194 protein-coding genes, 5 tRNA genes and 3 pseudogenes (2 of these 202 only partly in view) are annotated in these 230,686 nt (G+C 47.2%); 115 read left to right on the top strand and 87 right to left on the bottom strand.

Annotated elements, in window-relative coordinates; translation table 11 throughout:
• Positions 1-3,674: the 5' portion of a non-ribosomal peptide synthetase gene (locus HGT70_RS00555; protein ID WP_214194609.1), read on the bottom strand. 280 nt of this gene lie to the left of the window's left edge; only the first 3,674 of its 3,954 coding nucleotides appear in the window; its start codon is at positions 3,672-3,674; its stop codon lies off the left edge, out of view.
• Between the two features lies 1 nt (position 3,675).
• Positions 3,676-4,884, bottom strand: a complete 1,209-nt coding sequence (gene fes, locus HGT70_RS00560; RefSeq protein WP_214194610.1) for an enterochelin esterase — start codon at positions 4,882-4,884, stop codon at positions 3,676-3,678.
• Positions 4,885-5,105: 221 nt separating this feature from the next.
• Here fes and HGT70_RS00565 point away from each other — a divergent pair, with 221 nt between their 5' ends.
• Positions 5,106-7,427 (top strand): TonB-dependent siderophore receptor, encoded by a 2,322-nt coding sequence (locus HGT70_RS00565; protein ID WP_214194611.1) that lies wholly within the window; start codon positions 5,106-5,108, stop codon positions 7,425-7,427.
• Positions 7,428-7,462: 35 nt separating this feature from the next.
• Here HGT70_RS00565 and dacB read toward each other — a convergent pair whose 3' ends face one another.
• On the bottom strand, positions 7,463-8,896 hold the full coding sequence (gene dacB, locus HGT70_RS00570) for a serine-type D-Ala-D-Ala carboxypeptidase (RefSeq protein ID WP_071433628.1): 1,434 nt from the start codon (positions 8,894-8,896) through the stop codon (positions 7,463-7,465).
• 240 nt (positions 8,897-9,136) lie between these two features.
• Between dacB and greA the strand changes: the two genes are divergently transcribed.
• On the top strand, positions 9,137-9,613 hold the full coding sequence (gene greA / locus HGT70_RS00575) for a transcription elongation factor GreA (protein ID WP_071433630.1): 477 nt from the start codon (positions 9,137-9,139) through the stop codon (positions 9,611-9,613).
• A 155-nt stretch (positions 9,614-9,768) separates the two neighbouring features.
• Here greA and yhbY read toward each other — a convergent pair whose 3' ends face one another.
• Positions 9,769-10,062: a ribosome assembly RNA-binding protein YhbY gene (yhbY, locus tag HGT70_RS00580; RefSeq protein WP_071433632.1), complete on the bottom strand. Its 294-nt coding sequence runs from the start codon at positions 10,060-10,062 to the stop codon at positions 9,769-9,771.
• Positions 10,063-10,187: 125 nt separating this feature from the next.
• Here yhbY and rlmE point away from each other — a divergent pair, with 125 nt between their 5' ends.
• The 6 genes from rlmE (at position 10,188) to HGT70_RS00610 (ending at position 15,743) form a co-directional block, all read left to right on the top strand.
• Complete coding sequence (gene rlmE, locus HGT70_RS00585; RefSeq protein WP_071433634.1) at positions 10,188-10,817, top strand: 23S rRNA (uridine(2552)-2'-O)-methyltransferase RlmE; 630 nt, start codon at positions 10,188-10,190, stop codon at positions 10,815-10,817.
• A gap of 56 nt (positions 10,818-10,873) precedes the next feature.
• The gene (gene ftsH, locus HGT70_RS00590; RefSeq protein ID WP_071433636.1) at positions 10,874-12,784 is read left to right on the top strand and encodes an ATP-dependent zinc metalloprotease FtsH; all 1,911 of its coding nucleotides are present in this window, start codon (positions 10,874-10,876) and stop codon (positions 12,782-12,784) included.
• Positions 12,785-12,890: 106 nt separating this feature from the next.
• Positions 12,891-13,724, top strand: coding sequence for a dihydropteroate synthase (gene folP, locus HGT70_RS00595; protein WP_071433638.1), 834 nt, complete (start codon positions 12,891-12,893; stop codon positions 13,722-13,724).
• A gap of 3 nt (positions 13,725-13,727) precedes the next feature.
• Positions 13,728-15,062, top strand: a complete 1,335-nt coding sequence (gene glmM / locus HGT70_RS00600) for a phosphoglucosamine mutase (protein WP_071433640.1) — start codon at positions 13,728-13,730, stop codon at positions 15,060-15,062.
• A gap of 229 nt (positions 15,063-15,291) precedes the next feature.
• Positions 15,292-15,627 (top strand): preprotein translocase subunit SecG, encoded by a 336-nt coding sequence (gene secG, locus HGT70_RS00605; RefSeq protein WP_214194612.1) that lies wholly within the window; start codon positions 15,292-15,294, stop codon positions 15,625-15,627.
• Between the two features lie 28 nt (positions 15,628-15,655).
• Positions 15,656-15,743 (top strand) — tRNA-Leu (locus tag HGT70_RS00610).
• Positions 15,744-15,799: 56 nt separating this feature from the next.
• Here HGT70_RS00610 and HGT70_RS00615 read toward each other — a convergent pair.
• The 10 genes from HGT70_RS00615 to HGT70_RS00660 all read right to left on the bottom strand — a co-directional run bounded on the left by HGT70_RS00615 (position 15,800) and on the right by HGT70_RS00660 (position 29,194).
• A complete protein-coding gene (locus HGT70_RS00615) occupies positions 15,800-17,611 on the bottom strand; it encodes an ATP phosphoribosyltransferase regulatory subunit (RefSeq protein ID WP_214194613.1) in 1,812 nt (603 codons plus the stop codon).
• A gap of 107 nt (positions 17,612-17,718) precedes the next feature.
• A complete protein-coding gene (gene hisS, locus HGT70_RS00620) occupies positions 17,719-18,999 on the bottom strand; it encodes a histidine--tRNA ligase (protein WP_214194614.1) in 1,281 nt (426 codons plus the stop codon).
• Between the two features lie 116 nt (positions 19,000-19,115).
• Positions 19,116-20,252: a histidine decarboxylase gene (locus HGT70_RS00625; protein WP_214194615.1), complete on the bottom strand. Its 1,137-nt coding sequence runs from the start codon at positions 20,250-20,252 to the stop codon at positions 19,116-19,118.
• 32 nt (positions 20,253-20,284) lie between these two features.
• Positions 20,285-21,631, bottom strand: a complete 1,347-nt coding sequence (gene hdcC / locus HGT70_RS00630; protein ID WP_214194616.1) for a histidine-histamine antiporter — start codon at positions 21,629-21,631, stop codon at positions 20,285-20,287.
• A 601-nt stretch (positions 21,632-22,232) separates the two neighbouring features.
• Entirely contained in the window at positions 22,233-22,556 is a 324-nt protein-coding gene (gene arnE / locus HGT70_RS00635) for a 4-amino-4-deoxy-L-arabinose-phosphoundecaprenol flippase subunit ArnE (RefSeq protein ID WP_198363448.1), read from the bottom strand.
• The gene (arnT, locus tag HGT70_RS00640) at positions 22,556-24,205 is read right to left on the bottom strand and encodes a lipid IV(A) 4-amino-4-deoxy-L-arabinosyltransferase (RefSeq protein WP_214194807.1); all 1,650 of its coding nucleotides are present in this window, start codon (positions 24,203-24,205) and stop codon (positions 22,556-22,558) included. Before arnT ends, arnE begins: the two co-directional genes overlap by 1 nt.
• On the bottom strand, positions 24,199-25,092 hold the full coding sequence (arnD, locus tag HGT70_RS00645) for a 4-deoxy-4-formamido-L-arabinose-phosphoundecaprenol deformylase (protein ID WP_071433657.1): 894 nt from the start codon (positions 25,090-25,092) through the stop codon (positions 24,199-24,201). Before arnD ends, arnT begins: the two co-directional genes overlap by 7 nt.
• A 1-nt stretch (position 25,093) precedes the next feature.
• A complete protein-coding gene (gene arnA, locus HGT70_RS00650) occupies positions 25,094-27,076 on the bottom strand; it encodes a bifunctional UDP-4-amino-4-deoxy-L-arabinose formyltransferase/UDP-glucuronic acid oxidase ArnA (protein ID WP_214194617.1) in 1,983 nt (660 codons plus the stop codon).
• 17 nt (positions 27,077-27,093) lie between these two features.
• Positions 27,094-28,053, bottom strand: a complete 960-nt coding sequence (gene arnC, locus HGT70_RS00655; RefSeq protein ID WP_071433661.1) for an undecaprenyl-phosphate 4-deoxy-4-formamido-L-arabinose transferase — start codon at positions 28,051-28,053, stop codon at positions 27,094-27,096.
• Between the two features lie 4 nt (positions 28,054-28,057).
• Positions 28,058-29,194 carry an aminotransferase class I/II-fold pyridoxal phosphate-dependent enzyme gene (locus tag HGT70_RS00660; protein ID WP_071433663.1) on the bottom strand — a complete coding sequence of 379 codons (1,137 nt, stop codon included), beginning with the start codon at positions 29,192-29,194 and terminating at the stop codon, positions 28,058-28,060.
• 401 nt (positions 29,195-29,595) lie between these two features.
• On the opposite strand from HGT70_RS00660, the gene HGT70_RS00665 reads away from it, so the two are divergent.
• The 11 genes from HGT70_RS00665 to HGT70_RS00715 all read left to right on the top strand — a co-directional run bounded on the left by HGT70_RS00665 (position 29,596) and on the right by HGT70_RS00715 (position 41,801).
• Positions 29,596-29,672: transfer RNA gene (locus HGT70_RS00665), tRNA-Met, on the top strand.
• A gap of 194 nt (positions 29,673-29,866) precedes the next feature.
• Positions 29,867-30,319, top strand: coding sequence for a ribosome maturation factor RimP (rimP, locus tag HGT70_RS00670; RefSeq protein ID WP_214194618.1), 453 nt, complete (start codon positions 29,867-29,869; stop codon positions 30,317-30,319).
• 24 nt (positions 30,320-30,343) lie between these two features.
• Positions 30,344-31,831 carry a transcription termination factor NusA gene (gene nusA, locus HGT70_RS00675; RefSeq protein WP_071433667.1) on the top strand — a complete coding sequence of 496 codons (1,488 nt, stop codon included), beginning with the start codon at positions 30,344-30,346 and terminating at the stop codon, positions 31,829-31,831.
• An 18-nt stretch (positions 31,832-31,849) separates the two neighbouring features.
• Positions 31,850-34,528 (top strand): translation initiation factor IF-2, encoded by a 2,679-nt coding sequence (gene infB / locus HGT70_RS00680; RefSeq protein WP_071433669.1) that lies wholly within the window; start codon positions 31,850-31,852, stop codon positions 34,526-34,528.
• 67 nt (positions 34,529-34,595) lie between these two features.
• On the top strand, positions 34,596-35,000 hold the full coding sequence (gene rbfA, locus HGT70_RS00685; protein WP_071433671.1) for a 30S ribosome-binding factor RbfA: 405 nt from the start codon (positions 34,596-34,598) through the stop codon (positions 34,998-35,000).
• Positions 35,000-35,944, top strand: a complete 945-nt coding sequence (truB, locus tag HGT70_RS00690) for a tRNA pseudouridine(55) synthase TruB (RefSeq protein ID WP_071433673.1) — start codon at positions 35,000-35,002, stop codon at positions 35,942-35,944. The genes rbfA and truB overlap by 1 nt, the downstream gene beginning before the upstream one ends.
• Positions 35,945-36,050: 106 nt before the next feature.
• Positions 36,051-36,320 (top strand): 30S ribosomal protein S15, encoded by a 270-nt coding sequence (gene rpsO / locus HGT70_RS00695; protein ID WP_071433675.1) that lies wholly within the window; start codon positions 36,051-36,053, stop codon positions 36,318-36,320.
• A 298-nt stretch (positions 36,321-36,618) separates the two neighbouring features.
• Positions 36,619-38,757 carry a polyribonucleotide nucleotidyltransferase gene (gene pnp, locus HGT70_RS00700; RefSeq protein ID WP_214194619.1) on the top strand — a complete coding sequence of 713 codons (2,139 nt, stop codon included), beginning with the start codon at positions 36,619-36,621 and terminating at the stop codon, positions 38,755-38,757.
• A gap of 115 nt (positions 38,758-38,872) precedes the next feature.
• The gene (gene nlpI, locus HGT70_RS00705; protein ID WP_071433677.1) at positions 38,873-39,757 is read left to right on the top strand and encodes a lipoprotein NlpI; all 885 of its coding nucleotides are present in this window, start codon (positions 38,873-38,875) and stop codon (positions 39,755-39,757) included.
• Between the two features lie 102 nt (positions 39,758-39,859).
• Positions 39,860-39,916 carry a protein YrbN gene (gene yrbN / locus HGT70_RS16795; RefSeq protein ID WP_157725418.1) on the top strand — a complete coding sequence of 19 codons (57 nt, stop codon included), beginning with the start codon at positions 39,860-39,862 and terminating at the stop codon, positions 39,914-39,916.
• Between the two features lie 16 nt (positions 39,917-39,932).
• Positions 39,933-41,801 carry a DEAD/DEAH family ATP-dependent RNA helicase gene (locus tag HGT70_RS00715; protein WP_071433679.1) on the top strand — a complete coding sequence of 623 codons (1,869 nt, stop codon included), beginning with the start codon at positions 39,933-39,935 and terminating at the stop codon, positions 41,799-41,801.
• Between the two features lie 46 nt (positions 41,802-41,847).
• On the opposite strand, the gene HGT70_RS00720 is transcribed toward HGT70_RS00715, so the two are convergent.
• The gene (locus tag HGT70_RS00720; protein WP_071433681.1) at positions 41,848-42,873 is read right to left on the bottom strand and encodes a luciferase-like monooxygenase; all 1,026 of its coding nucleotides are present in this window, start codon (positions 42,871-42,873) and stop codon (positions 41,848-41,850) included.
• A 242-nt stretch (positions 42,874-43,115) separates the two neighbouring features.
• On the opposite strand from HGT70_RS00720, the gene HGT70_RS00725 reads away from it, so the two are divergent.
• On the top strand, positions 43,116-43,622 hold the full coding sequence (locus HGT70_RS00725) for a GNAT family N-acetyltransferase (protein ID WP_071433683.1): 507 nt from the start codon (positions 43,116-43,118) through the stop codon (positions 43,620-43,622).
• Here the strand turns inward: HGT70_RS00725 and HGT70_RS00730 are convergent.
• Positions 43,600-43,908 (bottom strand): GIY-YIG nuclease family protein, encoded by a 309-nt coding sequence (locus tag HGT70_RS00730; protein ID WP_214194620.1) that lies wholly within the window; start codon positions 43,906-43,908, stop codon positions 43,600-43,602. The two genes, HGT70_RS00725 and HGT70_RS00730, sit on opposite strands and share 23 nt — an antisense overlap.
• Before the next feature lie 16 nt (positions 43,909-43,924).
• Here HGT70_RS00730 and HGT70_RS00735 point away from each other — a divergent pair, with 16 nt between their 5' ends.
• Entirely contained in the window at positions 43,925-44,353 is a 429-nt protein-coding gene (locus tag HGT70_RS00735; protein ID WP_071433685.1) for a YhbP family protein, read from the top strand.
• 22 nt (positions 44,354-44,375) lie between these two features.
• On the opposite strand, the gene HGT70_RS00740 is transcribed toward HGT70_RS00735, so the two are convergent.
• From HGT70_RS00740 to argF (HGT70_RS00780), 9 genes are all read right to left on the bottom strand, one after another.
• On the bottom strand, positions 44,376-44,762 hold the full coding sequence (locus HGT70_RS00740) for a RidA family protein (protein ID WP_071433687.1): 387 nt from the start codon (positions 44,760-44,762) through the stop codon (positions 44,376-44,378).
• 61 nt (positions 44,763-44,823) lie between these two features.
• Positions 44,824-45,285, bottom strand: a complete 462-nt coding sequence (gene pyrI / locus HGT70_RS00745) for an aspartate carbamoyltransferase regulatory subunit (protein WP_157725212.1) — start codon at positions 45,283-45,285, stop codon at positions 44,824-44,826.
• Complete coding sequence (gene pyrB, locus HGT70_RS00750; protein ID WP_071433689.1) at positions 45,285-46,226, bottom strand: aspartate carbamoyltransferase; 942 nt, start codon at positions 46,224-46,226, stop codon at positions 45,285-45,287. Before pyrB ends, pyrI begins: the two co-directional genes overlap by 1 nt.
• Before the next feature lie 213 nt (positions 46,227-46,439).
• On the bottom strand, positions 46,440-46,922 hold the full coding sequence (locus HGT70_RS00755) for an arginine repressor (protein WP_071433691.1): 483 nt from the start codon (positions 46,920-46,922) through the stop codon (positions 46,440-46,442).
• A gap of 31 nt (positions 46,923-46,953) precedes the next feature.
• Positions 46,954-48,345 carry a YfcC family protein gene (locus tag HGT70_RS00760; RefSeq protein WP_214194621.1) on the bottom strand — a complete coding sequence of 464 codons (1,392 nt, stop codon included), beginning with the start codon at positions 48,343-48,345 and terminating at the stop codon, positions 46,954-46,956.
• A gap of 42 nt (positions 48,346-48,387) precedes the next feature.
• On the bottom strand, positions 48,388-49,392 hold the full coding sequence (gene argF / locus HGT70_RS00765) for an ornithine carbamoyltransferase (RefSeq protein ID WP_071433695.1): 1,005 nt from the start codon (positions 49,390-49,392) through the stop codon (positions 48,388-48,390).
• An 11-nt stretch (positions 49,393-49,403) separates the two neighbouring features.
• Positions 49,404-50,321, bottom strand: coding sequence for a carbamate kinase (locus HGT70_RS00770; protein ID WP_214194622.1), 918 nt, complete (start codon positions 50,319-50,321; stop codon positions 49,404-49,406).
• Positions 50,318-51,553, bottom strand: a complete 1,236-nt coding sequence (gene arcA / locus HGT70_RS00775; RefSeq protein WP_071433697.1) for an arginine deiminase — start codon at positions 51,551-51,553, stop codon at positions 50,318-50,320. Before arcA ends, HGT70_RS00770 begins: the two co-directional genes overlap by 4 nt.
• 604 nt (positions 51,554-52,157) lie before the next feature.
• A complete protein-coding gene (gene argF / locus HGT70_RS00780) occupies positions 52,158-53,168 on the bottom strand; it encodes an ornithine carbamoyltransferase (protein ID WP_214194623.1) in 1,011 nt (336 codons plus the stop codon).
• A 154-nt stretch (positions 53,169-53,322) separates the two neighbouring features.
• Here argF (HGT70_RS00780) and rraB point away from each other — a divergent pair, with 154 nt between their 5' ends.
• Positions 53,323-53,748 (top strand): ribonuclease E inhibitor RraB, encoded by a 426-nt coding sequence (gene rraB / locus HGT70_RS00785; RefSeq protein WP_071433701.1) that lies wholly within the window; start codon positions 53,323-53,325, stop codon positions 53,746-53,748.
• A gap of 54 nt (positions 53,749-53,802) precedes the next feature.
• On the top strand, positions 53,803-54,561 hold the full coding sequence (miaE, locus tag HGT70_RS00790) for a tRNA isopentenyl-2-thiomethyl-A-37 hydroxylase MiaE (RefSeq protein ID WP_071433703.1): 759 nt from the start codon (positions 53,803-53,805) through the stop codon (positions 54,559-54,561).
• Here the strand turns inward: miaE and HGT70_RS00795 are convergent.
• From HGT70_RS00795 to pepA, 9 genes are all read right to left on the bottom strand, one after another.
• Positions 54,512-55,573 carry a C45 family autoproteolytic acyltransferase/hydrolase gene (locus HGT70_RS00795; RefSeq protein WP_214194624.1) on the bottom strand — a complete coding sequence of 354 codons (1,062 nt, stop codon included), beginning with the start codon at positions 55,571-55,573 and terminating at the stop codon, positions 54,512-54,514. The genes miaE and HGT70_RS00795 overlap by 50 nt on opposite strands.
• 12 nt (positions 55,574-55,585) lie before the next feature.
• Positions 55,586-56,311, bottom strand: a complete 726-nt coding sequence (glnQ, locus tag HGT70_RS00800) for a glutamine ABC transporter ATP-binding protein GlnQ (protein WP_071435223.1) — start codon at positions 56,309-56,311, stop codon at positions 55,586-55,588.
• A gap of 2 nt (positions 56,312-56,313) precedes the next feature.
• Positions 56,314-56,970 (bottom strand): glutamine ABC transporter permease GlnP, encoded by a 657-nt coding sequence (glnP, locus tag HGT70_RS00805; protein ID WP_214194625.1) that lies wholly within the window; start codon positions 56,968-56,970, stop codon positions 56,314-56,316.
• A gap of 55 nt (positions 56,971-57,025) precedes the next feature.
• The gene (gene glnH, locus HGT70_RS00810) at positions 57,026-57,778 is read right to left on the bottom strand and encodes a glutamine ABC transporter substrate-binding protein GlnH (RefSeq protein WP_214194626.1); all 753 of its coding nucleotides are present in this window, start codon (positions 57,776-57,778) and stop codon (positions 57,026-57,028) included.
• Positions 57,779-57,990: 212 nt separating this feature from the next.
• The gene (locus tag HGT70_RS00815; protein WP_214194627.1) at positions 57,991-59,334 is read right to left on the bottom strand and encodes an aspartate aminotransferase family protein; all 1,344 of its coding nucleotides are present in this window, start codon (positions 59,332-59,334) and stop codon (positions 57,991-57,993) included.
• A 104-nt stretch (positions 59,335-59,438) separates the two neighbouring features.
• Positions 59,439-60,290, bottom strand: a complete 852-nt coding sequence (locus HGT70_RS00820; RefSeq protein WP_071433711.1) for a MurR/RpiR family transcriptional regulator — start codon at positions 60,288-60,290, stop codon at positions 59,439-59,441.
• 77 nt (positions 60,291-60,367) lie between these two features.
• The gene (locus tag HGT70_RS00825; protein ID WP_214194628.1) at positions 60,368-63,223 is read right to left on the bottom strand and encodes a valine--tRNA ligase; all 2,856 of its coding nucleotides are present in this window, start codon (positions 63,221-63,223) and stop codon (positions 60,368-60,370) included.
• A 5-nt stretch (positions 63,224-63,228) separates the two neighbouring features.
• On the bottom strand, positions 63,229-63,678 hold the full coding sequence (locus HGT70_RS00830) for a DNA polymerase III subunit chi (RefSeq protein ID WP_214194629.1): 450 nt from the start codon (positions 63,676-63,678) through the stop codon (positions 63,229-63,231).
• 70 nt (positions 63,679-63,748) lie between these two features.
• Positions 63,749-65,260: a leucyl aminopeptidase gene (gene pepA, locus HGT70_RS00835; RefSeq protein WP_071433717.1), complete on the bottom strand. Its 1,512-nt coding sequence runs from the start codon at positions 65,258-65,260 to the stop codon at positions 63,749-63,751.
• 263 nt (positions 65,261-65,523) lie between these two features.
• On the opposite strand from pepA, the gene lptF reads away from it, so the two are divergent.
• The gene (gene lptF / locus HGT70_RS00840; protein ID WP_071433719.1) at positions 65,524-66,624 is read left to right on the top strand and encodes an LPS export ABC transporter permease LptF; all 1,101 of its coding nucleotides are present in this window, start codon (positions 65,524-65,526) and stop codon (positions 66,622-66,624) included.
• The gene (gene lptG, locus HGT70_RS00845) at positions 66,624-67,700 is read left to right on the top strand and encodes an LPS export ABC transporter permease LptG (RefSeq protein WP_071433722.1); all 1,077 of its coding nucleotides are present in this window, start codon (positions 66,624-66,626) and stop codon (positions 67,698-67,700) included. Before lptF ends, lptG begins: the two co-directional genes overlap by 1 nt.
• A gap of 34 nt (positions 67,701-67,734) precedes the next feature.
• On the opposite strand, the gene HGT70_RS00850 is transcribed toward lptG, so the two are convergent.
• From HGT70_RS00850 to HGT70_RS00865, 4 genes are all read right to left on the bottom strand, one after another.
• The gene (locus tag HGT70_RS00850; protein WP_214194630.1) at positions 67,735-69,009 is read right to left on the bottom strand and encodes a DUF445 domain-containing protein; all 1,275 of its coding nucleotides are present in this window, start codon (positions 69,007-69,009) and stop codon (positions 67,735-67,737) included.
• A 57-nt stretch (positions 69,010-69,066) separates the two neighbouring features.
• Positions 69,067-70,569 carry a helicase HerA-like C-terminal domain-containing protein gene (locus tag HGT70_RS00855; protein ID WP_214194808.1) on the bottom strand — a complete coding sequence of 501 codons (1,503 nt, stop codon included), beginning with the start codon at positions 70,567-70,569 and terminating at the stop codon, positions 69,067-69,069.
• Positions 70,570-70,654: 85 nt separating this feature from the next.
• Complete coding sequence (locus tag HGT70_RS00860) at positions 70,655-71,332, bottom strand: MarC family NAAT transporter (protein ID WP_071433726.1); 678 nt, start codon at positions 71,330-71,332, stop codon at positions 70,655-70,657.
• A 129-nt stretch (positions 71,333-71,461) separates the two neighbouring features.
• Complete coding sequence (locus HGT70_RS00865) at positions 71,462-71,998, bottom strand: DUF2501 domain-containing protein (protein ID WP_214194631.1); 537 nt, start codon at positions 71,996-71,998, stop codon at positions 71,462-71,464.
• A gap of 245 nt (positions 71,999-72,243) precedes the next feature.
• Between HGT70_RS00865 and HGT70_RS00870 the strand changes: the two genes are divergently transcribed.
• The 5 genes and pseudogenes from HGT70_RS00870 to HGT70_RS00890 form a co-directional block, all read left to right on the top strand.
• Positions 72,244-72,329, top strand: a tRNA-Leu gene (locus HGT70_RS00870).
• A 251-nt stretch (positions 72,330-72,580) separates the two neighbouring features.
• The gene (locus tag HGT70_RS00875; RefSeq protein ID WP_214194632.1) at positions 72,581-73,156 is read left to right on the top strand and encodes a DarT ssDNA thymidine ADP-ribosyltransferase family protein; all 576 of its coding nucleotides are present in this window, start codon (positions 72,581-72,583) and stop codon (positions 73,154-73,156) included.
• 2 nt (positions 73,157-73,158) lie between these two features.
• Positions 73,159-73,815, top strand: coding sequence for a type II toxin-antitoxin system toxin DNA ADP-ribosyl transferase DarT (gene darT, locus HGT70_RS00880; protein WP_214194633.1), 657 nt, complete (start codon positions 73,159-73,161; stop codon positions 73,813-73,815).
• A complete protein-coding gene (gene darG / locus HGT70_RS00885) occupies positions 73,812-74,879 on the top strand; it encodes a type II toxin-antitoxin system antitoxin DNA ADP-ribosyl glycohydrolase DarG (protein ID WP_214194634.1) in 1,068 nt (355 codons plus the stop codon). The genes darT and darG overlap by 4 nt, the downstream gene beginning before the upstream one ends.
• Positions 74,880-74,932: 53 nt before the next feature.
• Positions 74,933-75,049 (top strand): annotated as a pseudogene (locus HGT70_RS00890) (helix-turn-helix domain-containing protein); the annotation flags it as partial.
• A 50-nt stretch (positions 75,050-75,099) separates the two neighbouring features.
• On the opposite strand, the gene HGT70_RS00895 reads toward HGT70_RS00890, so the two are convergent.
• The 12 genes from HGT70_RS00895 to HGT70_RS00950 all read right to left on the bottom strand — a co-directional run bounded on the left by HGT70_RS00895 (position 75,100) and on the right by HGT70_RS00950 (position 94,055).
• Positions 75,100-76,569: a protein kinase domain-containing protein gene (locus HGT70_RS00895; protein WP_214194635.1), complete on the bottom strand. Its 1,470-nt coding sequence runs from the start codon at positions 76,567-76,569 to the stop codon at positions 75,100-75,102.
• Complete coding sequence (locus HGT70_RS00900; RefSeq protein ID WP_244968784.1) at positions 76,566-77,123, bottom strand: hypothetical protein; 558 nt, start codon at positions 77,121-77,123, stop codon at positions 76,566-76,568. The genes HGT70_RS00895 and HGT70_RS00900 overlap by 4 nt, the downstream gene beginning before the upstream one ends.
• On the bottom strand, positions 77,116-78,801 hold the full coding sequence (locus HGT70_RS00905; RefSeq protein WP_214194636.1) for an ATP-binding protein: 1,686 nt from the start codon (positions 78,799-78,801) through the stop codon (positions 77,116-77,118). The genes HGT70_RS00900 and HGT70_RS00905 overlap by 8 nt, the downstream gene beginning before the upstream one ends.
• Complete coding sequence (locus HGT70_RS00910; protein ID WP_214194810.1) at positions 78,791-79,948, bottom strand: hypothetical protein; 1,158 nt, start codon at positions 79,946-79,948, stop codon at positions 78,791-78,793. The genes HGT70_RS00905 and HGT70_RS00910 overlap by 11 nt, the downstream gene beginning before the upstream one ends.
• A 2-nt stretch (positions 79,949-79,950) precedes the next feature.
• A complete protein-coding gene (locus tag HGT70_RS00915) occupies positions 79,951-80,799 on the bottom strand; it encodes a hypothetical protein (protein WP_214194637.1) in 849 nt (282 codons plus the stop codon).
• A gap of 10 nt (positions 80,800-80,809) precedes the next feature.
• Positions 80,810-85,096 (bottom strand): hypothetical protein, encoded by a 4,287-nt coding sequence (locus HGT70_RS00920; protein ID WP_214194638.1) that lies wholly within the window; start codon positions 85,094-85,096, stop codon positions 80,810-80,812.
• Entirely contained in the window at positions 85,096-86,379 is a 1,284-nt protein-coding gene (locus HGT70_RS00925) for a hypothetical protein (RefSeq protein ID WP_214194811.1), read from the bottom strand. Before HGT70_RS00925 ends, HGT70_RS00920 begins: the two co-directional genes overlap by 1 nt.
• 17 nt (positions 86,380-86,396) lie before the next feature.
• A complete protein-coding gene (locus HGT70_RS00930; protein WP_214194639.1) occupies positions 86,397-87,923 on the bottom strand; it encodes a restriction endonuclease subunit S in 1,527 nt (508 codons plus the stop codon).
• Positions 87,923-90,076, bottom strand: a complete 2,154-nt coding sequence (locus tag HGT70_RS00935; RefSeq protein ID WP_214194640.1) for an HsdM family class I SAM-dependent methyltransferase — start codon at positions 90,074-90,076, stop codon at positions 87,923-87,925. Before HGT70_RS00935 ends, HGT70_RS00930 begins: the two co-directional genes overlap by 1 nt.
• Before the next feature lie 50 nt (positions 90,077-90,126).
• Positions 90,127-90,513, bottom strand: a complete 387-nt coding sequence (locus HGT70_RS00940; protein ID WP_214194641.1) for a hypothetical protein — start codon at positions 90,511-90,513, stop codon at positions 90,127-90,129.
• Between the two features lie 187 nt (positions 90,514-90,700).
• On the bottom strand, positions 90,701-91,987 hold the full coding sequence (locus HGT70_RS00945; protein WP_214194642.1) for an McrC family protein: 1,287 nt from the start codon (positions 91,985-91,987) through the stop codon (positions 90,701-90,703).
• Positions 91,980-94,055 carry an McrB family protein gene (locus tag HGT70_RS00950; RefSeq protein ID WP_214194643.1) on the bottom strand — a complete coding sequence of 692 codons (2,076 nt, stop codon included), beginning with the start codon at positions 94,053-94,055 and terminating at the stop codon, positions 91,980-91,982. The genes HGT70_RS00945 and HGT70_RS00950 overlap by 8 nt, the downstream gene beginning before the upstream one ends.
• A 217-nt stretch (positions 94,056-94,272) precedes the next feature.
• On the opposite strand from HGT70_RS00950, the gene HGT70_RS16800 reads away from it, so the two are divergent.
• Complete coding sequence (locus HGT70_RS16800) at positions 94,273-94,455, top strand: DUF1493 family protein (protein WP_214194644.1); 183 nt, start codon at positions 94,273-94,275, stop codon at positions 94,453-94,455.
• A 230-nt stretch (positions 94,456-94,685) separates the two neighbouring features.
• Positions 94,686-94,982: a hypothetical protein gene (locus HGT70_RS00960; protein ID WP_214194645.1), complete on the top strand. Its 297-nt coding sequence runs from the start codon at positions 94,686-94,688 to the stop codon at positions 94,980-94,982.
• Positions 94,983-95,249: 267 nt separating this feature from the next.
• On the opposite strand, the gene HGT70_RS00965 is transcribed toward HGT70_RS00960, so the two are convergent.
• The 4 genes from HGT70_RS00965 to pdxR form a co-directional block, all read right to left on the bottom strand.
• The gene (locus tag HGT70_RS00965; protein ID WP_214194646.1) at positions 95,250-95,486 is read right to left on the bottom strand and encodes a hypothetical protein; all 237 of its coding nucleotides are present in this window, start codon (positions 95,484-95,486) and stop codon (positions 95,250-95,252) included.
• Between the two features lie 529 nt (positions 95,487-96,015).
• Complete coding sequence (locus HGT70_RS00970; protein ID WP_071433735.1) at positions 96,016-97,047, bottom strand: methionine synthase; 1,032 nt, start codon at positions 97,045-97,047, stop codon at positions 96,016-96,018.
• Positions 97,048-97,074: 27 nt separating this feature from the next.
• On the bottom strand, positions 97,075-98,055 hold the full coding sequence (locus HGT70_RS00975) for a DUF1852 domain-containing protein (RefSeq protein ID WP_214194647.1): 981 nt from the start codon (positions 98,053-98,055) through the stop codon (positions 97,075-97,077).
• Positions 98,056-98,365: 310 nt separating this feature from the next.
• On the bottom strand, positions 98,366-99,817 hold the full coding sequence (pdxR, locus tag HGT70_RS00980; RefSeq protein ID WP_214194648.1) for a MocR-like pyridoxine biosynthesis transcription factor PdxR: 1,452 nt from the start codon (positions 99,815-99,817) through the stop codon (positions 98,366-98,368).
• Between the two features lie 104 nt (positions 99,818-99,921).
• Between pdxR and HGT70_RS00985 the strand changes: the two genes are divergently transcribed.
• A complete protein-coding gene (locus tag HGT70_RS00985; protein ID WP_244968786.1) occupies positions 99,922-100,653 on the top strand; it encodes a GNAT family N-acetyltransferase in 732 nt (243 codons plus the stop codon).
• Here HGT70_RS00985 and HGT70_RS00990 read toward each other — a convergent pair.
• Positions 100,643-101,014, bottom strand: coding sequence for a winged helix-turn-helix transcriptional regulator (locus tag HGT70_RS00990; protein ID WP_071433742.1), 372 nt, complete (start codon positions 101,012-101,014; stop codon positions 100,643-100,645). The two genes, HGT70_RS00985 and HGT70_RS00990, sit on opposite strands and share 11 nt — an antisense overlap.
• Before the next feature lie 146 nt (positions 101,015-101,160).
• Here HGT70_RS00990 and HGT70_RS00995 point away from each other — a divergent pair, with 146 nt between their 5' ends.
• The 11 genes from HGT70_RS00995 to HGT70_RS01045 all read left to right on the top strand — a co-directional run bounded on the left by HGT70_RS00995 (position 101,161) and on the right by HGT70_RS01045 (position 112,535).
• Positions 101,161-101,772 carry an NAD(P)-dependent oxidoreductase gene (locus HGT70_RS00995; RefSeq protein ID WP_214194649.1) on the top strand — a complete coding sequence of 204 codons (612 nt, stop codon included), beginning with the start codon at positions 101,161-101,163 and terminating at the stop codon, positions 101,770-101,772.
• A gap of 11 nt (positions 101,773-101,783) precedes the next feature.
• Positions 101,784-102,251, top strand: a complete 468-nt coding sequence (locus HGT70_RS01000) for a nuclear transport factor 2 family protein (RefSeq protein ID WP_071433746.1) — start codon at positions 101,784-101,786, stop codon at positions 102,249-102,251.
• Between the two features lie 105 nt (positions 102,252-102,356).
• Positions 102,357-102,701, top strand: coding sequence for a YnfA family protein (locus HGT70_RS01005; RefSeq protein ID WP_071433748.1), 345 nt, complete (start codon positions 102,357-102,359; stop codon positions 102,699-102,701).
• Positions 102,702-103,004: 303 nt separating this feature from the next.
• Positions 103,005-104,033, top strand: a complete 1,029-nt coding sequence (gene idnD, locus HGT70_RS01010) for an L-idonate 5-dehydrogenase (protein ID WP_214194650.1) — start codon at positions 103,005-103,007, stop codon at positions 104,031-104,033.
• A 93-nt stretch (positions 104,034-104,126) separates the two neighbouring features.
• On the top strand, positions 104,127-105,446 hold the full coding sequence (locus HGT70_RS01015; RefSeq protein ID WP_214194651.1) for a gluconate:H+ symporter: 1,320 nt from the start codon (positions 104,127-104,129) through the stop codon (positions 105,444-105,446).
• Between the two features lie 485 nt (positions 105,447-105,931).
• The gene (locus HGT70_RS01020) at positions 105,932-106,699 is read left to right on the top strand and encodes an ABC transporter permease (RefSeq protein WP_214194652.1); all 768 of its coding nucleotides are present in this window, start codon (positions 105,932-105,934) and stop codon (positions 106,697-106,699) included.
• The gene (locus HGT70_RS01025) at positions 106,699-107,436 is read left to right on the top strand and encodes an ABC transporter ATP-binding protein (protein WP_214194653.1); all 738 of its coding nucleotides are present in this window, start codon (positions 106,699-106,701) and stop codon (positions 107,434-107,436) included. Before HGT70_RS01020 ends, HGT70_RS01025 begins: the two co-directional genes overlap by 1 nt.
• Before the next feature lie 8 nt (positions 107,437-107,444).
• Entirely contained in the window at positions 107,445-109,343 is a 1,899-nt protein-coding gene (locus HGT70_RS01030) for a DUF4422 domain-containing protein (protein WP_214194654.1), read from the top strand.
• Positions 109,344-109,349: 6 nt separating this feature from the next.
• A complete protein-coding gene (gene glf / locus HGT70_RS01035) occupies positions 109,350-110,507 on the top strand; it encodes a UDP-galactopyranose mutase (RefSeq protein WP_214194655.1) in 1,158 nt (385 codons plus the stop codon).
• Positions 110,504-111,400, top strand: coding sequence for a glycosyltransferase (locus HGT70_RS01040; RefSeq protein ID WP_214194656.1), 897 nt, complete (start codon positions 110,504-110,506; stop codon positions 111,398-111,400). Before glf ends, HGT70_RS01040 begins: the two co-directional genes overlap by 4 nt.
• A gap of 4 nt (positions 111,401-111,404) precedes the next feature.
• Positions 111,405-112,535 carry a glycosyltransferase family 4 protein gene (locus HGT70_RS01045; RefSeq protein ID WP_214194657.1) on the top strand — a complete coding sequence of 377 codons (1,131 nt, stop codon included), beginning with the start codon at positions 111,405-111,407 and terminating at the stop codon, positions 112,533-112,535.
• 242 nt (positions 112,536-112,777) lie between these two features.
• Here HGT70_RS01045 and HGT70_RS01050 read toward each other — a convergent pair whose 3' ends face one another.
• Entirely contained in the window at positions 112,778-115,036 is a 2,259-nt protein-coding gene (locus HGT70_RS01050) for a glycosyltransferase (RefSeq protein ID WP_214194658.1), read from the bottom strand.
• 92 nt (positions 115,037-115,128) lie between these two features.
• Here HGT70_RS01050 and HGT70_RS01055 point away from each other — a divergent pair, with 92 nt between their 5' ends.
• A complete protein-coding gene (locus tag HGT70_RS01055; RefSeq protein ID WP_214194659.1) occupies positions 115,129-115,932 on the top strand; it encodes a polysaccharide pyruvyl transferase family protein in 804 nt (267 codons plus the stop codon).
• Between the two features lie 39 nt (positions 115,933-115,971).
• On the opposite strand, the gene HGT70_RS01060 is transcribed toward HGT70_RS01055, so the two are convergent.
• Complete coding sequence (locus HGT70_RS01060; RefSeq protein WP_214194660.1) at positions 115,972-116,604, bottom strand: hypothetical protein; 633 nt, start codon at positions 116,602-116,604, stop codon at positions 115,972-115,974.
• Between the two features lie 1,318 nt (positions 116,605-117,922).
• On the opposite strand from HGT70_RS01060, the gene HGT70_RS01065 reads away from it, so the two are divergent.
• Positions 117,923-118,342 (top strand): GFA family protein, encoded by a 420-nt coding sequence (locus HGT70_RS01065; protein WP_214194661.1) that lies wholly within the window; start codon positions 117,923-117,925, stop codon positions 118,340-118,342.
• A gap of 15 nt (positions 118,343-118,357) precedes the next feature.
• Here the strand turns inward: HGT70_RS01065 and HGT70_RS01070 are convergent, their stop codons facing one another.
• Positions 118,358-119,380, bottom strand: coding sequence for an alpha/beta hydrolase (locus HGT70_RS01070; RefSeq protein ID WP_214194662.1), 1,023 nt, complete (start codon positions 119,378-119,380; stop codon positions 118,358-118,360).
• Between the two features lie 322 nt (positions 119,381-119,702).
• Here HGT70_RS01070 and HGT70_RS01075 point away from each other — a divergent pair, with 322 nt between their 5' ends.
• Positions 119,703-122,078: a glucose/quinate/shikimate family membrane-bound PQQ-dependent dehydrogenase gene (locus HGT70_RS01075; RefSeq protein ID WP_214194663.1), complete on the top strand. Its 2,376-nt coding sequence runs from the start codon at positions 119,703-119,705 to the stop codon at positions 122,076-122,078.
• A gap of 183 nt (positions 122,079-122,261) precedes the next feature.
• Here HGT70_RS01075 and HGT70_RS01080 read toward each other — a convergent pair whose 3' ends face one another.
• The gene (locus tag HGT70_RS01080) at positions 122,262-122,549 is read right to left on the bottom strand and encodes a YjcB family protein (protein ID WP_071433774.1); all 288 of its coding nucleotides are present in this window, start codon (positions 122,547-122,549) and stop codon (positions 122,262-122,264) included.
• 196 nt (positions 122,550-122,745) lie between these two features.
• The gene (gene soxS, locus HGT70_RS01085) at positions 122,746-123,111 is read right to left on the bottom strand and encodes a superoxide response transcriptional regulator SoxS (RefSeq protein ID WP_071433776.1); all 366 of its coding nucleotides are present in this window, start codon (positions 123,109-123,111) and stop codon (positions 122,746-122,748) included.
• Positions 123,112-123,206: 95 nt separating this feature from the next.
• Here soxS and soxR point away from each other — a divergent pair, with 95 nt between their 5' ends.
• The 4 genes from soxR to HGT70_RS01105 all read left to right on the top strand — a co-directional run bounded on the left by soxR (position 123,207) and on the right by HGT70_RS01105 (position 126,765).
• Positions 123,207-123,683 carry a redox-sensitive transcriptional activator SoxR gene (gene soxR / locus HGT70_RS01090; RefSeq protein ID WP_071433778.1) on the top strand — a complete coding sequence of 159 codons (477 nt, stop codon included), beginning with the start codon at positions 123,207-123,209 and terminating at the stop codon, positions 123,681-123,683.
• Positions 123,684-123,876: 193 nt separating this feature from the next.
• A complete protein-coding gene (locus HGT70_RS01095; protein ID WP_071433780.1) occupies positions 123,877-125,526 on the top strand; it encodes a Na+/H+ antiporter in 1,650 nt (549 codons plus the stop codon).
• A gap of 125 nt (positions 125,527-125,651) precedes the next feature.
• The gene (locus tag HGT70_RS01100; protein ID WP_214194664.1) at positions 125,652-126,086 is read left to right on the top strand and encodes a CidA/LrgA family protein; all 435 of its coding nucleotides are present in this window, start codon (positions 125,652-125,654) and stop codon (positions 126,084-126,086) included.
• Positions 126,079-126,765, top strand: coding sequence for an LrgB family protein (locus HGT70_RS01105; RefSeq protein ID WP_214194665.1), 687 nt, complete (start codon positions 126,079-126,081; stop codon positions 126,763-126,765). Before HGT70_RS01100 ends, HGT70_RS01105 begins: the two co-directional genes overlap by 8 nt.
• A 35-nt stretch (positions 126,766-126,800) precedes the next feature.
• Here the strand turns inward: HGT70_RS01105 and acs are convergent, their stop codons facing one another.
• Entirely contained in the window at positions 126,801-128,756 is a 1,956-nt protein-coding gene (acs, locus tag HGT70_RS01110) for an acetate--CoA ligase (RefSeq protein ID WP_214194666.1), read from the bottom strand.
• A 492-nt stretch (positions 128,757-129,248) separates the two neighbouring features.
• Between acs and gltP the strand changes: the two genes are divergently transcribed.
• The 3 genes from gltP (at position 129,249) to yncE (ending at position 132,709) form a co-directional block, all read left to right on the top strand.
• On the top strand, positions 129,249-130,553 hold the full coding sequence (gene gltP / locus HGT70_RS01115) for a glutamate/aspartate:proton symporter GltP (protein WP_214194667.1): 1,305 nt from the start codon (positions 129,249-129,251) through the stop codon (positions 130,551-130,553).
• A gap of 91 nt (positions 130,554-130,644) precedes the next feature.
• Positions 130,645-131,556 carry an N-acetylmuramic acid 6-phosphate etherase gene (gene murQ, locus HGT70_RS01120; protein WP_214194668.1) on the top strand — a complete coding sequence of 304 codons (912 nt, stop codon included), beginning with the start codon at positions 130,645-130,647 and terminating at the stop codon, positions 131,554-131,556.
• A gap of 115 nt (positions 131,557-131,671) precedes the next feature.
• A complete protein-coding gene (yncE, locus tag HGT70_RS01125) occupies positions 131,672-132,709 on the top strand; it encodes a 7-bladed beta-propeller protein YncE (protein ID WP_214194669.1) in 1,038 nt (345 codons plus the stop codon).
• 39 nt (positions 132,710-132,748) lie between these two features.
• Here yncE and HGT70_RS01130 read toward each other — a convergent pair whose 3' ends face one another.
• A complete protein-coding gene (locus tag HGT70_RS01130) occupies positions 132,749-133,648 on the bottom strand; it encodes a ParB/Srx family N-terminal domain-containing protein (RefSeq protein WP_214194670.1) in 900 nt (299 codons plus the stop codon).
• 67 nt (positions 133,649-133,715) lie between these two features.
• Positions 133,716-134,951 (bottom strand): peptide antibiotic transporter SbmA, encoded by a 1,236-nt coding sequence (sbmA, locus tag HGT70_RS01135; RefSeq protein WP_214194671.1) that lies wholly within the window; start codon positions 134,949-134,951, stop codon positions 133,716-133,718.
• 275 nt (positions 134,952-135,226) lie between these two features.
• On the opposite strand from sbmA, the gene HGT70_RS01140 reads away from it, so the two are divergent.
• From HGT70_RS01140 to HGT70_RS01150, 3 genes are read left to right on the top strand one after another with little or no spacing between them, the layout of a single operon-like run.
• Positions 135,227-135,961, top strand: coding sequence for a gluconate 2-dehydrogenase subunit 3 family protein (locus tag HGT70_RS01140; RefSeq protein WP_071433798.1), 735 nt, complete (start codon positions 135,227-135,229; stop codon positions 135,959-135,961).
• A 2-nt stretch (positions 135,962-135,963) separates the two neighbouring features.
• Entirely contained in the window at positions 135,964-137,748 is a 1,785-nt protein-coding gene (locus tag HGT70_RS01145) for a GMC family oxidoreductase (protein ID WP_071433800.1), read from the top strand.
• A gap of 10 nt (positions 137,749-137,758) precedes the next feature.
• Positions 137,759-139,075 (top strand): c-type cytochrome, encoded by a 1,317-nt coding sequence (locus tag HGT70_RS01150; protein ID WP_071433802.1) that lies wholly within the window; start codon positions 137,759-137,761, stop codon positions 139,073-139,075.
• 52 nt (positions 139,076-139,127) lie between these two features.
• Here HGT70_RS01150 and HGT70_RS01155 read toward each other — a convergent pair whose 3' ends face one another.
• Together HGT70_RS01155 and HGT70_RS01160 are read right to left on the bottom strand one after the other, a co-directional pair.
• On the bottom strand, positions 139,128-140,507 hold the full coding sequence (locus HGT70_RS01155) for an MFS transporter (protein WP_214194672.1): 1,380 nt from the start codon (positions 140,505-140,507) through the stop codon (positions 139,128-139,130).
• Positions 140,508-140,677: 170 nt separating this feature from the next.
• The gene (locus HGT70_RS01160; protein ID WP_071433806.1) at positions 140,678-141,532 is read right to left on the bottom strand and encodes a nucleoside-specific channel-forming protein Tsx; all 855 of its coding nucleotides are present in this window, start codon (positions 141,530-141,532) and stop codon (positions 140,678-140,680) included.
• Positions 141,533-141,901: 369 nt separating this feature from the next.
• Here HGT70_RS01160 and HGT70_RS01165 point away from each other — a divergent pair, with 369 nt between their 5' ends.
• The 5 genes from HGT70_RS01165 (at position 141,902) to ascB (ending at position 147,621) form a co-directional block, all read left to right on the top strand.
• Positions 141,902-142,615: a PilZ domain-containing protein gene (locus tag HGT70_RS01165; RefSeq protein ID WP_071433808.1), complete on the top strand. Its 714-nt coding sequence runs from the start codon at positions 141,902-141,904 to the stop codon at positions 142,613-142,615.
• 96 nt (positions 142,616-142,711) lie between these two features.
• Entirely contained in the window at positions 142,712-143,254 is a 543-nt protein-coding gene (locus tag HGT70_RS01170; protein ID WP_071433810.1) for a GNAT family N-acetyltransferase, read from the top strand.
• Positions 143,255-143,372: 118 nt separating this feature from the next.
• Entirely contained in the window at positions 143,373-144,206 is an 834-nt protein-coding gene (gene licT, locus HGT70_RS01175; protein ID WP_214194673.1) for a BglG family transcription antiterminator LicT, read from the top strand.
• Between the two features lie 118 nt (positions 144,207-144,324).
• Positions 144,325-146,214 carry a PTS beta-glucoside transporter subunit IIABC gene (gene bglF, locus HGT70_RS01180; RefSeq protein WP_214194674.1) on the top strand — a complete coding sequence of 630 codons (1,890 nt, stop codon included), beginning with the start codon at positions 144,325-144,327 and terminating at the stop codon, positions 146,212-146,214.
• A 15-nt stretch (positions 146,215-146,229) separates the two neighbouring features.
• Positions 146,230-147,621 (top strand): 6-phospho-beta-glucosidase, encoded by a 1,392-nt coding sequence (gene ascB / locus HGT70_RS01185; RefSeq protein WP_214194675.1) that lies wholly within the window; start codon positions 146,230-146,232, stop codon positions 147,619-147,621.
• Positions 147,622-147,707: 86 nt separating this feature from the next.
• Here ascB and HGT70_RS01190 read toward each other — a convergent pair whose 3' ends face one another.
• On the bottom strand, positions 147,708-149,207 hold the full coding sequence (locus HGT70_RS01190) for an anion permease (RefSeq protein WP_214194676.1): 1,500 nt from the start codon (positions 149,205-149,207) through the stop codon (positions 147,708-147,710).
• A 373-nt stretch (positions 149,208-149,580) separates the two neighbouring features.
• On the opposite strand from HGT70_RS01190, the gene HGT70_RS01195 reads away from it, so the two are divergent.
• The 3 genes from HGT70_RS01195 to xylB are packed head-to-tail and all read left to right on the top strand — an operon-like array spanning position 149,581 to position 154,816.
• Positions 149,581-152,370, top strand: coding sequence for a flavocytochrome c (locus HGT70_RS01195; RefSeq protein ID WP_214194677.1), 2,790 nt, complete (start codon positions 149,581-149,583; stop codon positions 152,368-152,370).
• 16 nt (positions 152,371-152,386) lie between these two features.
• The gene (locus tag HGT70_RS01200) at positions 152,387-153,316 is read left to right on the top strand and encodes an FAD:protein FMN transferase (protein WP_214194678.1); all 930 of its coding nucleotides are present in this window, start codon (positions 152,387-152,389) and stop codon (positions 153,314-153,316) included.
• Positions 153,317-153,370: 54 nt separating this feature from the next.
• Positions 153,371-154,816: a xylulokinase gene (gene xylB, locus HGT70_RS01205; protein WP_214194679.1), complete on the top strand. Its 1,446-nt coding sequence runs from the start codon at positions 153,371-153,373 to the stop codon at positions 154,814-154,816.
• A gap of 4 nt (positions 154,817-154,820) precedes the next feature.
• On the opposite strand, the gene HGT70_RS01210 is transcribed toward xylB, so the two are convergent.
• Positions 154,821-155,708: a LysR family transcriptional regulator gene (locus HGT70_RS01210; protein ID WP_071433824.1), complete on the bottom strand. Its 888-nt coding sequence runs from the start codon at positions 155,706-155,708 to the stop codon at positions 154,821-154,823.
• A gap of 199 nt (positions 155,709-155,907) precedes the next feature.
• On the opposite strand from HGT70_RS01210, the gene HGT70_RS01215 reads away from it, so the two are divergent.
• Genes HGT70_RS01215 through HGT70_RS01225 form a run of 3 tightly spaced genes read left to right on the top strand, consistent with a single transcriptional unit; the run spans position 155,908 to position 160,588 of the window.
• Positions 155,908-156,249, top strand: a complete 342-nt coding sequence (locus HGT70_RS01215; RefSeq protein ID WP_071433827.1) for a helix-turn-helix domain-containing protein — start codon at positions 155,908-155,910, stop codon at positions 156,247-156,249.
• A 47-nt stretch (positions 156,250-156,296) separates the two neighbouring features.
• Positions 156,297-157,460 (top strand): efflux RND transporter periplasmic adaptor subunit, encoded by a 1,164-nt coding sequence (locus HGT70_RS01220; RefSeq protein ID WP_214194680.1) that lies wholly within the window; start codon positions 156,297-156,299, stop codon positions 157,458-157,460.
• Positions 157,460-160,588 (top strand): efflux RND transporter permease subunit, encoded by a 3,129-nt coding sequence (locus HGT70_RS01225; protein WP_214194681.1) that lies wholly within the window; start codon positions 157,460-157,462, stop codon positions 160,586-160,588. Before HGT70_RS01220 ends, HGT70_RS01225 begins: the two co-directional genes overlap by 1 nt.
• A 36-nt stretch (positions 160,589-160,624) precedes the next feature.
• On the opposite strand, the gene HGT70_RS01230 is transcribed toward HGT70_RS01225, so the two are convergent.
• Positions 160,625-161,809 carry a Bcr/CflA family multidrug efflux MFS transporter gene (locus HGT70_RS01230; protein WP_214194682.1) on the bottom strand — a complete coding sequence of 395 codons (1,185 nt, stop codon included), beginning with the start codon at positions 161,807-161,809 and terminating at the stop codon, positions 160,625-160,627.
• 137 nt (positions 161,810-161,946) lie between these two features.
• On the bottom strand, positions 161,947-162,504 hold the full coding sequence (gene ssuE, locus HGT70_RS01235) for an NADPH-dependent FMN reductase (protein ID WP_071433834.1): 558 nt from the start codon (positions 162,502-162,504) through the stop codon (positions 161,947-161,949).
• A gap of 218 nt (positions 162,505-162,722) precedes the next feature.
• Here ssuE and HGT70_RS01240 point away from each other — a divergent pair, with 218 nt between their 5' ends.
• Positions 162,723-163,745, top strand: a complete 1,023-nt coding sequence (locus tag HGT70_RS01240) for an isopenicillin N synthase family dioxygenase (RefSeq protein ID WP_214194683.1) — start codon at positions 162,723-162,725, stop codon at positions 163,743-163,745.
• Between the two features lie 4 nt (positions 163,746-163,749).
• On the opposite strand, the gene HGT70_RS01245 is transcribed toward HGT70_RS01240, so the two are convergent.
• From HGT70_RS01245 to HGT70_RS01255, 3 genes are all read right to left on the bottom strand, one after another.
• The gene (locus HGT70_RS01245; RefSeq protein ID WP_214194684.1) at positions 163,750-164,646 is read right to left on the bottom strand and encodes a glucosamine inositolphosphorylceramide transferase family protein; all 897 of its coding nucleotides are present in this window, start codon (positions 164,644-164,646) and stop codon (positions 163,750-163,752) included.
• 10 nt (positions 164,647-164,656) lie between these two features.
• Positions 164,657-165,754: a glycosyltransferase gene (locus tag HGT70_RS01250; protein WP_071433838.1), complete on the bottom strand. Its 1,098-nt coding sequence runs from the start codon at positions 165,752-165,754 to the stop codon at positions 164,657-164,659.
• Between the two features lie 720 nt (positions 165,755-166,474).
• Positions 166,475-167,722 (bottom strand): MFS transporter, encoded by a 1,248-nt coding sequence (locus HGT70_RS01255; protein ID WP_241576182.1) that lies wholly within the window; start codon positions 167,720-167,722, stop codon positions 166,475-166,477.
• A 255-nt stretch (positions 167,723-167,977) separates the two neighbouring features.
• On the opposite strand from HGT70_RS01255, the gene pxpA reads away from it, so the two are divergent.
• The 11 genes and pseudogenes from pxpA to chiP all read left to right on the top strand — a co-directional run bounded on the left by pxpA (position 167,978) and on the right by chiP (position 178,445).
• Entirely contained in the window at positions 167,978-168,715 is a 738-nt protein-coding gene (pxpA, locus tag HGT70_RS01260) for a 5-oxoprolinase subunit PxpA (RefSeq protein WP_214194686.1), read from the top strand.
• Positions 168,716-168,741: 26 nt separating this feature from the next.
• Positions 168,742-169,465: pseudogene (locus HGT70_RS01265) on the top strand (DUF969 domain-containing protein).
• Positions 169,462-170,457, top strand: a complete 996-nt coding sequence (locus HGT70_RS01270) for a DUF979 domain-containing protein (protein ID WP_071433845.1) — start codon at positions 169,462-169,464, stop codon at positions 170,455-170,457. Before HGT70_RS01265 ends, HGT70_RS01270 begins: the two are co-directional and overlap by 4 nt.
• A gap of 9 nt (positions 170,458-170,466) precedes the next feature.
• Positions 170,467-171,111: a pyroglutamyl-peptidase I gene (gene pcp / locus HGT70_RS01275; protein WP_214194687.1), complete on the top strand. Its 645-nt coding sequence runs from the start codon at positions 170,467-170,469 to the stop codon at positions 171,109-171,111.
• Between the two features lie 516 nt (positions 171,112-171,627).
• The gene (locus HGT70_RS01280; protein WP_214194688.1) at positions 171,628-171,948 is read left to right on the top strand and encodes a PTS sugar transporter subunit IIB; all 321 of its coding nucleotides are present in this window, start codon (positions 171,628-171,630) and stop codon (positions 171,946-171,948) included.
• 132 nt (positions 171,949-172,080) lie between these two features.
• Entirely contained in the window at positions 172,081-173,439 is a 1,359-nt protein-coding gene (gene chbC / locus HGT70_RS01285; protein ID WP_214194689.1) for a PTS N,N'-diacetylchitobiose transporter subunit IIC, read from the top strand.
• Positions 173,440-173,489: 50 nt separating this feature from the next.
• A complete protein-coding gene (chbA, locus tag HGT70_RS01290; RefSeq protein WP_071433855.1) occupies positions 173,490-173,837 on the top strand; it encodes a PTS N,N'-diacetylchitobiose transporter subunit IIA in 348 nt (115 codons plus the stop codon).
• Between the two features lie 24 nt (positions 173,838-173,861).
• The gene (gene chbR / locus HGT70_RS01295) at positions 173,862-174,692 is read left to right on the top strand and encodes a transcriptional regulator ChbR (protein ID WP_214194690.1); all 831 of its coding nucleotides are present in this window, start codon (positions 173,862-173,864) and stop codon (positions 174,690-174,692) included.
• Positions 174,693-174,769: 77 nt separating this feature from the next.
• A complete protein-coding gene (locus HGT70_RS01300) occupies positions 174,770-176,128 on the top strand; it encodes a 6-phospho-beta-glucosidase (RefSeq protein ID WP_214194691.1) in 1,359 nt (452 codons plus the stop codon).
• On the top strand, positions 176,129-176,887 hold the full coding sequence (gene chbG / locus HGT70_RS01305) for a chitin disaccharide deacetylase (RefSeq protein WP_214194692.1): 759 nt from the start codon (positions 176,129-176,131) through the stop codon (positions 176,885-176,887).
• A 154-nt stretch (positions 176,888-177,041) separates the two neighbouring features.
• Positions 177,042-178,445 (top strand): chitoporin ChiP, encoded by a 1,404-nt coding sequence (chiP, locus tag HGT70_RS01310; protein ID WP_214194693.1) that lies wholly within the window; start codon positions 177,042-177,044, stop codon positions 178,443-178,445.
• Between the two features lie 112 nt (positions 178,446-178,557).
• Here the strand turns inward: chiP and HGT70_RS01315 are convergent, their stop codons facing one another.
• The 6 genes and pseudogenes from HGT70_RS01315 to aspA all read right to left on the bottom strand — a co-directional run bounded on the left by HGT70_RS01315 (position 178,558) and on the right by aspA (position 186,017).
• A complete protein-coding gene (locus HGT70_RS01315) occupies positions 178,558-179,706 on the bottom strand; it encodes a glycerate kinase (protein ID WP_214194813.1) in 1,149 nt (382 codons plus the stop codon).
• A 196-nt stretch (positions 179,707-179,902) separates the two neighbouring features.
• Positions 179,903-180,196: pseudogene (locus tag HGT70_RS16805) on the bottom strand (transposase); the annotation flags it as partial.
• Between the two features lie 777 nt (positions 180,197-180,973).
• Positions 180,974-181,049, bottom strand: a tRNA-Phe gene (locus HGT70_RS01325).
• A gap of 150 nt (positions 181,050-181,199) precedes the next feature.
• Positions 181,200-182,519, bottom strand: a complete 1,320-nt coding sequence (locus HGT70_RS01330; RefSeq protein WP_214194694.1) for a CitMHS family transporter — start codon at positions 182,517-182,519, stop codon at positions 181,200-181,202.
• Between the two features lie 249 nt (positions 182,520-182,768).
• Positions 182,769-184,466, bottom strand: coding sequence for a protein-disulfide reductase DsbD (locus HGT70_RS01335; RefSeq protein ID WP_214194695.1), 1,698 nt, complete (start codon positions 184,464-184,466; stop codon positions 182,769-182,771).
• 120 nt (positions 184,467-184,586) lie between these two features.
• Positions 184,587-186,017: an aspartate ammonia-lyase gene (gene aspA, locus HGT70_RS01340; RefSeq protein ID WP_071433870.1), complete on the bottom strand. Its 1,431-nt coding sequence runs from the start codon at positions 186,015-186,017 to the stop codon at positions 184,587-184,589.
• 413 nt (positions 186,018-186,430) lie between these two features.
• Between aspA and HGT70_RS01345 the strand changes: the two genes are divergently transcribed.
• The 6 genes from HGT70_RS01345 (at position 186,431) to HGT70_RS01370 (ending at position 193,021) form a co-directional block, all read left to right on the top strand.
• Positions 186,431-186,907: an FxsA family protein gene (locus HGT70_RS01345; protein WP_241569874.1), complete on the top strand. Its 477-nt coding sequence runs from the start codon at positions 186,431-186,433 to the stop codon at positions 186,905-186,907.
• A 218-nt stretch (positions 186,908-187,125) separates the two neighbouring features.
• A complete protein-coding gene (locus tag HGT70_RS01350; protein ID WP_071433874.1) occupies positions 187,126-187,419 on the top strand; it encodes a co-chaperone GroES in 294 nt (97 codons plus the stop codon).
• 44 nt (positions 187,420-187,463) lie between these two features.
• Positions 187,464-189,110, top strand: a complete 1,647-nt coding sequence (gene groL, locus HGT70_RS01355; RefSeq protein ID WP_071433876.1) for a chaperonin GroEL — start codon at positions 187,464-187,466, stop codon at positions 189,108-189,110.
• 1,107 nt (positions 189,111-190,217) lie between these two features.
• Positions 190,218-191,876 carry a group II intron reverse transcriptase/maturase gene (gene ltrA, locus HGT70_RS01360; RefSeq protein ID WP_214194697.1) on the top strand — a complete coding sequence of 553 codons (1,659 nt, stop codon included), beginning with the start codon at positions 190,218-190,220 and terminating at the stop codon, positions 191,874-191,876.
• Between the two features lie 105 nt (positions 191,877-191,981).
• On the top strand, positions 191,982-192,206 hold the full coding sequence (locus tag HGT70_RS01365) for a DUF2188 domain-containing protein (RefSeq protein WP_214194698.1): 225 nt from the start codon (positions 191,982-191,984) through the stop codon (positions 192,204-192,206).
• Between the two features lie 461 nt (positions 192,207-192,667).
• Complete coding sequence (locus tag HGT70_RS01370; RefSeq protein ID WP_071433878.1) at positions 192,668-193,021, top strand: DUF4156 domain-containing protein; 354 nt, start codon at positions 192,668-192,670, stop codon at positions 193,019-193,021.
• A gap of 47 nt (positions 193,022-193,068) precedes the next feature.
• Here the strand turns inward: HGT70_RS01370 and HGT70_RS01375 are convergent, their stop codons facing one another.
• Both HGT70_RS01375 and epmB read right to left on the bottom strand, forming a co-directional pair.
• Positions 193,069-193,497, bottom strand: coding sequence for a DUF1090 domain-containing protein (locus HGT70_RS01375; protein ID WP_071433880.1), 429 nt, complete (start codon positions 193,495-193,497; stop codon positions 193,069-193,071).
• 41 nt (positions 193,498-193,538) lie between these two features.
• Positions 193,539-194,567, bottom strand: coding sequence for an EF-P beta-lysylation protein EpmB (epmB, locus tag HGT70_RS01380; protein WP_071433882.1), 1,029 nt, complete (start codon positions 194,565-194,567; stop codon positions 193,539-193,541).
• Positions 194,568-194,606: 39 nt separating this feature from the next.
• Between epmB and efp the strand changes: the two genes are divergently transcribed.
• The 3 genes from efp (at position 194,607) to epmA (ending at position 196,422) form a co-directional block, all read left to right on the top strand.
• Complete coding sequence (gene efp / locus HGT70_RS01385) at positions 194,607-195,173, top strand: elongation factor P (RefSeq protein WP_071433885.1); 567 nt, start codon at positions 194,607-194,609, stop codon at positions 195,171-195,173.
• 67 nt (positions 195,174-195,240) lie between these two features.
• Positions 195,241-195,351, top strand: a complete 111-nt coding sequence (locus tag HGT70_RS01390) for an entericidin A/B family lipoprotein (protein ID WP_407073135.1) — start codon at positions 195,241-195,243, stop codon at positions 195,349-195,351.
• 90 nt (positions 195,352-195,441) lie between these two features.
• A complete protein-coding gene (epmA, locus tag HGT70_RS01395; protein ID WP_214194699.1) occupies positions 195,442-196,422 on the top strand; it encodes an elongation factor P--(R)-beta-lysine ligase in 981 nt (326 codons plus the stop codon).
• Between the two features lie 33 nt (positions 196,423-196,455).
• Here epmA and mscM read toward each other — a convergent pair whose 3' ends face one another.
• From mscM to rsgA, 3 genes are all read right to left on the bottom strand, one after another.
• Positions 196,456-199,779, bottom strand: coding sequence for a miniconductance mechanosensitive channel MscM (gene mscM / locus HGT70_RS01400; RefSeq protein ID WP_214194700.1), 3,324 nt, complete (start codon positions 199,777-199,779; stop codon positions 196,456-196,458).
• Positions 199,780-199,796: 17 nt separating this feature from the next.
• Positions 199,797-200,726 (bottom strand): archaetidylserine decarboxylase, encoded by a 930-nt coding sequence (asd, locus tag HGT70_RS01405; RefSeq protein ID WP_214194701.1) that lies wholly within the window; start codon positions 200,724-200,726, stop codon positions 199,797-199,799.
• Between the two features lie 97 nt (positions 200,727-200,823).
• Entirely contained in the window at positions 200,824-201,873 is a 1,050-nt protein-coding gene (gene rsgA, locus HGT70_RS01410) for a small ribosomal subunit biogenesis GTPase RsgA (protein WP_071433893.1), read from the bottom strand.
• 103 nt (positions 201,874-201,976) lie between these two features.
• Between rsgA and orn the strand changes: the two genes are divergently transcribed.
• The 17 genes from orn (at position 201,977) to HGT70_RS01495 (ending at position 220,663) form a co-directional block, all read left to right on the top strand.
• Positions 201,977-202,522, top strand: coding sequence for an oligoribonuclease (gene orn, locus HGT70_RS01415; protein ID WP_071433895.1), 546 nt, complete (start codon positions 201,977-201,979; stop codon positions 202,520-202,522).
• Between the two features lie 150 nt (positions 202,523-202,672).
• Positions 202,673-202,748, top strand: a tRNA-Gly gene (locus HGT70_RS01420).
• Between the two features lie 341 nt (positions 202,749-203,089).
• Positions 203,090-204,607: an NAD(P)H-hydrate dehydratase gene (locus tag HGT70_RS01425; protein ID WP_214194702.1), complete on the top strand. Its 1,518-nt coding sequence runs from the start codon at positions 203,090-203,092 to the stop codon at positions 204,605-204,607.
• Position 204,608: 1 nt separating this feature from the next.
• Positions 204,609-205,085 carry a tRNA (adenosine(37)-N6)-threonylcarbamoyltransferase complex ATPase subunit type 1 TsaE gene (tsaE, locus tag HGT70_RS01430; RefSeq protein ID WP_071433899.1) on the top strand — a complete coding sequence of 159 codons (477 nt, stop codon included), beginning with the start codon at positions 204,609-204,611 and terminating at the stop codon, positions 205,083-205,085.
• Positions 205,082-206,668, top strand: coding sequence for an N-acetylmuramoyl-L-alanine amidase AmiB (gene amiB / locus HGT70_RS01435; protein ID WP_214194703.1), 1,587 nt, complete (start codon positions 205,082-205,084; stop codon positions 206,666-206,668). Before tsaE ends, amiB begins: the two co-directional genes overlap by 4 nt.
• Before the next feature lie 28 nt (positions 206,669-206,696).
• Positions 206,697-208,505 carry a DNA mismatch repair endonuclease MutL gene (mutL, locus tag HGT70_RS01440; protein WP_214194704.1) on the top strand — a complete coding sequence of 603 codons (1,809 nt, stop codon included), beginning with the start codon at positions 206,697-206,699 and terminating at the stop codon, positions 208,503-208,505.
• On the top strand, positions 208,498-209,445 hold the full coding sequence (gene miaA, locus HGT70_RS01445) for a tRNA (adenosine(37)-N6)-dimethylallyltransferase MiaA (protein ID WP_214194705.1): 948 nt from the start codon (positions 208,498-208,500) through the stop codon (positions 209,443-209,445). Before mutL ends, miaA begins: the two co-directional genes overlap by 8 nt.
• Positions 209,446-209,531: 86 nt before the next feature.
• Positions 209,532-209,828 (top strand): RNA chaperone Hfq, encoded by a 297-nt coding sequence (hfq, locus tag HGT70_RS01450; protein ID WP_071433907.1) that lies wholly within the window; start codon positions 209,532-209,534, stop codon positions 209,826-209,828.
• A 59-nt stretch (positions 209,829-209,887) separates the two neighbouring features.
• On the top strand, positions 209,888-211,171 hold the full coding sequence (gene hflX, locus HGT70_RS01455; protein ID WP_214194706.1) for a ribosome rescue GTPase HflX: 1,284 nt from the start codon (positions 209,888-209,890) through the stop codon (positions 211,169-211,171).
• Between the two features lie 63 nt (positions 211,172-211,234).
• Positions 211,235-212,383: an FtsH protease activity modulator HflK gene (gene hflK, locus HGT70_RS01460; protein WP_214194707.1), complete on the top strand. Its 1,149-nt coding sequence runs from the start codon at positions 211,235-211,237 to the stop codon at positions 212,381-212,383.
• A complete protein-coding gene (hflC, locus tag HGT70_RS01465; protein WP_214194708.1) occupies positions 212,376-213,338 on the top strand; it encodes a protease modulator HflC in 963 nt (320 codons plus the stop codon). Before hflK ends, hflC begins: the two co-directional genes overlap by 8 nt.
• Before the next feature lie 77 nt (positions 213,339-213,415).
• Positions 213,416-213,604 carry a DUF2065 domain-containing protein gene (locus HGT70_RS01470; protein ID WP_071433912.1) on the top strand — a complete coding sequence of 63 codons (189 nt, stop codon included), beginning with the start codon at positions 213,416-213,418 and terminating at the stop codon, positions 213,602-213,604.
• A 145-nt stretch (positions 213,605-213,749) separates the two neighbouring features.
• Positions 213,750-215,048 (top strand): adenylosuccinate synthase, encoded by a 1,299-nt coding sequence (locus tag HGT70_RS01475; protein ID WP_214194709.1) that lies wholly within the window; start codon positions 213,750-213,752, stop codon positions 215,046-215,048.
• Positions 215,049-215,225: 177 nt separating this feature from the next.
• Positions 215,226-215,663 (top strand): nitric oxide-sensing transcriptional repressor NsrR, encoded by a 438-nt coding sequence (gene nsrR / locus HGT70_RS01480; protein WP_071433914.1) that lies wholly within the window; start codon positions 215,226-215,228, stop codon positions 215,661-215,663.
• Between the two features lie 17 nt (positions 215,664-215,680).
• Positions 215,681-218,125 carry a ribonuclease R gene (gene rnr / locus HGT70_RS01485; protein ID WP_214194710.1) on the top strand — a complete coding sequence of 815 codons (2,445 nt, stop codon included), beginning with the start codon at positions 215,681-215,683 and terminating at the stop codon, positions 218,123-218,125.
• A 66-nt stretch (positions 218,126-218,191) separates the two neighbouring features.
• Entirely contained in the window at positions 218,192-218,923 is a 732-nt protein-coding gene (gene rlmB / locus HGT70_RS01490; protein ID WP_214194711.1) for a 23S rRNA (guanosine(2251)-2'-O)-methyltransferase RlmB, read from the top strand.
• A 327-nt stretch (positions 218,924-219,250) separates the two neighbouring features.
• Complete coding sequence (locus HGT70_RS01495; RefSeq protein ID WP_071433921.1) at positions 219,251-220,663, top strand: putrescine aminotransferase; 1,413 nt, start codon at positions 219,251-219,253, stop codon at positions 220,661-220,663.
• Positions 220,664-220,700: 37 nt separating this feature from the next.
• Here HGT70_RS01495 and HGT70_RS01500 read toward each other — a convergent pair whose 3' ends face one another.
• The gene (locus HGT70_RS01500; protein ID WP_214194712.1) at positions 220,701-222,026 is read right to left on the bottom strand and encodes an APC family permease; all 1,326 of its coding nucleotides are present in this window, start codon (positions 222,024-222,026) and stop codon (positions 220,701-220,703) included.
• Positions 222,027-222,261: 235 nt separating this feature from the next.
• On the bottom strand, positions 222,262-222,708 hold the full coding sequence (locus tag HGT70_RS01505; RefSeq protein ID WP_214194713.1) for an Ivy family c-type lysozyme inhibitor: 447 nt from the start codon (positions 222,706-222,708) through the stop codon (positions 222,262-222,264).
• Between the two features lie 219 nt (positions 222,709-222,927).
• Here HGT70_RS01505 and rpsF point away from each other — a divergent pair, with 219 nt between their 5' ends.
• Genes rpsF through rplI form a run of 4 tightly spaced genes read left to right on the top strand, consistent with a single transcriptional unit; the run spans position 222,928 to position 224,368 of the window.
• Positions 222,928-223,323 carry a 30S ribosomal protein S6 gene (gene rpsF, locus HGT70_RS01510; protein WP_048912783.1) on the top strand — a complete coding sequence of 132 codons (396 nt, stop codon included), beginning with the start codon at positions 222,928-222,930 and terminating at the stop codon, positions 223,321-223,323.
• Positions 223,324-223,332: 9 nt separating this feature from the next.
• Positions 223,333-223,647: a primosomal replication protein N gene (gene priB, locus HGT70_RS01515; protein WP_241569353.1), complete on the top strand. Its 315-nt coding sequence runs from the start codon at positions 223,333-223,335 to the stop codon at positions 223,645-223,647.
• A 4-nt stretch (positions 223,648-223,651) separates the two neighbouring features.
• Positions 223,652-223,879: a 30S ribosomal protein S18 gene (rpsR, locus tag HGT70_RS01520; protein ID WP_000135199.1), complete on the top strand. Its 228-nt coding sequence runs from the start codon at positions 223,652-223,654 to the stop codon at positions 223,877-223,879.
• A 39-nt stretch (positions 223,880-223,918) separates the two neighbouring features.
• On the top strand, positions 223,919-224,368 hold the full coding sequence (rplI, locus tag HGT70_RS01525; RefSeq protein WP_071433928.1) for a 50S ribosomal protein L9: 450 nt from the start codon (positions 223,919-223,921) through the stop codon (positions 224,366-224,368).
• A 48-nt stretch (positions 224,369-224,416) separates the two neighbouring features.
• Here the strand turns inward: rplI and HGT70_RS01530 are convergent, their stop codons facing one another.
• On the bottom strand, positions 224,417-224,914 hold the full coding sequence (locus HGT70_RS01530; RefSeq protein ID WP_157725222.1) for a LysM-like peptidoglycan-binding domain-containing protein: 498 nt from the start codon (positions 224,912-224,914) through the stop codon (positions 224,417-224,419).
• 157 nt (positions 224,915-225,071) lie between these two features.
• On the opposite strand from HGT70_RS01530, the gene bamJ reads away from it, so the two are divergent.
• The 3 genes from bamJ (at position 225,072) to HGT70_RS01545 (ending at position 227,056) form a co-directional block, all read left to right on the top strand.
• Positions 225,072-225,692 carry a BamJ family beta-barrel-assembly machinery protein gene (gene bamJ, locus HGT70_RS01535; protein ID WP_071433933.1) on the top strand — a complete coding sequence of 207 codons (621 nt, stop codon included), beginning with the start codon at positions 225,072-225,074 and terminating at the stop codon, positions 225,690-225,692.
• Between the two features lie 141 nt (positions 225,693-225,833).
• The gene (gene cysQ, locus HGT70_RS01540) at positions 225,834-226,583 is read left to right on the top strand and encodes a 3'(2'),5'-bisphosphate nucleotidase CysQ (protein WP_071433935.1); all 750 of its coding nucleotides are present in this window, start codon (positions 225,834-225,836) and stop codon (positions 226,581-226,583) included.
• 269 nt (positions 226,584-226,852) lie between these two features.
• Entirely contained in the window at positions 226,853-227,056 is a 204-nt protein-coding gene (locus tag HGT70_RS01545; protein WP_071433937.1) for a DUF1107 domain-containing protein, read from the top strand.
• Between the two features lie 42 nt (positions 227,057-227,098).
• Here HGT70_RS01545 and paeA read toward each other — a convergent pair whose 3' ends face one another.
• Positions 227,099-228,439, bottom strand: a complete 1,341-nt coding sequence (gene paeA, locus HGT70_RS01550) for a polyamine export protein PaeA (RefSeq protein ID WP_071433939.1) — start codon at positions 228,437-228,439, stop codon at positions 227,099-227,101.
• Between the two features lie 420 nt (positions 228,440-228,859).
• Here paeA and tamA point away from each other — a divergent pair, with 420 nt between their 5' ends.
• Both tamA and tamB read left to right on the top strand, forming a co-directional pair.
• The gene (gene tamA, locus HGT70_RS01555) at positions 228,860-230,599 is read left to right on the top strand and encodes an autotransporter assembly complex protein TamA (RefSeq protein WP_422047367.1); all 1,740 of its coding nucleotides are present in this window, start codon (positions 228,860-228,862) and stop codon (positions 230,597-230,599) included.
• Positions 230,596-230,686, top strand: the 5' end (the start) of a protein-coding gene (gene tamB / locus HGT70_RS01560; RefSeq protein WP_214194715.1) for an autotransporter assembly complex protein TamB. 3,737 nt of this gene lie beyond the right edge of the window; only the first 91 of its 3,828 coding nucleotides appear in the window; it begins with the start codon at positions 230,596-230,598; its stop codon lies off the right edge, out of view. Before tamA ends, tamB begins: the two co-directional genes overlap by 4 nt.

Genomic DNA, 230,686 nt, shown 5'->3' on the forward strand with positions numbered 1-230,686 from the left:
TCTCCTGCCTGTTGCCGCTGGCTGTTCACAAATTGTTCGCGCTCACGGTTAACTTCTTCAATAACCTGATTATCGAGAACGTTCTTACCCTGTTTCTCGTCCCAATTTTGGGTTTCGGGTGGCCAAGTATCCAATAGACCTAAGAAAGCCACCTCTTCGCCGCGTGCCTCGAGCCGTGAGGCGATGCCTTGCGCTAAGGTTCCACCGAGTGAATAGCCGATAAAGTAGTAAGGGCCCTGCGGCTGATCTGCGAGTAGCGTAGCAAGGTGACGTTCGCAAACATCGTCGATATGCGTGGCATCCGCTAAAGCGCCGTGCTCGTCAGGCGATTGCAGGCCGATAATCGACCATGACGGATCGAGGTAGCGCTGTAACACGCTAAATTGCCAAGCAAAACCAGAGGCCGGATGGAAACAGTATAATCGCGGCCCATCGGTTTGACGCAGCGGCAGAAGGGTCTGTAAACCACCATCCGCGTGCTCTGGGTTTTGTTGAATAATCTTCGCCAACTTCTCGACAGTGGAATTCACCATGATATGACCCACCGTCAATGGGTAACCAAGTTGCTTGCGTATTTGCGCAGCGAGGCGCATAGCGAGCAGTGAATGCCCCCCTAAGGCGAAGAAATCTTGGTTAGCGGCCACCTTAGGTTGCTGTAAGAGGTCGGCGAATAGCGCGGCGAGTTGAGTCTCTATTTCGCCGATAGGTTCTCGCGCATTATCGTGATCGCGTAATTGTGGGGCAGGTAACGCTTTACGGTCCAGCTTGCCATTACTACTTAATGGGAACGTATCTAACGGGATGATGATGACTGGCACCATGTGAGCAGGTAAACGTTCAGCGAGCTGTTCGCGTAAGTGTTCACTCTCCTGTGGCGTGTCGCTAATGATATAGCTGACTAACTGACGATCGTCGGCGAGGCCGCCTAGTGACTGATTAAGGCTGACGGCAACAGAGGCGGCTTGTTTGATCCCCGGTAAGGAGAGCAGAACTGCATCGATCTCGGAGAGTTCAATACGCTGGCCCCGAATTTTTAACTGGTCATCGTTGCGTCCGAGGTATTCGATCTCGCCATGCGGCAGACGACGCGCCATATCGCCGCTGCGGTACAGACGTTGAGTCGGGTCCCAAGGGGCTGGGATAAAGCGCTCGGCAGTGAGGTCGGGGCGACCTAGATAGCCTTCAGCCAATTGCACGCCCCCTAACCACACCTCCCCGGCTATACCATAAGGAACGGGATTAAGCTGACTATCGAGGATATGCAGTTGTGTGTTCCAGACCGGCCAGCCAATGGGCACACTGTGCCCGCTAACCGCCGCGAGTTCTGGTCCAAACGCCGGAAACCAGCTCACGTCGACAGCGGCTTCGGTAGGCCCATACAAATTATGACAGGGGATGGAAACCTGTTTTTCCCACTGACGCGCGAGGGCGGTCGGTAACGCTTCGCCGCTGCAGAAAACTAGGCGTAAGTGCTGCTGCAGTGCCTTAACCGTGGCTTCGGTTAGGCTCTCTAAAAATGCCGCTAACATAGAAGGTACGAAGTGGGTCACGCTCACCTGCTGCTCAACCATCACTTGCTGTAGCCATTCTGGATCACGATGGCATTCAGGGGGGGCCATAAATAGTTTTGCACCGGTAATCAATGGCCAGAAAAACTCCCACACTGATACATCGAAGCTACTCGGGGTTTTCTGCAGGACAACATCGCGCGGTTGCAGAGGGTAATGATTTTGCATCCAAGCTAGCCGGTTAACGATTGCCCGGTGGCTAACGAGAACGCCTTTCGGTCGTCCGGTTGACCCTGAGGTATAAATCAAATACGCCCCCTGCTCGGGAGAGGGTTCTGGGGCGCAGAGGACTGGCGACTGAGTAATCAACGAGTGGTAATGATATTGGGGAGTCGCGCTAATCGCCGTTAATCGAGTACTCAAAGCCTGTTCGGTGATCACCACGCGCGGCGTCGAGTCCTCCAGCATGATAGCGAGCCGTTCGTCAGGATAACCGGTATCAAGCGGTAGCCAAATCGCCCCCAGACGGACTATCGCTTGCAAGGCTATCGATAAGTAGACCGAGCGAGGAAGCGCCACCGCGACGATATCTCCCGCTACCACGCCATGGTGGTGTAGCTCAGCGGCTAAGGCTAAGACCTGCTGTTGCATCTCTGTATAGCTAAGCTGCTGAGCTGTATCAGCCAGAGCAATAGCATCGGGAGTCTGGCGGCATTGCTGGGCAATTAGTGACCATAGCGTTTCATCGGTCAGTTCTCTCTCGGTCGCATTGACGGCCGATAATTGCTGTTGTTCTTGGTGACTGAGTAGTGTGAACTCACAGAGTGGCCGTGCTGGGTGGGCGGTTAATTGCTCAAGGAGCAGCGGCAAGCGTTGAATATGGGTAGTCAGCGCTTGCTCTTCGTAGCGATGTTTATTCGCTAAAAATTCAAGGGTAAGCGAACCTTGAGAGTCGAGGATCAGTGCGATCTCAAGATCTCTTACCGGCCCAGAGGCAAGGTGTATCGTGTTAACCGATTGTCCTTCAAACGCCAACTCATAATCGAAGAGTTTAACGTTTAATACGGGGCCAAATAGTGGCGAACTATCGCCGGTCAGTCCTAGGTCACGGCTGATCTGTTCGGCGTCGTAGCGTTGGTGACGACGATTTTTCTTAATCTCTTTGCTGAGTAGGGCCGCAAACTCTGTAATAGTTAAGGTCGGTTGATACCCGACGCTCATGGGTAAAACGTTAATGACCGGGCCTACTGCGCTCAGCGCCACCGACCCCATCCGACGCATAAAAATAAATCCTGCACTAAACGGCTGCTGTCCGGTGAGATGAGCAAGCCAAGTATTGACTAAAGTGACGGCTCCCTCGACCGGCGTTAGGCCTTGTTCAGCGAGCAGCTGGTAAAGCGGCGCCATGTGGCTGGCAGAGAAGCTGATATGATGGCGTATGACATCTGGTGTCGCGATCTCACCATTGAGCGGGGCCTGGGCAAGGCTTAGCGGATCGGGTAGCTGCGAGACTTTTTCTTGCCAATAGTGCTTGTCTTTCTGATAGCTTGGACCTTGCTGATAGGCAAGATACTCCGCAACGACTTCATCGAAAGGCGTAAACGGTGATGGGCTTAAGGGCTGTTGCTGACGTAAGTGAGCGTATATTTCACTAATACGTTTTGTTATCGCGATAAAGCTGAATCCATCGACTAGCAAGTGATGGTAACGTTGATACCATATCCATTGATCATTACTCACGTGCATCAGTACTTGTCGAACGGTTGCCCCCTGATCGGTGATACGTAAAGGGCTTTGTAAATCAGCGTTCATCAATGCATGGGCAGTGGCGAGGGGCTGCGTTTCAGCCCGTAAGTCGAGACACTCAATGAAGAAAACACAGTCAGGGTCGATAGACTGGTAAGCTTCACCCTCGTACTCTTCAAAGCGGAAGTGTAGGGTATCGGCCTCAGCTAACCCTTGTTCAATCGCCTGTTTCAGCACCGTCGGATCGAGGGTTCCCGGTAAGCTAATGGCGTGGGCTACCGCAAAGGCGTTAGCATAAGGAGAGAGCTGATCCGCAATCCAAATGCCGGGCTGCGCCGCAACGAGGGGTAAACGAGAACTGCGCAGATCAGGCAGCGTACTTAAGGAATGTTGCTCAATACTATCGTCGATATTGCTCATCTTATTCTTCCTGCCATAAAGCGTGTAGACCCTCTAATAAACTGCCCCGCCACCATAACGCGTCGTGCCCACCTTCTACGTATTGCAAGCGATGTGGGATGTGGTAGTAGGTTAACCATTTTTCTAACTCCCGATTGGCCTCGCAAATTAAGGTTTCACGGCAGCCCGCTTCGAGAATAATTTTTCGTGGAGCCTTAGAAGGGGCATGTTGTGCGAGTTGTTGAGGAAGGTATCCTGCGGCATGCCCACGATTTGGCCACCAGAACGATCCCGATAAGCTTAAAGCTTTTCCATATATATCTGGCCAGTTTAAGCAGGCGTACACAGAAGCGAGCCCGCCAAAGCTTTGTCCGGTGACGATGGTCTGCGCCGGATCGGGGCGCCAGCTTACGGTCTTAGCAATTAAGGGTAAAAGTTCTTCATTGACGGCGAGCCAAAAATCACGATTACAGGGATATTCACGGCCCCGATGCTCCCGGTCAATAATCTCCGGCATCACGTAGAGCGCTGGCGGGAGTCTACCTTCATCGGTTAATTGTTGTAAGGGGCCGGCGATAGGGAGGGTATTTGCCCAAAACTGGCCGTCCAGTAACAAGGCTAATCGCCGATGTGGGGTCGTCTTGTGGTCTGCTGTGCTGTACCACCATACACGGCGCGAATTCCCTAGCCGACGACTCTCCCAACGTATCTCTTGCACAGCAACAGGCGATTGTTCGCCGCGCTCCCACGCTTGCCACTCCACTTGTGGTGGCGCGTCGGGGAGATGTAGGGGTGAAACAGCCATCCCCCGGCCGGCAGACCAAGAACGTAGTGAATTGAGTTTATCGTGCTCTGCATGTCGAAATTGTTCCCGCCACCATTCACGTCGTTGGAAGATATCTTGGCTGCGTAAACCGATATCCTGTTTAGTATCGGGGATTAAACAGTAGCTCCCTCGCCAATGAGCAGGAAGCGTGAGGGAAAGGTACCAGACGTCGCTAGCGGGATAATGGACTAGAGATACAGGAGGCTCGGGCTGGTGGTGATCAGTGATCCCAGTAATATTGAGCCAGACCGCTTGTGTTAGCTGCGAGTCTGGTTGGCGCCAAAGAAAAGTCACTCGACAGTCTTGATCGGAGAGCCGTTCAATTCGCGGTACACCGAGCTGTTGTTGAGTGCGCCACCATATGTCGGAACCAATGTCTGGGGTAAACCATTCAGGAGTAAGCATTTGTTCGTTTATCTTTGTAAGAGCCAGCGGCGAATAGCCGTTAGAACCGATATTTAATGATAATAGTATTGATAATTATTTTCATCTGCAATAGATTGCAATCTCTCTTTACGTAGTTTGTCATTTATTGCGCAATTGGTTACCAATTATAAATGCGCGTAAAGAGGCTTCATTATTTCTCACACACACAGCATTAACCTAGGGAACTGGGATTATAACTAATGAAAAAATTATCATTTCTTTCTGCTGCAATTTGCCTTGAGCTAAGTAGCTCCTTTTTACTTTATTGCGCGCCGGCTTCAGCGGCACAATCAGATGTGTCGGTAACTACCCCGGTATCGGACGATACTTCTACTACTACGGCCACCAATACTGACACCGTACCTACAGAAGAAGCCCATAATTCCATCGTCGTGACCGCTCGCCAGCAAACGCTACAAGCACCCGGTGTATCGACGATCTCCTCTGAGGCGATCCGCAAGCATCCTCCTGCACGTGATGTGTCAGAGATCATTCGCACCATGCCAGGCGTCAATCTAACCGGCAACTCGACCAGCGGTCAGCGCGGTAACAACCGTCAAATCGATATTCGAGGCATGGGACCGGAAAACACCTTGATCTTAATTGATGGTCGTCCGGTAAGTAGTAAAAACTCAGTGCGCTATGGATGGCGGGGTGAGCGAGATTCACGTGGCGACACCAACTGGGTACCACCTGAAATGATTGACCACATTGAAGTCATTCGTGGACCGGCTGCGGCCCGCTACGGTAGCGGGGCGATGGGCGGGGTGGTCAACATCATCACTAAACAAGCAAATAAAGAGTGGCATGGTTCATGGAACGCGTATTACAACGTTCCGCAGCATAAATCTGAAGGCTCTACTAAGCGTACCAACTTCAGCTTAATGGGTCCCGCTACCGATAGCCTAACCTTAAGTATTTGGGGAAATATCGATAAGACACAGGCTGATGCTTACGATATCAACCAAAACCATTCTGCTCCACGAACGGGGACTTATGCAGGCAGCTTTCCTTCTGGGCGTGAAGGCGTAAGGGATAAAGATCTGCATGGTAAACTGAATTGGGAATTCGCGCACAATCAACACCTCGAATTCGAAGCAGGAACCAGCCGCCAAGGTAATATCTATGCGGGAGATACCCAAAATACTAATACCTCCGCCTATGTGAAAAGTAAGTATGGCGATGAGACGAACCGTATTTATCGCCAAGACTATGCCTTAACCTGGACCGGTGTTTGGGATAATGGGGTAAGTACCAATACCTATGCGCAATATGAAAGAACCCGTAACTCTAGGATAAGCGAAGGCTTAGCCGGTGGAACCGAGGGGATATTTAATAATAACGCTGGGTTCTCTGATATTGATCTGAGTGATCTTCTGCTGCACAGCGAAGTCAGTATTCCTTTCACCGCCTGGGTTGATCAGAACCTTACCTTAGGGACGGAGTGGAACCAGCAAAAAATGAAAGATGGTACCTCGACTAGTCAGCCACTGACCGGCAGTACTGCTGGTGGTTCAGTAAGCGGTATGGGAACGGGGACGCGTTCACCTTATAGCCAAGCGCAGATCTTCTCGATGTTTGCCGAAGATAATATGGACCTTACCGATTCAACGGTCCTTACTCCAGCTATCCGTTTTGATCATCACTCGCTTGTGGGAACGAATTGGAGCCCGTCGCTGAATTTAACGCAGCAGCTGACTAATGAGTGGACGTTGAAAATGGGGATTGCGCGAGCCTATAAGGCACCGAATCTCTATCAGACCAACCCTAACTATATTCTCTATAGTCGTGGACAAGGATGCTACGGTAGCTCGAGCACGGGTTGTTATTTACAGGGAAATCGCGATCTAAAAGCAGAAACCAGTGTTAATAAAGAGATTGGATTGGAATATAAGGATCTCTCTGGACTACAAGCTGGGCTGACCTATTTCCGTAATGATTACCACAATAAGATTGAATCGGGAACCGATGTTACTTCGACGAACAGCAGCGGTACGCGACTCTATAAATGGGATAACGTTCCACGTGCGGTTGTTGAAGGGTTAGAAGGTACCTTCAATGTTCCGGTAACTGATACCGTTACATGGAATAACAATATGACGTGGATGCTGCAAAGTAAGGATAAGACCAATCACGACCGTTTATCCGTGATCCCACAGTTTACGCTGAACTCGAACCTTGAGTGGCAAATCCGCCAGGATCTCTCCGTGCAAGCAACCTGGACATGGTACGGTAAGCAAAAACCGAAAAGCCGAGATTACCAAGGTAATAAGGTTAGCTATCCTGATACCCGCGAAGTCAGCCCTTACAGCATTATCGGTGCGAGCGCGACGTGGGATGCGACGAAAAATGTTAGTGTCACGGCAGGGATTGATAACCTCTTTGATAAACGTCACTTCCGTGAAGGGAATGCTCAAACGACTGGAAATGCTGCTACTGGTTCTTATCTGTGGGGAGCAGGGGCAAACACCTACAACGAGTCAGGCAGAACGTTCTATATGAGTCTTAACACTCACTTCTAGTAGAGAAAAACCCGCGCAAGCGGGTTTTTTTATGATTAATAGTTACGATAGAGATCGCTATATAGGCGGCTTTCAAACCGGACTAATGGCACTCTTCTTGTCCGCTGATCTTCGGGTGGCACCGCATACCCAGAAAGGTATTGTACAAAGGCAATACGCGTTCCGCGGGATGTGGTTAAAAACCCTGCCAAGTTATACACTCCTTGTAACGATCCTGTCTTCGCTGAGAGCTTTCCATCAACGCCGGCTTCATGTAGCCCGCCACGATATTGCAGAGTACCATCATGACCTGCTAATGGCAGCATGCTGATAAAATCGAGGCTACTATCGTTCTTAGCGATAAATTGAAGGGCTTGCATCATGGTATCGGGAGCGACGAGATCGTGACGTGAGAGCCCAGAACCATCGACCTGGATCGTATTCCCCATATCGACCCCCGCTTTTTCACGAAGAATACGACGCACGGCATCCGATCCTGCACGAAACGTACCGGGAACGTTAAAATAATGGTGGCCGATGGTACGAAATACGGTATCGGCAATCATATTATCCGACTTCTTCAACATCGTATGTAATAAGCTGTGAAGGGGGGCGGATTGTTCGATAGCTAATACAGTACCCGGTTCGCTAGGCTGCGTCTGTCGGACTAAATGACCACGATAATCGATATCGGCTTTTTTCAGCTCATCGCGTAAAATCTCGCCAGCCCATGCCGCCCCATCCTGTACGGCGAAGGCTAAGGGCAGTGGGTCGCTACGCTGACGAAGGCAGCCGGTTAAGGTGTAGCGGTTTAGCTCACCAGGATTGACATCAAGTTCGCAATATTGCGCCTCTCCCGAATTAGGACCTAAGGTTTTTACCTCGCTATACATATGAGCGGGATAATAAGAGGCAATACGGATAAACGCGTTCTCTCCGGCGGTTTTCGCGCTATATAGTGAGATAGAAAAGCAATTCTTATCTACAATCGCGGCCGCAGGCGGGGCACTGAAACATTGGGTTAAATCATTCCACGGCCAGCCCGGCGCCATATCGTGGCTGGCGAAAACAGACGTATCAATAACGAGGTTACCCTGAATGTGGGTGACGCCTTTTTGTTTGAGCTGTGCCACCATATTACGCAAGTCTTGACGTGTAAAAGTCGGGTCGCCTCCAAAGCGTGCGACTAAATCGCCTTGTAACGTATCGCCAGAAATTTTTTGGTGGCTTTCAAAGGTCGTCTGGAAGCGAAAATCGTTACCTAGTTCCAATAGCGCAGCTAACGCGGTGAAGACTTTCATCGTACTGGCGGGCAAGGCCATTTGTTTTCCGTGATAATCGACAATCGGCGTCGTATCGCCTACCCTTTGCGCCATGAACGCCAGATTGGTACCATCGGGAAGATATTGGGTATAATCCTCGACAGGCGTAGCAGAAACGTTCAGCGTTACTGCAAGGGTGAGAGCTGTGATAAGTCTTGAAAGTCGCATAATCTCGGCGTCGTTAACAATTTAGCCCGCAATACTACGTCCCCTTGAGGGGCAAAGTAAACGATGATCCGAGCTGAACTCTCGGGTAAAATATGTATCAAACTGAAAAATTCACTCGTCTTGGATAGCTGACTATCTGAGGCGGGATTGTTTTGTTGCAAATTTAGGTACGGCTTAATTCGTTAAGCTGATATCGAATCAGGATGATTGACTGAATAACAGAAGAATGAGGAGTTAAAGATGAGCCAGATTCCTATGACCCTGCGCGGGGCGGAACAACTGCGGGAAGAGCTTAATGAGCTTAAAAATGTTAAGCGTCCACGTATCATTGCGTCGATTGCTGACGCCCGCGAACACGGGGATTTAAAAGAAAATGCGGAATACCATGCTGCACGTGAAGAGCAAGGGTTTTGCGAAGGTCGTATTCAAGAGATCGAGGCAAAGTTATCTAACGCGCAAGTTATTGATGTGACAAAAATGTCTGCGACAGGCCGTGTCATTTTTGGGGCGACGGTGACGGTTTACAATACTCACTCTGAAGACGAAGTTACTTATCGCATCGTCGGTGACGACGAAGCTGATTTTAAGCAAAATCTTATCTCAGTGAACTCGCCGATGGCGCGTGGATTGATCGGGAAAGAGGCGGATGACGTCGCGGTAGTGAAAACACCCGGTGGAGATGTAGAGTACGAAGTGATTAAGGTTGAATACCTCTAAATCTTCGGATTACGACGATATCTTGTTACCGAAATAGCCTTTTCGCCATTTTGGCCCCGCAAGCCGGATTAACCGTGCTAATATATCTAAAGAAGAGAAAAAGGCTGTAAAACAGCCTTTTAACTGGGAAGAAAGAGTAATGCTTTCTTTCAGCACTAGCGCGGTAAAGAAATTTTCTTTTCTTTAGACGGTCGGTAGAGCACCAGCATTTTACCGATAACCTGTACTTCGGCTGCTGAGGTTTCGCGAACAATTGCCGCTACAATCAGGGCTTTGGTTTCCCGGTCTTCTGTCGAGATCTTGACCTTGACCAGTTCGTGATGTGCGAGCGCTTGTTCAAGTTCCGCAAGAACGCCTTCGGTTAATCCGTTGTTGCCTAACATCACCACTGGCTTCAGTGGATGGGCGAGGCCTTTTAGGTGCTGTTTTTGTTTAGTGCTTAGATTCATCGTATTATTTACTTACTCAGGGATTGAAAACAGGTCATTGTACCGCCATCTCTAGTATATCGCCAAATCAACGCAGCATTTTGCGTAATGATTTATCGCTGCGATACAAAAATGTTGGAAAAAGTATGACGGGAAAGAAGCGTTCAGCCAGCTCAAGTCGCTGGTTACAGGAACACTTTAGCGATAAATATGTGCTACAAGCACAAAAGAAAGGTCTACGTTCGCGGGCTTGGTTTAAACTAGATGAGATCCAACAAGGTGATCGTCTGTTTAAACCGGGTATGACGGTTGTAGATTTAGGTGCTGCGCCAGGTGGTTGGTCACAATACGTGGTCGAGCAGATTGGCGCAAACGGCCGAATTATCGCGTGTGATATACTGCCAATGGATCCCATTGTTGGTGTAGACTTTCTTCAAGGTGACTTCCGAGAAGAAGCTGTACTAAAAGCGTTGCTCGATCGTGTCGGGGACGGTAAGGTGCAGGTAGTAATGTCAGATATGGCACCAAATATGAGTGGCACTCCCGCGGTAGATATTCCTCGCGCGATGTATCTCATAGAGCTGGCTCTTGAAATGTGCCGTGATATTTTGGCACCAGGTGGCAGTTTTGTAGTAAAGGTGTTCCAGGGAGATGGTTTTGATGATTACCTACGCGAAATCCGCTCCTTATTTACGAAAGTCAAAGTTCGTAAGCCAGACGCTTCGCGTTCACGTTCTCGCGAAGTGTACATTGTAGCGACTGGGCGCAAAATATAGCTCCCTACGCTTTCTGTTAACATCGTTGTAAATAAGAGGTTAATCCCTTGAGTGACATGGCGAAAAACCTAATTCTCTGGTTAGTCATTGCAGTCGTGCTAATGACCGTATTCCAGAGCTTTGGGCCCAGCGAGTCAAATGGCAAGAAAGTCGATTATTCAACTTTCGTGACAGAAGTGAATCAAAACCAGGTTCGCGAGGCGCGTATTAATGGGCGTGAGATTAACGTAACCACTAACGATAGCAATAAATACACTACGTATATTCCTGTCAATGATCCGCAATTACTGCAAAACCTGTTATCCAAGAAGGTGAAAGTTGTTGGCGAGCCCCCTGAAGGTCAAAGTCTGCTGACTTCTATCTTCATCTCCTGGTTCCCAATGTTGCTACTCATTGGTGTATGGATCTTCTTTATGCGTCAAATGCAGGGAGGCGGTGGTAAAGGTGCCATGTCTTTCGGTAAGAGCAAGGCTCGCATGTTGACGGAAGATCAGATTAAAACCACTTTTGCTGATGTTGCAGGCTGTGATGAAGCGAAAGAGGAAGTCAGCGAGCTAGTGGAATATCTCCGTGAACCTTCGCGTTTTCAAAAGCTAGGCGGAAAAATTCCTAAAGGCGTGCTGATGGTAGGCCCTCCAGGTACGGGTAAAACGTTACTGGCGAAGGCCATAGCAGGGGAAGCTAAAGTTCCTTTCTTTACCATTTCAGGTTCTGACTTCGTTGAGATGTTCGTCGGCGTCGGTGCATCGCGCGTTCGTGATATGTTTGAACAAGCGAAAAAATCGGCTCCTTGTATCATCTTTATCGACGAAATCGATGCGGTTGGACGTCAGCGTGGAGCAGGGTTAGGCGGTGGTCACGATGAACGTGAGCAAACGCTAAACCAAATGCTGGTTGAGATGGATGGTTTCGAAGGCAATGAAGGGATTATCGTTATTGCGGCGACTAACCGCCCTGACGTTCTCGATCCAGCACTGCTTCGTCCAGGTCGTTTTGACCGTCAAGTCGTTGTTGGGCTGCCAGACGTACGTGGCCGTGAGCAAATCTTAAAAGTGCATATGCGTCGTGTTCCTCTAGCGACAGACATTGATACAGCGATCATCGCTCGTGGTACACCAGGATTTTCTGGTGCTGACTTAGCAAACCTCGTGAATGAAGCTGCATTGTTTGCTGCACGCAGCAACCAACGTGTCGTGTCGATGGTTGAGTTCGAGAAGGCTAAAGACAAGATCATGATGGGTGCGGAACGTCGCTCAATGGTCATGACCGAAGCGCAAAAAGAGTCAACGGCTTATCACGAAGCAGGACACGCAATCATTGGTCGTCTCGTACCAGAGCACGATCCAGTACACAAGGTGACCATTATTCCTCGTGGGCGTGCGCTAGGGGTGACTTTCTTCTTACCTGAAGGCGATGCAATTAGCGCAAGTCGTCAGAAGTTAGAGAGCCAAATCTCTACACTTTACGGCGGCCGCTTAGCAGAAGAGATCATCTACGGTTCGGAAAAAGTCTCTACGGGTGCTTCAAACGATATTAAAGTTGCGACTAACCTCGCACGCAATATGGTTACCCAATGGGGCTTCTCTGAGAAGCTCGGCCCTCTACTCTACGCAGAAGAAGAAGGTGAAGTTTTCTTAGGTCGTTCCGTCGCGAAAGCGAAACATATGTCCGATGAAACCGCGCGTATTATCGACCAAGAGATCAAGCAGCTCATCGATAATAACTACGAGCGTGCGCGCAAACTGTTAAATGAGAACATCGACATCCTGCATACGATGAAAGATGCTCTGATGAAGTATGAAACTATTGATGCCCCGCAAATCGATGATTTGATGGCGCGTAGAGAAGTTCGTGCTCCAGCAGGTTGGACTGAGCTGGCAGTGAAGGAAGAAGAGCCTGTTGCACCACCACAAGCAGCTCGTCCTGTCGACGCACCAGAGAATAATGATCCAGGCAACCCGATGTAAGGTCTGAATTATTCGATAAATAGTGCCAGTTCGCGCTACAATTAAGCCCCGCTCATGCGGGGCTTTTTTTTGCATCGCATCGATAGAGAGTTAAAGAGGATAAACAATGAAATTACGCGCCCGAGGAACTGAGCTCGATCTCTCCTTTCCCCATGTAATGGGGATCTTGAATATGACGCCAGACTCTTTTTCTGATGGTGGCCGCCATAACACTCTGATCGATGCCATCACCCATGCGAACGAAATGGTCATTGCGGGTGCAACCATTCTTGATATCGGCGGCGAGTCGACGCGACCTGGGGCCGATGAAGTATCGGTAGAGGAAGAGTTGACGCGCGTCATTCCTGTTGTAGAGGCCTTAGCGCAACGTTTCGAAGTATGGATCTCCGTTGATACTTCTAAGCCAGAAGTTATTCGTGCCGCAGCCGCTGCTGGCGCGCATCTGATTAATGATATCCGTTCGTTAAACGAGCCAGGCGCACTGCAGGCCGCAGCTGAAGTAGATTTACCCGTCTGTTTGATGCATATGCAGGGCGACCCTAAGTCGATGCAACATAGCCCCAGTTACCAGCAAATTATTACAGAAGTCGATGGCTTCTTAGCCACTGAAATCGAGCGCTGTGTCGCTGCGGGGATACGTCGGGAAAACCTAGTACTCGACCCGGGTTTCGGTTTTGGCAAAACGGTCCAACACAATTATGAACTATTGGCGAATCTTGGGCACTTCCACCACTTTGATTTACCATTGCTAGTGGGAATGTCTCGTAAGTCTATGATTGGCCAACTCCTGAATGTCGGACCTACTCAGCGACTGAGTGGAAGTCTGGCCTGTGCTGTCATTGCCGCGATGCAGGGTGCTCACATTATTCGCGTGCATGATGTTAAAGAAAGCGTCGAAGCCATTCGCGTGGTTGAAGCCACGCTCAGAGCAAAAGGATAACGCATGAGTGAACGTAAATATTTCGGTACCGACGGTATTCGCGGTAAAGTTGGCGAATTCCCTATTACCCCTGATTTTGTTTTAAAATTAGGATGGGCCGCCGGTAAAGTGTTAGCGGGTCAGGGATCGAAGAAAGTAATTATCGGCAAAGATACACGTATCTCTGGCTACATGCTGGAGTCGGCTCTAGAGGCGGGATTGGCCGCGGCAGGACTTTCAGCTGCCTTCACGGGGCCTATGCCAACCCCTGCGATTGCCTATTTGACGCGTACTTTCCGTGCAGAAGCGGGTGTCGTCATCTCTGCCTCCCATAATCCTTTCGATGATAACGGTATCAAATTCTTTTCGACCGAAGGGACGAAGCTTCCTGACGAGGTCGAGGCGGCGATTGAAGCAGAGCTAGACAAGAACATCACTTGCGTACCTTCTGCGGAGTTAGGCCGTGCTAGCCGTATTGTAGATGCCGCTGGGCGATATATTGAGTTCTGTAAAGGAACATTCCCGAGCGAACTTAGCTTGAATCAGTTAAAAATCGTTGTCGACTGCGCAAATGGCGCGACCTACCACATCGCCCCCAACGTACTGCGTGAACTAGGGGCCGAAGTCATTACCATCGGCGCTTCACCCGATGGGATGAACATCAATAAAGAGTGCGGGGCAACGGATTTAGATCTACTTAAACAAACTGTCATAGCAGAAAAGGCGGACTTAGGATTCGCTCTCGATGGCGATGGCGACCGTATTATGATGGTTGACCACCTCGGGCAGACTGTCGACGGCGATCAAATTCTCTATATCATCGCTCGTGAGCGCTTACGCCAAGGAAACCTGCGTGGCGGCGTCGTCGGTACGCTGATGAGTAATATGGGCCTTGAGATCGCGCTGAAACAGCTCGGTATTCCTTTCGAGCGGGCAAAAGTCGGTGACCGCTATGTATTGGAAAAGCTCAAAGAGCGAGGATGGGTCGTCGGGGCTGAGAACTCTGGCCATGTGATCTTACTTGATAAAACCACAACGGGTGATGGCATTATTGCTGGGCTACAAGTGTTAACAGCGGTAGTAGGAAATAAATTATCCCTGCACGATTTATGCAGTGGAATGAAGCTCTTACCACAAGTCCTTGTCAACGTGCGTTTTACCTCCGGTAGCGATCCGTTACAACATCCAGAAGTTCTAGCCGCATTACACCGCGCTGAGCAACAACTGGCCGGACGAGGCCGCGTCCTGTTACGTAAATCTGGCACTGAGCCATTGATTCGCGTCATGGTTGAAGGTGGAAATAGCGTGGAAGTCACGGAATTGGCTCAGTCTATCGCGGACGTAGTGAAAGGCCTTTAGTCGTTTCGGTGTCGACCTGGAGGAGATAAACAGTCGCTTATTTACCCACTAAGCCTAGGGGTACCAATGAGGTTGCTGTTTTTTTCTGCGATCAAATGTTGCAACGTAAATTGCACTTGCAGAGTGCGTTGTCTTTCGTTAGTATTCACATCCACTTCAGGGGAGTTCTTTCTTCGTGAAGGTAGATGCGTTTTAAATGTACGATTACGTACAAGGAAACAGGTTAATTATGTACGAAGCTCTTTTAGTTATTTTCCTGCTGGTCGCTGTTGCGTTAATCGCTATGGTGATGCTACAGCAAGGTAAAGGCGCTGATATGGGCGCATCTTTCGGTGCAGGTGCCTCTGGAACATTATTTGGTTCAAGCGGTTCAGGAAACTTCCTGACACGTATGACCGGTATTCTTGCTGCGCTGTTTTTCATTATTAGCCTGGTGCTTGGTAATCTAAACAGTAATAAAACACATAAAGGCAGTGAGTGGGATAATCTGAGTGGACCAGCTAAGTCTGAGCAAACTCAACAGCCAGCGAAAACCTCTTCGCCAGCGAGTGATATCCCGCAGTAACGCCAAACTGATTGTAAGTATCAGCAGTGCCGTGGTGGTGGAATTGGTAGACACGCTACCTTGAGGTGGTAGTGCCCAAATAGGGCTTACGGGTTCAAGTCCCGTCCTCGGTACCAATCTTAAGAAAAAAGACGCTTAATAGCGTCTTTTTTTGTGTCTGAGATCTGCTTATCTATCGAAACCATAGTATTTTCCCTAGGTGATCGCCGATCGACTCAATCGTTGTTGTTTCGTATTCTGGGTCTTTAGCCTTATAAAGTCGAAGTGAATAGCCGTCACCCTCCACTTCAAGCGTGATTTTTGCTCCTTGATTACGAGAATTTTTGTGTCGAGTCGCCATCCTCAATTGGGAGCTATCTGTCATAATACTTAATTCAGGAAATTGTTGGCGTAGTTTTCGTGCCAAAAGTACTGTTTGTACGGCAACTCTGGGTTGACTCGCGATAATAACAATATCGATAGAAGACGTTGAGTTGAGTTCGACTTTACGCTTATCGAATAGCTGAGCGATAGGACCTATCAAAAAGGCAAATCCACAAGCAGCGATCGGATATCCGACGGTTCGACTCGCACTGGCATCGTAACGGCCACCTCGACTTATCACGATATCGTTATTTCTCCACTCAAAGACGATTTGGCAGTACTCATTACGGGGGAAAAGTTGAGTATCATGATGCCAAGCAATACCTGCTTGATTAAGCGCCAGCTGCAGACGGATAAATCTTTGCTGAGAATCGGTAGAAATATGGTCGTTAATATTTGGTGCTGTTGTAGCGAGAAGTTGTAGAAGAGGATCGTTAGAATTGATCAACCTTTCTGGATGAAACTTCAGCTCCTCTTGCTGCTCAGGTGCAAATAAATGGGCGTGTGGGCGATAGTAAGTATCAAGAGCTCGGCGAAAATCCTTAAGAGCGCTAGGATCGCCTAGCATATTCAAATGCAATTCGGTTTTTTCAGCGATACCGAGTTGTTTAAAAAAAAGCGCCTGAAGTACCAGCTGTTCTAATTCAATATCGATGCCTGCCATATCGAAAGCTTCAGCGCCAACCTGGTCACTTTGTTGTAGAGATTGATTATGGTGTCTTTGGCCAAACATTGTGCCTGAGTACCATATTCTACTCATCGATTGTTGGGAGTGAGTATCAGTCATTAGCCGTAAGCACCCCGTTGTACCATCGCGACGGAGCCGAACAGGACTTAAAAGGGTTGAATTTTTCTGAGTCAATAAAAACTCATTCTCTATCAGCGATAGACGAACTTGCTGGTACCCACGTTGGCGTAGGAAAGCTGCTGCATGTTGTTCAATGTTTATCCGTATATCAATATTAGAAGGGGTGTATTTACGAGGCCTTCCACGATGCCGAGCTTGTAGTGAACAGGCCAATTGTGATTCGAGTCTTTTACTCACAGCAGGAGTAGCAAGGAGACAATTTTGGCTTAGCGTATTACGAATTCTAATTACCAGTGCAGCATTCAATGGTGTGCAGCAAAATTCTTTGAATCTCCGATGTTGCTGGACTTCATCATCCGCTAGGTTTAGCCACTCTTGATGAGGGACAATAATATCTTTAGGGCTTAACCCGTCGCTATGGTGGCTTTTAACACCATCCTCATTGCACTCTATAAAACGTTTAACTATCAGAAAATAGGTACTTGCTTGTAAAGGGCTACAGGAATATCGGTTCTCCCATAACGAGCCATAGCGTTGATAACGGTGATTATAATAGGGTACATATCGTCTTCCGAGATATTGAATAAAACTACTCAGCGCCAGGCGACTTTCTGCGCTAACCATTAGCAAAACTCTTTCGGGAGCCAATGAGTAACTATGAATCGCCACTGCGTAACGTTTTGCAGCAAGAGCGAGTGCGAGCTCAAAGGCTGTATAGTCATTTTCTTCACGAAATAGTGGCTCACCGTTATGACCTTTGAGTTGAGTTAGGTGAGGAAATCCTTCGATAAATAATCGATTTTTTCTCGGCATAGCGATAGCTCTCGGTAACTTGCCCATCAATGAAAAAGGTTTCCAGAGTGGGCAAAAATAGAATATGCCAATTTCTAGGATGCAGCCTTGCACTTAGGCTAAGGTTATTAGCCTAAAATTTTTTGGTAATATTTTTGCAACCAATTTATAAGCTCTTTCTCACCAATTGTGAGTTGCTGGGCACCGCTGAGGTCCCACATGCGTAATGTATGATCCTTATTAATCGTCACTATGATTTGGCACTGGTTCTGGCGCGCAGTATGGTGCTGTCGTTTAAGTTTTGAGCCACTACAATCGACAACGACACTCAATGCGTTAATGTTGCTCCGAATCTTCTCGGCAATAGTTTGAGCGTATAAGCCGTCATCGTTCATCTCATTGGTGATGACGACGTTAGGGCTAAAATGCCATAAGGGATTATCATTCTGCTGTAGAGTTTGAATAAGAAGTAAGAGACGTTCAATACCAATAGCAAAGCCACAAGCAGGAAGTGCTTTAGGATTAAATAGCTCAGCTAATCCGTCGTAACGCCCGCCGCCACATACAGTTCCTTGCGCTCCTAGTTCATCGGTGACCCATTCAAAAACGGTACGAGTGTAATAGTCCAAACCACGGACTAAGCGAGGATTGATAGTATAAGGGATACCTGCGCAATCGATGATTTGGCAGACGGTGTTGAAGTGGTTTCGAGACTCCTCATTTAAATAGTCCAATAACTTAGGAGCCTGTTCAAGCATAGATTGCATCGCCGGATTTTTGCTATCGAGGATACGCAGTGGATTAGTTTCAAGGCGCTTAATACTTTCTTCATCAAGAATATCCCGATGAGCTTCGAACCATAGCAGTAGTTGCTCACGATGTTGCTGGCGTTCTTCTAGGGTTCCTAAGGAATTAAGTTCTAAACGAACATACTGAGCAAGCCCGAGCTCTTGGAATAGGTCTCGGACCATAAAAATTAATTCTGCATCAATATCTGGTCCTTTCATCGCAAAAGCCTCTACGCCAAATTGAGTAAACTGACGTAGGCGACCTTTTTGCGGACGTTCATAACGAAACATAGGACCTTGATACCAAATTCGCTGCGTTTTGTTATAGCAAAGATTATTTTCTAATACTGCGCGCATACAGCCACTTGTGCCTTCAGGGCGTAAAGTAACGTGTTCACCGCTTTTATCAGTAAAGTTATACATTTCTTTGGCGATGATGTCCGTTGCTTCACCGATACTACGTTCAAATAAAGAAACGGGTTCCAACAAGGGTAAGCGCATTTCATTATAGCCATATCGAAAAGTTAACCGACGTAATTTATTTTCCAGCCATTGCCATATAGGTGTTTCGTCAGGTAGCACATCCCGCATACCACGTATTGCTTTTGTTTTAGTGCTCATTTTGAGTCCTCTTAATACCTACCCCCAGCGATTCAAATGCCGACAGTATTAGTATTTTTGCTTGAGACTTTGGTGGCGACGGGTCGACACCAAAGTCTTCTATGGTATGACCTTCACTACGCGGCTCGTTGATTTTTATCAGCAATAACGTCGTCAATTAATTGGTCAATCTGAGAACTATCGAGATGATGGGCGGTTGTAATGAGATGTGCGACATCATCAGATATAGCGAGGCAGTGTTTTTTCCATACCCATTCAGAAGGTTTGGGGAAGACGACAGTAATAGAGTTTCTATGGCATAAGGCATCAATTCCAGCGGCTTTGAAACGATCAACTGCATAGTTAGCCATAGTTAAACTATGCCCTATACGACGACGCCACTCGGCTTCTGAGTGACTGCGTACTGCAGCCCACATCATTAGTGGTGTATGGCCATTACGCGAACCGGAGATGGTTTTATCGTGTGCGGCAATATAATCAATTTCAACGCTAATTCGGTCGACGTTCTTTTTCTTAGCGACTACGATGCCACAAGGAATAGGTGAACCAATCATCTTATGTCCCGATACGCCAATTGAATCGATACCCTCGGCAAAAGTGAATGGCTGCGGATTTTCAACAAACGGTAAAATCATACCACTGAGCGCGGCATCAGCATGCAAGTAGTAATTTTCTCGCGGAATACCGATTGCCGCAATCCTATTTTGAATTTCACTAATATTATCAATCGCACCGCGTACGGTAGTTCCGATATTGGCAAATATAATAGGATGCAATTCACCGGAGAGGGTTATTTTCTTTATAAGATCGTCATAATCTATTTCACCATTGGGTTGTGAATTGACTAATTGTGATTTAATTCTTAATAGTTTTACAATTTTAGCTACTGAGTAATGAGTGTCCTTGGAGTAATAAAGCGTTCCATCTGGGAATAGCTCTCTTCCAAGATAACAACCAAACATGTTGCTTTCGGTGCCACCATTGGTGACATACCCCCAACTTTCTTCGAATGGGATGTTGAAGATATTTGAAAAGTATTCCATCACTTCTTTTTCAAAATCGAAAGAGTTTAGTAAATAATTACAATACTCTGCCCAGTCGCCACAATTATTAATTGAGAATCTTAAAAATCTTTCGAGTATAGAATAATCGAAATCTGCTGACTCTGGATAGCCAATATTGAAATATTGATTTTTTACACAATGCGCCCAGAATGCATCTAGTTTATTTTGATCCGTAATAGATAAAGACATTTTTAACTCCTATAGATAGTTTATTTATTAAATTAACTTTCAACATTATCGCTGGGTTGACCATTTTTACTACGGCCCGCCACGACGAAAGAGAATAGAGGGATAGTTACCGACATTATTACTGTTCCCCAAAAAATGGAATCAGTGCCTGAGCCTAGTAGTGCGAAGATGCTATATATCATGCCTATAATTGCCAGCACGCAGTAGAATATAAAGCTAGCGCCATGGTTTTTATTTTTATTCATCATGATGATAGGGAGTGAAATAATCGCGTACATATAGGGGAGTAGAGAAGCGAATACGGACATTAATATAACAACTTGAAACTGCTTAGCGAGATTAGGGGAAGCTGTTAATAACAGGACGATACTCATCAATATCCCTGAGATAATAAGCCCTTTTATAGGTACATCATTTTTATTAGTTTGTGCGAAAACTTTCGGAAATAAACCCTGTTTTGCACCAGCTCGAGGTCCCTCAGATTGTAAGATTAGCCAGCCGGAGATTGAACCAAAGCAGGCAATAATACTTAGCGCTGAAGCGATATTACCGGCAGTTTTGCCAAACATATAGCGTGCGGCGTCGGCGAAGGGAGCAGCTGAATTAATCAATTCTTCATGAGGGACGAGTCCCATAATGACGGTACAGCTACCAACATAACAAACCGAAGCAATCAATAAACCATAAACTGTTGCTCGCGGAACGGTACGCTCTGGATTTTCGACTTGTCCTGACGAGACGACCGCAGACTCGACACCTAAGAATCCCCATAATGCGATTGAGGCTGCAGACATGATGGCGGAACTATCGCTATGTCCTGTACCGTTATAGACCGTGGTAAATAGCTTTGGGTCAAACCAAAACCAACCAATGATTCCTACACCTAATACCACTAAAAGCATACAACTAGCGGTAAAGGATTGGGCTTTTCCCGCAGTTCTTGCTCCCAAACTCCCAAAGGCGATAAATGCCCATAAAATAATAATTCCAGTGATACAACCGTAAATCGGTTGGTGAAGAATAGGGAAGAAATAGCTAAGGTAGCCGACACCAGCGACCAGTAATGCGACATTTCCTATCCAAGCACTAATCCAATAACACACTGTGGTTTGGAAGCCAATAAAGGGGCCGAAAGCATCACTTGCATAAGCGACAATACCTCCCGCACGCGGGGTGATTAGACTGGTTTTAGCAAATACTAATGCTAAAGCAATTACACCAACAATAGTAAATACCCACCCCCATAATGAAATATAACCGACTCCTGCCAGATTGGTCGGTAGCATAAATACACCCGATCCCATCATATTAGAGGCAGTGACTAAAGTGAGAGCAGTTAAGCCCATTTTTTTTGTGGCACCTGCACTAACATTTCCCATAGATTGAATCCTCATTCTTATAAAATAATCATGCATTCATAATTAATTTATTTTTCCATGGGTGTTGTTTAAAATGATGACTAAAGTCATTTTTCAATTATTAATTGATATATTTTAACGAAGGGTGGTTGTTTTTTTGTACAGTAGGTGGGTTATTTACTCCGTCCCCTTTTTTATATCCTATGTGTAAGAGGACGTTTTCAGAAAGTATGTGGGTATTTAATATTTGAGGGGGGTTATCTTTTTTTTATTGCCATGATTAAATAGATACCCATAATAATGCATCCAATGCCAATCACAGCTTGGTAACTTAATGAATTTTTTTCGGTGGGGATGAATAGTGATGTTATCCATACAAGTATATAGCTGAGACTAAGTAGCGGATAAGCCTCGGCAAGTGGGAGGTTGCGTAGTGCTCGGGTCCAGCTAAGCAAAGATAAACCATAACTGAACAAGCCTAAAAATAAATAGAGTGTTTCGGGCCTAATACTTAAGAAAAATACGAGAGAAAAAGTATCGGGTCCAGTATGCATAGCCAAGCGAAGTAGAACTTGTGCAATAGTCACTAAAAAAATACTCGTAATGGCCCAGCGATACCTTTTCAATATGACGTACCCAATAAAAATGTCCCAATAATAATGAAAAGGATACCTAACCATTGTTGTTTGACGATTGGTTCTCGCCATAGCAAGTACGACATCAACGCCACCCAAAGATAATTAAGACTCAACAAAGGATAAGCGATACCTACCGGCAGTATCTGCAACACCCGTAACCAGCACAGCATAGCTAGGGAGAGTAGCCCTAGCGCAATCAACATCCAAATATAAAACCAACGCCGATTTATACTTAACGCCGCTTGTTTTTGGCAGAGTTGGGCGATACCGCTTAGCAGGCTGGTTATCAATAATTGCCACCAGACGATCATTGTGGGAAATACTGAATTAGGATAACTCTCCCTTGCTGCACGACCCGATCAGCGGGAGGCAGGCTTGGGGGGAGTGCTTTATTTTCCACTTTCAGAAAAAGTGAAATCGTACCACTAGCTCTGTGTTGAGCTAGCCACGCGGGAAAGTCGGCTAAGGAGATAAATTTATGTCGTGCATCGGGGTAGCTCAGGCCGTACGCCAATTCGCCTCGGTTATTAAGCATCATCACGTCACTGCGTTTCAGTTGCCAAGCTATCCCTGCGGCTATTCCTACGTCATTACTTAAAATAAACCTACTTGGGCGCAATGCCTGAGCCGTAGACTGTAAAAAAAATTGTGGGGCTTTAGTGAGTATGATTGACGCCGGGGTAATTGAACCAAAGGCTAGCGCTATCCCTAATGGGCAGCACGCGAGACTTTGCCAACCGAACCGTGGGCACTTCAAGGCTAAGTAAGCACACAGCAGCCATACAGCGAAGGCCAAAAGCGCCAATACAAACTTCCCTATTTCAGTAGTCGGCCAGAAGGGCTTATCCATTACCCCACAAGGGGATACCGCAATAGCCGCGATGATCACTAGACTGGCGAAGAGGATATTTATCCAAGCCGCTAGCTTAATCGCGGTATTCCCTTTCGTCAGAGATACCCGAAGATAACGTGCCATTAATAATGCTAACGGGGCAAAACAGGGCAATATATAGGTGAGTAGCTTGCCATTTGCGAGGCTAAAAAAAAGTAACGGCATGATCGTCCAAGCCAATAAATAACCCGCTTTAATCGTTCGATATCGCCATCCATAGTATAGGGCACCCGGTAGCAGGCCGAGCCAAGGGAGTGAACCCGCAATAAACCACGGGAAGTAATACCAGAAGGGGGCATCATGCTGGGCATTACTTTGCGCAAAACGTTGAACGTGCTCAATCCAAAAGAAGTAATGCCAAAAATCCGGCTCTTGCCGCGCAATGGTCACTGCCCAAGGCAATACAGTGAGTGAACAGCAAAACATAGCAAGAAAGCTATAGAGGATAATCTCCATGCGTCGTTGAGCCGTAAGCAACCAAGGAAGGATACTGATGACAGGAACGGCAAGAGCAATAAATCCCTTAGTCATCACGCCAAGCCCGCAACAGATCCCCAATAGAGCGTAGTAACAAATCTTTTTGCCACGTTCGCAAGCTTGATAGGCCTGCCAAAAACAGACCATCGCGGTCACGAACCAGAGAGTGAGTATGGGATCTAACACTGCGTAGGTGCCGATCCCATATACAATAAGCAGGGTTAGATGGATAACGGCAGTAAGGTAAGCCGTTTTGCGGCAACGCCATAAAGACTCAGCAAATTTCGCAAGCAGTAAACTCGACAGCAGCGTGGATATTATGGCACCGGCCCTGACGGCGAGATTACTCTCTCCCATCAACCACTGGCCAATAGTATTTATCCAATAACCGAGTACCGGTTTTTCAAAATAGCGCAGATCGAGGAAATGAGGTACCGCCCAGTGACCGTTGCTTAACATTTCACGACTGATCTCGGCGTAGCGAGTTTCATCCGGCTGCCAAAGTAGGCGGCCATTAATCGGTATAAGGTAGTAGAGTGCGATCAAGGCTGCTAGAAATAGGAAATATAGGCGGACGCGACTCACGATTGCAGCTCCTGATGACCCAGCCAGCCTTCTCTGCCGGCTTGTTTTTTACGAATGACTTTTCCTGTCGGGAGAGGCGAAAGTCGCTCGGTGAGTAGCTCGCTGAGGGGACAAAACGTAATGCCTTCATCGGCGGCCATCTGCAATAACTGCTCGAAATATTTCCCGGCAACAATTCCTTCTACCTCCGCATGGATCGTGTAAACCGGATCACCTTTCGCTTGATGAATATTGTCAAGCAAGTAGCGGTTGAAGGCTTTTGCAGGTAAAGCACGGCCGACGACTTCATCCCACGTCGGTAACGTTACCGGAATTTGTACGGTTGCCAAGTTCACCGAGGAAATGAGTGGCCGGAACATCTCACTGCCGCGACAATCGCTGTGATAGCGCAAAGCGAAGCGTTGTTCAAACTCAATAACTCGTTGATCTGCTCTCCAGCCAGGTGCTGCGGAGCATTCGACAGGCCTGCCGATAATACGGGAAAGTTCCTGAAGGCCGAGTGTCAGCTGTTCAACAATTTGTTGTTCACCCCACGACTCGATATGCGTCTGCCAAGCGTAATGATCCCAAGCGTGTAAACCAACTTCGTGAGTTTTCGCGGTGTCCTGAATTATCGTCTCACAGCGCTGGCCAATTTTTTTTCCTGGCCAACACGTCCCGGCTAATAGAATATCCCACCCATACAGTGACGCGGCACGAGAGCGGATCATTTTTAATAGAAAGCGTGGCTTGATCAGCCGCCAGAGATGACGACCCATATTGTCTGGGCCGACACTGAAAAAGAAACTCGCCCTAAGCTGGTGTTGCGCTAAATGAGTGAGGAGGGAAGGCACCCCATACCGTGTGCCGCGAAGTGTATCAACATCAATACGCAGTCCTACACGTCTCATCTTATTTACCGTCATCTGTAAGGGTTACTGAACGAAGAAAAAAATCGAGCGTGCGTTCAATGGTCTGCGCTAAGGGAATGGTCGGTTGCCAGTCGAGATAGCGCTGCGCATTACTTATGCTCGGTTTACGGTGTTCTACATCTTGGTAACCCTCACCATAAAACTGACGGCTTTCAATCGGTTTAAACCCAGCAAAAGGAGGAAAGTGAGCGCGTAAGGGATGCTTCTCAAAGCAGGTAAGAAGCATCTGTGCGAGTTGACTAATGCTAGCCTCATTGTGTGGGTTACCGATATTAATAATCTTTCCATTGCAAATATTATTCGGATTCTCGATGATTCGAAATAGCGCAGAAATCCCATCGTTGATATCGGTGAAACACCGTTTTTGATGTCCTCCTTCAATGAGTTTTATCGGCGTCCCCTCGACGAGATTTAAAATTAACTGTGTGATGGCGCGTGAACTTCCAATCCTTGCTGCATCGAGGCTATCCAAGCGAGGACCCATCCAATTAAATGGTCGAAATAGAGTGAATTGCAGGCCATGTTTATCGCCATAAGCCCAGATGATCCTATCTAGTAACTGTTTCGAAACAGAGTAGATCCAACGTTGTTTATCGATGGGGCCGACGACGAGGGACGAATGGTTTTCGTTAAATTCCTCATCAGTACACATCCCGTAAACTTCCGAGGTTGAAGGGAAAATTACGCGTTTGTTATATTTCACACAATCACGAATGATTTTTAAGTTCTCTTCAAAATCCAGCTCGAAGACACGTAAAGGATTACGGGTATATTCAATTGGTGTGGCAATTGCCACTAACGGTAGAACGATGTCGCACTTCTTAATATGGTATTCGATCCACTCTGAATGAATACTGATATCTCCTTCAACGAAGTGGAAGCGTGGTGAATCCAAAAAACGGGCTATTGCTTCTGAACCAATATCCAACCCGTAAACATCATAGTTACCTGAGGTAAGCAGTCGCTCAGTAAGATGATTACCAATAAAACCATTTACACCCAAAATAAGTACTTTCGTGCGTGTTGTTTTTCGCCGTGGTAGAGCATTTTGAAGGCGTGACCCAACGACTAACCCTAAGTATTCCGCGAGTTGCGAACCCTGCATATAGAGTCCTTGCGAGGGCTGACCGGTAATAATCTCTAACGCATTTTCCTGACAAGCGATACGTAAGGGGGAGACAGATAGTACCGTTCCAGGTAGCGAATGATGTTCGAGAGGGGTGATCGCAGCTTGCCAAACAATAAGCGGTTGGTTACCCGCATAGCTTAATGCGCCTGGCCATGGATAAGTGACCGCTCTGACCAAATTGTTCAAAGTACTAGCGGGTTGGTTCCAATCTAGTCGTCCATCTTCTGGCGTTCGGCGGCGGAAATAGGTCGCCTGTGACTCATCCTGTGCGATCGCTGTGTAGTGGCCTTGGAGCAGACTAGGCAAGGTTTCTGCGAGAAGCGAGTGAGCGAGTTGGCAGAGTTTGTGGTGGAGTGTTAATGCGGTGTCACTGTCGCTAATCGTAACCTGTCGTTGAGCAATAATTTCGCCCGCATCAAGTTGCTCTACCATACGGTGGAGAGTCACTCCCGTTTCAGACTCACCGTTGGCGAGCACCCAATTAAGAGGCGCACAGCCCCGATATTTAGGTAATAGGGATCCATGAAGATTGAACGCCCGATCAGGGGCACAGTCGAGAATTTGCCGACTAATAGGCTGTCGGAAGTAAAAAGAGAAAATTAAATCAGGACTTATAGATTTTATTTTTTCGATCCAGATCGGATGATTAACATCATCCGGAGCATAAACAGCAATTTCATGCTCTGCCGCTAATTTGGCTACAGAGCGGTAAAATATATTTTCATCTTTATTATCGGTATGAGTAAATATCGCATTAATCGTGACTCCAGCCTTGAGTAACTCAATAATCCCCGTACAGCCAATATCGTGGTAAGCAAAAACGACAGCGTTCATTATTATTCCTATATTAATTATTGCTTAGTGGATTTCACTATCTGTTGAATAAAGTAGCGAGGTCTTGCTCTTACATCGTTATAGATTCTGCCAATATATTCTCCGAGCAATCCTAGCCCTATAAATTGGGCACCAATAAAAATAAAGAGTAATGCGAAGAGTAAAAAGACACCGTCTGCCGACCATTGCGGCCCCAAAATAATGCGCATAGTGATCAAGAAGAGAGAACATAGGAAACCGATAACGGCGATAATGCTGCCGAAAATACTGAGGAGGCGTAGGGGGGTAGTGGTAATACAGGTGATTAAGTCATACATAAGATTAATCAACCGCATTGTCGTATATTTAGATTCACCATATTCCCGCTCGGCATGCTTAACGGGAACATCAATGACTCGCCGGGCGAAAGTATTCGCGAGCAGCGGAATAAAAGTACTTCTTTCGTGGCAAGTGAGCATGGCATCGATAATATGGCGGCGATAGGCACGCAGCATACATCCGTAATCGCCAATATTTTGACCAGTAGACCGCTGAATTAGACAGTTAATAAGCTTAGAGGCGGTTTTACGAAACAGGCTGTCTTGACGATCGATTCTAACGGTACCGACGACGTCATAGCCTTCTGCTGCTTTATTGATCAGTAGAGGGATCTCTTCTGGAGGATTTTGTAAGTCGGCATCAAGAGTGATGATTAAATCGCCCTTAGCCTGACTAAAGCCAGCCATCAGTGCGGCATGTTGACCATAGTTACGATTAAGAAGAATGGCGGTAATCGTATTCGTATCACTGTTTGCCGCTTCACGAAGTAGAGAGACGGAATGGTCACTACTTCCATCATCAACCATGATAATTTCGTAAGGGTAATTGAGATCTTTGCATACTGCGACGGTACGCGTTATTAACTCAGGTAAACATTGTTCTTCATTAAAAACGGGGATCACAATCGATATGAGGGTAAGTGGGGAATTTATCGACATAGCATTACCTTAAAATATCGTGAATTGTGTGGCTAACATATAAAATATCCTCTTCTGTCATCCCCGGAAATAAAGGGAGAGAACAGACGGTATTGCTATTCCATTCACTGTGTGGGAGGGAAAGATGGCAATACTTCTGGCGGTAAAAAGCGTGCGTATGCGCCGCACGAAAATGCAGACCACTCCCAATACCCCGTTGATGGAGCTTTTTCATTAGAGTATCGCGGTGAATACCACAGTTCGCCTCATCCACACGGACGATAAAAAGATGCCAAGCATGCGTATGTGGCCAGCTAGGGATATGTAGAGGAAGCAAGGGTAAATCTTGTAATAGCGTTAAGTATCGTTCCGCTAAGGAACGCCGTTGCTCGTTAAAGGCAGGCAACTTCTGCATTTGTACGATGGCAATCGTGGCATTGAGATCCGCAAGATTATACTTTAGCCCTGGCTGTAGCACTTCAGCATGAGGTGAGCGCCCCCACCCTGAATGCGAGTTGTTATCGAGGCCTAGACCATGGAATTTAAGGCCTCTGACGCGTTCGGCAAATTCATCATCATCCGTGATAATTAAGCCGCCTTCGCCGCAGGTAATATTTTTAATAGCGTGAAAAGAAAATATCGCAGTACCTTGTGCGCCAATACGGCGTTGATGATAGTGGGTTCCTAAAGCGTGCGCAGCATCTTCAATGATAGGAAGTCGGTAACGTCTACCGATATCGTAAATAGCGGATAAATCAACAGGAACGCCGGCAAAATGTACCGGGATTATTGCCTTAGTCTTTGGCGTAATTGCATTTTCAATGATTTGAGGACTGACTAATAGCGTATTAGGGTCAACATCCACCATAACAGGCGTAGCACCGATCATTTCGATAATATTGACCGTGGAGACCCAAGTAAAAGAGGGCGTAATAACTTCGTCTCCTGGACCGATACCCAATGCCAATAAGCTAACGTGCATACCTGCCGTTGCTGAATTGACGGCGATAGCGTGTCTATTACCGGTGTAGTCACGAAAGAGTGCTTCAAGCTCACTATTTTTCGGGCCGGTTGTAATCCAGCCTGAGTCGAGCACTTCTTTAACTGCAAGCAATTCCTTTTCATCGAACGCGGGCTTAGCGAACGGCAAAAAATCACGCATATATCTTCCTTGAAATATGGAGTGTTAGAGGGGGAGTCCGCCTCGCAATGTATTTTTCTTATTACTTAATTTCGATAATAGAGTGTTTGTATTCAATTAAACGGTAAATAAACGGTGATAAATCACTGTACGGTTTTGTTAGCATTTTACTACTAGGAGATGAGAGGTAATCGTCGTATTTTTCACTATGAATGTTAAGTGAAAAAAATTAATAGATTAATACTAAGTTATGTATGAGCATAATTTATATATTTAATCTTTTTAACAGAGTTAGATAATTACAGGCATTATTGTAGAAACAAATTTTTATACGCGGCGTAGCTGAGTCATATTCTTCACCGCGCCTTCAGTTAAATTTGCTTTTGTCCTCTACTAGGCGTAATATTGACCTGTTTTTCGGACGCGGGGTGGAGCAGCCTGGTAGCTCGTCGGGCTCATAACCCGAAGGTCGTCGGTTCAAATCCGGCCCCCGCAACCATTTTCCTAGTTCTTTTTCCAAATCGACGTCGTTCATACGACGGGTTTTAGAAAAATGTCTATCGAAAATGGCTCCTGTCTTCGACAGGCCCATACAGGATTCTGATAAAAACCCCGATTTTTCGGGGTTTTTTATTATCAGAAAAGCGTTGTCATACTGGGCGTTAGCCCTTTTTTTATGTCTTGGGGGTGGCTTTGTCCACGTTAGAACAGAAGTTAACAGAGTTGATCTCAGCACCAGTCGAAGCGCTGGGTTACGAGTTGGTAGGAATAGAATTTGTGCGTGCTCGCACATCAACGCTTCGTATCTATATAGATAGCGAAAATGGTATTAATGTTGATGACTGTGCAGACGTCAGCCATCAAGTCAGTGCTGTGATGGACGTTGAAGATCCAATTACCGTGGCTTATCACCTTGAAGTGTCTTCCCCAGGGCTGGATCGACCGTTATTTACCGTAGAGCATTATGAACGTTTCGCTGGCCAAGATGTCAGTGTGGTATTACGAATCGCTGTACAAAATCGTCGCAAATGGCAAGGGACTATCAAATCTGTTGAAGGTGAGATGGTCACATTGTCCGTTGATGGCAAAGACGAAGTGTTTGCACTGAGCAATATTCAGAAAGCAAACATTATCCCTCGTTTTTAAACGTTCTGATTGAGGCTAACCAGGATGAATAAAGAAATTTTAGCGGTTGTAGAAGCCGTTTCGAATGAAAAATCACTGCCGCGTGAGAAAATTTTTGAAGCTTTAGAGAGCGCGCTAGCGACGGCAACTAAGAAAAAATATGAGCAAGAAATCGAAGTCCGCGTTGAAATCGATCGCCGTAGCGGCGACTTCGATACGTTTCGTCGCTGGTTAATCGTCGACGAAGTCACCATGCCTACGCGTGAAATTACGCTAGATGCGGCGCGTTACGAAGACGAAAACTTCCAGCTCGGCGAATACGTTGAAGATCAAATCGAATCGGTAACCTTCGACCGTATCACTACTCAAACGGCAAAACAGGTTATCGTTCAAAAAGTTCGCGAAGCAGAGCGGGCGTTGGTCGTGGACCAATTCCGTGAGCAGCAAGGTGAAATTATCACCGCGATCGTGAAGAAAGTGAATCGTGATAATATTATCCTAGACTTGGGTAACAATGCTGAAGCCGTGATTTTACGCGAAGACATGTTACCACGCGAAAACTTCCGCGCAGGCGATAGAATTCGTGGTGTGTTATACGCGGTACGTCCTGAGGCTCGCGGTGCTCAGCTTTTCGTTACTCGTTCAAAAGCCGAAATGCTCGTTGAGCTGTTCCGTATCGAAGTTCCTGAAATCGGTGAAGAAGTTATCGAGATAAAGGGAGCTGCGCGTGATCCTGGCTCACGGGCGAAGATTGCGGTGAAAACCAACGATAAGCGTATCGACCCAGTCGGCGCTTGTGTAGGTATGCGTGGCGCACGTGTTCAAGCGGTCTCCAGCGAATTAGGCGGTGAGCGTATTGATATCGTGTTGTGGGATGATAATCCTGCGCAGTTCGTCATCAATGCGATGGCTCCTGCGGATGTGTCCTCGATTGTGGTCGACGAAGATAACCACACCATGGATATCGCCGTTGAAGCGAGCACTTTAGCGCAAGCGATCGGACGTAATGGACAAAACGTTCGCTTAGCCTCTCAACTGAGTGGCTGGGACCTGAACGTTATGACGGTTGAAGATTTACAAGCTAAGCACCAGGCAGAAGCACATGCCGCTATTGCAACCTTCACAAAATATCTCGATATTGATGAAGAATTTGCCACCGTGCTAGTTGAAGAAGGGTTCTCTTCTCTCGAGGAATTGGCTTATATTCCGGTTGATGAACTACTGGACATTGATGGCCTTGACGAAGAGATGGTAGAAGCTTTGCGTGAACGCGCTAAGACTGCGTTGACCACCATAGCTCAAGATTCTGCGACAGGCGGAGCCATTAAACCACCGGCAGAAGATCTGCTGGGCGTAGAAGGCATGACTCCGGATTTAGCGAATCGTTTAGCAGCTATTGGTGTTTCCACCCTGGAAGATCTTGCGGAGCAAGGTGTTGACGATCTAGCAGATATCGAACAACTGGACGAAGAAAAAGCCGGTACGTTGATTATGGCGGCTCGTAATATCTGCTGGTTTGGCGACGACGCATAACACACAGGAAGGAATTGCATGACTGATGTAACAGTAAAAGCGTTAGCAACACAACTGAATACTCCGGTCGATCGCTTAGTCCAGCAATTGGCTGATGCGGGTATTCGTAAATCCGACAACGACTCTGTGACGCAAGAAGAGCAAGATACCTTGCGCGCTCATCAGAAAAATACAGCGTCAAGTAAATTGACGCTACAACGTAAAACTCGTAGTACGCTTAACGTCCCGAGTACCGGTGGAAAAAGTAAATCGGTACAGATCGAAGTCCGCAAAAAACGCACTTATGTGAAAGAAGATGCTGAAGCAGAGCGTAAAGCTCAGGCAGAAGCAGAAGCTCAAGCACAACGTGAAGCGGAAGAAAAAGCGCAGCAAGCGGCAGAGCAAGCCAAGCTGGCGGCTGAAGAAGCGAAGCGTAAAGCGGAAGAAAAAGCTAAGCGTGAGGCGGAAGAAGCCGCTAAACGTCAGGCGGTGGAATCAAATAAAGTGACCCAACAGAATCAAACTATGAATAAAGACGCACAGTCAGAAAAAGCACGCCGCGAAGCCGAAAATGCTGAGTTGAAGCGTAAAACTGAAGAAGAAGCGCGCCGTAAAATCGAAGCCGAAGCGCAGCGTGTCGCTGAAGAAGCTCGCCGCCTGGCAGAAGAAAAAGGCGAAGAGTGGGCAAAAGCGAGTCAGAAGACAGAAGAAGATACTGACTATCATGTGACCACTTCACAGCATGCTCGCCAAGCTGAAGACGAAAATGATCGCGAAGTAGAAGGCGGCCGTACGCGTAGCCGTCCTGCGAAAGCGCCGCGTGCTAAGAAAGGCAATAAGCACTCTGAAGCGAAGACTGACCGTGAAGAAGCTCGTGCGGCAGGACGTGGTGGTAAAGGTAAGCAACGCGGTAAAAGTACTCTTCAGCAAGGCTTTAACAAGCCAGCTCAAGCGGTTAACCGTGACGTGCAAATCGGCGAAACCATTACCGTTGCTGAACTCGCTAACAAAATGGCCGTTAAAGGTTCACAAGTCATCAAAGTGATGATGAAAATGGGCGCTATGGCGACTATTAACCAAGTTGTTGACCAAGAAACGGCGCAGCTGGTTGCTGAAGAAATGGGCCATAAAGTTATTCTACGCCGTGAAAACGAGTTAGAAGAAGCGGTAATGAGTGATCGTGATACAGGTACTACGGCAGAATTAGAGCCGCGTGCGCCAGTTGTCACCATTATGGGTCACGTTGACCACGGTAAAACCTCATTACTGGATTACATCCGTTCAACGCGTGTTGCCTCCGGCGAAGCAGGCGGGATTACTCAGCATATCGGTGCTTACCACGTTGAAACAGACAATGGTATGGTCACCTTCTTAGATACTCCAGGACACGCCGCGTTTACCGCAATGCGTGCACGGGGTGCTCAAGCGACGGATATCGTTATTCTTGTTGTCGCGGCTGACGATGGCGTGATGCCACAAACTATCGAAGCCGTTCAGCATGCGAAAGCGGCTGGCGTGCCAGTGATTGTCGCAGTGAACAAGTGTGATAAGCCAGAAGCAGATCCAGATCGTGTTAAAAACGAGCTAACTCAGTTCGGTATCGTGCCGGAAGAGTGGGGCGGTGAGAACATGTTCGTAAATGTATCGGCGAAAGCGGGTACAGGTATTGATGATTTACTGCAAGCTATCTTGGTACAAGCCGAAGTGTTAGAACTGACAGCTAACCGTAATGGTATGGCAAGCGGTGTAGTCATCGAGTCTTTCCTAGACAAGGGGCGTGGTCCCGTAGCTACCGTGCTGGTCCGTGCAGGAACGTTAAACAAAGGCGACATCGTCCTTTGTGGTTTCGAATACGGCCGTGTTCGTGCGATGCGTGACGAGCTAGGTCGTGAAGTACTGACCGCAGGTCCATCTATCCCGGTTGAAATCCTCGGGATGTCTGGTGTGCCTGCTGCAGGTGATGAAGCGACTGTTGTGCGTGATGAGAAGAAAGCGCGCGAAGTTGCCCTGTATCGTCAAGGAAAATTCCGTGAAGTTAAGTTAGCACGTCAGCAGAAATCTAAGCTGGAGAACATGTTTGCTAACATGACTGAAGGCGATGTTTCAGAGCTAAATATCGTTATGAAGGCAGATGTTCAAGGCTCGGTTGAAGCGATTAGCGATTCCTTACTGAAACTGTCTACTGATGAAGTGAAAGTAAAAATCGTTGGTTCAGGTGTAGGTGGAATTACCGAGACTGATGCAACCTTAGCCGCTGCTTCTAATGCAATCCTGGTCGGATTCAACGTTCGTGCTGATGCGTCTGCACGCCGTGTCATCGATACAGAAAGCTTAGACCTGCGTTATTACTCCGTCATCTATAACCTGATCGACGAAGTTAAAGCGGCGATGAGCGGTATGTTAGCGCCTGAGTACAAACAGCAGATCATCGGCTTGGCACAAGTTCGTGATGTATTTAAATCGCCTAAGTTTGGTGCGATCGCCGGCTGTATGGTTACTGAAGGGATCATCAAGCGTCATAATCCAATCCGTGTTCTGCGTGATAACATCGTTATCTACGAAGGCGAGCTCGAATCATTACGTCGTTTCAAAGACGACGTCAATGAAGTGCGTAACGGCATGGAGTGTGGTGTTGGCGTTAAGAACTACAACGACGTCCGCGCGGGTGACCAAATCGAAGTCTTTGAAATCATTGAAATCAAACGTACTATCGATTAATTGTTAGCAACGCTAGCAGTATTTGGGAGGCCTTTGGCCTCCCGAATTGTTTGAGAGGAACAAAAAAATGGCAAAAGAATTTGGACGCTCACAGCGCGTCGCTCAAGAATTACAAAAAGAATTGGCGCTTATTATTCAACGTGAAATCAAAGATCCTCGCGTTGGAATGATGGTCACTGTTTCAGGGGTTGACGTTTCACGCGACCTTGCCTACGCAAAAGTATTTGTAACGTTTTTAAACGATAAAGACGAAGACGCCGTGAAGCAAGGCGTGAAAGCGCTGCAAGACGCGTCTGGTTTTATCCGGACCTTACTGGGTAAAGCGATGCGTCTACGTATCGTTCCTGAACTGACATTCTTTTATGACAACTCCTTAGTCGAGGGGATGCGCATGTCGAATCTCGTCACTAGCGTCGTAAATAAAGATAACGAACGTCACGTGAAGGACGAGAGCGAGGATAAGGAGGACTAATGGGTCGTCCACGTCGTCGCGGACGCGATATTCACGGTGTGTTGCTGCTGGATAAACCACAAGGCATGTCGTCGAATGATGTCCTACAAAAAGTTAAGCGGCTCTATAACGCGAACAAAGCGGGTCATACTGGTGCCTTAGATCCTTTGGCAACCGGTATGCTACCAATTTGCTTGGGTGAAGCGACAAAATTCTCACAATACCTGCTTGATGCAGATAAACGATACCGCGTCATTGCTCGATTAGGTCAGCGCACCGATACCTCTGATGCCGACGGCAATATCGTCGAAGAGCGACCAATCCAGTTTACGCAACAGCAGCTTGAGCAAGCCTTGGAACACTTTCGAGGTGATACTCAGCAAGTGCCAACGATGTTTTCTGCCTTGAAATATCAAGGCCGGCCACTCTATGAATATGCGCGGCAAGGAGTCACCGTGCCTCGTGAAGCCCGTCCTATCACCGTGTATGAATTACTCTTTATTCGGTGGGAAGGGGAAGAGCTGGAGCTCGAAATCCATTGTTCGAAAGGCACCTATATTCGTACTATCGTTGATGACTTAGGTGAGCTATTAGGCTGTGGCGCGCATGTGAGCATGTTACGTCGCTTGCAAGTCGATCGTTATCCAGCGGAAAAGATGGTAACTCTGGCACAACTCCAACAGTGGGTAGCCGAAGCTGAGTCTGAGGATAGGCCTGCAGCCCAAAGGTTGGACCCATTATTATTATCGATGGATACGCCGGCGGCAGCCTACCCGATGGTTCATTTACCGCAAGTGAGTAGTCATTGGTTTAAATTAGGGCAAGCCGTTCAGGCCGCAGGCGCACCCAGCGATGGTTTGGTGCGAGTGTTTGAAATTGAAACGGACAAGTTCCTTGGTATGGCGCAGATCGATGATCAAGGTCGCGTTGCACCAAAACGTTTAGTCGTGGAATTTCCTCTCTGAGTCGTTTGCACTCTTGCGCCGCCCAGAGTAGAATGGCTGCGCTAAAAGTGGGTCGCTGAATTAGAGATCGGCGGCTCGAATTCATTTAAATTTATTGGAGTATATTATGTCTCTAAGCGTAGAAGCTAAAGCTGAGATTGTTGCTAAATATGGTCGTGATGCTAACGACAGTGGTTCAACTGAAGTTCAAGTTGCTCTGTTAACCGCGCAAATCACTCACCTGCAAGGTCACTTCTCCGAGCACAAGAAAGATCACCACAGCCGTCGTGGTCTGCTGCGTATGGTTTCACAACGTCGTAAGCTACTGGATTACCTGAAGCGTAAAGATGTTCAGCGTTACACTGACCTGATTGCAAGCCTAGGTCTGCGTCGCTAAGTTAAAATCTTTGCGCGAAACTGCCTTGTATTTATACAAAATGCAGAATCAATGTTAAGATTACACCACACTTTGTGTGTAAGGGGCCTACAAGGCCCCTTTTTTTGAATACTAGTTGTCCATTTTGTAACAGACGCTAGAGTGTTATACTGTTGTTGAGTGAAAAAAAGTTGCACGATTCGCGCGGCTAATGACAGGGGTTATGAAGGCCATGAACCTTATCATTAGTCGCGAGGATGCAAACCACTCACCATAACGATGACTTATTGCTTCACACTCCTCGATAAAGGAAATGATTTTGCTTAATCCGACAATTCAAAAATTCCAATACGGTCAACATACCGTAACCATCGAAACTGGCATGATGGCGCGTCAAGCGACCGCAGCCGTGATGGTAAGCATGGACGATACTTGTGTATTCGTTACTGTTGTAGGCCAGAAAAAAGCGAAAGCAGGCCAAGACTTTTTCCCATTGACCGTCAACTACCAAGAGCGTACTTACGCTGCAGGCCGTATCCCAGGCAGCTTCTTCCGTCGCGAAGGTCGTCCTAGCGAAGGCGAAACGTTAATCGCTCGTCTTATTGACCGTCCGGTACGCCCATTATTCCCAGAAGGTTTCGTTAACGAAGTACAGGTTATTGCGACCGTCGTTTCCGTTAACCCACAAGTACACCCTGATATCGTTGCGATGATCGGTGCCTCAGCAGCGCTGTCACTGTCTGGTATCCCGTTCAACGGTCCGATTGGTTCAGCCCGTGTGGGTTACATCAATGATCAATATGTTTTAAACCCAACGGCTGACGAGCTGGCTACCAGCCGCTTAGACCTCGTCGTTGCGGGCACCGAAAATGCCGTATTGATGGTTGAATCTGAAGCTGAAATTCTGTCAGAAGACCAAATGTTAGGCGCGGTTGTTTTCGGTCATGACCAACAACAAGTTGTTATTGAAAATATTAAACAACTCGTTGAGAAAGCGGGCAAACCACGTTGGGATTGGCAGCCAGAAGCTGTTAACGAAAGCCTTAACAGCCGTATCGCAGCGCTGGCGGAGAGCCGTTTAAGCGAAGCTTACCGTATCACTGAAAAACAACAGCGTTATGCTCAAGTCGACGCTATTAAAGGTGAAACGACCGCAGCTTTATTAGCGGAAGATGAAACCTTAGACGAAGGCGAGATCAGCGATATCCTGCACGCGATCGAGAAAAACGTTGTGCGTAGCCGTGTTCTGAATGGTGAACCACGCATTGATGGTCGTGAAAAAGACATGGTCCGTGGCCTAGATGTACGTACTGGCGTTCTGCCACGTACACACGGTTCATCACTGTTCACTCGTGGTGAGACACAAGCCCTAGTTACGGCAACGCTTGGTACTGCACGTGATGCGCAGAACCTTGATGAGCTGATGGGTGAAAAATCTGATTCGTTCCTATTCCACTATAACTTCCCTCCGTACTCAGTGGGTGAGACTGGAATGGTCGGCTCGCCTAAGCGTCGTGAAATTGGTCATGGTCGTTTAGCAAAACGCGGTGTCTTGGCCGTTATGCCTAAGCAAGACGAGTTCCCGTACACTGTTCGTGTCGTATCGGAAATCACCGAATCGAACGGTTCTTCTTCAATGGCTTCTGTCTGTGGCGCATCCTTAGCACTGATGGACGCTGGCGTTCCAATCAAAGCCGCGGTAGCCGGTATTGCGATGGGTCTGGTTAAAGAAGATGAGCGTTTCGTCGTACTGTCTGACATCTTAGGTGACGAAGACCACCTTGGCGATATGGACTTCAAAGTCGCGGGTAGCCGCGAAGGTATCACTGCGCTGCAGATGGATATCAAAATTGAAGGTATCACGCGTGAAATCATGCAAGCGGCTCTTAGCCAAGCAAAAGGCGCTCGTTTACATATTCTAAGCGTGATGGAAGAAGCGATCGGTACGCACCGTGGTGATATCTCTGAGTTCGCGCCACGCATCCATACCATTCGTATCAGCCCAGATAAGATCAAGGATGTTATCGGTAAGGGCGGTTCAGTGATCCGTGCACTGACTGAAGAGACCGGCACTACTATCGAAATCGAAGACGATGGTACCGTGAAAATCGCCGCAACTGATGGTGACAAAGCAAAAGAAGCTATCCGTCGCATCGAAGAAATCACCGCAGATATCGAGGTTGGTCGTATTTACCCAGGTAAAGTTACTCGTATCGTAGATTTCGGCGCGTTCGTTTCTATCGGTGGTGGTAAAGAAGGTCTGGTACACATTTCTCAAATCGCCGACAAGCGTGTTGAGAAAGTTTCTGACTACCTGCAAATGGCACAAGAAGTTCCTGTCAAGGTGTTGGAAATCGACCGTCAAGGCCGCGTACGTTTAAGTATCAAAGAAGCTGTGGAAAAACCACAGACTGAGTCTAACGAAGCGACTGAAGCGCCAACTACTGACGCTGAATAAGGTTCGTTACTCTTTCCTGCTTCGATAACGAAGCAGGATTTATTTTTAGGGTGTCAAATTAATGAGACACCCTAATGTTGACTGCATCCGCATGCTGGTACCTGGGAGTGGAAGAATGAAGCCTTATTTACGCTGGGGTTTTATTGCGACAGCTTTGTTGCTGGCTGGATGTAGCAACGCAAACTGGCGTAAGGACGAAGTATTAGCCGTTCCCTTACAGCCGACGTTGCAACAAGAAGTGATGCTTGCTCGTATGGAACAAATACTTGCCAGTCGTTCACTAACAGAAGATGAACGCGCGCAGTTGTTATATGAGCGCGGAGTGTTGTATGATAGTTTAGGTTTGCGGGCACTTGCACGGAACGATTTTTCCCAAGCACTGTCTATAAGACCTGATATGCCTGAAGTCTTCAATTATTTAGGTATTTATCTTACGCAGGCAGGCAACTATGATGCTGCCTATGAAGCGTTTGATTCTGTACTGGAGCTTGATCCAACTTACAATTATGCGCATCTTAACCGCGGCATCGCGTTTTACTACGGTGGTCGGTATAAGCTAGCGCAAGATGATTTGCTGGCGTTTTATCACGACGATCCTAATGATCCTTTTCGAAGTTTGTGGCTTTATTTAGCGGAACAGAAAATTGATGCTAAGAAAGCTAATTCTGCATTGTTACAACGTTATAATGCAGCGAAAAAAGATCTATGGGGATGGAAAATTGTCGAATTCTACCTGGGGAAGATCAGCGAAAAGCAGCTGATACAGAGCCTACAGGAAGATGCTACGGATAACACCTCGCTCGCTGAACATCTCAGTGAAACCAACTTCTATTTAGGTAAATATTACCTAAGTCTGGGGGAGAAGGATAACGCAGAAGCGTTATTCAAACTGACGGTCGCTAACAACGTAAATAACTTCGTTGAGCACCGATATGCATTGTTGGAGCTGGCGCTACTCGGCCAAGCACAAGACGACTTATCAGAATCTGACCAGCAATAGCTGACAATATTTTTCATCTAGGAATTAAATTTCCATCACCGTTCACGGTGAGGGTGTTTTATTTGTCAAAAACTTCTAATTTGAGCCGGTTCACACTTATCAATGAAAAGACCTGAAAGTTTTCATGACGAGTTATGTAGACTGGCCGCCGCAATCTAAGAGGCACTTGTACTACATGACTGATATTCAAACCACTTTTTCCGATCTAGGCCTTAACGAATTCATTCTTTCTGCATTGAATGACTTGGGTTACGTTAAACCATCACCTATCCAAGCCGAGTGTATCCCACACCTACTCGCGGGTCGTGATGTATTGGGTATGGCCCAAACCGGAAGTGGAAAAACTGCAGCGTTCTCGCTGCCACTCCTTAACAACATCGATCCAACTTTAAAAGCACCTCAAATTTTGGTGCTAGCGCCTACTCGTGAGTTAGCGGTCCAAGTTGGTGAAGCATGTAACGAATTCTCAAAGCATATGCGTGGCGTAAACGTATTGGCACTGTATGGTGGCCAACGTTATGACGTGCAACTGCGTGCATTACGCCAAGGTCCACAAATCGTTGTCGGGACACCGGGCCGTTTACTTGACCACTTAAAGCGTGGCACTCTTGATCTTTCTAATCTGCGTGGCTTAGTACTGGATGAAGCCGATGAGATGCTGCGTATGGGCTTCATCGAAGACGTTGAAACCATCATGGCGCAAATCCCTGAAGGTCATCAGACGGCTCTGTTCTCGGCAACTATGCCAGAAGCGATTCGTCGTATTACTCGTCGTTTCATGAAGAACCCACAAGAAGTTCGTATCCAATCGAGCTTAACGACGCGTCCTGACATCAGCCAATCTTACTGGACTGCATACGGACGTAAAAGCGATGCGCTCGTTCGTTTCTTAGAAGCCGAAGACTTCGATGCAGCGATTATTTTCGTTCGTACTAAAAACGCAACTCTCGAAGTTGCTGAGACGTTAGAGCGTAGTGGCTACAATAGTGCTGCACTAAACGGCGATATGAACCAAGCGCTGCGTGAGCAAACTCTTGAGCGTCTGAAAGACGGTCGCCTAGATATCCTGATTGCGACCGATGTTGCGGCGCGTGGTCTAGATGTTGAGCGTATCAGCCTCGTTGTAAACTATGACATTCCATTAGACGCAGAGTCTTACGTTCACCGTATTGGTCGTACTGGCCGTGCGGGTCGTGCGGGTCGCGCTTTACTGTTCGTTGAGAACCGTGAGCGTCGTTTACTGCGTAATATCGAACGTACGATGAAGCTGACGATTCCTGAAGTCGAGCTGCCTAATGCTGAACTGCTGAGTACTCGCCGCCAAGAGAAATTTGCGGCACGTGTACAGCAACAACTCGAAAGCAGTGATTTAGATCTGTACCGTGGCCTGCTGACTAAGCTATCGCCACAAGAAGATCTCGATATGGAAACTTTAGCTGCAGCGTTACTGAAAATGGCTCAGGGCGAGCGTTCACTGATCGTCCCTACTGAAGCACCTCGTCCTCCACGTCGTGAGTTCCGTGATCGTGACGACCGTCGTGATGAGCGTCGTAGTGATGATCGCCGTGGCCCTAGCCGTGATAGCGGTCCACGCGAAGATCGTCCACGTCGTGAGCGTCGTGAAGTCGGTGATATGCTGCTGTACCGTATCGAAGTTGGCCGCAACGATGGTGTTGAAGTTCGTCATATCGTTGGCGCTATCGCTAACGAAGGCGATATCAGCAGCCGTTACATCGGCAACATCAAATTGTTTGATGGTCACTCAACAATCGAGTTACCTAAGGGAATGCCTGGTGAAGTCCTGCAACACTTCACGAAGACACGCATCCTTAACAAACCGATGAACATGCAATTAATGGGTGATGCTCAGCCGGGCGAACCACGTCGTGGACGCGGTGGTCGTGACGGTGGAAGCCGTGATGGTGCTGGCGCTGGAGCAGGTCGCGGCGGTCGTGAAGGTGGACGTCGTTTCGGCGGTGGAAACCGTAATGAAGGTAACCGTGGTGAAGGTCATCGCGGACGCCGTGAAGAACCACGCCGTTAAGCATTAAGTATTATTACTAATGAGGGAGCCAATAGGCTCCCTTTTTTTATGCCGATAACCGATGCAAGGCTTGATGAGCCTCCATCGCAAGTTGGTAAGAGTAGATCCGAGCATCATTATCGTAAATCTGGCCATTAACGATGATTTCATCGACCTGATACTGCTGTTGTAAGGTCTGTAGGCCATGGGTTATCGTTGCACGATCGCCCACAAGTGAAAGACTTAATGCTCGCTCAACCCCGAATTTCTCCGCAGGGGTCCATATTTTATCCATCGTTTCCACTGGTTCAGGGAGTTTCCCTGGTACGCCACGACGTAAATGAATAAATTGCTGTTGCTGTGAAGTAAAAAGAAAGCGTGCCCGTGCTCGGCTTTCGGCGGCAATGATATTTACGCCAATCATGACATACGGCTGCGAGAGCCGTGCCGAGGGCACGAATGCCTCGCGGTAGAGCGCGATAGCTTGGCTCATTACATCTGGCGCAAAATGGGAGGCAAAGGCAAAAGGTAGCCCTAGCTTTGCGGCGAGTTGGGCACTGTACATACTAGAGCCTAATAACCATACCGGAACAGATAATCCGACACCGGGAACAGGCTGCACATCGAATTTTTCGTTGTCAGATGCATCAAACCAAGTGATTAATTGTCTCACATCTTCTGGAAAACGCTCCTCCATTTGCGGAGATGTATGACGACGTAGCGCATGCATCGTTGTCTGGTCGCTCCCCGGTGCGCGGCCAATCCCTAAATCGATCCGGCCGGGGTAAAGCGATTCTAAGGTTCCAAATTGTTCGGCAATCACTAAAGGGGAGTGATTAGGTAGCATGATCCCCCCGGAACCTAAGCGTAGAGTACGAGTATGAGCCGCGAGATGGCCGATCAATACGCTTGTTGCCGCACTAGCAATACCAGGCATATTGTGGTGTTCGGCCAGCCAGTAACGGTGAAACCCTGCTTGCTCAGCAAATTTGGCTAAGGCGAGTGAGCGCTTGAAGGCGTCCCTTGCCGTATGAGCATCAGGAATAGGGGCGAGATCTAATACCGATAATTTAAAGGGTCGATTGTCAGACATTGTGCACCTTCGAGTAGAGGGGGGCTTGCAATACTACACTCTACGCATCGCCAATTAAATGCGACTCACAGTTTGTGCGAACGGTTGGAAGAGAACGGCTTTTCGTTGACCTTGATGGTTGTTGCGAGCCATTACCGCGATACGATGGAGTATGCTATGCTGATTTTCAATAAGATAACTGAGGGTGAATGACCCCTTTGTTATTCGCTGTCTGAATCTCTACGCCTAGCTGAGGAAAAATTATGCTCCTTCGTACTGAAATTGGTCTCGACGCTGCAGGGATTGATGCACTGACTCGTCATGGTATCGACCGTCCACAGCTTGCAGAACGTATCCGAGCTTTACGTGAGGATGGGCTAATTACGCTGGGAGTCGTAGCCACCGACGAAGAAGGTAAGATATTAGGCTATATTGCATTCAGCCCCATACTGGTTAATGGTGAGGAGCAGCACTGGGTTGTCATTAGCGCGATGGCAATTGATCCCCTTTATGCTTCGACATCGGTAGCGAAAGATTTACTCTTTGAGGGGTTAGATAGCTTAAATGAATTTAGCTATCGGGCAGCTGTGGGTTACCAAGAAATTGACTGGCTTGATAAACAAGGTTTCCAACATGCGCAAGGCTTAACTCTGGACGCGCCAGCATCACAAGCGGTAGTTGTTTATCCTCTTGAGGAGCAAGGCGCCGCGCAACTCAGCGCAGTATTGACCTTACCTCGCACAGAGCTCACTGAACCAACCACGCATTAATATCCAAAGGCTGCTGGTCAATAAGATCGAGTTTGCGCCGCCTAGTAAGCTGTTTTATTCGGTATTCTAGGCGTAGCGCATGAGCGTGATCGCCAACCGCTCGGTGAAAAACGAGCGTCAAAGGCCCTCGCCCACGTAGTGCTTTAGCACCCCGTCCACTCTCGTGCTCGGCAAGACGGCGTATGACATCAGTGGTGATCCCTGTATAGAGCGCGCCCTTAGCCGTTTGTACAAGGTAAAGATGCCATTTGTGGTCGACGCATTCGGTTTGCGTAGTAAGCTGCACGGTAAGGAGTTCCTAAGTGAATGAGTTGTCACATTGTCTTCAGTATCTCGAGCGCCAACATGTCCTAACGCTGTGCACGTATAGTGGCGATGACTGTTGGGCTGCCAACTGTTTTTATGTACTTGATACAAAGAATATCAGTTTTTGGATCATGACAGAACCGAGCACCCAGCATGGTCAATTGATGGTTGCCTCTTCACGGGTTGTAGGGACTGTCAGCGAGCAAACCGAATCGGTGGCAATGTTGCAAGGGGTGCAGTTTCAGGGGCGAATCACGCTGGTCCAGGACGATGATTATCAGCGGGGCTTAGATATGTATCAACAGCGTTTTCCCATCGCTAAAAAGAAAATCGCTCCACTGTGGGAACTGCGTATCGATAGGTTAAAAATGACGGATAATCAATTGGGTTTTGGAACGAAACTCCAGTGGCAGAGGCCAGAGTAAAAGGCCTCTGCTTGATAAAACGTTAGCTACGTAGGGCTATCGCTTCAATTTCGATACCAACATCCTTAGGCAAACGCGCAACCTCTACACAAGACCGGGCAGGGAATGGCGCGTCGTGTTCAGTAAAAAATTGCTCGTAGGTAGCATTGACGGTGGCAAAATCGTTGAGGTCTTTGACGAAAACGGTCGTCTTCACGATATTTTTTACACTCAGTCCCGCTTGTTCGATAATCGCTTTCACGTTGTCGAGTGATTGGCGCGTCTGAGCAGCGATGGTTGCCGCAACCTCTCCCGTTTTAGGATCGACAGGGATCTGGCCTGAAGTGAGGACCAGCTGACCTAGATCGACAGCTTGTACATAGGGTCCAATCGCGGCGGGCGCATGTTGGGTATTAATTTCACGTGACATACTGCTTCCTCATGACGTTAACGAATAGCGTAAGTTTTCATTATAGAGCCGGTAATTATGTTTACCAGTGTCCAATCACTGCCTGACGTGAGAACTCTTTCTCGCAATAATGGCAGCAGAGATACACATCGTTACGACGATTCCTTACCGCAAACCGCGAGTCTACGGGTTCGTTATGGCTGATGCAGTTGGCATTCGGGCATACCAGTACCGCCTTAATTTCCTCAGGCAGGGTGGGGCGTAATTTAGCGACGACCTTGAAATTCTCGATATTGTTGATCGTTGCATTGGGTGCATAAATAGCGAGTTGATTAACTTGATCGGCGGTCAAAAAAGTATTTTCAATCTTGATAAGATCTTTTGTTTTTCCTTCCCCGGACGGTAAATTTAAGCCGATCGTAACGCGCTGATCTGTCTCGGTAAGACGAAATAACGTAAGCAAACGAAATCCGAGGTGGGCGGGAATATGATCAATCACGCTACCGTTATTAATCGCTTCAACTTGTAATTTATCCTGATTCATTATGCCTCTCCCACTAACGAATGATTTAAGACCAACGACAATAGAGCTTGCCGCGCATAGATGCCATTCCCAGCTTGTTGGAAATACCACGCATGGGGCGTTTCATCGACATCAGTAGCGATTTCGTCCACGCGAGGCAGCGGATGGAGTACTTTCATATTACTTTTCGCGACAGTTAAGTGTGCAGCATTCAAAATAAACTGCGCTTTCATATTGGCGTATTCAGAGGGGTCTAAGCGTTCTTTTTGGACGCGGGTCATATACAGAATATCGACCTGAGGAATAATTTCTTCGATACTGTCATGCTGCGACCACGGGCAGCCACTTTCTTCAAGCATATCCGTGATATACGTTGGCATTGCCAACGCCTGAGGGGAGATGAAATAAAAATGGTTACCGGAAAATTTAGACAGAGCCTGTGCGAGCGAGTGCACGGTTCTACCGTACTTTAAGTCACCGACCATCGCAATATGCAAGTGGTCGAGGCTGTGTTGAGTCTCTTGGATGGTAAACAGGTCTAGCAAAGTCTGTGTCGGGTGCTGATTAGCGCCATCGCCTGCGTTCAAGATTGGAACGTGGCCCGAGAATTCAGTGGCTAGCCTCGCGGCACCTTCTTGTGGATGGCGCATCACGATGGCATCGACATACTGACTGATGACGGAAATAGTATCGGCTAGCGTCTCCCCCTTTTTACCTAATGAGGTATTCCCTCCGTCTGCAAAGCCAACTGCCGAGGCACCTAGGCGCTGAATAGCGGTTTCAAATGATAAGCGCGTTCGCGTTGAGGCTTCGAAGAAGCAGCTACCGATCACTTTATGCTGCAGGTGTTCTGGCTGTGGGTTCGCTTTTAAAAAGGCAGCTGTTTCGAGTACCAGCTCTAGCTCGCTACGCGAGAAATCATTGATGGAAATAATATGTTTTCCGTAAAGGGGGTTAGCCACAGGTTACATCCTCAACAGGGTTAGGTTCTGACAAAAAAAAAGCTCCTAAAATAGGAGCTTCTTTCTGAATAATGGGGCTTAGAGAACCACGGCACGTATTCCCGTATTCTGGTAGGTGAAGGCTATGCAGTGTTCGCGTATAAATAGGCATTATGATCGTTCTCTATGCTAGATGCTCGACATTATACGCAGAGAGAGGGGTGGGTAAAATAGCTAATCTTCACTTTTTCTCTCAACACATAGCCAATGGCGTAACCCATGACAGAGCTGGACGGTACGCTGACAATCTTTTGGGGCTATCCAGACGTTATCGTTACCGGCAACGACGCCGATAATCTCATCGGCGTGTTGGCAATCAATCAGTCTAGCGATGGCCTGGCTATATCCTGGGGCAGTATGAATCAATACAAAATTGTTGCTATGTACGATATCGATAACCATTTCCGCGAGAGGATGCTGAGGGGTGACGAGGGGGAGCTGTGACCCATCAATAGCATAAATACGCTGTCCCCGCGCATTTTGGATCTTTACTACTCCTAGCTGTTTCAGTAGCCGGGAAATAGTGGCTAAGCTAACGCGGCCAATCCGTTGTTCAAGATCGCGCTGTAATGCCACTTGCTGGGTGTAGGCGCCTTGCATAATGAGTCGCCGACAAAGGTCGAGTAGATTTTGCTCAATAACAGGTTTAGATCCCATGAGTCGCCTCTTTGCGTTAACGTCCATTGTCTTACAGCAGCGCGCTCAGGCTAAGTATCAGTAGATTGACGATAATTAGAATGAGCAGTAAAGGAGCAACCCAGCGCAGATAACAGCTGTAAGGAACTTTGGCGATAGCCAAACCTCCCATAACGACGCCAGAGGTTGGCGTGACGAGATTAATCACTCCAGAGGCAGACTGATAAATTGTCACCATTAATTCGCGTGGCAAACCTGCAAAATCGGCAAGAGGAGCCATGATCGGCATACTCATCACGGCGAGACCGGAAGAGGATGGAACGAGAATGGAGAGGATGGCTTCTAGGCCCCAGCTAACTAAGACAAAGATTAAAGCCGGTAAACCGCTCACTAGACTTTCTGCAGCATGGAGCAGGGTATGTGTAATCATACCGTTATCCATCATCACAACGATCCCCCGTGCGATACCGATAATGAGCGCGACTCCAAGTAACTCTTTCGCCCCATCAATAAACGTTTCAACGAAGAGACTTTCACTCATGCGAGCAACGACACCGATAAGTAACGAAAATCCCAAAAACATCGCTGAGATTTCAGCCATCCACCAGCCTTCTACCGATACTCCATAGATCATAACGGCGAAGGCACAGGCAAATAGCATCAGAATAATTTTGTGTGTCCGTGTGAAGTCGAGAGGTTCAGGACTCGCCGCCGCATTACTGGTATTCGTTAGCGTGGGTAAATAGGAGTGATGAGGATCTTTTCTGACCGCAATGGCATAGCGTAAGACCCATGCGACCGCCAGACACCAGCAAACCACCAGTAGGAGAATTCGTAGCCCCATACCTTGCGTAAAGGGAATTCCAGCAGCATTAGCGGCAATGACGGTGGCGAAGGGATTGATGGTTGAGCCTAGGGTGCCAATGCCGGCACCAAGTAAGACGGTGGCAGCCGCCACGAGACGGTCAAAACGGGCAGCAACCATCACCGGAACCAGTAATGAGTAGAAGGGAAGTGATTCTTCAGCCATACCATAAATCGTCCCACCTAAGGCAAACAGCCCCATTAAGATTGGGATCATTAGCTCTTCTTTACCGGCTAAACGGCCTGTGACGCGTTGGATACCGGCATCAATCGCGCCGGTCTTAGTGGTAATACCCAAGAATCCACCAATGATTAAGATAAATAGCGCTACATCGATAGCCGCCGCTTGGCCGGTCCGGTGGTTCCACAGGCCATCGATGGGCGCGAGTAGGATATCAGTAATGCCTTGGGGGTGGGCTTCGGTAACGGCGTAAGTACCCGCGACCGGTACCTCAGTGCCTAGCAATGGATTCACCACCATCTGGTAGTGGCCTGCCGGTACTACCCAAGTCAGTAAGGCAACAAAAATAATTAATCCGAAAAGGATGGAATAGGCAGAGGGGAATTTAAAACTTTTCATAACTGAGCTCCACGGTAGGGCATAGCGCCCTACCGTTATCGATTAGTCAGCAAGCGTGGCAACCATCACAGCTTTAATGGTGTGCATGCGATTTTCAGCCTGGTCAAACACGATAGAGTGCGAAGATTCAAACACCTCTTCGGTTACTTCTAACCCGGTTAGTCCATACTGTTGTTCGATTTTTTTCCCTACCGAGGTCTCTGCGTTGTGGAAAGCAGGGAGGCAGTGCATAAATTTGACCTGTGAATTCTGGGTGGCCTTAATGACCCGCTGGTTAACTTGATAGGGTTGCATGATATTGAGGCGTTGCTGCCAGGCTTCATCGGCCTCGCCCATCGACACCCATACATCGGTATAGAGGAAATCGACCCCTGCAACCCCTTCGTCGACCTGCTCGGTTAGGGTGATCGTCGCTTGGCTCTTTTCTGCGATCCTACGACACGTTGCAACGAGTTCCTCTTCTGGCCAAAATGCCTTCGGGGCGACGAGGCGAATATCCATACCCATTATCGCGGCCCCCACGAGTAACGAGTTGCCCATATTATTTCTGGCATCGCCAAGATAAGCGAAACGAATATCGGCCAGTGTTTTATTCGGAGAGTGTTCCAGCATGGTCATCAAGTCGGCCAAAATTTGTGTAGGGTGGAACTGGTCGGTTAACCCATTCCAAACCGGCACGCCCGCGTGATGAGCTAACTGTTCAACTATTTCCTGTCCAAAGCCGCGGTACTCAATACCATCATACATACGACCTAGCACCCGGGCAGTATCTTTCATTGTCTCTTTGTGGCCGATTTGTGAACCCGAAGGGCCGAGATAAGTCACTTGTGCGCCTTGATCGAAGGCTGCGACTTCGAAGGCACAACGGGTACGTGTCGAGCTCTTTTCAAAAATCAGGGCAATATTTTTACGCAATAATTGCTGCTGCTCGCGACCCGCGCGTTTATCCGCCTTTAATGCTCGAGCGAGGTTAATAAGGCCGCCTATCTCATCGGCGCTAAAGTCGAGGAGTTTTAAAAAATTTCGGTTTTTCAGTGAGAACGTCATGGACTATTTCCTTATAGTAAAGCGTGAGGGTGAATACGTGTTCCTTGTTTTCCCGTCAAGATATCGAGTGCATCGTCCAGCGCCCCAATTCCAGCCAGCCCCTGCGTTTTATCGACAAAGTCACAACACGCGCGGACTTTGGGCCCCATTGAGCCTTTATCGAAGGATAATGCTGCCAGCTCGCGGCTGTGAATATCAGTGATGGCACGTTGTTGAGGGGTATTCCAATCGGTATAGACCGCTTTTGCATCAGTAAGGATAAGTAGCGCATCAGCTTCCAATTGTTCAGCCAACATAGCCGCCGCGAGATCCTTATCGATGACCGCGGGCGTACCTTGCCGTTTTCCATCCTGCTCGATCACCGGCACACCACCCCCCCCACAACAAATAACGAGATGGTCGCGTACGAGTAAATCGGCGATTGCTGGAGCATCAATGATTTTCTTAGGTAATGGTGAAGCCACTACGCGGCGAAAATAATGACCGTCGGGTTTGATCTGCCAACTAGGGTCTAGCCGGGCTAAGTCCGCTTGTTGGTAGCTGGGGCCAATATACTTACTCGGCGAATGATAGGCCGGGTCATTGCTATCTGTCAGAACCTGAGTCAGTAAGCAGGCGATTGAGCGATGCGGGAGCCTGTTTTGCAGAGCCTGTTGCAATAGATAGCCGATCATCCCCTGAGTCTCGGCGACGAGGATATCAAGCGGATAGGGGCGTGTTGCGGTATAGGCCTCATTCTGTAGGGCGAGTAGCCCGACTTGGGGGCCGTTACCGTGCACTAAAACAATTCGCCATGCTTCGCTCAACGCCGCGAGTTGCAGCGCGGCTAATTCGATATTCTGCTGTTGTAGCTCTGCTTCGAGGGGCTGGCCGCGTTTCAATAAGGCGTTGCCTCCCAAAGCAACGACCAGAATCGGTTTTTGTTTCATGGGCGATTTCCCTCTAAGTCATCACGTTCTAGAGGGCAACTCATACAGCGTGCGCCGCCACGTCCGCGTCCGAGCTCATCGCCACGGATCGTTAGGACGGTAATCCCCGCTTTATCATACTTTTCATTGGTACGTAGATTACGGTCGTAGCCCACCACCACACCAGGTCGTAAGGTCAGAACATTATTGGCATCGTTCCACTGCTCACGCTCTGCTTCAAAAATGTCTCCTCCTGTTGTAATAAACCGAATCTCTGTCACCGCGAGGACTTTTTCCAACACCGTCACTAAAGGTTGAGGGGGATGCTGGATTAGCCCACTTTTACCGTCGGGGGTCAGTACCCAGCAGGGCATGTCGGGCTGAATAACTTCGGGATAGATAGAAAAGGTATCGTGATCAAGGTGAGTCATTACCGTGTCTAGATGCATGCAGGAGCGGTGTTTAGGTAATTCAACGAGGATGACGCGTGTCGCCTGTTGGTGACGGAAAAGGGAGGCCGCAAGAAACTCGACACCCTGCGCAGTGGTCCGCTCTGAAAGGCCAATTAATACTGCCCCATTTCCTATTACCAACACGTCGCCGCCCTCGAGAGTGGCGTGGTCGTAATAACGCTCTTCATTACCGTAGTAGTTAATGTAATCGTTGCTTTGGAATAAGGGATGCCAACGGTAAATCGCGCGTAAATTATCAGTTTCCCGTTGTCGAGCCGGCTTCGCCATTGGGTTAATGCTAACGCCTTGATAGATCCAACACGAGGTATCGCGAGTAAAGAGATGGTTAGGGAGTGGGCGAGTAATAAAGGGCGAGTGGGGTGAAGCGGCAATACGCTGTTTCAATAGCGCTTCGGGAACCTCCTGCCATGTCAAGCCACCGGTTAGATAGCGAGAAAGTTGTTCGGCCGGTAGCTCAGCTAACCACTCGCGCAGAGGGTGGGCTAAGGCCGGTCCTAGCCGGTAGTCGGAGAACTGAGCAGAGAGCAACCACTCGCGCGCTTGGGGATCGTGTAATGTCTCGGTGAGTAACTCACCAAGCAATAAGACGTTAATATTCTGGTCACGCAGAAGCTGAGCAAATTGATTATGCTCTTCAACCGCTCGTTCGACGCAGAGGACATCATCGAATAGTAACTCCTGACAATTGGAGGGAGTAAGCCGTTCTAGACTTAGGCGAGGGCGATGTAGCAATACGGTTTTAAGCTGACCAATCTCCGAACCCACGTAATGACGTTCCATAGAAATTCCTTTTTCTCAAAGATGAAGCGGGATAGTTCCGCATGGCGTAAGAGCATTACCGCGGAGTATGCGATTCGCGCAGATTAGAAAAAGAGATATAGGTCACACTAGGCCTTGCTATAAGGAGTAAGTGATGGGCAGCTGATATAGGTCAGGGAAGGTTTATTTTCCTGAGAGAGTGGCTTGCGTATCTATGCAAAAAACGCCTATTTTTTCTTATTAATAGAGAGTCTCTCTGCATCTGTTAAACAGTTAACCGTGTTTTATTCAAGGTTTATGCGCTGATTATCGCTAGCTATTCTTGTATATAAGAGCCTTGAGGAAAATTTACGCAGTAAAATAGAAATAGGGGAGTGTTTATATTTGTGATAACCAATGTGTTTTTAATTAAAGATTATATTTTTCAAATTCTTGCAATATAGAGGTAATGGGATCATTCGCTAACTAAACACTTTTTATGCATAAAATTCCTGAGCTACCCGCGGCTAGCGATGACTTCACTAAGATTTATGCACAGCAGACGCTTGGTTCGTGCAATGCCGAGTAAGGGAGTACAGTTTGAATAACCTAAACCGCTAAGGTTATCCAAACTGCCATAGGGTCTTTATACCTGTTCACTCAACGTGGCAACGATCAGTGCTTTGATACTGTGCATACGGTTCTCCGCCTGATCGAACACAATGCTGTTCGCCGATTCAAAGACCTCGTCGGTAACTTCAATTCCCTGCGGTAGATTATACTGCTCGGCAATTTGTTTACCGACTACCGTGTCGGTATCATGGAATGCGGGTAAGCAGTGTAGGAATTTAACCTGTGGATTACCCGTTGCACTCAGCACCTGTTGGTTGACTTGGTAGTCGCGCAGTAGCGCAATACGCTCTTCCCATACCTCTTTTGGCTCACCCATCGACACCCACACATCGGTATAAAGAAAATCAGCGCCTTTTACGCCCTCTGCGACATTTTCGGTGAGACGGATTGAGCCGCCGTGCTGTGTCGCCAAGGCTTGGCACTCTGCCACTAATGAGGCCTCTGGCCAGCACGCTTTGGGCGCAACCATTACTAGCTGTAATCCAGTTAGGGCTGCGGCTTCCAGCAAGGTATTACCCATATTATTTTTTGCATCGCCAAGGTAGGCCAACGTCATATCATTCCATGACGTATCCGGTAGATGCTCTTGCATCGTGAGTAGGTCGGCCAGCAATTGGGTTGGATGAAATTCATCGGTCAAGCCGTTCCATACCGGGACTTGTGCATGTTCGGCCAACGTCTCCACGATGGTCTGGCCATAACCGCGATATTGAATGCCGTCATACATTCTGCCCAGCACCCGCGCGGAGTCCTTGATCGACTCCTTATGGCCAATTTGGCTGCCACTCGCCCCAAGGTAGGTCACCCTAGCGCCTTGATCATAGGCGGCAACCTCAAAAGAGCAGCGAGTCCGCGTGGAGTCTTTTTCAAAGATCAGCGCGATATTTTTTCCCGCCAAGTAACGTGGTTCTTTTCCCTGCCGTTTCGCACTTTTTAAGGTAGCGGCAAGCGTAAGCAACTGAGTTAACTCTTGTGGGGAACAATCGAGTAATCGTAGAATCGACCGCTGATACAGTGAAGACATGACACACTCCCTAATATTGAATTGATATTCAACTTATATGACTAAGAATTCACTTTCAACTTATTTCGACGATTATCGTCATAGGGAGTAGTGCCTGAGCGCGGTGTGTGGGAAAATAGCGCTATTATTCTAGCCTGTAGTGAAAGAGGTTCGTATGTCCAATGAAGATTTATTAGCAGAGCAACGTGAAGAGACGTTAGCGATTATCGAAGAGTTACTGGAAGATGGCAGCGATCCTGACGCGCTCTATACGATTGAGCATCACTTTTCTTGCGATAGTTTCGATGCGCTCGAAAAAGCAGCCGTCGATGCTTTTAAAGCCGGTTATGAAGTCACCGAGCCCGAAGAGCTGGAACTTGAAGACGGGACGACGGTGATGTGTGTGGATATCATTAGTGAATCGGCGCTCAAGGCTGAATTAATCGATGCTCAGGTCGTCCAGCTCGTGGCGATTGGCGCTAAGCATAACGTTGATTATGACGGTTGGGGCACCTATTTCGAAGACCCTGACGCGCAAGATGATGACGAAGAAGGTGATGAACACGATATCGATGAAGACGACAACGGTGTTCGCCACTAATTATTTCAACACAGCAGCCTCGTCTGCTGTGTTTCTCCCGCCCAACAAGACGCTATGAATACCCAAACCTTATTGCAGCCCATTCAGAAATTTCTCCACTGCCAGACGCCAGAAGCCTGGATTATCGAAGCCCGTAAGCCCGAAAATTTACCGCTCCTCCTTACCGATCATCTGGTCTGCGAACTTAAAGCGGCACTCACGGCGACATGGCTTATTCGTAAATATGTCGCGGATAAGCCCAGTGGCAAAGCGATCTTGGAGTGGTTAAAACCCTACGAAGCTTTTGTCTATCGTGAGCAGCCGGATCCCGATTTTCTAAGTGCGCATAAAGGGCTTAGTCGTCCAGTCACGACTGCAACGGACTTTGCCTGGGCAGGATCGTTAGTCGAAAAGATGATGTTGTTAATTAAGGAAGAGCTTCATCATTTTTATCAGGTGTGGGAAATCATGCAGCAACGCGGTATTGCCTACAAAAAAATGACCGCAAGCCGGTATGCAAAAGGACTTATGCGCGAAGTGACGACCCATGAGCCGATGACGCTGGTGGATAAACTTATCTGCGGAGCCTACATTGAAGCACGTTCTTGCGAGCGATTTGCTGCGCTAGCGCCTTATTTAGACCTCGAGCTCGAGAAGTTTTATTTATCACTCCTGCGCTCGGAGGCCCGCCACTATCAAGATTATCTTAATTTAGCGCGGCAAATCGCTCAGTTTGATATTAGCGCCCGCGTGCAGGAGATTGGCCGAGTGGAAGCCGAGCTCATTACGTCACCTGATCCGGAACTGCGTTTTCATAGCGGTTGCCCGTGCTAAGTATCCCCTTATTTTCCGGCTGTACTCTGTCCATTCGGTAGACTTCCCAGCTCACGTTTTCAGGGGAGAGCGTAAAGATAACAGTGGCTAGCGTATTTTCTTGATCAGGATCGTCGGCAGACTGACGGTAAATCGGTAATTGTTCATCGTGTTGATCAGAGAGCAGGGCGAGCAGTCTGCCCGCGCAAAGTGGCTGCAGCGCAGAGAGCTGCTGATCGATGCGGATCTGGCGAGCGGCGGAGCTGACGGTAATTTTTTGTGCGCTATCGGTAAGCGGAGTATGAATCAGGTGGTTAGCGTGTCCGAAGCGATCGCTAATTTCGAGTATGCTGGTTTGCTGCCCGGTCGCCTCAAGGCTGATGATCCGTGGGTCTCCCGCTTGGGCAAGAGTATGATGGAAGGCTCCACAGCGAGGCTCCTCGCTGAGGAGTGCAATAGCACTTTCCAAGTTCTTTGCGGATAACGCCGCACGGGCGAGAACTTGCCGAGGCAAGCCGTCGGGACGATCTTGAGCACGGATATTATTGACGATATTAACGATACCGCGGTGATTGACCGAAAAAGTATGCCCACACAACGACCCGGGATACGCAAAGCTCATAAAGCCAACGCCGCTTAACGGCGTCACATCGACCAGAAAACTGCTCGCGTAGAGTTCGGGCAAACCATCTTCATTATGTGCGAGGAGCAGCGTACCGTCCGTACCTCGACTCGCCAAAGAAGTACAGCCGTCAGAGGTCGACGGGAGCAGATCACCGCGACAGTTCCACGCAAAGACTTCGTTAAAGGGGGCGGCGAGACCGCTTGCGAGGCCTTGTAGTTCTTGCCAAATATCGGGGAAATGATGTTGAACACGTTGCGCTAACGCAATGAGCTTAGCACCATCCTGCTGCGCGACTACCGCTTGCCAGAGCGGGGTATGGACAATAATCGCGTGCCAAGCCTCTCTTCCCGCAGCACCGAGTTGTTCGCCAATTTCCCAAGGGGAGCCGCTGAGTCGGATAAATTTCACTGAAGACTGCCCTTATGATACGTGACGTAGGAAAGTTTGAAGGCGTTCGCAGCCTCGCCCTTCTGTAAGCAGTTGCTGGGGGGCGCCATCTTCAGCAATAGTACCTCCATCGATAAAAATAAGCCTAGAAGCAACCTCGCGTGCGAAGCCGATCTCGTGGGTAACGATAACCATGGTCATTCCCTCTTCTGCCAAGGTTCTCATCACTTGCAAGACCTCATGACGGAGTTCTGGGTCCAGCGCTGAAGTTGGCTCATCGAATAGCATCATTTTCGGCTTGATCGCCAATGCACGCGCTATCGCAACCCGTTGTTGCTGACCGCCGGATAATTCTGCAGGGTAGTGGTCAGCACGGCTTGCCAGTCCAACGCGCTCAAGTAGCTCGAGGCCCAGTCGTTTGGCTTCAGACTTAGAGGTATGTCGTACTCTACGTGGACCAAACATCACGTTTTCTAATGCCGTGAGGTGCGGAAAGAGGTGGAACTGCTGAAAGACCATCCCCGCCTCTCTACGAATATCACATTCGTTAAGATGGGGGTCGGTCATATGCATACCAGACACGATTAGCGCGCCGGAACTGATTTCTTCGAGTTTATTGATGCAGCGTAGGAGGGTCGATTTCCCCGATCCCGAGGGGCCAATAATCACGACCACTTCGCCACTTTCGATACTTAAATTAATGTCGTGGAGCACTTGTGTCTGACCAAAGTGTTTTGAAACGTTTTGAAATTCCACCATATTCATAAGATATGCATCCTTTTTTCCAACACTTTTAATAAGAAACTCAGGCAAAGCGTCACGGCTAAATAGAGTACTGCTACCGCTGTCCAGACCTCTAAAGCTCGAAAGTTACCGGCGATAATCTCTTGGCCCTCACGGGTTAATTCGGCGACCCCGATGACAATGAATAGGGAGGTATCTTTGATACTGATAATCCACTGGTTACCCAATGCTGGGATCATTCGCCGCAGGGCGAGAGGCATAATGATATGCCAGAGAGTGGCTCGGGATGACAGGCCCATGGCTAGCCCGGCTTCTTTGAAGCCCTTATTGATGGAAAGGATTGCCCCGCGCGTGATTTCTGCGATATAAGCGCCAGAATTAATCATTATTGTGACGACTGCCGCGGTGATCGGTTCAATTCTTACTGGGATGAGTAGGGGGAGGGCGAAGTAAATAAACATCACTTGCACCATGATCGGCGTACCACGGATTAGCTCGACAAAGACTAAAGAAAGGCTCTTGCTGATCCGCCCACCTAACGCACGGGCGACCCCGGCGATCAAGCCAATGACAAACCCTCCACATAAGCCGAGTAATGAGATAAAAAGTGTAAGTTTTAATCCCTGTAGCAGTATCGGGATGGCCTGCCAAACATAAGTCACATCAAAATTCATAAGCGGTGTCCGTCAAGAGGAGCAAAAGGGTTGGCCAGAGGTCTGGCCAACAAGACTACTTAGGCGCTTTATCGAACCATTTTTTATAGATTTTTGCGTAGGTGCCATCTGCTTTTAACGCGGCTAAGGCCGTATTAATTTGCGCGGTATAAGGGCTGTTTTTCTGTAAGGCAAAACCATATTGTTGCGGTAAAACACTGTCATGCTCGCCGGCAGCTTTGATTTTCCCATTACCAGATACTTTGATGTAATACATGACATTTGGTGAATCGTGAACGACAGCATCGATATTACCAGCCTGCAGATCAAGGTAGGCATTATCGATATTAGGGAATTCGACGTAATCGGCTTTCACATTAGCCTTCATATAGGTCGCCGCCGCAGTCCCTTGTTTGAGGCCGACTTTCTTACCGGCTAAATCGCTAAATTTTGTGATACCAGTTGCGCTACTTTTGACTGCCATCAGCAAGTCAGCATCGTAGTAAGGGGCACTAAAATCTACCGCTTGTGCGCGAACCGGTGTGATGGTGATCCCCGCCATCGCCACATCAAGATTACGCGATTGCAGTCCCGGAATAAGCCCAGAGAAATCCATCGGTTGTAGGCGATAGTCGACCCCCATTTTTCTAGCGATGGCATCCCATAGGTCGACGTCAAAGCCGACATACTTATTGCCTTGCTTAAACTCGAAAGGAACGAAGGCCGTATCGACCCCGACGGAGAGCGTTTGCTTAGCCAACACCGTCGTACTAAATAGGGTAGACAGTAAGGCAAGACCGAGACTGGCTTTTTTTAACGTGGTGAACATAGGATTCCCTCAATGGTATTGGATAGTCACTGAGAGTGATTAAGCAAAGGCTGTGCCAAATTCAGTGATGAGTGTGAGGTAGGAGTAAAATAGGACGTCGAATCGGTAAAAGAGGCGGTTATTATCTGATTATTGGCGAATCGCTAAAGAGAGTGCGTCCTTTTATGGTGCAAGAAAGGACGCGGGTTAACCTTAAATAGGGCAACGCGATATTAGACGTTCTGGTAGCGCGCGTATTCAGTGACGTCGCTAATGACCGTTTTCAGTGTATCGACTATAAAATCAATGTGTTGTGGCGTAACAATGAAAGGGGGCGCGAGCAGGATGTGATCCCCGATACGCCCATCAACGGTGCCCCCCATTGGGTAGACCAGTAAACCTCGGTCAAAACAGGCCTGTTTAATCTTCTTATGGACGGCAAGTTCAGCAGCGAAAGGTTGCTGGGTCTGTTTGTTTTGAACCAGCTCAATACCAGCGAATAATCCACGGCCACGGGTGTCGCCAACAAACTCTAATCCTCCTATCTTTTGCTGTAACTGCGTTAATAGATAGTCGCCCTGCTGGCGTACTTGGGTGAGTAGATCTTGTTGCTGAATAACCTGTTGAACCGCTAGGGCTGCCGCGGCGGCGCTAGGGTGACAAATATAAGTATGGCCATGCTGGAAATGACCGCTTCCCGACCTAATCGCTTCAATAATAGGATCGCGCACGAGTACCGCACCAATAGGTTGGTAACCGCCGCCTAACCCCTTGGCAATGGTGACAATATCGGGGATGACTGACTCATCAGCAAAAGCATGTAAGGAGCCGGTGCGGCCCATGCCACACATCACCTCGTCCGCAATATAAAGGATGTCGTATTTATCGCAAAGCGCCCTTACCGCGGAGAAGTAGCCGGGGGTGGGGGGAACCGCGCCGGTAGTTGCTCCACTTACCGTCTCGGCACAGAAACCGATGATTGTCTCGGGGCCTGCCGAGAGGATCGCCGCTTCCAACTCATCAATAAGGCGTGTCGTATAGGCATCGAGGGTTTCGCCTGGTTTCTGATCGCGATAGGCGTTACAGGCGCAGACGCGTACGACGTCCATCAGCAATGGAGCAAAGGGTGTACGTCGCCACTCATTGCCACCGACGGCGAGGGCACCCAATGTGTTGCCATGATAGCTCTGCTTGCGGGCAATGAATTGCCTGCGTTGTGGTTGACCACGTTCCACCCAATATTGACGAGCCAATTTTAGGGCCGTTTCAACCGCTTCCGAACCGCCGGAGACAAAGTAAACATGGTTGAGATCGCCGGGTGCAGTCGCGACGAGCTGGTCTGCTAATTGCTCCGCCGCTTCGCTGGTAAAAAAGCTAGTATGCGCATAAGCCAGTGTATCAATCTGCGAATGTAACGCTTGTATCACTTGCGGGTGACGGTGGCCAAGGCTGGATACCGCCGCACCGCCACAAGCGTCGAGATAACGTTTACCCGTTTTATCGAAGAGGAAAACGCCTTTAGAGTGGCTTGCGATGGGGGGAGTCACGTTAAGCTGGCGGTGGATGATAGCGCTCATAGATATCTGACGGGTACCGGAAAGGGAGAAGTAACGCTATCCTGTCAGAAATAGGAAAGGGAGACAAGATAAATGATACACATGAATCATTTATCTTGTACACGTTATCGATTGGCGATATAGCTGCCGGAATCGAAGAGGTATTTTTCAGATTTTTCAATACTCTGGACTGCAGGTTCACCATGCTTGGCGACCAAGCTGGCTAACAGAGCTTCGGCAATCGCCATACCCGAAACGACCGAGGGGAAAAAAGAGGCACTCTCAGTCGAAAATAGCAATGTACAGTCTGCGACTTGCGCGAGGGGGGAAGACGGCGAATCGGTGATAGCCACGATTTTGGCACCGACCTGTTGTGCGGTTTCGAGAATCTGTAGCGTCTCGCGTGAGTAAGGAGAGAAACTGACTAGCAGAACACTATCGCGGTCGGTAAGTTCACGCGTGAAAATCTGTTGGCTATTCGCGAGGTTGTCGATAAGGGTAACGCGCTGTTGGAAAAGCCGATAGACATAGTAGACGGACCAAGCGATCGAGAAACTTGCACGAAAACCACAGACGTACACTTGGCGAGCATCGTCCAGTACCGCGACGGCGCGCAGCAGAGAGTCTTGGTTTAAGGCTTGCGTATCTTCGAGTGAGCTACCGAGCGTGGAGAACACGGCATCGTAGGCTGACTCTTGCTGTAAGTTTTGCTGTAGACGTACGGCGCGGCTCGCATAACTGCTACGAGTGAGTTTCAAGGAATAGATAAATTCCGCTTTTAAGGCTTCCCATCCCTCATAACCTAATTTTTTGGCCAAGCGCGAAAGGGTGGCGGGCTTGAGATCGGCATTATGCGCAATCGTCCGCATTGAGCTCAACGCGACATCATTAATATTTTCCAAGACGAAGGCCGCTGCTCGCTGGAGTTCCGGGGTGAGGGCAGGATAGTGATCAATGATGAGTTTGCGAAGGTCCATACATAAGCCTCAGTAGAATCGCGGTCGAGTAAAGAAAAGCCGGGACGATGCCCGGCTGTTTACTAGTTAACTATCGATTACAGTGCAGCAATCACGCTCTGTTGCTCGATGATTTTCGCTTTCGAATGTTCTAAATCGGCTAAACGCTCGCGCTCTTTCGCCACGACGGCTTCAGGTGCACGCGCAACAAACCCTTCATTGCCTAGCTTAGTCGCGATTTTTTCGATTTCGACATCGACTTTACCTAGCTCTTTCGCTAGACGCTCCAACTCAACGTCCTTATTAATTAAGCCGGCCATCGGGATAAGTAGCTCGGCACCCTCAACCAATTTGGTAACCGAAACGGGCGCTTTCTCTTCCGGGTTCAGCAACGTGATGCTTTCTAACTTCGCTAAACGCTTCAGGAAGGTTAAGTTTGCCGATACGCGACGTTCCACTTCTGGAGTAGCACCACGCAGCAACAACTCCAGCGGTTTACTCGGCGAGATATTCATCTCGGCACGAATATTACGTACCGCGATAATGGCTTGCTTGATCCATTCGATATCGCTTTGCGCCTGCGGATCTTCTTTCTGCGTCGACCATTCAGGGAAGGCCTGCAGCATTAAGGTATCGTCGGTGATCCCTTTTAAGACTTTCACGCGTTGCCAGATGGTTTCGGTGATGTAAGGGATGATAGGGTGCGCTAAGCGTAATAGTGCCTCGAGCACGTTGACCAAGGTATTACGTGTCCCGCGCAACTCCGCTTCGCTACCGCTATTCATAACAGGCTTAGTTAGCTCTAAATACCAGTCGCAGAATTGGTTCCAGGTGAAATCGTACAGCAAGTTAGCCGCAATATCGAAACGGTAGGTATCTAAGGCTTCGCGATAGGCTTTTACCGTGCGGTTAAACTCACTCAGGATCCAGCGATCGGCGAGAGAAAGAACTTGTTCGCCCCCTTGGAAACCGCAGTCTTGATCCTCGGTATTCATCAGAACAAAACGGCTCGCGTTCCATAACTTATTACAGAAGTTACGGTAGCCCTCGAGACGCTTCATATCCCAGTTAATGTCGCGTCCGGTTGAGGCCAGTGCGGCAAGGGTAAAGCGCAGTGCATCTGTGCCAGAAGGCTCGATACCATTTGGGAACTGCTTCTCGGTACGTTTACGGATTTTCTCAGCCAATTGTGGCTGCATCATGTTGCCGGTACGTTTTTCGAGCAGTGCTTCTAAGGAGATGCCATCCACCATATCTAAAGGATCGATTACGTTACCCTTAGACTTGGACATTTTCTGCCCTTCTTCATCGCGGATCAGGCCAGTCATATAGACGGTCTTAAAAGGAACCTGAGGCTTACCTTGTTCGTCCTTCATAAAATGCATGGTCATCATGATCATGCGAGCGATCCAGAAGAAGATAATATCGAAGCCGCTGACGATAACATTCGTCGGGTGGAAGGTCCGTAGCGCTTCGGTATTTTCTGGCCAGCCTAGGGTAGAGAAGGTCCATAATCCTGAAGAGAACCAGGTGTCTAGTACATCTTCATCTTGGGTCAGGACGACGTTATCCGCGAGATTGTTTTCGCGGCGCACTTCTTCTTCGTCACGGCCGACATAGACGCGGCTACTCTCGTCGTACCATGCAGGGATACGATGGCCCCACCACAGCTGACGCGAGATGCACCAATCTTGAATATCGCGCATCCAAGAGTAATACATGTTCTCATATTGCTTTGGCACGAATTGGATATCGCCATTCTCGACCGCTTCTACCGCGACCTTCGCCAGTGGGGCGGTACGGACGTACCACTGGTCGGTAAGCATAGGCTCAATGACTACGCCCCCACGATCGCCATAAGGAACGGTCAAGTCATGCGGCTTAATCTCTTCTAATAAGCCCATGTCTTCGATTGCAGCAACGATGGCCTTACGCGCGGCAAAGCGCTCCAGTCCGGCAAAAGCGGCTGGAATATCGCTTGAGTAGGCTTCGCACTCTTCACCGTTGGTATCAAATACTTGTGCCTGTTGGCGAATATCGCCATCAAAGGTCAAAATATTGATCATGGGCAGTTTATGGCGGCGTCCTACTTCGTAGTCGTTGAAGTCGTGTGCGGGCGTAATTTTTACGCAGCCCGTTCCCTTCGTCATATCCGCGTGTTCATCACCGAGGATAGGGATACGGCGGTTAATCAGCGGGAGAACCAGTTCTTTACCGATTAACTCGGCATAACGAGGATCTTCCGGGTTCACGGCAACGCCGGTATCGCCTAATAAGGTTTCTGGACGAGTGGTCGCGACGACAATATAGTCTTTACCATCAGCCGTCTTAACGCCGTCGGCGAGTGGGTAGCGGATATGCCACATGGAACCTTTCGATTCGCGGTTTTCGACTTCCAGATCAGAAATCGCCGTACGCAGTTTAGGGTCCCAGTTAACCAAGCGCTTACCGCGATAGATTAAGTTTTCGTTATACAGGCGGACAAACACTTCTTTTACTGCATTGGAAAGCCCATCATCCATGGTGAAGCGTTCACGCTCCCAATCGACAGAGTTACCGAGACGGCGCATCTGGTTGGTGATGTTATCCCCTGATTCCGCTTTCCATTGCCAAATTTTATCGATGAATGCTTCACGGCCATAATCCTGACGGGTCTTACCTTCTTCCGCCGCGATCTTACGCTCAACGACCATCTGGGTTGCGATACCGGCATGGTCGGTACCTGCTTGCCATAGGGTGTTCTTACCTTGCATGCGCTGGTAACGCACTAAGGTATCCATAATGGTTTGTTGGAAAGCATGACCCATATGTAAGCTGCCGGTGACGTTCGGCGGGGGGATCATGATGCAGTAGCTTTCTTTGCTCTGATCGCCATGCGGTTTGAAATAGCCTTGCTTTTCCCAGTGCTCATAAAGCGGCTGTTCGATCTCTTGCGGGTTATATGTTTTATCCATAGGAATTATGCCGATGCTGCCGTTACAGTATTCAATTGAAATCCAGCACCGCGATAGGCTTTATACCGATCGCGAGCCAGTTGTTTTAAGGTGTTTTCTTCAGGGACAAAGTCTACCACTTCATAGAATCCAGTGGCAAAGTCTGCGAAGTGGGGCAGTAAGCTTATCAATAAGTCTCGTGCGTTACTGCCGCGCTTTTGTGGCCAGGCTAGCTCTACTGGTGATCCCTGACGCGGGCCTTCACCCGCTAGATTATGGGGGACAAAGGCCTCGGCAGGACGCTGCCAGAGTGCTTCATCGACCCGCAATGCTTGTGCTTCATCATGACAGGCGATGAGAACGCGCTTACCGTCACGCCAGTATTTCGCGGCGAGTTCGCAGGCCGTTATCTCAGCGGCGGTAAGCGGCTGGTCATCCGGGTCTGCGGGAAGCAGGTAAAACGTCGCATTTTTCATGTTTAGCCTGTAGTGATTGAGAAAGTAAAAAGGAACCCTGTAGCGGGTTCCTAGCTATCGTGGATCGTCGTTACTCTTCAGGCATTAAACCTGCGCGATTTAATAGGAATTGCGAAAGAAGCGGAACCGGACGACCCGTCGCACCTTTCGCCTTACCTGAGCGCCATGCCGTACCGGCGATGTCCAAGTGTGCCCAGTTATACTTACGCGTAAAGCGTGAGAGATAACAGCCAGCGGTAATCGCACCTCCCGCACGGCCACCGATATTCGCGATATCGGCGAAATTCGACTCAAGCTGGTCCTGATATTCGTCGGCCAGTGGCAGGCGCCAAGCGCGATCCCCGGCTTGCTCCGAGGCACTAACTAACTCGTGGGCTAGCGGATTATGGTTGGAAAGCAGCCCACTAATATGATGCCCCAGCGCGACAACACAGGCGCCAGTCAACGTGGCCACATCGATCACTAATTCCGGGTCGAAGCGCTCAACATAGGTTAGGACATCACAGAGTACTAAGCGGCCTTCCGCATCGGTGTTTAACACCTCGACGGTCTGCCCAGACATGGTGGTTAAAATATCGCCGGGACGTAATGAGCGTCCATCAGGCATATTCTCGCAGCCCGCAAGGATACCGACCACATTCAGCGGCAGCTTTAGTTCTGCAACCATGCGCATAACACCATAAACCGTTGCTGCCCCGCACATATCGTATTTCATCTCATCCATGGCTTCGCCAGGCTTGATGGAGATACCGCCGGAGTCAAAGGTTAACCCTTTACCGACGAGAACGATTGGACGGCTGTCCGCATCAGGATGGCCTTTATATTCGATAACAGACATTAAAGATTCGAAATGCGAACCCGCACCGACGGCTAGGTAGGCATGCATCCCTAGCTCTTTCATCTGCTGCTCGCCGATAACGCGCGTTGAGATATGGCTGCTATTTGCGTCGGCCAATTGGCGCGCCTGTGAAGCCAGATAAGCCGGGTTACAGATATTTGGCGGCATATTACCCAGGTCTTTCGCCGCCTGTACGCCAGAGGCGATGGCTAAGCCATGCTGAATTGCACGCTCACCGCTGGTTAATTCACGACGAGTCGGGACATTAAAAACCAGTTTGCGTAGCGGGCGACGCGGCTCAACACGATTACTCTTCAGCTGGTCGAAGGAATAGAGGGACTCTTTCGCCGTCTCAACAGCCTGACGCACCTTCCAATAATTATTACGTCCTTTAACGTGTAACTCAGTTAAGAAGCATACCGCTTCCATTGAGCCGGTCTCGTTTAACGTACTAATCGTCTTTTGAATAATCTGTTTATACTGACGTTCGTCTAGCTCACGCTCTTTACCGCAACCGACTAGTAAAACCCGTTCGGAAAGCACATTAGGTACGTGATGCAGTAGCAGCGTTTGACCCACCTTGCCTTCCAGCTCACCACGACGCAGTAGGGCGCTGATATAACCGTCGCTAATCTTATCGAGTTGTTCCGCGATCGGTGATAACCGGCGAGGATCGAACACCCCAACGACGATGCAGGCACTGCGTTGTTTCTCTGGGCTACCGCTTTTTACACTGAACTCCATGTATTCTCCTGAATCTTAAAGACAACGAGCTCGACACTCAATTAACATGCTTAACGGCTTAGGTGTATAATAACCGTTAAAGCTCAACTTTATGTTATTGTCGCTGATAGTGAAGGGTGAGTGAGCCGAGGCTCTCACCACTGATGCTTATGGTGTATGATACACTGTAACAGCAAAAATGTGTTGATGAAGAAAACCAGCAAATAAGCGTTGAAATTATCGACTTTCCTGCAAAAAGACAAGTTTTCACAGGCGTATTTAGCGTGATAATAATCAGATATTTGGTTCGTGAGACGCTTAAGAGTCAATTAGCGATTCTCTTTATCCTATTACTAATCTTCTTTTGTCAGAAGTTAGTGCGTATTCTCGGGGCTGCCGTCGATGGCGATACCCCTGCTAACTTGATTCTAACGCTTTTAGGGTTAGGTGTCCCGGAAATGGCGCAGCTGATCTTGCCCTTAAGCCTCTTCCTCGCCATCTTAATGACGCTCGGTAAACTCTATACCGATAGCGAAATCGCCGTGATGCATGCCTGTGGGCTTGGCAAAAGTGTCTTGGTCAAAGCGGCGCTTATCTTAATGCTCATCACATCGGCGGCCGCGGCGATTAACGTAATCTGGGCTGGCCCTTGGTCGGCGCGCTATCAAGATCAGATTATGCAAAATGCTCAAGCAAACCCCGGTAGCGCAGCGCTTGCGGCGGGGCAGTTCCGCCCATCTAGCGATGGAAGCTTCGTACTGTTTATCGATAATGCGCGTGGTAATCATTTTAGCGATGTCTTCCTCGCTCAGCTTCACCCGCGTAATAACACGAGACCCTCGGTGGTTGTCGCAGACCGTGGGCACATGGTTCAACAGAAAGACGGTAGCCAAGTGATTACATTAGATAACGGTACCCGGTTTGAAGGAACGGCGATGCTGCGCGATTTTCGTATCACCGACTTTACCCAGTACCGTGCCTATGTCGGTTACCGTGAGTCTGTGCTCGATCCGAACGATGCTGACGAGGCTTCTTTCACCACGTTATGGCACAGTAATACGCCGCAGTTTCGTGCAGAACTTCATTGGCGTTTAACGCTTATCTTCTCCGTTCTAGCGATGGCGTTAATGGTGGTTCCATTGAGTGAGGTCAACCCGCGTCAGGGTCGTGTGCTATCGATGTTACCGGCGATTTTCCTGTACCTGATTTTCTTCCTGGTTCAGAGTTCGTTTAGGACCAATGCGAGTAAAGGTCGTTTAGACCCGGCGATCAGCATGTGGAGCGTCAATATGCTGTACCTAGCGCTAGCTATCGTCCTCAATGCATGGGATACCCTGCCTATCCGCCGACTACGCGCAAAAATCAGCCGTAAAGGAGCCCTATAATGTTTGGCGTATTAGACCGGTATATCGGTAAAACGATTTTTAATACGATCATGACGACGCTGTTTTTGTTAGTGTCGCTGTCAGGCATTATTAAGTTCGTTGAACAGCTGAGAAAGACGGGTAAGGGCGCTTACAGCGTGTGGGATGCGGGATACTTCACTATCCTTAGCGTGCCTACAGACTTAGAACTGTTCTTCCCGATGGCAGCCTTACTCGGAGCGTTACTGGGGCTAGGTAATTTGGCTCAGCGTAGCGAGTTAGTGGTCATGCAAGCCGCAGGGTTTACCCGCTTGCAGGTAGCAGCCTCAGTAATGAAAACGGCCATTCCACTGGTCCTCTTATCGATGGCAGTGGGGGAATTTCTTGCCCCGGCTGGGGATCAATTAGCCCATAACTATCGTTCAGAGCAGATCGATGGTAGCTCGTTATTAGCCGCCCAAGGGGGGCTATGGGCTAAGGATGGCCGTGATTTTATCTTCATTCAGAAGTTACAAGACGAGCGGCATCTGAATGGTGTGACGGTCTACCACTTCAATGACCAACGTCGTTTGGAGAGTGTGCGGTACGCGGCGAGTGCGCAGTGGGATAACCATCGTAAAGAGTGGAATCTAGCGCAAATCGACGAATCCAACCTCTCGAATCCGGAACAGATTACGGGTAGCCAGCAGGTAAGCAGTGTGTGGAAAACGGCCCTAACCCCCGATAAATTACAGGTCGTGGCGTTAGATCCGGACTCGTTATCGATTCGCGGCTTACACGATTATATCCAGTACCTGGACCAGACCGGCCAAAAATCAGATATCTATCGCCTAAATATGTGGAGCAAGATCGTGCAGCCGCTCTCGGTTGCGGTAATGATGCTGATGGCTCTCTCTTTTATCTTCGGCCCTCTGCGAAGTGTCTCGATGGGGCAACGCGTGGTGACGGGGATAAGCTTCGGGTTTATTTTCTACGTGTTAGATAAGATCTTCGGCCAGCTGAGCCTAGTGAAAGGTCTACCGCCAGTGCTTGGGGCCATCGTACCGAGTGCCGTATTCCTCGCGTTAAGCTTAATGTTGTTAATTAAACGCAAATAAAAAAAGGCCCCCTCTACTCAGCGGGGCCTTTTTGTTAGAGCTGTTGCAATAGCCATGGTAACTGCGATAGCGCAAAGAGGAGTAAGCCGATTAACCCTCCCACCACCGTACCATTGATACGAATAAACTGCAGATCTTTGCCGATATTCATTTCGATCTGGTCAACCAATAGCGCATCATCCCAGCCCTTAATCGTGTCACTGATATGACGGGTTAAGAATCGGGCGCTCTCTGGACCGACGGTGCGAATAGTTTGCTCGATATGCTGGTTAAATGCGGCTCTCAGTTGCGGGTCTCGACTTAGCGTTTCCCCCATCCAGACGGCAGCGCGTTGTAGCTGTAATCCAATTCGTGACTCTTCCTGATCCAAGTCTTTGTTTAGCCAACCACGAAGGTCCTGCCAAATCTGGCTGATATAGAGTGCGAATTGCTCATCTTCTTTGAGCCACTGTTTCATACGCACCATGCGTTCAGCCATTTTCGGGTCGTGTTCAAGGCTATGGATAAAGACTTTCACTGCACGATTAAAGGTCCGTCGCAGCTGGTGATCGGGATCACGCGCGACCTCCAATAATATTTGATCTGTCAGAGTAGAGACTTTCCGCGCGCCTTTCTCGCCTAACCACTCGCTGGAGACGACGCGTGAAATAGTAGGATATTCGCGCTGAAACCATGCGCTGATCTGTCCGGCAACAAACTGGCGCGTTTGTGGTTTCTCCAGCAATTTTACGATTTGTCGAATAATCGTATCGAGGACGGCTTGATGGCGATTCTCACGGGTGAGGCTTTCTAATAAGATGACCGCGCTGTGTCGAAAATCGACCTGATCGATAGCACGGTTTACCGCTTGGCGGATGAAACGATTAATCGCATCATCATTACTGGCGGTCAGCACACCGCGCAGAACGGTTTTCAGCGCTTGGGCAAAACGTTGCTGGTTGGCCGGCATGAGTAACCATTCTGCGAGCTTTTGCGAGAAGTTATGCTGCCTGACTAAGCCTGTTAGGGCGTCTGCATTCAGAAACCGCTCTTCGACGAACACTCCTAGGTTATCGGCGATCCGTTGTTTATTACGCGGCACGATGGCCGTGTGACGACTCACAAAAGGAATCGGGATACGGCGAAACAGCGCGCTAACGGCAAACCAGTCTGCCAGGCCGCCCACCATTGCGGCCTCTGCCACCGATTTTAAGGCTTGTACGCCCAGCGTCTGCGGGAGGAACAAGCTAAGAATAAAGAGGCCCGTTGCACCAAGTAGTAGAGATAAGGCGATTCGCTTAGTACGACGGAGTGCGTGAGATTTTTGCATAGCACCTGCTTAGTCGGTGTGAAGTGGCAACCGATCGGTTGCCACCGGATAACGCTACTATTTACGACCGCCGAAGAGACTCCCGAGTACGCCACGCAGGATCTGATTCGCGACTTGTCGGCCTGCACTTTTTGCCATCCCTTGAACGACACCATCGTGGCGGCCTCCGCGAGGCCCGGTATAACCGAACAAAACCTTCTTCACCTCATCCATAATACCGCCTTCCTCATTTGTATCAGCTCGAGGCGCTGAAGAGGTCGGTGATTGCTGGGCACCACTATTCGCGACACCTTTCTGGAGCATTTCAAACGCCGATTCGCGGTCTACCGCATCGTCATATTTGCCATACAGCGGCGAATGGTTGATGAGCGTGTTACGCTCATCGCTGGTTAAAGGTCCCATACGTGAGCCGGGGGCAATGACCATCGCGCGCTGCACGACACTCGGGCTGCCTTTTTCATCGAGAAATGAGATGAGGGCCTCACCAGTGGCAAGGGATTGAATCGCTTCTTCGGTATTGAATTCAGGATTAGCCCGCATGGTGTCTGCGGCCGCCTTGACGGCTTTTTGATCGCGCGGAGTGAAGGCGCGTAGGGCATGCTGTACCCGGTTACCGAGCTGCCCCAAGATATTATCTGGGATATCGGATGGGCTCTGGCTAACAAAGTAGACCCCTACGCCTTTGGAGCGGATAAGGCGCATCACTTGTTCAATTTTTTCAAGTAGTACGTCTGGGGCGCCATTGAACAGGAGGTGTGCTTCATCGAAGAAGAAGACTAATTTGGGCTTCTCGACATCCCCTACCTCTGGTAGCTGCTCGTAGAGTTCAGACAGCATCCACAATAAGCTGGTCGCGTAGAGTTTAGGCATTTGGTACAGTTTTTCTGACGCCAGGATATTAATAATACCTTTGCCCTGTTCGTCGGTACGCATCCAATCTTTAATATCGAGCATTGGCTCGCCAAAGAAGTATTCGGCGCCTTGTTGCTCTAAGCTTAACAGCCCGCGTTGAATTGCCCCCACCGACGCACTATTGATGTTGCCATATTGTGTAGTAAAGGATTTCGCGTTATCTCCGACATACTGCGTAAGTGCTCGCAGATCTTTAAAGTCGAGCAGCAGTAGCCCTTGCTCATCGGCAATACGGAAGATAATGTTCAGCACGCCGGTTTGAATATCATTAAGGTTGAGCAAGCGGGCGAGGAGTAGAGGCCCCAAATCGGTGACGGTGGCGCGAACCGGATGGCCTTTCTCGCCGAAGATATCCCAAAATACGGCGGGGTTCTCGACCGGCTGCCAATCGGTAACCCCGATAGCCTCCAGCCGTTTGGTAAGTTTTTCTGACGTTTGTCCCGCCGCCGCGACGCCGCTGAGGTCGCCTTTAACATCGGCCATAAAGACGGGGACGCCAATCGATGAGAACGACTCCGCTAATTTCTGTAGCGTGACAGTCTTACCAGTTCCCGTCGCACCCGTTATCAAGCCGTGGCGGTTGGCAAGGGCAGGAAGTAAATCGAGCGATAACTCGTTGGTGCAGGCAATACGCAGCGGTGCAGTCATAATTAAGGTCTCATCCATGCTTAAATCCTAAGCATGCAATGACCCGAGGTAGGTGTCAATCGGTAGGATCTGTAACCTAGGCTAATCAATGTAGATGAGTCGCGACATCTACCACACCGTTGATCACAAATTGAATACCCATACAGACCAGTAAGAAGCCCATTAAGCGGGAGAGGGCTTCGATACCGCCTTTACCGACTAACCGCATGATCGGCCCAGAGCAGCGTAGCGCTACCCAAAGCATAATTGCCACCAGTAAAAAGCAGATTATAGGGGCCACCATCAGGATCCATGCCGGATAGTCGACGCCGGATCTGACCGATGCGGCCGTGCTGATGATCACAGCGATAGTCCCTGGACCGGCAGTTCCCGGCATGGCAATAGGAACGAAGGCGATATTTACGGTCTGTGGGCTATGTGGCGCGGCATCCAGCTCGTCTTGTTTATGTTGCACTTCCGGGGCTTCATGCACTTGCTGCACCGGGAACAACATACGAAAACCAATAAAGGCGACAATCATTCCACCGGCGACACGCAGACCAGGAATCGAGATGCCAAAGGTATTTAACACCGCGCTACCCGCAAACCAGGTGATCAGCATAATCAGAAAAACGTAGACTGCCGACTGGAGCGCTTGTCGATTGCGCTGCTGGAAATTCATCTCATCGGCGAGGCTGAGGAACATCGCCACAGCAGTCAACGGGTTAGCCAGCGGCAACAGGATCAGCAATCCCCAGCCGATAGCATTAAGCAGCGTCATCAAAGTTATTCCTTAACACGAGAACAGTAAGGTAAGCCTAGAGTGGGAAGAGGTGAGTGGCAATACTATACAGGGAGATGTGGCACAAAAGGGCGGTGAGTGATGGCGGGTTTGCTCCCCGCCAATCGAAAATTACATACCGAGGTATTTTTTACCTTGGTCTAGCACGACGTTACAGGCTTTTGTCTTCAACTTTTTACCCATCTGGGTATTGCTCAGCGATTTCAGATCGATTTTTTGATCATTACCGGTTGTTAGTAGGCCTTGTAGACCCTGCAGGTAACCGTTTTCTTGTTGCGAGCCTGCAGTTTGTGTCGATTGAGTCGTAGCGTCGGTGAGACCTAATTTACTCTTCAGCTGGTCGGTGACGGAACTGACGTTGTTGTCAACGATGTTGTTTTTCGCACAGTATTGCAGAATACCGGTCACGTTCGACATGCTGTTAGCACTCACTGCACTATTTCCGCCGCCCAGTAGCTGGGTAATCGAACCGAGGGATAAGCCACCATTCGCCGTTGAGCCCGCTGCAGTCTGGCTATTACCTGAATTATTCATTAGATCGGAAGCGGTGCTGCTCAGTTTGTCCTGCCAGCTGGCCGCCTGAGCGAAAGAGGTGAAGGCTGCTGCGGCGAAGCCGAGTGCTAGAAGAGTTTTCGATGGTAAACGCATAGTGTTGCCTCATTGCAGTAGATAGGAAGTCCAATATTCATTAGGGACGTTGTAGCAAATTAAGTTCATAATTTCTAATCTAAGCCTAGTCCTATCGGAATTATCTGTCTAACGAGCCGCTAACCTGTACGCGCAAAAAAAAGATTCGTCGTTTTTTTCAGCAATCGAACACTACTCCGCGTTAATCTCCTTGCGCCTGCGAGTCAGGCGGGTATAATCGGCCACGTTTACACATCCCCTTCAGTGCCGAAGTGGCGAAATCGGTAGACGCAGTTGATTCAAAATCAACCGCCCTTTGGGTGTGCCGGTTCAAGTCCGGCCTTCGGCACCAAGTAAGATGAAATTAAGTCGCTCAAGAGCGGCTTTTTTTGTGTCTAGGATTTGGCTTTTGTAAGCGCTTCGGCGGTTTGAATCAGCTTAGGCCAAGCTGCAGCAAATTATTGATATGAGCACAATCTCGGGTATATTTTCATATTACTATATTGGTACCCATATAAAATCCTTGAAAAGATAGATACTAACAGCGGATGATGTAGGAATTCCTAACAGGAAAAACCCGATTCATAGAAAGGGAATAGGCCTATGCCAGACATTCGCGCCCAGCAGTTTCTTTATCACTTAACGGATCTTAGCAATCTGAACGACATTTTCTCCGAAGGACTAAAACCCCGCAGCATCTTGCGTGGTTTTTCAGATGTCGCCGATTCTGGAATTATAGCTTCACGTACTACTTTGCGTTTGGAAGAGTATGTGCCTTTCCATTTTTTCGCTCGAAATCCTTTTGATTATAGGGTTCATCGTAATAATCCAGATAAGACGTTTGTCCTTATTACCGTTCATCGAAGCCATGCACAGGCGAATAGCTGGCGAGTTATTCCTAAACATCCATTATCTGGTTCAGCGGTTGCTTTGCTTGATTATGACGTGGGCATGGCTGCCATTGACTGGGCGACCATGAACCGTCGCGAATACGCGGATGATAATTGTAGGTGTGTTTGTATGGCGGAATGTCTCTCTCCAACAACGGTTCTTGCAAGTGTTTTTAATAGTGTTTTTGTTCCTGATGCACAAACAGAAATAATCGTTAACGATCTAAAAAAGGATTACGGATTAAGTTTGTACGTCAATAATAGCCCATATATGTTCCCCGGAGCGTGACCGTGGCCTACGACTACAGTTCCAGCCTCAACCCGGAAAAAGCCCTAATCTGGCGTATTGTCCATCGGGATAATATTCCATGGATACTCGACAATGGCTTGCGCTGCGGAAGCAGCCAGGTACAGGCCCCAAATTGGGTCAATATTGGAAATCCAGAGCTTATTGATAAACGCGCCGGGCATCCGGTGCCTACCGGGATGGGGGGAACGCTGCATGACTATGTGCCGTTTTACTTCACCCCCTTCTCGCCAATGTTGATGAATATCCATAGCGGACGTGGAGGCATTAAGCAGCGCCCCAATGAAGAAATTGTCATTTTGGTCAGCAGCCTACGACATATGACGGAGCAAAATATTCCTTTTATATTCACCGATAGCCACGCCTATTATAATTTGGCGAATTACTATACCGATCTAAACAATCTGAGCAAGATCGACTGGCCCATCCTACAGGCGCGGGATTTCCGTCGAGACCAGGACGATTTGGCCAAGTTTGAGCGCTATCAGGCCGAGGCATTGATCTGGCAGCACTGCCCAATCACAATGCTGGGGGGGATGGTTTGTTACAACGATGGCGTCAGGGTACAATTAGAGCAATGGCTTTCGCAACGTAATCTGTCAATGCCCGTGCACACACGGGCCGGGTGGTACTTCTCATGATCGCATATACACAAGGCAATTTATTGGACGCGCCCGTGGAAGCATTGGTAAATACGGTTAATACCGTCGGTGTTATGGGAAAAGGTATCGCGCTAATGTTTAAAGAGCGCTTCCCCGACAATATGAAAGCCTATGCACTCGCCTGTAAGCAAAAGCAGGTAATGACCGGTAAAATGTTTGTTACTGAAACCGGCGAACTGATGGGGCCACGTTGGATCGTCAACTTCCCCACTAAGCAGCACTGGCGTGCCGACTCTCGTATGGGGTGGATTGAGGACGGTTTACAGGATCTGCGCCGCTTTTTGATCGAAGAGAAAGTGCAGTCCATCGCTATTCCTCCGTTGGGAGCGGGCAATGGCGGCCTGAACTGGCCGGACGTTCGGGCGCAGATTGAATCTACGCTGGGCGACCTTCAGGGCACTGAGATCTTGATTTACGAGCCCACCGAAAAATACCAGAACGTCGCTAAGAACACCGGCGTAAAAAAGCTCACTCCCGCCAGAGCGATGATCGCTGAACTGATAAGACGTTACTGGGTATTGGGAATAGAGTGCAGTCTGCTGGAAATTCATAAGCTAGCATGGTTGTTACAACGTACTATTGAACAGCTAAAGCAGGAAGACGTGCTCAAACTACAGTTTGAGGCACACTATTACGGCCCCTACGCTCCTAACCTTAACCATTTGCTTAACGCTATGGATGGTACATACCTTAAAGCAGAGAAACGGATCCCGGATAGCCAGCCGTTGGATGTAATTTGGTTTAACGATCGGGAAAAAGAACACGTCAGCTTTTGGCTGAAAAATGAGGCTAAAGAGTGGCTACCGGCACTGGAGCTGGTTAGCAAGTTAATTGATGGTTTTGAATCACCGTTTGGTCTGGAATTACTGGCGACAGTTGACTGGCTGCTGACCCGAGGAGAATGCCAGCCTACGTTGGCTTCTGTGAAAGAAGGGCTGCTCCAATGGCCTGCGGGTGAGTACTGGGCCATCCGTAAGTTGAAACTGTTTGATGATAGGCATCTTCAATTTGCGATAAACCGCGTGATAGCGTTGCGTCGCTGAACATCTAAATAACGCGTTACAAGACAATAAAACGTGCCACAGTAATGTACGATTTGAATACCAGCGTTTCGGCGGTACAGAAATGGGAAAGTGGTACAAAAGGTTCAAGTGGATTTGCTCTAAAATTGCTTACTGTGGTGCAGAAGCATGGGGTAGAGGTGCTGGTTTGAGTCTTATTAAATCGCTACCAGCCCAATATATTAGTAGAGAGATTTTTTAATCAAATAACCCCAAGCTTTGCATACAATTCTTTTTTCTCTTTCATGCTGTTATCTAATGGTGCAACTCGTAATGCTGCTTTCAAATAAGCCGCAGCACCAGAGTAATCACGCATTTGCTCGCAAACTAAAATGAGTTGGCTTAACACATGTAACTTCATTGGAGTTGTTTGGTTTACTTTCTCCAATAGTGCTCTTGCTTCAGGATATTTTGCTTCAAGGCCAAGGATAGATGACTCTAAACACATGGTAGTCGCGTTTTCTGCTTCAACTTGCTTTCGTTGCAACAGCCAGGATTTTGCTTGACGGATATTGCGCAACTGTAAGTTTGCCTTTATTACCAGCTCGAACAAAGCCGCAGGTTGAGTCAATTTACCCTCGAGCAAGATCGCTTTATTATCTTTTACAACTTTTTCAAAGTCGAATAAGCGATTGGCGCGATATAAGGCAATAAGTTGCTGATGTAATGCTTGTAGATCTTTACTGCGGCCATACTCCTGCGATGCTAACTGAGCAGCCTTTTGGTAAGATTGATTGGACATTGCTTCAAGTACCGCACTTGACCAGTCCTGATCAAGTTTAGTCTGAAAAACGGGAGCAATAGCACCAACTTTTAGTTGCTTAGTGGTAGCTGTATCAAATGCATGAATTAATTCGGAAATAGTTGAAAAGCGGTCCTCCGCTCGTTTTTGTAAGCAGGTAAGAACCACTTGCTCCAGGTCCGTATGAATAGAGCTATTAATCTCCGTCGGAAGCTTGAAAGGTGCGTGGCGCTGAACTTGTGCTGGCGTATCATGGGGGAGTTTTCCTGTCAGCAGCTGGTATAGCAAAACACCTAAGCTATAGATGTCGCCCAATAGCAACTCTTTTAGACTACCTCTACGGCTGTCGACGTTGGAGAACTCTGGGGCCGAATACAACACAGTCCCGCCATTTTCTCGGGTACGAACGTAAATTTCTTCTGGTAAAGCTGAGCTGCCAAAGTCCGTCAATTTTACCAGGTCTCGTTCTCCAACTAAAATGTTATGTGGCTTAATATCTCCATGGGATATTGGCACTGGTAGTTCAGCCAAATAATGCACAGCACGGAGTACTTGACGATATATTCTGAACAACCGTTCATAGGTCTGACCAAAATTACGCTGCCTGTCATCGAGCTTTTGCGCCAGGGTTTGGCTGGGGAAATACTCCATTTCAATATAGAACCATTCATTATCTATACGGCCCATATCCAAAATTTGTACAATATTTTCGTGCGGCTCAACGTCTAAAAGCTCTTTACCTTCGGCAAGCTGGCGATCTTCCCGAGTAATATCCTTAGGGATTTTTACTGCGACGATTTTTCCATCTTGCAAGCGCTCCGCCCGCCATACCCAACCATGGCTGCCATCACCAAGGCATTCAAGTAACAGGTATTTGTCACCAAGGCGTTTATTCGTCCCTGGTAAAAAATGTGCTGATTTTATATTCACATCAACACCTCATAGTGAATTCTGTCCAAAACAATCATGCTCAGATTTTTGATAAATAAAAAGCGACTAAACACCACCTCTATATCAGGAGCCGCACTTACTTGGGTACCAGTGGACGAAGTAAAACCCATGCGGCAAATGTCTTTCAGTTTTCGGGTATTAGGTGCATCGACTAAGCCTTGACTCCAGGCACTGAGCACCAGGGTTTTGGGGGAATTATTCCAGCGCTGTGCTGCTTCCAGTAAGTTTTTTAATTTTTCTTCTAGCTTTTGCTGTCCCTTCGCTGAGCCATCAAAGCGTTCAAATTCGATTAGGCACATAGGCGATGCAGATGCTTTATGAAACCAGCCCGAGTCTGAGCGAATATCAGCACCAAATGTCCCTGGAGCCGGACATTCCACTACCGCCATAAACGACTGTTCATGTCCGAATGTATTCCAAACACTACAGCCTAAGCTGTGGACCAATACATCCTGGTCCAATAGCTTACCGCTTGCTAAAAGTGGAAACGTCTCATTTACCCAAGCGACTCTAGGCATAGGCAGCTTAGCCATTGAAAGAGCCCCAAACCCGCAATACCTCCGGTGATTCACCACCGTGAATTAATGCCTTACTCCCAACTTTAACAAGCAGTGGTGCAGGGATTGAACGACCACACACCAAAGCTTCACCGGTTGATAAACTCGGAAGTTCCTCCAGATCAGCTTTGCTCACCATATCTGATGCTTTAGCAATAAATCGTTGATCGTCTGGATTCTTCAAGCGCATCGTAATTAGCGTATTGCACTGAGAGGTCACATCTGAATCTAATTTCGATGGACGCTGGCTCACAATGCCAAATCCAACACCAAATTTACGACCTTCACCGGCGATCTTTTTAATAATCCGGTGACTGACTGCGTTGCCACCAGCCGGGGCAAAATTATGGCCTTCTTCGTAAACGATAAAGCATGGGCGCAGCGGGTCCGTTTTGCTCGAGGCCGCTTTTAATATTTCACTAGATAACAATGCACAAATGACTTGCTTGGCAGTATCACTCAAACCTTGTAAGTCAACAACAACTAAACGCCCTTGTTGATTGCTTGGGCGTCCCACCATTTTGTAAATATCAGTTGGCTCAGTCATCGTGGCACTGTAAAAACTTTTGGCTTCATTCAGCACGCGCGAAAGCTTCATCGAGGCGACGGCGGCACTACGGCCTGATAACGCCTTCGCCTCAGCTTCAGAAAGGTCGTCCCACTTTTTTAACTCTTCAATACCATCACCTAATAAGAAGCGCAGACGGTTAATATCTCGTGGCTCGGTCTTATCTGCAGAGCGCCAATAACGAATTGCAACATCGAGTACCCGTTGCTGCGGTTCCGTTAAGCCAGGTAATATTTCAGCAATATCGTCCATTTCAAAATGGTCAAACTGAAGCGCTAATGGCGTGTTCTTACTGGCGTATTTATGTTTAAATGATTCGTGCTGCGGCGAGTAAATCTGAATACCTGCACCGGCCGCTTGCAGCTTTTCAAAGGTCTGTTTTATCAGTGGCAGTGCCTCTTTATCACGCTTATCGTCAGTGGCTTCGAAGAAACTTGAGAATTGCAGATTACCGCCAGCGAGAGCTTTACCATATTCACCATGTGGGTCAAATACTACTACAGTGCCGTTATTAACCGCGACTAAGCGCTCAATAATGCGGCCAACAGTATAAGACTTGCCTGACCCCGTCATTGCCAGAACAGCCAAGTGTTCAGTGACCAACTTGTTGACGTCAATAAAAACCGGAACAGTATTCTCGCCTTTGTCGTAGCCTACTAGGTTGCCCAAGTGCAAACTGGAGTGTTCATTAAATTCGTAAAAATCACTCAAAAACTGGAAATCGACGGTTTCAACTGCGGTCCCAGGGTTAAGTGGGCGACGTGGAATTTTGATTTGACGAGTAACAGGATCGCGGTAACCAACCAGCTCGACCTGAGCAAACATATTTTCACCCGTTACATTCGCACCGGGCAAAAGCTCAAGCTCAGTCACACCATCGCCAAAGCCGGCGTTGTAGAGCATATTGGTACGACTGATCTTGGTTACGCGCCCCAGTACGGCGACTTGCCCCTCATCTTTGCGTTCCTGGTGCATAATGCGTATAAACTCACCACGACGTACTGAAAACGAGTCTTGCACAACCATAGTTAACTGGCTGGCATCTCCCGTGTTACCGACTAATTTACCTAAAACTTTATAAGCCATTATTCAATCCCTCATCGAGGCCTGCCAACCACCCTGCCTCAATATCATTATTCTTTAGAGCCTGGTGTAAACCCTGGCGATAAAACGTAGCAAATTTAGGTAAAATGCCAAGCTGTTGATAGCCAAGTAATTGTGGCAACGGCATTGCATTACCTTTATTTTGCATATCCAGCACTATCAGGCGAGACGCAACTAAATCGAGATCAGCACTTTTCCATTCTGGTTCGTCACCCGCTAATTGCACCATTTTTATCTGTCCACCTCGGGCACTACGGAAGTGAAATCCAATTAACCCTTGCTTAGCTTCAATGTTAGGTTCAATGCGGTTTTCTTGTTCAGACAAACGAAATGCGATGGTGCGCGAATAGTTGCCTAAAATGCCATTGATAAATCGCAAATCCCCCACGCCCACCAAACTTTCATCCAGGCCTGCCAGATTTTGCATCAGCTCCTTAGAAAACCCATCAGAGGCTAAAATTTGTTCGCGACCTTGCTCGGTACGTAAATCTTGTTTGGCGATGCTCACAATTGCGCTAAAGCGCTCAGCCAAAATACTTGCAAGTACTACACCACTTTGATTCCAGGGGAAAATTTTAGATCGATGGCTTTGCCAAAAAGTTTCTATCACTTGTCTGGTTTTTTCGTACTCTTGTTTATGACGGACATTGCGCTCGAGTGGCGCCATATCCCTTGCTAAAAATAACGGCGTATCCAGTAAAATTAAATCGCCAGGCTCATAACTTAAAAGTTTTTTCTCAACTAACTGATACGCCTGACGAATTTCAATTAAATCAAGTCGTTTACGCTGTGCTTCAAAATCAATATCATCCAGTTCTGATACCGAGTCGCTACCCACCGTGCTGACTTTATTGTTATCTATTAGCAAATCTGTGCGTACTGCCGCACTGGCATAAATAAATCCCCCCAGTACCTTGTCTAGGCAGGATTTAGTCGCAATACCGGCTACGCGTAAATTAACGATTGTGGGCTTGGGGACCGCTTTTACTAAGCCAGCATCACGGAACAGCGGCGCCACTTGCTCTATATCACGGACCTGTTTAAGCAAGCGTCCTGAGCTTCCCGGTAAGCGAAGCTGGCTATCGATGGCGAGAGATTGCGCTAAATTCATCGTGTTGTTCTCATTCATGCTCATAGCGTTCCTGTGTTTAGCTGCTCGCTAAGTAATGGGGCATAAGCCCAATATTGCGAGGCATGTAGGCATGTTTTACCGGTGGCTGTTATGCCCGCTTCGTCGATAAAATGGTGCTGCCGTAACATCTCACCCCGCTTGACAATATCAAGGCTGCTAACATCAAACATCAGCTTAACCGCATTATGCTCAGACAACGATTGTAAGCTCATGCCAGTTCCTGCGTAGAGTAGTAGCAATATAACCAGATCGTGCTTATCTGGTGTGTAGTCAGTTGATGGCGCGTTAGGTTCGATGATTCGTTCAGCAATGCCAGCGTGGTCCACAAACCAATTCAACCAGCTCACCAGGATCTCACTATGATCGAGTAAATTTAGCGACCACAAAGGTAAAGTGGTAAAGGCTAATAGCCCACTGTTGCTGTGTTTTCGTATGTAGCGGGTATGCACCACATCGCCAGCCTGGTGTTGGTGGCGATCTGCACTGCCAGTAAAGCCAGCAATAGCCTGGTCTGTTTCACTAGCTAGCAAAGCGGTTAGCCCCGGTTCTTGCACCCTGAAGACCGCTGGTACTAACTGCCAATCCAGTGGGAAGGACAAGTGCGCTAATAAGGTAATTTGTTCAGCTTTCAGGTTTATCACCAAAGCGGCACAACCTGCCTGCATAGCCCAGTGATACAGGCGTTGCATAGTGTTAGCGTCAGTCAACTCTTCTGCTTGTACTAATAACAAACCGCTGGCTGGCGGCGAGCTTATCCAATCCTTCGTTAAGGGGGTTGCCCCCGCAACGGTTTGCAAAAACCGACCTTTACGATTACTGGCCAGTGCCGCAGATAAATAAAGACTCATCGCGTCACCTCTATAAACCAGTGGCAAAGGTTAGGCGCATTTTTACAATACCTTTGTCTACAAGTCCTTTTTGTTGCTCAGGTGTTAACGCGGGTTCTTTATTTTGGCTCAAAGCTTGATAAATCGGTTGCCAATCCGCCAGTGTTAAACCTGTATCTTTTAATATTTGCTCACCTTGACTCTGCCATTTTGTTTGGGTACTTTCACACACCAGTTGAAGTTCACTGACACCCAAATTGCTCACATCCCTCAGAGTCAACGCGGCAGGTTCAGCTTGCTTTTGAGAAGCCAATAGCGGTTTTAATAACGGCAACCAGCTGTTTACCTGCTCGATGGAGTTGCGTCTTACTTGGTTTAGACGCTCTTCAATTTTAAGTAGCTGGCCTTGAATCGGTGCAAGTTGACCGCGCGCCGGTTTTAAAAGCTCTTCTGGTAAGTCCCGTAACGATGAAAACTGCCCATTGCGCAAACTGTTTTGCAGACTTTGACGCTTGCTCTCGGCATCGTTGGGGAGATCGGCAATAGCGTCTTCAATGAGCTGTAATTTCATTACCAGTTTTGGTAGCTCTGCAATGTCATCAGCGTACTCATACTCAGCCGTTGCGCTATTAAGCCATTTTTGCAGTTGTTGGGCGCATAGGTTTTGCTCTGCGAGGTTATTAACCAGCTTCCCAAATCGTTCTTTGCAGTTGCGGTAGCTAGACAAAATATGTCCCTGAATCTCCGCTATCGGCAGCTGTTGCTCACTGTGCAGGTTTACACCCACTTCTTGCGCTAAGGCTGAAAGCTTGTCTTGCGCTTTGCCTAAGTCGAGTTTACGCAGGTAATGCAGTAAGGTATCGCTGTCTGCTTGCTGCTCTTTTTGTCCGGTGGCACTGCTGGTATCATCTTTTAACGCGCCGTCTAAAATATGGCCGATGGTGCGCAGCGTGTTGGTGTACAGACGTTTCGGGAAATTCGTCAGTGGGGCACACTCTGTTTCAACATCTATGATTAGATCAGCGAGTCGGTTGTTGATACGCTCAGCGCTGCGCTCAACAAATTCGGCAAATAAACAGGCCTGTTCAATCCGTTGATAAAGCGAGGTCGTTTTGTCTTCTAAGCTAAGAATATGGGCATCTTTTAGCATGGGCTTGGAACTATTAAGCGGTTTAACCTTTGCTACTCGCTCCAGCACTTCAGCACGCTTAAGGATAAGCCCTGCCAGTACTTGCGTGTCGTCGGTCTCGGCCATATCAGCCAATTGTTCTTCTTGCTGTTTGAGCTCGTTAAAGAGTGATTGCGCTTTTCCCAGCTGTTCTTTAGCTTCCACGGTGACAAAACCTAGCTTATTTGTACCCAGAGGCGCGAACATTTCATTAATGCGTGCATAACCGTAGACGCGGCTCATGACTTCCACATTAGCAGCGTAGCTGCCCATATCGTTACCACTGAACCAGTTTTGTGCTTCACTTATGGCATTTTCTAACCGCGAACGGGGGTAGTATTTCCAAATCGCCTGTTTTTCGGTTGGGTTGGTTAACGTGAGTAAGTTCAGTTGGCCACACCACCACATCCAGTCATTAAACACACCTTTGGCGGTAATGCTCGTTCCAGCAACATAGCCAAAATAAAACTGCTCCTTAAAGTCTTCGAATGCCCACTTGTGTTTTTTATTAGGATGAGCAATACGGGGTAAAAATAGTGGGATCTGCGCCTGGCTTCGCTGCACATTATTAAGTTCAGTAAATAGCCCGGCATGTTCATCGGCCGTGTAGCCTTTGGCAATATAGCTACCCGGTACTTTAAGTTTATCCAACAAGCTGCTCAGCTCATTCACTGGCACGCTGTGTTGCTGCTGTAAATCGAGAATGTCGTTTAGCTCAGGGTGAGCAATGGCCAGCTGATACCAGCCTTTAAACAACAGGTCGCGGTCATTCGGTGATAACTTACCCTCTACCTTTAATGGCCAGGCAATTAACCCGCGCTGCTGCAAGCGCTGGCGCCACTTATGAATAGCATCCGTGGCAAAGGTCGTCAGGGCATGCAGCTTGTTTTTGAATTTCGCGGTAAAGCTGTCGGCCGTTAAATTCACACCGTGCAACTGGCATGCTGCCAAACTTAAGCCAATACGCTCCAACTGGTCTGCTTCGCTTGGGTTGACATAATGTAGCAATATCGCATCACGCAACGCATTGCTTTCATCCAGCCGGCTGTATTGCTCCATAAGATGTGCAGATGCGGTTAACGCTAATACCGGCATGCGACCATTTTGGCGGCTGTGGTTTGCCGCAAAGGTGTGAAGATTGTTTAGCTCGGTTAGGTTGCTGACCCAGGCAAACAAAGCCTTACCTTCTGGGTGAAGCTTAAACCCATCAAGGGTAAGTAAACCTCCTTGGCGGCCACGGGGTTCGGTTAAAATGGCCAGAGGTGCATCGTCGCTGCCCGCTTTATTACTCAGCAAGTTTTCATCATAGGTCCAGTTGTTATCCAGTAATCTCACAAAGCCCGTTACACGGGCTAATGCCTTGATGAGCGGCTTCTGGCTACTTTGTTTGCTTAGTTCACTCATCGCCTGTTCATGAGCATCGCCCATGGCGGGATCTTTAAAAATCAGCGAGTTTTGTTGGGCATTGCGATAGCGCAAATCCAGGCGCAATAACATCGCCACACTGGGGCCAATGTGCGTTGCTTCGCTGGCGTCCAGTTCGGTAGTTTCACCCACCAACTTGTGCCATAAGGCATCGGCAGCAAATTCAATCGCAGGGTGGTCATACAGCAAGCTGAGTAAGTATTTAAACTCACCTTTTGACAGAGGCAGTAACGCTGCGCTTTTATCGCTGCTTGCGGCTTGTTCTTTAATCGAAAAAGTCCGCAGGTTATCCAGCAAAGTCTCTAAGCTCAGCGCTTGATCTACTGCAGGGTAGTACCATTCATCTTTATCGCGGCGGAATTTGGCTTGCTCCAGGGCTTGTCGGCATTGTAGGCGGTCAATGCTCAGTTTGTGGTAATGAGCGGCGATGGGTTCCAGATCTTCGTTTTTCAGCGCTAGCAATTCAGCGGCATGGCCCACTTCAGTTAAGCGCATGGGTAATTGGCCGTAGAGCAAACTACGGCATTCGATCAATAGTGCCTGGTCGCGGGTTTGAATGCCTTCTATCGCACCTTTATCCAGCACATGCCTGGCCACGCGACCAGAACCTGCCAGTACAGCTTCAAATAAATCGCCGACATCCTTGATAGTACGGCCTGCTTGTTGGTATTGACTCAGCACCGCATCCACATTCGCCATGATCACGTTAAACCAACCGAAGTTGGCACCACTCATCGCGTAAGCGGCTTCCACTAAACCAGCAGGGTAATTAAAACCCAGCTTGCCGTCTTTTAACAGGCTTGCCACATAGTCTGATACATCGGCAAAGGCATTGTGCTCAAGTTCCACTAACTCAAAGCGGCGTGCGACCGATTGAATTTCGCGCAATTGCTGGCCAAGCAGTGGTGAACAAAGTGCAACATAGCGCAACCATGGAAGTTTACGGCGAGGGTCTTCCTCTTTAATGGCTTTACCAATCAGGCGAATGGCTTGGCCATCGAGGCGTTTATCTTGTTCATCCTCCAGGCCAAAGGTGGCGGCTTCTGCAACGGTTTCCAGCTCATCCAGCACCACCAACATATACTGCACACCAAAGCGCTTTAATTCTTGATAGGCGGCTTGCACCAAACCGACTACCAGCCTTTGGTCAGTGTAGAGGTCTTCTTCGCTGTGGTTGGCGTTCAGCTGTAGGGCATCTGCTAACCGTTTAGCTTTAAAGCCCAATGGCATTAAGCGTTCATAGGCTTGTTTGGCAATTTCACTTTGAATCGATCCATCAAAGGTTTGGGTAGCCAGGGGTAATAGCGCTTGATATAAACCAAAAGCAAACCAGTTATCCGAGTTTTGATAATCTGATGCGACTTGCGAGTAGCGAATATAGAGCGCCAGGTATTTGTCTTGCGTATTGCGATTAAACAGTTGCTTATTGTACAGTTGGCCTTGTTCGTCGCGGACAAACCAGCCCCTGGAACAGTCGTTAATTTGTGCGACCAATTCATGGCCTAAACGTGATTTACCCCGGCCCCATTCGGCTTCGATGGCAAACACATGGGCAAATCGATCATCATCGTGATCCACCGTATGCAAAAAGGTTTGAAAGCGTTTAAAAAATCGGCTCTGGCCCACTAACGGGTCGCGAGGTGGGTAATCGGATACGCCCGTCGCCGCCCAGCGATGTTGTTTTGCCAGGCTATCAACCATTTGTTCGTTTAATTCAAAACTCATCACGCAGATCCTTGAAGGTTCATTCTATTGGAGGCGCGTTTTTTATTGGCATAGCAGTGTTGCGCCAGTTGCTTAATGGCCCGTTGTAACGTTTGGCTTTTGTAGCCAAATAGCGGTGCTAACGGCAAACTATAACAGGCATCACTGAAGCTTGTGTGAATTCGATAGTGACCGGATTCGCCACGACCCGCCTCGGTAAATTGCCAGATTTTTTGTGCCAGCAATTCGGCAATGAATGCGCTCAGAACGCGGTTAAGGTGGTTGATGCTTTCCGCGTTCGCATCGAGTGCCGGATAAAGAGTGATATTGATCTCATTGAGCAGCAGCATAAGGAACTCAGCCAAACTCCCCAGACTCACCTCATCACCGTCAATGCCTTGTACCGCCACATTGACTTGGCTGGGGGCAAAGGCATTTTGCCCGACGGGTAAGGCGAGTAATAAGCCACCACGTTGCTCGGCAGCCCAGGCATCTTGCACAAAGATAATAAGACTGAGTAAAAATAACCAGGGCCGTTGGGCGAATAGCTCGGTAAGCGGCACATTGTCATAACCTAAGCGGGAGACCAATAACCAATCGGCATTAGGTTTGAGGTCATGTTCATCAAGCAAGGTATTAGGGAGTGCTAATAAACGCCCACTACACCAATTGTTTGCAAGTTGTTTTGCGGTTAAATCCACCACTTGTATCGGTGCCGGTGGTTCATTTTGTTCGCTTAGGGTAAACAAGGTATGGCTGGTACGCAAAATACGGTATAGAGAGGGAATGGCAGCGTTGTCGTTTAAGCTATGGCCGAGTAAATCGCGTTCGGTTTGTACCAGAGGGCTGGCAATGATTTGCGGCGCGGTGATAGTGCTTTCCAATTGTGCTAATACCCATTCACTGGCATTGCCCAGTTGTTGAATTAGCTTAATCAACACCATTGGGTCATTCATCGCGCCTGCTTCCTGGCAGCGAGCGGCGGCTAAATTTATCCAATGTTGGCGAACGTCTGGGTTTAAGCCTAACAACGCTAATTGCCATTCACCTGACTGGCCTAAATCGTTAAAGGCATCAAGCAATGGCGCAGTGAGGCTATAGGCGCTAACGATATCAGTTTCAGCGTCGTTCTTTGTCGGCTGTATTATTGGTTGTAACAGTGACCTAAGGGCAGGCACAGCCTCCAATAATAACGCTGCTTTGTCGGCGATCAAACCACCTTGTTGCCAAAGCTGCAGGCAGAGGTTAAGTACCGCTTCGCTATTCAACGTGTCGTTATTTTGCCTGGTTGTATTGCTGTCCATGCCACTTATCACCATCTTTACTCTTCTGCCTCAGCCTGTGCTGCATCTTCCAGCAAACTGTACAACTCATCTATATCGCTAAATAGCGGTGTCGTGCCTTCAATAGCGTAACCTTTAGCGCTCAACTTGCTTAAAATCGCCAAGTCTAAGCTGTTATCGCCATCTTCCAGGGCTTGCTGGGCTCTGATCAATTGCTGCTCGGTCAGTTGGCCTTCGATTAATGACTCAACTAGGGTTTTGGCACTTCGCGTAAGTGCAAAAGCAATTTTTTTGGCCAGATTAATATTAATTAAGTTTTTTGCTAAGAATTCTTCAATATCATTCTTGAGCCTAATAATAGGAAGTTCATGGAGACTCGCGAGGTCCAAATAGCTGATAATGTTATTGACCGAAACTCGCTCACAATATAATTCTTTGATTGTCGAGGAAAGGAAATAAGCCAAATAGGCATTATCAATGCCCTTGGGCGTGAACCTGAATATACTACCATTAATATAGGTGCCAGCCAGGTGGGATTCTGCGAGTTCGCAAGTGGAGATCGCGCCTTTAATCTCCATTAGAATATCGCCTTTAGAAACTTTTGCCTTATCGGCAACCTCTTCTTCGGGTACGTAATTAAAGCATGTAGGATCTATGTTTGCATTTTTCAGATCTGTGGCACGAATAAATCTAACGTTACCTTTCCCGTAAGAGTTGCTTGAAGGTAAAACGCCATAAGATCCGCTTTCGATAAATTGCTTTAAGGGTTCAGAATTACTCTTGAACCAAAATTCATTAAACAAACTGAATTTTTCATCATAAAATGCCGGATCGAGGCGATCTTCTAGTTTTGCTCTAACGATTTTTGTGGATTTTTTTTCTTTGTAGCCTAGCTCAGCTAGAGCATTAGCAAACATAAACGATGATACTTGCTCAAGCCGCTTCGCCCAAGTGCGCAGTTGCTCGGCTTGTCGAACTTTATCCCCGATGTATTTTTGAACAAACTCAGACACTTTCGGAATAGGTAAACGTGGAACATCTAACAAGCTCACACCAGGAATGATAGTCCCCCGGCCTAGTCGCTTAAAAGCCTTTTGTCCTTGGTCACAGTTCAAGTAGCTAACGAGATAGTAAGGATCGCTAGAGGCCTTCATTTTCAGGTATATGACTTCTGAAGAGCAGTTCGCTTCGTTAACTTCAGATGAAACTACGCACGCATTTCCCATATCTCCTTTTCTAATAATTAAAACATCTTTTGGTCTTATCGTTGATTTTGTAAGCTCATTTTTATGAGAATCGAGAGATATCCGTTGGCATCCATCTAAATCAATATTGAAGCTTTTAATTACCTTTCCCGAAATATATGGAATACTATCAGCAGATTCAGAGTAATACCGTTCGACTGCAGATGTGTTTCCAATACCACTCGCTTCATAAAGTGACTGGAGTTCCACCCAGCCTTTGGACTTTATCAGTTTGTCATTTTCTACTAGACGCGGTTGATAAAAGTTAGGATCAAGTCTTTCCACAAGAATTGAGCTGTTTGTTCGAAAAAATTTGTCCATCACTCACCCCGCTTATAAGCCGACACAATCTTATCCAGATCGTTAGCGACACCGGCGTTATAGTCTTCGATATTATTTTTCACCACATACCCCAGCGTTTCAGCCACTGCCATAAAGACGTCGGTTTGTGGTTCAGGCAAAAATTGCTCTGGTTGGTTGGGGTTAGCATGGCGTTTTTGTAAATACAAAATCGAGGTTTTGGCCCCCGTGCCGGAGAGTTTAAAGCAGTCGCTCGGCAATGAAATTACCGCTTTGACTATGGCTTTACCGCCAACAAACTCGCCGGTTTTTTCGTCTTTTTTGCCCATAATGTACTCGCGCACATAACGGTCGCCGGAGTTACATAAAATACCATCGGGCAGCACTATTAACAGGCGGCCACCGGGTTTAAGCAGTTGCAGGCAGCGGTCGATAAAAAGTACAGCCGGATCAATGGTGGCACCTACCGGCTGCCATTTGCCCTTGCTATCGGGTTTGCTGCCAAGCGCGAGCCCTGCGGTTGTACGCAGTAGGCTGTAAAACGGCTTTTTATCAGTACCGCTAGTTTTACGTAAATCGGTACGATAGCCCGCCCATTTAGGCTCGCCGTTTTCATCCAGCTCTAAATCGCCGATATCCTCCCACTTCATTTTTACGTGGTCATACCAGGCGTTGTAGCTATCAACGACTTTTTTGGTCGGACGAAAACCACCGAGCACTTGCTCCATATTGGCTTCGTAATTGGCTTTTGAATTTTGACCATTTTTGCCTTTATCAAATTTAGGCGTACCGAACGGCGGGTTGGTACAAATAAGGTCAAAGCTATTCGGCTTCAGTGCGTTAGTGGTGAGCGAGTTGTCGGTATAAAAAATCTGCGCTTTGGGGGCACCTTGCAATGCCATATTCACGCGGGCCAGCATCACCATGCGCGGTGCAGCATCGGCACCGGTAAAGGCACAATCGCGTAATTTTTGTTTCAATGATTCTTTTTTATCGTCGGCCAGCACCAGCTTAAAATCGATCCATTTATCAATCTGGCTTAACGCCACCGAGCCAAAACCAAAGGAGCCACAGGTTGGGTCGCAGAAACGAAAATCGCCATTGGCTAAGCGCGACCGCATTTCATCGTCATCGTCGATGTCGTGCATAGCAATTTCTAGCATGGCCTGTTTTACAGGATTAGGTGTTAAATAAACGCCAAGGCCACCTTTGGACTCAAAGTTAGCGCGTAGGAAGACATCAAACACTCTACCGAGTAAATCTCCTGACACATCCGCCAACGTACCCTGTTCTTTAGCGGTTTTGCCATCGTTGGTTTTTACTGGCCCCAGGTTTTGTATTGCTTCCAGCAAATCCTGATAGTTTTTCGCAACAGACAGGCGCAGGTGTGTTTCTTTACTAAAGATGGGATTACGTGAGCCATCATCTGAGATCACAACGTAGTTTTCGTGGCTTTTAAATTCCTCAAAGGCGGCTTTGATTTGTGCAACGGCTTTATCGCCGTGCCTGGCCACATATTGCCAATCATAGACGTCACGAAAACGCAGGGTATTTCCCTCATCATCTTTAAAGGTAAGGTCTTCATCGTGATGCACGCGGAAAGTTTCTAAAAACAGAAGCTTAGCTACTTCTTCGATAATATCGTTTTTATCGTTTACCTTATCTTTAGTCACACGGTAAACATTTTCATGGAAGGCATCAAATCGCTGCATTAAGCGTGTATAAACACGCATCGACCAGCGAAAGGTTGGATCACGCTCCATGCGATCAAAGCTACGTAATTCTTCCAGACTTGGCAAGGTATCGGCACCGTGGGTACCGTCAGAACCATCGGCACCGAACAAGGCCAAAATACGTTGGTTTATGCCATCGTCCACAACGGCAAATACTGGCCAGTCACCTTCGATATCGCTTAACAGCTGGTAGGCTAAATCATCAAACTTTGCAGTGTCAGCGGCGTATTCCCAACGGCCTTCTGTCAGCGCAATCAACATGACTGGTGGCGTTAAGTTGCCTTCAACCTGGCCTTGAATGAGACCCGCCTTGGCGAATTCATGTTCGGGTAATTCGACCAATGGCTGAGTAAACTCGGAGTGCTGTTTGACCAGTTTATTGAACAGTGCTTCTAGCTGCTGTTGTGGGTCTTGTTTTTTTGCTTTTGCTTCTTTTGCCATGATGTTTTCTTGATTCCGTTAATACGGCCAATATTGGTTACAATGACCTGCTAATTTATTAATACTAGCAAAGGCCCTTTAATCTCTATCTGCGCGTGTTTCTGCGCCAGTTTGCGTATCTGCTGTTCACTGGTCGTAATACCAACAGGGAGCTTTTTCAGTACTTGTGCCAGGGGCATGCGCCCACCAGCTTGTTGTAACAATGATACTAAATGTGCCGCGACATCAGGAGTGGTCTGGTACGGAACCGCGGCGGGCTCTTCTAGATGGTTGTTCAGAGGCAATGAAGCCAGCCACAGCGACACTTGCATCTGGTTAAAACCGAGTTTTTGCCAAAGAGTTTGGTGCTCAGTAAATACAATTACCGCGCTTTGCTTAATCGTCGTTTGCTGAATGATTAACTGTTCCAGGTTCTGTCGCCGGTACTCATCAGTCATAGCATCTCTCTTCTTGTCAGCACCTAACCCGACATCCTATCTGTTTCGGTTGTATTATTCGCGCAACATATTGTCAGTGTTGTCATTAAATAGTTTCTATCATTGCGTAGCGCAGCAGGACTACTCTTTGCACGTTATTGGCAATTATCGCTTTGGCTGAAGGCTAAAATCCAGCTTTACTTAGCCGTTATGGCTTAAAGGGTTCACCCATCCACATCATTCTCTCCCCACGTTTCGCCATAATCTGGTAGGGCACCACCCATAATCTCAACGTCTCCGAGAAAGCAAAATGTTGGGGTATCGGTTGGAGAAAGTCATCATGTGCAGGGTAAATCAGGTACATCTCACCTGTTCCGCCAAGGTATTTTTGGCCGTAGGCAAACATTTGATAAAAGTCGGCTTGTGCGAGTCCGTAGAGTGATTTTTTTTCCTGGCTGCTATTCACCAGCTTCCATTTTGTATCCATTACCATGATGGTTTTTACTGGTTGGCGCGATTGAATCAATAAATCTGGGCGAAGCGTAAAGCAGTCGTTAGGGCCATGCGTCACCAGGGAATAGGTGGCAACCTGCGAGGTCACCTTAAGATGCGCAGGAAGCTCGTCGGGGAGGGTGTGTGCCACAAAAGATTCAAACACCGCTTCCATCGGAAACAACAGCGAGAGGGAATTAGTCTTTCCTTGCAAGGCACTGGGGCTCATTCCTCTTAGGATCAACTGCGCCCAGGCTAATGGCTCGTTGTAATGCGTCATACCGCGCTCAAGGCGTAAGCGGTTTATATCGCTGTCAATATCCCGACTAAGTGGAATACCGTCAAAAGCAAAGCGGAGTTCGCAAAGCCAGCGTTGATTCTCAGATGACAGCTTCAGGCTAAGCAGCTTAGCCAGCGCAGAATGTAAGAGCCGATTGGCTGCACAATCTGGTAGGTATTCATCATAGTTAACCCAAAAGTTATGACGATTAACTGTGTTATGCCGCAACTGCGCGGAAACCATCAGCTTGCCCCTCATAAAAGGAAGATTACCTTGCTCACTCACGTAGTCGGAGCGTAAACCCTGTTTAAGTAACTGGCTGACACTGTGCAGAAACTGACGAATAAAAATCTCAAGTAAAGGCATTTGTCGTGCTTGCAGCGTCGCCTGCTGGGTTTGAATATGCCGAAAACCAGGCAGATAGCTTAACATCGTCAACAACGTTTCTCGCGCACTAGCTGTTGTGAGGTTTTTACCCACCTTAGGCAAAATCTCAAGCTGGAAACCGTAAGGGGTTGACAGCATCCCAGCGTAGTTTTGCACCTGAAGCAACTTAACGCCTGAGCGTGATGTCAGTTTAATAAATTGGCTTCCCTGAACATGGGTTAGACTAAGCATCTCTAGATAATCAAAGACCGGTTGGGGGACAAGCTTTGCGCCCACTGACGCCGCTTTTCCACTCCCTAACAGGTCATATTCAAAAACAGAGAGCACTTCATCCATGGTTAACAGCCTGCTCGTCAAGAATGACCTGCTGCGGCTGATAAATCGCGCGGTAAGCCTGCGGTAGATTCCAGATTTCTTGATCAAAGGCTTCGAGCTCGTAAGCCGCCGCGTGGTGATCATGGCGTCGTAAAGTATGATTACGACCAAAAAGCGTATTGAGATCGTCGGTTTTCTCAATCACAAAGTGTAGGCGGTCGTCTTGCTTTTGGTTATCTGCTAGCACCAACCTGATCTTATTCCAATCATCGAAAAAGTATTCCTGTAATAATGGGAGGATCTTTTTCTGGAAGGCGATCTTCAATTGTTTAAAGGCTGCTTCTTCATCGCCGGCATCGAGAGCCTTTTTTACCGGCATAAAGAAGGCGTGTCCCAGCGTATGTTCACGATCGTAAAGGGCTTCGATGCGGTGATTGAGTTTTTCTAACAACGACTCGATTTCTATGCCCTTTACCTTGACTCCACTGAGTAACGCGAGATCCGGCATCATCTCGACAAAGTCAAAGCGGCGGCGCAACGCCGTATCCATCAGCGCTAAAGAACGATCTGCGGTATTCATGGCGCCAATAATGTCGATATTGGCGGGGATGCTGAAGGGCTCGCCGCTATAGGACAATTGCAGGCTCATTGCATTGGGCATCCCTGTACGCTTATCGACTTCGATCAGTGAGATCAGTTCACCAAAGATCTTGGAGAGGTTACCACGATTGATCTCATCAATAAAAATGGCATAGCGATGCGCGGGATCCGCTTTAGCTCGCTGACACAGGCGCATAAAGATCCCTGGCTCGATAGGGTAAGAGATTGAGCCACTTTCGTCAGAGCGCGCGCGGATACCCTCAATAAATTCTTCATAGCCGTAAGATTGGTGAAACGTAACCACCGCAAAACGCTGGATGGATTCGGCAGATTTAGGTCCTTGCTTTAACTCTGCATAAAGAGATAGCAACTCATCCACTTGCTCTAACTGCGATTCAACCAGGAACCATTCACTATCGGCTGTTTTGTCGAAAATCGCTGGTTCACGACGGCCTTTGTAAGCAACGGTCGTGGATTCTGGTACAGTGAACGATTGTAACGTTGCCCACGTTGTTTGCGAAAAGTTATCAACTCGGCCATTGAGCAGCGCTTTACGTTGAAACCACTGATGTTCTGTCATTTGGCGAACTTTGGCTCGTTTCCCAAGATCGAGCAATACTAGGGTTATGACCTGCATCCAGTTCAACGATTCAAGGCGAGAATCCAGCCAGGCATCACGATCGGCTGGCACAGCATGAGAGGTGTACTCTTTCATCTTTTGCTGCAAGGTAAAGGTTTTGCCCGTTCCAGGCGGGCCAAAGTAGATCATATTACTTGGAGAATGCCGAAGAGGCGTAAATTCGCTGGGCTCACCACTGGCTTTTGATGTGTTGACAGATACCTCGTCTTGTTTTAATTCATTATCGCGTGCGCGGAGTAATTCATAGATATGCCAAATCGCCATATTGACGTAATAAGGGTCTGCATTGGGGGATCGCACTTGAATCGCGTGTTTAAGTTCATGGTTTTTCTGTAACCAATTTCCGGTCAGGGCCAGACCGAGGTGATAATGGTTATTGAGAAATCCTGCTGCGATATTAAAAGCATTTTCGTCCACCGTGCTGGTGTAGTTTTCTGGTGAGAATGCGGCAAAGACACGATTTCGTAAACTCCAATACATGCGTTTAAGCTGCCCTGACTCTTTGGCCTGCTGCAATGCATCGCCTACATAATGGTAAGCCGATTCGTCCGGTTGTTGACTGACACGTTGAGTAAGTTCTCTAAGCAATGGCAGGTTCTGTTGATATTCCGCTAAAGAGGGAACCCCCTGACGAATACTGGCAATACCATTATCACGTTCATACCAAAGTCGCTTAATCAGATCATCCGTTTCAGGCCGAGAAAAAATGGGGGTATTTTGCAGAGAGGTCGTAAGTTCCCGGTATCGCTGATCCCATTGGGAGGATGCGTAGTGGTTATCTTTCGCTAGAGTTTCAAGTAATTCACTGATAGTCAGCTTGCCTGCTTCTACACTCTCGACAAGAGTCATTAAATTTTTTCCTTTTCTGTGATATGGCTTGGTATATCGTCGAAATAATGCATTTAAAACGAGTTGAATATAATATCAGGTTACCGCTAATTTTTATAATCGAAAGCCATACTTTTTTGGAAATATTTATCGAGTAAGTATTCTTGTATTTTCACAGATAAAAAATATCTTTAATTTTTGGATGGAAAATATATCGATGTTGGGTGTAGGGTTTATAATGAATGACTATTTCAAACACTTTAACGTCGAAAGTAGTGAATTTGACTTGCTAAGATGCTGGCCTTATGAGACAGGCTTTCTACCTAATTATTTAAGGCCTTTATCTCGAAAAATCCCTGACGTTCCACCCAAGCCTCTAACGATTCGTTTGTTCGTGGAATCAATGAAATCTGGGTGCTAGCTTTTTTATATAGGTATCAACCCAATAATTTGTATTTAAAGCTAGCAACCCATTTCTTATTTATATCAGGCTAAGTAATAACAACCTATTTATTTCACTGCCAAGTGATTGAATGCTTTTAAATATCATTAAAATTCAATGACCTATTAGTTACCTCTCCGAGTTAGATTGATTTATTTTTTATAATGTTATCCATTTCTTTTATCTTTAGTAAGAGAACTCTCTCCCATATGATTAACCCTCCAATAATCCATGCTAATAAATCCTTTTCAGGTAATAGATATAATGATAATGTGATGAGAGATGTAATAATTATTGTCATGATGATATTAGTTTTTTTATTTTGGAAAAATAAAAAGGTTAATTCAAAATTTATTAATTTATCTAGCATCTATTTCTCTATTTTGTCTAGTGATTTGCTATTGGATGAGGAAGAAGAGGTGCAAGCTCCAATCGCCGTAATCGTTGCAATCAGTGCTGCGCCAAGACCCATAAATGCTGAGGCCATAGCAGCGGTGGAACTGTAAAAACAGTTGTTATCAACATCTTCATAAGCCGCTCCAGATACCCTATTATATTCTTTTTTTGATAGTTCCCTCATAATGGAACCTCCATGTAAAAGTTAATTAATAGATTAAGATCTCTCTCATAAGTAAAGTATTTTTCTACTAGCAGTATATGTTTCTCTAAAACTCCCTCTTAATAATTAAGTCATTATTAAACTGCACCGAGCACTCATATTTATTTTGAAAATTTGAGGCAATAAAGATATCTTCCTGACCCTCTGCGTTACGTTAGGCATATTTATCGACGACAATGTTTACAACATTTTCTGAAAAAATTTTAATATAATCGTTTCTACTGAGAAAGTGTGTGGTTTGATGCTTACACTTATCATCAGCGGGTTGTTCAACATAAGCTGTTGAAATATAGGATGCAAAAAGTCGCTCAACACTCACTTTTTCTCTGAAAATATGTTCTGGACTAATATGTAGGTCATTCATAATTGTATTGGTTATCCCTATAGACATTGAAGCTCCTACTTTAGAATAGATCCCTTTGGGGATGGGCCTTTCGATTTCATACATGAGTTATTACTATTATATTGATAGCTGGGGCGGCCAGACCATAACGCTATCTCTGTAGGTTTGGTTATCATCATGGTGTTATATAACTTGAATTTTATTTTGTATAGTTGATTATTTTTGAGTTAACGTTATTTTTTAGTTTTAATCCTAATAATTGTAATGATAGATTCAATCTGTTCAGCTTTTTTTACTTACTACGTTTTTTCGCTTTTTAAACTTGGTCTCCACGGCGAATGTTAGGGACAAGTGATAATGACTAGATGCTTTAATAGAGTAATTAAGTATGGCTTTCACATATTTGTTTGCATGGTCGCTCTTATGTAAAGATAACGTTAATGATATCGCCAAGGCTTTTTATAGGATAATTACAAGGGGTAATGAGGGAGGGGAAAGAGACGTGATGATCATAGTATCGCCCAGTGAGAATAGGTTATGCTAACTTACTCTTACTGGACGATTAGCCGTGGGCCTATTATTTATTCAATAATTCATTACGTACAATAGCGGCACCGGCACTTAATGCGCGTAACTTCGCATTGGCAACGTCACGGGATAGCGGCGTCATTCCGCAGTTAGTGCTTGGATAAAGCTTGTCCGCGTCAACAAATTGTAGCGCCTTGCGCAGTGTTTCAGCCACTTCCTCTGGCGTCTCGATTTCGTTAGTGGCCACATCAATGGCCCCGACCATCACTTTCTTGCCGCGGATTAATTCGATCAAGTCCATCGGAACGCGAGAGTTCTGACACTCCAAAGAGACGATATCGATATTCGACTTTTGTAACTTTGGAAAGATTTCTTCGTATTGACGCCACTCTTCACCGAGGGTCTTTTTCCAATCGGTATTCGCCTTAATACCATAGCCGTAGCAAATGTGAACTGCCGTTTCGCATTTTAACCCTTCGATAGCTTTCTCTAAGGCGGCAATACCCCATTCATTAACTTCATCGAAGAACACGTTAAACGCTGGTTCGTCGAACTGGATGATATCGATACCCGCTGCTTCTAGCTCTTTCGCTTCTTGATTTAAGATCTTAGCGAATTCCCATGCGAGTTTTTCGCGGCTCTTGTAATGGCCATCATACAGGGTATCAATCATGGTCATTGGACCAGGGAGTGCCCATTTAATCGGTTTATCGGTCAGCTGACGTAAGCGTTTCGCATCTTCAACAAATACCGATTTAGGACGAGAAACAGGGCCAACTACGGAAGGAACACTCGCCTCATAGCGGTTACGGATTTTGACGATTTCGCGTTTCTCAAAATCTACCCCCTCTAAGTGCTCGATAAAGGTAGTAACAAAGTGTTGGCGCGTTTGTTCGCCATCACTCACGATATCGATCCCAGCGCGTACTTGGTCATCTAAGCAAAGGCGTAACGCATCATTTTTACCATCGATCAGTTCTTGGCCTTCTAGCTTCCAGGGCGACCATAATTTTTCTGGCTCAGCAATCCAAGACGGTTTAGGTAAGCTGCCCGCTGTGGAGGTAGGGAGTAAAATTTTCATAACAGGTGACCTTATCGTTTTAATTTATTAGACGGGTTGCTGAGCTGACCATTGTTCAAGTTGTGTTTGGTTCGGCTTGATAAAATGCTCTTCGGTAAACTTACCTTGCTCGGTGGCTAAACGCGTACGCTCTTCGCGGTCATACTCAATAACGGTTAATGAGTGATCTTGATGGTTGAGCGCTGGGTGATAGCGCAGCCCCGCTGGCGAATTGGCATTATAAATCTCTGGGCGATAAATTTTCTGGAACGTCTCCATGGTGCTTATGGTGCTGATCAGCTCGAAATTACTGTAATCACGCAGTAGGTCGCCATGAAAATAGAAGGCCAGTGGCGCAACACTGTTAGCAGGCATGAAATAACGTACCTTTAGGCCCATCTTACCGAAGTAGTCGTCGGTTAACGATGGATTGTCTTGTTGATACTCAATTCCCAATACAGGGTGAACATTGCCAGTACGCTGATAAATGTTCTTACTGGAGACACTTAAACAAATCACCGGCTGCTTACTAAAGTGCTGGGCGTAGGTCTCTGAGTTAACGAAGGCTTTAAAAATATTACCGTGTAGTACGCCGTAATTATCCGGGATAGAGAATGAGGTCTTATCTTTATTAAATTCAGGTAGTACTACGCTGAAATCGTAATCACGAACATACGAAGAGAAGTTGTTACCCACGATGCCTTCAATACGTTCACCGGTTTGACTATCGACAACCGTCGTTTTTAAAATCTCAATCACTGGGAAGCTATCATTGCTACCGGCATTGATTGTCATGCCGACCGAAATAATCTCTAGCTCAACCGCATAACGATCGGAATTGGGATTATCCCACGTGGCGAGAGAATTAAAGCGATTATTAATCATGGTTAACGCATTGCGTAGATTCTGCTGGCGCTTCTCGCCCCGAGCCAGATTGGCAAAGTTAGTGGTGATACGAGTGCTATCTGACGGGTTGTAGTGCTCATCTAAGCGAAGGCTTTTAATACTGAAGGAAAATGCGTTATTCATTATTATTGGTATCCTAATTCTGTTGTGATGCCTGAGTCGCACGCTGACTATAATTATTGTTGAGCGCGTCGAGTTCAGTGAAACCTACTGTCTGTCGCCAATGACTCATTTATGCCAGAGTACTTGAAAGAGGGGAAGTGACTTAATTTCACTTCTGTATGAGTCATCTTCATGTTGCGCATACGCGAGGCACAATCAGATGTAGGTCTAGATATGACTAATGCCTATCGTATTGTTTATAATGATGTTAATTAGGTTGGTGCGCTAGCGTAGTTGTGGTGCCGCGGCATGCGTTGCTTTAGAAATGGGGTTAGGTCTGTTGAATAATATTCACTAAGCGTTCCACGGCATCAGCGATCGATGACGTTTCGGTGTTACCGTAACCAATCACCAATCCCGATTGTTTTTGCCGTGGATCCTGAAAATATTGAGAGTAAGCTCTCACACCTAGCCGCTGATTATTTGCGGCCGCCGCAATAGAGATATCATCACTCTCACTAGGTAGACGCAACGTAAGATGCATTCCCGATTTTCCTCCAAGAATATCGCAGTCAGGAAAATGCATGCTTAAGGCTCGGCGAAGCGCCATCTGGCGTTGTCGATAAAGTCTTCGCATACGCGCTAGATGGCGAGCAAACTCACCGCTGTCGATAAAATCAGCCAGTGCAATCTGTTGTAAGCGATTACTACTTCTAAAAATTTCATGCAGTGCGGATTCGGCTTCCTGGATAACCGTAGCAGGAAGAACGACGAAGCCTAGACGTAATGTAGGGAAAAGCGTTTTACTGAAAGATCCAATATAAATAATGGGCCCCTCCTTGGTAATACCTTGCATCGATGCGATGGGTTCTCCCTGGTGACGAAACTCCCCGTCGTAATCGTCCTCAATGATCCAACTGCCATGCTGGCGTGCATGGTGGATGAGTGACAGGCGCCGAGAGATGGAAAGGACGGCTCCAGAAGGATATTGGTGGGCAGGGGTTGTATAGATTAAAGAGGGGGGAAGGTGCTGCCATATACCCTCAGGAATATTGACTCCTTCCTGATCAACGGGTAGGGGGTGAGTAACAAGGTTACCTCCTTCGAAGATCGTTGCTGCTGCGCGATAGCCCGGATCTTCAACCCACACACGGTCTCCGGGTTGCGTAAAGAGCGTAATGCAGAGTTCAAGTGCCTGCTTTGCCCCCTCGGTAATAATAATCTGCTCTGGCCGACAGACCACGCCTCGAGCGAGATAGAGATGCTGGGCGAGGGCTTGGCGCAAGCATTTTTCGCCCAGAGGATCGTTGAAACCCAGTTGTGGGGTATGCAGCGATTGGCAAGCGCGCTCTAGGGAACGGCGCCATGTCGCCAAGGGAAACTGATTTAAGGCCGGCATACCGGGTGACAGCATCATATTTGCTGATAGTTTCTGTCGGGTACTGGATGTCTGTACGAGCCGAGCCGGAAGCCGATAAGGCGTAGCGTGATGTTGCTGAGCAGGCGGGACATTTACTGCGAGGCGGGGAGCCACGCGAGTTCCTGTTGGGTCAGTAACTACGTAACCCTGAGCAAGCAAATGTTCGTAAGCGCTCACCACCGTATTGCGCGATACGCCTAATTCTTTTGCCAGTAACCGCGTAGGCATTAACAGCGTCCCAGCGCGAAGATCGCCGTGTAAAATAGCCTGCTGTAAACGCGTCACTAGCTGCTTTTGTAACGAGGCCGTTTTCTCTCCTGAAGGTGAAAAGGATTTATCTAAGGGTAGCGAGAAATCAAACATTGATATGGTCCTATAAAATACCCGGGCCTTGGTACTTTAAACAATACCAGGTGTTTGTCATCTTGTCGTTCTCACGCCATGAACTCATGATAGTTAGGGACAGTATGACGCACTATAATCAGTATCAACAACCAGTTGGTGAACCACTAGAAAGTTGGCAGGGGGCAGAACTCCCAGCGAAACAGCCGCTTATCGGCAAATATTGTCGGCTTGAGCCCATCGATGCGGGCAAACATAGCGAAGACCTGTATAGGGCATTTTCTGAGGCGGAAGATGCGAGGGATTGGACCTATTTACTCACCGGCCCTTTCGAGCGACAAGGGGATTATCAAGCCTATCTTGCTCACTTACAGACACTTAATGACCCGCTACATTATGCGATTATTGATCTCACGACGCAGCGAGCGATTGGCAGTATTGCTCTTATGCGCATTGATGCCCTACAAGGTGTGATTGAGATTGGTCATGTCACTTACTCATCTAAACTTAAACGTACGCGCTTATCTACTGAAGCCATCATATTATTGTTACATTACACGCTTGAAGACCTCGGTTATCGCCGGGTGGAGTGGAAGTGTAATGCGCTGAATCAGCCATCACGCGCAGCAGCGCTACGGCTAGGCTTTACTTACGAAGGCCTCTTTCGTCAAGCGATGGTGGTACGGGGGCATAACCGTGATACGGCATGGTTTTCGATTATTGACCATGACTACCCTGCGTTACAGGCCGCGTACCAGCAGTGGTTGGCCCCAGATAATTTTGATCTGCAGGGACAACAGCGACACAAGCTAAGTATATTGATTGAACAACAGCGCGCTACCACGACTAGCCTTTAACCGGGGTAGCACCGTTAGCTTTGCGTGAATAGCAGATAGCTTCGTGATGGCTATCTGCCCACTGTACTAATTGCTGTAAAGGATACAGGAAGGACTCACCTAGCGTAGTCAGCCGATACTCCACTCGAGTTGGAACTTCAGCGAATACCGTGCGGGAAATATAGCCGTCAAATTCTAACCGCTTTAGCGTTACCGTCAGCATCTGACGTGAAATATCACCAATTTCTCGATGCAGTTCGTTAAAACGAAATGCTTTACTCGCCAACGATTCTAGAATCAATAAACTCCATTGATCACCAATACGATCCAACACATCACGAATCGGGCAGGGGTGCCCGTATTGCGCATATTTGTTTGCCATCACTCATCCTTCATTTGACTAAGTAGTCACTTTGGCGTGACTTAGGTGCAACAGGCCAACCTCTTGCAAAGAATCAGGCGGCACAGTAGCATCAAATTTAGCGGTCTACAATTAAGACTTAGTTTCGTTCTCTCAAGGAGGTTTGTATGGTTTCGGTTGCAGTTGTTGGTGCGTCAGGTCATGTAGGGTCACGTATTCTAAAAGAGCTTTCTCAGCGCGGTCACAGTGTTACGGCGATTGTCCGCCAGCCGGATGCAGTGCCTCATCTTCCCAATGTCACCGTAGTTCAAGGGGATATCAACGAGACACAAGCGTTTATTGAGACACTAAGCGGGCACGAGGTTGTGGTGAGTGCGGTGAAGTTTGCACAAGTTTCACCAACGCGACTTATTGATGCGGTAAAAGCGTCTGGTGTATCCCGTTACTTAGTTGTAGGTGGCGCAGGGAGTTTGGAGGTAGCACCGGGTCAGTTGCTCATCGATCAACCCAACTTCCCAGAAGCGTATTTGCCAGAGGCGCGTGCTGGACTTGATTTTCTAAATCAGCTTCGCAACGAGAAAGCCTTAGATTGGACCTTTATTTCTCCCTCGGCACTGTTCGAAGCGGGTGAGAGAACTGGGCACTTTCGTATTGGGCAGGATACGTTATTGAGTAATGAGCAAGGTAGTCATATCTCTTACGAGGATTTTTCGATGGCACTAGTGGACGAAATCGAAAAACCAGCCCATTCTCGTCAACGTTTTACAGTCGGTTATTAGAGGCGATCAGAATGCGTAATAGTAAAGCATTAGCGGTTGGTGTTGGCTTACTAATGGCCAGCACTTCACTATTGGCCGCGCCAGCCAATAGTGTGCCGAACTCACAAAGTGAGGCCAATCGTCAATTAGTCGTTACTTTCTATAATCAATTTTTTAATCAGCACGATATTGATGCAGCGTCAAAAGTAGTCGCCGATGGCTATCGTCAGCATAATCCACAGGTGCCAGATGGTAAGCAGCCTTTTGTTAGCTACTTTAAAGGTTATTTTAAGCAGCATCCGCAATCTCATGCGCAGATTATCCGTAGCGCGGTAGATGGCGATCTTGTATGGCTACATATTCATTCTACGGAAAGCCCAAAAGATCGTGGCCAAGCGATTGTCGATATCTTCCGGGTTGACCATGGGAAAATTGTCGAGCATTGGGATGTCATTCAAGATGTTCCGCAACAGGCTGCAAACAGTAATACGATGTTCTAAAGCATATCGCTGTAATATGTAGAAAAAGGTAGCCCCGCTCCCTTGTTTCTGCGAGACGAGTTAGGTACGTTCTCTCACGCTTTATTTCTTGTGAAGGAACGTACCTTGCTTTATATCTACTATTTCTTTTTATTTATTGTCACCGCTATTGCCGAAATCGTTGGCTGCTACCTACCGTGGCTAATTGTTAAGCAAGGTAAGCCGCTTATTCTCCTTATCCCCGCCATTCTCTCATTACTGATTTTCTGCTCGTTACTCACTTTGCATCCTGCAGCTGCCGGACGTATTTACGCTGCCTATGGAGGCGTCTATATTCTCGTCGCATTAGGGTGGTTACGGTGGGTTGAGGGAGTGAGTCTAATGCGCGACGATTACCTCGGCGCATTCGTTATTTTTCTAGGGGTTGCCATCATCATGGTGCAGCCCTTATCTAGACTACTTGGCAAATAATCGACTATTTGCGCAAGCCACTCATATAGCGCTGAACTATGTGAACTGTGGGGCATGTAAGGGGCTCGAAAAATCCTATAAACCTCACTCGATAGGGTGATTATTTACTCGAAATAGAAGGTAGTTCAGCGAGCGTATTTTGGGTGCCTCATACTGAGTAAGAAACCCTCTTCCCATCACATTTTGAAAATTTCTCATCATCAATATCTCGATTAAGTGAAGTGTTCGACAGATTTCGATACTGGTTCGCGGTTTGATAGCGTTTTCTCTCTATCCCCATCATTTTTAAAAAAGGCGGCAAGTATGACGATAACGACTCACTCTTGTGTGGTGAAAGGAAAACAAGCGGTGGATGTCGTAACGCAAACCGTCGACTATTCAGGGAAAGGGACACTGATCAAGGTGTTACGTGGCGGAATTTGTGGGTCAGACCTGCACTATTATCAGCACGGAAGGGTCGGTAATTACGCGATTAAGATGCCAATGGTGCTCGGTCACGGGGTGATTGGTACGGTAGAGCAGAGTGATAGCCCTAAACTGCAACCAGGGCAGAAAGTCGCGATCAATCCGGCTAAAGCCTGTGGTGAATGCCAATACTGTTTAGCTGATGAATCGAATCAATGTCTTGCCATGCAGTTTTTTGGCAGCGCGATGCGGCAACCGCACGTTGATGGTGGCTTTACGCAATATAAAGTGGTCGAGACATCGCAGTGTATTCCCTTCGCTGCATCTCTCGATGAGCGGGTGATGGTCTTTGCTGAGCCATTGGCGGTTTGCCTTCATGCACTGAACCAAGCAGGTGGCGTGACAAATAAGCGAGTATTTGTCTCGGGGGTAGGGCCTATCGGCTGTTTGATCGTTGCTGCGGCGAAGGCGAGTGGCGCTAGTGAGATTGTCTGTAGTGATATCAGCGCCCGAGCGCTGGCGTTAGCCGATACATTGGGTGCATCAGCCACTTTATTGGCTGACGATGAAATGGTCTCGTATCGTACTGATAAAGGGGTGTTTGACGTAAGCTTTGAAGCATCAGGACATCCCAGTGCCTTGACTCGCTGCATCGATGTGACACGTGCAAAAGGTTGTATCGTCCAAGTCGGTATGGGCGGTGATATACCTCAATTTCCGATGATGACAGTTATCGCCAAAGAGCTACGAATCGTCGGTACCTTTCGTTTTACACATGAATTTACCACCGCAGTTGAATGGCTAGCGAGTGGCAAAATCAATCCTTTACCACTGTTCAGCGGTGAATATAGCTACCGGGAGGTCGACGAAGCCCTGCAGTTTGCTGGGGATAAGCATCACGCATCGAAGGTACAGCTAGTTTTTTAGTATTAATACGGTGTCGGAGGGACTAAAGGCTTACATTAAATACCCTCGTACCTTCGCACGCTATCAAAATAATAATTTTATAAGGTAGGTTATATGCCTATTACGATCATTGCCCTGGGTGTTGTACTGTTACTTGTATTAATGATTGTTTTTAAGGTTAACGGTTTTTTAGCGTTAATTTTTGTTTCCGCAGTCGTTGGGATAGCCGAAGGGATGACACCGCTGCAAGTGATTGCTTCTATTCAAAAAGGTGTTGGCAGTACCCTCGGAAGTTTAGCAATGATCCTCGGCTTTGGCGCGATGCTCGGTAAATTAGTCTCCGACACTGGCGCAGCGCAACGTGTGGCAATGACATTAATCGACGCCTTTGGAAAACAACGCGTCCAGTGGGCAATGATGGTTACTGGCCTAGTCGTTGGGCTAGCCATGTTCTATGAGATTGGCTTCGTCTTGCTACTGCCCTTAGTGTATACCGTTGTGGTCGCAGCGGGTATTCCACTCCTGTATGTTGGCGTCCCCATGGTGGCGGCGTTATCCGTTACGCACTGCTTCTTACCTCCTCACCCTGGTCCAACCGCGATTGCGACCATCTTTGGCGCGAATCTAGGCACAACCTTACTGTATGGCATGGTCTTAACGTTACCGACGGTCATTATCGCCGGCCCTATCTTTTCCCGGTTTTTAAAAAAATACGAGAAGACACCACCAGAAGGCCTCTACAATACAAAAATATTTACTGATGCTGAGATGCCAGGATTCTGGACGAGTATCTTCGCCGCGGTAATCCCCGTGGTCCTCATGGCTCTAGCGGCAGTATTTGAATTAACAGTTGCCAAAGAAAATCCTATTCGCCAATTCTTCGAGTTTATCGGTAACCCGGCGGTCGCCTTATTTATTTCGGTGATTATTGCAGCGGTAACCCTAGGTTTGCGTAATGGCCGTAAAATTGAAGAGGTTATGGAGATGTGTGGGTCGTCGATTGCCGCTATCGCCATGATAGTATTTATTATCGCGGGTGGCGGGGCATTCAAACAGGTGCTGGTGGACAGCGGTGTTGGGGAATATATTGCGCAGATGATGCGTAACTCCTCGCTTTCACCTTTACTGATGTGTTGGACAGTGGCCGCAATGTTGCGTATTGCACTGGGGTCCGCGACGGTAGCTGCTATTACCACTGCCGGGATCGTAACGCCGATTATTGCAGTCACCCATACTGATCCGGCGCTGATGGTGCTGGCAGTGGGGGCAGGGAGCGTCATCGCTTCCCATGTCAATGACCCGGGTTTCTGGTTATTCAAAGGATATTTCAACTTAAGCGTAGTGGAGACACTTAAAACGTGGACAGTAATGGAGACTATTATCTCGGTGATTGGTTTAGTTGGGGTACTAATACTTGAGGGTATTGTGGGGTAGGGATAATTCAAGGATCACCGCGTTGATACCTTCAGGTATCTCGCGGTGTTTTTAAGAATAGATTAGGTAGAAAGTAATTTAGTATAAAATTAAATTTTTCTGATTTATTAAAGTATCCAAAATATTTATCGATAGTGTTAGCACCCAATATCTATGGTCAAAAAAATATAGTATTTATTATAAAAAGAGTTATTGATCGATGAGGAGACTTATTCTTTATTTTTTAATAATAAATAATGCCATTTATCAGAATAAGATACCTTTGATGATTATTGTTTAAGGTAGCAAAAGCTATACTCACAAATTGAAACGTGCCGAGCGGTGAAAACTACATTGATGAGTGCACACATTACCGCTCAATTTGATAAGAATTTTTCCTGAATCGACCCTAGCCCATCTTCTTTTCTAACAATACGTGATATGATTGCCGTCATGTGCTTGTAGCGATACTTGCGAATAATTTTCATAGTCAAGATGAGTAAGCAATGAAGTTAACTTTTGGGTATCTTATTGATTTAATATCAGTTATTACTGAGAAAGAGTTAAAGGTTAGGTATAAAAGCAGTTTCCTCGGTTACCTCTGGTCGATGGCAAATCCGCTACTTTTCGCCATGATCTACTACTTTATATTCAAACTAGTAATGCGCGTTCAGATACCAAACTATACCCTCTTCCTTATCACGGCCCTGTTTCCTTGGCAGTGGTTTACGAGTGCGGTAGGCAACTCTCTTTTTTCTTACATTGCCAATGCCCAGATCATCAAAAAAACGACCTTCCCACGTTCGATCATTCCTTTCTGTAATACGTTTATGGAGTTTCTACATTTCCTTTGTACTATCCCGGTGATTGTAGTTTTCCTTTATGTGTACGGTATGTCCCCTTCATTGAGTTGGCTATGGGGTATTCCTCTGATTGGTATGGCACAGATGATTCTTATTTTCGGGCTATCACTAATGCTGTCATCTCTAAACCTGTTTTTCCGTGATTTAGAGCGGTTTGTACCATTGATTTTAATGTTAATGTTTTATTGTACACCTATCCTCTACTCTACTGACCTGATCCCTAAGCAGTATCACTGGCTTATCACGGGCAATCCGATGTCAGTAATTATCTCTGCTTGGCGTGACCTATTTATGCATGGAATAATCCGCACCGGAGACTTACTGGTGATGTACGGAACCGCTATCCCAGTATTAATTTTAGGTGTACTTATTTTCAACAAGTTAAAATTCCGTTTTGCGGAGATTCTGTAATGACTGTTATTGAATTTCAAAATGTATCGAAATCGTATCCTCTCTATCATCACATTGGTTCAGGGATAAAAGACCTTATATTTCATCCATATAGAGCGTTGAAATTACTCAAAGGTAAACAGTATAAAGCGATTGAAAACATTAGCTTCACTATAGAGAAAGGTGAAGCTGCCGCATTGATTGGCCGGAACGGCGCAGGTAAAAGCACTTCTCTTGGCTTGGTCACCGGAGTCATTAAGCCTAGTAAAGGCAAAGTGACGACAGTAGGGCGAATTGCTTCAATGTTAGAATTAGGTGGTGGTTTCCATTCCGAATTAACGGGACGCGAAAATATCATCATGAATGCAACCCTTATGGGGTTACGTAAAAAACAAGTAATGGAAAAACTTGATGCTATCATCGAATTTTCTGAGCTTGGCGATTTTATCGATGAGCCGATTAGAGTCTATTCAAGTGGAATGCTAGCTAAACTTGGATTCTCAGTCATTAGTCAAGTTGAGCCGGATATTCTAATTATCGATGAGGTATTAGCTGTTGGAGATATCGCTTTTCAGAAGAAATGTATTGAAACGATAAGAAACTTCAAAGCCAAAGGGGTGACTATTTTATTCGTCAGCCACAACACCTCAGATGTAGAAAAAATATGCGATAAAGTCATATGGATTGAAAACCATAACTTAAAAGAAATTGGCCCTGCTAGTCAGGTTATCCCTAAATATAAAGCACACATGGTATAGAGATTACTATGAGCACTATAAAAATTTATACCTGTCATCATAAGGCAAGTGCCTTTTTATCATCGAATTTAATTGAACCTATACATGTTGGTAAGGCGTTAAACTTAAATGATATAGGCTGTATGGGTGATAACACGGGAGATAATATCTCCTACAAAAACCCATTCTACTGTGAACTCACCGCCCATTATTGGGTATGGAAAAATGCGCAACCTACTGATTTTGTAGGTTTTATGCATTACCGTCGGCATCTCAATTTTTCTGATAATCAGTCAATGGCCGAGGATAATTGGGGTGTCATTAATGCAGAAGAGCTTGATGCATCTTATGAAAATGAATGCGGGCTTACTACAGAACAGATTACGGCTACGTTAGAAGACTGCGACCTCATACTGCCTAAAAAATGGTCAGTAACCCAAGCAGGTAATAGATCTAACTACAGCCATTATATGCGTAGTGAATACTTGCATATTGAGCATTACGATGAAGCATTAAAGATCATTGCCAGTGATTATCCTGAGTATGTCTCTGCGGCAGAGAAATTTAATGCGGCGTCGGATGGCTATTATACTAACATGTTTGTCATGAGACATGACCTGTTTGATCGCTATTCAAAATGGTTATTCGATATTAGCCAAAAATTAGAATCTAAGATATCGTTTAATAATTTTAACTCCCAAGAAAAGCGGGTTATCGGTCATATATCTGAACGCCTTTTGAATATATTTATTTTACGTGAGCTAGAAATAAATCCTGATTTGAAAATCAAAGAAGTTCAGAGAACCTTTATCAAAAAAGAGACTTTTAATGGTAAGTTAGCCCCTGTCTACCCAAAGGGCAGCATTCCTGTAGTTATATGCTTTGATGATAATTACGCCATCTCTGGTGCGGCACTTATCAACTCGTTGTTAAAGAATTCTCAAGATGAGTTGAACTACGATATAATTGTTTTAGAAAATAAAATAAGCACGATTAATAAGTCTAGATTATTTAAATTAGTAGCCGAAAAAAATAATTTTTCATTAAGATTCTTTGATGTTAATACGTTTACAGAACTTAATGATGTACATGTCAGGGGCCATTTTACAGCTGCGACCTATGCAAGGCTATTCATCCCGAGACTGCTCAAAGATTACTCTAAGGTTATATTTATAGATGCGGACACTGTTGTAGAACATGATATCGCAGAACTATATGAAATAGAATTAGGAACTAATTTAGTCGCCGCGGTTCGCGATATTGTGATGGAAGGATTTGTTAAATTCGGTGCAATGTCGACTAGCTCATTTGGGATTATGCCAGCAAAACAGTATTTGCATAAAGTATTGGCAATGAATAAACCTGAAAAATATTTTCAAGCAGGTATCATTGTATTTAACATCGACCAAATGAATAAAGAAGATACTTATCAGCAGTTAATGGCCGAAATGAAAAGTGGTCAATATTGGTTCCTTGATCAAGATATTATGAATAAGGTCTTCTACGATCGCGTCCATGATTTACCATTGGAGTGGAACGTTTACCATGGTAATGGTAACACTGACGATTTCTTTCCTAATCTGGTCTTTTCAACCTATAGCCAGTTTCTTCGTGCTCGCATGAAACCAAAAATGATACATTTTGCAGGTGAGAACAAGCCTTGGAATACAAGCCGCGTTGATTTCTTTGACAACTTTGCTAAGAATATCGCCGATACCCCTTGGCAATACCAGCTTTATCAAAATCTCGCGGGTCAGACGCTAGGCTCAACGAACGCAGTGACTTCTGGGGCGCCAGCACTATTGTTACAAACGCGGATAAAAAGAAGATTAATGCCGATGGTAGATCGCTTTGCGCCGACAGGATCTCCGCGCCGTAACTCATTAATAAAATACTACTATATTGTTAGACGTAAGATTTTGGGATAGGAATCTGTGAATAATTCAAAAAATATTCTCATTGTAGGTGCTGGATTTACTGGAGCAGTCATTGGTCGCGAGCTTGCAGAGCAGGGGCACCAAGTACGTATCATTGATAGCCGTTCTCATGTGGCTGGTAACTGCTATAGCGAACGAGATGAAAAGACCGGAATAATGGTCCACACCTATGGGCCGCATATTTTTCATACAGATAATCAAGTAGTATGGGAATACCTGAATCGTTTCACAGAAATGATGCCCTACGTCAATAGAGTCAAAACGACAGTCAATGGGAAGGTGTTTTCATTACCGATTAATCTCCATACGATTAATCAGTTTTTTGAGACGACTTGTTCTCCAAGTGAAGCCCGTGCGCTAATTGAAAGTAAGAGCGATCAAAACATTGTCGACCCACAAACTTTCGAAGAGCAAGCCTTGCGTTTCGTTGGCAAAGAGCTGTATGAAGCTTTCTTCAAAGGTTATACCGTCAAACAGTGGGGGATGTCACCAGCACAGCTCCCTGCGTCCATACTGAAGCGTTTACCTGTACGTTTCAATTACGATGATAACTACTTTAGTCACAAGTATCAGGGGATGCCTAAAGAAGGCTATACGCCAATCGTCGAAAATATCCTTAACCATCCCAATATTAGTGTCGAATTAGAACGCGCGTATCAAGAAGAAGACAGCGAAGGTATCGATCATCTATTTTTTACAGGTCCAATCGATTCTTGGTATAGCTATAGATTTGGGCGGTTAGGATACAGAACTTTAGATTTTGATAAATTCTATACTGAAGAGGATTTCCAAGGCACTGCCGTGATGAACTATGGTGAGGAAAATATCCCATTTACGCGTATTACTGATCATAAATACTTCGCCCCATGGGAGAAGCATGAAGGCTCTGTATGTTATCGTGAGTTCAGTCGTACTTGCATGCCAGACGATACGCCTTATTATCCGATTCGACAAATGGGTGAGATGGAACTCCTGAACAAATATCTAAGTTTGGCTGAACAAGAAAATAGTATGAGCTTTGCAGGGCGTCTCGGTACCTATCGTTATTTGGATATGGACGTAACAATCGCCGAAGCATTAAACATGGCTCGTATCTATTTAGACAGCATTGAAAATGGAGAGAAAATGCCAGTATTCACGGTTAACGTTCGATGAACGTCACCGCGCTGATTGTAACGTGGAATCGTTTACCTCAGCTTAAAAATACTATTAAGGCAACCCTAGCGTTGCCTTTTAGCCATATTGTTATTGTCAATAATGGCTCTACTGACGGCACTAGAGAATGGCTAGAGTCACTCGAGGAACCTAGGATTTCCCTGGTACATGCTTATGAAAATCTAGGCGGCTCTGAAGGTTTTTTCTTAGGTAGCGAGTATGTTTCTCGACATATTAATACCGATTGGGTTGTCTTTTATGATGATGATGCTTGGCCTGCAGAAGATTTCTTCGAAGAATTTTTAAAACTAGATGTTGATACTCCTTCGGTCATTTGTGCAAAGGTCGTAGATTGTAACGGCAATATCTGCCAAATGAATCTCCCATGGCGCAAACGCACGGTAAGCTTAAGAGATAATTTGAATTATATTCGCTGTCCCGAAGATTTTGCAGTTCATTCTGAATCTCAAAGCGAGGTCATAACCTGCTCATTCGTTGGGGCAATTATTCATGCTGACCTTCTTAAGAAAACTTATTTGCATATCCATCGTGAGCTCTTCATTTATTTCGATGATGTCTATTATGGATACTACCTTTATCTAAGTGGCTATCGCCTACATTATCAGCCAAGTATAAAGATGTACCATGATATTGGCGGACGACCTGTAGGTAATATTGCTACCTGGAAAATTTATTATTTAGTAAGAAATATGTTACTTTCTAGATATATATTTAAGAATGATTCTTTTTTTACACCAGTAGCTATTTTATTTAGAGTTACTAAGTATTTTCTTCTTGTTTTAAAAAACAAGAATAGGCTTAAGTCAGTAAAGCTTATAATTCGTGCCATTAAAGATGGGCTTAATGATAAACGAACACCTCTAGATCAGTAAAAAAATGAAGAAAATTTGCTATTTTATTAATTCGGATTGGTATTTTGACCTTCACTGGTTAGAGAGAGCTTATGCTGCTCAGCAAGACGGCTTTCAAGTTCATGTGGTAACTCGTTATAATAGCGATGACTTCGTTAAGAAATTTACTGACATAGGTTTTACTTGCCACCATATAGTATTGAAAGAACGTTCAATAAATCCCTTTGGATTCTTATATGGTATGTTTAATACTATTATTTTATTACATAAAATAGGTCCAGATATTTTACATAGTATCACCATCAAGCCTATTATCATTGGTGGGATTTACTCAAGGTTTTTTAAAAAAAACTTTATTACAAATATAGTCGGCTTAGGAAGAGTTTTCGATAACGGTGGTATTATATTTAAATCCATAAGGTTTCTCGTTACTCGATTTTATAAGTTTATTTTTAAAAATCCTAAAAGTAAAATTATCTTCGAGCATGATAATGATAGGTTTTTATTGGGGAATTTTTTAAATTTAAATAGTACTCAAACTACAGTTATTGATGGTGCAGGTGTAGATACAAACTTCTTTGCTTATCAGCAAGAAGAACACTCAAAAGTACCAGTAGTTTTCTTTGCTGCTAGGATGTTAAAAAACAAAGGGCTAGATACTTTAGTCGAAATTAAAAGAGAGCTAGCTAAAGAAAATATTAAATTCCAACTTATTGTTGCTGGAATTGAAGTCCCAGACGATCCTCAGGCTATCTCTCATACTACAATTAAAAACTGGGAAGAGCAGGGAGATATTATTTGGTTGGGTACACGCAAAGACATGAGTGAGTTAATCACCCAGAGTAATATTGTTGCATTACCAACTACCTATCCAGAAGGTGTGCCGAGGATACTGATCGAGGCTTGTGCAATTGGCCGTGCTTGTATTGCCTATGATAGCGGTGGTTGTGGCAGTATAGTCGTTGACGGTGTAAATGGTTTTCTAGTAAAAAAAGACAATAAAAAAGAGTTTAAAGATAAAATATTAAAACTCATTCTAGATGTAGATTTAAGAATAGCTATGGGGATACAAGGAAGGAAAATCGTCGCAGAAAGATTTTCTTCTCAAGATATTATAGCCAAGACGCTAGATATCTATAAGTCTTTAGAGCGGTAGGGTAATAGTTAATAGATGAGTCCTATCAGAATACATAAATACCGATATTTTCTATAATAACGTTATATATTAGCGAGTCGGTTCGGATAATAAGTAAAGTTGTCGATAAGATTATATTATTATTTTATTTCGTTACTAAATAGTTAATAATTTAGTCTTTGCAATCTTCACATTTATAGATAAAGGATAAGTTAGTAAAAAAAGAACACCCAACTAAGCGAGTGTTCTTTTTAAAGTCAAAATTATTTATTTATGATTTTTCTTAATAATCGGATAATAGCCGAACTTTTTTTATCTTTCTTCGTTAATAATGAATGCAGTGAATTAAAGCGGTCGTTAGCCCATCCATTTTCTTGTTGAGAGATCAGGTAGCTCAGCTTATCGTTTAATACATTAAACCTATCATGGGCCCATCCCTCTCTTTGTTGAGAAACTAAATGTTCAATTTTCTCATTAAGGGAGTAGGTTCCATTATAGTTTTTAAGATGATGGTTTTCATTCTCTAAACGATTAATCTTTTCAAAAAGGCCATGGATTATCCCTAATGAGTAATTATGTTTCGTGTTTTCCTGCATAAAAGGACGGAAACTACGATAGTTATTTTTACTCTTATTACCAGACAAAAGCATCCCAGTATTTGCTACCCGGTACCAAAACATGGGTTCAGGCTCTAATTGTATTTTAAAACCGTTTAGACAGGCTTTAAGAAAGAACTCCCAATCCTCATGTCCAATTCCATAATCTTCAGTGAACCCACCAAGACTCATAAAAACTTCACGTTTAATAAGTGCATTAGCATCGCCGAAACAGTTTGTGAAACTTGCGATATTTGCGTCAGGCCCAAGAGGAAGCCAACAATGAGTCGTTTTTCTTAATGGGGACGGTAGCTCATTATTAAAAATGAGATCGCTTGGTGTTGTCACAATGTCTGAATTAGAATTTAGAGCGCACCTCAGTAGTGTTTCAACTTCATTTGGTTTCGCAACGTTATCATCATCCATAAAAAGCAGATAATCACCGGATGCGTGGCTTGCTGCTAAATTTCTCGCAGCACCGAGATAATTATTCGAGCTACGAATTATTTTCCATTTTCTTTCTTCAAAATCTTTTTCGATAAAATTGAGGTATTCGTGAGATTCTTTTTCCTTACTACCATCATCAACTAAGATTACTTCTAAATTTTTGTATGTTTGTTGTTGGACAGAAAAAATAGCATGCTGTAATAATTGATGCCTATCGAAGTGAGTGATACAGATACTCACTTTAGGGCCATTTTCTTTGTCAACTTTGATAAAGTTTTTGGGTGTTGGAGTATCAATAACTTCAAGCCAAGAACTGATAATCTCTTCCTGTTTTTGTATTAAACCAGGTGTACAGTTAAAGTTCTTGATTCTTTTATGTATTTTATTATACAAATCAATAGGGTTTGGAGTGAATAATATTTCACTATGGAATTCTTTAGATATCAACTCCGGAATCCCACCAACATTTGATGAAATAAAGTTAATATTATTAATCAAACATTCGTAGACAGTATAAGGTGAATTTTCTACCAGTGATGGCATTACGGCTAAAATATTTTTTCTTTTTAAGTAATCATTAGCCTGAGTTCGGTCGTAATCTGTGATTATTTTGGTTGTGATATCCAGATTTTTAGTTCTATTGCCGATATGATCAACAGAATTAAACGATGATGAAGAAATTGATTTTCCTAAGAATGTTATACATGAAATAGAATTTAGATCATCTTCAGTCATGTTTTCTAATGCTTTTAGAAAAATATCTAACCCTTTCCGAGTCTCAAGCCTGCCAAAAAAAACAATCTCATATTTTTCTACTGGCTGCTTACTGCTTACGACAACAACCTGTTTTTCATCCTGTAAGCCCTTAAATGGCTCACAGTTTAAAATAACTTTATTATTATCAGGTATCTGCCAATCCTTCGCCTTCATCCAATTGAAAAGATATTCGGAAGGACTGATTACTTCATCGGCCATTTCCACGACCAGTCTTTCCATATAGTAAAGTTCTAAGTGGTTTTGGTCGTAGGGTAATTGGTAGTTTCCTTCATCAGACCACAGCGTCGAGCTGTGTGTATTAATGACGAATTTTGTTTTTTCAAAATTACTACCATTGCTTTTACTTAATAATGTATAATAGAGATTGGCTTGCCATTCACAAGAAATGACAACATCGTAAATATCATTATCTTTAAGCCATAAGTATATCGAATAACTTTTTTTTCTGAAATATGGCGCATCGATTTCGATACTTTTGCAGAGATCTATATTAAATAGATTAATGTTTTTATTACTATAGCAATCAGACCAATATTGAAAGCTTTTAGAGCCAGATTCTATATATTGTCCGCTAGTATACAGAATATCTACATGATGACCTTTTTCTGCTAAAGCTGTAGATAGGGCCGTAAATGCTGTTCCGATTCCACCATTGCGCACAGGGCCTTCGATGTCGGGTGTGATTATGAGAATTTTCTTCATTGTATGTCCGTCCAGGTAAAACTAAGATTAATATTCTTTGCGTTTTTTGCTGTATATTCTATTCACACCGTCAATTATCTACGGAGCCCGCAATGATTGAACCACTGTCTGATTTCGAATCAATAATAAAATTTTACCACTCGCAGCACACATTTGTCTACAAAGCCAACCCTGGAAACGCAGGGGATGGGGTCATTGCTTCAGCCACTTACGATTTTTTTGAAAAGTTTAATTTGGATTTCGAAATGTACAGTGCTTCGGCAAAGTACAACCCTAATGAGCATGTATTAGTCTTCGGTGGTGGGGGTAACCTGATTGAGGGACTCTATAGAGAAGGTAGAGACTTTTTAGAAGATAATTTGTCTTCATTTGCCAAGGTTTTAATCTTCCCATCAACTATTAAAGGTTATAGTGATTTTTTCAGAGAACATGAAGATAAATTCGTGGTGTTTTGCAGAGAACAAACTACTTACGAGTATATCCTCAGTTTAGGGTATGATGGCAATAGTTGTTATCTCACCGATGATATGGCCTTTTATCTCGATTTAAAAAAATATACTAGTGGGGCTTCAGTTACTAAAGAGTCGTGTAATTGCTTTAGAACAGATGGTGAGTCATCTTTTGAAACTGGACATGAGAATAATCATGACATTTCACTGACTTGGAACGGCGATTATTGGGATAATAAGGATCTAGCCCGTAACTCAACGCGCTGCATGATCAATTTTTTAGAATCCTATTCTACGATTAATACCGATCGGCTACATGTTTCAATACTAGGTTGTCTACTCGATAAGAAAGTGAATTTTTACCCTAATTCATATTATAAGAATCAAGCTGTATTTAACTATTCTATTTTAAATAAATTCCAAAAGGTAGTTTTTATCACTAGTTAGCTACTAATCGTTGATGGACTAGCTAGTAATTTACAGGTGCTAATTTATTTCGTTTATTGCATTTTTTAATATAGAAGTCCATCCCTCATTTGAATAGTCATTTGCTCTGTCATAAGGAGCAAATCTATCAATATTTGCTAAGTAGAGATGATTATTTATTTTCGTAATGGAATAGTCAGGGTTCTCTGAGCTTCTAACATATAAAACTTTAGCTCTTCCATTTTTCTCTAAATAATTTGATAATGCGAGAGCGCCTTGATACCCATTGTTATCATTACTTTTTAGTATAAATATTTTTTTATCATCCATGATACTACGTCTAAGCTCTTCCAAGAAATACTTAATTTTTTCTTTTTCCTTGCTATAAATTTTCAAGTTTTCTTCAGCGTCAAATTTCCACTCCCAAATACCTTCATTATTTACGCTGTACATTTCAGTGTGAAAGGATAGTCCATATTTTTTATCGAGAACCATATTTTGCCAAGCTGGCTCTAAGTTTTCAAATAAATAGAGATCTTCGAAGTTTTTCGAAAATATATATTCTAAGTTATTTATATCATGAGTTAGCGTCCAACGAAAAAGACTACTTTTTTCAATACCCTTGTCTCTTAAAAAAAAACCAAATTCGCAATTATCACCTAGGCTTTCGAACCGCTCAATATCAGTAATCATAAATTCTTCCTCAGGCAATTTTAATCTGTTATGGTAATTTTATTTCTGATTAAAAATTATTTCAATGACATTATATCAGTGTGTCTTACATTTTTTTGCAAATCGATAGCTTTTTAGCTCGTCTTATGATTGCCTGTAATCATCACTTAACCGGCTCTCTGAATAATCAAAAGAAGTTATACATGTTACATGTTGTGCTCCTTTCTAGTTTCAAGATAGTTTTGTCGCCCTCAAAAAGAATATTATCATTACTTCTATTGTTATGTTTTTTGTTCCGTAACACGTGGATTCTAGGTGTTTAAGTTGAAAAAAATAATGATAAGGCATGAAGAGCACCGCTTATGTAGCTGATTTCTCAAGTACATCTGGGCAGTATTCTTCTATCTGAACAGATGTAGTAACACATTTTACCCAGTCAGTCCTCGTTTTGGATTTAAATGGATATCCTCTTTTTACAACACTGCATTCACCCAGTGTATCGCAGATCACTGTTCTTTATTTTTATTCTTATAGGAATTGGTTTTGGCTGCTCTGCATCTGACCCGATCCGCTCGAGGTAACACGCGACAGACTATAGTAGGATGCAGTTTGCTGTAGGTTCTTCCATTAATACTTCTCAGTGCAGTTAAGCTGGCCCGTAGCCAACTCATTGCTGCAGAGGGGTGCCGATGTTAACGGCTTGCTGTGTCAGTTTTAAGCGGTACAAATCTGTTACTCTACAGACCGTCGGTAAATCAGAAAAATAATGCGTTATGCTTACCGAATCAGCTATTATCGTTTTTTGAAAGGATAGCCCTAGGCGTCGTTTGTCATAGGAAATAGATACTCTGACTGACGTCATTCAGGCGACTTTATAGGTTCGGATATCTGGTGATTAATTTCTCTGCGCAATCCGGCTGATTTCCTTAAGTGAACAGCCATTTTATAGACTATTCGACTAAGAAAGTTAATGCTAATTTTATAGTAGTGAGCACTAACTATTAATAAGGCGCTGTAGATAGACTGGATCTACCAGCAGGGTATAAGTATCCACCTCTTTGACGCAAAAAATCAGCTATGATGGCTTTTAAGGGCATTACCGACCATTAACAAGGTGGTATATCCTAAGTACGGGTTTCATTACCAGACATTTTCGAAGAGATAGTTTTCACTGGTATAAAATTGCAATTCATTTGTGAGTGCTTACGACTAGCCTATTGTACCTTCAATAACATCATCCAATCAGCAAGGTTGTCTCGTCATCAAGCGAAATAGCCGGCTACTTATCTTTTGCGCTTTGTTAAAAATCTTTTCAACCTAGCTTACCCCTGAGGTCCTCATGCAAGGCTCCTGTTTATGTGCTTCAGTTAAATTTACCTTATCCTATAGTCCGAAAACTTTCTATCGCTGCCATTGCTCCCTATGTCGTCGTCAAACAGGTACAGAATCGAATTATGCGACTCTAGTACATCGTCAGCATTTTACCTGGTCTACAGGCGAAGCAAGTATTCACTCTTGGAAAAAGGCGTCGGGGTATCGTAACGATTTTTGTCAGCATTGCGGAAGTACGGTTCCTAACCCATTAGCACAAGCTCCCTATTTCTGGGTGCCGCTTGGCCTTCTGGATGGGATCGAACATTATCAATGTGTCGCCGACTTCTGTATGCAGGACTGCCCCTCAATCCTACCTTCAATTCACACTTACCGCGAACCTGTACAATCACTCGAGCAACTACTGAGTTTACTCCGGTTAGAATAGCAAGTTAGTTAGTATTTACTTTCTCTCTGAATAGCGTCGAATAAAGTCGATTGAATTATCGAACACTTGCTGGCTTGCGCGGTACTGCATACTAAACTCAAAATCATGGCTGAGTGGCTCAGGCCAGTTTTTAGGATAGATTGATGCTTCAACCGGAATATTGAGTGTTCTTAAGCGTTCGATAAATGGGGAGGTTTGTCCCTGCGTCAAAATATCGTTGTCGCTTGCGCTGATCGAAACAGGCGGATAGTCAGTGTTTAACCAAGGCGTTGCTGACATGATATAGAGCCTGCGCAGGCTAGGCGGCTTCTCTCCGCTGTAAGCCCCAATTAGTTGTTGCATAATCCAGCGGGTATACCAAGGGAGTTTTTGGCCACTTTTATATAAACTCGCCATATCATAAACGCCACTGTGTACGACCAGACCTCTTAGTTGTTGGGGGCGGATCGCTGGAGTAATCAATAACTTTTGTTGCAGAATCGGTGAATTGAGCATTGCCGCGTAACTGCTCACAATATTCGCCCCCGCAGAGTCACCGCTTAAGAAAATACGATTAAGATCTAGCGGCCAATCGTGCAAGGTACCCAGTGTCTTTAATGCTTGGTTAAGCTGAATCAGTTGGGTCGGAAAGGACCCAGTAGGGACGGTACTATATTCGATATTTACGACCGCAATTCCTCGGTCTGCCAGCAGTTTGGCATAGGGCAACATACTCTCTTTATGACCAGCGACCCAGCCACCGCCGTGTACGAGTACGATAGTGGGGTAAGATTGTAGGGGCTCCTGATTCGGCACCACGATATCCATGCGTGAGCTAGGTAGCTGACCATAGCGAATGTCTGTCGCGACTCGTAAGGGATGTTTAACATTAATAGCGGCGTAATGGTTGAGCGCCTCAACATTGTTTTTGCTTGCCGCGTTTTCCATCGCATTCTGAGTGAGTGAAATGGCCAGCGACTGACAGCCAGTCAGTAGCAGACTACTCGCGATAAGTCCCCATCTTTTAGAACCTACCGCTATAAAAAAATTTTTTTTCATACATTCCTTTCTGTGTTGTTATAAAAATGTGAAATTTATAGAGAAGGCTTCATAAAAATTGTCAACGAACTGTGCTATTAGTCATATTTTGTATAGAATTTTTTTATTAATAAGCCATACTAACCACCGTTGTGCAAAGTCCAGAAATACTTGTTACAAGTTGGTGGATTTTTCATCACAGGCGAATGTGAAAAATCGGAGATTGGTGCGGCAAGCTTCATCCGACGTGAGTAATTAAAATTATAAATTTCCTGCTTTAGGGCGGTCTTATTGCTCCGATTTTTACATTTTAAAATAGTTGTTTTGTTTAAGGTAGATTTCGATGTCTAGGGAACGCAGAGGCTTACGCCTCATCACGTTGTTATTCTCTCTCTTCTGCTGCTTATGGTTAGTCATTGGCGGTGGATACTTGTTAGCGATCGGTGGTAGTAGTTACTATCTTATTACCGGTCTCGTCATGGCGCTTTTCACCGCGCAATTAGCTAAACGTAAAGGTGGGGCATTTTTCGTCTATGCGTTAATCCTAATCGCAACAGCAATCTGGTCATATGTTGAATGTGGCATTGATTTCTGGGCGCTAGCACCGCGTTTAGGGATCTGGACCCTGTTTGGCATCTGGATGCTTTTACCACCAGTCTACCGTCAAATATCCCGTCCTAATGCAGGTAATACGCCACGCACCGCGATGGCGATCGGCGTTATTGTTAACTTATTGATGGTTGGCTCTAGTTTCTTGGTAAAAGATCCGCAAGAAATTGATGGCACACTTAATATTAATAATGCAGCCCCTGCAACGCCGAGCGTCCCTGCTCAAGACTGGCCTGCTTATGCACGTACCCAGGACGGGGTTCGCTATTCACCGCTGACACAGATCAACGAACAGAACGTCAAAGACTTACAAGTCGCTTGGACCTTCCGTACCGGTGATGTGAAACGTGCTGATGATCCAGGCGAGATCACCAACGAATCGACGCCAATTAAAGTCGGCAACATGCTATACACCTGTACTGCGCACCAAATTCTCATCGCATTGGATGCTGCAACAGGTAAAGAAAAATGGCGTTTCGATCCGAAGATTAAATACGACCCGTCCTTCCAACATATGACTTGCCGTGGTGTGTCTTACCACGAGGTGTCCGCAACACCTGCTAATGGTAGTCAACCGGCAGCCTGTTCACGTCGTATTCTATTACCTGTGAATGATGGCCGCCTATTTGCGGTGGATGCCGAAAATGGTCAGGTGTGTAAAGACTTCGCAAATAACGGCGAAATCGACTTACAACATAAACAACCGCATGCTTACCCAGGTGGCTATGAGCCAACCTCTCCGCCAATTATTACCGATAAAGTCATTATTATCGCGGGTGCGGTAACCGATAACTTATCAACGAAAGAGCCTTCAGGCGTTATTCGTGGGTTTGATGTCAATACTGGACAGCTGCTGTGGGCCTTCGATCCAGGCGCTAAAGATCCTAACGCTATCCCTGCAGACGGTGAAAGCTACACGCCTAACTCACCAAACTCATGGGCGCCTTCAGCTTATGATGCAAAATTAGATATCGTTTATATCCCAATGGGAGTAAGTACCCCGGATATTTGGGGCGGTAACCGTACTCCAGACCAAGAGAAGTTTGCGACCGGTATTCTGGCATTGCATGCTTCTACAGGTAAACTGGCGTGGTTCTACCAAACGGTACACCATGACCTGTGGGATATGGACGTTCCAGCACAGCCAACCTTAGCGGATATTAAAGATCAGCAAGGTAACACTGTACCGGTTATCTATGCACCCGCGAAAACCGGTGATATCTTCGTTCTGAACCGCGTTACTGGTAAGCCAGTAGTACCAGCAGACGAGCACCCGGTACCACAAGGTGCTGCAGAGGGTGACCACCTCTCCGCCACCCAGCCTTATTCTGAATTCAGCTATCGCCCTAAAGCGAACCTGACAGATAAGAAGATGTGGGGCGCGACCATGTTCGACCAGATGATCTGTCGCATCATGTTCCACCGTTTACGTTACGAAGGTCCATTTACCCCTCCTTCAGTCCAAGGTACCTTAGTTTTCCCAGGTAACCTAGGGATGTTCGAGTGGGGCGGTATTTCGGTTAACACTGATAAACAGTTTGCTATCACTAACCCAATGCAACTGCCGTTTGTCTCTAAACTGATTCCTCGTGGTCCGAATAACCCAATGGAACCTGATGAGAAAGGCGCTAAAGGGTCAGGTAGTGAAGCGGGTCTGCAACACCAATACGGCGCGAAGTTTGGTGTAGAGCTAAATCCGTTCTTATCACCGTTTGGTTTACCTTGTATGGAACCTTCATGGGGCTTCGTATCTGCAGTTAATCTGCAAAATCACGAAATCATTTGGAAGAAACGTATCGGCACCATCCGTGATAGCTCACCTCTACCGCTGCCGTTGAAGGTAGGTACTCCGATGCTGGGTGCGCCTATCACGACTGCGGGTAATGTATTCTTCATCGCGGCAACGCTGGATAACTACCTACGTGCCTATAGCGTGCATGACGGCAAACTGTTATGGCAAGCGCGTCTACCTGCGGGCGGACAAGCAACACCAATGACTTATGAAGTGGATGGTAAGCAGTACGTTGTGATTAACGCGGGTGGCCACGGTTCATTTGGATCGACCATGGGCGATTACATCGTCGCGTATAAACTTCCCGACGCGAAATAGTTGTATGGCATCATCCTCGTTGTGGTGATGCCAACGCAGAACTGAGCCTCGAATAAATTACTTTATTCGGGGTTTTTTTATGCTGTTAATGTGAGGAACAAAAGGTTGTAAATAGAGGGGAGGGTGACGGGAAGCATTACCTAAAAAGCCGATAAGGCGTAGCTTCCCAACTCAGTCGACAAGTTAAAAATTATTAGGGATAAAGATATCTGGAGATTGTTGTAAGGCGTAGTTAAGCGCGTCTGTCGCAACGGTCGTCATTGCTTGCCAGTTTTGGATAGTGAAATCGATTCCAAGTAGCCCCATAACAAACCAGCAGGAGGTAAATAAGCCTAGACCCGTAAAGGCTACACTCGCTGCTTTAAGGCTATGCTGCTGACATTTAATCTTCATCACGCTAGCCATATACATTAATCCTGCACTGACAAGGCCCCAACGCATGACGATTAGACTCGTTGCTAATGCGCTCATCTCTACTCCTTATATTGGTCAATAGGTAGGCTCATTGATTGATGATCAAACAATGAGAAAATAATAAAGTGTGATTTAGCTCACATTATAGTCATTAGTGGATGAAATTTGAAGGCTAAGTTAAAAAAATTAGCATTTTTGGCTCGCTATTGTTAACGAGCCTGACAGGATTGACGAGAGGAAAAGTGAGACAAGGTTAGGAGAGTGAACTCATAGTACTAAAAGAGGGCGCAGTACGGCAGCGCTGTGAGTGACGGTATGCCGTTGGCGTTAAATCGAACTTACGGCGAAACACTCGCGAGAAAGTCTGCTGTGATTCGTAACCGTATTGTAAAGCGATATCGAATACGGGGCGTTGACTCGCACAAAGTGCTTCAGCGGCTTTTGCCAAACGGCGGTCACGGATGTAGTCACCAAGCGTTTGACGCGTCATTACACGAAACATTCTCTGTAGATGCCATTTGGAATAACCAGATTTTGCGGCAACTTCATCGATAGAAAGGTTGTTTCCAAGATTTTGATCGATCCACTCAGTGAGTGAGATGATGATTTCTTTTTGCATTTGACGTCGTTCCTCTGTTTAGTCATCACATAATGTGATCTCGAACAAGTTTTTAAAGTATAATTCCTCAAGTTAACTTGAGGTAAAGCCCAAAAATGAAAAAAGAACGATCTCAATTAAAATCAACCCTTTCCCCTGGTGAGGTCGCTAAGCGTAGCGGCGTGGCCGTCTCTGCTCTGCATTTTTACGAGACAAAAGGGTTAATTGCTAGTAGCCGTAATGCAGCAAATCAACGCCGTTACAGTCGGGACGTATTACGGCGCGTTGCAATCATCAAGATTGCTCAACGCATAGGACTTCCCTTGTCGACATTGGGCGAACATCTGGCCAGTTATCCACCAGATAAGCGTATTTCCGCAAATGAGTGGGAGCATCTTACTGCCCAGTGGCGGGATGAATTGGATAAGCGTATTGAAACCTTAATACGCTTACGGGATGATCTTAATGGTTGTATCGGCTGTGGTTGCTTGTCTATGCGCGATTGCCCACTGCGTAATGCTGATGATCATCTTGCTCAGCAGGGGAAGGGCGCGGTACTTTTGGAGCAAGACCCCGACGATTCGGAGCTTTAGACTGGGGATCTTCCTAACGAGCTGCTAGGCTCAACGGGGTAGGTTGCATCAAATGAAAAGAAATCGCTGAGTTTCTAGTTTTTAAGCACGTTTTTTACATTGTATTCAAGGTGTACCGTGTATGTTAAGTAAATGAGTGGGCCTGTAGTAGTTAATAGGTTTTGTTGTCTTCTGGAAAGGTTACAAGGAAAGCATGGAAATTTTCTTTACCATACTAATTATGACGCTGGTGGTATCACTCTCCGGCGTTGCGGCACGTATTATCCCCTTTCAAATTCCATTACCCTTGGTACAAATTATGGCCGGGGCATTACTGGGATGGCCAAGCTTTGGTTTACACGTCAATTTCGATCCGGAACTCTTTTTAGTTCTATTTATCCCGCCTCTCCTTTTTTCCGATGGATGGAAAACGCCTATCAGCGAATTCTTACATCATGGCCGGGAAATTATTGGGTTAGCCCTGGCCTTGGTACTGATTACCGTTATCGGTATTGGCTATTTGATCCACTGGACAGTACCTGGAATCCCGTTAATCCCTGCTTTTGCTTTGGCGGCGGTCTTATCGCCGACGGATGCTGTAGCACTCTCAGGAATTGTAGGTGAAGGCCGGATTCCGAAGAAGATTATGTCGATCGTACAAGGCGAAGCCTTGATGAATGATGCATCTGGTTTAGTATCATTAAAATTTGCCATCGCTGTGGCGATGGGCTCGATGGTGTTTACGTGGTCGGGTGCCTCCGTCGAATTCTTAAAGGTGTCCTTAGGCGGGCTCTTGGCAGGGGTTGTCATTTGTTGGCTATACGGTAAATCTTTGCGCCTGTTTAGCCGTTGGAGTGGGGATGATCCGGCGACACAAACTGTCCTGTTAATGTTGCTTCCCTTTGCGTCATACCTCATCGCTGAACACTTAGGTATGTCCGGCATCTTAGCAGCGGTAGCCGCGGGGATGACCATTAGCCGTTCGGGGATCATTCGCCAAGCTCCGTTAGCGATGCGTTTACGCGCTAATAGCGTGTGGCAGATGCTGGAGTTTGTGTTTAACGGTATGGTTTTCCTCATGCTGGGCTTACAGCTGCCGGGTATTTTACAGACAACACTCACTGAGGCAGAAGTCGATAATAACGTTAATATTTGGATCCTGCTTCTTGCGGTTGCGATGATCTATGTGGCGTTGATCGTCGTTCGTTTTGGTTGGCTATTGCTGATGCAACGCTTAAGTAAACGCTTACTTAAGAAACGTCCCATGGAATTTAGTAATTACTCGTTGCGCGAACTCTTAGTGGCGACTTTCGCCGGAGTTCGAGGGGCAGTAACCTTGGCCGGTGTCTTGTCTATTCCCCTTTTCTTGCCGAGTGGTGAAAACTTTCCTGCACGTTACGAGCTAGTTTTCCTCGCCACCGGGGTGATCCTCTTCTCCCTACTGGCGGGAGTTGTCGCGTTACCGGTGCTACTGAAGGGGGTATCGGGTATCGATAAAGGCGAGACCGGAAGAGAGCTGCGTAACGCGCGTTCCGTTATGGCTAAATCGGGTATCGACAGCCTCTACAAAATGGAGGAGCGTCTAGCAAAAGACACTAACGAAAATATTGACCCTGAGATCCTCAAAGAGGTGAGTTCCCGGGTTATCGGCCAACTACGACGTCGGCTTGATAATAAGGATGATATTGAACAAGCGATGTTGATGGAAAATCTAGAAAGGCGACTGCGTCTTAACGCCCTGCGCGCAGAGCGTGCAGAGGCCTACCATCTACGGGCGACGAAACAGATTTCGGATGAATCGATGCGGAAACTTCTTCGCGACCTCGATCTTTTGGAAGCATTACTTATCGAAAAAGAAGAGTAAGTGTGACCCCCATCTCTAAAGGATGGGGGTTTTTCTCGCCTTTCATCGATAATTTTTATTCATTTCACTGCCGCCCAGCCTCGCTATATACTCATCCTTTACCAGCACAACAATGAGGCGCTTGTATGTCCACTTTATGGCGAAACTTACGCCAGAAGTTGGTTACCGATTCTTTGTGGCAAATTCCGCTGCAACTGTGTATTTATATCGGGTTATACCTATTAGCTGGCCTGTTAGTCACTCTTCTACATCTTCCCCTGCCTGCGAACGTTATTGGTCTAGGTATCTTATTGTTGCTGATTATGTCGCGTATCGTTCCTGTTAAATGGATTCGTGCGGGCGGGAATTGGTTACTTGCCGAGATGTTGCTGTTTTTTATCCCAGCCGTTGTTGCGGTAGTTAATTACGGCCCGCTGTTGCGGAGCGAAGGGTGGAAAATTATCGCGGTAATCGGCCTCAGCACAATACTGGTGTTAGCCACAACGGGTTGCGTCGTGGAACGTGTATTTCGTTATGAGACGGCTCGGGCGCAGCGTAAGCGAGGAGCGAATAATGAGTAGCACGCTGGTTAACCTTGGCTGTCTAGTACTCACCGTCGCCATCTATTACCTCAACAAACGACTATATCGCCGTTGGCGTTCGCTACTCCTCATGCCCTTGGTCTTTACGCCTTTGGTGTTGGTGGTGCTGTTGCTCAGTACTCATCTCCCTTGGGTGAATTATATTGGCGATAATCATTGGTTAATTTGGCTATTGGGCCCAGCAACGCTGGCATTCGCGATCCCCGTTTATGAGAACTTAGGACTAATACGACGCCATTGGATGTCCTTAGGCGCCGGAGTGCTGACCGCGGTGACCGTCGCGGTGTTGAGTTCCATCTGGCTAGCACGTCTCTTTTCGCTACCTGAGATGGTCGAGCGTAGCCTAGCCGTCCGATCCATTACCACCCCCTTTGCCTTAGCGGCGGCGAAACAAGTTGGTGGCCAACCGGACCTGGTGGCCCTCTTCGTGGTGATTACCGGGGTATTCGGAATGGCGATGGGTGACTTCCTGTTTCTACGGCTGATGATCAAACAGAGCATCTCGAAAGGCGCGAGCCTAGGCGCAGCTTCACACGGTGCAGGTACTGCACGTGCCTATCAGCTAGGCCCTGAGGAGGGAGTCGTGTCGAGTTTGGTAATGATGCTAGCAGGAATAGTGACCGTGTTATTGGCCCCGGTTATACGACTGATGTTTTGAATGTTGGGCCACTGATTGCCAGTGGCCCGTGAGTATTAAGGCTGTTTAATACTCTGCTTTTCTTCTAGCAATTTTTCGACCACACCAGGATCGGCGAGCGTAGAAGTATCACCGAAATTACTCGTATCACCCGCGGCAATTTTTCTTAAGATACGCCGCATGATCTTACCTGAGCGAGTTTTCGGTAGCATCTCCGCCCAATGCAACACATCAGGAGTAGCGATAGGACCTATCTCCTTGCGTACCCACTGGCGGACTTCGCTATAAAGTTCACTGCTCGGTTCTTCTCCGCTATTTAGCGTGACATAGGCATAAATCGCTTGCCCTTTGATGGAATGGGGGATCCCCACTACCGCGGCTTCGGCAATTTTAGGGTGTGAGACGAGGGCGGACTCGATTTCTGCCGTGCCTAGACGGTGGCCGGAGACATTCAGAACATCATCGACTCGCCCAGTGATCCAGTAGTAGCCATCTTCGTCACGGCGTGCACCATCACCACTAAAGTAGTAGTGTTGAAAGGTAGAGAAGTAGGTCTGTTCATAACGCTGATGGTCGCCAAACAACGTCCGTGCCTGCCCAGGCCAAGAGTCTGTAATGACTAAATTACCTTCACATACGCCGTCCTGAATACTTCCTTCGTTATCCACAATTGCAGGCTTAACGCCAAAGAACGGTCGTGTTGCGGAGCCGGGTTTTAACGGGGTTGCGCCAGGAAGTGGGGCGATCATAAAACCGCCGGTCTCAGTTTGCCACCAGGTATCGACAATCGGACAGCGGCTATTTCCCATCTTGGTATAGAACCATTCCCATGCCTCCGGGTTAATAGGTTCGCCAACCGAGCCAAGGACGCGAAGCGAGCCGCGGTCGGTACCTTGAATCGCCTTGTCCCCTTCGGCCATCAATGCACGGATTGCCGTGGGAGCGGTATAGAGGATAGTCACTTGGTACTTATCGACAACCTCTGCCATACGCGATGCTGTTGGCCAATTTGGTACGCCTTCGAACATCAGGGTCGTGGCACCGCAGGCTAATGGACCATAAAGTAAGTAGCTATGCCCGGTGATCCAGCCCACATCCGCCGTACACCAGTAAATATCGTCCGGCTGATAGTCGAAGACATATTTGAAGGTGGTGGCCGCATAAACTAAATAACCGCCGGTTGTATGTAACACGCCTTTAGGTTGGCCGGTCGAGCCAGACGTGTACAAGATAAATAATGGGTCTTCGGCATTCATCGCTACCGGTTCATGGTCGAGGGACGCCTCAGCCATCAATTCGTGCCACCAGCAATCGCGTGGCGCATGCCAGCTTGGCGTCTGGCCCGTACGGGACAGGACAATGACAGTATCGACAGTGGTTACGGCAGGGTTGGCGAGCGCGTCATCCACATTTTTCTTTAATGGGATGGGGCGACCCGCGCGTAAGCCTTGATCAGCAGTAACCACTAACTTTGTTTGGCTATCGATAATTCGACCTGCAACGGCATCGGGGGAAAACCCTCCGAAGATGACGGAGTGAATTGCGCCGATGCGGGCACAGGCGAGCATCGCCACAGCGGCCTCAGGCACCATTGGCATATAAAGTGCTACGACGTCCTGAGGTTTTATCCCCTTCGACGTCAATACATTGGCGAACTGACACACCTGCTGATGCAGTTCACGATAGGTAAGGGTACGACTTTCGGTTCCGTCGTCGCTTTCCCAGATAATTGCCGTTTTATCGCCCTGTTGAGCAAGATGACGATCGAGGCAATTCGCGGCTAGATTGAGTTTTCCGTCTTCGAACCAGCGAATATCGATATTACCAGGCGCGAAGCTGGTATTTTTAACCTGGGTAAAGGGGGTCGTCCAATCGACGATCTTCGCCTGCTCACCCCAGAAAGTCGTGGGGTCTGTTACCGACTGTTGATAAAGCGTCGCGTACTGCTCTTCGTTGATCAGTGTGGTGGCAGCAATGGCATCCATAATCGGGTGAGTAATGGGTTGGCTCATGACAGGTCTCCTTTTTTGTTAATTTTATGTGAAAAGATGCATGATAAAAGACCAAGCCGGTGATTTGTTTGGGATATGTGTCAGAGATCACGGGATTGCATCGAAAATTACCGATGCGTCTTCTTTATCGGTATCCTCAGCCATTCTGGCAAAATCAATGAGAATTGCCTAGCACGCAGCAGGGAGTTCGAAAATTTTTTTTCAAAACGTGCGCTTTTTGCTAAGCAAAAATAGTCCTTTTATAAGATAGAGTTATAAAAAACTAGCGTTTTTATACGATTAAGGATTATCAAAAGAGAATTATCCGATGTTTATCAAAGCTTGCGCTCGGCAGAGAGAAAATGGTAATACATAGCACACAAAATCGCAGGAGGCGGTTTTAGCATACAAACATCAAAGACTTGCCCGTTTTATTTTTGGCATTTTTATTTCTGCGTACTTCTCTTGTCACTGAAGAGTGAAAGGCAGTTTGACTGAGGAAACCACTATTCTATGAAAGGCTTCAAAATCACTCTTGCTTGGCAAATCCTAATCGCGCTTGTATTAGGTATCGTTGCCGGAAGCATCCTCCATAACGCACCGGATAGCCGTGATTGGCTGGTGCTTAATGTACTAAAACCTGCGGGCGATATTTTTATCCATCTGATAAAAATGATCGTCATCCCGATCGTCGTCTCTTCACTCATCGTCGGTATTGCCGGGGTAGGTGATGCAAAGAAGCTTGGACGTATCGGTTTAAAAACCATTATCTATTTTGAAGTCATTACCACTATTGCGATTGTGGTCGGACTGACATTAGCCAATGTGTTCCATCCAGGAACCGGAATTGATATGTCTGCGTTAACCACGACGGATATCTCAAAATACGAAGCCACGACGCAACAAGTGCAGAACGGGCCTCACAGCTTAGTTACCACTATTTTGTCGATTATCCCGCAAAACATTTTTGTCTCGTTTGCTAACGGCGACATGTTGGCGATTATCTTCTTCTCGGTATTATTTGGTTTAGGCTTATCATCGCTGCCTGCCGAGCATCGCGACCCACTGGTCTCGGTCTTCCGCTCGACGGCTGAAACCATGTTTAAAGTCACTAATATGATCATGCGTTACGCGCCGGTTGGGGTGTTTGCGTTATTAACCGTGACCGTGGCGAACTTTGGTTTTGCCTCGCTCTACCCATTGGCGAAGCTTGTAGGCTTAGTGTACGTTGCTATTCTCTTCTTCGCTTTTGTTGTGTTGGGTAGCGTGGCCAAGCTGTGCAAACTGAATATCTGGACCTTAATACGTCTCTTAAAAGATGAGTTAATCCTCTCTTACTCAACGTCGAGCTCTGAGACCGTTTTACCGCGGATTATGGAGAAGATGGAGGCGTATGGAGCACCTAAGTCGATTACCAGCTTTGTGGTCCCCACGGGTTATTCCTTTAACTTGGATGGCTCAACGCTTTATCAAAGTATTGCTGCAATCTTCATCGCTCAACTCTATGGTATCGAGCTGTCGCTGACGCATCAGATTATTTTAGTGTTAACGCTGATGGTGACATCAAAAGGTATTGCTGGGGTGCCGGGTGTATCTTTCGTGGTGTTGCTTGCCACGCTTGGAAGTGTGGGCATTCCTTTAGAAGGCCTTGCCTTTATCGCGGGTGTTGACCGTATCATGGATATGGCACGTACGGCATTAAACGTAGTCGGTAACGCCTTGGCGGTCCTAGTCATCTCTTGCTGGGAAAACCAGTTCGATGTAAATAAGGCGCGGGCTTACGAACAACAGATGCTGGGTACCTCGCGCGCTAAATAACCGACGCTTGATCTCCTAGTAACCGGGAGTGCATGATACGGGGAATACCGTTCGGCACTCCCGTTTTTTTTGCGCAAAATAAGGCCTTACTATGTCAATCAACCTCCATCATCTAGTGACCGAAGGGCGTAACATCGCTAGTGAAAATATTGACCAGTTATCGACAGCCCAGATGCTAAAAGTCATCAACGATGAAGATAAAAAAGTGGCACTGGCCGTTGAAGCCATTTTACCGGAAATCACCCAGGCGGTAGAGGCCATCACGACCGCCTTCGCCCAGGGCGGTCGGTTAATTTATTGCGGTGCCGGGACGTCGGGGCGACTAGGCATTCTTGATGCTAGTGAATGCCCACCAACGTTTGGCACGCCTCCCGAGCAAGTGGTGGGGCTGATTGCTGGAGGACAGAAAGCGATCCTGCAGGCGGTCGAGAATGCGGAAGATAATATAGAAAATGGCGCACGGGATTTACAAAACCTTCAGTTCACTAAACACGATATTCTCGTGGGTATCGCCGCGAGCGGTCGTACCCCCTACGTGCTCGGCGCACTCGCTTGGGCGAAGCAGTGCGGAGCCGTTACCATAGCTCTCAGCTGTAATGCAGAAAGTCCGATGGCCAGTTGTGCCGATATTGCGCTAAGCGCTGTGGTGGGGCCAGAGGTTGTGACCGGCTCTTCTCGGCTGAAAGCGGGAACAGCACAGAAGATGATCCTAAATATGCTGACGACGGGGGCAATGATCCGTAGTGGCAAAGTGTTTGGTAATCTTATGGTCGATGTCGAAGCCACTAATCAGAAACTCATTCAGCGTCAAAAGAATATCGTAATCGAGGCGACGGGCTGCCGCGCTGAGGAGGCTGAAGAAGCCCTTATAGCCAGCAATGGGCAATGTAAGACAGCTATTCTTATGATCTTGGCTAATTTTACGGCTGAGCAAGCGACCATTCGGTTGGCGGAACATAACGGTTTTATTCGCGCAGCACTCGCCTCAGGTCAAACAAAATAACGAAATGATTATATTTATCATTTGAAAAATCTATTACACTCTTAGCGTTTCTCAACAGGATAAGCGCTAAGAACTCTGTTTTTTTCTCCGCGCGCAATTACAGAGGTAATCAATCATGCAACGCAATTCTCTTTTTCGCCCATTACTCCTCGTCACCGCACTCTTTTCAACTGGAGCCTTTGCCGAGGACGCACAAACACTGACCCAACCCGTCTCTAAAGGGCTGTATGAACTGGCTTATGGTCAATCCTCACAGCAATTATACGTGGCCAGTGCAGGAAGCCGCCAAGAAACGGGGGGGGCAGTCTATGTGCTCAACCCGCAAAATTTGCAGACAGAACAAGTGATCAAAGAGCCACTCAAGCCCTTCGGCGTAGCGATTGATAATACCCAGCATATCCTTTATTCCGGTAATACCCGCGATGGGTCTATTACGGCTATCGATCTGCAGACCAAGAAGGTGATTGCGCAACAGGCGCTCGAAACGCGCCAACGTACCGAAACCTTCCGCCCGCCGCAAATTCGTGAGATCGCTGTTAATCCAACGACTCACCAGGTTTATGCCACTGGCGTCGGTGCCGAGAGTGTTGTATGGGTCCTAGACGGTAAGACGCTAAAAGTGATCAAAACCATTACTGGCGTCGGTAAGATGGCGACCGGACTCGCCCTCGATGCGCAACAGCATACGCTCTATCTGTCAAACGCTGATGCCGAGTGGATTAAAATCGATACACAGAACAATACCATCGTGCAGCGTACTAAGTTGGCGATCGATGGCGATCACATGCTACTCAACGTGAGCTTGGATACTGCGGGTCATCGTGCCTTTATCGCTGACTTTAAACAGCCGCAAGTCTTAGTCATCGACACACAAACTAACAAAGTGTTGACTAGCATCAAGGTTCCCGAGTCGTTAGGCGTGCTGTTCAATGCACAGCGCCAAGAGCTATATGTGACACATCGTAAAGCGGGTACCGTAAGCATTATTGATACCAAAACCTATCAGGTGAAACGTACCGTAAAAACTGAGGGAATGCCGAATAGCTTAGCATTATCCGATAAGGGGGATGTGCTGTATGTGAGCGTCAAACAGCCTTCCTCTCGTGAAAAAGAGGCGACACAACCAGACACTGTATTACGCATTACGCTGTAATAACAAAGGCCTCATTATTACGAGGCCTTTTTTCCACTGTTACTCGTTAAACAACACCGATAGTTTCCCACCCGGCTCGGCTAATTTCGCCAGTTTTTTCTTATTGACGGTTGCGCGTTGCCCTAACTGTGACAAGCTAGGCGAATCATCTGCAGCCGTAGCATGTTCGTCCCCTTGTGCGGCAACGAGGCTTGACGCAGCCTGTTGTAGATAGGTCATGTAGCCAGCTTTAGTGGAAAGCTGCTCACTCTTCACCGGTTGGTGATCGCGTAGCCAGCTGCCGAGATAAAACTCAAGGAACGGCAGTGCTTGATCTGGTTTATCGTAGGCGATCCCTCGTAAGAAATAGACGACTGAGCGATAAGGGTCGTTCTGCATGGCTTGTAGGCCGACCTGCTGGGGTAATTGGGCAGGTGTTACCGTATTGCCTTGAGGATCTTCTAACCACGTTAGATGCTGTTGTTGCATCGTGCTCCAAAATACATCCATGGATGCGAGGTGGCTAAAGTCGTTAGTAATACGCACCGCGAATGGAAAATCGTGGTTATTGGCTAGCGCGCGATAGGTTGATACCGTGTGGTGGCCATCAGTCAGGTAGATATGCTGATCAGGGGCAATCACCGCGCTTTTTACCTCATCAACATCTGTCCCGACGGCAGCAAGACAGCTAAAGCTGCTAGGCGTGGCCAGAGAAGATTGGCTATCAAATGTTTTTACCCCTTTAGCCCCCATTTCTTTACAGAAATCTTCAAATAATTTTTGTCGATCGTTTTGCAGCGTAGCCACTTTATAATTGACTTCGTCGTCTCCAATCGCCGGTTGAGTCGGGCGTATTTGGCTGACCGTTAATACTTTAATGGTCTGTGCATAAGAGAGCGAGCTGCACGATAAGCCCACCGCGACTAATGAAGCAAGGAGAACTGGAGTAAAGCGTTTCATTAATGTCTTCCTCATAAAAGGGGAGAATAAAAAAAGGTGAGTTACCCCACCTTTCCTTTATCTTTCACTATTCTGAGGCTTCGTTGATTAAGTCTTGGTGTGACTTATCTCTGAGGATCATCTCAAAACTATGAAGACGCTTATAAATTGACATCAATTCGACTAACGTGGACCATGAATTGATCAAGTATTGGAACGATGAACGCACCTGATCGAATACATTGGAGATCTGGTTCATTAATCCTAGGGTGATGGTGCCGGCGACTATCGCTGGAAAGAGCACGAATAAGCCGAAAATATTATCCACTTGTAGATATAAAATACGCGTAATATTGAAATACAGGTAGTGGAAGTAAAGGCGGAAATAATTGTGGCGTACTTGGTGAAAAAGCTCTTTTACCGTAGGGGGCGTGGCGCGGTGCGCATCGTCCTCACCGTAAACCAGCTCCTTACGATAGGCCGCCTCTACGCGTTGATTTTTAAATGAAAGGCCTGGCAGCTTAATGCCGACTAGCGCCAATAATGCGGTACCAAATACTGACCATACAATAGCGATAATGACTAAAGCATAGGGAATATTGCCGATGATCGGCACCTCTTTTACATGTACAGAAAGTTGCGCCAAGATAGGAAGAAACGCAATTAACGTCATGATCGCCTGCAGTAGACTCACCCCCCAGCTTTCAAGTGTGTCGGCAAAGCGCATCGTGTCTTCCTGAACCCGCTGAGAGGCTCCCTCAACGTGACGTAACTTGCCCCAATTCGCCATGAAAAAGTTGTTCATCGCGGTACGCCAACGAAACACCCAGTGACTGACGAAAAAGTTATTGAGTACACCAACGACCACAGCGACTAAGGCGATGCCGAGAAAGGCGTAGATTTGCTGGTAGAAAGTGTCGATATGCACGGAACCGGCCTTTCCCAGTGCCTTTTGGATCAGATCTCCAAACGGGGCATACCAAGCATTAATCGCAACCCCTACTTGCACGCCAAACCAAGTTGAGAAGATGATCAGCGCCGATCCCCATACCGACCAACGCTGCCAAGGGTGGTTGTCGATAATACGCCATATTCCCGCGAATACTGCGACCGCCCCCCAGAAATAGAGATAGAACCACAGGTAACTCAGCTGCCAAAATCGAACGACGGTGGTGGGTAACGGGGCGAGGAACGCCTTCGCGAGTGAGGGGATATGGGCCGGTAACTGCGCTGCAAATCCGAACCAAAACAGAACCACGACCAAACTCCACAGGGCGGCACTGGAGAAGAAGAGCAGTGGGCGTGGGAAATAACACTTAAACATGATGACTCCCTGAAAATTAACTCCTACGACGACTATACTAACTTAACCGACCGGAGAAGGATCTTACTGGCGATTAAAAAACATATTCAGATGACAAGATGTTAAATCTGGTCACAAAAAATAAGATGATATGACTTTTGATGTTACCTAACTGTGTTACAATTGGGGTGTTACCGGTAACTATCTAATTACACTATAACTGAGTTTCCGCACAACACCGTCTCGCTCACTTTCAATTTTTCATGCTGCATTATTTGCAGTATTAAGGCAATGTCATGTCAGAACAAAAAAACGGCCAGTCACGCCGTGATTTTCTGCTGAAAACTATCGCGATCGCCCCGGCTATGGCTGTCGGTACTGCAGGGATCGGGGCTCTAGAAAGCCGAAGCGTCTTAGCCGCAGACAACACCAATACTCCTCATACTCATGCGAGAGACTACCAGCCTACGTGGTTTACGGCTGAAGAGTTCGCGTTTATCACGGCCGCTGTCACGCTGCTAATTCCAAACGATGACCGCGGACCAGGTGCTCTAGAGGCTGGCGTGCCTGAATATATCGATCGCCAGATGAATACGCCTTATGCCATCGGCGCAAACTGGTACATGCAGGGGCCTTTTACACCGGATGTTGATAAGGAATTTGGTTACCAGCTTCCTTTAGTTCCGCAGCAGATCTATCGTTTAGGTATCGCTGAGGCTAACCAGCAAAGCCAAAAGCACTATGGTAAGGTCTTTGCTGAACTCACCGCGGCACAGCAAATTGAGTTTCTTAAGGCACTTGAAGCGGGAAGCGCTACATTCCAGCAGCTTCCGGCAAAGACTTTCTTCTCATTCCTCTTACAAAATACCCGCGAAGGCTTCTTTAGCGATCCTATCCATGGTGGAAACCAAGGCTTGGTCGGCTGGAAACTTATTAATTTCCCAGGGGCGCGGGCAGACTTTATGGATTGGGTAGAGCGTGGAGAACGCTATCCTTTACCACCAGTATCGATTCGGGGTGAGAGAAGTTAATCATGGCTAATGAGCAGAAAAAAGTAGACGCAGTGATCGTGGGTTTCGGATGGGCGGGTGCCATTATGGCCAAAGAGCTCACCGAGGCAGGTTTGACAGTGGTAGCGCTAGAGCGAGGCCCACATCGCGATACTTACCCCGATGGTGCTTACCCGCAATCTATTGATGAGTTGACGTATAACGTCCGTAAAAAGTTATTCCAAGATCTGTCAAAAAGTACGGTTACCATACGTCATAACCCTTCGCAAACAGCGGTACCTTATCGCCAGCTAGCGGCCTTCCTACCGGGTACCGGAACGGGTGGTGCAGGATTACACTGGTCGGGGGTGCATTTCCGTGTTGACCCGGCAGAACTGCGTTTACGTAGTCATTATGAAGAGCGTTACGGTAAAAATTTCATCCCGGAAGGCATGACGATTCAAGATTTCGGCGTGACTTATGACGAGCTGGAACCGTTCTTCGACCAATCTGAAAAAGTCTTTGGTACATCGGGCACGGCTTGGTCGATCAAAGGTAATGTCGTAGGTAAAGATAAGGGCGGTAACCCTTTCGCTGGCGATCGCTCGCAAGACTTCCCGTTACCCGCACAGAAAAGAACCTACTCCGCACAACTTTTCTACAAAGCGGCACAGGCTGTGGGTTACCACCCTTACGATATGCCATCCGCTAACACATCCGGACCCTATACGAATACTTACGGTGCGCAGATGGGGCCATGTAACTTCTGTGGTTATTGTAGTGGTTATGCGTGCTATATGTACTCTAAGGCTTCGCCGAACGTCAATATCTTACCCGCGTTACGCCAAGAGCCGAAATTCGAGCTACGTAATGACTCTTATGTATTGAGAGTTAACCTTACTGACGATAAAAAGCGGGCGACGGGCGTGACTTATGTTGATGCGCAAGGTCGTGAACAGGTACAACCTGCTGACTTAGTAATTCTATCGGCTTTCCAGTTCCATAACGTCCATCTCATGCTGTTATCGGGTATCGGTAAGCCTTACAACCCTATCAGCAATGAAGGGGTCGTTGGGCGTAACTTTGCCTACCAGAATATGTCGACCCTGAAGGCATTGTTCGACAAAAATACCACGACTAACCCTTTTATCGGCGCAGGCGGTGCAGGGGTAGCGATCGATGATTTTAATGCGGATAACTTCGACCATGGCCCACACGGCTTCGTCGGCGGCTCTCCATTCTGGGTAAACCAAGCTGGCGTTAAGCCAATCTCAGGGCTACCGGTTCCAGCCGGGACACCGACCTGGGGAAGCGAGTGGAAAGCGGCGGTGGCCGATACTTATACTCACCACGTCTCGATGGATGCGCATGGTGCCCATCAGTCATACCGCAATAACTACTTAGATCTCGACCCGAACTATAAAGATATTCATGGCCAGCCTCTGCTGAGAATGACATTTGATTGGCAAGAGAACGACATCAAAATGGCACAGTTTATGGTGTCCAAAATGCACAACATCGCACAGGCGATGAATCCAAAAGCTATTCTCGGTGCGGCGAAAAAAGAGGGTGCTCATTTCGATACGACCTCTTATCAGACTACCCATATGAATGGTGGGGCGATAATGGGAGAGGATCCTAAGACCAGTGCGGTTAACCGTTACCTACAGAGCTGGGATGTCCATAACGTATTCGTACCGGGTGCATCAGCATTCCCGCAAGGTCTGGGCTACAACCCGACGGGACTCGTCGCGGCATTGACCTATTGGTCCGCAAAAACGATTCGCGAGGTTTACCTCAAGAATCCTGGCCCACTGGTTCAGGCATAAGGAGAGGCTGATGAAAAAGATTTTTTTGACCTTACTTACCGCGTTCGTCTCATTGAGTGCAGTAGCCGAAACGTCCGGCGATTTGGTGAAGCGTGGCGAATACTTGGCGCGTGCAGGGGACTGTGTGGCCTGTCATACCGCTAAGGGAGGTAAACCTTTTGCGGGCGGCTTAGCGATGGCGACTCCGATCGGGACTATCTACAGCACCAACATCACCCCTGATAAACAAACGGGTATTGGCGATTATAGCTACGACGACTTCCAAAAAGCAGTACGTCAAGGGATCGCTAAAACTGGAGATACACTCTACCCAGCAATGCCTTATCCGTCCTATGCGGTAGTGAGCGACGAAGATATGCATGCCCTTTATGCCTACTTTATGCAGGGTGTACCAGCCGTTAATCAGCCGAATAAAGCGACCGATATCCCTTGGCCGCTTTCTATGCGCTGGCCATTGGCTATCTGGCGTAACATGTTCGCGCCGGAAGTGAAAGCTTTTGTCCCGACGGCTCAAGATGATGAGAGTGTAAATCGGGGACGTTACTTGGTGGAAGGTCTCGCTCACTGCGGCGCATGTCATACGCCACGTAGCATTACGATGCAAGAAAAAGTCCTTAATGGCCAAGACAATACCACTTACTTGGCGGGAAGCAGCGCGCCGATCGATGGTTGGACTGCCAGTAATTTACGGGGTGATAATCGTGATGGGTTAGGTCGTTGGAGCCAACAAGACATAGAGCAATTCTTGCGTTATGGGCGTAATGACCAAACCGCTGTATTTGGTGGAATGACCGATGTTGTTGAACACAGCTTACAATATCTTACTGATGCAGATATTACTGCGATTGCGCGTTATCTAAAAACCTTGGCGCCGCAGGATGCTCACCAGCCAGTTTTTAAAGCTGATGATAGTGTTGCGAAAGCGTTATGGAAGGGTGATGACCAAAAAGCGGGCGCAAGCGAATATGTCGATAGCTGTGCAGCCTGCCATAAAACGGATGGTACAGGGTACAAACGTTTCTTCCCGCAGTTAAAAGGTAACCCTGTTATCTTGGCGGAGGACCCGACTTCATTGATCCATATCATCTTAACCGGCGCACGTTTACCAAGCGTTGCGGGTGCGCCTTCGGCGGTTACTATGCCTGCCTTCGGCTGGCGGATGAACGATGAACAAGTCGCGAATCTGGTTAACTTCGTAAGAAGTAGCTGGGGGAATACTCAAGCTTCAACCGTGAGTGCTAGTGACGTTGCCAAAATACGCCAGCAAGACGATGTTAAAGGCCAGTTAGGGAGTAGTAGCATCGACACCCTAGAAAAACGGCAATAATATCTTTCTGCCTGTGAGAAAAGCGGTAATCCTGGTGATTACCGCTTTTTTTTTAGATATGTTCCAGGTCTTTACCGCGGGTAGTCGGACCAAAAATACCGACAGAGACCATGACCATCAGCATGCTGAATACGATAAACATGACGACAGCGCTGCTTCCTGCTGAGGTCAGAATAAAGCCAATCAGTACACTGCTCAGTGCGGTGGAAAGCCGGCTGAAGGAGTAACAGAAACCTACCGCGCGGGCGCGAATCGCGGTGGGGAAAATTTCGGTTTGGTAGGCATGATAACTATAGGTTAGCCAAGCATTGGAATAGGTGATAAGAAAGCCACAAATAATCATCATCCAAGGTTGTTGCGTCAGAGCAAAGCCGGTGCCACAGATAACGGTCATTAGCGAGGCGCCGACAATCTGCCACTTATTTTCTAGCTTATCGGCATACAGCGTACAGAGTAGTGACCCTAGAGGGTAGGCGAGAGTAATAAAAAATGCATACAACAAGCTGTGTGATAGCGAAGCCCCTTTACCGGAAAGCAGCGTCGGCAACCAATTACCAAAGCCAAAAAAGCCGATGGCTTGGAAAAAATTCATCACGACTAACATTAAGGTGCGCTTACGCCATTTCGGCGACCAAATATCACGAAATTGCCCTTTAATACTATGCTGAGCACTTGCTATAGGGAGGGTAGTCACGATAGGGGCACCACAGCGTTTTTCCATATCCATCATTATCTGGTGAGCTGCATCTACCTGGTTTTTTTCCATTAACCAGCGCGGAGATTCCGGTAACCGGCGTCTGACCAGCCAGATCACCATAGAAAATAACGCGCCGATAATAATTACCCATCTCCAGCCCGCTAAGCCGAACCATTGATGGGGGATTAGCCACCATGAGAGAAGTGCCACCGCAGGAACCGAAAGAAACTGGATAAAGAACGCGAAGGCAAAGGCCTTACTTCTCAGGTGCGCCGGAGTCCATTCAGCCAAATAGGTATCGATGGTTACTAACTCGACGCCGAGTCCAATTCCAACGAGAAAGCGGCACAGTAAAATCCCTTCACTACTCTGTTGAAAGGCCATGATTAATGAAAAGAGTCCGTACCACCCTAAGGCAAAGATAAAGGTCAGACGGCGGCCAAAGCGATCAGCAAAGGGAGCAAGTAGGCTAGCACCGACGAAAAGTCCTAGAAAGGTGACCGATGCAAAGGATGCTTGGTCTGAAATACCCAATAGTCCCGCTCGCCCGATATGAAAGATATGATCGGCAACCAATCCACTGCTGATATAACCCGTTTCAAAGAGGTCGAAGAGTTCAAAGAAACCGCCTAGCGCAAGGAGGCTGATAAATAACCATAGTGGTCGATTTGCAGGAAGCGCGTCGATGCGTGCGGCAATAGAGTGTGGGGGAGAAGCATTGTAGTCGTCGATCATTGGCAGGTTCCATCTCAGTCTGTTTGCATAGGCGATTGTTATTTTTTTATAGGCGCAAAGGGACCTTCGCGTTTATCCAGCATAATGCAAGTTAGCCTCAACGGCCTAAGATTTACCTACGTGAATATTAAAAAAGCCACCTAGTGGTGGCTTTGAAGGAGGGAAACAGCTTAGAAACTATAACCGGCGACTAAGTAGTAGCCCCAACCGGTGTTATTCGTGCGTGATCCGCCAAGATCGGCGCTACCTTCCCATTGTCCACCGTTATGGAAATAACGGGCGACAAACGAGTAATGCCAATGCGCGTAGCTTAATGCCAGAATATGACTCGATGCGATCGAGTTTTTAGTTCTCACCGTGCTGTTGTTACCGAGATCTGAACCCCAGTCAAAGTTAGTGAATCCAATGTAGGCAAGGTTTCCGCCCCATAGGGTGGTGATAGGGTACATATATTTCACCTTGAAGCGATAACCATCCCAGCTATCTTCGTTCGTGGCGCCATAGTTTTCCCACTGATATTTCGCATAGACGTTCAAAGATAACGAGAGTTTAGTGCCAGTATCAATGTCAGTCCCTAACCCCATATACCAAGTATTTTGGCGATTTTTATCGTTAGGCCCCATATCGTAGATATAGTTGTTGGCAAAATACCATTGTTTGATGGGACCGATGCTGAGGTCGGTATTTGTTAATTTATCGATAGAGAAGCGTGGCTCGATCTCCATGAATAACGGGGAGCCTTTTCCTTTATCCCAAATACCGACATCGTTTGCGTTCCCCGTACCAAAAAACTTCGGCACATCGACATACCCGTAAAAATCGAACCAATCTTTGTGGGCGAACGCTTCATATTCCAGATAAATATCATTGTTCGGATGAGGGCCGAAACGAGTATGGTAGCTGCCGACGACATTGACGCTTTGGTGCCACCAATCAGAAAGATATTGCGGTGATTCATCGGCCCAAGCAGAGGTTGTCATGGTTGCGGCTAATGTGGTTGCGGCTATCAGTGATTTATATTTCATTATTATTTGCTCATCTAAGAGGTGAAACGCGAAAAAATGAGTTCCAAAAGATCGAAGCAACGGGTGAGGGTGCGCGAGCCTTATTTCTCTGTAGCGATTTTACCCTTAAAAGCTTCGTGATAAGGAACTATAAAAAAATTATAATGTGACGAGTGTCTCATTTTTTAATCAACACACTGAACCTTTTGCCTTTTTTTTACTACAGGTCGAGAGATTAGCCGATGAAACGCTGGACGATAAGGGATACTTATCGATTGTAAGAATAAGCCATGCTAATATTTAAAAAATGGGCGCATAATCTACTGATCAGCAACTATTTTTCGAACGGATGCCCAGCCAAGCGTAGGTTTGCTATAGAGGATGCCATGTATGATGAATTCTGATTCAGAATCGTCTTCCCTTCGTGAAGATAAATTCGAACTAGCATCAATATTGCGAACGTTTCACAAGCAACAACAAAGCTTAGCGTTGACTGCTTTCGACAACGATGTCGAAAATTTTAAATTAATAAGAGTCGAAGGTAGCCGTCTGCGGATCGCGCCGCTCCATGACAACGCCGTTTTGACACCGCAGTTAATGCTGATTGCGGAGGGGAGCGAGGCGAAGATTATCTTCAGTATTACTAATGCCGTAATCGTCGAACAGCAAGGTCAACAACAGTGGCTCGCCGAATTGGTTCCGACCTTCTCTTATATCCAGCGTCGGCTGAATTTACGAGTGCCTGTGCCCTTACGTGAAAAATTTTCAATCGGTATCCATCTTCCGGGACATGTGCAGTTACAGCGGTTTTACGTCGATAATTTCTCGACAGGTGGTGTTGGACTGTTTAGTCGAGGGCTACCTAATCCTGCCTTCAAGAAGGGGGCGGTTTTTAAGAAAGTCGATCTCGATTTGGGTGAATATGGTGAGTATAAAGTTAACGTGGAGGTCATCTCATTGATCCCCGTTGATGAGCCGTCAGCCGACTATCCTGAGTTCACCCATAGGCTTTCCATGCGTTTTTTAAATCTGTCACTGATCACGCAAAGAACCTTTAATAAAATTGCTTATACCTTCGAAGTCAATTTTAACCGTCGACGCTGACCGAACTGTATGAATTTTCTGAATTCTACTGTATTAATTACTCTTAACTCATTTATTTTCTATGCTTAGTGTACGAGAGATATAAAGGGGGTGTTGATGGAGCTTGAAACAGAACATTTGCGTTTACGGCAGTGGCAAACCTCCGATCTGATTCCTTTTCGCGAAATGAATCAAGACCCCGCAGTGATGCGTTTTTTTATGAACCCACTCAGTGCTGAACAGAGTGATGAGTTAGCCAAAACCTTTCGTTTAATTATTCAACGTAAAGGCTGGGGATTCTGGGCGGTAGAATTAAAAGCTACTGCCCAATTTATTGGATTTTGCGGCCTACATGAGCAGCCGAATAAATTTACTTTTTCGCCTTGTGTTGAGATTGGTTGGCGTTTCGCTTCTCCGTTTTGGTCCCGAGGTTTAGCGGCCGAGGCGGCGCAATGCGTTCTTCAGTTCGCCTTCGAAAACCTTAGCTTACAACAAGTTGTCGCATTCACGTCCGTACACAATCATCGGTCAGAACGGCTGATGCAGCGACTCAATATGGTCCGGCAGCGGACATTTCATCATCCCCATATTCCCAAAGAGCACGAACTCGCCGAACACTTGCTGTACGCACTACAGCGCTCTGAATATTTATTGTCCTAACTCAAGGCATTGAGTTAAAAGAACGATTTCTGACGATCTATCTCACGTTTTGCCGATATGGGGCTTGAGGCATAGTGATGACTCTGACAAATTGCCTGAACTAAGGTAAAGGAGTGAGATGAAGATCGTCAAAATTCTGAACAATAACGCCGTTGTTGTTCAGCAAGGCTCAAAGGATGAGCAGATTATTATGGGTCGTGGTATCGCCTTTCAGAAGCGCTGTGGCGACAGCGTCGATCACAGTAAAATTGAGAAGATCTTCGCACGGCAAAATAATCGACTGTTCGATCACTTTGTTGAGTTGATCCAACAGATCCCGCTTAACATCCTACTTACCTGCGATCGGATCGTGACTTATGCACGTGAACAACTGGGGCCTCTACAAGATAGTTTATTTATTTCCCTGGCTGACCACTGCTTTGGAGCCTTAGAGCGTAAACGTAATGGGATAACACTCCATAACCGTTTGCTGTGGGAAACTCAGCACCTTTATCCGAACGAGTATCAAGTTGCTGTCTATGCGTTGAAAATTATTGAACAGCGGCTGGGAGTCTCACTGAAACTTGATGAAGCAGGGTTTATCACGCTTCATTTCGTGACGGCCCAGCTGCAAGGGGATATGCAGGAAGTCACTCAAGTGACCCGATTAATGCAAGAGATGCTGAACCTGGTCAAATATCACTTATGCATTGAGTATGATGATAGAAGCTTACGCTATCAGCGCTTTGTCACCCATTTGAAATTTTTTGCACAACGTTGTTTATCGCATACTCCGCTCAGCAGTGAAGATCACGAGTTCACAGAGGCGATTCGACAACAGTACTCAGTGGCATGGGCCGCGGCAGAGGTAGTGGGTAAGCATCTTACGCAGCATTATCAGCATCCTATTCAATCAGAAGAATTATTATTTCTAACGCTGCATATCGAGAAATTACGTAAAGAAGCGCAGTAAATAACAGGGTTGTTACTACTTTAGGTAGGCAAAACCTGGGTCTCGCCAAATAGGGTGGGGCCCGGGTTTTTTTGTTTTTACAGGGAGTTAAACCATAGATAGCATTATTGGAGGGAAGATGGACTATCAATCACTTGCGAAGAAGATCTTAGTAGGGGTGGGGGGGACTGAGAATATTTGTAGTCTCGTACATTGTGCAACACGTCTACGCTTCAAATTAAAACAGCCAGAACTGGCCGATTCAGAAGCCCTGAAAAGTCTAGAAGACGTTATCGCCGTCATCAATAGTGGCGGCCAATTTCAGGTCGTTATTGGAAATCAAGTCGGCGATGTATGGCAGGCGATTACGGCGATAACGGGACATACTACTAAGACTCAGGGAGAGGCTGGTGGTAGGAAGGAGACACTCTTAGCACGCTTAATCGATATTGTTTCGGGCATTTTCACCCCCTTTATTGGTGTTATGGCTGCGTCGGGTATCATGAAAGGGCTCTTAGCTTTGGCTGTCGCCTGTGGCTGGCTGGCGACAGAGGGGGGAACCTATCAGATTTGGTATGCCGCGAGTGATGCCTTATTTTTCTTCTTTCCGCTCTTTATCGGTTATACCGCAGGCCAAAAGTTTGGTGGCAGTCCGTTTATTACGATGGTGATTGGCGGAGCGCTCACCCACCCGCTAATGATTAAAGCTTTCGAAACGAGCCAAGCCGGTGGCGGATCAGAGACGTTCTTTGGTATCCCAGTGGTCTTTATTAACTACAGCTCATCCGTAATTCCCATTATTTTAGCCTCATGGGTAAGTTGTATGATCGAGAATCGAGTCAGACCACGTCTCCCTCTAGCGGTCAAAAGCTTTTTTACGCCCGTCATTTGTTTAGTCACCGTCGTTCCGCTTACTTTTCTGGCCATCGGGCCGTTGGCAACGTGGTTGAGTCACTTATTAGCTGAAGGATATGAACTGATCTACAATTTCGCACCCTGGTTGGCGGGAGCAGCCCTCGGCGCTGCATGGCAAATCTGCGTTATTTTCGGCCTACACTGGGGGCTTGTGCCGATTACTTTCAATAATCTCGCGGTATTCGGGCAAGATTCAATGTTACCCATGGTCTTACCTGCGGTGCTAGGTCAAGTCGGTGCGGTACTCGGTATTTTCCTTTATAGCAAGGATCCTCGGCAAAAGGCGCTGGCCGGATCGTCATTTTCCGCGGGGATATTCGGTATCACTGAACCTGCAATTTACGGCTTAACTTTACCACTACGTCGGCCCTTCATTATTGGCTGTGTGGCCGGATCGCTAGGGGGAGCTATTGTAGGTTTTTACGCAAGCCATACTTATTCCTTTGGACTCCCCAATATCTTTACCCTTGTACAGATCATTCCTTCATCGGGCATTGATAGCACGGTATGGGGGGCATTTATCGGTAATGCCGTGGCGGTACTTGTTGGTTGCCTAGGAACCTACTGCTGGGGACGTCGTCAACCGCTCGCATCAAACCTTTCAGCGGCTGCTACGCCAATTGTACAGCCCGCGATGGGTCCCGCTGACCTTACTCCACAATCGCTGACAGTCCTCTCCCCGATGATGGGGCAAGTTATAGCGTTGTCCGATATTCCTGATCCTACCTTCGCAGGCGGACTTCTCGGCCAAGGTGTAGGCATCCTTCCGGATAAGGGTGAGGTGCGCGCGCCATTTTCTGGGACCGTCGAATCACTTTTTCTCACCAAACATGCTTTGGGATTACGCAGCGAACAAGGTATCGAGCTCCTTATCCATGTCGGCATCGATACCGTTAAATTAGCTGGGCTGCCCTTCACTGCTCACATTGCTGAAGGCGACAGCTTTACTGCAGGAGATTTACTACTGACATTTGACTGCCAGGCGATTACCGATGCCGGACTCTCTCTCGTTACCCCGATTTTAGTGACGAATAGCGATGAATTCAGCGAGGTTAACTGCCTAGGAGTGGGTGATGTGGCTGAACAACAGCCTTTGATAATGATAAAAGCCTAAGTTAAGGAGATGACAATGAAACAGTTTCCAACCGATTTTCTGTGGGGAGGAGCCATTGCGGCTAACCAAGTAGAAGGTGCTTGGCGAGAGGATGGCAAAGGGATATCAACGTCTGACGTACAGCCACAGGGAATTTTTGGCGAGGTGGATGAACGCAAAACTGACCGTTTTAGCCTTAAAGACATTGCTATCGATTTCTATCACCGCTATCCAGAAGACATTGCGCTATTTAGTGAAATGGGATTTGGTATTCTTCGTGTTTCTATCGCCTGGACGCGAATTTTTCCTAAAGGTGACGAATCCACCCCCTGTGAAGCGGGACTAGCGTATTACGATAAATTATTTGATGAGCTGGCGAAGCATGGTATCAAAGCGATGGTTACCCTATCGCATTATGAAATGCCTTGGCATTTAGTTACCGAGTATGGAGGGTGGTCTAACCGCGAGGTGATCGCCTTCTTCGAACGTTATGCCAAGGTGGTTTTTAAGCGTTATGCTGAAAAAGTAAAGTGGTGGCTAACCTTTAATGAAATTAATATGTCCCTACACGCACCGCTGACGGGTGTGGGGCTACGCGCAGGGTGTCGTGAGAGTGATGTCTACCAAGCGATCCATCATCAACTAGTCGCTAGCGCTCTAGCGGTACGCGCGTGCCACCTGATCATTCCTGATGCGAAGATTGGTAACATGCTGTTGGGAGGTCTCGTTTACCCGCTGAGCTGCCAGCCTAACGATGTGCTGGCCACCTTGCAGGAAAATCGTAAATGGTTATTCTTTGGCGATGTTCAATGCCGGGGGGCCTATCCTGGCTACATGCTACGCTATTTCCGTGATCAGGGTATTGATGTGGTTATCACTGAGGAGGATAAGCATATCCTCAAACAGACCGTCGATTTTATCTCTTTTAGCTACTATATGACGGGTTGCGTAACCGCGGATGAGGCGTTAAATAAACAAAGCCGCGGTAATATATTGAATATGGTTCCTAACCCTCATTTATCAGCTTCCGAGTGGGGGTGGCAAATCGACCCAGTCGGTCTGCGGACACTCTTAAACGTCTTATGGGATCGCTATCAAAAGCCCCTATTTATCGTAGAGAACGGCCTAGGGGCAAAAGATTGTCCAGATGAACAGGGCCAACTCAACGATGATTATCGTATCAATTATATGAACGACCACCTTGTTCAGGTTCGAGAGGCGATCGAGGATGGCGTTGAAGTATTAGGGTATACCTCGTGGGGGCCGATCGATCTGATTAGTGCGTCAAAAGCGGAAATCAGCAAACGCTATGGATTCATCTACGTTGACCGCCATGACGACGGCTCCGGAACGTTGGTCAGAATGAAGAAAAAAAGTTTCTTCTGGTATCAAGACGTGATCCGTACCCAAGGCGCTTGTTTGAAATAATAGCGATAACTGGAACTAAAAGAGGCATCTCAGGATGCCTCTTTTTTCGTCTAACAAGTTATTAATGCCTTACTCTTATCCTAAATTTAAAAAATCATCTTCATCCACGGATAACCGATGAATAGTAGAGCGAGTAAGAAAATCATTCCAAAAATCGAACCTAGCCGCCAATAATCTTTAGTGGGTAGATAACCGCTCCCGTAATAGATAGGACTAGGCCCTGTTCCATAAGGAGTAATGATCCCCATAATACCGAGCGACGTGACCAGCAGCAGGCAGAAAATAGGCATATCGATACCCGGGATAGCGGCACCAATAGTCAATATTGCTGGAAGCAGCGCGGTAGTATGAGCGGTTGAACTGGCAAAAAGATAGTGAAGTAGATAAAACGCTAAAAAGAGCATAACGGTAGCCGCTGTTGGACTAATTCCCGTTAATAAAAGGCCGGCTTCTTGGCCCAACCAGCGGATAAACCCGACCCTTGCTAAACCATCAGCTAACGCGACTAAGGTGGCGAACCAGGCAAAGGTATTCCAAGCCGGTTTATTGCTGGTGATATCGTTCCACGATAGTACGCCGGTCCACAGCATCAAGACGACGACGAGTAATGCAGCCATCGCAGGTTCGATCCATGCGGTAGCGAAAATCCACATCAATAATGCACAGCAGACAAAGCAAAGCAGTAAAATCTCATTACGAGACATCTTGCCCAGTTTTTTCAATTCACTTGCTGCCCATTGCGGAACTTGTTCATTGACCTTCACCTCGGGAGGATAAAGCCAATAGGCAAGTAGTGGCATTGTGATAATCAATAAGATCCCGACCGGTAGAAAAGCTAGAAACCATTTCCCCCACGTGATATCGATACCAACCACGCTTTTTACCAAGGCTAACGCTAATAAATTTGGGGCTAAAGCAGATAGAAACATTGAGCTAGTAATACAGGCTGCGGTGATGGCGACCCACATCAAGTACGAACCAATTCTTCGGGCGCTCGGGTCGTTAGGCTTCGAACCATATAAGGGTGGAAGGTTGGCGATAATAGGGTAAATGGTACCACCACTACGCGCGGTATTGGAGGGGGTGAACGGAGCGAGCAGTAGATCTGCGAATGTAATTGCGTAGCCTAACGTTAAGCTACGGCGTCCTAAAAACTTCACCAATATTAATGCTAGGCGTCGTCCTAAATTTGTCTTGTCATAGCCCGCTGCAAACATGAAGGCCCCGAAGATTAGCCATACAGTCGAGTTACTAAACCCGCTGACAGCCCATTTAAAGGCTTGATTAGCTGTTTTGAAATGAGGATCGGCGAGTTGTTCGGGACTGAATAACAGCCATTGATTGAAGATGGCGACTACCACAATACCGGTTAAGCCGATGACTGCTCCCGGTAAGGGCTCGAAGATTAATCCGACAATGACTGCGGCGAAGATAGCAAAGAAGTGCCACGCATGAGGAGATAAACCGTCAGGAACTGGGGTGACTAATAGTAATAATGCGACAAGAGCGGGAAGGAGAAAAATAATTACTTTTTTAATATTTCCCGATAGGGGGGGAGAAACGGTTTGTCCATTGCCCTTATTCATGAATAATCACTCAATAATGTATCGATGGAGGAGAAATACAGTCAAAATTATCCCCACTATCATCAATTTTCTGCTCGGTGGGATGTTGATTTCTATCAAGAGATAAAAGAGTGCTTTCACGCTTCCAATAAAGTTTATGTATTTTTTGATCCTAAACAAATTTCATGGTTTTTTATATAAATGATTTAAAAATCACTCGGTTAAATATTTGTTTGTTGTATTTTAAATTTGTGTTTAATTTATTTATAACAGGTGTTTATTTATCTATTTATTACGGTTTTTTGATCTAGGCGAAGGGGAAGGAAAATAGGATCGGCTTATAGTGGTCGTTATAAATACCGTTAGCTATGCAATGATAGCCTCTGGAGCGCCAATGGAACGTACACCTGTTTTTAATACCGCATTAAGCTTTACCCGAGGAAAAACCGTAAAGAATAGACTTCTTATGGCCCCGATGACGACCTGTAGTGGTTTTCACGATGGTAGCGTACCGCAAGATTTGGTTGATTATTATGGGCAACGCGCGCAGGGCTTAGGAGCCGTTATTGTTGAATGCTGTTTTATTGATCCACTCGGTCCAGCTTTTCCAGGAGCACTGGGTATTGATAACGATAAAAAAATCCCCGGTTTAGCGCGGGTGGCGAAGGCGATTAAGCAGCAAGGCGCATTGGCTATCTTACAGATCTATCATGGTGGGCGGATGGTCGAACCCGAGTTAATCGGGGGAAGAACGCCAGTTGCCCCCAGCGCCGTTGCGGCGGCGCGTGAGGGGGCAACCATCCCCCGTGCATTGAACTTGGGGGAAATCGATGCGCTGATTACCAAATTTGGCGATGCCGTGAATCGGGCAATCAAGGCCGGGTTTGATGGTGTAGAGATCCATGGCGCCAATACTTACTTACTTCAACAGTTTTATTCCCCTCACTCTAATCGTCGTGACGATCAGTGGGGCGGCGATAGAGAAAAACGTAGCCGTTTCCCCCTCGCGGTGCTCGATATTGCTCATCAAATAGCGGAGCGAGCCGAAGCCTCAGATTTTATTATTGGCTATCGTTTCTCACCGGAGGAGATAGAAAAACCGGGTATTACCTTTGGCGATAGCCTCTATTTGCTAGAAAAACTGGCTGAGCGAGGGCTGGATTATGTGCACTTCTCATTAGGCCATTGGTCGCGATCGTCGATTGTTGATCTTGAGGATCCTACGCCATTGATCGCGCGGTATCGTCAGGCTATTTCCTCAGGATCGTCGCTGGCTCAGGTGCCGGTGATCGGCGTAGGTGGAATAGTGAATAGAGCTGACGTCGAGAATGCTCTAAGAGCAGGTTACGATCTGCTAGCCGTGGGTAAAGCTTGTATCGTCTATCCCGATTGGTGGCAGCGTCTGAATGCAGGAGAAAACCTGAGTCTTGAGATGGCGAGTACGCAGCGGCAAGCGCTCTGTATCCCTGAACCGCTGTGGCACTTCTCACTCGTCGATGCGATGATCCGTGATGAACAGAGCGCAGGTAAGAAATTTAAAGCCGGGATCTATCACGAAAAAGTCGAGGCCGAGGCGCTAAAACTAAATATCGACGTACAGCTTGATACTGATCGTATTACGGACATTAGACTCCAGCCGGATAGCTGCCTTGATGTCGATTTCACACAGACCTTTGAGCAGCTGCGTACCCGTATGTTGGTCGCTAACAGTCCGTATGTCGACGCTATTGCGGGCGCGACGACGCAAAGTGAAGCGCTGAAAAAAGCGGTGTCACGTGCTTTGTCTACCTCATCTAAGCATTGGGCACAGGATAGTGGCGTCGATCCAGCTAGTTTAGAAAACTACGATGTGATTGTTATCGGGAGTGGTGGTGCAGGACTTGCCGCGGCGATTAACGCCCATGACTTGGGGGCGAAAGTAGTTATCGTCGAGCGGATGCCCACGATCGGAGGCAATACCCTTAAAGCATCAGTAGGAATGAACGCGGCCCAGACGACCTATCAGCGTGCGAAAGGAATTGAGGATACTAAAGCCTGTTTCTATGAAGAGACACTTCGCGGGGGGAAATACAAGAATAACCCAGATTTGCTGCAGCAGTTTGTCGAGAGAGCACCCGCTGCAATTGACTGGCTCGCTAAGCAGCAGATTATTTTGAGTGATATTACTATCACGGGGGGGATGAGTATTGACCGTACTCATCGGCCAGCAGACCGTTCTGCGGTCGGCGGTTTTCTGATCAGTGGGTTAGTCAAAAACCTTAACCAGCGTAATATCGATGTGCTACTTGATACCAAAGCGGAAAGCATCGAATACCAAGACGACACCGTTATCGGGCTAACTGTGGTCGATGAATATGGCGAACGTCGGGTATTACGGGCTAAAGCCATTATTGTCGCCACCGGCGGGTTTAGCGCGAATACAAAAATGGTGGAACATTATCGTCCGGAACTTACGGGGTTTGTGACGACTAACCATAAAGGCGCAACGGGAAGTGGTATCACTTTATTACAGGCTCTGGGTGCCGAGACGGTTGATATGGCAGAAATCCAAATTCACCCTACGGTTGAACAGCGCAGTGCCTACCTAATCTCCGAATCGATTCGTGGAGGCGGGGCGATATTGGTGTCACAAGCCGGCGAACGATTCTGCAATGAAATGGATACCCGCGATAAGGTCTCTGCACAGATCATTGCTCTAGCGGAGAAGAGTGCGTGGATCATCTTCGATGAGCAAGTCCGATCGCAAAATAAAGCGGCCGACGAATACCTCGCGAAAGGATTCGTGGTCCAAGGCAAAGATGCCCCGGATCTTGCTAAAAAGACCGGCATGGATCCCGATGTATTAGCGCATACCCTCGCGATATTTAACCAAGCGGTACGCCAACAGCAGGATCCGCAATTTGGACGAACCACGGCTTTACGCCACCCCCTGGAGAATGCGCCTTTCTACGCGATTAATATTGCGCCTGGCGTGCATCATACGATGGGCGGTGTTGCCATCTCCACCCAAGCACAGGTACTTGATACCCAACATCGACCCATAACCGGGTTATGGGCAGCGGGTGAAGTAGTGGGCGGGATCCATGGCGCGAACCGTATTGGTGGGAACGCGGTGGCGGATATCATTATTTTTGGTTTACTGGCGGGCGAACAGGCGGCTAACTGGGTCAAAACGAATATATAACGATCAGGAGAGCGATATGGCCAATTATCAGGCAGTCATGATGGGTTCGCCGATTCGTCTATCGCTGTCCCGCAGTAATCCACAGCGTGCGCGCGCCGTTTTTCAGCTGATCAAACAGCAAGAAACGTTACTGAGCGCCAATAGGGATGATTCGCGATTGATGGCAGTTAACCGGGCAGCGGGTGACCGTCCTATCGTTGTCCCGGCGGCACTTTTTCAGCTTGTCGCGCTTGCACAGCGAATAAGCCTATTACCGGGGAGTCTATTTAACCTGGCCATAGGCCCTTTGGTAAAGACTTGGCGTATTGGTTTTGCTGGGTGTTCGCCACCGCCCGTAACACAGATCCTCGATTCAATGCTGTTGATCGATCCTCACGATCTCATTCTCGATCCGGATAGTCAGTCGATCTTCTTACGAAAAAAGGGTATGGAGATCGACCTAGGAGCGATTGCGAAAGGCTATATCGCCGATAAGATCTGCCAGTATTTGGCCGAACAACAAGAGCCCTTTGCGCTAATTAATCTGGGCGGGAATATTCATACCTTAGCACAGCCCGAGTACGGCCCTTGGCAAGTTGGCTTACAGAAACCTTTTGCCGCCGCGCAGACGCTGAGCGCGCGCTTGGCGATAAGCGGGCGTTCGGTCGTCACGTCTGGCGTATACGAGCGCTTTTTTCTCCACCAACAGCACCGTTATCATCATATTTTAGATAGCCGAACCGGCTATCCGTTGGATAACGATCTACTCAGCGTCACCGTGATCAGTGACTCCTCGTTAATCGGCGATATCTATAGCACCTTACTGTATGGAATGGGGCTAGAAGGTAGCTTAGCATGGCTTGAGCATCATCCTGAGCTAGAAGCCGTGATGATTACCCGCGATAACAAGGTTATCTGCTCGTCACAACGGCACTTCCAATGTCACGTTATTGATGAAAACCAGTAGTATTCTTAATCAATAATGCTTAGGGTAATTTCACCTACATTATGGAGAATACCCATGTATCTTGGTATCGACTTAGGAACCTCTGGCGTTAAAGTCGTGTTAATGGACGAACAGCTACAGGTCTGTGCAAGCGAGTCGGTTTCGTTAACCTGCGACCATCCACATCCGCTCTGGTCGGAGCAATCTGCGACACAATGGTGGCATGCAACGGAACAAGCCCTCGATCATTTGGCACAAGCGCATTCTCTTCAGGCGGTAAAAGCTATCGGCGTAACTGGGCAAATGCACGGTGCGGTGCTGCTGGACGAGAAAGGTGAACCCCTACGCCCGGCAATACTGTGGAACGATGGGCGCTGTGCGCCGCAGTGCGCGCTACTTAGCGAACGTGTACCGAGTGTAGAAAGCATTACTGGGAACCAAGTAATGACTGGGATGACTGCCCCTAAGCTGCTATGGGTAGCCGAGCATGAGCCTGATCTTTTTCGCCAGATTGTTCATGTGGTTTTACCCAAAGACTATCTACGCTGGAAACTGTGTGGCACCTTCGCAACCGATATGTCGGATGCGTCGGGAACCTTATGGTTAAATGTTGCCACCCGACAATGGGATGAAGCACTACTCAATGCATGTGGGTTAACCGTCGACCAAGTACCGGTATTACTCGAGGGGCCGCAGGTGAGCGGTTCGCTACACGAAGAACATCAGCAGCGCTGGGGCTTTTCCTCGGCATTACCGATTATAGCGGGTGGTGGCGATAACGCGGCGGGTGCGTTGGGCGTTGGCGTGTGGCAGTCTGGGCAAGCGATGCTCTCGCTGGGCACTTCCGGGGTCTATTTTGCGGTGAGCGATGGTTTTTATGCCAATAGTCGTCAAGCCGTGCATAGTTTCTGTCATGCCTTACCGAATACTTGGCACCTAATGTCAGTCATGCTTAGCGCAGCATCTTGTTTAGAGTGGGCGGCGACGATTACCGGACAATCATCAGTGGCAGACTTCTTACAACTGGCGCAACGCGCTAGTGTAACCGCTGATTCGCCTATATTTCTCCCTTATCTGGCTGGAGAGCGCACCCCGCACAACAACCCCTATGCTACGGGAACCTTTACTGGATTGACTCAACAACATGGACCTGCCGAGGTTGCGTTTGCAGTGGTGGAGGGCGTGAGTCTAGGATTGGCCGAGGGGATGGATGCTCTACACCAAAGTGGTGTTGTTCCCACGTCGATTATTCTGATCGGTGGTGGGGCAAGGAGTGAGTTTTGGCGCCAACTCCTGGCTGATGTGACCGGTAAATCGCTCGAGTATCGCCAAGGCGGCGATGTTGGGCCGGCACTGGGCGCTGCGCGTCTTGCCAGAATGGCCTGTAATCCCTCTTTGCCTCTCGCAGAACACTTTCCTGCCTCACCAAGCGTAGCAACCTATCAACCGGATGAGGAGCGTCATCATTTTTATCAACGCCGCCTGCGTTTATTTCAACAGTACTATCAAAAGATTAAGTAGTGGGTTAATCGCGCACGGCTTCGATAAACTTAGCAAAGGCTGCGGTATGCTGCTTGCGGCTAGGATAATAAAGGTGGTAGCCCGTGAAATAGGGGCACCACTCCTCAAGAACAGGTTCTAACCTACCTTGAGCGACTTGCTCAGCCACGCTCTCCTCCGGTACATAAATGATACCCAGCCCCGCGACGGCGGCATCAATACGCGAGGACAGATGGTTAAAGGTCAGCTGGCCCTCAACACGTACCCGAATTTCTTTGCCTTGATAGATAAATTCCCACTGATAGAGTCCTCCCAACGTCGGTAGGCGCATATTGATGCAATTATGTTGCTGCAGGGCGTAAGGGGTATCGGGTTTTCCCCACTTGGCAAAATAACTCGGGGCGGCAACTGCGGTCATCCGCCAATCAGGACCGATTCGGATGGCAATCATATCCTTTTCAATCTGATCGCCGAGTCTGACTCCCGCATCAAACCGCTCGCTGACGATATTCGTTAGACTGTTATCGCTAACAAACTCGATATTCACCTCGGGATACTGTGCGATAAAAGCATAGACCTTAGGTAGTAATGTTGTACGTAGCGCATGCTCTCCGGCGGTAATTCGTAAGTTACCGACGATCTTACCTTGCTCGTCGTTAAGCGATTGCAATACGGACTCTAAATCATCGATCAATGGGGTGATCGTATTGACCAGTTGTTCACCGGCTTCGGTGGTCGAAACACTGCGTGTGGTACGGGTTAAAAGCCGCATATTCAGCCGCTCTTCGAGACTGCGAATAGCATGGCTGAGGGCTGATTGTGAGACGCCTAATCGCGCCGCGGCACGCGTAAAACTTTGCTCGCGCGCGACGACAATTAAGTAGGTTAAATCAGTAAAGTTTTCTCTCAGCATCATACTTCCTTAAAAAAGTGGTAAAGCGACCACGATTGATGAGGGTTTTTCATAAACTTTATCAAGATTTACCGACTAATCAACATCAATAGAGAATGTTACTCTACCTATTCGTTGCTGGTTTTCCTTTAGGGAAGATATTTAATTATTAATCCATTTTTTATCAGTGGGTTAGTATTTTTTATAGCTGAGGAGATCAATGAGTAGGCAACACGCTATTATTCATGAGCTGACTACATGGATAGATGAGAACCTTACTCATCCTATAAAAATAGAGGATGTCGCACGGCGTGCTGGATATTCTCGCTGGCATCTGCAACGGATGTTTTTCGACGTGATGAACGAAAGATTGGGTCACTATATTCGTGAAAAAAAACTGATCTCTGCCGCAGATGAGCTCTGTTCAACATCGTTGAGCGTCATGGAAATCTCATTAAAGTATGGCTACGAGTCACAGCAATCTTTTACACGTTCGTTTTGCCGAAAATACCAAGTCCCTCCTGCGACATACCGTCGTCATTATCTCGAAACATTTAATTAATTATTAATATCACCGTGTGATAACCCCGGCCTCGGAGTCCATTAACTATGCCCAAAAACCAGGCAGCTAAGCCGCTGTTATTTCTCTCTGTGTTAGCGACATTGACGATGACGGGTTGTGATCAGCATCATGACACCGCCGCGACAGAGCAGCCACCCAAAGTCACTTATTTAACGGTTACGCCAAGGACTGTCGCCCTGTCGACTGAGCTGCCTGGGCGCACGTTAGCCTATCGTGTTGCCGATATTCGTCCGCAAGTATCGGGGGTGATTCTTAAGCGTAATTTTACTGAAGGTAGTGATGTACAAGCGGGAGAAAGCTTGTATCAGATCGATCCCGCCCCCTTTAAAGCTGAGGTTGATCGGGCCGCCGCGCAGGTAGATCAATCTATTGCCGATGCACGGATGGCGCAGGTTACTCTCGATCGGTATCGCTCACTACTCGGGCCACAGTATGTGAGTCGTCAAGACTATGATCAGGCCCTGGCGACCGCGGCTCAGGCTCAGGCGACGACCGATTCTGCTCGGGCAGCCCTGAAAAGTGCACAGATCAACCTCGCCCGTACGCGGGTAGTTTCGCCGATAACCGGACGAGTTGGACTATCTAGTGTTACTGAAGGTGCATTGGTGCAGAACGAGCAAAGCGCGGCGCTCGCTACCGTACAGCAGTTGGATCCGCTGTATGTCGATATTACGCAGTCTGCGGACGATTTCTTACACCTTCAGCAGCAACTCGCCTCCGGTCAGTTACAGCAAGTTGGCGGTAAAGTGCCGATCCACGTGGTGTTTAGCGATGGTACCCTCTATCGTCATACAGGCAGTGTTGCCTTTTCGGATGTCACCGTTGATCCCACAACTGGGGCCATCACGCTAAGAGCTATTGTGCCGAATCCTGAACATCAACTCCTTCCAGGGATGTTTGTACGGGCGAAATTAGATCAGGGTAATGATGTCAATGCCTTGCTCGTTCCGCAGCAAGCTATCGTACGTAGTGCACGTGGCGATGCCACCGTTGTGACTATCGACCAGCAAAATAAAGCGGATATTCGTAATGTTGACGTAAGCCAAGCGCCGAATAATCAATTAATTGTGAAACACGGCTTGGCGGCGGGTGACCATGTGGTGATTTCTGGCGGACAACGCGTTAGTCCGGGTATGACCGTCATCCCCGTTGAAAGCACTACAGCGACCCAGCAGGAGACCCATGACTAATGTCTAAATTTTTTATCAATCGACCGATTTTCGCTTGGGTATTAGCGATTATTGTCATGCTGGTTGGGATCATTGCGATTCAAAAAATGCCCATCGAGCAATACCCTGACGTGGCGCCAACCTCTGTACAGGTACGTGCTACGTACCCTGGGGCGGATGCAACCACCTTACAGAATAGTGTGACTCAGGTTATAGAACAGAATATGAGTGGTCTGGATGGATTGATGTACATGTCCTCAACCAGCGACTCGTCAGGCACGCTACAGCTTATTCTCTCTTTTCAGAACGGTACCGATCCCGATATTGCGCAGGTGCAGGTACAGAACAAACTGCAGCTTGCGACACCGCTATTACCGCAAGAGGTTCAACAACAAGGGATTACGGTCCGTAAATCGTCGAATGTCTTCTTCTTAGTACCCGGTTTTTACGATCAGACCGGAAAAATGAGCATGGAAGATATTGCCGATTACGTTGCGTCTAATTTACAAGACCCAATTAGCCGTATCAGCGGGGTGGGAGATACGACGTTATTCGGTTCGCAGTACGCGATGCGTATTTGGCTTGATCCCAATAAATTGGATGCCTACCAGCTGACGCCGGTCGATGTTAACCGCATGATTGAGGCGCAAAACGCACAAGTTGCCGCCGGGCAACTAGGCGGAGCGCCTGCGGTGAAAGGGCAGCAGTTAAATGCTTCAATCATTGCGCAGACACGTCTCTCATCGCCGGAGCAATTTGGGAATATTTTACTGAAGGTGAATAGCGATGGCTCGCAGGTGCGTTTACACGATGTAGCGAAAATCGCGCGTGGGAGTGAAAACTATAACTTTGTCGTGAAGATTAACGGAAAACCCGCTTCGGCGTTGGGAATACAGCTCGCTAGCGGTGCCAATGCGTTAGATACCGCACAGGCGATCCGCGCAAAAATAACTAGTATGCAGTCACACTTTCCTCGGGGACTAAAGGTAGTGTATCCCTACGATACAACACCTTTTATCAGTATCTCCATCCATGAAGTCGTGAAGACGCTTTTCGAAGCGGTGATTCTGGTGTTCTTGGTGATGTATCTCTTCTTACAGAGTTTCCGCGCCACCCTGATCCCGACCATCGCCGTACCAGTAGTACTACTCGGGACCTTCGGAATTCTCAGTGCGTTCGGGTATTCGATTAATACCCTAACCATGTTCGGGATGGTTCTCGCCATCGGCCTACTCGTCGATGATGCGATAGTCGTCGTCGAAAACGTCGAACGTATCATGGCGGAGGAGGGGCTATCGCCAAAAGCCGCGACGCGAAAATCGATGGGGCAGATTCAAGGTGCTCTAGTCGGTATTGCCTTGGTGCTCTCCGCAGTGTTTGTTCCGATGGCCTTTTTTGGCGGAAGTACGGGTGTTATCTATCGACAATTTTCGATTACCATTGTCTCGGCGATGGGGCTGTCCGTGCTCGTTGCACTGATCTTAACGCCAGCGCTTTGTGTCACTTTACTTAAACCCCATCAGGGCGACCAGCATGCCGGTTCGCGAGGGATCTTCGGCTGGTTCAACCGTAAATTTGATCAAAGTACGGACCACTATACGCAAGTCGTAAGCCATATGGTGCAGCGCGGCGGACGTTATCTCATTATTTATGCGGCCCTCGTGGGGGGATGTGCCTACTTGTTCATGCATCTTCCCTCCTCGTTTTTACCTTCTGAGGATCAGGGAGTCTTGGCGACGCAGGCGATTCTCCCTGCCGGCGCGACCCAAGAACGGACACAGCAGGTATTGGATAAGATCAACGATTTTTACCTCAATAATGAAAAGGATAATGTCGAGAATATCCTCACCGTTAATGGTTTTGGTTTTGCGGGGCGAGGACAAAATGTGGGGATTGCTTTCGTCGGCCTCAAAGATTGGTCTACGCGTGAGGGTGCCGAGCGCAGTGTGGATAGCATTGTTGCACGCGCCAATACAGCCTTCAGCCAGATTATTGATGGAAATGTCGTTGCCTTTAACCTTCCGCCGATTATCGCTTTAGGGAATGCCACCGGATTTGATTTTGAGTTAATCGATCAGGATGCAGTGGGTCATGAACAACTCATGGCGGCAAGGAATAAGCTACTACAACTTGCCCAACAACATCCGGATCTCCTAAGCTCGGTACGTGCTAACGGGATGGATGATAGCCCGCAGTATAAAGTGAACGTCGATCAAGAAAAAGCCACGGCTCTCGGTGTAGATCTGAGTGATATCAACACTACGCTAAGCAGCGCATGGGGTGGAACCTACGTAAACGACTTTATGGATCATGGCCGGGTTAAGAAGGTTTATGTGATGAGTGACGCTCCCTATCGCATGATGCCTAACGACCTTACCCATTGGTTCGTTCGGGCGGCAAATGGTAAAATGGTCCCCTTTTCCGCTTTTGCCACAGCAAACTGGCAGTATGGTTCACCGCGGCTGGAGCGCTATAACGGTCTATCATCCATTGAGATCCTCGGCCAACCTGCCCCGGGGAGGAGCTCTGGTGAGGCGATGGCACTGATGGAATCCCTGACGAAACAGCTTCCCGCAGGCGTGGGTTCCGACTGGACCGGGATGTCATACCAAGAGCGATTAGCCGGCGATCAGGCCCCAGCGCTTTATGCAATTTCGCTGTTAGTGGTTTTCCTCTGTCTGGCGGCACTCTATGAAAGCTGGTCTATCCCTTTCTCCGTGATTATGGTTGTTCCATTAGGTGTTTTGGGCGCCTTAATCGCGACGGCGCTGCGCGGACTGAACAACGATGTATATTTTGTCGTCGGCTTACTGACGACTATCGGCCTCTCTGCCAAGAACGCCATCTTGATTGTTGAGTTTGCGAAGGATGAGATTGAGCTCGCGGGCAAGGGACTGATCGAAGCTACGCTCTCGGCCGTACGGATGCGCTTGAGGCCGATATTGATGACCTCGATGGCCTTTATTTTGGGGGTGCTCCCGTTAGCATTAGGATCGGGCGCCGGATCAGGTGCACAAAATGCCGTAGGAACGGGAGTCATTGGGGGAATGGTAGCGGCGACGCTGCTTGCGATCTACTTTGTCCCGATTTTCTTTGTCGTTATCCGCCGACGCTTTCCAGGTAAACCGAAAGATGAGGACGATGAGTAACGGCTAGCTGGGCCAATTGTGGCCCAGTCTACTCGGTTAATCTTTGGCTAAAAAGCTCATGACGAAACTGGTCAGTGTAAAACTGGCCATCATGAGCGCCATGGTAAGCGGGGTACCGCTATTAAAAATCGCTAATAAGGCGGAGGAGAGAATACCGCTGCCATATTGTAGTGAGCCAATTAGCGCTGAGGCAGCTCCCGTCATGCGAGGAACGCTATCTAAGGCAGCCGCCGTAGTGACCGACGCAATCACCCCATTCATCGCGAAGAAAATAAATACTAACCCCATCATTAGGCCAATTCCTCCTAGCGAAAAATAGGTCGTGACCGCTAATAGCACCATGGCACTGGCTGACAGTGTTACGGAAAATTTTAAGAGTTTCTCTAAGGCAAAGCGGTGGACTAGTCGGCGATTAAGAATACTCATCCCCATCACGCCCACAATATTGACCGCAAAGTAGTAGCCGAAGTGCTGCGCTGATACATGGAAATAATTAATATAAACAAAGGGCGATGCGGTGATAAAAGTATAAGCCGAGACATAATAAAACGTTAGGGCGAGCGTAAAACGCATAAATTGTCTTTGTTTTAGTAAGTCATAATAATTACGAAAGACTTGGCAGAGTGATGCGTGAATGCGTTGCTCAGGGGCTAGGGTTTCAGGTAGCCAGCGCAGTGCTACCCACATCGCAATACCGATAATAGCCAATAGCCAAAATATCGCATGCCAGCTCGTGAAAAGGATTAGCTGCCCGCCGATGATCGGCCCTGCGATCGGCGCAATAGCCATTACGACGATTAGGGTTGACAGCATCTGTGCAGCGCGTGTACGGCTAAACAGGTCACGGATCATCGCCCTCGCCAGCATCGGTCCGGTACACGCCCCTATCGCTTGAAATACCCGCCAGAATACGATTTCAGCAATGGTCTGCGAGAGCGCGCAGCCTATCGATCCAACGATGAATAGGGTCATGCCGATCAATAGCGGCAGGCGGCGCCCATAACGATCGCTAATCGGTCCCCACACCAATTGGGCTAAACAAAAACCGATTAAAAATCCGGTAATCGTAAGCTCGGTATTACCGTGCAAACTTGCACTCATCATCGGCATTGCGGGCAAATAGATATCTACCGATAACGAGGTAAAGGCCATTAATGCACTGAGGATAAGAATAAAAGCCAGACCCTGTGTTGAGACAGGGCGATGGAGGGTTTTGCTCATGGGTCGCCGTTTTATGATAAAGAGTGGGCCACTACTTTACCGTATAGGGAAATAATAATACTCATTAATCATCGCTAGGCCTTATGAATCGTGCGCATCAATAGCGTCAGGGCATCCGTTCCCGTGCAGGAATAACGTTAGGCAACCGCTTGTTGTTGTGCTGGACGACGTTGTAACGCTTGATGGAACGATTCGAGGTTATCGTGAAGACGTCTCTTAACATCGTCATCGAGGCGTGCAGGATGGTTAGCATCAGGATAGTGGATCTGCTGATCGCTGGCATAGACCCCGCTGATAATCTCTTCGGCTTTTAAGGCGGCGACTAGCGGCTTTAGGCTGAAGTCGAGCGCTAACAAATGGTTTGCGCTACCGGCCGTCATTAAGGGCAGGACAACTTTATGCTCGAAGGCGCGCTCGGGTAGCAAGTCGATAATCGCTTTAAGGATCCCGGTATAAGCCGCTTTATAAACGGGAGAGGCGATGATAATACCGTCTGCTTGGGCGATATCCTCGCGAAATTGTGCGATAGACGGATGCGAGAATTGCGCATGAAGTAAGACTTCAGCCGGGATATCGGTCGCGCGCCACGTCAATGTTTGTGCGCCACGATGTGCCAGCCACTCTGCCGAATGATCTAACAATATTTGTGTGCGTGAGCGTTGGGCTGGGCTACCCCCTATTAATAAAATTTGCATGCTTAAGCCTTCTTTATGTGAGATAGATCACCAGTGTGGCGATCTTTACGGCGGATGTGAAGAAAAAAAATTAGCAAAAGTTATGCATTAAAAACGTTTTAGATGTCAGTTTTCTTCGTGATAACTCATTCAAAACCGTTCTAATGAGAGTGAGAACTCAGCTAGTGGAGAGTCAGCAGCAATGGCATGATAGAACGATTAATGAGAGAGGAGGGATCATGAATCGGCAGACTTTACCCATTATTGATTTATCAAGTTTAGTAACTGAAAACTCTTCCCATCGCCAAGAAACGCTGCTGTCGCTGGGCAGGGCGGCTCGCGATATCGGTTTCTTTTATCTTCGTAACCACGGGCTCTCTCGACAGCTGTTAAGCGACGTGCAGCGAGTCTCTCGCCAATTTTTTTCGCTACCGCTGTCTGAGAAAGAAGCGGTATCGATGATCAACTCCCCTCACTTTCGTGGCTATAACCGGTCGGGCGTCGAGGTGACTCGAGGACAGCATGACTACCGCGAGCAATTTGATATCGGTGCCGAGCGACCAGCGATTACGAATTCTCGATCCCCTGCGTGGAGCAGAATGCAAGGGCCGAACCAATGGCCACAGGCGTTACCTGAACTGCGCCAGCAACTTACCGTTTGGCAGCAGCACATGACCTTGGTGGCATTACAGCTACTGAGAGCATTAGCTGAGTCGCTCTCTCTACCCGCTGAGAGCTTCGATGAACTCTACGGCGATTACCCGAACGAGCACGTCAAATTAATCCGTTATCCTGGCCGGAACCTTTCGCAATCCCGGCAGGGCGTAGGGGCCCATAAGGATTCTGGTTTTTTAACGTTACTGCTACAAGACGAGCAATCAGGTTTACAAGTCGAGGTGGAGGACGGCGAGTGGTGGGATATTCCACCGATTGAGGATACGTTCGTGGTGAATATCGGTGAGTTACTGGAACTCGCCACCAACGGTTATTTACGCGCGACCGTGCACCGAGTCGTTTCGCCGCCACAGGATAAAGAGCGCTTATCGATAGCCTTTTTCCTTGGCGCACAACTCGACGCGGTTGTGCCTTTGTATCCCCTTCCTCCAACTCTTGCTCAGTTAGCGAGAGGCCCAGCCAGCGATCCAGACAATCCCATGCGACGCGAGGTAGGATGGAATTATCTAAAAGGGCGGCTACGCTCTCATCCCGAGGTCGCCGCACGCTTCTATCGTGACTATTTAGTTAATAGGGGCGAGGAATAACGCATTATTTTTTATGCCACAGTCGACTCAATTCAATCAATATGCGGCGCGGCGACCCGCGTAGCTCTCTTTTGGTATCCACCAAAGTCACTGAGCCAGCCTGGGAGAGGGTATGCAGCCCTTGGAGATACGGAGCATTGTGGTGGGGGGCAGTGAGTCGGTGAGAGCAAGAGAGGTCTGGCTGAGAGATACCTTCTTCAGGGAAACTCAGTAGTTGCAAGGCCCCGCCGTAGGTTTCATGGCAGTCTTGTGTCGGTAAAAATATTTTGCCGTTTGCTAAAAATGGGGTCCCCCCCATCCGCGAGCCATGAATATCTTCTCGCAGAGTTTGGATTGGCTGTTGATCCCACGGGCCAAATAAATGGTCTGCGCTCGCTAACTTTAAGGTATTGGTTCTAGCGGCTTTCGGTGTCGGGGGCGTATAAAACATCCACCAGCGGCCAGCATGAAACAAGGGTGAAGCATCGATAGCCGCCTCAGGAAATTGAAATTCGGGAACGGCTTGCCATCGCCATGGAAATTCAATCGCACGATATAGCGTAAGCCGCCCCGACTTATAGGCTTCGGGCAGCATCCAAATCTCGCCGTCGGCTTCGAAAACGACCGGATAGGAGAGATGCCACTCTTCGCGTAACACAGGGCGATGCTCGAGAATATTCAGTTCGGCGTCTAAGACATAAGCCACGATATAGCCACGACGTGTGCGATAGTCGTAGGCTTCAACGAAGAGATACAGTAACCCTCCCTGCCACAGACCAAAGGGGTCGGCAATAAAGCACAGCGAATCGTCTGCTTCTACCCATGTGATGGGGAATGTCTCAAGTGTCCCCGCCTTGAGGACATCTTGAATAGGCGCACGGATGATCCCTACGCGCCAAATTTCGGTATTAAGTATGTCCATGTTGCCGGTTCTATTCTACAGAGTAGCGTTGAGTTGGGGTAAAAGGTAACTGTGCAAGGATCCGCTCAGCGGCATTGACAAATTGCTGATGGCTAAATTTTTGTAGCACATAGTCCCGAGCCTGAATACCATAATCTTCCAACCGTTCAGGATGAGCGAAAACTTGTCTTAATGCTGAGTCGAGAGCCGTCTCAAGTGTACCCTCTAAAACAAAACCTGTTTTTCCTTCTTGTACGGCGTCACGCATTTCTCCCACGGGCGTAGCCATGACGGGCAGCCCAACATTCATCGCTTCGTGTAACGCCAAGCACATTCCTTCATATCGCGAGGGCTGCACATAGAGATGTAAACTGGAGAGGAATGTATTCACCTCGGCAGAAAAACCGGGTAAAGAGACAATATCCTGAAGGTTCTTCTCAATAATTTTATCTTCGAGTGCTTGCCGTTCCGGCCCATCGCCCAAAATCGTTAATTGTACGCGCGTACGGAGATCGGGATTTTTATCGATAAACGTCGCTAACGCATCAATGAGCGCGGCATACTGCTTAACTTCGTGTAAGCGGCCAACACTACCGATATGTAGACGAGATTTCCCATCCCAAGGCACCGCTTGAGGGGCGTGAGCATCGCTTTGGAAAAGTGGCCAAGGAAACACCTTTTCGGCAGGGATTTGCATATTCTCGCGTAGATATTCGACAACGGTTTGTGAATCGCCCACCCACAGCGTGGACCAGTGACGCAAACGATAGGTATAGCGACGAACACTCGCACTATGCTTAAAGCTAATTACAGGAATAGCCAGTAGTTTTGCAGCGCATTGTCCGACCAGATTACCGAAGCTTAACGAGGTCCAGATAATATCAGGGCGATCGCGACGAGTGAGCGCTAAATAAGTGGCGAGAATGATTGGTAACTTCCGACGACGTGAGGCAAGGAGCGTATAGGAAAGCCCAGCCGCCTCCAAGCGTGGAACTGCACCGAGATCCCGCGGCTCACAGGCAATAATAGAAACCTCATGACCTAGATTTTGTAGAGTGGTCACAATATCAGGGATTGCGAATTCCGCCCCGCCTGTTTCAAGACTTGTAACGAGATAATGAATTTTCATCAACTTACCCCTAAGAGTAGACGCCTAAGCGACAAATAGAGATGATCCTTGTCATACCATAAGAGCATTTCTTTTTCGCCGCGATTCTTATGCTATTTTGCCTGCCACAAGTTAAACAAATCTTATACACGATCGGATAACAGAGTGTTTAAACACGACGCCCTAATGTGGCGATCGATACCCGATGAGTAATAAATGCAACTGATTGTTTTTATTGTAAAAAATTATTTTCGTGGATCTTATCCGTGTTGGCGGAGTAATTTTAATTTCATTTATTATAATGTAAAGGTTTTATTAAGAGGGAAGTTAAAGGTTAGGGGGCTAATCATAATAATTAAGATTAAAAAGTTAAATAAATACAATGGCTTCTTATATAGTCTGTCTGCCTGATACCATTTATTTAGTTTCTTAACTTTATTTTTATCCAAATTATCAAAGTATTACTTCCGATAGCGAGTAAAGAATAAAAACCATAACTACGTCACAAAAATGAGATATGGGCGAATCTGCGAAAAAGGGCGGTGCTAGCGTTAGGGCGCAATGATATTAATTTTATTTATTAATTTATTCGCCTCCCACTGCGTTGACCCGGTTACGCGTCATGGTTTTAGCGCGAGAGTAAATATCGAGTTATCACCGCCAGATGAATAAGGGTAACCCTTGATAATTTTTGGTGATAGTTTGTCAGCCCCTACTTCGACGGTAAGTAGGGGCGATACATTATAAAGCTTTACGCGGGAAGAGTTTCGGCGATACCGCCGGTGGGCTAACGGTAGTTTTTACTTTATAGATACAGGCCACCGAAGCCAGTAGTGCTATCGCCATAAAACTGTATGAAGCATTTGGATTTCCAGTTAGCCCATTTAAAAACCCAACAAAATAGGCGCCGAGAAAAGCCCCTAATGCGCCAAAGCTATTGATTAAACCGATAGCGATTCCAGATACATTACGTGGCAGTAATTCGGGGATAAGAGCAAAAAAGGGTCCATAAGGCGCGTACATACAAGCCGCCGCGAGAGTAAGTAAGCCGTAAGACCACCAGAAATGACTGTCTCCAATAAAAAATGAACCGGTAAAAGCGAGCCCAGCAACGGCGAGTAATGGCCATATAAAAAGCTTACGATTCTGTAGCTTATCCGATAACCACGACACCACCAGCATTAAACAGATGGCAGCAAAATAAGGCGGTGCGGATAACCAGCCAACAGAGACAATATCCATGGAAGAGGCCGATTTTAGGATAGACGGTAGCCACATCATAAATCCGTAAACGCCGACACTCCATAGCGCATGAGCGGCCGATAGTAGGACGACAGAAGAGGATCGTAATGCCTGACCGTAATCACGGACCGGCGTGATCGCTTCTTGTTCTTTATCCATCGCCTGTTGTAGATCGTTTTTCTCTTCCTCAGACAACCAATTCACGTCAGCCGGTTTATCTCTAACAAAAATCCACCATACGACCGCCCAGATAATGGCGGGGATCCCTTCGATGATAAACATTTCTCGCCACCCGAAGGCATGAATCAAATAGCCGGACACGACAGACATCCAGAGTACGGTAACCGGATTGCCTAAGACTAAAAAAGTATTGGCTCGTGAACGTTCTGCTTTGGTAAACCAAGTACTGATATAGATCAGCATAGAGGGCATGACCGCCGCCTCGACGACACCCAAAATAAATCGGATCACCATAAGCGTTGGGATATTACTGACTAACCCGGTAGCGGTGGCACAGAGCCCCCATAGAACTAAGCAGACAAAAATTAGCTTACGCACGCTACGCTTCATGGCATAGATCGAACCTGGCACTTGGAAGAAAAAGTAGGCCAAGAAGAACAATGCGCCAATTAGCGAAGAGGTACTTTTAGAAATACCTAAATCTTGCTCGATACCCGATGCGGCGGCGAAGCCATAGTTAGCGCGGTCTAGATAAGCCAGACTGTAAGTGATAAAAATGATCGGCATTAAGTACCACCACCGCCGAGGACTACGTTTTTTTATGGTATGTGTCATGTTGACCTCAAATGCCCTGATTGCAGAAGAATGAGCCATAACCTAGCAGGCGCTCAGTTGCCAAAACCTCGGGGCGATCACTGTTTTATGTGTTAAAAAAGGGTGTTACCAGATATGTGAGGCCCTCTGGATATTCTTGGCATTCATAGAGTGAATAGCCATAGACATTAAGGCGCAATCGACACCAAATATCAGAGTGGGAGAACTATGCGACAGATCGATCTCAATGCAGATTTGGGGGAAGGCAGTCCTCACGATGCTGAACTTTTAACCCTTGTTACCTCTGCGAACATTGCCTGTGGTTTTCATGCAGGGGACGCTATTACGATGTTAACCAGCGTTCGTGAAGCGATACGAAATGGGGTGGCAGTCGGCGCTCATCCAAGCTTTCCCGATCGTGATAATTTTGGTCGCACGGCAATGAGTCTGCCTCCCACCACCGTGTATGTACAAACGCTCTACCAAATTGGCGCGTTAGCTGCCATCACACAGTCGCAGGGGGCGGCGCTACGCCATGTTAAACCGCACGGCATGTTGTACAACCAAGCCGCACGTGACCCGCTGTTAGCGGACGCTATTGCGCAAGCTGTATTCGATACTGATCCCTCACTGATCTTAGTGGGATTAGCCGGTAGCGACTTGATCAGTGCCGCTGAGCACTACGGCCTAGCGACTCGCCAAGAAGTCTTTGCTGATCGCGGCTATCAAGCTGATGGCTCGCTCGTACCGCGAACCCAATCTGGCGCGATGATCGAGGACGAAGACCATGCTTTGGCACAAAGTTTGCTGATGATCGAGGCTGGTGAGGTACAGGCGGTGACGGGCGAGCGAGTTGCCGTTCGCGCGCAAACGCTATGTTTACATGGAGACGGCCCGCATGCGCTAGCGTTTGCGCGCCGCCTACGCCAAGCCTTCGATGAAAAAAATATTAACGTCATCGCTTAATCCTATGCGACGAAGAGAGGTTTACGGTGGTAGAGAGTATGAGTTTATGGCCATTACTAGGCATTGGCGTGATTGTGATCGGATTTATTCTACGGTTTAACCCGGTATTAGTCGTGGTAGGTGCCGGGATTGTCACGGGGATAGCGGCACAAATGCCATTGCTGACCATCTTTGAAAAGATGGGGGCAGGGTTTCTCAATACACGAAATCTTCCTTTTATCTTATTGCTACCGCTAGCCGTGATTGGGCTTTTAGAGCGCCATGGGCTGAAAGAGCGGGCGCAGATGTGGATTACAAAAATAGAACGGGCGACGACTGGGCGTCTACTCATCATCTACCTGCTTATTTTGTGAATTGACCGCCGCATTAGGATTGACCAGTTTAGGAGGACATCCCCAGATGGTGCGGCCGTTGTTAGCACCAATGGCAGAGGGGAGTGCTGAGAAAATCTACGGACCGCTCCCCCCGGCAGTACGTTACCGTATTCAAGCGATGGCGGCGGCGACAGATAACGTGGGGCTGTTTTTTGGTGAGGATATTTTTGTCGCTTTCGGTGCCGTATTATTTATGCATAACTTCATGGTGGAATCTGCGGGGGTACAGACTGAGCCGCTACACATTGCGCTGTGGGGGATCCCAACAGCCTGTTTTGCCTTTGTGATCCATAGCTTTCGCCTTTCGCGGCTCGATCATCACCTGCGCCGCGAAATTACTAAAGCGGCGAAAGGGTATCGCGAGGGTGCATCATGATCGTGCAACAAAATACGCTTTATGACCTAGCAGGGATGGTATTACTGGGCGTTGCGGTAATGTCGTGGCGGGATAAGCAAAACCCTCGTCGTTTAACGACCGGGCTATTCTGGGGCGTCTATGGCCTGTTATTTTTCGTTGGCGATTGGACTTACCCGCTGGTCGGGGGTAAGCGCTGGGTAGATATTAGCGTCGGGATCGCTGTGGTAGGGATGGCGTTATTGGCGGGGTTCGGTGGCGTCAGGATCGGGAGTTACTCGCCGCGAACGGTACAACAGCGCGAAGCGAGTGCGAAACGCTTGGGCAGTCGCCTTTTTATCCCGGCTTTAGCTATCCCGTTAGTGACGGTAGTCGGGGTCGTGACCTTTACCGTGATGCCGTCGATGCAGAGCCATCTGTTTGGCCCGGGTAATCATGGTACGCTCATTACGCTTTTCTCCATGACGGTGGGAACGATTATTGCTCTAATTTTGGCATGGAAAATCACTGGCGATAGGGTGACTCAGCCGCTGCAAGAGGCACGGCGTTTACTCGATTCGGTGGGTTGTGCATTTATCCTACCGCAGATCCTCGCCATGCTTGGCTTACTCTTTACGGCAGCAGGAGTCGGAAACAGCCTGTCTTGGCTGACCGAGCACTATCTGGCGGTGGATAATCGGCTAATTGCGGTGATGGTCTATGTACTCGGCATGGCATTGCTCACCATGATCATGGGGAACGCGTTTGCCGCGTTTCCAATCGTCACTGCCGGCGTTGGGATACCCATTTTAGTCTTACAGCAAGGGGGAAATCCGGCAGTAATGGCAGCAATCGGCATGTTTTCTGGCTACTGTGGCACCTTGATGACGCCAATGGCCGCCAATTTTAATATCGTTCCTGCCGCCTTATTGGGGTTGCCTGACAAGAATGCGGTCATCAAAGCGCAGATCCCCACTGGCCTATCGTTACTCGTCGTAAACATAGCGCTGCTTTATTTTTTGATGTTTTTGTAAGGAGTGTCAGTGAAAACAGTCTTACTTACCGGTTTCGACCCTTTCGGCGGAGAGGAGATTAACCCGTCTTGGGAGGTAGTATCGCGACTCGAGGGATTTTCCAGTGAGGGCTATCGCGTTATCTGCTTACAACTCCCTTGCGTATTTGGCACATCGATCGACGTATTATTGGCTGCCATTGAGACTCATAGCCCCTCTGTCGTTATCGCGGTGGGGCAAGCCGGAGGCCGAACCGATCTCTCCATCGAGCGTGTGGCGATTAATATCAATGATGCACGGATCCCCGACAATCAAGGCCAGCAGCCCATCGATCAACCTATTGCTGTGGATGGGCCTGCCGCATTGTTCAGTACACTGCCGATCAAGTCGATAGTGACGGCGTTGCACCAGCACGGTATCCCTTCCTCCGTCTCTCAAACCGCGGGAACCTACGTTTGTAATCATGTTATGTATGGATTACTGCATGCTTTACGCGATAAGCCGTGGATTAGGGGGGGATTCATTCATATTCCTTATCTTCCCCAACAAGCCTGTGCTCACCCAGGTAGCGCGAGTATGGCGGCGGATACCGTTAAGCTAGGGCTAGAGATCGCTATTCGTACGGCCTTACGCGTTGAGGTTGATGAGCGAGTCACTGGTGGGGCAACGCATTAGATATTCTTTATCTCTCAATTCTATTTAACGAAGACGACACTACTTTCCTTCTCAGGCGTTCGGCAGCGCTTGAGGAGGATTTTTATATTTGAGAATAGAATAATTTCAATAATGTATTATTGAGCGTTCTATTTAATATAGTAAACTAAGGCTTTTAAATAATAGCCTAGGTATACAATGTGAATAGCTGAGTTGTAGAGCCTTTCCAAGGCTAATATATTATAACCTACGTCACAGATTTTGATTATGGTGAAGAACCCGAAAATCAACCGCTTTTCAGAGTTAACTTCTAATAATTGCTTTGCTTTTGATTTAAATTTCCACCCTATCGACATTATGCGATATTTTATTTCATAAAAAACCAATAGAGGTAAATTACCTATGTCAATGGTAGACGATTTCATTGATGCTCGATTATTTTGATTTAGGCTAATCTCATATAATGTCTCGACACGGTTTTTTTAACGACGTTCTGCTAATTAAAATAATTAAATCTTTTAAAATGAGACGACAATCATGGAAAGAAAATTCATCTATCTATTCTGCTCTGCGGGTATGTCTACATCACTTCTGGTCACCAAAATGCGTGAGCAAGCTAATAAGTATAATGTTCCCGTTGTTATAGAAGCCTTCCCAGAAACGCTCTTAGGAGAAAAAGGTGAGCAAGCTGATATTATCTTATTAGGGCCTCAAATCTCCTATATGTTACCTGAATTTAAAGCAACATTCCCCGCAAAGCCTATCGAGGTTATCGATTCAATTCTCTATGGTAAAGTTGATGGATTAGCGGTATTGAAATTCGCAATAGGATTAATAAAAAGTAGTCATAGTGAATGATACAATATGGTTTAATTATCCTTCTAATAGATATCAAAATAGTTAGTATAACTTTTTAATTAATATCGATTTACTATGGTCTTCATTGTCTATAAGTATATCGGGTTTTTATAGCATTTACAGGTGTTGGTTATGAGTAAGGTTATTAATTGTCTTGAAAGTATTTTACTCCCTTTTGCCATAAAAATAGGGCGGCAGCCTCATATTAATGCGATTAAGAATGGTTTTATTAAATTAATGCCTCTTACCTTGGCTGGGGCAATGTTTGTATTAATTAATAATGTCCTTCTCAGCTTTGGAGAGGGGGCGTTTTTCTATTCACTGGGAATACGTTTAGAGCCGACAACCATTGAGACATTAAACAGTTTCAAGGCGGTTGGTGGTAATGTCTACAATGGCACGCTAGGGATAATGTCATTAATGGCTCCATTCTTTATCGGGTCAGCATTAGCCGATGAACGTAAAGTGGATGCAATGGCCGCAGGGCTATTGGCTGTGGCGGCTTTCATGACTGTGACGCCGTACAACGTTGGTGACGCCTACGCCGTTAGCGCTAACTGGTTAGGGGGAGCGAATGTTATTTCTGGAATGGTTATAGGGATTGTCGTCGCTGAAGTATTCACGTTTATCGTTCGTCGCAACTGGGTTATACGGTTACCCGAAAGCGTCCCTACCTCTGTTTCCCGCTCTTTTTCTGCCGTTATTCCAGGATTTATTATTTTATCAATAATGGGAATAATTTCTTTTGGATTCACCCACTGGGGAACTAATTTCCATCAAATTATTATGGACATGATTTCTACCCCGCTAGCGTCTTTAGGGGCAGTAGTCGGTTGGGCTTATGTATTATTAGTCCCGCTTTTATGGTTTTTTGGGGTTCATGGTGCACTCGCGCTATCGGCCCTTGATAGTGCAATAATGACGCCTTGGGCATTAGAAAATGTTGCCACTTATCAGCAATACGGCTCTGTCGATGCGGCACTTGAAGCAGGTAAAACCTTCCATCTGTGGGCCAAGCCAATGCTGGACTCCTATATTTTCCTAGGGGGGTCCGGGGCAACACTTGGGTTAATTCTCGCTATTTTTATTGCATCGCGTCGTGCTGACCATCGTCAGATGGCTAAATTAGCATTACCTTCCGGGCTATTTCAGATAAATGAGCCAATTCTCTTCGGCTTACCCATTATTATGAACCCGATTATGTTTATTCCTTTTATTCTGATTTCACCTCTACTGGCTGGTATTACTGTGACAGCTTATTATTTAGGTATTATCCCCCCGATGACCAATATTGCACCGTGGACAATGCCGACAGGCTTGAGCGCCTTTTTCAATACCAATGGTAGTGTGGCCGCCTTTCTGTTAGCCATCGTTAACCTAGCGGTTGCAACGCTTACCTATCTACCGTTTGTGATTATCTCTAATAAAGCACAAGCCACCCTTGAACAAGAGGAGACCGAAGAAGATATCGCAAACTCTTTAAAATTCTAATAACGATAGGGCATCGATTATCGTTTATTCCTAAGTAGCGAGGGCAGACTATGTTTGATTTAAATGCAATAGAACCTGACAACACAGCCGTGGATGAGCTTGAAGAGATCGTTATGGGCTTAATCATCAATGCCGGCCACGCGCGGAGTCTTGCTTATGCAGCATTGAAAGAGGCGAAAAAGGGGGCATTTGTTGCGGCAAAAGAGATGATGGAGAACTCTCGGCAAGCGTTAAGCGAAGCTCATCGTGTACAAACTCAGCTCATCGAAAGTGATGCAGGGGAAGGTAAAGTGAAAGTGAGCCTGGTCTTAGTACATGCTCAAGATCATTTGATGAACGCAATGTTAGCCCGTGAACTCATCACTGAGATGATCGAATTACATGAAAAAATGAATTAATCCTCCCAAGCGAGGTAGTTGAAAATGGTCACGACAGAAATCCCTATTGCTCGAGAGGCCCAGCTGTTTAATGGTAGTAACTTTCATGTCTTCATTTACACTAAAACTGAAAGTCTGAGCGGACTGCACCAACACGATTATTATGAGTTCACACTCGTTTTGACGGGACGTTATTATCAAGAGATTGATAGACAACGCGTCCTTTTAGAGCGTGGGGATTTTGTTTTTATCCCAGTGGGATCGCAACATCAAAGTTTCTATATTGCCGGCGCTACGCGTATTCTTAACGTGGGGATTAGTAAACGTTTTTTTGAAAAGAATTTCTCCCCTTTTATACCCATAGATTTTTCTGCGACGCAAGCCTACGCCATTGAAAATAGTTTTCTTGCTTATATCGAGTCAGTCATTACCTCTCGCCATTTTCGTGAAAATGAGTTTGATGAATTTATTGAGTTGGTCTGCTTTTATGTAACGAATCGATTAAGACATTACCGAGATGATGCTATCAAAGATAGTGTTCCATTTTGGTTAAAAATTACGGTCGAAGCAATGCACGATAAGTTGGCATTCGGTGATGCGGCACTTGAGCGCATGGTACAAATTTCAGGAAAGAGTCAGGAGTATTTGACTCGGGCCACTCAACGTTATTACGGTAAAACACCAATGCAGATTATTAATAACATCCGTATTAATTTTGCTAAAAAGCAGCTCGAAATTACTAATGCTTCAGTGACAGATATTGCCTACGAATCAGGGTATAGCAGCCCAAGCTTATTTATTAAAAAATTTAAGAGTATTACTTCGTTTACGCCAAATAATTATCGTAAAAAAATAAATGGTTGTAATAATTTTTGAGGTAATAGACTTCTCGAAATAATGATTTTCATCACAGGATAGTCGCCAATAACGTTGACCAGATAAGGAAAAGTAAAATGGGCCATAAATTAAAAATCGTGACAATCGGAGGCGGTAGCAGCTATACCCCAGAACTACTGGAAGGATTTCTGAGACGTTATCATGAACTGCCGGTCACTGAACTCTGGTTGGTGGATGTAGAGGAAGGCCAAGAAAAACTCGATATCATCCATGCGTTGTGCGAAAGAATGGTAGCCAAAGCCGGTGTGCCGATGCGAATCTATAAAACCTTGGACCGTCGTGCCGCTTTACAAGGTGCCGACTTTGTTACTACGCAATTGCGTGTCGGGCAGCTAAAGGCACGTGAAAAAGATGAACGTATTCCTCTCAGTCATGGCTATTTAGGCCAAGAGACCAATGGAGCTGGTGGGTTATTTAAAGGGTTGCGTACCATTCCTGTTATTATTGACATCATTAAAGATGTGCAAGAAATTTGCTCGAATGCTTGGATTATTAATTTCACTAACCCTGCAGGCATGGTGACAGAGGCCATTTATCGGCATACCAACTTCAAACGCTTTATTGGGGTATGTAATATTCCAATTGGTATGAAGATGTTTATTGGCGATGTTCTACGGCTGACGCCACAAGATGAACTGAATATCGATCTTTTCGGCCTTAACCATCTGGTTTTTGTTCGAGATGTACGGGTCAACGGTAAATCGCGCTTTGATGAACTGCTAGAGGGGGTTGCGACAGGTACATTAAGTGCTAATTCCGTTAAAAATATTACCGACTTACCTTTTAATGAGGGGCTTATTCGCTCATTACGCTTGATCCCCTGTTCATATCTCCTTTATTACTTTAAACCTAAAGAGATGCTGGCGATTGAAATGGGCGAATACTATAAAGGTGGTACTCGTGCTCAAGTTGTACAAAAAATCGAGCAGAAACTTTTTAAGTTGTATAAGGATCCTAATCTCGATGTGAAACCTAAAGAATTAGAACTCCGGGGAGGAGCATATTATTCAGATGCAGCCTGTGAAGTAATTAATGCAATATATAATAATAAGAACACTGAGCACTACGTCAATATTCCCCATAACGGGCATATCGATAATATCCCCCCTGAGTGGTGCATCGAGATAACCTGTACCTTAGGTCAGGACGGTGCACAGCCGACGTCACGCATTACCCATTTTGATGAGCAAGTTTTGGGACTTATTCATACCATAAAGAGTTTCGAGATCGCGGCAAGTCACGCCGCAATTAGCGGTGATTTTAATGACGTACAGTTAGCACTTAATCTCAATCCTCTTATTCATTCCGACAACGATGCGGAACTGCTCGCCCGTAAAATGCTTCTCGCCCACGAAAAATGGCTACCAAACTTCACGAATACCATTAGGGATTTAAAAACCTCTAAGGGGAAATAAATGGCACGCTTATTAGTGGTGAATGCTGATGATTTTGGGCTGAGTAAGGGACAAAATTACGGGATTATTGAGGCACACCGGCATGGCATAGTGACCTCGACAACTGCGATGGTCAATGGCGAAGCTATCGCCGATGCTGTCGAGTTAAGCCTGGGTGCACCGGACCTGGGGGTTGGTATGCATTTTGTGTTGACCTTGGGTAAGCCCTTATCGGCCATGCCGACCTTGACGAGAGAGGGGTTGCTAGGTAAGTGGGTGTGGCAGATGGCAGAAGAAGGTCGGCTGCCTCTTCACGAAATCACGCAGGAATTAACTAGCCAATTTCAGCGCTTTATTGAGCTATTTGGGTACCCGCCAACACATATTGATAGCCATCATCACGTGCATCTGATCCCGGATATTTACACCATTGTCGAAGGCTTCGCTTGTGAGAAAGGTATTCCCGTTCGTTGTGATCGACAACCGGCAGCGCGTGATAACTCAGCTAAGCCTATCGTACGGCGCTGCGAAGGTTTCTCCAGTGAGTTCTATGGGGATTCACTTTCGCAGGCACTGTTTTTAAAAATACTCGATGATTCGCTGCAACGGGGGGAGTCGTCGCTAGAAGTGATGTGCCATCCAGCCTTTGTCGATAATACGATTATGAAGAGTGCGTATTGTTATCCGCGACTGCAGGAATTGGAGATTTTAACGTCCTCTTCGATAAAACAGGAGGTGGCTAAACGCGGTTACCGTCTTACTGATTTTAAAATGATATAAGCAATAAAAAGGAGGTCTCAATTTAGTTAAATTTTAATTTTTACCTCTAGCTGCTTTTATATCCTGGTTTTGATATTCGCTTAAATATTAGTTTTTTTTGCATGCCTGGAGATAAAGGCAGATAAATTTTACTAGTCTATTAGGAGTACTATTTATGCGTACATTTAAAGGATTATCTCGTACGTTATGTATATGTCTATCAGGCGGCGCTGTTTTTTCAGGGGGAATACTCTCACCGGAAGTGAGTGCAGCAGGATTTATTGATGATTCAGAATTAACTGGAGGGATCTATTATTGGCAACGTGAACGTGTTCGCAAGGATGTGGCCGGTAATGGAAAGTATAAGACAGATCTCTCGCATTCAACGTGGAACGGTAATTTAGATTTCCAATCTGGTTATGCGGGAGATTTTATTGGGATCGATATCGCAGCCTTTAGCGCAATAGAAATGGCAGAGAATGCTGACAGTGCTCACCCCCATGAAATTGCCTTTTCATCGAGTAACAAAGTTTATAATGAAGATTACAGTGGTGATAAAAGCGGTATCGATCTCTATAAAGTGGCCGCAAAATTTAAATATGGGCCAGTTTGGGCACAGGCTGGCTATATTCAGCCTGCCGGACAAACGTTATTGGCTCCCAATTGGAGTCTACTGCCAGGTACCTATCAGGGGGCCGAAGTCGGAGCAAATATCGATTATGGCGAGGCTGGGGCCCTAAGTTTCTCTTATTTCTGGGCAAATGAGTATAAGTCGCCGTGGTACCTTAAAATGGATCGTTTTTACCAAAATGATAAGCAATCCAAGGTGAGGTATCTTCACTCTGTTGGTGCTAAATATGATGTGAAAAACGGCCTAGTGTTAGAAGCCGCGCTGGGACAAGCCGAAGGATATATCGACCAATATTTTGCGAAAGCTAGCTATCAATTCGATGTCGCCTCCTCCCCTTTGCGCACGAGTTATCAATTCTATGGGGCACGGGATAAAGCAGAGCGAGGGGGGGTTAACGATATTTATGACGGCACCGCGTGGTTACAGGCGTTAACCTTCGGCTACAAGGTAGCTGACGTGCTTGATCTACGTTTAGAGGGAACTTGGGTGAAGGCCGAAGGGCAGCTGGGTTATTTTTTACAACGTATGACCCCAACCTACGGCTCCTCTAATGGGCGCTTGGATATCTGGTGGGATAATCGTTCTGATTTCAATGCGAACGGTGAGAAAGCGTTATTTATCGGCGCTATGTATGATTTGAAAAATTGGGATCTACCCGGTTGGTCTGCCGGCGCGTCCTACGTCTATGCTTGGGATGCCAAACCTGGCAGGATGTCTTCCCCCGATGCTTTTTACACCCCGAATAATCGTTTGAAAGAGTCAGCCTACAGCCTTGACGCCGGTTATACGGTACAAGAAGGGCGTGCTAGGGGGACTATGTTTACATTGCATTTCACCCGTTACAACAATCATTCCAATATCCCGAGTTGGGGAGGGGGTTATGGAAATATTTTCCAAGATGAACGTGACGTGAAATTTATCGTGAGGGCGCCCTTTACCCTATTTTAGACCGTTATTGGGTAATATTGCTCGCTATCGTCAAGCATACTGTAGTTCGCATGACTGACTCTGAATAACGTTGAAACCTTCTCAACGTTATTGATAACGTTCACTGACTTTGTCAGGTATTTTTGATACCGAGAGCGAAGAGACGAGCAATATTTTCGGTCGTAAAGGCGATATTACGTTCTCCCTCCTTCAGTGCCTGTTCAAGAGAGCAGGCTTGTCGCAGAATACCGAATATAGCGGTAAAATTCTCATCATAAAGGCTCTCAACACCGTCCCCGATGGCACCCGCTAAGGCAATCACTGGTGTGTGGGGAGAGACATTTTTTGTAATTTGGGCAACACCGTAAGGAGTTTTACCGAATTTGGTTTGATAATCGATACCGCCTTCCCCAGTAAATACTGCATCGGCGCCTATTATCTTATTGGCTAACTCCGTAAAGTGGATAACGATATCAATCCCTTTTTGTAACTGTGCAGGAGTAAAGGCGAGCAAGCCAGCACCTAAGCCACCGGCGGCACCCGCACCCGGCACAGTCGCGACTGAGATCCCTAAATAGTTCTTAATTTGTTCTGCGTAAAGGCTAAGATTCCTGTCTAGTGTCTCCACTATCTCAGGAGTCGCTCCTTTTTGTGGCCCAAACACGGATGACGCACCATTTGGCCCAACCAGTGGGTTAGTCACATCACAGGCAACGATAAATTCGGTCTTTGCGACGCGTGGGTCGATACCACTCATATCGATAGCGGCGATCTTATGTAAATGTCCCCCCCCTAAACCCACCGCATCGCCGTTTGAATCGGTAAATTTGACACCCAAGGCGCAGGCCATACCTTGTCCACCGTCATTGGTCGCACTCCCGCCTAAGCCAATAATAATTTTTTGTACCCCTAGCTCGAGAGCGTGAGTGATCAGTTCTCCCGTCCCATAAGTGGTGGTGAACAGTGGGTTACGATTTTTCAGCGAAGTATGTGTAATGCCACTGGCCGAAGCCATCTCTATTACGGCCGTTTGCCCATCACCGAGGAGTCCAAATTCTGCTTGGACGCGAGTCTGGAGGGGGCCCATCACCTCAACCTTGATAATTTTTCCACCCGTGGCATCGACTAAAGATTGAACCGTGCCTTCACCACCATCGGCCATCGGAACCTTAACGATTTCGCAATCGGGAAAGATACGTCTCAGTCCTCTCTCCATACTGTTTGCTACTTGTAATGCTGTCATGCTCTCTTTAAAGGAGTCGGGGGCTAGGACAAATTTCATCATACTCACCTTAAATTCAATGGATTACTTTATGGCTGTCTTTGAATACTGTAGTGGACAAGTAATTTTGGCCACGGTTTTACAGTAAAAAGGGTATCTGTTCTCTGACTCTTCCGGCGTTAGCCCACCTAGCGCTGTATCGGCATTTACTGACAGACTCCAGCCGATAATTCTGCGGGCAATAAGGTCCATGACGACCGCCAGATAGCACCAGCGATTTCCTGCCCAGAGGTCGAACTTGCTTTTCCAGCTCGCGAATACGTTGCTGCTCTGCGGTAATGGGGGTTACAGAGGGTGTAATCCCCTGGCGCTCTCACCTGAGCTGGCGCACCTAGCTCTCAAGCGTGGTAGAACCGACATCGTTCGCTTCACTGGCTTGCCGATATGAGTAGCCCTTATCAACAATCAGCTGTGCACATTCCAGTCTGAACTCTACGTTTGGTTTTTTGTTCATTAAGTTACCTGTTTTATGTTGAGGTGAGAATATCACCTTGAATCAGGTAGCCAAATTTACTGTACCACTACAGTTTAGTCCGATGTGGGACGTATTGCCCAGGCAGAATAGATAGTAACCTGTAGCGTCGTATCTGTGATACATCGTCATCAGGATCGTGCTTATTACCGCCAGGGTTGCTGAATTTGTAGTGCCTTAATCGGTGTATGGGTAAATTTGAAACGAGTAGGATGAGCCATTATGTATCCCATCATTCTGGGACTGTCATAGGGATAATATGTCTGTGTAGGTATCACTATTGCTGTATACCGCTCGATGAGGAAAAGGGGGAGGGCTGAAAACGCCAATATAAATGAGGAAAATCAGAGAAAATGATACATGGAAATCATTGTGGAGTTCCCATTAGATGCATGGGGATAAAATACTGCCAATGAAGTGATGGGGGTTCCCCATAAATTTCCCCGTACAAAAAAGCTAACTTGTCCAAGTAAACTGCCGACAAAACGACATCCCCCGTTTCCCCGTCATCTCAAGAATAGGGGGATAGGGTTAATTAACACAAATAGACCGTATACAGACCGTAAAAGGTTGCACCTAAAGCGTCGGTAATACTCGATTTCACAGAAATGAATAATGGCAGCTTAAAGCCCCCATCACGAGGCAAACGGCTAAGTAATATCCTGGCTGAAGAAACGCTGAGAAGGGCCAAAAAACGTCAAACTGAAGAGTGTAGTAGATAAGCTGTAACGACCATAAATAGACCATGGCTCAGAAACGACAAAGCCCCGCATTTCTGCAGGGCTTCTAGAATAGTGGTGCCCGAACTCGGAATCGAACCAAGGACACGGGGATTTTCAATCCCCTGCTCTACCGACTGAGCTATTCGGGCAACGGGGCGCATTAAACCGTAATCCGGCATTCGCGTCAATATCTTTTGATGAAAATTACCGATCTGTTGGCTGTTTGCGGTATTTTTATGCAACTTGTGGGATAAATCGACAGAGCGGCGGCTTCCAAATAGAGAAGCCGCCATGGGACCCTAACTGCCGCTATGGTAGAGTGGGAAGGCACCGAAGACTAAGCCGCCTACCATTAACATTAGGCTGATAAAAATCCCCCATTTGATGGCGAATTTCTGGTGTTCGCCGACATCGACTTTCGCCAAGCCAGTGAGTAAATATAAAGAGGGAACCAATGGGCTAATCAGGTGAAACGGTTGACCGATAATCGAGGCTCGGGCGATCTCCTCTGCTGAAATACCGTAACCGGCTGCAGTCTGCGCGATAACCGGCAAAATACCGAAATAGAAGGCATCATTCGACATAAAGAAGGTGAATGGCATACTGATAATCGCGGTGAAAATCGGTAAAAAAGGACCGAAGGCGGGCGGGATGATAGAAAGTACCGACTTCGCCATCGCATCAACCATGCCAGTACCAGAAAGGATACCGGTAAAAATACCCGCTGCAAAAATCAGAGAAGTTACTGCTAATACGTTGGCGGCATGCGAGGCAATACGGTCTTTCTGCTCAGACAGTTTAGGGTAGTTCAGCATCACGGCAAGCGCGAAACTGACCATAAATAGGATTTGAATCGGAATAAAACCTGCGACAAGTAAGACCAAGAGGGCGGTGGTCAGAATCAAATTTGGCCAGAACATTTTAGGGCGTTTATTCTTTTCGCACTCTTCTAGTGTCCCGCCGCCCAGATTCAATTGTATATCGTGCAACGCGCCGACTTCTTGTAATCCCAAACGACGACGTTCTTGGATGCCGAACCATGTTGCAAGTGCAACGAGGCTAATACAACCGACGAAGATTGCGGGTAACATCGGTACGAAGATATCTAACGCATCAATATCGAGTGCGGCAGCGGCACGCGCGGTAGGGCCACCCCAAGGCGAGAGATTCATAATACCGCTAGCCAGATTGACCACACAGGTCATCATCAATATATTCAAGCCAAGCTTGCGATAGAGCGGCAGGAAGGCGGCGATGGCGATCATATAAGTCGTAGAGCTATCACCATCTAGCGAAACGAGGAGCGTGAGGATCGCCGTACCTGCCAATACCTTTACCGGATCGCCTTTTACGATCCGCAAAATACACTTTACTAGCGGATCGAAAAGACCCGCATCGATCATGATACCGAAATAGAGGATAGAGAAGGTCAACATGACGCCGGTCGGCGCAAGCGTTTTTACCCCTTTTAACATCATGTCTCCCAAACCTTGGTAGAACCCACCCAGTAGGGCAAAGAGGATAGGAATAAGGATCAGAGCAATTAGGGCTGACATTCTCTTGGTCATGATGAGATACATAAAGCAGATCACCATACTGAAACCCAGTATTGTTAACATTTCAATACCTTCCATTTTTATATAAGGGATCGAACCCCAATAATTTATAGTTATTTATCATCACCTTATAATAAGTGATGCGCTAACATCATGCTGAATTAGGAAGCATTAGTGATAACGAATGTATCAGTACGGAAGGTGTGTGTAACTATTTGTTAACAATTGCAAGCGCAAATTTGCGAGTTTTTTGAGCAAGATCTCTGTTTAAAGTGGCGACGAAAGGGGGAAGCAAGGAGCTCCCCCGGCTGATTAGCCTTTAGTGGGGATGGGGAGGCGTTTGATAAAGTCTTTAGGCGCGAGAAAGCCTGTAATACGCGAATGCGGGATCTCTTTGCCTTGTGCATCAAAGAAGATCAACGTAGGAAGCCCTAGCACGTTCAACGAAGAGAGCAGTTCAGTATTTTGCGCATTATTATCAGTGACATTGGCTTGGAGTCGTTGCATGGTACCCATAGCCTGCTGAACACTTGGATCGCTAAAGGTGTACTTTTCGAACTCTTTACAGGCAACGCACCAATCAGCATAGAGGTCGAGCATCGTTACGGGTTGTTGTGTCGTACTAAGCTTTTGTTCAAGCTCTTGCCGGGTCGTAATGGGGGTAAAATGTTGCGTCGAGGGGGGAGTAGTCACCATCGTCGGTGAGACTATCTCTTGTAGAGGGCGTACGGCAATTAGGGCGAGCACGAGCCACACTAGTCCAAACCAGCGAGCCCACGTTTTTGCGCTTTTAATAGATAAAATAAAGGCCCATGCGGCCAGCGATACCGCCAGCAGTGACCAAAGGCGTTCGGCCCACAGGTCGCCAACCACGCGTTCGAGCAAAAAAACGGGAAGGGCGAGGATCACGAAGCCGAAGCCTTCCTTGACTGTTTGCATCCAAGGGCCACTTCGTGGCAAGAGCTTATTGCCGAAAAGGGTCACGATAACAAGGGGTAATCCCATTCCCAAGGCATAGAGATAGAGTGTTCCCGCACCTTCGAACACTTTACCGCTCTGCGCGATATATAACAAAATAGCGCTTAATGGGGCAGTAGTACAGGGAGAGCAAATCAGGCCTGCGAGTATCCCCATACAAAGCACTCCGGCCACCGACCCACCACGTTGCCGATTACTTATTAGCGTCAAGCGTGTTTGTAGCGATGCGGGCAGCTGTAAGCTGAAAGCTCCAAACATGGATAGTGCTAATAAAATAAATAAGCCGGATAACACGACGAGAAGGATCGGATTTTGTAGCGCGGCTTGGAAGCGCATCCCTGCCGCAGCGACAACGACACCCAGTAAGGTATAAGTGATTGCCATCCCCTGTACATAAACGAAGGCCAGTAGGGCGGTACGTGACAAGGAGAGTCGTTGCTGACGACCTAATATAATCCCCGAAATTAATGGGTACATCGGTAGTACGCAGGGGGTAAATGCTACACCGATGCCGATCAACAGTGCCCAGAGTGGCGTATAGGGTAAGTGATCTGATGAAGAAGCAGGGGATAGACTTGCGGGTGCGATGGTAGACCCCGCAACTACTGCACTAAGAGGGACAGTTTTGGTTTCAGGGGGATAACAAAATCCGGCCGCTGCGCAGCCCTGATAGGAGACAACTAGAGTTGGATTTTCTTGGGTATGGGTAACGGTTAACGGCAGATTAATCGTTTGTGGATAGATCTCGCTATCCCCAAAAAATTCATCGTGATGGGGCTGGCCCTGAGGGAGCTGCCACTGGCTCAGCGCGGCATTACGCGGCTCGATACTTATTTTCTGCCGATAGAGATAGTAGCCAGGCTTAACTTGCCAATGGAGTGTGACGGTATTGCCTTGTTGAGAGAAATCGAAGGCGAAAGCCTGATCAACGGGAACGAATGCTGGGTTCTGCCCAAATAAATCCGCTTGTGCGGTAAAGGGCAATAACGTAATGAGTAGTAAAAAAATACGGGAAAAAAGGCCTGAACGCATAGCACCATTCACTATTATTATGGACGAAGTCGCGTAAGAAAACAGATGCGGCAGCATAACATGAAATCAGCATTGCTGAAAAAGCCAGCAATGCTGTATGGGACTATATACTGATGGCGATTAAGACTCTTCGTTGAAGAGTTTCGCTTTGTAGGCAGGATGCATCAGGTTTTCGACGGAGAAGATATCGTCGAGCTCGGCCTCGGTGAGTAGCTCTCTTTCTAACACGACCTCACGAACACTTTTACCCGTTTCCGCACAAATTTTACCCACGATATCGCCGTTATGGTGACCAATGTACGGATTTAAGTAGGTGACGATGCCGATCGAATTAAAGACGTACGACTCGCAGATCGCCTGGTTAACGGTGATGCCGTTGACGCATTTTTCCAACAAGTTGTAACAGGCATTGCTGAGAATCGAAATCGATTCAAACATCGCTTGACCAATAACAGGTTCCATCACATTAAGCTGTAGCTGCCCGGCTTCCGCAGCCATCGTCACCGTCGTATCGTTACCGATGACCTTAAAGCATACTTGGTTGACGACTTCAGGTACTACAGGGTTGACCTTAGCCGGCATGATCGATGAGCCAGCTTGCAGCTGCGGTAAGTTGATCTCGTTCAGACCAGAGCGCGGGCCTGAAGAGAGCAAGCGTAAATCGTTACAGATCTTGGACAGTTTAACCGCTAAGCGTTTTAGCGAGGAGTGTACCATCACATAAGCGCCGCAGTCAGAGGTGGCTTCGATGAGATCTTCAGCGGCGACAACGGGAAGTTGCGTAATTTGAGCAAGATAGTTTACTGCAAGCGTCTGGTAACCTTCTGGCGTATTTAAACGCGTACCGATCGCCGTCGCGCCTAGGTTTACCTCCAACAACAGCTGTGCAGTATGCAATATGCTTTTAGTCTCTTCTTTTAATAAGACGCTAAATGCTTTGAACTCTTGGCCTACCGTCATCGGAACCGCATCTTGTAACTGCGTTCGCCCCATTTTTAGAATGTGCGCAAACTCCTGCGACTTACGATTAAAGCCGTCGCTTAGGCTGGTGATTGCCTCGATTAACTTAAGCAGTGAGTGGTAGACCGCAATACGAAAACCGGTAGGGTAAGCATCATTGGTCGACTGACACATATTGACGTGGTCGTTGGGATTCAGGTGCTGGTACTCACCCTTCTGATAGCCCATTAGCTCAAGACCGATATTAGCCAGTACCTCATTCGTATTCATATTAACGGATGTGCCTGCGCCGCCTTGATAGACGTCAACAGGGAACTGGTCAATGCACGTCCCGTTATTGAGGACTTCATCGCAGGCCTTGATTATAGCTTCTGCGATGCTGCGAGGGATCGTTTTAAGGTCACGGTTGGCCAGCGCAGCCGCCTTCTTCACCATTACCATGCCGCGTACAAATTCAGGAATGTCACTGATTTTGCTGCTGCTTATATAGAAATTTTCAATCGCACGTAACGTATGAATTCCAAAATAAGCATCAGCGGGAACTTCGCGCATGCCGAGGAGGTCTTCTTCGATACGGATATTTTTGGTCATGAGAGCCTTCTTATAATAGGTCGTCGTTTTCCATGTCGACGGTAATGTTGCCGTAATAATTTTGCGGTGCTACAAGGTGCAGCGAACCGTGACGCGATCATAGGCGGTTTTTTCTAAAAATCAGCCACACAGATCACTATATAGTAACTTTTTTTTTACATTTAATCCCTCGGTAATCGAGATTACCGAATCATTGTGCTTAGTGTATGAATAGGTGCGGTTATATAACAATAGTAAAAACGAATTGTTTGCAGCATTACTCTGCCGTTACCGATGAGAAATGACAAATACTGACAAAAAAGTCTCCCTTTTCCTGACGGTTACGCGCTAAATACCTTGAATTAACGGTAAGACATACCCATCATTAATCAATCGGTCGTATGACGAATATTTGTGAATTTGAGGAGACCACCGTGCGTTGGTTACCATTTATTGCTCTATTTATCTTGGCGTGGATTGAGATATCACTCTTTATCGAAGTCGCCCATGTGTTCGGGGTACTTTTAACCCTATTATTAGTAATTGTTACTTCTACAATAGGGTTATCCCTAGTTAAAAACCAAGGTATAAAAAATTTCCGTTTAATGCAGGAAAAGCTAGTACGAAATGAGAATCCGGCGCCAGAGATGACCCGGGGCCTTTCGCTGTTTTTGGCGGGGTTTCTCCTAATTCTTCCCGGTTTCTTCACTGATTTCTTAGGGGCCTTATTGTTGTTGCCAGTCGTTCAGCAACGGCTTACTCATAAACTGATGCCTTTTATCAGCGTCTGGGGAGGAAAGGGGCCGTCTGCGCAAGAGGGAGGCTTTACAATGGAAGGTGAATTTGAGCGTCGGGAAGACAAGCGCCTTGAACGCCACGACGAAACATCGTCGACCCATAAACCTGACTAACTATCCTCTGCACGCTAGTCCTTGCTAGCGTGTTATTTCTTCCGGCGTCCGACCTCCTTGCCCTACTCACTTAGCCGATTCGGGTAAAATTTCAAAAAAAAAATACATAGCCCCCCCTTGAAAGTGGTTGCCATCGTCCCTACCTCTGGAGTAACGAAGCCATTACGGCATCAAACTTAAATAATGCGTGACTAGTTATCTCATAGGAGAACGATCAAATGAACATTCGTCCATTACATGACCGTGTAATTGTTAAGCGTAAAGAAGTTGAAGCAAAATCAGCAGGCGGTATCGTTCTGACTGGTTCAGCAGCTGGCAAATCAAGCCGTGCAGAAGTACTGGCTGTGGGCAATGGTCGCATTCTTGAAAATGGTGAAATTAAACCACTAGACGTTAAAGTTGGTGATGTTGTGATTTTTAACGAAGGTTACGGCGCGAAAACAGAAAAGATCGATAACGAAGAAGTTCTTATCATCTCCGAGAACGATATCCTTGCCGTAGTGACAGCGTAATTACACGAAATAATTCATCTATAAAATTTTAAGGGAATTAGAAAATGGCTGCTAAAGACGTAAAATTTGGTAACGACGCACGCGTAAAAATGCTACGTGGCGTAAACATTCTTGCCGACGCGGTAAAAGTGACTCTAGGCCCTAAAGGCCGTAACGTAGTATTAGACAAATCTTTCGGCTCTCCAACCATCACTAAAGATGGCGTATCTGTTGCACGTGAAATCGAACTTGAAGACAAGTTTGAAAACATGGGCGCGCAAATGGTGAAAGAAGTTGCGTCTAAAGCTAACGATGCTGCAGGTGACGGTACAACTACCGCTACCGTTCTAGCTCAGTCTATCGTTAACGAAGGACTAAAAGCGGTCGCAGCGGGTATGAACCCAATGGATCTGAAACGTGGTATCGATAAAGCAGTTATCGCGGCAGTCGAGCAACTGAAGACCCTGTCTGTCCCTTGTTCTGATTCTAAAGCGGTTGCTCAGGTCGGTACTATCTCTGCAAACTCTGACACCAGCGTTGGAACCCTGATCGCTCAAGCGATGGAAAAAGTGGGTAAAGAAGGCGTTATCACCGTTGAAGAAGGCACCGGTCTGCAAGATGAGTTAGATGTAGTCGAAGGTATGCAATTTGACCGTGGTTACCTCTCTCCTTATTTCATCAATAAGCCAGAGACAGGTGCGATTGAATTAGAGCAACCTTTCATTCTGTTAGCAGATAAGAAAATCTCTAACATCCGTGAGCTACTACCAGTGTTAGAAGCAGTGGCTAAAGCGGGTAAACCTCTGCTTATCATCGCTGAAGACGTTGAAGGCGAAGCGTTAGCGACTCTAGTGGTCAACACCATGCGTGGCATCGTGAAAGTTGCCGCGGTAAAAGCACCTGGCTTCGGCGATCGTCGTAAAGCAATGCTACAAGATATCGCAATCTTGACTGGCGGTTCAGTGATCTCTGAAGAGATCGGCATGGAACTAGAAAAAACTGCGTTAGAAGACTTAGGTCAAGCAAAACGCGTCGTGATCAATAAAGACACAACGACCATTATCGATGGTATCGGTGAAGAAGCGAATATCAAAGGTCGCGTGACGCAAATTCGTCAACAAATTGAAGAAGCGACTTCAGATTACGACAAAGAAAAACTGCAAGAACGCGTAGCGAAACTTGCTGGTGGTGTAGCCGTTCTGAAAGTCGGTGCTGCGACCGAAGTTGAAATGAAAGAGAAGAAAGCACGCGTTGAAGATGCGTTACACGCGACCCGTGCAGCAGTGGAAGAAGGTGTTGTTGCCGGTGGTGGTGTTGCTCTAGTACGTGTCGCAGCGAAAATCGCTGGTCTGACAGGTGATAACGAAGATCAAAACGTGGGTATTCGTGTGGCATTGCGTGCAATGGAAGCGCCATTACGTCAAATCGTTGCTAACGCCGGTGAAGAGCCATCAGTTATCGCTGATAAAGTGAAACAAGGCGACGGTAACTTTGGTTATAACGCTGCGACCGAAGAATACGGTAATATGATCGACTTTGGTATTCTGGACCCAACTAAAGTTACACGTTCTGCATTGCAGTACGCCTCTTCTGTTGCCGGTCTGATGATCACGACTGAGTGTATGATCACGGATTCACCAAAAGAAGATAAAGCCGATTTAGGTGCTGCAGGTGGTATGGGCGGCATGGGTGGAATGGGCGGCATGATGTAGTGCGACGAGAGTCGCGTAGGTAGCTAGCCTAGCGGGCTACGTCGATAGTGAGTACTAACCTTGGGTTGTGCTCACTACCTTCCCGCAAAATGTAGCAAAATATATAAATGTTCCGATGTTCCGGACTTTAAATGCCTCCGGAACATCGGCTTCGCTCAGCGAAGTTTAAATTCCGGATATGGCTTTATAAAGTCAGAGTCCCATAAATATTACAAATCTATAAATTATTTAAATCTTTAAATTATTTAAATATATTAAACACTTATAAATATTGTAACGTTCCATTGTGATTCACGTTGAAGCAAGCAGTTTTTGGGCTTGTGATGCAGCGGGGTAAACATCGTCTTTTATTAATATTAGTTACACTAGCACCTACCGGTGTGAAGCTGTATTCATGATTGTTTGGCTGTATTTCTTTGTACAGAGACAGACCTGTTATGTAACTAACAGTAGCCTAGGAGCAGCGCGTCATCAGTAATGATGGGGTGTGAGAGCGCTCTGACAATGTACTCCCCGTTTTCGGGTACTGTTTTACCGTGAGGTAAACAGTGGATTTTACCAGTAGTAGGTAAATGAGAGGCTAGGCTGATTCATAGGGTTAATGTTAAGTGAACTGTTGTAAGCACCGTCAGCCGCAAGCAGCAAAAGCTACTGATATGCTGTGACCAAAAGGTACAAGGTCGGTTATTCCTTTTACATCTGGGAATACGTTACCAATAGACCTTCGGTGTATAGACAGGACCTAAGTGATTCGTGTCATGAATATGGAACTCGGTAAGCCCATATCTTTGCCACTCTGTGGCAGGTGAGTCGTAAGACAAACTGTTGAAGCTGTGGGTAGAGGAGGTTAGAAAAAGCGAATGCCATTCTGTAATGGAATGGATAGGGGGTTAAAGGTTCCTCCACCGGAAACGGGGCAGACTTCTAACTGGTCTTTAATTGTGTGCAGTACTGTAAAGCACATCTAACGTGACAGAAAGTTGGTCAAGATGGTTTATAAACCACCTCGACCTTACCCTACGGGAGTAGATGATATCTCCCGTAAGGGGGCTGTCCGTCTGCTTTCGCTCGGGGCTTTCTATAAAAAGCACAGAGGGGAGTAGCAAGATGAGTACGTTAATAAAAGTACCTGCGCTTTCCGGCAGAGCGGAAAATTGGCACCAGATAAACTGGCGTTTAATACACCGTCAAGTCAGAGGGCTACAGATACGAATCGCAAAGGCAACGGAGCTGAAGCGCTGGCGTAGAGTTAAAACTCTACAAAGGATGCTGACGCGCTCGTTTGCAGCTAAAGCATTGGCTGTTAGACGAGTCACCGAAAACCGAGGCAGAAAGACCGCCGGAGTGGATCGACAATTGTGGAACACTCCCGAAAGTAAGTGGCAAACTATCTCCCAGCTAAAACGAACAGGGTATAAACCCTCTCCGTTAAGGCGAGTTTACATTCCGAAGAGCAATGGTAAGCGCCGTCCTCTAGGAATACCGACAATGAGAGATAGAGCTATGCAGGCGTTATACCTCTTAGCTCTAGATCCCGTATCGGAAACTACGGCAGATCGTAATAGCTATGGCTTTCGTCCGTCTCGTTCAGCGGCAGACGCGATAGAGCAGTGTTTTGTAACGCTCGGTCGTAAGAGCTCTGCTGAATGGGTTTTGGAAGGCGATATAAAAGGGTGTTTTGATAACATTAGTCATGACTGGTTACTAACCAACATACCGTTGGATAAAAAGGTACTTAGTAAATGGCTTAAAGCGGGATTCATGGAATCCGGTCGGTTATACCCAACTGAGGCAGGTACACCACAGGGAGGCATTATCTCCCCAGTACTGGCAAACATGGCATTGGATGGTTTGGAGGCGTTGTTAGAAACCCAATTTGGGAAGAAAAACACCAAGGCCAGCTATAAAACCAAAGTCAATTATGTGCGCTACGCAGACGATTTCATCATCACAGGTATCTCTAGAGAGCTACTTGAAGATGAAATTAAACCTCTTGTTGAAGCGTTTATGGCTGAGAGAGGATTGCAATTGTCACCAGAAAAAACGGTGATCACGCATATTTCAGAAGGGTTTGATTTTCTGGGGCAAAATGTACGTAAGTACCATGGAAAAATGCTTATAAAACCTGCAGCTAAGGGGCTATATAATCATCTTCAGAAAGTCCGGCAAATAGTTAAACGTAATGCGGCATCAAGACAAATTGATTTGATTAGGCAACTCAATCCTGTACTTAGAGGTTGGGCTAACTATCATCGACATATTGTCGCCAAAGAGACGTTTAGCTATATAGACTATCGCGTTTGGAAATTACTCTGGCGCTGGTCTTGCCGCCGACACGGTAATCGCAACAAATATTGGGTGAAACAGAAGTATTTTCATTCGGTAGGAGGCGAGAACTGGGTATTTCAGAGTATCGATGCAGAATACGGTCAAATGAGACTCGTATCTTGTAAAGGTATCCCGATTAAACGTCATATAAAAATTAGGTCAGAAGCTAATCCATATAATCCAGTGGACGAGTTGTACTTTGAACAGCGTCTTATTAAGCGCTGGAAAGAAGGTAAAATGCAACGCGGGAAACTGAGATTTATTTGGGAGCGACAAGGCCATCGATGTTCGGTTTGTCGACAGCTATTCAAAGATAAAGATGATTGGGATATCCATCATGTTATCAGGCGAGTAGATGGAGGCGGAGATGAAGTCGATAATTTAATGATGTTGCACCCTAACTGCCACAGGTTGATTCACAATCATTCAGTGGATTAGGTACTACATATAGTGTTTTTTACTTCTACAACGATCTATATATTGATCTTTGCACTAATGTGATGGTAATTTATACAGTGTCGTTTAACTGTAAGGAGATGACCCATGACAGGTAAAAATCAACATGTAGTTAAAAGAGATGGCGGTTGGGCTGTACGTGGTGAAAAGAACGCTAAAGATACTTCACATCATCGTACGCAGCAGGATGCTTTCGAAGCTGCGCGTACAATAGCGAAGAATCAAAAAAGTGAAGTTTTCATCCATGGTGAAGATGGGAAAATCCGTGAACGGAATACTTACGGTAACGATCCTTTCCCACCAAAAGGGTAGCCCAATAGTTATAAAGTTGCCGGTCTGAGCATCAGCGAAGACTTGTAAAGGCTTGAGCCGTATGCGGGGAAACTTGCACGTACGGTTCTTAGGGGGCGGCGGCACAGTAATGTGCTGCTGCTACCCGACAGGTGACTCCGGTCACTGATACACACTGCCTACCTAACAGGTATTTTTAAAACACCTGTCAGCCAGTCGAAAACCCTAGCGTAAGCTAGGGTTTTTTTATTTGTATAGACTGTGGCCTATTCCCGCTATCACTTTTATTAATCTCTTCTATGCTTATATTTTAATCGCTTGTGCAATGGAAGAAGTAGACTGTTTCACGGTAACTTTTCGTTACGTTGCTGGAATTTACCCTTAATTGCCGATATTCTAGCGGCGCTTGAGTAGGTTGAAGAGTGGCTAAGTCATTATAGGCTTCAAGAAATACTCTACTACGTATAATAACGAGGAATAAAATGCGTTTACTTTCAGTCATCCCAGTTTTATTAGCCGTGATTGTGGTCGCTGGCTGTAGTTCGGCGGGTAATCAATTGAATTCAGCAGGGCAACACGTACGTTTCGTTGATCAACAACCTGGGGCAGAATGTCACTATATCGGCACAGCGAGTGGCGAGCAAAGTAACTGGTTCTCTGGTCAACAAGTTGAAGGCGGAAATTCATTACGAGGCGCAGCGAATAATTTACGTAACCGTGCCGCTGAGATGGGTGGGAATGTTATCTATAACGCGAGTACACCAGGCCTAAGTTTAGTCTCAAGCTTCGTGCCAGTCGCAACTAAGATGTCAGGCCAAGTCTATAACTGCCCCTAACGGACGCGAGTAAGCGTATCAAAACCCATTGATACGCTTTTTAACTTCTATTTCAGCTCGCTCAAACCTTGTTGCTTGTGTTGTAACTCACCGGTAATTTTCTCAATATCGGCATTTTTATCGGCAATTTTCTTCCGATATTTTGCCACTTTCTCCGCATTATTGTTCGCAGTCGCGTCCTGAAGATCGTGTTGGCTCTCCTGTAAATCTTGTTGTTTCTCTTTTAGCTTTCGCTGTAACTTTTGAATATCTTGCTCGGCATCTTGGCGGACAGTTGCTGGCGTACAGTGATCGCTGACTTCTGCCAGTGCCTTCTTCAATCCCGCAATTTGATGACTATTATTGTGCTGTTGCGCGTAGCTAAGCTGCTCAGTTAAGGCTGCTTTTTTCTGGGCACAAGTCTGTACCGCACAGGCCTGCTGCGTGAAGAAGATTGCTGCAATCGAAAGTAACGGTACGGATAATCGTTTTTTCATAGAAACCTTTCCTTGAGTGATTAACAGTTAAGTCGCCTTAATTAAACTTGTCGGAGCTGTAAGTCCAAAGGCGTTTTACTCGGTTCTCCACCAATTTCCCTTGCGAGGCGGGGAACCAGATAGCCAGACACTTTACCCAATAAGCCATGCATGATGATACGTGCTTGTTCATCGGACACATAAAAGTGTGCGGCACCCTGTACTTTATCCAAAACGTGAAGGTAGTACGGGAGAATTCCTACCTCAAATAGGCGGTTACTCAGACTAGCAAGAATAGCGGCATCGTCGTTGATATCACGCAATAAAACACTCTGATTGAGTAATGTTACATTGGCCGTCCTGAGTTTGGACATGGCCTGAGCAAACTCATCATCAATTTCTTGTGCATGATTAACATGCGTGACCATGACCACTTGTAACCTCGATCTCGCAAGGCGCTGGCACAGTAGGTCGGTTACGCGAGCAGGGATGACTACCGGTAACCGCGAATGGATCCGTAGGCGTTGAATATGTGGAATTGCTTCCAGTTCGCCGATCAGATAATCCAATTCATGATCCTTAGCCATTAAAGGATCGCCGCCAGAGAAGATAATTTCATTTAATTCTGGGTGTTGACGGATATAATCAAGCGCGACTTGCCAATTTCGCTTATTACCTTGGTTATCTTGATAAGGGAAATGGCGGCGAAAGCAGTATCGACAGTTTACCGCACAGCCACCTTTTACCAATAATAGCGCGCGGTTAACGTATTTATGGAGTAACCCAGGTACCGCTGCGGCTTGTTCGTCTAATGGGTCCGTCGAATAGCCAGGCGTTAACGTAAACTCGCTGGCTTGTGTGATGACTTGGCGCAATAGGGGATCGTTAGGATCGCCTGGTGTCATGCGGCGAATGAATGCACGGGGAACACGCAGCGCAAATAAGCGGCGTGCATCATGACCTGCCTGTAGTTCAGGAAGGTGTTCGAGATTTAAAAGTTGTAGTAATTCAGCAGGTTCTGTCACAACGTCTGCAAGTTGCTGCAACCAATCTTCTCTAGCAGGGGTATTTAGGGTTACAATGTTTGCCATTTTTGGCTTCATACCAGTGATTATTTATAGAGGGCCTTCATGGCAACATATTCTAGCAACGATTTTCGTAACGGTCTTAAAATCATGTTCGACAACGAACCTTATGCTATCGAAGCAAGTGAGTTCGTTAAACCCGGTAAAGGCCAAGCTTTCGCCCGTGTAAAAATGCGTCGCCTGTTAACCGGTAAACTGATTGAGAAAACCTTCAAATCGACTGACACAGCTGAAGGTGCTGATGTTGTTGATGTGACCCTCACTTACCTTTATAACGATGGTGAGTTCTGGCACTTCATGAACAACAACACTTTCGAGCAGTTGGCTGCAGATGCTAAAGCTGTCGGCGAGAGCGACATCTGGCTACAAGACCAAGCTGAATGTATCGTTACTTTATGGAATGGTAACCCGATTACTATTCTTCCACCAAATTTCATTGAAGCTGAAATCGTTGAAACCGATCCAGGTCTAAAAGGCGACACCGCAGGAACGGGTGGTAAGCCAGCTAAACTAACAACTGGTGCAGTGGTTAAGGTTCCATTATTTGTCCAAATCGGCGAAGTTGTCCGTGTGGATACGCGTTCAGGCGAATACGTTTCGCGCGTTAAGTAAGAGTAAGCGCGCCTGCATGGCGCGTTTTTTTAATAGGTAAAGCGCTATGAAATCATTAATAGTAAAAATGGCCGTTTTATTCCTGTTTAGCACATCGCTCACTGCGTGTAACACGTTTCGGGGGATGGGCGAAGATGTATCAAGCTTGGGTCATGCTATCTCTCATGTTGCCAGTTAATAGTTAGCGACTCCGCTCAGCTTTTCAATGAGTCAATACCTACCTCGCGGATATAATTCCTCCGCACACTATTTTTGAAAGGACATTTTAATGAACGAAGCGGACCATTGGCAGCCGAGTGCGCCCATTGCTAATCTGCTCAAGCGTGCAAACGTACTAGCCGATATTCGGCGTTTCTTTGCTGATCGTGGAGTCTTGGAAGTTGAAACCCCCGCTATGAGCCAAGCGACGGTGACAGATATACATCTGGTACCTTTTTCGACGCGCTTTGTAGGGCCAGGTGCAGCGCAGGGGCGGGATCTGTGGTTGATGACCAGTCCTGAGTACCATATGAAGCGCTTACTGACCGCGGGTAGTGGACCCATTTATCAAATGGGCCGCTGTTTTAGGAATGAAGAAGCTGGGCGCCATCATAATCCAGAATTTACGATGCTCGAATGGTATCGCCCACATTACGATATGTACCGCTTAATGAATGAGGTAGATGACTTTCTGCAGCAGATTTTAGAGTGTGATAGTGCGGAAACTCTTTCCTATCAACAGGCATTTCAACGCTATTTAGGCGTCGATCCACTCACTGCAGATCAAGAGCAACTAGTACACTGCGCTGAGAAGCTAGGTGTCGGTGACCTCGCGGCTCGTGAAGAAGACCGCGATACCCTGCTACAGCTCTTGTTTATGCTGGGTGTCGAAACACAGATTGGCCAAGAAAATAGACCTGCGTTTGTCTATCACTTTCCGGCATCACAGGCCGCTTTGGCTGAGATTAGCACCGAAGATCATCGCGTAGCAGAGCGTTTCGAAGTGTATTTCAAGGGGATTGAGCTGGCGAACGGGTTTCGTGAATTGACCAATAGCGACGAGCAGCGTCGACGCTTCCTCGCTGACAACCGACGCCGTCAGCTAATGGGGCTACCAGAACAACCTATAGACGAACGGTTGTTGGCAGCATTAAGCGAGGGGATGCCCGATAGCTCAGGCGTCGCATTGGGTATTGACCGTTTGGTGATGCTGGCCTTAAAGGCAGATTCCTTACAAGAGGTTATGGCATTCACCGTCGATAATAGCTAGCTCATCCTTAAGCCAGTTATCCTGACTGGCTTTTTAAAGGCCGCCTGATTGATAGCGGTTTGACTGCATCGCCGCGCTTGCCTTACCGACTTGCTCCATCCTAACTTGAACGGGAGGGTAAGGCAGTTCGATACTATGCTCACTGAAACTCGTTAGGATCTGCTGATGCAGGTCATGGCGCAGCGGCATACGATGTCCAATCTCTGCAGCATAAATTCTTAATTCGAAGAGCTGAATACCCTGCTGAATATCTACTAAGAAGGCCTCCGCCGCGGGGACTTTTAACACATAACTACAGCGGTTTGCCGCGGCGAGGAGAAGGTCTGTCACTACGGCGCTGCTAACATGGGGGGGCGCTGGAATGTTAAGAACCACGCGCGTATGAGCATCAGATAACGACCAGTTGATAAACTGCTCTGTGATAAAGGCACGGTTCGGGACTATGATCTCTTTTCTATCCCAATCGGTCAGCGTCGTTGCACGGGTATTAATGCGAGAAATCGTACCCGTAAGGTCTCGTAGCGTGACGGTATCGCCGATACGGATCGGTTTTTCAAACAGAATGATGAGACCGGAAATAAAATTAGCAAAGATTTCCTGTAGACCAAACCCCAATCCCAGCCCCATTGCGGCGACTAGCCATTGTAGTTTCGACCAGTCGATACCGAGCATCGAAAAGCCCATCATCACGCCAATGATCATCAGCATATATTTGGTCAGCGTAGTAATCGCATATCCGGTTCCTGGTGCCAAGTTCAGGTGCTGTAAAATGGCGAGTTCGAGCATCGCGGGCATGTTTCGAACTAGCTGCAGCGTGATGATTAATACCAGGATGGCAATTAGCACTGCACCTAGAGTAACGTCCTGTACGCTTTCTACACCTTGCATTGATGAGGTGACGCCCCACAGAGGGATATTCTCTAAAAAGGCAAAGGCAGAATGGAGTTCTGACCAGAGTAAAATAAGTGCGAACAGGGCGACGAGTGCCAGTAATGAACGGACTAAGCGCAGCGATTGGGCGCTAATCGTATCCAAGTCGATCACGGGCTCTTCGATCGTCTCTTGGTTTTCGCTGTTAAGTGTCGCATTGTCATCGTCTAAATGATTTCGAGCACGATTAGCCAGGATCTCTGCACGCCGCTGACGCGCGCGGTCGAACTCGATCCTCCGTCGCTGGATAAGCATCCATCGACGTATAATATGGTAGACGATGAGTAATAAGAACCAGATACCAACGGAACTTTCAACGCGCGCTAATAATGCTTGCGCGGTAGCTAGATAGCCGAGTAATGAGGCTATAATCGCGATGGGTGGGATAACAATCATGAGATCCCACAGCAAGCGGTTTACCATGTTCGTACTATTGCCTTGGCGGTCAAAGTAGAGCGGTAACCCTGCTCGACGTAGTGCATTGGAGACGATGGTTAACGCAATGCAGATGAGTATAAAACTGAGTCGTCCTAGCGATGCGGTGAAGGGGCGTTCCTCGATATTATCGAAGGTTATCAGCACCATGGTTAATGGGACGATAAAGCCGATACTCAGAGAATAGTAACGAACGGCTCGTGATACGGCTTGCTGTGGCCAGCGAAAGTGAGCAATGAATAAGCCATTAGGATGAGCGAATGCGGCACTGATCATAAAAGCCCACAGTAGCGGGAGTGTTGCCGTCACGCCATCACCGATTGCCACGGCGATGGGGTAGGGCCATGCCCGTTGCAATCCATAGCCTAAAGTAGCCCACAGAACCGGTAGGGGGAGGGCAACGAGTATTGACCAAAATACGGTCCGCAGCGTAAGTGAAAAGCGATCTTGGGTAACCTTACCAATACGACTGGCTGAGCGTGCCAGGAAGCCTTGATAGTGGCGACGCGAGCTGAGGCTGATGATGACTAACAAGAGCGCACCGATTACGGGGAGTATCGACTCTCTACTGGTCGCCACCATCACTAAGGCTTTGCCTAATTGGCCTAAGCTATCTAAGGAAAGTAGGCGAGTGAGGTCTTGGACGACCTGTACCGGATAGTGCAAACTGACGGCATTAATATCCGCCGTCCAGAATAGATAGCGGTGAGTGGCGTCAGTGACATCACCCAGCGCATCTTGCAACTGTGTATTCGCGACTTTGAGCTTGGTTATTTCTAAGATTAGAGCGTCGCACCCCGAAATAAGTGAATTAAGGAGCTCGCCTTGCGTAGTAAGCTGCGCATCGAGAATACGCCGTTGTTCCGCGGTGATCAGCGTTCCGCTTACTTGGCGCGTTTCGCGCAGCGCATGTTGGCGCGCTAACAGGTCTTCATAGTGCAGACGCTGAACGCGTAAATCGCCCATTTCACTATCGATTTGTTGAGACTTTGGTGCATCAGGGAGTCTAGCCACTTGAGCGCGTAGCGCCTCACCTAGCAGAGTCGATTCACCCAGCCACTGCGATTGCTCGCGAAGGGTGGAGAGTGCTTGGCGAACTTGCTGTGTTTGGTTAGCCACTAAGCGTTGCTGGGAAGACACCAACTCCATATGCTGCGCTTGCTGGTTTAATGCGCCTGATAGTTCACGGTTGACCGTGAATTGCTCATGAATGACTGGCGGTAAATCGCCACTATTCTCGGCCAGCTGCTCGGTACGTTCCAACGCCCGTTGCGCCTCATTCTGCCGTAGGGCGCTTTGACGAGTACGTAAGGCCTGGAGGTAAGTATCCAGTTGAGTAATTGTTTTTTGATGAAATTCTGCGCGTAATTTAGCCAGTTCTTGTCGATTATTGGCAGAAAGTTGGGCGAGTTCCAATTCATTGACCCGAGCTTTGTTTGCGGCATTTTCAGCGTCGTAGGCATTGCCGCGCGCCTGCCCGAGGGGGGTCGTGGAAACTTGGTAATTTTGTGAACGACGATCACTTTCGGAGAGTGCTCGCCGCGCATCAGTTTGGTCGCTAGGGAGCTGAGTCAGAGAGTCGCTAATTTCACGCGCTTGATCTTGTTCTTGCTGCGCTAGGCGTCCTTCCTCCAATAACTGGCTGCTGACACGTAATATTTCTTGTTCTATATCGCTGCTGGTTAAAGCAGGATTGACTCGTTTACTGGTTTCATTGAGTGTCGTGATTTGCTGCCGTAAGGTCGCGGCTAACTGAGGATAGTTATCAATAACTTGTTGATATTGGCGCGCATTCTCTATCGATTGATTACGCTGATTAGTGTAATCCAAAGCACTCTTAAGTGCCTGGATGATATCGGTCTGTGCTGCCGGATTTTTACTATTTTGTGCCTGCTCCAACGCTTGCCGGATTTGGGGGGGCTCTGGCAGTGCATAAGTCGTGAAAGATGTACTAAATCCTAAACTTAGTAGAATAACGAGTAATATACGCACTGCCAGGCTCTCCGGAATTAGACGTTAGTCTGCTCTGTACTATCGCGTTTAGGCTGTGAAGGCGTAGGCGTTAGTGCTTCATCCGCGATGATTTCTGCTAAAGGCTGCCCCAGTCGCGTTGGCGCCTGAGCTTCTAACGCTTCGCTTAGACGAACTTGGTTAGGCGCGAATAAGTTAATGACGGTAGACCCTAATTTGAAGCGGCCCATCTCTTGGCCTTTAAGTAGGATGATTGCTCCTTTTTCATCGGCTTGTGGATAATGCCAGCGCTGAATAACGCCTTCCCGTGGTGGGGTGATAGTCCCTGCCCAAGTCGTTTCTATGCTACCAACGATGGTCGCGCCGACAAGGATTTGTACCATGGGCCCCATATCCGTATCGAAGTAACAGATAACGCGTTCGTTACGGGCGAATAGGTTTGGGATATTTTGTGCCGTTAACGGGTTGACTGAGTAGAGGTCGCCGGGGACGTAAACCATCTCACGCAAAATGCCATTGCATGGCATATGGACACGATGATAATCACGTGGAGCTAAATACGTGGTGACAAACTGGCCATTATAGAAGTGTTGTGCACGCTCTTCGTTACCCGCAAGTAGTGCCTCAAGTGTGTAGTAGTGGCCTTTCGCCTGGAAGATTTGGTTCTCGTCAATACGTCCACATTGGCTTACTGCGCCGTCTGCAGGTTGAACCAAAATATTCGCCGCATGGTCGATCATACGAGCACCGTCTTTTAGAGGACGCGCGAAGAATTCATTAAAGCTTCGATAGCTGCCAGTATCAGGCTTCGCCGCCTCTTGCATATTAACCTTGTAATACCAAACAAAAAGGTCAATGACGGCTTTAGTTAACCAGCCTGCTTGGCGGCTTGCTCCCCAGCCTGCCAGCTCGGTGAGTTGTTTCTTAGGAAGAACGGCGTTGATACCTAATTTCAACTTGTCTAACACGGGCGCCTCCTGGCGTATTCAATCAATTTGCACAATATTGCGGCCAATACCGCAATAACGAAGGGGGACGACGTAAGGATTACGTTGCTAACAGTGACTAGTCCTTACTGGCGAAATTTTTTCTTATTTTTACCGAGGTCATACTTTCAAGAATACGATGGTAATTTTCAAAACGGAGTTCATCAATCTCGCCGAGTTCAACCGCGTGACGCAACGCACAGCCCGGATCATCAAGATGTTTACAATCTCTAAATTTACAGAGGCCGAGGTACGGTTTAAATTCGACAAACCCTTGGGTAATTTGTTCCGGCTCAAGATGCCACAGTCCAAACTCGCGAACGCCTGGCGAATCGATGACGTCCCCACCTTGAGGGAAGTGATATAAGCGGGCTGCTGTTGTCGTGTGCTGCCCTAACCCTGAGTTGTCCGAAACGTCGTTGGTGAGAATAGCGGTGTTATCTAGCGCATCAAAACCCAGTAACGCGTTGAGTAAGCTTGACTTTCCGACACCAGATTGCCCGGCGAAGATACTGACTCGATCGGTTAATGCGTCTTCAAGGGGCTGTAGGCCCTCTCGCTGGTGACTCGAGACTTTTAACACTTGATAGCCAATATCTTGGTAAATGGCCATCTGTTCATCGACGAACGCCATCCCTTCATCGTCCAACAAGTCGGTTTTATTCAACACTAGCAATGGCGCAACATTTAGGGTCTCGCAGGCAACCAAGTAGCGGTCAATAATATTTAATGATAGCTCGGGTAAAATAGCGGAAACGATAATAATTTGGTCGATATTTGCGGCAATAGGCTTAATACCATCGTAGTAATCGGGTCGGGTGAGGACTGATTGGCGTTCGTGTACCGCTTCTACAATACCTTTCCCCATACCCGCTAACGGCGCACGCCACACGACGCGATCACCGGTGACTAACGAACGAATGGTTCTACGCAAGTTACAACGCCAAATCACGCCTTGCGGGTCTTCGACATCAGCATGCATGCCGAAGCGGCTGATAACTCGGCCGTCTTGAGGTTCAGCGAATAGGCTATCATCAGGCTCCGCTTTCCCGTCACGTTGCTGTAACCGACGCTGGTGGTTGGCATTGACACGCCTTTGCTGACCTTTTGATAGTTTATTTTTACTCACACAACCTCTCGCCTAACAGATGTTTCGCCCTGAGTGGGCAAAAGGTCTATGATACACCTTAATGAGAACAAATGGCGAATTTAGCGGGGATGAGAGGTCGAGCATGACGCAAAGTAAAGATAACCTTATATGGATTGATTTAGAGATGACTGGCTTGGATCCACAGCGTGATCGGATTATTGAGATCGCGACCATCGTTACCGATGCACAGCTAAATGTGTTGGCAGAGGGGCCCGTACTAGCGGTTCACCAGAGTGACGAGCAGTTAGCGTTAATGGATGAGTGGAATGTGACTACCCATACCCATAGCGGCTTAGTATCGCGCGTGAAACAGAGCACGGTGACTGAAGCGCAAGCAGAGCAACTAACACTCGCCTTCTTGAAGCAGTGGGTCCCGGAAAATAGCTCACCTATCTGCGGTAATTCTATCGGCCAGGACCGTCGTTTTTTGGTTAACTACATGCCAGAACTGGAAAATTACTTTCACTATCGCGCGCTGGATGTCAGTACTCTGAAGGAGTTAGCGCGCCGTTGGAAACCTGAAATCTTGCAACAGTTTCATAAAAAAGGGACTCATCAAGCGCTTGATGATATTCGCGAGTCCATTGCCGAATTAGCCTTCTACAAAGAAAACTTCTTAAAATTATAGTCTTTCTGAGTATTTACTGTGCAAACTGCCGAGTAAATCGGCAGTTGGAAAGAAAAATAAAAAAAAGCGATGCTAGGGGGTTGCGCAGACCAATTATTCTCGTATAATTCGCACCCCGTAACGGTAGTAAATATTTTTACTGTTCAGGGCGCGGGAATAGCTCAGTTGGTAGAGCACGACCTTGCCAAGGTCGGGGTCGCGAGTTCGAATCTCGTTTCCCGCTCCAAGTCTTCACTCCATCTAAATAAAAAATTTATCTTATTAGACTAAAGCTCAGTCTGAGCTAACGTTATCGAATTATTTTCAACAGAGTTATCCACAGGCCATTCACAGGCTAAGCGATTCATAAAAAAATCAATTATAAAATTAAACCGATGATTTTTAAGGGTTTGTTAATTAATCATTATGCGATTTTATTCCTAAATACTTTTCCTTTCTTGATACTAAAAAAATCTATTCACAATTAAATTATCGTTGTATTTCTGTCGCTTAGGCACGATCGCCCCTATCCTTTTTATTTGTTCGATTAATAGATCGCTAAAGGTTATCTCAGAGGGAGTCGTTATTATGCGTGTCTTTTCAACAGTCAGTGAGCAACTGCCCCATCATTGTTGGCCGGTACCAGACGTGGCAGGGTTGGAACAACAGTTATACCAGCGAATAGGGGGCTCCGCTTACCAGCTCATGTGGCAAGCGGGTGAGGCATTACTTACCCACATCACACAGCGCTATGCCGAGGCTCGCCATTGCTTAGTGCTCTGTGGAACCGGAAATAATGGTGGCGATGGTTTTGCGCTAGCCTATCTTTTGCAACAGTCTGGTCTGGAAGTTACCGTCGTAGAAGCGAGTTTACACAACCAAAGGCCTTCTGAAGCCTCGCAGGCAAAAGTCGTGTGGGAGGAGGTCGCCAAGCGTTGCTCGTTAGTACCGGGAGATCCGTGGCCGGGAGATGTTGATCTCATCGTTGATGCGCTTTACGGTATTGGCCTTCGCCAGCCCCCTCGAGATGAAACCCAACAGCTTATTCATCTCGCCAACCATTTTGATGCACCGATAATAGCCGTCGATATTCCATCTGGTCTAGATGCGCAAACGGGCCAGCCGCTTGGTGTAGCGATCAAAGCGACCTCCACACTCACCTTCATCACGCTAAAACCGGGTCTTTTAACGGGAAAAGGACGTGAGTATAGCGGTACATTGTACAGCGCAGACCTTGGTTTTACCCGCTTATGCCCTCACGAGACTACGCCGATCACCTGTCTGACTGAGCACGATCTCCCTCGTTGGCTACCACCACGTCAGGCTAGTGCCCATAAGGGAGATATGGGCAAGGTCGTGGTTATTGGCGGGGCAGAAGGGACGGCAGGTGCAATACGGCTGAGTGGCGAAGCTGCGTTACGCAGTGGTGCTGGGTTAGTAAGGGTGTTGACCCACCGCTCAAATATTCTACCCCTATTGTCGGCACGGCCCGAATTGATGGCTGCGGAATTAACCGATGAATCGTTGGAAGAGGCGATAGCGTGGGCGGATGTGATCGCTATCGGCCCAGGGCTGGGGCAATCAGATTGGGCGAAAAATGCGCTTAACCAAGTAAAATTAAGTAAAAAAACCATGGTATGGGATGCAGATGCGCTAAACCTCCTAGCAATCGAACCGGATAAACGTCAAAATCGGATATTAACTCCACATCCTGGAGAGGCGGCTCGCCTATTAGGTATCAGCGTTGCAGAGGTTGAGGCCGATCGTATCGCGGCGGCACAGCAACTTGTTAATCGGTTCGGTGGAGTCGCAGTGCTGAAAGGCTCTGGCTCGATTATTGCGGACGGTTCTGGTCAGCTAGCTATCGCTTACGTGGGCAATCCGGGTATGGCCAGCGGTGGCATGGGCGATATTTTAACTGGTGTGATAACCGGGTTCCTAGGTCAACAGTTGGCCTTTTTTGAGGCAGCCTGTGCCGGTGTCGTCGCTCACGGCCACGCCGCAGATCTCGTTGCACAAGAGTATGGGATGCGCGGAATGCTCGCTCTGGATGTGGTGGATAAACTAAGAATAAGTGTCAATCCACTTCACGATAATGATGAGTAACATGACAAAGAAAACATTTATCCTTGCTGATTTAGCGGCCACCCTCGCATTGGGTGGTCGATTAGCGAAAGCCAGTAAGCAAGCGACAATTATTTATTTGGTCGGGGATTTAGGGGCAGGAAAAACAACGTTTAGCCGGGGGTTTCTTCAGGCTTTAGGCCATCAGGGTAATGTTAAAAGCCCTACCTATACGCTGGTTGAGCCTTACGAGATTAATAATCGTCTCGCCTATCATTTCGATCTTTATCGCCTTGCTGACCCTGAAGAACTGGAGTTTATGGGGGTTCGTGACTACTTTAGTGGTGATGCCATTTGTTTGGTGGAGTGGCCACAGCAGGGGACGGGTATCCTCCCTAACCCCGACTTAACCATCACGTTACACTATCAGGGTGAAGGGCGTAAGGCTGAGGTCGTGGCGGGTTCACCGTGGGGCGAACAGCTTGTAGAGCAAATATCCAGTAATGAGGGAACGGCATGATTCTACGACGATTGATCCTCGTCGTCCTATGTTGCCTCGTGAGTCGAGCGTTAATGGCGGCTTCACTCTCGGATATCCAAGTGGATAACCGGGAGAACCAATCGATAGTTACATTGAGTTTTGCCGACAAGCCAACCTCATCGTGGTTTAGCCTGCATAATCCTGAACGCTTCGTGATGGATATACATGAAAGCGGGGCAATCAAAGGATTACCGCTTAACTTCAGCGGTTCGAACCTGGTTAAGCGCATCCGCACGAGCCAACCGCCGAATAGTCAGGCTATCCGTCTCGTCTTTGAATTGACCCAGCTTTCTGGGTCGTCGGTGACTACACGACAAACCGGAAACCAGTGGCAAGTTACCGTGACGCTCAACGGTAAGACGCCTCACCCCGGTAGCCCGGCAGCGCCGCCTGTCGAAAAGAACCCTTTTACTCCGGTAAAAACGGCAGTCAGTAATACGAATACGACCAGTTATCCCGGTGGGCAAGTCACGCGGAACCAAGTCGTCATTGTCGCTATTGATGCGGGCCACGGTGGGCAAGATCCTGGGGCAATTGGCCAACACGGTTTGAAAGAGAAAAATGTCACTCTTGCCATCGCACGTAAGTTGAAAAAACTGTTAGATGCCGATCCGATGTTTAAGCCGGTGCTCACCCGTAACGGAAATTACTTTATTTCGGTCATGGGGCGTTCAGAGGTTGCGCGCAAGGAAAATGCTAGCCTACTCGTGTCGATTCATGCAGATTCAGCGCCCGTACATTCGGCAAGTGGGGCCTCGGTGTGGGTGCTTTCAAATCGACGGGCCAATTCTGAGATGGCGAACTGGCTAGAACAAACAGAAAAGCAATCCGAACTACTGGGCGGAGCTGGGGATTTGCTGGCGAATAGTCAGTCAGACCCTTACTTAAGCCAGGCCGTGCTCGATTTACAATTCGGCCACTCTCAGCGAGTGGGTTACGATGTTGCCACTAAGGTGCTACAAAATCTTCGCCAAGTCACCCCGTTGCATAAACGTTTGCCCGAGCATGCAAGTTTAGGCGTGTTACGATCCCCAGATATTCCTTCCTTGTTAGTCGAGACAGGATTTATTAGTAATGCCCAAGAAGAGCAGTTGTTAGGAAGTGCTGCTCATCAGAACAAGATCGCCCATGCTATCTATCGAGGCCTTCGCGCCTATTTCCGTAGCCACCCTTACCAGTATATCCCGGCTAACGAGAATCGTCCGGTGTCGGTGATGACGACTCAACCGCTATCGTCTCAGCAGGCGTCGCTGCACGTAGTAAAGCGAGGCGAGACGTTATCGGGAATTGCTGCACAGTATGGCGTAAGTAGCCAAACGATCATTACCCAAAATCATCTAAAAAAATCGGGGGTATGGGTGGGACAGCGGCTCCGTATCGGAGGAGCGACTTCATCAGGCTCACTCGCCGGCAAGGTGATTAAACATAAAGTAGTACGTGGTGACTCCTTGAACGCGCTAGCCTTGAAATATGGGGTAAGTGCCCAAACGATCATCACTAAGAACAAAATGCGTTCTGCAAATGTTATGTTAGGGCAGACCTTAACGATCCCTTTACCTTAACGGAAGTCAACGCTGCAGAGGATATTATATGTCGATTCAGATTTTACCCCCGCAGCTGGCCAATCAAATTGCCGCCGGAGAGGTAGTGGAACGTCCTGCTTCTGTCGTAAAAGAGCTAGTCGAAAACAGCCTCGACGCTGGTGCTACCCGTATTCAAATTGATATCGACAAGGGCGGTGCAAAACGTATCTCTATTAGAGATAACGGTTGTGGTATCGCGAAAGAACAACTCGCGCTCGCGTTAGCGCGACATGCGACCAGTAAGATAGCCTCGCTTGACGATTTAGAAGCGATCATGAGCCTAGGCTTTCGTGGCGAGGCACTCGCGAGTATTAGCTCGGTCTCCCGCCTTACGCTTACCTCGCGACCTGAGGCGCAGCATGAAGCTTGGCAAGCTTATGCGGAAGGGCGAGAGATGGAGGTTAGCCTTAAACCGGCAGCACATCCTTGCGGTTCAACGCTTGAAGTCCTTGATCTCTTTTATAATACGCCCGCCAGACGAAAGTTTTTACGTACCGAAAAAACTGAGTTCACTCATATTGATGAAATCATTCGGCGTATCGCGCTGGCGCGCTTTGATGTTGAATTTATTCTGACGCATAACGGTAAGCAAGTGCGACACTACCGCGTGGCGAATAATGAAAAACAAAAACAGCAACGACTTAGTGCGATCTGCGGGGCGGGTTTTGTGTCGCAAGCGGTGTACATTGATTGGCAACACGATGGCTTAGGCATTACGGGGTGGGTGGTTTCACCCGACCATGTCCAATCGTCAACAGAGTTGCAGTATTGCTATGTAAACGGTCGAATGATGCGGGATAAGCTAATCAATCATGCGATTAGGCAGGCCTATCAGCACTATATTGATTCACAGCAAACGCCTGCTTATGTGCTATTTTTAACAGTCGATCCCCATCAGGTTGACGTTAATGTACACCCAGCTAAACACGAAGTCCGTTTCCATCAGTCTCGACTCGTTCATGACTTTATTTACCAAGGTGTGGTCAGCGCGCTGACTCCGGCAGATGCCCAACGGCCGACAGAGGAAAGTCCTGCTGTACCGTTATCGCAGCCGATTATCGCTGAAAATCGTACGGCGGCCGGGAAAAATAGCTTTGCACAACCGAGCCGTCCAACGGCTCCTCTGCGAGACTACTCGTCAGAACCTTATCGTCAAAAAGAGGCTGAGGTCTATCAACGACTCGTTGCCTCGACACCTAAAATCGATAAGGCTAGCGATGATAGTGCAGTGAGTGACTATGCCGAGCCACTGGTGGGGCACTGTCAGGGGTTTGGACGAGTATTAACGGTGTGTCAGCAACGCTTTGCGTTACTGGAGGGAGAGAGCGGGCTAGCATTATTCTCGTTGGTCAAGGCCGCGACCCTCGTCTTAGCGGAGCAGCTTACGCCACAGATGCAGCCCTTGGTGTCGCAGCCGTTACTGATTCCGTTGCGCGTAAAATGTAGTGCAACGGAAAAGCATACCCTTAATGATTATAGTGAGCTATTGCAGCGTTTCGGTTTTGATTTACATGGTGACGGGCAATACAGCACACTGCGTGCCGTGCCGATACCGCTGCGTGCGCAGAATTTACAACGTTTGCTGCCAGAAATGATAGAGTGGCTAGCCTCGACGAATGAAGGAGAGCCTCTGGCACTCGCAACGTGGTTAGCGAAGAAAAGCGTGGGGACTGAGCAGACCTGGAGCCATTCGCAAGCGATCACGCTATTAGCGGATTTGGAGCGCCTCGCGCCGAGGCTGGTGGCATCACCGCCAAAGGGGCTTATCCAGCCATTACCCTTAGATCCTTTTTTTGAAGCGTTATTAAATGAATGAATTGACATCGCAACTCCCTAAGGCCGTTTTTATTATGGGGCCTACCGCTTCAGGTAAAACCGCTTTAGCGATCGAGCTTGCCCAAACCTTGCCGGTAGAAATTATTAGCGTCGATTCGGCCTTGGTGTACAGAGGAATGGATATTGGGACAGCTAAACCGACGATAGTCGAGCAGGCTGTGGCCCCGCATCATTTACTCGATATTATCGATCCTAGCCAAAGCTATTCTGCGGCAGATTTCCGTCGTGATGCCTTAGTAAAAATGGCGGAGATCACCCAGCGTGGGGCAATACCCGTTCTAGTAGGTGGGACGATGCTCTATTTCAAAGCGTTACTCGAGGGATTATCGCCACTCCCCTCGGCTAACGCGGAGATCCGTCAGCAACTGGAACAGCGTGCAAAATTAGAAGGTTGGGAAACTCTTCACCAAGAACTTTGTCTGATAGATCCGCAAGCCGGTAAAAGAATTCATCCTAATGATCCGCAAAGACTCACGCGAGCACTGGAAGTTTTTCTCATTTCAGGTAAAACTCTAACAGAGTTAACGGAAACTGCGGGGGAAGCGCTTCCCTATGAGGTGTTTCAGTTCGCTATCGCCCCTCAAGAACGTGAGGTGCTACACCAACGGATTGAACAGCGTTTCCACCAAATGCTGAACGAGGGCTTCGAAGCAGAAGCCAGAGCCCTTTATCAGCGTGGAGACCTGCATGTGGACATGCCTTCTGTGCGTTGTGTCGGTTATCGGCAAATGTGGTCATGGCTTGACGGCGAAATAGATTATAATGAAATGGTTTTCCGTGGCATATGTGCCACACGCCAATTGGCTAAGCGGCAAATGACCTGGTTGCGAGGGTGGAATTCCCTTGTTTGGCTTGACAGCCTACAACCCGATCAAGCTCGTGAAAAAGTTTTAAACGTTATTCGTGCTATAACTGATTGATTATTTGCAATCTTCAGGCATGGTATGCCATAGCGGCTTTTAAACTCTATAATAATTACACTACGAACGTATAAGGAAAAGATAGAATGGCTAAAGGGCAATCACTACAAGACCCGTTTTTAAACGCTTTGCGTCGCGAGCGTGTACCTGTCTCAATTTACTTGGTTAACGGGATCAAACTCCAGGGCCAAATTGAGTCTTTCGACCAATTCGTTATTTTACTGAAAAATACCGTCAGCCAAATGGTTTACAAGCACGCCATTTCAACGGTTGTGCCATCGCGCCCTGTTTCTCACCATACTAATGCACCAGGTAGCAGCAATTATCATAATAATGGAACTGCTGGTACGGGTTCACACCATGAAGGTGAGTCTGCAGAGTAATATCCTTTCGACCGGAGAGTTTAGGCTCTCTGGTTGCCATCCTTCAGTGAGGTTATCGCTTGTTTGAGCGTTATGATGCCGGCGAACAGGCCGTTTTAGTTCATATCTGGTTTTCACAAGATAAAGAAAGCGAAGATTTACAAGAGTTTGAGACTCTCGTCTCTTCGGCTGGGGTTGAAGCCCTGCAAGTCGTTACGGGAAGCCGCAAATCCCCCCACCCTAAATATTTCGTTGGCGAAGGTAAAGCGGAAGAGATTGCTGAGGCGGTGAAAGCTACCGGTGCCAGCGTCGTCATCTTCGACCATGCCTTGAGCCCAGCTCAAGAACGAAACTTAGAAAAATTGTGTGAGTGTCGAGTTATCGACCGCACCGGTCTTATATTAGATATTTTTGCACAGCGTGCCCGTACGCACGAAGGTAAATTACAGGTCGAATTAGCCCAGTTGCGCCACTTGGCCACTCGGCTCGTACGAGGCTGGACCCACCTAGAACGTCAAAAGGGCGGGATTGGTTTACGCGGACCGGGCGAAACGCAACTTGAGACCGATAGGCGCCTACTAAGAAACCGTATCACGCTGATACTTTCGCGACTGCAGCGAGTAGAAAAACAGCGGGAGCAAGGGCGGCAAGCACGCGCTAAAGCGGATATTCCTACTGTATCGCTGGTCGGTTACACCAACGCCGGTAAATCGACGTTATTCAATAGCGTCACCTCAGCCGATGTCTATGCGGCAGATCAACTTTTCGCAACACTCGACCCGACGTTGCGTCGTTTGAGCGTTGTTGATGTCGGTGAGGTGGTCTTAGCGGATACCGTTGGGTTCATTCGACATTTACCCCATGACTTGGTGGCAGCGTTTAAAGCGACATTACAAGAAACTCGCGAGGCGACGCTCCTCTTACATGTTATCGATGCGGCCGATCTTCGGGTGAATGAAAATATCGATGCCGTTGATGAAGTTCTCGCGGAAATCGAGGCGGATGAGATCCCTACTCTGCATATCATGAATAAGATTGATCAGCTTGAGGGTTTCGAACCGCGTATCGATCGTAATGAAGAGGGTGTTCCCATAAGAGTATGGCTCTCTGCACAAAGTGAGCTAGGTCTGCCGTTACTCTGGCAGGCGCTGTCGGAACGCCTCTCCGGGGAAATTGCTCAACATACGCTGACGCTGCCCCCTGAAGCAGGTCGTTTACGGAGTCGTTTTTATCAGCTTGATGCCATCACGGAAGAATGGAATCAGGATGATGGCTCTATCGGTTTACAGGTTCGTTTGCCGATTGTTGAATGGTACCGCTTAGCCAAACATTATCCGGATCTGGCAAGCTATGTTGTCAAATAGATAGATAATCAGTTTTCGGCCCCTAGCTTGGGGCCGCCACAATGTCACTAAACGGAGATTAGTATGATGTGGAAACACCCGGGTAACTTGGAAACCCTTTTTCGCGCTACACCCCAAAATAACGGCGTTGATTCACGACACGCTAACTTACAGCACGGTCCACCAGACCTCGATAAGCTCATTCGTGGCTACATCGGTAAGTGGTTTTCACTCTCAAGACGGCGCTTACGACATTCGCCATCGTCAACACCTCCACCTTTTCGCTTAGCTCTATTACCTGCTGGGATCGTCCTGTCGGGCTTATGGGCTGTGGCGGGCTTTTATACGATTGGAGAAGCAGAACGTGGAGTGGTAACGCGCTTAGGCAAGTACAGCCATCTCGTCGATCCTGGGCTAAACTGGCGTCCTCTCTTTATCGACCATGTTACCGCTGTCAACGTTGCGTCGGTTAAAGAGCTTGCCACCACGGGGAGTATGCTGACTGCCGATGAGAACGTCGTACGGGTAGAAATGAACGTTCAGTATCGTGTTGTGGATCCTGAGCGCTATCTCTACGCTGTGATGAATGCGGAAGATAGCTTACGCCAAGCAACTGATAGCGCGCTACGTGGCGTCATTGGTCGCTCAACGATGGATCGCGTGCTCACTGAAGGGCGTACTCTTGTGCGTAGTGAGACGCAGCGCGAAATTGAACAGACAGTACTCCCCTACCAGATGGGACTTGCGGTATTGGACGTTAACTTCCAAGCCGCACGGCCTCCCGAGGAGGTTAAGGCAGCCTTTGATGATGCGATTGCCGCCCGTGAAAACCGAGAGCAGTACGTCCGCGAGGCTGAGGCTTATGCGAATGAAGTACAGCCTAAGGCGAACGGACAAGCGCAACGTATACTCGAGGATGCACGCGCCTACAAAGCGAGAACGGTATTGGAGGCGGAGGGAGAAACCGCCCGGTTTACGAAGATTTTACCGGAATATCGCGCCGCACCTGCCGTAACTAAACAGCGACTTTACCTCGAAACAATGGAGAGGATCCTCGCCCACACTCCAAAAGTTCTCACCGGGCAGCAAGGAAATACGGTGAGCTTACTGCCTTTGGAGCAACTACTAAAGCGTCATGAAAAACCCCTATCACTGTTGAATCCTGACGGAAGTGGAGGCAACTCGCGATCTCTCGATCATTTCTCACGCCAAGGAGGGCGGGATAATGGGTAAAGTCTTGCTGGCAGCATGTCTGACCGGATTAATTTTATTAGGTAATGCTTGGTTTATTATTCCTGAAGGGGGCAGGGGGATCGTCGTTCGTTTCGGTAAAGTCTTACGCGATGAGCACAATACACCTGTAGTCTACAGCCCGGGTATCCATGCTAAATTGCCGTTAGTCTCAACGGTTAAAGTGCTCGATGCGCGGATCCAAACTCTCGATAATCAAGCGGATAGGTTCGTCACTAAGGAGAAAAAAGACCTCATCGTCGATTCTTATATTAAATGGCGAATCAGCGACTTTAGCCGCTATTACCTTGCGACAGGTGGCGGCGAGCTTTCTCGCGCGGAACTCCTTCTAAAACGTAAGTTCAGCGATCGCCTGCGATCAGAGATAGGTCGCCTCAATGTTAAAGATATTGTGACCGATTCGCGGGGACGCTTGACCACCGATGTTCGCGATACGCTTAATAAGGGAAGCGCCGGTACGCTGCAAGATGACCCCGAAATGCCCCAGACCAATCCCCTTTCCCCTGCCGATAGTTTAGGAGGCCTACACGTTAACAGTATGGCAGCGTTGGGGATTGATGTTGTGGACGTTCGTATCAAGCAGATTAACCTGCCTACCGAAGTCTCTGAGGCAATCTTTAATCGGATGCGAGCAGAACGCGAATCCGTTGCCAGGAGTCAGCGATCGCAAGGTAAAGAAGAAGCGGAGAAATTACGCGCTCAGGCCGATTATGGTGTGACGAAAACACTCTCTGAGGCGCAGAAACAAGCGTTGATACTTCGTGGGGAAGGGGATGCCGAAGCGGCGAATATTTTTGCGACGACCTATACACAAGACCCACAGTTCTTTGCTTTTTTACGATCGCTTTCTGCCTATGAGAAAAGCTTTCAACCCGGCAACTCATTACTTTTTCTGGATCCTAATAGTGAGTTCTTACGGTTTATGAAAACACCTTAGTACTGTATTTATGTACAATTCCTAGTAGACTACTCGGGTCGGTGATAGTACCGACCCTTTTTTACTAAGGAATCCTTATGAGCTCAGTGATATGGACGGCCGTTTCATTATTATTAATCATCGAAGGACTGGGGCCCTTGTTATTACCTAAAACCTGGAAAAAAGGACTACTGACTCTGATCAGTTCGCCGGAAAAGTTATTGCGTCGCTTTGGCGGAGCCTTCGTTGTAGCAGGGGTAGTGATATTTTATATGATAAATAGATGATCTATCCAAATATAAAACTAGTTAATCAATTTTTGTAGTTAAAAAATCGATCATAATAAAAAAGCGAATTTCGGCTATTAAAAATGCTGAAACCGACAAAAGCTGGTGGTAGAATCCATTTTTAAGCAATCAATGGTTTTAGAAAATGGGTAATAATGTTGTCGTACTTGGCACCCAATGGGGTGACGAAGGCAAAGGTAAGATTGTAGATTTGCTGACTGAGCGCGCAAAATATGTCGTTCGCTATCAAGGCGGACACAATGCTGGTCATACGCTCGTCATCAACGGTGAAAAAACCGTTCTTCACTTAATTCCTTCAGGTATCCTACGTGATAATGTTACCAGCATCATCGGTAATGGCGTCGTTCTTTCTCCAGAAGCTCTGATGAAAGAGATGAAAGGCCTGGAAGATCGTGGTGTCCCAGTACGCGAACGTCTGCTTATTTCTGAAGCCTGCCCATTAATCCTGCAATACCACGTTGCGATGGACGTTGCGCGCGAAAAAGCGCGTGGCGCTAAGGCGATCGGCACAACGGGGCGTGGTATTGGTCCCGCTTATGAAGATAAAGTCGCGCGCCGCGGCCTGCGCGTCGGTGATCTTTTCGATAAGGAAACCTTTGCGGTTAAGCTGAAGGAAATTGTTGAGTACTATAACTTCCAGCTCGTCCATTACTACAAAGAGCCCGCGGTTGATTTCGATACCATCTTAAATGAGACCCTCGCGGTAGCCGATATCTTAACCTCAATGGTCGTAGATGTTTCTGACTTACTCGATAAAGCCCGTATTCGCGGTGACTTTATGATGTTTGAAGGCGCCCAAGGTACTTTGTTAGACATTGACCACGGCACCTATCCGTATGTCACGTCTTCCAATACCACTGCTGGCGGCGTTGCGACAGGTTGTGGTCTCGGCCCACGTTACGTCGATTATGTGTTAGGGATCGTCAAGGCTTACTCGACTCGCGTCGGAGCAGGTCCTTTCCCAACAGAGCTGTTTGATGATATCGGTGAGTTTCTCGGTAAGAAAGGGAACGAATTCGGTGCGACAACTGGACGTCGTCGTCGTACAGGATGGTTAGATATTGTCGCCGTGCGTCGCGCGGTGCAAATTAACTCATTATCAGGTTTTTGCTTAACCAAGCTTGACGTCTTAGATGGCCTAAAAGAAGTTAAAATCTGCGTTGGCTACCGTCTACCTAATGGTAAAGAAGTTGATACCACGCCACTGGCAGCAGAGAATTGGGAAGGCTTGACCCCTATTTATGAAACGCTACCAGGTTGGGATGATAACACCTTCGGGGTTCAAACTCGCGATGGCCTGCCACAAGCTGCACTGAACTATATCCAGCGTATTGAAGAGCTAACAGGGATCCCAGTGGATATCATCTCCACAGGTCCTGATCGTAGCGAAACGATGATCCTAAGAGATCCGTTTGATAGCTAGTATTATAAGAATGGCCGATAAAACATCGGCCATTGTCTTACCTTCTCGCCTAACTAAATCTTCTCTGCCGTGCTCCCTGAGTCTTGACCTACAATCAAAAGGCCCGCACTATCGATATTGGTTTATAATTCAGTCAAGCCATTTAACGTTCCGCCCAGAATATTTATTGAGGCTGATGTGCAACTGACCAGTTTTACTGACTATGGACTCCGTGCATTAATATTTATGGCAAGCCTGCCTGCGGATAAGATGACCACTATCACCGAGGTAAGCGAGCTGTATGCGGTCTCTCGCCACCACATGGTTAAAATAGTTCATAAGTTGAGCCAAGAAGCCTTCATTAAATCGAGTCGGGGAAAGCAGGGGGGAATTCGCCTTGCTCGGCCAGCTGACCGTATCAATATTGGAGATGTTGTCCGCCGTCTGGAACCTCTTCAGCTTGTCGATTGCGACCACTGCTTAATTACACCGTCCTGTCATCTGAAAAGGATACTTTCACAAGCGATGAAGGAATTTCTCGCGGAGTTAGACAAATATACGCTGGCGGACATCGCCGATGACAGGAATTTAAAACGGATTTTCAATGCTGAAATTTCCGTCGAGAACTTATTTTAAAGACATTGGAGGACCCTATGTCACAAGATCCCTTTTTACAACGGGAAACGGAAAAGTATGAAAATCCGATCCCGAGTCGCGAGTTTATCCTCGCCCATTTAGAAAAACGAGAAACACCTGCGCGCCGCGATGAAATTGCCGCAGAGCTTAATATAACCAGCGAAGAGCATCTCGAAGCGTTGCGTCGCCGCTTAAGAGCGATGGAGCGCGACGGACAGCTCGTGTTTACTCGCCGTCAATGCTATGTGCTTCCTGAGCGCTTAGATTTAATTAAGGGTAAAGTCATCGGTCATCGCGATGGGTATGGCTTCCTACGTGCCGATGGACATAAGGATGACTATTACCTATCAGCGGAGCAGATGAAACTCTGCTTGCATGGCGATATCATTTTAGCTCAGCAAATGGGTGCCGATCGTAAAGGCCGTCGCGAAGCACGTATGGTCAGAGTCGTTGAGCCACGAAATCCACAAATTGTTGGGCGCTACTTTACTGATGCAGGGGCTGGATTTGTCGTTCCCGACGATAGCCGGCTGAGTTTCGATATACTCATTGAGTCCGATCCCGCACTGCAAGCGCGTATGGGGGCTGTCGTCGTCGTTACCCTCGAAAAAAGACCTACCCGCAGAATGAAAGCGATCGGCAAAATCACCGAGATTCTCGGGGATGAAATGGGTACTAGCCTAGCGGTAGATATGGCACTGCGTACCCATGAAATTCCCAACGAATGGCCGAGCGAGGTTGAGGCTGAAATCGCACACCTCAGCGAAGAGGTCCCTGAAAGTGCAAAACAGGGACGGGTCGATTTACGGCAACTACCACTGGTCACTATCGATGGTGAAGATGCCCGTGACTTTGATGATGCGGTCTACTGCGAGAAGAAGCGTGGAGGAGGATGGCGCCTCTGGGTCGCTATTGCTGACGTGACCTACTATGTCCGTCCTGGCACTGCGCTGGATCATGAAGCGGAAAAACGCGGTACGTCCGTCTATTTCCCAACGCAGGTCGTGCCGATGCTACCGGAAGTGCTGTCGAACGGTCTATGCTCGTTGAATCCGCAAGTTGACCGTCTCTGTTTAGTCTGCGAGATGACGATATCAGCACGAGGAAAACTGACCGGTTATAAGCACTATGAAGCCGTGATGAACTCCCATGCGCGACTGACCTATAACAAAGTATGGTCAATTCTTGAGGGCGATGAAGCACTACGTGAACAGTATGCGCCGCGCGTCAATGACCTCGAAGAACTGTATGCCATGTATCAGGTATTAGAGACCGCACGCAGTCAACGTGGAGGGATCTCTTTTGAAACGGAAGAACCGAAGTTCATCTTTAATGCTGAACGTCGGATAGAGCGGGTTGAGCGGCTGCGTCGTAATCCGGCACATAAGCTTATCGAAGAGTGTATGATCTTGGCTAATATTGCTTCAGCGCGTTTTGCTGAGAAATACGAAGAGCCAGTACTGTTCCGTGATCATGACAGACCTACCGACGAAAGCATTAAGAGTTTCCGCAAAGTTCTTGGCGAGCTCGGACTAACGCTGACTGGCGGCAATAAACCGACGCCGCTCGACTATGCTACGTTATTGGCGGCAGTGGCTGAGCGCCCCGACGCAGAGATGCTACAAACGATGCTGTTGCGCTCGATGAAACAGGCGATCTATGACCCAGAAAACCGCGGTCACTTTGGTCTGGCATTGACCTCCTATGCGCACTTCACCTCGCCGATCCGCCGTTATCCGGATTTACTGCTACACCGTTCACTCAAGTACCTTATCGCGAAAGAGGAGGGTCAGCAGGTTAATACCGTGACTCCAGGTGGCGGCTGTCATTATGATATGCAGCAAATGTTGCAATTGGGCCAACACTGTTCATTGACCGAGCGTCGTGCCGACGAAGCGACGCGCGATGTTGCCGACTGGCTAAAGTGTGACTTTATGCAAGACCAAGTCGGTAATACCTTTAGCGGTATTATCTCAAGTGTCACCAATTTCGGTTTCTTCGTGCGACTTGCTGACCTGTTTATCGACGGCTTAGTACATGTTTCAACACTGGACAATGACTACTATCGTTACGACCAAATTGGGCAACGCTTAACGGGCGAAGCCAGTGGTCAAGTATTCCGTTTAGGCGACACCGTTGAAGTACGGGTTGATGCAGTACATATGGATGAGCGCAAGATCGATTTCGCCTTAGTCGCAAGCCAACGTAAGCCGCGCGGCGAAGGTAAAACCGAGAAAGATCGAGCGAAGAAAAGTGCCTCTGGTGCTGTGAAAAAACGTCGGAATGCGGCGAAGAAAGTCAATTTCGAGCCGGATAGTGCCTTTCGAGGGACGAAGAAGAAAGAAACCACGAGTACGGTGACACCAGCGACTAAGAAACCTAAAAAAGTCTCTGAGAAAACCCGTAAGATTGCGGAGGCGACAAAAGCTAAGCGCGCCGCTAAGAAAAATCGCTCAGAATAAGAGCAAGTAGAATCTGCTGGTAACTTACTGTTGCCAGCCCTCTCAAGGTAATTGATAGAATAAACTATGAGTGAAAAAATTTTTGGTATTCATGCGGTCCAATCTCTGCTGGAACGTCAACCCGAGCGCTTTCAACAGGTGTTTATATTAAAAGGGCGTGACGATCGCCGTTTACAACCGCTGATCCAAGGCCTTGAGTCCCAAGGTGTTATTATACAAGTCGCGACTCGACAATGGTTAGATGAGGCGGCAGAAGGTGCTGTTCACCAAGGGATTTTGGCATTAGTAAAACCAGGTCGCCACTATCAGGAGGGTGACCTAACCGATCTTCTTGAGAAGCTCGATAAGCCATTGCTGCTTATCCTCGATGGCGTCACTGATCCGCATAATCTTGGTGCATGCTTACGGAGTGCGGATGCAGCAGGCGTTGCGGCAGTGATCGTACCCAAAGATCGCTCTGCGGCGTTAAATGCAACGGCTAAGAAAGTTGCGTGTGGTGCAGCAGAAACAGTACCGCTTATCCGTGTAACGAACTTGGCGAGAACAATGCGCCTGTTGCAAGAATACAATATCTGGATCGTTGGGACGGCGGGCGAAGCGGACCATACGTTATATCAGAGTAAAATGACTGGCGGAATGGCGCTTGTAATGGGTGCTGAAGGCGAAGGAATGCGTCGCCTGACTCGCGAACATTGCGATGAGCTGATCAGTATTCCGATGGCAGGTTCAGTCTCTTCGCTCAACGTCTCTGTTGCCACAGGGATCTGTTTATTTGAAGCGGTTCGCCAGCGGCAATAAATAACGTTAAGCATCTTCTAGTTTTGGAAGGTGCTTATTAACGAACGACGTTATTTTTTAATATGCTCGCACCTAGGGGGATAAAGCTGCGTGATCTCCCCCTTTTGCTTTACATCTATCGATACTTCATTCTTCTTCCTGCTTAAGAATGAAGATTACTTATAAGTAAGGCTCTGTCATATACCAAGTAATCCCGCTTTTTGTCGTGGGTAAGTCGGTATTCTGATAAATTATTCTACAGATTTTGTGAGCAGTGTTAGAACTTTCTGGAACAAATTATGCATAACTATATGTGCACTCTGTGGTGCCACTTTCTAGGAGCATATTTTGAACCTCACACACAAATCCTTAACCCCGCTAGAGTCGACTCAGCAGGCCTTAGATTTTATCCAAAGTGACACCCTTTCGTCGGAACAGCTCGCACTCCTCAATCAACTCACCGTCGACGGCTTTCGTCAGCATATTAACCCTGGTTTCCTTGAGTATCGAAAATCCGTTACCTCGGGCGGCGGCTACGCTGCAGTAGAATGGCGCGCGACCAGTCTGAATACGTTGGCTGATACACGAGGCAATGAATACATCGATTGCTTAGGCGGTTACGGCATTTTTAGTGTCGGTCACTGCAACCCTACCGTGGTTAATGCGGTTGAGCATCAACTTCATAAACAGCCGCTACATAGTCAAGAGCTACTCGATCCCTTACGGGCGCTGTTGGCGCAGAGTTTGGCCGGGCTAGCGCCAGGTGAATTGGATTATTGTTTCTTTGGTAATAGCGGTACCGAGTCTGTGGAAGCAGCACTGAAATTAGCCAAAGTATATCAAGCCCCTAAGGGGAAATTCAGCTTCATCGCCGCTAACGGGGCTTTCCACGGAAAATCATTAGGTGCACTCTCGGCCACGGCTAAGCCGGTTTTCCGTGAGCCTTTTCAGCCGTTGGTCCCTGGATTCCATCATGTTGACTTTGGTGATATCGCAGCCATGCGTGCGATGGTCGCGGAATGTGCTGCGCGCGGTGAAGGGATTGCAGCGGTAATCCTTGAGCCGATACAGGGCGAAGGTGGGGTGATCCTGCCTCCTGACGACTATCTACCAGCAGTCCGTGCGCTCTGTGACGAAATAGGGGCGTTACTTATCTTGGATGAGGTCCAAACCGGCATGGGAAGAACAGGGAAAATGTTCGCCTGCGAACACTATGGCGTCGTACCGGATATCTTATGCCTAGCCAAAGCACTCGGTGGGGGCGTGATGCCAATTAGTGCAACGATCGCCAGCAAACGGATCTTTACGGTGCTTTTTGACAATCCCTTCCTGCACACGACCACTTTTGGCGGTAACCCAATGGCCTGCGCGGCGGCCTTGGCAACTATTAACGTACTGCTGCGTGATGATTTAGTACAACAGGCTGAGACCAAAGGCGACTACTTGCTCAAAGGGCTCGAAAAGTGCGCAAAACGCTATCCTCTGATTATTACTGAAGCTAGGGGCATGGGGTTCTTGCAGGCATTAGAATTTTGTGACAATGAAACGGGCTATACCTTTGCCAGCGAGATGTTCCGTCGTGGCATCTTGGTGGCTGGAACACTAAATAATGCGCGTACAGTGAGGATTGAACCGCCACTCACCTTGACCTTAGAGCAGTGCGATCAGGTTTTAGAGCAGGTGGAGAAAGTCCTTGAGCAAATATCGCTCTCCTCAGGGAAAGACGCCGCCACTCAAGCCTCTTCCTCACTCATCCACTAATCATTTATCCGCCTACCTTGAGTAGGCGGCTTTAGTGTTAATGACTAAATACTAGCTCTCTTTTTGTCCACCAATACCAAATAATCCAACCGATCCCTACAGCCGTCCAGACTAAGCCTAGTCTCATCGCATCTTGATCTAAGTTAAGCCACATGACACCTACACATAGGATACCCGCTAACGGAATGAGAAGGTGTGTAACCCAGTGCGTTAGGCATTTAAGCTGCCTTTGTTGAACCGCATAGTAGGCGATAACGGATACGTTAACCGAGGTGAATGCTACGAGTGCGCCAAAGCTAATGAGTGAAACGGCGGTATCTAAATTGAAAAATACGGCGCTCATCGCGAGTGCCCCGACGAATAGAACACAATAGAGTGGGCTACCTAATTGGGGATGGATATAGCGGAACTTAGCGATAGGAAATATTCCATCACGCCCCATGATGTGCAGCAATCGGGCCGCACTGGCGTGGGAGGCTAACCCTGAGGCGAAGGTGTTCACTAAGATCGCGACGAGGAAAACGGATTGGAAAAATTTACCGCCGACATAGAGAACAATCTCAGGCATGGCTTCCGTAGGGTTTTTGAATTCCATATTGGTCGGGAAGTAGAGCTGGGTAAACCATGCTGCCACGAAGAAGATCACTCCGCCAATTAGTGCCGTAAGCATTACCGCTCGAGGAATGGTCCGTTCAGGCTGGTGCGATTCGTCAGAAAGAGTCGTGACTGCATCAAAACCCAGAAAAGAAAAGCAGAGCACGGCCGCACCGGCGACCAATGGTAAGAACGTCTGCTCGCCGTTCCAGAGTGGTTTTAGGGTCCACACCGCATCATGTCCATGCTGATGGCCGACACCTTGGATCGCTAACCCTACGAAGACGGCCATTAACAATACCGGCGCGCCAACGAAAAGAAAATTTAAGTTGGCGAGTAACCGGATGTTACGGCTATTAACCCAGGTGACTAACCCGGTGAATAATACAATCCATAACCATGACGGCACTTGGGGAAAAAGAGAGCGAAGATAGATACCGGCGAGTAGGGCATTGATCATCGGCAATAGCATGTAATCGAGAAGAGAAGCCCACCCCACTAAAAACCCGACACGATTACCGCAAGTTTTACGGGCATACGTATAGGCTGATCCGGCTTTCGGGAAGACCTTAACCATTTTTCCGTAGCTAAAAGCGGTTAGTAATACCGCGAATAATGCTAGCAGGTAAGCTAATGGCACGCGGCCAGTTGTCATGCCCGACACGATACCAAAGGTATCGAACACTGTCATTGGGGTCATGTAGGCAATGCCGACAATTACCACCTGCCATAATCCTAAATTACGTTTATAGGTTACATCTTGAGTCATTCAACACCACCTGGGGCAAGATTGGGTAACTACTGTTTAAGCAATTTCTATGCCCAACTACCGGTGAATGCAGCTTAGAAATGATTTTCAGGTAGCTAAAATAGGCTTTTTTTTTACAGAGTAAAGTAGGGAGAGAGAATAAAAATATGCGATGAGGTAAAAGATGCCCTAATCGGCCGAGTAAGCAGTGGTGAGGGCAGTGATGGTTGCCCTCAGTAGAGAGGCGGAGCCTTACCTATTCGTGGTAATTGAAATCATTAGGATGATTAGCCAGGCTACCGCTAGTGGCTGCATAGAGAATAGTTTTGCCATCGATAGAGAGCGCGTCGCTGATATTAAGCCACTGCAGGGTCTCGCGATGGGATTTCTCGTTGTTCTGTAGATAGAGGCCGCTCATCTGCTTAAGCTTGGCGGAGTAAAGCACCGCGAACTGTTGGTTACCACAGTTATGTGGCTTACAGATGCTATAGACTTGATAGTCATCTCCTTTCACTGTCACTGTTTGGGCGGGCGACTCAACCCCACCGGTTCTAATCCAACTCGGCAACTGTTGGTGGCTCATCAACGCAGTCAGCGCTTTGCTACCTTCAGGGGTTTTTACTAAGTCACTAAAGGTAGTTTCCGCTGCAAATGCACCGGGGGCAGCCAATAGGGAAGCGATAATACCTAGTTGCTTAAACATAACTCCTCCTTTGATAATCGCTTTTAGTATAGACCCTCAGCTCGCGTCTTAGAAATAATCGTCACTGCCACGAAATAAGCGACGTATTGTCTTGTATTTAACCGCTAGTCTCAGTATTATTACGCGTCAAATTTTTCAGCCGCATTTTAAAACGTTCCTTGCTTCCATGGGCCGCGGTTGACCCTGACAGGAGGCTGAATAATCCGTAAGGAGCAACCGATGCGTCATTACGAAATCGTATTTATGGTTCATCCTGACCAGAGCGAACAGGTTCCTGGCATGATCGAGCGTTACACTGGTGCTATCACTGGTGCAGAAGGCAAGATCCACCGTCTGGAAGACTGGGGCCGCCGTCAGCTGGCTTACCCAATTAACAAATTGCATAAAGCACACTACGTTCTTCTGAACGTTGAAGCTCCGCAAGAAGTGATTGATGAGCTGGAAACAAACTTCCGCTTCAACGACGCCGTTATCCGCAGCATGGTCATGCGCGTTAAGCATGCGGTAACTGAAGCATCACCAATGGTTAAAGCAAAAGAAGAACGTCGTGATCGTCGTGATGATTTTGCTAATGAAGCCGCTGATGACTCAGATGCTGAGGATTCTGAAGAGTAATTCTTGATGGTGGCTAATCGTTTACGACTGTCTGGTCAGGTATGCACAGTGGTTGTAAGAAAAACTAGCCCCTCAGGAATCCCGCATTGTCAGTTCGTGCTAGAACACGAATCGATGCAGCGGGAAGCCGGTATTAACCGGCTAGCGGTATGTCGTATCCCTGTCATTATCAGTGGGCACGAACACCAGCTAATTACTCAACATATAACGGTCGGTAAGCAGCTTCTACTGGAAGGTTTCGTTCATAGCCACAAGGCGAAAACAGGCCAAAGTAGATTAGTACTGCATGCCGAGCAGATTGAATTGATAGATTCTGGAGACTAGCCAAATGGCACGTTATTTCCGTCGTCGCAAGTTCTGCCGTTTCACCGCGGAAGGCGTTCAAGAGATCGATTATAAAGATATCGCAACGCTAAAAAACTACATCACTGAAAGCGGTAAGATTGTACCAAGCCGTATTACCGGTACCCGTGCAAAATACCAGCGTCAGCTGGCCCGTGCTATCAAGCGCGCGCGTTACCTGTCTCTGTTACCGTACACTGATCGTCATCAGTAATCGGTAACTGTCCATCAACGACTTTAAGAGGATAAGGTAATGCAAGTTATTCTGCTTGATAAAGTAGCAAACCTGGGTAACCTAGGTGATCAGGTCAACGTTAAAGCGGGCTACGCTCGTAACTTCCTGGTACCACAAGGTAAAGCTGTCCCAGCAACTAAAAACAACATCGAGTTTTTCGAAACTCGTCGTGCTGAGTTAGAAGCTAAATTAGCGGATACTCTGGCTGCTGCAAATGCCCGTGCTGAGAAAATCAACGCACTGGGTACTGTTACCCTCGCAACTAAAGCGGGTGACGGCGGTAAACTGTTCGGTTCAATCGGTACTCGCGATATCGCTGATGCTGTGACCGCTGCAGGCGTTGCTGTTGCTAAAAGTGAAGTGCGTCTGCCAAATGGTGTTCTTCGCACCACTGGCGACCACGAAGTTGATTTCCAAGTTCATAGCGAAGTCTTCGCTAAACTGGTTATCAAAATCGCTGCTGAATAAGTTCAGAAGTGAAAAAATGCCGGCGAAAGCCGGCATTTTTGTTTCGACCTATTGTACCCGCAAGAAATGTCCATCAGCCTGTCTCACGAAAAGAACCTGACCTTGAGCATTTTCCAAGGTTAATCCGGTGATATGACTGCTAGACGTCATTCTTACCTTCACTGCTTGACCTGCACTAAGCGTCCCTAACGGTTGACCGCTCCCTTGGATAGCGGCCATTGCATACAGTGCTTCAGTATCTAGCCCCTCATCCCGAAAAAGTTGGGCGAGTGTTTCCCCCGCTGCGACGTGGTAAGTATGCCAAGTACCTTGCGTATCACTTTGTCCGCCTAACGTAGCAGGTGGATCGACGTGGCGTAAGGTGATATCCGGCTCTTGTGCTGGACCCGGGAGAAATAAGCCAATCAGGATAAGTATTGCTGCTACGGCCATTATCCGTAGGTGCCACACAGAGAAAGGGGCGAGTAGAGGCTGAAGTCGCGGACTTATCTCATGTGAAAAAATTTGCTTGCCTGTATCAAGCAAAGTAGAAATCCTCTCCTTCATCGCTGCCTCCTTTAGCATTGGCTGAGATTCAACCACTATTACTCCAACCATTGTTAATCTTTCTTAAGAAAAAGTCATTACTCAGCGGATCAATTTTACGAACAGTGTTCACGCTGCTATCCTTGCAGTTCAATTTATTTAGAGAAAAGGAACAGAAATGACGACTCTTTCTTTTGACAGTGTCGAAGCGCAAGCCAGTTATGGCATCGGCCTGCAAGTCGGACAGCAATTATTAGAATCAGGGTTACAAGGTCTTGAACCTGACGCTCTATTAGCTGGTCTGCGTGATGCGCTGGAAGGAAATTCGCCGGCTGTACCTATGGATGTTTTACATCGTGCATTACGTGAGATGCACGAGCGTGCAGACGCGGTACGTGATGAACGTACAAAAGAGATGGCGGCTGAAGGGGCAAAATACCTTGAGGAAAACCGTCAGCGTGAAGGCGTCAACAGTACCGAATCGGGCTTACAATTCCGCGTATTAACCCAAGGCGAAGGGGCTATCCCTTCTCGCCAGGACCGCGTGCGTGTTCATTACACCGGGAAACTGACCGACGGTACGGTTTTCGATAGCTCAGTCGCTCGTGGAGAGCCGGCAGAGTTTCCGGTCAGCGGTGTTATCGCCGGTTGGATCGAGGCACTGACCTTGATGCCTGTCGGATCGAAGTGGGAGTTGGTGATTCCACAACACCTTGCCTACGGTGAACGTGGCGCAGGCGCTTCGATTCCGCCATTCAGTACCCTAGTATTTGAAGTTGAGCTACTCGACATTCTCTAAGATAGAGACTTACGCTAACCGGCCTCGCGCCGGTTTTTTTTTGCCTGTGAATCAGGTTTACCCGCCCCCTGCAACGGAGTATGGTAACCTCAACCATCACAAATTCTGATGTTACTAACTGTCGTTGACAGGAGGCCGAGAATGTTGGACCAGATTAATCAGATCGCACGCCAAGCCGGTGAAGCGATCCTTGCCATCTATCATCGAGAAGAAGGCCTCGATGTGCAGATAAAAACGGATGATTCGCCAGTTACCGCTGCGGATATTGCAGCGAACACGATCATCATCGATGGCTTACAGGCTTTGACCCCCGATATCCCTATCTTATCTGAAGAGTCCGAAGTGGAATGGTCAGTGCGACAGAAGTGGACGCGTTATTGGCTGGTTGATCCGCTCGATGGCACAAAAGAGTTCATCAAGCGTAATGGTGAGTTTACCGTCAATATTGCATTGATCGAGGAGGGTAAACCGGTACTCGGTGTGGTCTATGCCCCTGTGCTTGATGACCTCTACTGTGCCGCTGAGGGTAAAGCTTGGAAAGAGGCCGGGCACGGAGCACGCCAACCGATTACTGTCGCCACCGCCCAGCCGCCCTTAGTTGTTGTGAGCCGCTCTCATGCCAACAACGACCCAGAGCTAAAAGATTATCTACATCAACTCGGTGAGCATCAGACTGTCGCAATCGGCTCTTCACTAAAATTTTGCCTAGTCGCAGAAGGTAAAGCTCAACTTTATCCTCGTTTTGGTCCAACCAATATTTGGGATACCGGGGCGGGTCATGCGGTAGCTCTTGCCGCGGGTGCTCAGGTCACGGATTGGCACGGTAATACCCTCGATTATACTCCCCGAGAATCCTACTTAAATCCTGGTTTTCGCGTTTCACTGTTTTAGTTAACGCATTTAACCGTTACCCCCTCACTTAAGGGGGTAAAATAATTCTCTCTCGCCATAAATCTGTCATCAACTCTGCCGATAATCCTACTCAGTTTCTTTATCTTGAGAGATAAACTACTTATATTTCGATATCAATGACTGATTTACTCGTCTAAAGCACTATTTTTAATATGTTAATAAAAGATTATTAGGGTGTAATTTTTGTGTTTTTTGGATAAACCACTACACTCTATCTCAGAACGCAGGAGCGAAGAGAGAATTAGCGAATGAAAATCTATAATCGATACAATCCAATCCAGATTGCGCGTTACGTGAAGACGTTATTCAAAGGTGAGATTTACATTAAGGATATTGGTGAATTTCATTTCGACCAGGGAAAGGTGCTTCAACCACTAAATGGTGATATCCAGCGTTTAGGTATTATGTCTGAGATCAATCGTCAGGTAAGTAAACTACAGATCAAATTCTAAAGTATTGGCCACCGAGGAGTTACTCTAGTGGCCAACATATCGTTATTTTCCAGTAATCTCGTCGATCACCTGACCCGCAGGGGTGAGTGGCATTGTCCGCTCGTCACTGACGCGAGTCACCAGCAACTGATCAATTCGGTAGTTATCGATATCCACGACTTCGAATTTATACCCGGAGAAGATCACAAAGTCGGTACGTTTCGGTATTTTACGCAGCATGTACATCATAAAACCGCCAATCGTTTCGTAATTTCCCGAGTGCGGAAACTCTTCGATATGTAATACGCGTACGACATCATCGATTGGCGTCCCGCCTTCGACTAACCATGAGTTCGCATCACGCGCGACGATTTGTTCTTCAAATCCTTGGCCGACGAGATCGCCCATTAGGGTGGTCATCACATCGTTCAGGGTGATAATCCCAACAACCAGCGCGTATTCATTCATAATTACTGCGAAGTCTTCGCCCGCGGTTTTAAAACTTTCGAGAGCTTCCGATAGCGTCAGAGTGTCGGGTACGATTAAGGCTGAACGAATCTGTACGCCGCTACTTAACGTCATGCTCTGGTTACCTAACACACGCAATAACAGTTCTTTCGAATCCACATAACCGACAATATGGTCGATATCGCCATTACATACTAAGAACTTAGAATGGGGATGGTCGGCAATTTTCGATTTTAATACTGCTTCTTGTTCATTGAGATCGAACCATACGATGTTTTCGCGTGAGGTCATGGAGGAAGGAACCGTACGCGATTCCAACTCGAAAACGTTTTCGATTAACTCGTGTTCTTGTTTACGCAGTACGCCCGCGAGCGCGCCGGCTTCGACCACTGCATAAATATCGTCTGGCGTGATATCGTCCTTACGATCCATCGGGATTTTAAACAGGCGAAAGACGTTATTGGCCATACCATTAAAAAACCAGACCAGTGGACGGAAGACCAATAAGCAAATACGCATCGGGCCGATAATACGCAAGGCAATCGCTTCAGGGGCAATCATACCAATCCGCTTTGGTGTCAGATCAGCAAACAAGATGAATAAGCTGGTGACAACGGTGAACGAACAAATAAAGCTAAGCTTTTCTGAGAGTTCGGGAGACAAGAAACGATGGAAGAAATCGGAGAAGACGGGCATGAAAGCGGAATCGCCAACGATACCGCCTAAGATTGCTACGGCATTGACCCCAATCTGTACGACGGTAAAGAACATACCTGGAGATTCTTGGAGCTTGAGCACATGCTCTGCACGAATATCTCCGTCGTTGGCGAGAAGTTTGAGTTTAATTTTCCGCGCAGCAGCCAGCGAGATTTCTGACATAGCAAAGAAAAAGCTAATAACAATTAATACAAGGATGACAAGTAAGCTATCTAACATAAGGAGTCCGAAGTTTATAAGCTTGTCATTTTTGGCCTGGGCAACATCTCAACAAAGCAACGTTCAGGCAGTCAGTGAGGAAGAACACGTTATCCGTGCCAAAAATGTCTGTCAGGGCATATTCACTATGAATAATGCTCAGCAACAGAAAAGGCAGTGATGACTGCCTACAGGGAGTATAGCAGTAGCAGTGATTAGCCCGCTAGAGGCAGATGAACAGAATTTCAGCATTATGATGGGCATTTCGATCACTGGTTGTAATTTACACAGGGTTTTTGGACAATAGCGTAATTGATAAGAAAAATTATTATTTGTTTTCACGTCTATTCAGTTTGAGAAAGACTACGCTTATCACAGTGTGTATATTTTAATGAATTTACGCGATTTGCTGCTGCAAATGGATGCTTAACAGGAGAGTTCGTGGCACGTTTAACCCATTATAGTATGGCAGCACTTTTATTGGCCGCGCCAACATTACAGGCCGCGACGGTTAGGCTGAATCTCGAAGGCCTCTCAGGTGAGTTACAGAACAACGTCAGAGTTAGGCTGGCGACGATTACTAGTGAGGAGATCAGTGCAGACAGCCGTTTTCAAGCGCGTCTCGATGCGGTCATTAAGCAAAGTCTTCGCGCGCTAGGCTATTATGAGCCGGTTATTACTTATCGTGTTTCGCCTGAACAGGCGCTGCCCTCAGGGCAAGTTCTTACCGTCCATGTCGATCCGGGTGTACCGGTTAAAATTGGTGGCAGCACTTTATTGGTCGAGGGTGCGGGTAAAAACGATAGTGACTATCAGCAGTGGGTTGAAAAGGGACGGCCTAAAGTCGGAACGGTCCTTAACCATGGCGATTATGACAAATTTAAAAATGGCTTTTCCAGTATTGCGCTACGTAAAGGATATTTCGATGGTGTTTACCGTAAAAGCCAGTTAGGCGTTTCACTGCCACTCCATCAAGCATTTTGGGATATCGACTACGACACGGGGCAGCGCTATCGCTTCGGAAAAGTGACATTTTCAGGCTCACAGATCAGAGAAGAGTATCTACAAAAGTTAGTCCCTTTCCATGAGGGGCAGTATTACGACTCGAAAACCTTAGCAGAATTAAACCGACGCTTATCGGCGATGGGCTGGTTCGGTTCCGTCGTGGCCGCACCCGAGTTCAAGGGGGCTCAAAAAACCAAGGTGTTACCGATCAATGCAGCGGTCACTCCTGCGATTAAAAATAGCCTAGAAGTCGGTGCGGGTTATTCGACCGATGTGGGGCCACAGCTTAAGGCAACGTGGAACCGACCGTGGGTGAATGAGTATGGACATAGCATTACGGCGAACACCTATATTTCCCAGCCGGAACAACAACTCGACTTCACCTATAAAATCCCGTTATTAAAAAATCCGCTCGAACAATATTACACCATTAAGGGTGGTCTCAAGCGTACTGACTTGAACGATACCAAGGCAGACTCCACTACCGTCGTGGGGTCCCGCTATTGGGAAAATAGCAGTGGTTGGCAAAAAGCGCTTAATCTAACCTGGCGGTTAGATCACTATACTCAAGGTAACTACACCAATACCACCATGCTCCTTTACCCAGGGGCTAGCGTGAATAGAACGCGTTCGCGGGGTGGGTTAATGCCAACCTGGGGAGATTCACAACGCTATTCCGTAGACTTCTCAGACACGACCTGGGGGTCGGGCGCTAATTTCGTTATCCTGCAGGCCTCTAACGTTTGGATACGTACTTATGCCGAAAAAAATCGCTTTGTGGTCAGAGGGACGCTCGGCTGGATCGAAACCGATGACTTCGATAAGGTTCCGCCGGATCTGCGGTTCTTCGCGGGTGGCGACCGAAGTATTCGCGGCTATAAATATAAAGATGTCTCGCCTCGGGATAGCGATAACAACTTAACAGGTGCCAGCAAAATGGCGACAGGGTCGTTTGAATATCAATATAACGTCACTGGGAAATGGTGGGGCGCGGCATTCATCGATAGTGGTGAGGCCGTTAACAATTTTAAAGACAGCGATATCAAAACTGGTGCTGGGGTAGGTGTGCGTTGGGCTTCGCCGGTAGGGCCGATCAAGTTTGATATTGCCACGCCGATTGGTGACAAAGATACGCATGGTGTTCAATTCTACATTGGCCTAGGACCTGAATTATGAGTTGGTGGAAAAAGGGAGTTATCGGCCTATTAGTTATCGTGGTACTGCTCATCACGACAGTGGCTTTGCTTATCGGTACGACATCAG

The sequence above is a fragment of the Rosenbergiella collisarenosi genome (genome assembly GCF_018494085.1).
In the GTDB taxonomy this organism is placed as follows: Bacteria; Pseudomonadota; Gammaproteobacteria; order Enterobacterales; family Enterobacteriaceae; genus Rosenbergiella; species Rosenbergiella collisarenosi.

What these genes read in the sequence shown, in the direction of transcription:
- rlmB (WP_214194711.1), top strand. Translation starts at nt 218,192, where the DNA reads ATGAGTGAAAAAATTTTTGGTATTCATGCGGTCCAATCTCTGCTGGAA.
- HGT70_RS00740 (WP_071433687.1), bottom strand. Translation starts at nt 44,762, where the DNA reads ATGTCACGTGAAATTAATACCCAACATGCGCCCGCCGCGATTGGACCC.
- HGT70_RS01370 (WP_071433878.1), top strand. Translation starts at nt 192,668, where the DNA reads ATGCGTTTACTTTCAGTCATCCCAGTTTTATTAGCCGTGATTGTGGTC.
- HGT70_RS01375 (WP_071433880.1), bottom strand. Translation starts at nt 193,497, where the DNA reads ATGAAAAAACGATTATCCGTACCGTTACTTTCGATTGCAGCAATCTTC.
- argF (WP_214194623.1), bottom strand. Translation starts at nt 53,168, where the DNA reads ATGTCTTCACTGTATCAGCGGTCGATTCTACGATTACTCGATTGTTCC.
- xylB (WP_214194679.1), top strand. Translation starts at nt 153,371, where the DNA reads ATGTATCTTGGTATCGACTTAGGAACCTCTGGCGTTAAAGTCGTGTTA.
- HGT70_RS00950 (WP_214194643.1), bottom strand. Translation starts at nt 94,055, where the DNA reads ATGACTCTTGTCGAGAGTGTAGAAGCAGGCAAGCTGACTATCAGTGAA.
- hdcC (WP_214194616.1), bottom strand. Translation starts at nt 21,631, where the DNA reads ATGGGAAATGTTAGTGCAGGTGCCACAAAAAAAATGGGCTTAACTGCT.
- rraB (WP_071433701.1), top strand. Translation starts at nt 53,323, where the DNA reads ATGTCCAATGAAGATTTATTAGCAGAGCAACGTGAAGAGACGTTAGCG.
- HGT70_RS01095 (WP_071433780.1), top strand. Translation starts at nt 123,877, where the DNA reads ATGGAAATTTTCTTTACCATACTAATTATGACGCTGGTGGTATCACTC.
- dacB (WP_071433628.1), bottom strand. Translation starts at nt 8,896, where the DNA reads ATGCGACTTTCAAGACTTATCACAGCTCTCACCCTTGCAGTAACGCTG.
- hfq (WP_071433907.1), top strand. Translation starts at nt 209,532, where the DNA reads ATGGCTAAAGGGCAATCACTACAAGACCCGTTTTTAAACGCTTTGCGT.
- chbR (WP_214194690.1), top strand. Translation starts at nt 173,862, where the DNA reads ATGGTCACGACAGAAATCCCTATTGCTCGAGAGGCCCAGCTGTTTAAT.
- HGT70_RS00995 (WP_214194649.1), top strand. Translation starts at nt 101,161, where the DNA reads ATGGTTTCGGTTGCAGTTGTTGGTGCGTCAGGTCATGTAGGGTCACGT.
- acs (WP_214194666.1), bottom strand. Translation starts at nt 128,756, where the DNA reads ATGAGCCAACCCATTACTCACCCGATTATGGATGCCATTGCTGCCACC.
- HGT70_RS01080 (WP_071433774.1), bottom strand. Translation starts at nt 122,549, where the DNA reads ATGAGCGCATTAGCAACGAGTCTAATCGTCATGCGTTGGGGCCTTGTC.
- HGT70_RS01200 (WP_214194678.1), top strand. Translation starts at nt 152,387, where the DNA reads ATGGCCAATTATCAGGCAGTCATGATGGGTTCGCCGATTCGTCTATCG.
- lptG (WP_071433722.1), top strand. Translation starts at nt 66,624, where the DNA reads ATGTTTGGCGTATTAGACCGGTATATCGGTAAAACGATTTTTAATACG.
- ascB (WP_214194675.1), top strand. Translation starts at nt 146,230, where the DNA reads ATGAAACAGTTTCCAACCGATTTTCTGTGGGGAGGAGCCATTGCGGCT.
- HGT70_RS01500 (WP_214194712.1), bottom strand. Translation starts at nt 222,026, where the DNA reads ATGACTCAAGATGTAACCTATAAACGTAATTTAGGATTATGGCAGGTG.
- licT (WP_214194673.1), top strand. Translation starts at nt 143,373, where the DNA reads ATGAAGATCGTCAAAATTCTGAACAATAACGCCGTTGTTGTTCAGCAA.
- HGT70_RS01215 (WP_071433827.1), top strand. Translation starts at nt 155,908, where the DNA reads ATGAGTAGGCAACACGCTATTATTCATGAGCTGACTACATGGATAGAT.
- HGT70_RS01425 (WP_214194702.1), top strand. Translation starts at nt 203,090, where the DNA reads ATGCGTGTCTTTTCAACAGTCAGTGAGCAACTGCCCCATCATTGTTGG.
- epmA (WP_214194699.1), top strand. Translation starts at nt 195,442, where the DNA reads ATGAACGAAGCGGACCATTGGCAGCCGAGTGCGCCCATTGCTAATCTG.
- glnH (WP_214194626.1), bottom strand. Translation starts at nt 57,778, where the DNA reads ATGTTCACCACGTTAAAAAAAGCCAGTCTCGGTCTTGCCTTACTGTCT.
- HGT70_RS01030 (WP_214194654.1), top strand. Translation starts at nt 107,445, where the DNA reads ATGAGCACTATAAAAATTTATACCTGTCATCATAAGGCAAGTGCCTTT.
- fes (WP_214194610.1), bottom strand. Translation starts at nt 4,884, where the DNA reads ATGCTTACTCCTGAATGGTTTACCCCAGACATTGGTTCCGACATATGG.
- HGT70_RS01025 (WP_214194653.1), top strand. Translation starts at nt 106,699, where the DNA reads ATGACTGTTATTGAATTTCAAAATGTATCGAAATCGTATCCTCTCTAT.
- rnr (WP_214194710.1), top strand. Translation starts at nt 215,681, where the DNA reads ATGTCACAAGATCCCTTTTTACAACGGGAAACGGAAAAGTATGAAAAT.
- HGT70_RS00985 (WP_244968786.1), top strand. Translation starts at nt 99,922, where the DNA reads ATGACGCACTATAATCAGTATCAACAACCAGTTGGTGAACCACTAGAA.
- HGT70_RS01270 (WP_071433845.1), top strand. Translation starts at nt 169,462, where the DNA reads ATGATCGTGCAACAAAATACGCTTTATGACCTAGCAGGGATGGTATTA.
- HGT70_RS01315 (WP_214194813.1), bottom strand. Translation starts at nt 179,706, where the DNA reads ATGAAATTTGTCCTAGCCCCCGACTCCTTTAAAGAGAGCATGACAGCA.
- HGT70_RS00615 (WP_214194613.1), bottom strand. Translation starts at nt 17,611, where the DNA reads ATGCCGAGAAAAAATCGATTATTTATCGAAGGATTTCCTCACCTAACT.
- chbG (WP_214194692.1), top strand. Translation starts at nt 176,129, where the DNA reads ATGGCACGCTTATTAGTGGTGAATGCTGATGATTTTGGGCTGAGTAAG.
- folP (WP_071433638.1), top strand. Translation starts at nt 12,891, where the DNA reads ATGAAATTACGCGCCCGAGGAACTGAGCTCGATCTCTCCTTTCCCCAT.
- bglF (WP_214194674.1), top strand. Translation starts at nt 144,325, where the DNA reads ATGGACTATCAATCACTTGCGAAGAAGATCTTAGTAGGGGTGGGGGGG.
- HGT70_RS00925 (WP_214194811.1), bottom strand. Translation starts at nt 86,379, where the DNA reads ATGGACAGCAATACAACCAGGCAAAATAACGACACGTTGAATAGCGAA.
- HGT70_RS01255 (WP_241576182.1), bottom strand. Translation starts at nt 167,722, where the DNA reads ATGCCGATCATTTTTATCACTTACAGTCTGGCTTATCTAGACCGCGCT.
- secG (WP_214194612.1), top strand. Translation starts at nt 15,292, where the DNA reads ATGTACGAAGCTCTTTTAGTTATTTTCCTGCTGGTCGCTGTTGCGTTA.
- yncE (WP_214194669.1), top strand. Translation starts at nt 131,672, where the DNA reads ATGCAACGCAATTCTCTTTTTCGCCCATTACTCCTCGTCACCGCACTC.
- efp (WP_071433885.1), top strand. Translation starts at nt 194,607, where the DNA reads ATGGCAACATATTCTAGCAACGATTTTCGTAACGGTCTTAAAATCATG.
- HGT70_RS01350 (WP_071433874.1), top strand. Translation starts at nt 187,126, where the DNA reads ATGAACATTCGTCCATTACATGACCGTGTAATTGTTAAGCGTAAAGAA.
- rpsF (WP_048912783.1), top strand. Translation starts at nt 222,928, where the DNA reads ATGCGTCATTACGAAATCGTATTTATGGTTCATCCTGACCAGAGCGAA.
- HGT70_RS00970 (WP_071433735.1), bottom strand. Translation starts at nt 97,047, where the DNA reads ATGAAAATTTTACTCCCTACCTCCACAGCGGGCAGCTTACCTAAACCG.
- HGT70_RS00875 (WP_214194632.1), top strand. Translation starts at nt 72,581, where the DNA reads ATGCCAGACATTCGCGCCCAGCAGTTTCTTTATCACTTAACGGATCTT.
- HGT70_RS01240 (WP_214194683.1), top strand. Translation starts at nt 162,723, where the DNA reads ATGAATCGGCAGACTTTACCCATTATTGATTTATCAAGTTTAGTAACT.
- sbmA (WP_214194671.1), bottom strand. Translation starts at nt 134,951, where the DNA reads ATGTTTAAGTGTTATTTCCCACGCCCACTGCTCTTCTTCTCCAGTGCC.
- HGT70_RS01335 (WP_214194695.1), bottom strand. Translation starts at nt 184,466, where the DNA reads ATGCGTTCAGGCCTTTTTTCCCGTATTTTTTTACTACTCATTACGTTA.
- HGT70_RS01015 (WP_214194651.1), top strand. Translation starts at nt 104,127, where the DNA reads ATGCCTATTACGATCATTGCCCTGGGTGTTGTACTGTTACTTGTATTA.
- paeA (WP_071433939.1), bottom strand. Translation starts at nt 228,439, where the DNA reads ATGTTAGATAGCTTACTTGTCATCCTTGTATTAATTGTTATTAGCTTT.
- HGT70_RS01365 (WP_214194698.1), top strand. Translation starts at nt 191,982, where the DNA reads ATGACAGGTAAAAATCAACATGTAGTTAAAAGAGATGGCGGTTGGGCT.
- HGT70_RS01330 (WP_214194694.1), bottom strand. Translation starts at nt 182,519, where the DNA reads ATGTTAACAATACTGGGTTTCAGTATGGTGATCTGCTTTATGTATCTC.
- miaA (WP_214194705.1), top strand. Translation starts at nt 208,498, where the DNA reads ATGAATGAATTGACATCGCAACTCCCTAAGGCCGTTTTTATTATGGGG.
- HGT70_RS01145 (WP_071433800.1), top strand. Translation starts at nt 135,964, where the DNA reads ATGGCTAATGAGCAGAAAAAAGTAGACGCAGTGATCGTGGGTTTCGGA.
- rbfA (WP_071433671.1), top strand. Translation starts at nt 34,596, where the DNA reads ATGGCAAAAGAATTTGGACGCTCACAGCGCGTCGCTCAAGAATTACAA.
- HGT70_RS01055 (WP_214194659.1), top strand. Translation starts at nt 115,129, where the DNA reads ATGATTGAACCACTGTCTGATTTCGAATCAATAATAAAATTTTACCAC.
- arnD (WP_071433657.1), bottom strand. Translation starts at nt 25,092, where the DNA reads ATGAGACGTGTAGGACTGCGTATTGATGTTGATACACTTCGCGGCACA.
- HGT70_RS01390 (WP_407073135.1), top strand. Translation starts at nt 195,241, where the DNA reads ATGGCCGTTTTATTCCTGTTTAGCACATCGCTCACTGCGTGTAACACG.
- rplI (WP_071433928.1), top strand. Translation starts at nt 223,919, where the DNA reads ATGCAAGTTATTCTGCTTGATAAAGTAGCAAACCTGGGTAACCTAGGT.
- HGT70_RS00990 (WP_071433742.1), bottom strand. Translation starts at nt 101,014, where the DNA reads ATGGCAAACAAATATGCGCAATACGGGCACCCCTGCCCGATTCGTGAT.
- darG (WP_214194634.1), top strand. Translation starts at nt 73,812, where the DNA reads ATGATCGCATATACACAAGGCAATTTATTGGACGCGCCCGTGGAAGCA.
- idnD (WP_214194650.1), top strand. Translation starts at nt 103,005, where the DNA reads ATGACGATAACGACTCACTCTTGTGTGGTGAAAGGAAAACAAGCGGTG.
- HGT70_RS00625 (WP_214194615.1), bottom strand. Translation starts at nt 20,252, where the DNA reads ATGTCTTTATCTATTACGGATCAAAATAAACTAGATGCATTCTGGGCG.
- HGT70_RS00815 (WP_214194627.1), bottom strand. Translation starts at nt 59,334, where the DNA reads ATGAGCGCTATCATCCACCGCCAGCTTAACGTGACTCCCCCCATCGCA.
- rpsR (WP_000135199.1), top strand. Translation starts at nt 223,652, where the DNA reads ATGGCACGTTATTTCCGTCGTCGCAAGTTCTGCCGTTTCACCGCGGAA.
- arnA (WP_214194617.1), bottom strand. Translation starts at nt 27,076, where the DNA reads ATGAACGCTGTCGTTTTTGCTTACCACGATATTGGCTGTACGGGGATT.
- HGT70_RS01170 (WP_071433810.1), top strand. Translation starts at nt 142,712, where the DNA reads ATGGAGCTTGAAACAGAACATTTGCGTTTACGGCAGTGGCAAACCTCC.
- soxS (WP_071433776.1), bottom strand. Translation starts at nt 123,111, where the DNA reads ATGCAAAAAGAAATCATCATCTCACTCACTGAGTGGATCGATCAAAAT.
- HGT70_RS00755 (WP_071433691.1), bottom strand. Translation starts at nt 46,922, where the DNA reads ATGGGATCTAAACCTGTTATTGAGCAAAATCTACTCGACCTTTGTCGG.
- murQ (WP_214194668.1), top strand. Translation starts at nt 130,645, where the DNA reads ATGTCAATCAACCTCCATCATCTAGTGACCGAAGGGCGTAACATCGCT.
- tsaE (WP_071433899.1), top strand. Translation starts at nt 204,609, where the DNA reads ATGACAAAGAAAACATTTATCCTTGCTGATTTAGCGGCCACCCTCGCA.
- yhbY (WP_071433632.1), bottom strand. Translation starts at nt 10,062, where the DNA reads ATGAATCTAAGCACTAAACAAAAACAGCACCTAAAAGGCCTCGCCCAT.
- glmM (WP_071433640.1), top strand. Translation starts at nt 13,728, where the DNA reads ATGAGTGAACGTAAATATTTCGGTACCGACGGTATTCGCGGTAAAGTT.
- HGT70_RS00960 (WP_214194645.1), top strand. Translation starts at nt 94,686, where the DNA reads ATGATTAACCCTCCAATAATCCATGCTAATAAATCCTTTTCAGGTAAT.
- arcA (WP_071433697.1), bottom strand. Translation starts at nt 51,553, where the DNA reads ATGGAACGTCATTACGTGGGTTCGGAGATTGGTCAGCTTAAAACCGTA.
- HGT70_RS00725 (WP_071433683.1), top strand. Translation starts at nt 43,116, where the DNA reads ATGCTCCTTCGTACTGAAATTGGTCTCGACGCTGCAGGGATTGATGCA.
- HGT70_RS00565 (WP_214194611.1), top strand. Translation starts at nt 5,106, where the DNA reads ATGAAAAAATTATCATTTCTTTCTGCTGCAATTTGCCTTGAGCTAAGT.
- HGT70_RS01230 (WP_214194682.1), bottom strand. Translation starts at nt 161,809, where the DNA reads ATGAGCAAAACCCTCCATCGCCCTGTCTCAACACAGGGTCTGGCTTTT.
- HGT70_RS01190 (WP_214194676.1), bottom strand. Translation starts at nt 149,207, where the DNA reads ATGAATAAGGGCAATGGACAAACCGTTTCTCCCCCCCTATCGGGAAAT.
- HGT70_RS01060 (WP_214194660.1), bottom strand. Translation starts at nt 116,604, where the DNA reads ATGATTACTGATATTGAGCGGTTCGAAAGCCTAGGTGATAATTGCGAA.
- HGT70_RS01105 (WP_214194665.1), top strand. Translation starts at nt 126,079, where the DNA reads ATGAGTAGCACGCTGGTTAACCTTGGCTGTCTAGTACTCACCGTCGCC.
- HGT70_RS01065 (WP_214194661.1), top strand. Translation starts at nt 117,923, where the DNA reads ATGCAAGGCTCCTGTTTATGTGCTTCAGTTAAATTTACCTTATCCTAT.
- ssuE (WP_071433834.1), bottom strand. Translation starts at nt 162,504, where the DNA reads ATGCAAATTTTATTAATAGGGGGTAGCCCAGCCCAACGCTCACGCACA.
- ftsH (WP_071433636.1), top strand. Translation starts at nt 10,874, where the DNA reads ATGGCGAAAAACCTAATTCTCTGGTTAGTCATTGCAGTCGTGCTAATG.
- HGT70_RS01195 (WP_214194677.1), top strand. Translation starts at nt 149,581, where the DNA reads ATGGAACGTACACCTGTTTTTAATACCGCATTAAGCTTTACCCGAGGA.
- HGT70_RS00940 (WP_214194641.1), bottom strand. Translation starts at nt 90,513, where the DNA reads ATGACTGATGAGTACCGGCGACAGAACCTGGAACAGTTAATCATTCAG.
- HGT70_RS00820 (WP_071433711.1), bottom strand. Translation starts at nt 60,290, where the DNA reads ATGGACCTTCGCAAACTCATCATTGATCACTATCCTGCCCTCACCCCG.
- HGT70_RS00930 (WP_214194639.1), bottom strand. Translation starts at nt 87,923, where the DNA reads ATGGACAAATTTTTTCGAACAAACAGCTCAATTCTTGTGGAAAGACTT.
- HGT70_RS01100 (WP_214194664.1), top strand. Translation starts at nt 125,652, where the DNA reads ATGTCCACTTTATGGCGAAACTTACGCCAGAAGTTGGTTACCGATTCT.
- glnQ (WP_071435223.1), bottom strand. Translation starts at nt 56,311, where the DNA reads ATGGTGGAATTTCAAAACGTTTCAAAACACTTTGGTCAGACACAAGTG.
- epmB (WP_071433882.1), bottom strand. Translation starts at nt 194,567, where the DNA reads ATGGCAAACATTGTAACCCTAAATACCCCTGCTAGAGAAGATTGGTTG.
- arnC (WP_071433661.1), bottom strand. Translation starts at nt 28,053, where the DNA reads ATGTCGATAAATTCCCCACTTACCCTCATATCGATTGTGATCCCCGTT.
- HGT70_RS00920 (WP_214194638.1), bottom strand. Translation starts at nt 85,096, where the DNA reads ATGAGTTTTGAATTAAACGAACAAATGGTTGATAGCCTGGCAAAACAA.
- infB (WP_071433669.1), top strand. Translation starts at nt 31,850, where the DNA reads ATGACTGATGTAACAGTAAAAGCGTTAGCAACACAACTGAATACTCCG.
- HGT70_RS01225 (WP_214194681.1), top strand. Translation starts at nt 157,460, where the DNA reads ATGTCTAAATTTTTTATCAATCGACCGATTTTCGCTTGGGTATTAGCG.
- hisS (WP_214194614.1), bottom strand. Translation starts at nt 18,999, where the DNA reads ATGAGCACTAAAACAAAAGCAATACGTGGTATGCGGGATGTGCTACCT.
- hflC (WP_214194708.1), top strand. Translation starts at nt 212,376, where the DNA reads ATGGGTAAAGTCTTGCTGGCAGCATGTCTGACCGGATTAATTTTATTA.
- greA (WP_071433630.1), top strand. Translation starts at nt 9,137, where the DNA reads ATGAGCCAGATTCCTATGACCCTGCGCGGGGCGGAACAACTGCGGGAA.
- HGT70_RS00865 (WP_214194631.1), bottom strand. Translation starts at nt 71,998, where the DNA reads ATGCGTTTACCATCGAAAACTCTTCTAGCACTCGGCTTCGCCGCAGCA.
- HGT70_RS00915 (WP_214194637.1), bottom strand. Translation starts at nt 80,799, where the DNA reads ATGAGTCTTTATTTATCTGCGGCACTGGCCAGTAATCGTAAAGGTCGG.
- HGT70_RS00900 (WP_244968784.1), bottom strand. Translation starts at nt 77,123, where the DNA reads ATGGCTAAGCTGCCTATGCCTAGAGTCGCTTGGGTAAATGAGACGTTT.
- glnP (WP_214194625.1), bottom strand. Translation starts at nt 56,970, where the DNA reads ATGAATTTTGATGTGACTTATGTTTGGCAGGCCATCCCGATACTGCTA.
- amiB (WP_214194703.1), top strand. Translation starts at nt 205,082, where the DNA reads ATGATTCTACGACGATTGATCCTCGTCGTCCTATGTTGCCTCGTGAGT.
- HGT70_RS00720 (WP_071433681.1), bottom strand. Translation starts at nt 42,873, where the DNA reads ATGTCTGACAATCGACCCTTTAAATTATCGGTATTAGATCTCGCCCCT.
- HGT70_RS00850 (WP_214194630.1), bottom strand. Translation starts at nt 69,009, where the DNA reads ATGCAAAAATCTCACGCACTCCGTCGTACTAAGCGAATCGCCTTATCT.
- pxpA (WP_214194686.1), top strand. Translation starts at nt 167,978, where the DNA reads ATGCGACAGATCGATCTCAATGCAGATTTGGGGGAAGGCAGTCCTCAC.
- nusA (WP_071433667.1), top strand. Translation starts at nt 30,344, where the DNA reads ATGAATAAAGAAATTTTAGCGGTTGTAGAAGCCGTTTCGAATGAAAAA.
- HGT70_RS00905 (WP_214194636.1), bottom strand. Translation starts at nt 78,801, where the DNA reads ATGGCTTATAAAGTTTTAGGTAAATTAGTCGGTAACACGGGAGATGCC.
- rpsO (WP_071433675.1), top strand. Translation starts at nt 36,051, where the DNA reads ATGTCTCTAAGCGTAGAAGCTAAAGCTGAGATTGTTGCTAAATATGGT.
- HGT70_RS01220 (WP_214194680.1), top strand. Translation starts at nt 156,297, where the DNA reads ATGCCCAAAAACCAGGCAGCTAAGCCGCTGTTATTTCTCTCTGTGTTA.
- HGT70_RS01045 (WP_214194657.1), top strand. Translation starts at nt 111,405, where the DNA reads ATGAAGAAAATTTGCTATTTTATTAATTCGGATTGGTATTTTGACCTT.
- HGT70_RS01475 (WP_214194709.1), top strand. Translation starts at nt 213,750, where the DNA reads ATGGGTAATAATGTTGTCGTACTTGGCACCCAATGGGGTGACGAAGGC.
- argF (WP_071433695.1), bottom strand. Translation starts at nt 49,392, where the DNA reads ATGACGTTCTCACTGAAAAACCGAAATTTTTTAAAACTCCTCGACTTT.
- HGT70_RS00825 (WP_214194628.1), bottom strand. Translation starts at nt 63,223, where the DNA reads ATGGATAAAACATATAACCCGCAAGAGATCGAACAGCCGCTTTATGAG.
- groL (WP_071433876.1), top strand. Translation starts at nt 187,464, where the DNA reads ATGGCTGCTAAAGACGTAAAATTTGGTAACGACGCACGCGTAAAAATG.
- HGT70_RS01075 (WP_214194663.1), top strand. Translation starts at nt 119,703, where the DNA reads ATGTCTAGGGAACGCAGAGGCTTACGCCTCATCACGTTGTTATTCTCT.
- chbA (WP_071433855.1), top strand. Translation starts at nt 173,490, where the DNA reads ATGTTTGATTTAAATGCAATAGAACCTGACAACACAGCCGTGGATGAG.
- HGT70_RS01545 (WP_071433937.1), top strand. Translation starts at nt 226,853, where the DNA reads ATGAAAATCTATAATCGATACAATCCAATCCAGATTGCGCGTTACGTG.
- HGT70_RS00770 (WP_214194622.1), bottom strand. Translation starts at nt 50,321, where the DNA reads ATGAAACAAAAACCGATTCTGGTCGTTGCTTTGGGAGGCAACGCCTTA.
- HGT70_RS01020 (WP_214194652.1), top strand. Translation starts at nt 105,932, where the DNA reads ATGAAGTTAACTTTTGGGTATCTTATTGATTTAATATCAGTTATTACT.
- chbC (WP_214194689.1), top strand. Translation starts at nt 172,081, where the DNA reads ATGAGTAAGGTTATTAATTGTCTTGAAAGTATTTTACTCCCTTTTGCC.
- mutL (WP_214194704.1), top strand. Translation starts at nt 206,697, where the DNA reads ATGTCGATTCAGATTTTACCCCCGCAGCTGGCCAATCAAATTGCCGCC.
- truB (WP_071433673.1), top strand. Translation starts at nt 35,000, where the DNA reads ATGGGTCGTCCACGTCGTCGCGGACGCGATATTCACGGTGTGTTGCTG.
- HGT70_RS01040 (WP_214194656.1), top strand. Translation starts at nt 110,504, where the DNA reads ATGAACGTCACCGCGCTGATTGTAACGTGGAATCGTTTACCTCAGCTT.
- HGT70_RS01160 (WP_071433806.1), bottom strand. Translation starts at nt 141,532, where the DNA reads ATGAAATATAAATCACTGATAGCCGCAACCACATTAGCCGCAACCATG.
- hflK (WP_214194707.1), top strand. Translation starts at nt 211,235, where the DNA reads ATGATGTGGAAACACCCGGGTAACTTGGAAACCCTTTTTCGCGCTACA.
- orn (WP_071433895.1), top strand. Translation starts at nt 201,977, where the DNA reads ATGACGCAAAGTAAAGATAACCTTATATGGATTGATTTAGAGATGACT.
- HGT70_RS01070 (WP_214194662.1), bottom strand. Translation starts at nt 119,380, where the DNA reads ATGAAAAAAAATTTTTTTATAGCGGTAGGTTCTAAAAGATGGGGACTT.
- HGT70_RS00975 (WP_214194647.1), bottom strand. Translation starts at nt 98,055, where the DNA reads ATGAATAACGCATTTTCCTTCAGTATTAAAAGCCTTCGCTTAGATGAG.
- HGT70_RS01245 (WP_214194684.1), bottom strand. Translation starts at nt 164,646, where the DNA reads ATGGACATACTTAATACCGAAATTTGGCGCGTAGGGATCATCCGTGCG.
- HGT70_RS01300 (WP_214194691.1), top strand. Translation starts at nt 174,770, where the DNA reads ATGGGCCATAAATTAAAAATCGTGACAATCGGAGGCGGTAGCAGCTAT.
- ltrA (WP_214194697.1), top strand. Translation starts at nt 190,218, where the DNA reads ATGAGTACGTTAATAAAAGTACCTGCGCTTTCCGGCAGAGCGGAAAAT.
- HGT70_RS01000 (WP_071433746.1), top strand. Translation starts at nt 101,784, where the DNA reads ATGCGTAATAGTAAAGCATTAGCGGTTGGTGTTGGCTTACTAATGGCC.
- HGT70_RS01155 (WP_214194672.1), bottom strand. Translation starts at nt 140,507, where the DNA reads ATGATCGACGACTACAATGCTTCTCCCCCACACTCTATTGCCGCACGC.
- HGT70_RS01280 (WP_214194688.1), top strand. Translation starts at nt 171,628, where the DNA reads ATGGAAAGAAAATTCATCTATCTATTCTGCTCTGCGGGTATGTCTACA.
- HGT70_RS00935 (WP_214194640.1), bottom strand. Translation starts at nt 90,076, where the DNA reads ATGGCAAAAGAAGCAAAAGCAAAAAAACAAGACCCACAACAGCAGCTA.
- HGT70_RS00830 (WP_214194629.1), bottom strand. Translation starts at nt 63,678, where the DNA reads ATGAAAAATGCGACGTTTTACCTGCTTCCCGCAGACCCGGATGACCAG.
- pyrI (WP_157725212.1), bottom strand. Translation starts at nt 45,285, where the DNA reads ATGAATCAGGATAAATTACAAGTTGAAGCGATTAATAACGGTAGCGTG.
- pepA (WP_071433717.1), bottom strand. Translation starts at nt 65,260, where the DNA reads ATGGAGTTCAGTGTAAAAAGCGGTAGCCCAGAGAAACAACGCAGTGCC.
- HGT70_RS00855 (WP_214194808.1), bottom strand. Translation starts at nt 70,569, where the DNA reads ATGACTGCACCGCTGCGTATTGCCTGCACCAACGAGTTATCGCTCGAT.
- HGT70_RS01050 (WP_214194658.1), bottom strand. Translation starts at nt 115,036, where the DNA reads ATGAAGAAAATTCTCATAATCACACCCGACATCGAAGGCCCTGTGCGC.
- HGT70_RS01210 (WP_071433824.1), bottom strand. Translation starts at nt 155,708, where the DNA reads ATGCTGAGAGAAAACTTTACTGATTTAACCTACTTAATTGTCGTCGCG.
- HGT70_RS01130 (WP_214194670.1), bottom strand. Translation starts at nt 133,648, where the DNA reads ATGAAACGCTTTACTCCAGTTCTCCTTGCTTCATTAGTCGCGGTGGGC.
- aspA (WP_071433870.1), bottom strand. Translation starts at nt 186,017, where the DNA reads ATGACCAAAAATATCCGTATCGAAGAAGACCTCCTCGGCATGCGCGAA.
- HGT70_RS00760 (WP_214194621.1), bottom strand. Translation starts at nt 48,345, where the DNA reads ATGAAAAGTTTTAAATTCCCCTCTGCCTATTCCATCCTTTTCGGATTA.
- HGT70_RS00715 (WP_071433679.1), top strand. Translation starts at nt 39,933, where the DNA reads ATGACTGATATTCAAACCACTTTTTCCGATCTAGGCCTTAACGAATTC.
- cysQ (WP_071433935.1), top strand. Translation starts at nt 225,834, where the DNA reads ATGTTGGACCAGATTAATCAGATCGCACGCCAAGCCGGTGAAGCGATC.
- HGT70_RS00945 (WP_214194642.1), bottom strand. Translation starts at nt 91,987, where the DNA reads ATGGATGAAGTGCTCTCTGTTTTTGAATATGACCTGTTAGGGAGTGGA.
- HGT70_RS16800 (WP_214194644.1), top strand. Translation starts at nt 94,273, where the DNA reads ATGAATGACTATTTCAAACACTTTAACGTCGAAAGTAGTGAATTTGAC.
- HGT70_RS01140 (WP_071433798.1), top strand. Translation starts at nt 135,227, where the DNA reads ATGTCAGAACAAAAAAACGGCCAGTCACGCCGTGATTTTCTGCTGAAA.
- HGT70_RS01470 (WP_071433912.1), top strand. Translation starts at nt 213,416, where the DNA reads ATGAGCTCAGTGATATGGACGGCCGTTTCATTATTATTAATCATCGAA.
- HGT70_RS01250 (WP_071433838.1), bottom strand. Translation starts at nt 165,754, where the DNA reads ATGAAAATTCATTATCTCGTTACAAGTCTTGAAACAGGCGGGGCGGAA.
- HGT70_RS00660 (WP_071433663.1), bottom strand. Translation starts at nt 29,194, where the DNA reads ATGCGTGATTTTTTGCCGTTCGCTAAGCCCGCGTTCGATGAAAAGGAA.
- pdxR (WP_214194648.1), bottom strand. Translation starts at nt 99,817, where the DNA reads ATGTTTGATTTCTCGCTACCCTTAGATAAATCCTTTTCACCTTCAGGA.
- HGT70_RS01505 (WP_214194713.1), bottom strand. Translation starts at nt 222,708, where the DNA reads ATGTTTAAGCAACTAGGTATTATCGCTTCCCTATTGGCTGCCCCCGGT.
- HGT70_RS01530 (WP_157725222.1), bottom strand. Translation starts at nt 224,914, where the DNA reads ATGAAGGAGAGGATTTCTACTTTGCTTGATACAGGCAAGCAAATTTTT.
- chiP (WP_214194693.1), top strand. Translation starts at nt 177,042, where the DNA reads ATGCGTACATTTAAAGGATTATCTCGTACGTTATGTATATGTCTATCA.
- bamJ (WP_071433933.1), top strand. Translation starts at nt 225,072, where the DNA reads ATGACGACTCTTTCTTTTGACAGTGTCGAAGCGCAAGCCAGTTATGGC.
- HGT70_RS01165 (WP_071433808.1), top strand. Translation starts at nt 141,902, where the DNA reads ATGATGAATTCTGATTCAGAATCGTCTTCCCTTCGTGAAGATAAATTC.
- HGT70_RS01150 (WP_071433802.1), top strand. Translation starts at nt 137,759, where the DNA reads ATGAAAAAGATTTTTTTGACCTTACTTACCGCGTTCGTCTCATTGAGT.
- soxR (WP_071433778.1), top strand. Translation starts at nt 123,207, where the DNA reads ATGAAAAAAGAACGATCTCAATTAAAATCAACCCTTTCCCCTGGTGAG.
- HGT70_RS00910 (WP_214194810.1), bottom strand. Translation starts at nt 79,948, where the DNA reads ATGAATGAGAACAACACGATGAATTTAGCGCAATCTCTCGCCATCGAT.
- nlpI (WP_071433677.1), top strand. Translation starts at nt 38,873, where the DNA reads ATGAAGCCTTATTTACGCTGGGGTTTTATTGCGACAGCTTTGTTGCTG.
- HGT70_RS00965 (WP_214194646.1), bottom strand. Translation starts at nt 95,486, where the DNA reads ATGTCTATAGGGATAACCAATACAATTATGAATGACCTACATATTAGT.
- rlmE (WP_071433634.1), top strand. Translation starts at nt 10,188, where the DNA reads ATGACGGGAAAGAAGCGTTCAGCCAGCTCAAGTCGCTGGTTACAGGAA.
- gltP (WP_214194667.1), top strand. Translation starts at nt 129,249, where the DNA reads ATGAAAGGCTTCAAAATCACTCTTGCTTGGCAAATCCTAATCGCGCTT.
- miaE (WP_071433703.1), top strand. Translation starts at nt 53,803, where the DNA reads ATGAATACCCAAACCTTATTGCAGCCCATTCAGAAATTTCTCCACTGC.